The organism is Ruegeria sp. BH8 (assembly GCF_056538065.1).
In genome coordinates, this window is record NZ_JBQFSP010000002.1 from 111,928 (window position 1) to 311,944 (window position 200,017).

At 57.9% G+C, this 200,017-nt stretch carries 207 protein-coding genes and 2 tRNA genes (1 of these 209 cut by a window edge); 91 read left to right on the forward strand and 118 right to left on the reverse strand.

All coding sequences use genetic code 11. The features are described from left to right. The 3 genes from ACR0AD_RS07605 to ACR0AD_RS07615 form a co-directional block, all read right to left on the reverse strand. Window positions 1-10, reverse strand: the beginning of a protein-coding gene (locus ACR0AD_RS07605) for a hypothetical protein (RefSeq protein ID WP_480486619.1). The gene continues 986 nt to the left of window position 1, outside the view; only the first 10 of its 996 coding nucleotides appear in the window; its start codon is at window positions 8-10; its stop codon lies beyond the left edge, outside the window. 14 nt (window positions 11-24) lie between these two features. Beyond that, the gene (gene greA, locus ACR0AD_RS07610; protein ID WP_209506599.1) at window positions 25-495 is read right to left on the reverse strand and encodes a transcription elongation factor GreA; all 471 of its coding nucleotides are present in this window, start codon (window positions 493-495) and stop codon (window positions 25-27) included. A 234-nt stretch (window positions 496-729) separates the two neighbouring features. After that, entirely contained in the window at window positions 730-1,110 is a 381-nt protein-coding gene (locus tag ACR0AD_RS07615) for a VOC family protein (protein ID WP_480486621.1), read from the reverse strand. Between the two features lie 81 nt (window positions 1,111-1,191). Between ACR0AD_RS07615 and soxR the strand changes: the two genes are divergently transcribed. The 4 genes from soxR to ACR0AD_RS07635 all read left to right on the forward strand — a co-directional run bounded on the left by soxR (window position 1,192) and on the right by ACR0AD_RS07635 (window position 6,057). After that, window positions 1,192-1,647, forward strand: coding sequence for a redox-sensitive transcriptional activator SoxR (gene soxR, locus ACR0AD_RS07620; protein ID WP_209598669.1), 456 nt, complete (start codon window positions 1,192-1,194; stop codon window positions 1,645-1,647). A 136-nt stretch (window positions 1,648-1,783) separates the two neighbouring features. Next, window positions 1,784-3,430: an electron transfer flavoprotein-ubiquinone oxidoreductase gene (locus ACR0AD_RS07625; RefSeq protein ID WP_480483095.1), complete on the forward strand. Its 1,647-nt coding sequence runs from the start codon at window positions 1,784-1,786 to the stop codon at window positions 3,428-3,430. A 145-nt stretch (window positions 3,431-3,575) separates the two neighbouring features. Beyond that, window positions 3,576-5,246, forward strand: coding sequence for a tetratricopeptide repeat protein (locus ACR0AD_RS07630; protein ID WP_480486834.1), 1,671 nt, complete (start codon window positions 3,576-3,578; stop codon window positions 5,244-5,246). Then, on the forward strand, window positions 5,236-6,057 hold the full coding sequence (locus ACR0AD_RS07635) for a 4-(cytidine 5'-diphospho)-2-C-methyl-D-erythritol kinase (protein WP_480486623.1): 822 nt from the start codon (window positions 5,236-5,238) through the stop codon (window positions 6,055-6,057). The genes ACR0AD_RS07630 and ACR0AD_RS07635 overlap by 11 nt, the downstream gene beginning before the upstream one ends. Here ACR0AD_RS07635 and ACR0AD_RS07640 read toward each other — a convergent pair. Continuing rightward, a complete protein-coding gene (locus ACR0AD_RS07640; protein ID WP_480486836.1) occupies window positions 6,050-7,048 on the reverse strand; it encodes a polyprenyl synthetase family protein in 999 nt (332 codons plus the stop codon). The genes ACR0AD_RS07635 and ACR0AD_RS07640 overlap by 8 nt on opposite strands. 56 nt (window positions 7,049-7,104) lie before the next feature. Here ACR0AD_RS07640 and ACR0AD_RS07645 point away from each other — a divergent pair, with 56 nt between their 5' ends. From ACR0AD_RS07645 to ACR0AD_RS07655, 3 genes are all read left to right on the forward strand, one after another. Further along, window positions 7,105-7,320 (forward strand): putative signal transducing protein, encoded by a 216-nt coding sequence (locus tag ACR0AD_RS07645; RefSeq protein WP_050604033.1) that lies wholly within the window; start codon window positions 7,105-7,107, stop codon window positions 7,318-7,320. Beyond that, window positions 7,317-8,081 (forward strand): tRNA1(Val) (adenine(37)-N6)-methyltransferase, encoded by a 765-nt coding sequence (locus ACR0AD_RS07650; protein ID WP_480486625.1) that lies wholly within the window; start codon window positions 7,317-7,319, stop codon window positions 8,079-8,081. The genes ACR0AD_RS07645 and ACR0AD_RS07650 overlap by 4 nt, the downstream gene beginning before the upstream one ends. Before the next feature lie 131 nt (window positions 8,082-8,212). Beyond that, the gene (locus tag ACR0AD_RS07655) at window positions 8,213-8,377 is read left to right on the forward strand and encodes a YdcH family protein (protein ID WP_083445267.1); all 165 of its coding nucleotides are present in this window, start codon (window positions 8,213-8,215) and stop codon (window positions 8,375-8,377) included. Here the strand turns inward: ACR0AD_RS07655 and yddG are convergent. From yddG to ACR0AD_RS07705, 10 genes are all read right to left on the reverse strand, one after another. Beyond that, window positions 8,374-9,240 (reverse strand): aromatic amino acid exporter YddG, encoded by an 867-nt coding sequence (yddG, locus tag ACR0AD_RS07660; protein ID WP_480483101.1) that lies wholly within the window; start codon window positions 9,238-9,240, stop codon window positions 8,374-8,376. The two genes, ACR0AD_RS07655 and yddG, sit on opposite strands and share 4 nt — an antisense overlap. Beyond that, entirely contained in the window at window positions 9,237-10,184 is a 948-nt protein-coding gene (locus tag ACR0AD_RS07665) for a transcriptional regulator GcvA (RefSeq protein ID WP_480483103.1), read from the reverse strand. The genes yddG and ACR0AD_RS07665 overlap by 4 nt, the downstream gene beginning before the upstream one ends. A 298-nt stretch (window positions 10,185-10,482) precedes the next feature. Continuing rightward, the gene (gene phbB / locus ACR0AD_RS07670; protein WP_209506587.1) at window positions 10,483-11,205 is read right to left on the reverse strand and encodes an acetoacetyl-CoA reductase; all 723 of its coding nucleotides are present in this window, start codon (window positions 11,203-11,205) and stop codon (window positions 10,483-10,485) included. A 187-nt stretch (window positions 11,206-11,392) separates the two neighbouring features. Then, complete coding sequence (locus tag ACR0AD_RS07675) at window positions 11,393-12,568, reverse strand: acetyl-CoA C-acetyltransferase (protein ID WP_209598663.1); 1,176 nt, start codon at window positions 12,566-12,568, stop codon at window positions 11,393-11,395. A 190-nt stretch (window positions 12,569-12,758) separates the two neighbouring features. Further along, a complete protein-coding gene (locus ACR0AD_RS07680) occupies window positions 12,759-13,592 on the reverse strand; it encodes an EAL domain-containing protein (protein ID WP_480486626.1) in 834 nt (277 codons plus the stop codon). Between the two features lie 104 nt (window positions 13,593-13,696). Next, a complete protein-coding gene (locus tag ACR0AD_RS07685) occupies window positions 13,697-13,885 on the reverse strand; it encodes a hypothetical protein (RefSeq protein ID WP_480483107.1) in 189 nt (62 codons plus the stop codon). A 91-nt stretch (window positions 13,886-13,976) separates the two neighbouring features. Further along, window positions 13,977-14,948 carry a sterol desaturase family protein gene (locus tag ACR0AD_RS07690; RefSeq protein WP_480486628.1) on the reverse strand — a complete coding sequence of 324 codons (972 nt, stop codon included), beginning with the start codon at window positions 14,946-14,948 and terminating at the stop codon, window positions 13,977-13,979. Then, the gene (locus tag ACR0AD_RS07695) at window positions 14,945-15,331 is read right to left on the reverse strand and encodes a hypothetical protein (RefSeq protein WP_480483112.1); all 387 of its coding nucleotides are present in this window, start codon (window positions 15,329-15,331) and stop codon (window positions 14,945-14,947) included. The genes ACR0AD_RS07690 and ACR0AD_RS07695 overlap by 4 nt, the downstream gene beginning before the upstream one ends. A 134-nt stretch (window positions 15,332-15,465) precedes the next feature. After that, complete coding sequence (locus ACR0AD_RS07700) at window positions 15,466-15,828, reverse strand: hypothetical protein (RefSeq protein ID WP_480486630.1); 363 nt, start codon at window positions 15,826-15,828, stop codon at window positions 15,466-15,468. A gap of 65 nt (window positions 15,829-15,893) precedes the next feature. Further along, entirely contained in the window at window positions 15,894-16,460 is a 567-nt protein-coding gene (locus tag ACR0AD_RS07705) for a TlpA disulfide reductase family protein (RefSeq protein ID WP_267363231.1), read from the reverse strand. Between the two features lie 21 nt (window positions 16,461-16,481). Here ACR0AD_RS07705 and argH point away from each other — a divergent pair, with 21 nt between their 5' ends. The 4 genes from argH to ACR0AD_RS07725 all read left to right on the forward strand — a co-directional run bounded on the left by argH (window position 16,482) and on the right by ACR0AD_RS07725 (window position 22,217). Next, window positions 16,482-17,870 carry an argininosuccinate lyase gene (gene argH, locus ACR0AD_RS07710; protein WP_480486632.1) on the forward strand — a complete coding sequence of 463 codons (1,389 nt, stop codon included), beginning with the start codon at window positions 16,482-16,484 and terminating at the stop codon, window positions 17,868-17,870. Continuing rightward, on the forward strand, window positions 17,867-18,067 hold the full coding sequence (locus ACR0AD_RS07715; RefSeq protein WP_480486634.1) for an argininosuccinate lyase: 201 nt from the start codon (window positions 17,867-17,869) through the stop codon (window positions 18,065-18,067). Before argH ends, ACR0AD_RS07715 begins: the two co-directional genes overlap by 4 nt. Window positions 18,068-18,371: 304 nt before the next feature. Beyond that, window positions 18,372-19,637: a diaminopimelate decarboxylase gene (lysA, locus tag ACR0AD_RS07720; RefSeq protein WP_480486635.1), complete on the forward strand. Its 1,266-nt coding sequence runs from the start codon at window positions 18,372-18,374 to the stop codon at window positions 19,635-19,637. A 96-nt stretch (window positions 19,638-19,733) separates the two neighbouring features. Continuing rightward, window positions 19,734-22,217 (forward strand): TIGR02302 family protein, encoded by a 2,484-nt coding sequence (locus ACR0AD_RS07725; RefSeq protein ID WP_480486838.1) that lies wholly within the window; start codon window positions 19,734-19,736, stop codon window positions 22,215-22,217. 3 nt (window positions 22,218-22,220) lie between these two features. Here ACR0AD_RS07725 and ACR0AD_RS07730 read toward each other — a convergent pair whose 3' ends face one another. Then, window positions 22,221-22,943 (reverse strand): zinc-ribbon domain-containing protein, encoded by a 723-nt coding sequence (locus ACR0AD_RS07730; RefSeq protein WP_480486637.1) that lies wholly within the window; start codon window positions 22,941-22,943, stop codon window positions 22,221-22,223. Window positions 22,944-23,125: 182 nt separating this feature from the next. On the opposite strand from ACR0AD_RS07730, the gene ACR0AD_RS07735 reads away from it, so the two are divergent. Genes ACR0AD_RS07735 through ACR0AD_RS07750 form a run of 4 tightly spaced genes read left to right on the forward strand, consistent with a single transcriptional unit; the run spans window position 23,126 to window position 26,031 of the window. After that, window positions 23,126-23,803 carry a cell division ATP-binding protein FtsE gene (locus ACR0AD_RS07735; RefSeq protein ID WP_209506709.1) on the forward strand — a complete coding sequence of 226 codons (678 nt, stop codon included), beginning with the start codon at window positions 23,126-23,128 and terminating at the stop codon, window positions 23,801-23,803. Then, window positions 23,800-24,699, forward strand: a complete 900-nt coding sequence (locus ACR0AD_RS07740; RefSeq protein ID WP_480486639.1) for a cell division protein FtsX — start codon at window positions 23,800-23,802, stop codon at window positions 24,697-24,699. Before ACR0AD_RS07735 ends, ACR0AD_RS07740 begins: the two co-directional genes overlap by 4 nt. Continuing rightward, window positions 24,699-25,439, forward strand: coding sequence for a lysophospholipid acyltransferase family protein (locus ACR0AD_RS07745; protein WP_480486641.1), 741 nt, complete (start codon window positions 24,699-24,701; stop codon window positions 25,437-25,439). The genes ACR0AD_RS07740 and ACR0AD_RS07745 overlap by 1 nt, the downstream gene beginning before the upstream one ends. Next, complete coding sequence (locus ACR0AD_RS07750; protein ID WP_480483127.1) at window positions 25,426-26,031, forward strand: pyridoxamine 5'-phosphate oxidase family protein; 606 nt, start codon at window positions 25,426-25,428, stop codon at window positions 26,029-26,031. Before ACR0AD_RS07745 ends, ACR0AD_RS07750 begins: the two co-directional genes overlap by 14 nt. A gap of 19 nt (window positions 26,032-26,050) precedes the next feature. Here ACR0AD_RS07750 and ACR0AD_RS07755 read toward each other — a convergent pair whose 3' ends face one another. Continuing rightward, window positions 26,051-26,644, reverse strand: a complete 594-nt coding sequence (locus ACR0AD_RS07755) for an NAD(P)H-dependent oxidoreductase (protein ID WP_480483129.1) — start codon at window positions 26,642-26,644, stop codon at window positions 26,051-26,053. Window positions 26,645-26,746: 102 nt separating this feature from the next. Between ACR0AD_RS07755 and ACR0AD_RS07760 the strand changes: the two genes are divergently transcribed. Continuing rightward, window positions 26,747-27,325, forward strand: coding sequence for a TetR/AcrR family transcriptional regulator (locus ACR0AD_RS07760; RefSeq protein WP_480486643.1), 579 nt, complete (start codon window positions 26,747-26,749; stop codon window positions 27,323-27,325). 21 nt (window positions 27,326-27,346) lie between these two features. Here ACR0AD_RS07760 and lpdA read toward each other — a convergent pair whose 3' ends face one another. From lpdA to mdh, 11 genes are all read right to left on the reverse strand, one after another. Then, window positions 27,347-28,735: a dihydrolipoyl dehydrogenase gene (gene lpdA, locus ACR0AD_RS07765; protein WP_480483132.1), complete on the reverse strand. Its 1,389-nt coding sequence runs from the start codon at window positions 28,733-28,735 to the stop codon at window positions 27,347-27,349. 72 nt (window positions 28,736-28,807) lie between these two features. After that, complete coding sequence (locus tag ACR0AD_RS07770; RefSeq protein WP_480483134.1) at window positions 28,808-29,077, reverse strand: hypothetical protein; 270 nt, start codon at window positions 29,075-29,077, stop codon at window positions 28,808-28,810. Between the two features lie 2 nt (window positions 29,078-29,079). Then, entirely contained in the window at window positions 29,080-30,585 is a 1,506-nt protein-coding gene (gene odhB / locus ACR0AD_RS07775) for a 2-oxoglutarate dehydrogenase complex dihydrolipoyllysine-residue succinyltransferase (RefSeq protein ID WP_480486645.1), read from the reverse strand. Window positions 30,586-30,588: 3 nt separating this feature from the next. Beyond that, window positions 30,589-33,546: a 2-oxoglutarate dehydrogenase E1 component gene (locus ACR0AD_RS07780; RefSeq protein ID WP_480483137.1), complete on the reverse strand. Its 2,958-nt coding sequence runs from the start codon at window positions 33,544-33,546 to the stop codon at window positions 30,589-30,591. Beyond that, complete coding sequence (locus ACR0AD_RS07785) at window positions 33,543-34,085, reverse strand: DUF805 domain-containing protein (RefSeq protein WP_480483139.1); 543 nt, start codon at window positions 34,083-34,085, stop codon at window positions 33,543-33,545. The genes ACR0AD_RS07780 and ACR0AD_RS07785 overlap by 4 nt, the downstream gene beginning before the upstream one ends. 2 nt (window positions 34,086-34,087) lie before the next feature. Next, complete coding sequence (locus ACR0AD_RS07790; protein WP_480483141.1) at window positions 34,088-34,768, reverse strand: hypothetical protein; 681 nt, start codon at window positions 34,766-34,768, stop codon at window positions 34,088-34,090. Window positions 34,769-34,771: 3 nt separating this feature from the next. Next, a complete protein-coding gene (gene sucD / locus ACR0AD_RS07795) occupies window positions 34,772-35,653 on the reverse strand; it encodes a succinate--CoA ligase subunit alpha (protein WP_209506539.1) in 882 nt (293 codons plus the stop codon). A gap of 13 nt (window positions 35,654-35,666) precedes the next feature. Then, on the reverse strand, window positions 35,667-36,494 hold the full coding sequence (locus ACR0AD_RS07800; RefSeq protein ID WP_480486647.1) for a glycosyltransferase family 25 protein: 828 nt from the start codon (window positions 36,492-36,494) through the stop codon (window positions 35,667-35,669). A gap of 131 nt (window positions 36,495-36,625) precedes the next feature. Continuing rightward, window positions 36,626-37,159 carry a hypothetical protein gene (locus ACR0AD_RS07805; protein WP_480483144.1) on the reverse strand — a complete coding sequence of 178 codons (534 nt, stop codon included), beginning with the start codon at window positions 37,157-37,159 and terminating at the stop codon, window positions 36,626-36,628. A 79-nt stretch (window positions 37,160-37,238) separates the two neighbouring features. Beyond that, window positions 37,239-38,432, reverse strand: coding sequence for an ADP-forming succinate--CoA ligase subunit beta (gene sucC, locus ACR0AD_RS07810; protein ID WP_267363198.1), 1,194 nt, complete (start codon window positions 38,430-38,432; stop codon window positions 37,239-37,241). 308 nt (window positions 38,433-38,740) lie between these two features. Beyond that, window positions 38,741-39,703: a malate dehydrogenase gene (mdh, locus tag ACR0AD_RS07815; protein ID WP_267363196.1), complete on the reverse strand. Its 963-nt coding sequence runs from the start codon at window positions 39,701-39,703 to the stop codon at window positions 38,741-38,743. A gap of 161 nt (window positions 39,704-39,864) precedes the next feature. Between mdh and ACR0AD_RS07820 the strand changes: the two genes are divergently transcribed. Beyond that, complete coding sequence (locus ACR0AD_RS07820; protein ID WP_267363195.1) at window positions 39,865-40,620, forward strand: sulfite exporter TauE/SafE family protein; 756 nt, start codon at window positions 39,865-39,867, stop codon at window positions 40,618-40,620. Here the strand turns inward: ACR0AD_RS07820 and ACR0AD_RS07825 are convergent, their stop codons facing one another. Then, entirely contained in the window at window positions 40,621-40,914 is a 294-nt protein-coding gene (locus ACR0AD_RS07825) for a hypothetical protein (protein ID WP_480528625.1), read from the reverse strand. It abuts the gene before it with no gap. Window positions 40,915-41,095: 181 nt separating this feature from the next. Between ACR0AD_RS07825 and ACR0AD_RS07830 the strand changes: the two genes are divergently transcribed. From ACR0AD_RS07830 to ACR0AD_RS07885, 12 genes are all read left to right on the forward strand, one after another. Continuing rightward, a complete protein-coding gene (locus ACR0AD_RS07830) occupies window positions 41,096-41,953 on the forward strand; it encodes an HpcH/HpaI aldolase/citrate lyase family protein (protein ID WP_480486651.1) in 858 nt (285 codons plus the stop codon). A gap of 6 nt (window positions 41,954-41,959) precedes the next feature. Beyond that, entirely contained in the window at window positions 41,960-42,514 is a 555-nt protein-coding gene (locus tag ACR0AD_RS07835; RefSeq protein ID WP_209506524.1) for an NnrU family protein, read from the forward strand. A gap of 12 nt (window positions 42,515-42,526) precedes the next feature. Then, window positions 42,527-42,733: a DUF1737 domain-containing protein gene (locus tag ACR0AD_RS07840; RefSeq protein WP_480486653.1), complete on the forward strand. Its 207-nt coding sequence runs from the start codon at window positions 42,527-42,529 to the stop codon at window positions 42,731-42,733. Further along, window positions 42,733-43,761 carry a MaoC family dehydratase gene (locus tag ACR0AD_RS07845; RefSeq protein ID WP_480486654.1) on the forward strand — a complete coding sequence of 343 codons (1,029 nt, stop codon included), beginning with the start codon at window positions 42,733-42,735 and terminating at the stop codon, window positions 43,759-43,761. The genes ACR0AD_RS07840 and ACR0AD_RS07845 overlap by 1 nt, the downstream gene beginning before the upstream one ends. 54 nt (window positions 43,762-43,815) lie before the next feature. Further along, window positions 43,816-44,478, forward strand: coding sequence for a DUF1194 domain-containing protein (locus tag ACR0AD_RS07850; RefSeq protein WP_480483156.1), 663 nt, complete (start codon window positions 43,816-43,818; stop codon window positions 44,476-44,478). A gap of 215 nt (window positions 44,479-44,693) precedes the next feature. Beyond that, a complete protein-coding gene (sdhC, locus tag ACR0AD_RS07855) occupies window positions 44,694-45,080 on the forward strand; it encodes a succinate dehydrogenase, cytochrome b556 subunit (protein WP_267363810.1) in 387 nt (128 codons plus the stop codon). Between the two features lie 13 nt (window positions 45,081-45,093). Next, entirely contained in the window at window positions 45,094-45,465 is a 372-nt protein-coding gene (gene sdhD, locus ACR0AD_RS07860; RefSeq protein ID WP_267363812.1) for a succinate dehydrogenase, hydrophobic membrane anchor protein, read from the forward strand. Window positions 45,466-45,483: 18 nt separating this feature from the next. Continuing rightward, window positions 45,484-47,289: a succinate dehydrogenase flavoprotein subunit gene (gene sdhA, locus ACR0AD_RS07865; RefSeq protein ID WP_267363813.1), complete on the forward strand. Its 1,806-nt coding sequence runs from the start codon at window positions 45,484-45,486 to the stop codon at window positions 47,287-47,289. A gap of 96 nt (window positions 47,290-47,385) precedes the next feature. Further along, complete coding sequence (locus tag ACR0AD_RS07870; protein ID WP_480483160.1) at window positions 47,386-48,012, forward strand: sulfotransferase; 627 nt, start codon at window positions 47,386-47,388, stop codon at window positions 48,010-48,012. A gap of 31 nt (window positions 48,013-48,043) precedes the next feature. Continuing rightward, window positions 48,044-48,823 (forward strand): succinate dehydrogenase iron-sulfur subunit, encoded by a 780-nt coding sequence (locus ACR0AD_RS07875; RefSeq protein ID WP_152456842.1) that lies wholly within the window; start codon window positions 48,044-48,046, stop codon window positions 48,821-48,823. Between the two features lie 122 nt (window positions 48,824-48,945). Then, entirely contained in the window at window positions 48,946-49,086 is a 141-nt protein-coding gene (locus ACR0AD_RS07880; RefSeq protein WP_480483162.1) for a hypothetical protein, read from the forward strand. 290 nt (window positions 49,087-49,376) lie between these two features. Next, complete coding sequence (locus ACR0AD_RS07885) at window positions 49,377-50,240, forward strand: urea carboxylase-associated family protein (RefSeq protein WP_480483164.1); 864 nt, start codon at window positions 49,377-49,379, stop codon at window positions 50,238-50,240. A 24-nt stretch (window positions 50,241-50,264) separates the two neighbouring features. On the opposite strand, the gene deoD is transcribed toward ACR0AD_RS07885, so the two are convergent. The 3 genes from deoD to ACR0AD_RS07900 form a co-directional block, all read right to left on the reverse strand. Next, window positions 50,265-50,975, reverse strand: a complete 711-nt coding sequence (gene deoD / locus ACR0AD_RS07890; RefSeq protein ID WP_480486656.1) for a purine-nucleoside phosphorylase — start codon at window positions 50,973-50,975, stop codon at window positions 50,265-50,267. A gap of 18 nt (window positions 50,976-50,993) precedes the next feature. Then, a complete protein-coding gene (locus ACR0AD_RS07895) occupies window positions 50,994-51,311 on the reverse strand; it encodes an H-NS histone family protein (protein ID WP_480483168.1) in 318 nt (105 codons plus the stop codon). Between the two features lie 124 nt (window positions 51,312-51,435). Then, a complete protein-coding gene (locus ACR0AD_RS07900; protein ID WP_480486658.1) occupies window positions 51,436-53,496 on the reverse strand; it encodes a methylmalonyl-CoA mutase family protein in 2,061 nt (686 codons plus the stop codon). 51 nt (window positions 53,497-53,547) lie between these two features. Between ACR0AD_RS07900 and ACR0AD_RS07905 the strand changes: the two genes are divergently transcribed. From ACR0AD_RS07905 to ACR0AD_RS07930, 6 genes are all read left to right on the forward strand, one after another. Continuing rightward, window positions 53,548-54,891, forward strand: a complete 1,344-nt coding sequence (locus tag ACR0AD_RS07905; RefSeq protein WP_480486660.1) for a 1-acyl-sn-glycerol-3-phosphate acyltransferase — start codon at window positions 53,548-53,550, stop codon at window positions 54,889-54,891. 155 nt (window positions 54,892-55,046) lie between these two features. Next, on the forward strand, window positions 55,047-56,330 hold the full coding sequence (gene ccrA / locus ACR0AD_RS07910; protein WP_209506493.1) for a crotonyl-CoA carboxylase/reductase: 1,284 nt from the start codon (window positions 55,047-55,049) through the stop codon (window positions 56,328-56,330). A gap of 367 nt (window positions 56,331-56,697) precedes the next feature. Beyond that, the gene (locus tag ACR0AD_RS07915) at window positions 56,698-57,417 is read left to right on the forward strand and encodes a helix-turn-helix transcriptional regulator (protein WP_209506490.1); all 720 of its coding nucleotides are present in this window, start codon (window positions 56,698-56,700) and stop codon (window positions 57,415-57,417) included. A gap of 82 nt (window positions 57,418-57,499) precedes the next feature. Next, window positions 57,500-58,138, forward strand: a complete 639-nt coding sequence (locus ACR0AD_RS07920) for an acyl-homoserine-lactone synthase (protein WP_480486662.1) — start codon at window positions 57,500-57,502, stop codon at window positions 58,136-58,138. 60 nt (window positions 58,139-58,198) lie between these two features. Beyond that, complete coding sequence (locus ACR0AD_RS07925; protein WP_480486664.1) at window positions 58,199-59,746, forward strand: ATP-dependent DNA helicase; 1,548 nt, start codon at window positions 58,199-58,201, stop codon at window positions 59,744-59,746. Beyond that, the gene (locus tag ACR0AD_RS07930; protein WP_480486666.1) at window positions 59,728-60,456 is read left to right on the forward strand and encodes an SDR family oxidoreductase; all 729 of its coding nucleotides are present in this window, start codon (window positions 59,728-59,730) and stop codon (window positions 60,454-60,456) included. The genes ACR0AD_RS07925 and ACR0AD_RS07930 overlap by 19 nt, the downstream gene beginning before the upstream one ends. Window positions 60,457-60,459: 3 nt before the next feature. Here the strand turns inward: ACR0AD_RS07930 and ACR0AD_RS07935 are convergent, their stop codons facing one another. The 14 genes from ACR0AD_RS07935 to trpS all read right to left on the reverse strand — a co-directional run bounded on the left by ACR0AD_RS07935 (window position 60,460) and on the right by trpS (window position 72,812). Next, window positions 60,460-61,227: a TIGR02186 family protein gene (locus ACR0AD_RS07935; protein ID WP_480483180.1), complete on the reverse strand. Its 768-nt coding sequence runs from the start codon at window positions 61,225-61,227 to the stop codon at window positions 60,460-60,462. A 2-nt stretch (window positions 61,228-61,229) separates the two neighbouring features. After that, the gene (locus ACR0AD_RS07940) at window positions 61,230-62,150 is read right to left on the reverse strand and encodes a sulfite exporter TauE/SafE family protein (RefSeq protein WP_480475128.1); all 921 of its coding nucleotides are present in this window, start codon (window positions 62,148-62,150) and stop codon (window positions 61,230-61,232) included. Window positions 62,151-62,241: 91 nt separating this feature from the next. Beyond that, window positions 62,242-63,165, reverse strand: coding sequence for a sulfite exporter TauE/SafE family protein (locus ACR0AD_RS07945; RefSeq protein WP_480483182.1), 924 nt, complete (start codon window positions 63,163-63,165; stop codon window positions 62,242-62,244). A gap of 90 nt (window positions 63,166-63,255) precedes the next feature. After that, entirely contained in the window at window positions 63,256-64,224 is a 969-nt protein-coding gene (locus ACR0AD_RS07950) for an ABC transporter permease (protein WP_480475132.1), read from the reverse strand. After that, window positions 64,224-65,318: an ABC transporter permease gene (locus ACR0AD_RS07955; RefSeq protein ID WP_480475134.1), complete on the reverse strand. Its 1,095-nt coding sequence runs from the start codon at window positions 65,316-65,318 to the stop codon at window positions 64,224-64,226. Before ACR0AD_RS07955 ends, ACR0AD_RS07950 begins: the two co-directional genes overlap by 1 nt. A 1-nt stretch (window position 65,319) precedes the next feature. Further along, entirely contained in the window at window positions 65,320-66,849 is a 1,530-nt protein-coding gene (locus ACR0AD_RS07960; protein WP_480475136.1) for an ABC transporter ATP-binding protein, read from the reverse strand. Window positions 66,850-66,944: 95 nt separating this feature from the next. Next, complete coding sequence (locus ACR0AD_RS07965; RefSeq protein ID WP_480486668.1) at window positions 66,945-67,943, reverse strand: BMP family lipoprotein; 999 nt, start codon at window positions 67,941-67,943, stop codon at window positions 66,945-66,947. Window positions 67,944-68,101: 158 nt separating this feature from the next. Further along, the gene (locus ACR0AD_RS07970; protein ID WP_480486670.1) at window positions 68,102-68,515 is read right to left on the reverse strand and encodes a GNAT family N-acetyltransferase; all 414 of its coding nucleotides are present in this window, start codon (window positions 68,513-68,515) and stop codon (window positions 68,102-68,104) included. Then, entirely contained in the window at window positions 68,512-69,102 is a 591-nt protein-coding gene (tsaB, locus tag ACR0AD_RS07975; RefSeq protein WP_480483190.1) for a tRNA (adenosine(37)-N6)-threonylcarbamoyltransferase complex dimerization subunit type 1 TsaB, read from the reverse strand. The genes ACR0AD_RS07970 and tsaB overlap by 4 nt, the downstream gene beginning before the upstream one ends. Continuing rightward, window positions 69,092-69,655, reverse strand: coding sequence for a NifU family protein (locus ACR0AD_RS07980; RefSeq protein ID WP_480486672.1), 564 nt, complete (start codon window positions 69,653-69,655; stop codon window positions 69,092-69,094). The genes tsaB and ACR0AD_RS07980 overlap by 11 nt, the downstream gene beginning before the upstream one ends. A gap of 69 nt (window positions 69,656-69,724) precedes the next feature. Next, window positions 69,725-70,318: a DsbA family protein gene (locus ACR0AD_RS07985; RefSeq protein WP_480486674.1), complete on the reverse strand. Its 594-nt coding sequence runs from the start codon at window positions 70,316-70,318 to the stop codon at window positions 69,725-69,727. 9 nt (window positions 70,319-70,327) lie between these two features. Then, on the reverse strand, window positions 70,328-70,783 hold the full coding sequence (locus ACR0AD_RS07990) for a universal stress protein (protein WP_267366250.1): 456 nt from the start codon (window positions 70,781-70,783) through the stop codon (window positions 70,328-70,330). A 77-nt stretch (window positions 70,784-70,860) separates the two neighbouring features. Next, window positions 70,861-71,724 carry a branched-chain amino acid aminotransferase gene (locus tag ACR0AD_RS07995; RefSeq protein WP_480486675.1) on the reverse strand — a complete coding sequence of 288 codons (864 nt, stop codon included), beginning with the start codon at window positions 71,722-71,724 and terminating at the stop codon, window positions 70,861-70,863. 59 nt (window positions 71,725-71,783) lie between these two features. Beyond that, window positions 71,784-72,812: a tryptophan--tRNA ligase gene (trpS, locus tag ACR0AD_RS08000; RefSeq protein WP_480486677.1), complete on the reverse strand. Its 1,029-nt coding sequence runs from the start codon at window positions 72,810-72,812 to the stop codon at window positions 71,784-71,786. Between the two features lie 86 nt (window positions 72,813-72,898). Here trpS and ACR0AD_RS08005 point away from each other — a divergent pair, with 86 nt between their 5' ends. Then, window positions 72,899-73,585 carry a rhomboid family intramembrane serine protease gene (locus tag ACR0AD_RS08005; RefSeq protein WP_480483200.1) on the forward strand — a complete coding sequence of 229 codons (687 nt, stop codon included), beginning with the start codon at window positions 72,899-72,901 and terminating at the stop codon, window positions 73,583-73,585. Here the strand turns inward: ACR0AD_RS08005 and murJ are convergent, their stop codons facing one another. The 3 genes from murJ to ACR0AD_RS08020 are packed head-to-tail and all read right to left on the reverse strand — an operon-like array spanning window position 73,586 to window position 79,075. Continuing rightward, the gene (murJ, locus tag ACR0AD_RS08010) at window positions 73,586-75,127 is read right to left on the reverse strand and encodes a murein biosynthesis integral membrane protein MurJ (RefSeq protein ID WP_480486679.1); all 1,542 of its coding nucleotides are present in this window, start codon (window positions 75,125-75,127) and stop codon (window positions 73,586-73,588) included. Continuing rightward, entirely contained in the window at window positions 75,124-77,943 is a 2,820-nt protein-coding gene (locus ACR0AD_RS08015) for a [protein-PII] uridylyltransferase (protein WP_480486681.1), read from the reverse strand. Before ACR0AD_RS08015 ends, murJ begins: the two co-directional genes overlap by 4 nt. Next, the gene (locus ACR0AD_RS08020) at window positions 77,903-79,075 is read right to left on the reverse strand and encodes a penicillin-binding protein activator (RefSeq protein ID WP_480483206.1); all 1,173 of its coding nucleotides are present in this window, start codon (window positions 79,073-79,075) and stop codon (window positions 77,903-77,905) included. Before ACR0AD_RS08020 ends, ACR0AD_RS08015 begins: the two co-directional genes overlap by 41 nt. Window positions 79,076-79,163: 88 nt before the next feature. Here ACR0AD_RS08020 and rsmI point away from each other — a divergent pair, with 88 nt between their 5' ends. The 3 genes from rsmI (at window position 79,164) to gshB (ending at window position 81,388) form a co-directional block, all read left to right on the forward strand. Then, entirely contained in the window at window positions 79,164-80,021 is an 858-nt protein-coding gene (gene rsmI, locus ACR0AD_RS08025) for a 16S rRNA (cytidine(1402)-2'-O)-methyltransferase (RefSeq protein ID WP_480486683.1), read from the forward strand. A gap of 1 nt (window position 80,022) precedes the next feature. Next, the gene (locus ACR0AD_RS08030; RefSeq protein ID WP_480486685.1) at window positions 80,023-80,394 is read left to right on the forward strand and encodes a YraN family protein; all 372 of its coding nucleotides are present in this window, start codon (window positions 80,023-80,025) and stop codon (window positions 80,392-80,394) included. 61 nt (window positions 80,395-80,455) lie between these two features. Beyond that, the gene (gene gshB / locus ACR0AD_RS08035) at window positions 80,456-81,388 is read left to right on the forward strand and encodes a glutathione synthase (RefSeq protein WP_480486686.1); all 933 of its coding nucleotides are present in this window, start codon (window positions 80,456-80,458) and stop codon (window positions 81,386-81,388) included. On the opposite strand, the gene ACR0AD_RS08040 is transcribed toward gshB, so the two are convergent. From ACR0AD_RS08040 to cobU, 4 genes are read right to left on the reverse strand one after another with little or no spacing between them, the layout of a single operon-like run. Then, the gene (locus ACR0AD_RS08040) at window positions 81,385-82,899 is read right to left on the reverse strand and encodes a YifB family Mg chelatase-like AAA ATPase (protein ID WP_480486688.1); all 1,515 of its coding nucleotides are present in this window, start codon (window positions 82,897-82,899) and stop codon (window positions 81,385-81,387) included. The two genes, gshB and ACR0AD_RS08040, sit on opposite strands and share 4 nt — an antisense overlap. 46 nt (window positions 82,900-82,945) lie before the next feature. Continuing rightward, window positions 82,946-83,830: a glutathione S-transferase gene (locus ACR0AD_RS08045; protein WP_480486690.1), complete on the reverse strand. Its 885-nt coding sequence runs from the start codon at window positions 83,828-83,830 to the stop codon at window positions 82,946-82,948. 58 nt (window positions 83,831-83,888) lie between these two features. Then, entirely contained in the window at window positions 83,889-84,467 is a 579-nt protein-coding gene (locus ACR0AD_RS08050; protein ID WP_480486691.1) for a histidine phosphatase family protein, read from the reverse strand. Next, window positions 84,464-84,985 (reverse strand): bifunctional adenosylcobinamide kinase/adenosylcobinamide-phosphate guanylyltransferase, encoded by a 522-nt coding sequence (gene cobU / locus ACR0AD_RS08055; RefSeq protein ID WP_480486693.1) that lies wholly within the window; start codon window positions 84,983-84,985, stop codon window positions 84,464-84,466. The genes ACR0AD_RS08050 and cobU overlap by 4 nt, the downstream gene beginning before the upstream one ends. A 101-nt stretch (window positions 84,986-85,086) precedes the next feature. Between cobU and ACR0AD_RS08060 the strand changes: the two genes are divergently transcribed. The 6 genes from ACR0AD_RS08060 to ACR0AD_RS08085 all read left to right on the forward strand — a co-directional run bounded on the left by ACR0AD_RS08060 (window position 85,087) and on the right by ACR0AD_RS08085 (window position 91,657). Next, a complete protein-coding gene (locus tag ACR0AD_RS08060; protein ID WP_480486695.1) occupies window positions 85,087-85,965 on the forward strand; it encodes an RNA polymerase factor sigma-32 in 879 nt (292 codons plus the stop codon). Beyond that, window positions 85,962-86,786: a ChaN family lipoprotein gene (locus tag ACR0AD_RS08065; RefSeq protein ID WP_480486696.1), complete on the forward strand. Its 825-nt coding sequence runs from the start codon at window positions 85,962-85,964 to the stop codon at window positions 86,784-86,786. Before ACR0AD_RS08060 ends, ACR0AD_RS08065 begins: the two co-directional genes overlap by 4 nt. Before the next feature lie 63 nt (window positions 86,787-86,849). Then, window positions 86,850-88,046, forward strand: coding sequence for a bifunctional phosphopantothenoylcysteine decarboxylase/phosphopantothenate--cysteine ligase CoaBC (gene coaBC, locus ACR0AD_RS08070; protein WP_480486698.1), 1,197 nt, complete (start codon window positions 86,850-86,852; stop codon window positions 88,044-88,046). Between the two features lie 15 nt (window positions 88,047-88,061). Next, window positions 88,062-88,517, forward strand: coding sequence for a dUTP diphosphatase (gene dut, locus ACR0AD_RS08075; RefSeq protein ID WP_480486699.1), 456 nt, complete (start codon window positions 88,062-88,064; stop codon window positions 88,515-88,517). Then, window positions 88,517-89,566, forward strand: coding sequence for a HesA/MoeB/ThiF family protein (locus ACR0AD_RS08080; protein ID WP_480486701.1), 1,050 nt, complete (start codon window positions 88,517-88,519; stop codon window positions 89,564-89,566). Before dut ends, ACR0AD_RS08080 begins: the two co-directional genes overlap by 1 nt. Window positions 89,567-89,641: 75 nt before the next feature. Beyond that, the gene (locus tag ACR0AD_RS08085) at window positions 89,642-91,657 is read left to right on the forward strand and encodes a M3 family metallopeptidase (protein WP_480486702.1); all 2,016 of its coding nucleotides are present in this window, start codon (window positions 89,642-89,644) and stop codon (window positions 91,655-91,657) included. A gap of 2 nt (window positions 91,658-91,659) precedes the next feature. Here the strand turns inward: ACR0AD_RS08085 and ACR0AD_RS08090 are convergent, their stop codons facing one another. The 6 genes from ACR0AD_RS08090 to ACR0AD_RS08115 are packed head-to-tail and all read right to left on the reverse strand — an operon-like array spanning window position 91,660 to window position 98,226. Next, a complete protein-coding gene (locus ACR0AD_RS08090) occupies window positions 91,660-92,592 on the reverse strand; it encodes a 2-hydroxyacid dehydrogenase (RefSeq protein ID WP_480486704.1) in 933 nt (310 codons plus the stop codon). Between the two features lie 15 nt (window positions 92,593-92,607). Further along, the gene (rodA, locus tag ACR0AD_RS08095) at window positions 92,608-93,747 is read right to left on the reverse strand and encodes a rod shape-determining protein RodA (RefSeq protein ID WP_209506418.1); all 1,140 of its coding nucleotides are present in this window, start codon (window positions 93,745-93,747) and stop codon (window positions 92,608-92,610) included. Further along, window positions 93,744-95,693: a penicillin-binding protein 2 gene (gene mrdA, locus ACR0AD_RS08100; RefSeq protein ID WP_480486706.1), complete on the reverse strand. Its 1,950-nt coding sequence runs from the start codon at window positions 95,691-95,693 to the stop codon at window positions 93,744-93,746. The genes rodA and mrdA overlap by 4 nt, the downstream gene beginning before the upstream one ends. Further along, a complete protein-coding gene (locus ACR0AD_RS08105; RefSeq protein WP_480483238.1) occupies window positions 95,690-96,226 on the reverse strand; it encodes a rod shape-determining protein MreD in 537 nt (178 codons plus the stop codon). Before ACR0AD_RS08105 ends, mrdA begins: the two co-directional genes overlap by 4 nt. Continuing rightward, complete coding sequence (mreC, locus tag ACR0AD_RS08110; protein WP_209506411.1) at window positions 96,219-97,121, reverse strand: rod shape-determining protein MreC; 903 nt, start codon at window positions 97,119-97,121, stop codon at window positions 96,219-96,221. The genes ACR0AD_RS08105 and mreC overlap by 8 nt, the downstream gene beginning before the upstream one ends. A gap of 58 nt (window positions 97,122-97,179) precedes the next feature. Next, window positions 97,180-98,226: a rod shape-determining protein gene (locus ACR0AD_RS08115; RefSeq protein WP_039523195.1), complete on the reverse strand. Its 1,047-nt coding sequence runs from the start codon at window positions 98,224-98,226 to the stop codon at window positions 97,180-97,182. 155 nt (window positions 98,227-98,381) lie between these two features. On the opposite strand from ACR0AD_RS08115, the gene ACR0AD_RS08120 reads away from it, so the two are divergent. Continuing rightward, window positions 98,382-99,167, forward strand: a complete 786-nt coding sequence (locus ACR0AD_RS08120; RefSeq protein ID WP_480486707.1) for a 23S rRNA (adenine(2030)-N(6))-methyltransferase RlmJ — start codon at window positions 98,382-98,384, stop codon at window positions 99,165-99,167. A 105-nt stretch (window positions 99,168-99,272) separates the two neighbouring features. On the opposite strand, the gene ACR0AD_RS08125 is transcribed toward ACR0AD_RS08120, so the two are convergent. Further along, window positions 99,273-100,841: a 2-isopropylmalate synthase gene (locus ACR0AD_RS08125; RefSeq protein WP_480486709.1), complete on the reverse strand. Its 1,569-nt coding sequence runs from the start codon at window positions 100,839-100,841 to the stop codon at window positions 99,273-99,275. A gap of 290 nt (window positions 100,842-101,131) precedes the next feature. Between ACR0AD_RS08125 and ACR0AD_RS08130 the strand changes: the two genes are divergently transcribed. After that, the gene (locus ACR0AD_RS08130; RefSeq protein ID WP_480486711.1) at window positions 101,132-101,797 is read left to right on the forward strand and encodes an SDR family NAD(P)-dependent oxidoreductase; all 666 of its coding nucleotides are present in this window, start codon (window positions 101,132-101,134) and stop codon (window positions 101,795-101,797) included. Window positions 101,798-101,801: 4 nt separating this feature from the next. Here the strand turns inward: ACR0AD_RS08130 and ACR0AD_RS08135 are convergent, their stop codons facing one another. Continuing rightward, entirely contained in the window at window positions 101,802-103,283 is a 1,482-nt protein-coding gene (locus ACR0AD_RS08135) for an MORN repeat-containing protein (protein ID WP_480486712.1), read from the reverse strand. 153 nt (window positions 103,284-103,436) lie between these two features. Between ACR0AD_RS08135 and ACR0AD_RS08140 the strand changes: the two genes are divergently transcribed. The 3 genes from ACR0AD_RS08140 (at window position 103,437) to ACR0AD_RS08150 (ending at window position 107,096) form a co-directional block, all read left to right on the forward strand. Next, window positions 103,437-105,095 carry an NAD+ synthase gene (locus ACR0AD_RS08140; RefSeq protein WP_480483248.1) on the forward strand — a complete coding sequence of 553 codons (1,659 nt, stop codon included), beginning with the start codon at window positions 103,437-103,439 and terminating at the stop codon, window positions 105,093-105,095. 308 nt (window positions 105,096-105,403) lie between these two features. Further along, the gene (locus ACR0AD_RS08145) at window positions 105,404-105,628 is read left to right on the forward strand and encodes a hypothetical protein (protein WP_245220582.1); all 225 of its coding nucleotides are present in this window, start codon (window positions 105,404-105,406) and stop codon (window positions 105,626-105,628) included. Between the two features lie 136 nt (window positions 105,629-105,764). Further along, a complete protein-coding gene (locus ACR0AD_RS08150; RefSeq protein ID WP_480483250.1) occupies window positions 105,765-107,096 on the forward strand; it encodes an NAD(P)/FAD-dependent oxidoreductase in 1,332 nt (443 codons plus the stop codon). A gap of 4 nt (window positions 107,097-107,100) precedes the next feature. Here ACR0AD_RS08150 and ACR0AD_RS08155 read toward each other — a convergent pair whose 3' ends face one another. Then, the gene (locus ACR0AD_RS08155; protein ID WP_480483251.1) at window positions 107,101-108,033 is read right to left on the reverse strand and encodes an MBL fold metallo-hydrolase; all 933 of its coding nucleotides are present in this window, start codon (window positions 108,031-108,033) and stop codon (window positions 107,101-107,103) included. 116 nt (window positions 108,034-108,149) lie between these two features. Here ACR0AD_RS08155 and ACR0AD_RS08160 point away from each other — a divergent pair, with 116 nt between their 5' ends. Both ACR0AD_RS08160 and gltX read left to right on the forward strand, forming a co-directional pair. Then, window positions 108,150-108,584: a DUF1801 domain-containing protein gene (locus tag ACR0AD_RS08160; RefSeq protein ID WP_480483253.1), complete on the forward strand. Its 435-nt coding sequence runs from the start codon at window positions 108,150-108,152 to the stop codon at window positions 108,582-108,584. A 75-nt stretch (window positions 108,585-108,659) separates the two neighbouring features. After that, window positions 108,660-109,985, forward strand: a complete 1,326-nt coding sequence (gltX, locus tag ACR0AD_RS08165; RefSeq protein WP_480486713.1) for a glutamate--tRNA ligase — start codon at window positions 108,660-108,662, stop codon at window positions 109,983-109,985. 48 nt (window positions 109,986-110,033) lie between these two features. Here gltX and ACR0AD_RS08170 read toward each other — a convergent pair whose 3' ends face one another. Beyond that, window positions 110,034-110,603 carry a gamma-glutamylcyclotransferase family protein gene (locus tag ACR0AD_RS08170; RefSeq protein WP_480486714.1) on the reverse strand — a complete coding sequence of 190 codons (570 nt, stop codon included), beginning with the start codon at window positions 110,601-110,603 and terminating at the stop codon, window positions 110,034-110,036. A 93-nt stretch (window positions 110,604-110,696) separates the two neighbouring features. On the opposite strand from ACR0AD_RS08170, the gene ACR0AD_RS08175 reads away from it, so the two are divergent. After that, entirely contained in the window at window positions 110,697-111,143 is a 447-nt protein-coding gene (locus tag ACR0AD_RS08175; protein WP_209598591.1) for an RrF2 family transcriptional regulator, read from the forward strand. Between the two features lie 2 nt (window positions 111,144-111,145). Here ACR0AD_RS08175 and ACR0AD_RS08180 read toward each other — a convergent pair whose 3' ends face one another. Together ACR0AD_RS08180 and ACR0AD_RS08185 are read right to left on the reverse strand one after the other, a co-directional pair. Next, a complete protein-coding gene (locus tag ACR0AD_RS08180) occupies window positions 111,146-113,674 on the reverse strand; it encodes an ABC transporter permease (protein ID WP_480486716.1) in 2,529 nt (842 codons plus the stop codon). After that, window positions 113,671-114,366 carry an ABC transporter ATP-binding protein gene (locus ACR0AD_RS08185; RefSeq protein WP_480486718.1) on the reverse strand — a complete coding sequence of 232 codons (696 nt, stop codon included), beginning with the start codon at window positions 114,364-114,366 and terminating at the stop codon, window positions 113,671-113,673. The genes ACR0AD_RS08180 and ACR0AD_RS08185 overlap by 4 nt, the downstream gene beginning before the upstream one ends. Before the next feature lie 65 nt (window positions 114,367-114,431). On the opposite strand from ACR0AD_RS08185, the gene ACR0AD_RS08190 reads away from it, so the two are divergent. Next, entirely contained in the window at window positions 114,432-115,058 is a 627-nt protein-coding gene (locus ACR0AD_RS08190; protein WP_480486839.1) for an arylesterase, read from the forward strand. An 18-nt stretch (window positions 115,059-115,076) separates the two neighbouring features. Here the strand turns inward: ACR0AD_RS08190 and ACR0AD_RS08195 are convergent, their stop codons facing one another. Both ACR0AD_RS08195 and ACR0AD_RS08200 read right to left on the reverse strand, forming a co-directional pair. Then, window positions 115,077-115,631: a L,D-transpeptidase gene (locus tag ACR0AD_RS08195; RefSeq protein WP_209506382.1), complete on the reverse strand. Its 555-nt coding sequence runs from the start codon at window positions 115,629-115,631 to the stop codon at window positions 115,077-115,079. A 168-nt stretch (window positions 115,632-115,799) separates the two neighbouring features. Next, on the reverse strand, window positions 115,800-116,006 hold the full coding sequence (locus ACR0AD_RS08200) for a cold-shock protein (protein WP_209506380.1): 207 nt from the start codon (window positions 116,004-116,006) through the stop codon (window positions 115,800-115,802). Window positions 116,007-116,527: 521 nt separating this feature from the next. Here ACR0AD_RS08200 and ACR0AD_RS08205 point away from each other — a divergent pair. Beyond that, the gene (locus ACR0AD_RS08205) at window positions 116,528-116,965 is read left to right on the forward strand and encodes a hypothetical protein (protein WP_480486720.1); all 438 of its coding nucleotides are present in this window, start codon (window positions 116,528-116,530) and stop codon (window positions 116,963-116,965) included. A gap of 134 nt (window positions 116,966-117,099) precedes the next feature. Then, window positions 117,100-117,699, forward strand: a complete 600-nt coding sequence (locus tag ACR0AD_RS08210; protein ID WP_480486721.1) for an REP-associated tyrosine transposase — start codon at window positions 117,100-117,102, stop codon at window positions 117,697-117,699. A gap of 194 nt (window positions 117,700-117,893) precedes the next feature. Here the strand turns inward: ACR0AD_RS08210 and ACR0AD_RS08215 are convergent, their stop codons facing one another. From ACR0AD_RS08215 to ACR0AD_RS08225, 3 genes are all read right to left on the reverse strand, one after another. Then, window positions 117,894-118,235 carry a hypothetical protein gene (locus ACR0AD_RS08215; RefSeq protein WP_480486723.1) on the reverse strand — a complete coding sequence of 114 codons (342 nt, stop codon included), beginning with the start codon at window positions 118,233-118,235 and terminating at the stop codon, window positions 117,894-117,896. 80 nt (window positions 118,236-118,315) lie between these two features. Beyond that, window positions 118,316-119,983 carry an energy-dependent translational throttle protein EttA gene (ettA, locus tag ACR0AD_RS08220; RefSeq protein ID WP_480486725.1) on the reverse strand — a complete coding sequence of 556 codons (1,668 nt, stop codon included), beginning with the start codon at window positions 119,981-119,983 and terminating at the stop codon, window positions 118,316-118,318. A gap of 75 nt (window positions 119,984-120,058) precedes the next feature. Continuing rightward, the gene (locus ACR0AD_RS08225; protein ID WP_480486727.1) at window positions 120,059-121,453 is read right to left on the reverse strand and encodes a KAP family P-loop NTPase fold protein; all 1,395 of its coding nucleotides are present in this window, start codon (window positions 121,451-121,453) and stop codon (window positions 120,059-120,061) included. 102 nt (window positions 121,454-121,555) lie between these two features. On the opposite strand from ACR0AD_RS08225, the gene ACR0AD_RS08230 reads away from it, so the two are divergent. The 3 genes from ACR0AD_RS08230 to dacB all read left to right on the forward strand — a co-directional run bounded on the left by ACR0AD_RS08230 (window position 121,556) and on the right by dacB (window position 124,221). Continuing rightward, entirely contained in the window at window positions 121,556-122,023 is a 468-nt protein-coding gene (locus tag ACR0AD_RS08230) for an MOSC domain-containing protein (RefSeq protein WP_480486729.1), read from the forward strand. A gap of 32 nt (window positions 122,024-122,055) precedes the next feature. Further along, window positions 122,056-122,676, forward strand: a complete 621-nt coding sequence (locus ACR0AD_RS08235; RefSeq protein ID WP_480486731.1) for a nicotinate-nucleotide adenylyltransferase — start codon at window positions 122,056-122,058, stop codon at window positions 122,674-122,676. A 66-nt stretch (window positions 122,677-122,742) separates the two neighbouring features. Further along, complete coding sequence (gene dacB, locus ACR0AD_RS08240) at window positions 122,743-124,221, forward strand: D-alanyl-D-alanine carboxypeptidase/D-alanyl-D-alanine endopeptidase (RefSeq protein WP_480486732.1); 1,479 nt, start codon at window positions 122,743-122,745, stop codon at window positions 124,219-124,221. Between the two features lie 26 nt (window positions 124,222-124,247). Here the strand turns inward: dacB and ACR0AD_RS08245 are convergent, their stop codons facing one another. Together ACR0AD_RS08245 and ACR0AD_RS08250 are read right to left on the reverse strand one after the other, a co-directional pair. Next, entirely contained in the window at window positions 124,248-124,670 is a 423-nt protein-coding gene (locus tag ACR0AD_RS08245; RefSeq protein WP_209598583.1) for a tellurite resistance TerB family protein, read from the reverse strand. A gap of 118 nt (window positions 124,671-124,788) precedes the next feature. Beyond that, window positions 124,789-125,274 (reverse strand): hypothetical protein, encoded by a 486-nt coding sequence (locus ACR0AD_RS08250; protein WP_480483275.1) that lies wholly within the window; start codon window positions 125,272-125,274, stop codon window positions 124,789-124,791. 210 nt (window positions 125,275-125,484) lie between these two features. Here ACR0AD_RS08250 and ACR0AD_RS08255 point away from each other — a divergent pair, with 210 nt between their 5' ends. From ACR0AD_RS08255 to ACR0AD_RS08280, 6 genes are all read left to right on the forward strand, one after another. Continuing rightward, the gene (locus ACR0AD_RS08255) at window positions 125,485-127,059 is read left to right on the forward strand and encodes a lysine--tRNA ligase (protein WP_480486734.1); all 1,575 of its coding nucleotides are present in this window, start codon (window positions 125,485-125,487) and stop codon (window positions 127,057-127,059) included. 48 nt (window positions 127,060-127,107) lie between these two features. Continuing rightward, a complete protein-coding gene (locus tag ACR0AD_RS08260; protein WP_480475250.1) occupies window positions 127,108-127,509 on the forward strand; it encodes a DUF4864 domain-containing protein in 402 nt (133 codons plus the stop codon). 138 nt (window positions 127,510-127,647) lie between these two features. Next, on the forward strand, window positions 127,648-129,936 hold the full coding sequence (locus tag ACR0AD_RS08265; RefSeq protein WP_480486736.1) for a glycosyl hydrolase family 28-related protein: 2,289 nt from the start codon (window positions 127,648-127,650) through the stop codon (window positions 129,934-129,936). Window positions 129,937-130,077: 141 nt separating this feature from the next. Continuing rightward, entirely contained in the window at window positions 130,078-130,404 is a 327-nt protein-coding gene (locus ACR0AD_RS08270) for an antibiotic biosynthesis monooxygenase family protein (RefSeq protein WP_209507893.1), read from the forward strand. A gap of 64 nt (window positions 130,405-130,468) precedes the next feature. Beyond that, complete coding sequence (locus tag ACR0AD_RS08275; RefSeq protein ID WP_209507891.1) at window positions 130,469-130,876, forward strand: universal stress protein; 408 nt, start codon at window positions 130,469-130,471, stop codon at window positions 130,874-130,876. 132 nt (window positions 130,877-131,008) lie between these two features. Then, entirely contained in the window at window positions 131,009-131,437 is a 429-nt protein-coding gene (locus ACR0AD_RS08280) for an excalibur calcium-binding domain-containing protein (RefSeq protein ID WP_209507889.1), read from the forward strand. Between the two features lie 15 nt (window positions 131,438-131,452). Here the strand turns inward: ACR0AD_RS08280 and ACR0AD_RS08285 are convergent, their stop codons facing one another. Then, window positions 131,453-132,160, reverse strand: a complete 708-nt coding sequence (locus tag ACR0AD_RS08285; protein WP_480486738.1) for an ORF6N domain-containing protein — start codon at window positions 132,158-132,160, stop codon at window positions 131,453-131,455. Between the two features lie 110 nt (window positions 132,161-132,270). After that, window positions 132,271-133,062 (reverse strand): formate/nitrite transporter family protein, encoded by a 792-nt coding sequence (locus tag ACR0AD_RS08290; RefSeq protein WP_480486740.1) that lies wholly within the window; start codon window positions 133,060-133,062, stop codon window positions 132,271-132,273. Between the two features lie 256 nt (window positions 133,063-133,318). On the opposite strand from ACR0AD_RS08290, the gene ACR0AD_RS08295 reads away from it, so the two are divergent. After that, window positions 133,319-133,609, forward strand: coding sequence for an antibiotic biosynthesis monooxygenase family protein (locus tag ACR0AD_RS08295; protein WP_209507883.1), 291 nt, complete (start codon window positions 133,319-133,321; stop codon window positions 133,607-133,609). A 178-nt stretch (window positions 133,610-133,787) separates the two neighbouring features. Here the strand turns inward: ACR0AD_RS08295 and ACR0AD_RS08300 are convergent, their stop codons facing one another. Continuing rightward, complete coding sequence (locus tag ACR0AD_RS08300; protein ID WP_480486742.1) at window positions 133,788-134,438, reverse strand: hypothetical protein; 651 nt, start codon at window positions 134,436-134,438, stop codon at window positions 133,788-133,790. Between the two features lie 79 nt (window positions 134,439-134,517). After that, complete coding sequence (uvrB, locus tag ACR0AD_RS08305) at window positions 134,518-136,704, reverse strand: excinuclease ABC subunit UvrB (protein WP_480486744.1); 2,187 nt, start codon at window positions 136,702-136,704, stop codon at window positions 134,518-134,520. A gap of 270 nt (window positions 136,705-136,974) precedes the next feature. On the opposite strand from uvrB, the gene ACR0AD_RS08310 reads away from it, so the two are divergent. The 12 genes from ACR0AD_RS08310 to ACR0AD_RS08365 all read left to right on the forward strand — a co-directional run bounded on the left by ACR0AD_RS08310 (window position 136,975) and on the right by ACR0AD_RS08365 (window position 148,025). After that, entirely contained in the window at window positions 136,975-137,286 is a 312-nt protein-coding gene (locus ACR0AD_RS08310) for an ETC complex I subunit (protein ID WP_209507877.1), read from the forward strand. Next, a complete protein-coding gene (locus ACR0AD_RS08315; protein WP_480486746.1) occupies window positions 137,287-137,763 on the forward strand; it encodes a GNAT family N-acetyltransferase in 477 nt (158 codons plus the stop codon). Between the two features lie 21 nt (window positions 137,764-137,784). After that, a tRNA-Arg gene (locus tag ACR0AD_RS08320) sits at window positions 137,785-137,861 on the forward strand. A 388-nt stretch (window positions 137,862-138,249) separates the two neighbouring features. Further along, window positions 138,250-139,263 (forward strand): inositol 2-dehydrogenase, encoded by a 1,014-nt coding sequence (gene iolG, locus ACR0AD_RS08325; protein WP_480486748.1) that lies wholly within the window; start codon window positions 138,250-138,252, stop codon window positions 139,261-139,263. A gap of 124 nt (window positions 139,264-139,387) precedes the next feature. Next, window positions 139,388-140,308: a sugar ABC transporter substrate-binding protein gene (locus ACR0AD_RS08330; protein WP_480486750.1), complete on the forward strand. Its 921-nt coding sequence runs from the start codon at window positions 139,388-139,390 to the stop codon at window positions 140,306-140,308. Window positions 140,309-140,376: 68 nt separating this feature from the next. After that, window positions 140,377-141,483 (forward strand): ABC transporter permease, encoded by a 1,107-nt coding sequence (locus ACR0AD_RS08335; protein ID WP_267364099.1) that lies wholly within the window; start codon window positions 140,377-140,379, stop codon window positions 141,481-141,483. Between the two features lies 1 nt (window position 141,484). Continuing rightward, window positions 141,485-142,306 (forward strand): ATP-binding cassette domain-containing protein, encoded by an 822-nt coding sequence (locus ACR0AD_RS08340; protein WP_267364097.1) that lies wholly within the window; start codon window positions 141,485-141,487, stop codon window positions 142,304-142,306. Between the two features lie 151 nt (window positions 142,307-142,457). Beyond that, entirely contained in the window at window positions 142,458-144,290 is a 1,833-nt protein-coding gene (gene iolD, locus ACR0AD_RS08345) for a 3D-(3,5/4)-trihydroxycyclohexane-1,2-dione acylhydrolase (decyclizing) (protein ID WP_480486751.1), read from the forward strand. Next, window positions 144,287-145,186, forward strand: a complete 900-nt coding sequence (gene iolE, locus ACR0AD_RS08350; protein ID WP_480483297.1) for a myo-inosose-2 dehydratase — start codon at window positions 144,287-144,289, stop codon at window positions 145,184-145,186. The genes iolD and iolE overlap by 4 nt, the downstream gene beginning before the upstream one ends. A gap of 47 nt (window positions 145,187-145,233) precedes the next feature. Beyond that, on the forward strand, window positions 145,234-146,415 hold the full coding sequence (locus tag ACR0AD_RS08355; protein ID WP_480486753.1) for a phytanoyl-CoA dioxygenase family protein: 1,182 nt from the start codon (window positions 145,234-145,236) through the stop codon (window positions 146,413-146,415). A 48-nt stretch (window positions 146,416-146,463) separates the two neighbouring features. Next, window positions 146,464-147,270 (forward strand): 5-deoxy-glucuronate isomerase, encoded by an 807-nt coding sequence (gene iolB / locus ACR0AD_RS08360; RefSeq protein WP_480486755.1) that lies wholly within the window; start codon window positions 146,464-146,466, stop codon window positions 147,268-147,270. Further along, window positions 147,267-148,025 (forward strand): SDR family NAD(P)-dependent oxidoreductase, encoded by a 759-nt coding sequence (locus ACR0AD_RS08365; protein ID WP_480486757.1) that lies wholly within the window; start codon window positions 147,267-147,269, stop codon window positions 148,023-148,025. Before iolB ends, ACR0AD_RS08365 begins: the two co-directional genes overlap by 4 nt. A gap of 15 nt (window positions 148,026-148,040) precedes the next feature. Here ACR0AD_RS08365 and ACR0AD_RS08370 read toward each other — a convergent pair whose 3' ends face one another. Genes ACR0AD_RS08370 through iolC form a run of 3 tightly spaced genes read right to left on the reverse strand, consistent with a single transcriptional unit; the run spans window position 148,041 to window position 150,691 of the window. After that, complete coding sequence (locus tag ACR0AD_RS08370; protein ID WP_480486759.1) at window positions 148,041-148,880, reverse strand: class II fructose-bisphosphate aldolase; 840 nt, start codon at window positions 148,878-148,880, stop codon at window positions 148,041-148,043. After that, window positions 148,877-149,713 (reverse strand): 5-deoxy-glucuronate isomerase, encoded by an 837-nt coding sequence (locus ACR0AD_RS08375; RefSeq protein ID WP_480486760.1) that lies wholly within the window; start codon window positions 149,711-149,713, stop codon window positions 148,877-148,879. Before ACR0AD_RS08375 ends, ACR0AD_RS08370 begins: the two co-directional genes overlap by 4 nt. 9 nt (window positions 149,714-149,722) lie before the next feature. After that, window positions 149,723-150,691 carry a 5-dehydro-2-deoxygluconokinase gene (gene iolC, locus ACR0AD_RS08380; RefSeq protein ID WP_480483371.1) on the reverse strand — a complete coding sequence of 323 codons (969 nt, stop codon included), beginning with the start codon at window positions 150,689-150,691 and terminating at the stop codon, window positions 149,723-149,725. A 124-nt stretch (window positions 150,692-150,815) separates the two neighbouring features. Here iolC and ACR0AD_RS08385 point away from each other — a divergent pair, with 124 nt between their 5' ends. Next, complete coding sequence (locus ACR0AD_RS08385) at window positions 150,816-151,919, forward strand: Gfo/Idh/MocA family protein (protein ID WP_480483309.1); 1,104 nt, start codon at window positions 150,816-150,818, stop codon at window positions 151,917-151,919. A 37-nt stretch (window positions 151,920-151,956) separates the two neighbouring features. Continuing rightward, complete coding sequence (locus ACR0AD_RS08390) at window positions 151,957-153,090, forward strand: Gfo/Idh/MocA family protein (RefSeq protein ID WP_480486762.1); 1,134 nt, start codon at window positions 151,957-151,959, stop codon at window positions 153,088-153,090. Here the strand turns inward: ACR0AD_RS08390 and ACR0AD_RS08395 are convergent, their stop codons facing one another. The 5 genes from ACR0AD_RS08395 to ACR0AD_RS08415 all read right to left on the reverse strand — a co-directional run bounded on the left by ACR0AD_RS08395 (window position 153,091) and on the right by ACR0AD_RS08415 (window position 158,539). Next, on the reverse strand, window positions 153,091-154,089 hold the full coding sequence (locus ACR0AD_RS08395) for a LacI family DNA-binding transcriptional regulator (protein ID WP_480486764.1): 999 nt from the start codon (window positions 154,087-154,089) through the stop codon (window positions 153,091-153,093). Between the two features lie 225 nt (window positions 154,090-154,314). Further along, window positions 154,315-155,097, reverse strand: a complete 783-nt coding sequence (locus ACR0AD_RS08400; protein ID WP_480486765.1) for a dimethylarginine dimethylaminohydrolase family protein — start codon at window positions 155,095-155,097, stop codon at window positions 154,315-154,317. Between the two features lie 3 nt (window positions 155,098-155,100). Continuing rightward, window positions 155,101-156,705 (reverse strand): 5-guanidino-2-oxopentanoate decarboxylase, encoded by a 1,605-nt coding sequence (locus ACR0AD_RS08405; protein WP_480486766.1) that lies wholly within the window; start codon window positions 156,703-156,705, stop codon window positions 155,101-155,103. Beyond that, on the reverse strand, window positions 156,702-157,886 hold the full coding sequence (locus ACR0AD_RS08410) for a pyridoxal phosphate-dependent aminotransferase (protein WP_480486768.1): 1,185 nt from the start codon (window positions 157,884-157,886) through the stop codon (window positions 156,702-156,704). Before ACR0AD_RS08410 ends, ACR0AD_RS08405 begins: the two co-directional genes overlap by 4 nt. Further along, window positions 157,883-158,539, reverse strand: coding sequence for a TetR/AcrR family transcriptional regulator (locus ACR0AD_RS08415; RefSeq protein ID WP_480486770.1), 657 nt, complete (start codon window positions 158,537-158,539; stop codon window positions 157,883-157,885). Before ACR0AD_RS08415 ends, ACR0AD_RS08410 begins: the two co-directional genes overlap by 4 nt. A 77-nt stretch (window positions 158,540-158,616) precedes the next feature. On the opposite strand from ACR0AD_RS08415, the gene ACR0AD_RS08420 reads away from it, so the two are divergent. The 4 genes from ACR0AD_RS08420 to ACR0AD_RS08435 are packed head-to-tail and all read left to right on the forward strand — an operon-like array spanning window position 158,617 to window position 161,779. Continuing rightward, a complete protein-coding gene (locus tag ACR0AD_RS08420; RefSeq protein WP_480486771.1) occupies window positions 158,617-159,414 on the forward strand; it encodes an ABC transporter ATP-binding protein in 798 nt (265 codons plus the stop codon). A gap of 44 nt (window positions 159,415-159,458) precedes the next feature. After that, on the forward strand, window positions 159,459-160,223 hold the full coding sequence (locus ACR0AD_RS08425) for a transporter substrate-binding domain-containing protein (RefSeq protein WP_480475308.1): 765 nt from the start codon (window positions 159,459-159,461) through the stop codon (window positions 160,221-160,223). A gap of 9 nt (window positions 160,224-160,232) precedes the next feature. Next, the gene (locus ACR0AD_RS08430) at window positions 160,233-160,985 is read left to right on the forward strand and encodes an ABC transporter permease (RefSeq protein WP_480475310.1); all 753 of its coding nucleotides are present in this window, start codon (window positions 160,233-160,235) and stop codon (window positions 160,983-160,985) included. Then, a complete protein-coding gene (locus ACR0AD_RS08435) occupies window positions 160,982-161,779 on the forward strand; it encodes an ABC transporter permease (protein ID WP_480483323.1) in 798 nt (265 codons plus the stop codon). Before ACR0AD_RS08430 ends, ACR0AD_RS08435 begins: the two co-directional genes overlap by 4 nt. A gap of 326 nt (window positions 161,780-162,105) precedes the next feature. Here the strand turns inward: ACR0AD_RS08435 and ACR0AD_RS08440 are convergent, their stop codons facing one another. The 22 genes from ACR0AD_RS08440 to ACR0AD_RS08545 all read right to left on the reverse strand — a co-directional run bounded on the left by ACR0AD_RS08440 (window position 162,106) and on the right by ACR0AD_RS08545 (window position 182,907). Then, window positions 162,106-163,521, reverse strand: a complete 1,416-nt coding sequence (locus ACR0AD_RS08440) for an FAD-binding oxidoreductase (protein ID WP_480486773.1) — start codon at window positions 163,519-163,521, stop codon at window positions 162,106-162,108. A gap of 103 nt (window positions 163,522-163,624) precedes the next feature. Further along, window positions 163,625-163,882, reverse strand: coding sequence for a DUF4242 domain-containing protein (locus tag ACR0AD_RS08445; RefSeq protein WP_267366859.1), 258 nt, complete (start codon window positions 163,880-163,882; stop codon window positions 163,625-163,627). A gap of 26 nt (window positions 163,883-163,908) precedes the next feature. Continuing rightward, a complete protein-coding gene (locus ACR0AD_RS08450) occupies window positions 163,909-167,505 on the reverse strand; it encodes an adenylate/guanylate cyclase domain-containing protein (RefSeq protein ID WP_480486774.1) in 3,597 nt (1,198 codons plus the stop codon). A 263-nt stretch (window positions 167,506-167,768) separates the two neighbouring features. Then, window positions 167,769-168,629: a DNA adenine methylase gene (locus ACR0AD_RS08455; protein WP_480486776.1), complete on the reverse strand. Its 861-nt coding sequence runs from the start codon at window positions 168,627-168,629 to the stop codon at window positions 167,769-167,771. Continuing rightward, complete coding sequence (locus tag ACR0AD_RS08460; RefSeq protein WP_480486777.1) at window positions 168,622-169,995, reverse strand: hypothetical protein; 1,374 nt, start codon at window positions 169,993-169,995, stop codon at window positions 168,622-168,624. The genes ACR0AD_RS08455 and ACR0AD_RS08460 overlap by 8 nt, the downstream gene beginning before the upstream one ends. A gap of 142 nt (window positions 169,996-170,137) precedes the next feature. Then, window positions 170,138-170,356: a hypothetical protein gene (locus ACR0AD_RS08465; protein WP_480486779.1), complete on the reverse strand. Its 219-nt coding sequence runs from the start codon at window positions 170,354-170,356 to the stop codon at window positions 170,138-170,140. Between the two features lie 242 nt (window positions 170,357-170,598). Beyond that, the gene (locus tag ACR0AD_RS08470; protein WP_480486781.1) at window positions 170,599-171,090 is read right to left on the reverse strand and encodes a hypothetical protein; all 492 of its coding nucleotides are present in this window, start codon (window positions 171,088-171,090) and stop codon (window positions 170,599-170,601) included. Between the two features lie 61 nt (window positions 171,091-171,151). Then, window positions 171,152-171,577, reverse strand: a complete 426-nt coding sequence (locus ACR0AD_RS08475; RefSeq protein ID WP_480486783.1) for a hypothetical protein — start codon at window positions 171,575-171,577, stop codon at window positions 171,152-171,154. A gap of 303 nt (window positions 171,578-171,880) precedes the next feature. Further along, window positions 171,881-174,226, reverse strand: coding sequence for a phage tail tape measure protein (locus tag ACR0AD_RS08480; protein WP_480486785.1), 2,346 nt, complete (start codon window positions 174,224-174,226; stop codon window positions 171,881-171,883). A gap of 9 nt (window positions 174,227-174,235) precedes the next feature. Continuing rightward, on the reverse strand, window positions 174,236-175,885 hold the full coding sequence (locus ACR0AD_RS08485) for a terminase large subunit (protein ID WP_480486787.1): 1,650 nt from the start codon (window positions 175,883-175,885) through the stop codon (window positions 174,236-174,238). Window positions 175,886-175,887: 2 nt separating this feature from the next. Next, on the reverse strand, window positions 175,888-176,277 hold the full coding sequence (locus ACR0AD_RS08490) for a P27 family phage terminase small subunit (protein WP_480486789.1): 390 nt from the start codon (window positions 176,275-176,277) through the stop codon (window positions 175,888-175,890). Continuing rightward, on the reverse strand, window positions 176,274-176,594 hold the full coding sequence (locus ACR0AD_RS08495) for a phage head closure protein (protein WP_480486841.1): 321 nt from the start codon (window positions 176,592-176,594) through the stop codon (window positions 176,274-176,276). Before ACR0AD_RS08495 ends, ACR0AD_RS08490 begins: the two co-directional genes overlap by 4 nt. 2 nt (window positions 176,595-176,596) lie before the next feature. After that, a complete protein-coding gene (locus ACR0AD_RS08500) occupies window positions 176,597-177,013 on the reverse strand; it encodes a DUF3168 domain-containing protein (RefSeq protein ID WP_480486790.1) in 417 nt (138 codons plus the stop codon). Next, window positions 177,010-177,441 (reverse strand): HK97-gp10 family putative phage morphogenesis protein, encoded by a 432-nt coding sequence (locus tag ACR0AD_RS08505; RefSeq protein WP_480486792.1) that lies wholly within the window; start codon window positions 177,439-177,441, stop codon window positions 177,010-177,012. Before ACR0AD_RS08505 ends, ACR0AD_RS08500 begins: the two co-directional genes overlap by 4 nt. After that, a complete protein-coding gene (locus ACR0AD_RS08510) occupies window positions 177,431-177,727 on the reverse strand; it encodes a head-tail connector protein (RefSeq protein ID WP_480486794.1) in 297 nt (98 codons plus the stop codon). Before ACR0AD_RS08510 ends, ACR0AD_RS08505 begins: the two co-directional genes overlap by 11 nt. Continuing rightward, entirely contained in the window at window positions 177,727-178,314 is a 588-nt protein-coding gene (locus tag ACR0AD_RS08515) for a hypothetical protein (protein ID WP_480486796.1), read from the reverse strand. The genes ACR0AD_RS08510 and ACR0AD_RS08515 overlap by 1 nt, the downstream gene beginning before the upstream one ends. Further along, window positions 178,311-178,655 (reverse strand): HNH endonuclease signature motif containing protein, encoded by a 345-nt coding sequence (locus tag ACR0AD_RS08520; RefSeq protein ID WP_480486798.1) that lies wholly within the window; start codon window positions 178,653-178,655, stop codon window positions 178,311-178,313. The genes ACR0AD_RS08515 and ACR0AD_RS08520 overlap by 4 nt, the downstream gene beginning before the upstream one ends. A gap of 3 nt (window positions 178,656-178,658) precedes the next feature. Further along, complete coding sequence (locus tag ACR0AD_RS08525; RefSeq protein WP_480486799.1) at window positions 178,659-178,979, reverse strand: hypothetical protein; 321 nt, start codon at window positions 178,977-178,979, stop codon at window positions 178,659-178,661. Window positions 178,980-179,003: 24 nt separating this feature from the next. Next, a complete protein-coding gene (locus tag ACR0AD_RS08530; protein WP_480486801.1) occupies window positions 179,004-179,627 on the reverse strand; it encodes a hypothetical protein in 624 nt (207 codons plus the stop codon). A gap of 7 nt (window positions 179,628-179,634) precedes the next feature. Continuing rightward, entirely contained in the window at window positions 179,635-181,182 is a 1,548-nt protein-coding gene (locus ACR0AD_RS08535) for a phage major capsid protein (RefSeq protein WP_480486803.1), read from the reverse strand. Next, complete coding sequence (locus tag ACR0AD_RS08540) at window positions 181,179-181,556, reverse strand: gene transfer agent family protein (RefSeq protein ID WP_480486805.1); 378 nt, start codon at window positions 181,554-181,556, stop codon at window positions 181,179-181,181. Before ACR0AD_RS08540 ends, ACR0AD_RS08535 begins: the two co-directional genes overlap by 4 nt. 136 nt (window positions 181,557-181,692) lie before the next feature. Beyond that, the gene (locus tag ACR0AD_RS08545) at window positions 181,693-182,907 is read right to left on the reverse strand and encodes a phage portal protein (protein WP_480486806.1); all 1,215 of its coding nucleotides are present in this window, start codon (window positions 182,905-182,907) and stop codon (window positions 181,693-181,695) included. Window positions 182,908-183,090: 183 nt separating this feature from the next. Between ACR0AD_RS08545 and ACR0AD_RS08550 the strand changes: the two genes are divergently transcribed. Then, window positions 183,091-183,378 carry a DUF4156 domain-containing protein gene (locus ACR0AD_RS08550; protein ID WP_480486843.1) on the forward strand — a complete coding sequence of 96 codons (288 nt, stop codon included), beginning with the start codon at window positions 183,091-183,093 and terminating at the stop codon, window positions 183,376-183,378. 4 nt (window positions 183,379-183,382) lie between these two features. On the opposite strand, the gene ACR0AD_RS08555 is transcribed toward ACR0AD_RS08550, so the two are convergent. Together ACR0AD_RS08555 and ACR0AD_RS08560 are read right to left on the reverse strand one after the other, a co-directional pair. Beyond that, a complete protein-coding gene (locus tag ACR0AD_RS08555) occupies window positions 183,383-184,948 on the reverse strand; it encodes a DUF6538 domain-containing protein (RefSeq protein WP_480486807.1) in 1,566 nt (521 codons plus the stop codon). A gap of 89 nt (window positions 184,949-185,037) precedes the next feature. After that, a tRNA-Val gene (locus ACR0AD_RS08560) sits at window positions 185,038-185,113 on the reverse strand. Between the two features lie 243 nt (window positions 185,114-185,356). Between ACR0AD_RS08560 and modA the strand changes: the two genes are divergently transcribed. Genes modA through modC form a run of 3 tightly spaced genes read left to right on the forward strand, consistent with a single transcriptional unit; the run spans window position 185,357 to window position 187,931 of the window. Continuing rightward, window positions 185,357-186,136, forward strand: a complete 780-nt coding sequence (gene modA, locus ACR0AD_RS08565) for a molybdate ABC transporter substrate-binding protein (protein WP_480486809.1) — start codon at window positions 185,357-185,359, stop codon at window positions 186,134-186,136. Between the two features lie 5 nt (window positions 186,137-186,141). Beyond that, the gene (gene modB, locus ACR0AD_RS08570; protein ID WP_209598758.1) at window positions 186,142-186,834 is read left to right on the forward strand and encodes a molybdate ABC transporter permease subunit; all 693 of its coding nucleotides are present in this window, start codon (window positions 186,142-186,144) and stop codon (window positions 186,832-186,834) included. After that, complete coding sequence (gene modC, locus ACR0AD_RS08575) at window positions 186,831-187,931, forward strand: molybdenum ABC transporter ATP-binding protein (protein WP_480486811.1); 1,101 nt, start codon at window positions 186,831-186,833, stop codon at window positions 187,929-187,931. The genes modB and modC overlap by 4 nt, the downstream gene beginning before the upstream one ends. 2 nt (window positions 187,932-187,933) lie before the next feature. Here modC and ACR0AD_RS08580 read toward each other — a convergent pair whose 3' ends face one another. Next, window positions 187,934-188,860 carry a Hint domain-containing protein gene (locus ACR0AD_RS08580; RefSeq protein ID WP_480486813.1) on the reverse strand — a complete coding sequence of 309 codons (927 nt, stop codon included), beginning with the start codon at window positions 188,858-188,860 and terminating at the stop codon, window positions 187,934-187,936. Then, window positions 188,861-189,373 (reverse strand): toxin-activating lysine-acyltransferase, encoded by a 513-nt coding sequence (locus ACR0AD_RS08585; protein WP_209507836.1) that lies wholly within the window; start codon window positions 189,371-189,373, stop codon window positions 188,861-188,863. A gap of 140 nt (window positions 189,374-189,513) precedes the next feature. On the opposite strand from ACR0AD_RS08585, the gene ACR0AD_RS08590 reads away from it, so the two are divergent. Continuing rightward, on the forward strand, window positions 189,514-189,963 hold the full coding sequence (locus tag ACR0AD_RS08590; RefSeq protein ID WP_480483337.1) for a hypothetical protein: 450 nt from the start codon (window positions 189,514-189,516) through the stop codon (window positions 189,961-189,963). Between the two features lie 3 nt (window positions 189,964-189,966). Here ACR0AD_RS08590 and hemF read toward each other — a convergent pair whose 3' ends face one another. Genes hemF through clpS form a run of 4 tightly spaced genes read right to left on the reverse strand, consistent with a single transcriptional unit; the run spans window position 189,967 to window position 193,046 of the window. After that, the gene (gene hemF / locus ACR0AD_RS08595) at window positions 189,967-190,851 is read right to left on the reverse strand and encodes an oxygen-dependent coproporphyrinogen oxidase (RefSeq protein ID WP_480483339.1); all 885 of its coding nucleotides are present in this window, start codon (window positions 190,849-190,851) and stop codon (window positions 189,967-189,969) included. 5 nt (window positions 190,852-190,856) lie between these two features. Next, complete coding sequence (locus ACR0AD_RS08600; protein WP_480483341.1) at window positions 190,857-191,657, reverse strand: SDR family NAD(P)-dependent oxidoreductase; 801 nt, start codon at window positions 191,655-191,657, stop codon at window positions 190,857-190,859. A 37-nt stretch (window positions 191,658-191,694) separates the two neighbouring features. Then, window positions 191,695-192,660 carry a class I SAM-dependent methyltransferase gene (locus ACR0AD_RS08605; RefSeq protein WP_480486815.1) on the reverse strand — a complete coding sequence of 322 codons (966 nt, stop codon included), beginning with the start codon at window positions 192,658-192,660 and terminating at the stop codon, window positions 191,695-191,697. 44 nt (window positions 192,661-192,704) lie between these two features. Then, on the reverse strand, window positions 192,705-193,046 hold the full coding sequence (gene clpS / locus ACR0AD_RS08610) for an ATP-dependent Clp protease adapter ClpS (RefSeq protein WP_209598551.1): 342 nt from the start codon (window positions 193,044-193,046) through the stop codon (window positions 192,705-192,707). A gap of 93 nt (window positions 193,047-193,139) precedes the next feature. Here clpS and ACR0AD_RS08615 point away from each other — a divergent pair, with 93 nt between their 5' ends. Both ACR0AD_RS08615 and ACR0AD_RS08620 read left to right on the forward strand, forming a co-directional pair. Further along, window positions 193,140-193,841: an HAD family hydrolase gene (locus ACR0AD_RS08615; protein WP_480483347.1), complete on the forward strand. Its 702-nt coding sequence runs from the start codon at window positions 193,140-193,142 to the stop codon at window positions 193,839-193,841. Window positions 193,842-194,120: 279 nt separating this feature from the next. Beyond that, window positions 194,121-195,515, forward strand: a complete 1,395-nt coding sequence (locus ACR0AD_RS08620; protein ID WP_480483349.1) for a D-alanyl-D-alanine carboxypeptidase family protein — start codon at window positions 194,121-194,123, stop codon at window positions 195,513-195,515. A 55-nt stretch (window positions 195,516-195,570) separates the two neighbouring features. On the opposite strand, the gene ACR0AD_RS08625 is transcribed toward ACR0AD_RS08620, so the two are convergent. The 5 genes from ACR0AD_RS08625 to ACR0AD_RS08645 all read right to left on the reverse strand — a co-directional run. Then, window positions 195,571-196,818, reverse strand: coding sequence for a hypothetical protein (locus tag ACR0AD_RS08625; RefSeq protein WP_480486817.1), 1,248 nt, complete (start codon window positions 196,816-196,818; stop codon window positions 195,571-195,573). Between the two features lie 150 nt (window positions 196,819-196,968). Next, window positions 196,969-197,730, reverse strand: coding sequence for a LamB/YcsF family protein (locus ACR0AD_RS08630; RefSeq protein ID WP_480486819.1), 762 nt, complete (start codon window positions 197,728-197,730; stop codon window positions 196,969-196,971). Window positions 197,731-197,742: 12 nt separating this feature from the next. Beyond that, entirely contained in the window at window positions 197,743-198,741 is a 999-nt protein-coding gene (locus ACR0AD_RS08635; RefSeq protein WP_480486821.1) for a 5-oxoprolinase subunit C family protein, read from the reverse strand. Continuing rightward, window positions 198,738-199,487, reverse strand: coding sequence for a 5-oxoprolinase subunit B family protein (locus ACR0AD_RS08640; RefSeq protein ID WP_480486822.1), 750 nt, complete (start codon window positions 199,485-199,487; stop codon window positions 198,738-198,740). The genes ACR0AD_RS08635 and ACR0AD_RS08640 overlap by 4 nt, the downstream gene beginning before the upstream one ends. Before the next feature lie 347 nt (window positions 199,488-199,834). After that, window positions 199,835-200,017: hypothetical protein (locus ACR0AD_RS08645; RefSeq protein WP_480486824.1), on the reverse strand; the 183-nt coding region annotated here is incomplete at its 5' end.

A 200,017-nucleotide genomic window follows, 5' to 3' on the forward strand; every position in this document is an offset into this window, starting at 1 on the left:
GCCCCGACATTACATGCGCTCCGGTCAGGCGTACTTGATACTCAGAATTTCATAAGAGCGCACGCCGCCAGGGGTGCGCACCTCGACACTGTCACCTTCGTCCTTGCCGATCAGGGCGCGGGCGATGGGGGATTTGATATTCAAAAGGCCAGCTTCGATATTGGCTTCATATTCACCGACGATCTGCCACGTCTTTTCTTCGTCGGTATCCTCGTCAACCAATGTAACCTTTGCGCCAAACTTGATCGCGCCAGACAGTTTTGCCGGGTCAATTACATCCGCCAGTGACAGGATACCTTCCAGTTCCTTGATGCGACCTTCGATAAACCCCTGCTTTTCGCGGGCTGAATGATATTCGGCGTTTTCTTTCAGGTCGCCAAGTTCTCGCGCCGATGCGATGGCTTCGATGATCGCAGGGCGTTCGACGGATTTGAGGTTCTTCAGCTCAGCTGCGAGTGCGGCATTGCCCGCAGGCGTCATCGGGATCTTTTCCATACTCTCTACGTCCACGCATAAACTGACTCGCCCCGCCGCACAGAAGCGTCGGGGCGAGTCCTAGGTTGACGATTACCTGACCCAAATACCACGTGAATTGCAAGGGGTGTCAGCAGGTGCAGCGATCAATTTGCAACATTGCGCCGGCGGGATTGTTTCGGGTGTGGCCTATGGCGATGGTCCGGTTGCCCACCCTTGCACCATCGCTTTGAAGGCGTGCAGAGCCACAGCATCTCAATCATATTGAACCACTTCAAACTCGATGCCGTTGTCATCCCTGAAATAGAACCGACGCCCCGGTTCGTAATCGGCATGATTATGGGGTTCGAACCCGACCTTGCGCACCTTGGCCTCGGTTGCATCGATATCTTCGACCAGAACACCAACATGATTCAGTCCGCCGACGATATCGTAGCTGCTTTCGACCAATGGTTTCGGCGCATCTGGTTTGTAAAGCGCAAGATAGGTGTGGGCCGATCCGACATGCACCGTGTATCCGCCTGATATTGCGGGTCCTTCCCACCGTGTTTTCCAGCCAAAGACTTGCTGCATCCAGGCGGCCGAGGCCTGTGGGTCGCTGACAGTGAAATTGGTATGTTCAAGCGTTGCCATCATGGGATCTCCTTTTTTGGCTTGTTTCGACTCACCGTAATTTCTAAACCTAACTTTAGGTCAAGGTATTTCTTCGAGGGCGACATGGCTGTTTCAGAAGGGTTGGCAATCGGGGCATTGGCCCGACGTACGGGGTTGGCCGTTTCGGCGATCCGGTATTACGAAGCACAGGGTTTGATCGCGCCCTGGCGCAATGCGGGCGGGCAGCGACGTTACCAGCGGGCGGATATCCGGCGGCTGAGTTTTGTCATGATCGCACAGCAGTTCGGCCTGACCTTGCCTGAAATTCGCGAGGTCTTGTCGGGCTTGCCGGGAAAGCGAACACCGACACCACAGGATTGGAAAGCCATAAGCGTGCGGTTGCGCACTCATCTGGACCAGCGAATCGATACCCTGATGCGATTGCGCGACAATCTGGACGGCTGCATCGGGTGTGGGTGCCTCAGCTTGCCGAAATGCAAGCTTTATAACCCCGATGACAGGGCAAAATCCCATGGTAGCGGTCCCAGATACCTGATGGGTGATGCACCAGAGGACTGATGTGTCGAATAGCGCCATTGTTACGCCGTGTTTCGATTGACCAAAGTCTTACTGACCATGTAATCAGCCGTGAAACAAAATTGCGCAGATCCTGCAGTGACAGCGCCAATTCGGAAAGTAAGCTAGGGAGCCCGCGATGGCCGAGATTGAACGCGAAGCAATGGAATATGACGTGGTGATCGTAGGCGCAGGTCCTGCGGGCCTGTCGGCGGCCATTCGTCTGAAACAGCTGGATGCGGATCTGAACGTTGTCGTTCTGGAAAAGGGCTCGGAAGTGGGCGCTCATATCCTGTCTGGCGCAGTTCTCGATCCCTGCGGGCTGGATGCTTTGATCCCGGATTGGAAGGCTAAGGGTGCTCCGCTGAACGTGCCGGTGCATGAAGACAATTTCTACATGCTGGGCGAGGCAGGCAAGATCCGCATCCCCAACTTCCCGATGCCGCCGCTGATGAACAACCATGGCAACTACATCGTTTCGATGGGCAATGTTTGCCGCTGGATGGCCGAGCAGGCCGAGGAACTGGGCGTGGAAATCTTCCCCGGCATGGCCTGTTCCGAACTGGTTTACGGCGATAACGGTGAAGTCAAAGGCGTAGTGGCCGGTGTCTTTGGTCTGGAAGCGGACGGCTCTTATGGCCCCAACACCGAGCCGGGTATGGAATTGCACGGCAAATACGTCTTCCTGTCGGAAGGTGTGCGCGGCTCACTGTCCAAGGAAGTCATCGCCAAATACGACTTGTCTGCCGGCAAAGAGCCGCAGAAATACGGCGTCGGCATGAAAGAGATCTGGGAGATCGATCCGGCAAAGCACAAGGAAGGTACGGTCACGCACACAATGGGCTGGCCTCTGGGCGGCAACGCAGGCGGCGGGTCGTTCATCTATCATCTTGAAAACAATCAGGTCTATGTCGGCTTTGTGGTTCACCTGAACTACAAAAACCCGCACCTGTACCCCTACATGGAATTCCAGCGCTTCAAGCATCACCCGATGGTGGCCGAGCTGCTGAAAGGCGGCAAGCGCGTGGCTTACGGTGCCCGTGCGATCACCGAAGGCGGCCTTCAATCGATGCCCAAGCTGGTGGCGCCGGGCGTGGCGCTGCTGGGCTGTTCCGCGGGCATGGTCAACGTGCCGCGCATCAAGGGCAACCACAATGCGATGCTGTCTGGTAAGGCCGCGGCTGAGGCTGCTTATGACGCGATCAAGGCTGACCGTTCAGGCGATGAGCTGACCGCTTACGAGGCCGATGTCCGCAATGGCGCAATTGGCAAGGACCTGAAGAAGGTGCGCAACGTCAAGCCGATGTGGTCCAAGTGGGGCATGATCCCTTCGCTGGTGCTGGGTGGTCTGGACATGTGGACCAACACATTGGGCTTTTCGCTCTTTGGTACGCTGGGACATGGCAAGAACGATGCACAGTCGACCGAGGAAGCCAGCAAGCACAAGCCGATCAATTATCCCAAGCCCGATGGCACGCTGTCCTTTGACCGTCTGACCAACGTGTCCTTTGCGGCAACCAATCACGAGGAAAGCCAGCCCTGCCACCTGCGCCTGACGGACCCGGATATCCCGGTCAAGGTCAACCTGCCCAAGTTCGACGAACCGGCGCAGCGCTATTGCCCGGCAGGTGTGTACGAAATGGTCGAGGATGACAACGGTCCGCGATTCGTCATCAACTTCCAGAACTGCGTTCACTGCAAAACCTGTGACATCAAGGATCCAAGCCAGAATATCACCTGGACCACGCCGCAGGGGGGCGACGGACCAAACTATCCGAACATGTAAGCAAAAAACCGGCAATGGCAGGGTCGTGAAGGCTCTGCCATTGCCTCTTGCCGACCGAAGCCCTAGCTTAACCGTCAGTCAACGATAGTAAGGCAGGATTTCGGTGGTTTCCCTGGTTCGTCGCGCGGCATTGTCCGTGCTGCTCATGTCGTCGGTCGCAGTTCCGGCCTATTCGGATTCGGGTGCCGGTTCATATCTGGCCGGGCGTCAGGCGATCTACGAAAGCGACTATTCTGCGGCGGAAAGATACTACGCCCAGGCTCTCAGGTTTGATCCGGAAAACGCGCTGCTCTTGGAAAGCGTTGTTGTCGCCCGCCTTGCGCTGGGGGAAATTGCCCGTGCTTTGCCCGTTGCAAAGCAGATCGAGGAAGCCAACCTTCCCAGTCAGGCCGCGCGCATGGCGATTTCGGCCAATTTGATTGCTGACGGCAAGTTTGACGAACTTCTGGCGCGTGACCCTGAAACGCAGGGGATCGGTCCTTTGGTTGATGGGCTGATGATCGCATGGGCCCATCTGGGGCAAGGTGAAATGACAAAGGCCATGGAGCAGTTCGATGCCGTGGCCACGCAGGAAGGCCTCAGGGAATTTGCGCTGTATCACAAAGCCATGGCATTGGCCTCTATCGGCGATTTCGAAGGTGCCGAGGTGATATTTGCGGATAATAACGGCGCGGTTGCGCGGTTCTCGCGTCGGGCCGCGCTGGCCCGTACAGAGGTGCTGTCACAGCTGGATCGCAACGAAGACGCCATACAGTTTCTGGACGATGTGTTTGTTTCCGGTAGCGATCCGACCATTGAAGCCTATACCGGCCAATTGACCGCGGGCGAGACGCTTCCGTTCACCCATGCGGGCTCTGCGCTGGATGGCATGGCGGAAATATTCTTTACCGTTGGTGCCGCATTGAACAGCGAGGCTTCGGCAGACTACGTCCTGCTTTACGCGCGACTGGCGAGCTTTCTGCGCCCTGACCACGTGGACGCCATTCTGCTGAGCGCGGAATTGCTGGACAAGCTGCAACAGTATGATCTGGCTGTTGCGGCCTATCGTATGGTCCCGGCAGGCAGCAATGACCACCATGCCGCAGAACTTGGACGGGCCGAAATCCTGGATAAATCCGGAAAAACCGATGCGGCCATTGAAGTTCTGCAAAACCTGGCGCTGCAAAACCCTGATTTGCCTAGCGTGCATGTTTCTCTGGCAGATCTTCAGCGTCGTCAGGAAAACTATGCGGCTGCGGTTGCCTCTTACGACACTGCGATTGCTTTGACGGACAGTCAGGCAGGTGGGAATTGGTTCCTGCACTACGCGCGCGGCATAAGCCACGAGCGGCTGAAGCAGTGGGATCAGGCTGAAACCGATTTCCGCCGGGCGCTGGAGTTGAATCCGGATCAGCCGCAGGTGCTGAACTACTTGGGCTATTCTTTGGTAGAACGGAAAGAAAAGCTGGATGAAGCGCTGGACATGATCCAACGCGCGGTCGAAGCCCGCCCGGATAGCGGCTACATCGTGGATAGTCTGGGTTGGGTTCTGTTCCGTCTGGGTCGTTACGAAGAAGCGGTCGAGCATATGGAGCGCGCGGTCGAGTTGATGCCTGTTGATCCGGTCGTCAATGATCATCTGGGGGATGTCTATTGGGCTGTTGGACGTGCGCGCGAGGCCGAGTTCCAATGGAAGCGGGCGCTGTCCTTTGTTGACCCCGAAGACACAGATGGCGAGGCTGACCCAGATCGCATTCGACGCAAGATCGAGGTCGGACTAAGTGCCGTTCTGGCCGAAGAAGGTGCGGAACCTTTGAAAGTCGCAAATGGAAATTAAGGCGTTTGCGCCCGCCAAGATCAACCTGACCCTGCATGTGACCGGACGTCGTAAGGACGGTTATCACCTGTTGGATTCGTTAGTGGTTTTTGCTGATCTCGGCGATCAGTTGACATTCACACCCGGCCCCGAGCTGACTATGGACGTGAGTGGGGAGTTTGCTGAAGGCGTGCCCACGGACAGCCGTAACCTGGTCTGGAAAGCGGCCGAAGGTGTCGGTTGGACCGGGCATATCGACCTGACCAAATCTCTGCCCCACGGCGCAGGTATTGGGGGTGGGTCATCGGATGCGGCCGCCACGCTGAATATGCTGGGCGGTCTGGGCCGTGACATCCCGCCTGACCTGCCGTTGTCACTGGGGGCAGATGTGCCCGTTTGTCTGGAAAGCCGGGCGATCAGAATGCAAGGCATTGGCGATCGTTTGGCGGCGGTGAACTTTCCGAACCTACCCGCCCTGTTGGTCAACCCGAATGTGCCGGTGCCGACAGGAGCCGTTTTCAACGCGCTGGCGTCCCGAGACAATCCGCCGATGCCTGAGCTGGTTCCAGATTTTGAAGACGCTGAAGCCTGTGCCCTGTGGTTGCGTGATCAACGCAATGATTTGCAGGTACCTGCCATGGGCGTTGCACGTGAGATCGAACAGGTTTTGGACGAGTTGAACATGACCAGTCGTGCCCTTGTGACGCGCATGTCGGGGTCAGGATCAACCTGTTTTGCCCTATATCCCACAATGAAAGACGCGCATTTCGCGGCCTATGAGATCGGTGCGGCGCATCCTGACTGGTGGTGCCGCGCGACGCAGCTTAACTAAGGCGCGAGACCACGTAATCGGCCAGTTCGCGCAGCAGGCTGCGAATTTCATGATCGGGCAGAACATCCAAAGATGCCTTTGCCTTGTTCGCCCAGCCCAAAGCGTCCTGCCGGGTTTTTTCCAGCGTTGCGTATTTGTCCATCAAACCCAGCGCATGATCCAGATCACCGTCCTGTTGGCGGCCTTTTTCGATTGTACGCTCCCAGAATGCGCGTTCTTCGGGCGTGGCCTGTGCAACAGCCTTGATGACAGGCAGGGTCAGCTTTCGTTCGCGGAAATCATCGCCCACATTCTTGCCGGTTGTCTTGCTGTCCCCTTGATAGTCCAGCAGATCGTCTGCAATCTGGAATGCGATCCCCAATGCGTCACCATAATCGAACAGGGCCTTGATCTGTTCTTCCGATGCACCGGCGATCACGCCGCCCACCTCGGTCGCAGCTGAAAACAAAGCTGCTGTCTTGCCGCGCACGACCTGTAGGTAAACGCTTTCATCTGTCCGCAGGTCGGTTGCTGCGGTCATTTGCAGCACCTCGCCCTCGGCGATGGTTGCTGAGGCATTGGCCAAGATATCCAGAACCCGCAGCGAACCCGTTTCGACCATCAATTGGAAGCTGCGAGAAAACAGGTAATCGCCGACCAGCACACTGGATTTATTGCCCCAAAGTAGATTTGCGGTCGGGCGTCCGCGCCGCTGCGCGCTCTCATCCACAACGTCGTCGTGCAGAAGGGTAGCGGTATGGATGAACTCGACCGTGGCAGCAAGGCGTACATGGTGCTCGCCCGAATAGCCAAACAGCCGCGCCGCTGCCAATGTCAGCATCGGGCGCAGGCGCTTTCCGCCCGCCTCGACCAGATGCTGGGTCACTTCGGGGATACGTGGGGCATGGTCCGACGCCATCCGGGTGCGGATCAACGTGTTCACAGCCTCCATTTCACCCGCCAATATTTCAGCGAGGCGCTCATGCGGTTTTGAGATCATGCCGACGGTCATCATTCTCCTGATACAAGGCTCGACTTCCGCCCCGCCTTGCCCTTACATCCATCCCCATGAAAGAACTATTGCGCAGTACCGATCCGACGATCCTGGCCTTTGCATCCGCTCTCCTTGAAGGCGAGGATATAGACTGCTTTCAGATGGACGTAAATATGAGCATCCTCGAAGGTGGGATCGGAATCTTTCCCCGCCGACTGATGGTTCGCGCCGAAGACCTGACCCGTGCTGAACGTGTGATGCGCGACAATGAAATTCCGCTGGGCCGATGACCCGGTTTTCCGATAGCGAACTCAGCTGCAATGATTTCTTGGGGGGCAGGGTTCGATTGCTGCAACCTCGGTCGGGTTATCGTGCCGGGGTCGACCCGGTATTGCTTGCCGCATCCGTTCCGGCCAGCGCAGGTCAGTCCGTGTTGGAACTGGGGTGCGGCGCAGGGGCTGCCATTCTTTGCTTGTCCTCCCGAGTGCCCGGTCTGCACCTGACAGGTATCGAGCTACAGCCTTCCTATGCGGAATTGGCCCTCAGAAATGCGGAAATCAACCGGATAGAGCTGGAAGTTGTCCAAGCTGATCTGACTGCTTTGCCTGAGGCGTTTCGGCAGCGCCAGTTCGATCACGTAATTGCGAATCCGCCCTATTATCGGGCGGGGGCGCATAGCCCTGCAAAGGATGCTGGACGAAGTGTGGCCCTGAGCGAAGACACCCAGTTGGCCGACTGGATTGCAGTGGCTGCCAAACGCCTTGCGCCAAAAGGGTACCTGCACATGATCCAGAAAGCCGATCGACTGCCCGACATGCTGGCAGCGTGCCAGGGGTTGCTGGGATCGGTAGAGTTGTTGCCGCTAAGCCCACGGACAGGGCGAGAGGCTGAGCTGATCATTCTGCGCGCCCGCAAAGGAGGGCGTGCGGCATTTCGCCTCCACCCACCTTTGATTGTGCACGCGGGTGAACGTCACGAAAAAGACGGCGAAAGCTATACGGATGCAGTTTCGGCCGTGCTCCGGAAGGCCGCTGCCCTGCCCGGGTTTTGACGACGACCGGCAATGTCCAGCCGATTTTGTCGGATTTGTTTCAGATTCTGTGCGTCTGCAGCGTGACAGGGTGGAAACGATGTGATCAACTTCTTACGTGACATTCAGACACGTATAAAAGGAGGATCGCAATGAGCGTGAGCGCACATCTGACAGAACTGAAGAAAAAGCACGAATCTCTCGGTCTAGAAGTAGAACAAGCCCAACGCTCGCCAGGCATCGATGATCTCCACATAGCCCAGCTGAAGAAACAGAAGCTCAAGCTGAAGGAAGAGATCGAGCGACTGTCTGCTTAAGATTTCAAACTGGAACGGGCCGCGATCAAGGCCCCGCCGGTAATCAGAAAGGCCGCGATCGCCAGCCCCCAGGATGGGGCAGCGATCCCGGCCATCACCAAAGCAAGTGTCGACAAAAGCGGGGCCGCATAAGATGAGGTCCCGAGCATTTGAATATCACCCTGCTTTACCCCGATATCCCATACATAAAAGGCCAGTCCAACGGGCCCGAGGCCAAGTGCCAATACCGATAACCACCCCAGTGTCGTGTCGGGCAGCACGGTGTCTTCTATGGCCAGATGCAGCAGACCCGAAGCCATCGCAGCCATCAGACAAAAGACCGCAACCGAACTGGTCGGTGTACCCCCCAATTTGCGCGACAAAACCGAATAGCCTGACCATGTCAGGGCGCAAAGCAGGGCCAATGCATATCCCGGCAGGTGTTGTGCCTGAAAACCGGCGCTCCCGCCTCCGGTGATGATCAAAGCAGCCCCAACAAAGCCAAGGCATGCCCCGATCAAGTGACCAGTGCGAAGCTGCTCGCCCGGCAGCAGGCCGGAAAACAGAACGATAAGAAGGGGCCAGAGATAGGCAATCAACCCGGCCTCGGCCGCGGGGGCCATACGCAGGGCTGAAAAATACAATGCGTGATACCCGAACAGACCCAATGAACCGAACAGGTAGGTCGTCCAGGGGACCTGTTTCAACCCGCTAAACCCACCGGTTGCGGCTGTCCAAATCAACCCAAGTGCCCCACCAATCGAAAAGCAGATCGTGTTCAACAGCAATGGCGGTGTGGGTGCAGAGCCGACGGTCAAAAGCGCCAGCAAAGCCCATAATAGTACGGCCCCAAAGCCTATGGCTGTTGCGCGCGTTTTGGTCATGATCCGGAAACCTCTTCGATCGGAATAATGTCGAATTCATCCGAAATATGCGCGGTCTTTTCAATCTCGGTCAGGAACCAATCCCGAAATGCTGAGATCTGAGGACGTTTTTCGGCCCCCGGAAGGCACAGGAACCGGAACCGGCCCTGCGTTTCCAGCGCGACCTTGAAGGGGGCAACCAGCCGACCCTCGGTCAAGTCCTTGAGGATCATGGCGCGCCGTCCAAGGGCGACACCAACGCCGGCGACAGCGGCGTCAATCGCGTGATCTGCGTTGGAAAAATGCGCCCCATGAGTGGGGATAAAATCGATACCCACAGCGCGGAACCAGGCAGGCCAGTCGCAGGGCGGGGTCAGAAAATTGATCGAATCGTCGTGGATCAACGGTGCGTCGCGCAGGCTGTCTGGCGTGGTGAATTGCTCCGCTAGCTCCGGGGTCATGACCGGGGTCAGCCACTCTTTTCTTACAGGTACGGAATACAGCCCCTCATCGGCGGAATTGCCAAACCGGATGGCAACATCCACATCATCTCGCTCCAGATCCATGTTGCGCAATGTGGCCGAGAATTTCAGGTCGATTTCCGGATGTGCACGGGCGAATTCGTAAAGGCGAGGTGCGAGCCACTTTGCAGTCAGTGCCGGACCTGCGGTGACGGTCAATCCGGTGTCATCCTCCTGCCTGCGTACAGCACGCCACGCGCTTTGCAATGTGGCAAAGCCCTCTGCCGCGCCGGGGGCCAGGGCGCGGCCCGCATCAGTCAGTTCCACAGCACGGTTCAGACGGCGGAACAGAGGGCGACCCAGATGCTCCTCAAGCGATTTGATCTGAAAGGACAGGGCCGCTGGCGTCACGTGCAGCTCTTCCGCCGCTTTCGCGAACGACATGTGCCGGGCCGCGGCATCAAAAGCCCGAAGCGCGGTAAGTGGGGGCAGATAATCACTCATGGTCAAGAAATTCTTAACTGAAGGTTCAGGAAACTTCGTTTGTCATGATCCTAGGTGACCTTCATATTCACATCAGGTCAAGCAAAACTGAATTGAAAGGCGGCTGCCATGATCGAGATGACAATAAATCCCGCCGCCCAAGTGGCGATCCTGCGCGCGCATGAAGAGCGTGGCAAGGTGGTCCGGCAGTTGTGGAATTGGGTACTGGGTTCCCGCTGATCGCAGCGCGCGCGATCTTACGGGATAAGGATGGGCCGGCCCTGATGGACCGGCCCGTTTTCACAATTCTGATTGCAGATCAGACGAAGAACTGGGCACCATTGGCCGAGATGGTCGAGCCGTTGATGAACTGAGATTCGTCCGAGGCCAGGAAGGTCACACAGCGTGCAATCTCTTCGGGCTCGCCCAGACGACCGGCGGGGATCTGGCCAATAATCGATTCGCGTACCTTTTCGGGCACCGCCATCACCATCTCGGTTGCAATATAACCGGGGCAGATCGCGTTGGCCGTGATGCCTGCCCGCGCGCCTTCCTGCGCCAGAGATTTCACGATGCCCAGATCGCCCGCCTTGGTCGCAGCATAGTTCACCTGAGCGAACTGACCTTTCTGGCCGTTGATCGAGCTGATGACGATGACACGGCCAAATTTGCGCTCGCGCATGCCGGGCCAGACAGGGTGCACAGTGTTGAACACGCCGGTCAGGTTGGTGTCGATCACGTCTTTCCACTGATCGGGTGTCATTTTGTGGAAAGGTGCATCACGGGTGATGCCTGCGTTGGCGACAACGATGTCGATGGGGCCAACCTCGGCCTCGACCTTTTCGATGCCCGCTTTGGATTCGTCATAATCGGCGACGTTCCACTTGTAGGTCTTGATGCCGGTTTCTTCGGTGAATTTCGCGGCGGCTTCGTCATTCCCTGCATAGGTGGCCGCAACGTTGTATCCTTCGGCTTTGAGCGCCTTGGAAATTGCTGCGCCAATGCCGCGGGAACCGCCGGTAACGAGTGCTGTACGTGCCATTTAGGACTCCTCCAATTTTAGTCGCCTTGGTAATGCTGTTACTTTGAGAGATGTTTGTGCGCAATATTGTTTCGTCGTTAGGGTGTTTATTTCGGATGGCAATATCGTCGCATCTAAGGGGTACGACCCCAGTGTAACAAAAAAGGGCGTCCCATGGACGCCCTTTTCTATTTGGTTATTGGCGCACTTAGTCGCGCTCCACACACAGGGCGACACCCATGCCGCCGCCGATGCACAAGGTGGCCAGACCTTTCTTTGCGTCGCGGCGCTTCATTTCGAACAGCAGCGTGTTCAGAACGCGGCAACCTGATGCGCCGATTGGGTGGCCGATGGCAATTGCGCCGCCGTTCACGTTCACAATCGACGGATCCCAGCCCATATCTTTGTTCACTGCGCAGGCCTGCGCGGCAAAGGCTTCGTTGGCTTCAACAAGGTCCAGATCGTCGACGGACCAACCCGCCTTTTCCAATGCCTTGCGCGAAGCGTAGATCGGGCCAACGCCCATGATCGACGGGTCCAGCCCGGCAGTTGCGTAGGACGCGATGCGCGCCAAAGGTTCGATTCCGCGCTTCTCTGCGTTTTGAGCTGACATCAGCAGGGTTGCGGCCGCGCCGTCGTTCAGGCCCGAAGCGTTTGCAGCTGTGACCGATCCGTCCTTGGTGAAGGCGGGGCGCAGCTTTGCCATGGCTTCCATTGTAGCGCCGTGGCGGATGTATTCGTCCTTGTCCATCACGATGTCACCCTTGCGGGTCTTGATGGTGAAGGGCACGATTTCGTCGACAAACTTGCCAGCTTTTTGCGCCGCCTCAGCCTTGTTCTGCGAGGCGACAGCGAATTCATCCTGCATGTCGCGGCTGATCTGCCATTTTTCGGCAACATTTTCCGCCGTTTGGCCCATGTGATAGCCGTTGAAGGCATCCCACAGACCATCGCGGATCATGGTGTCGATATATTTCATATCACCCATCTTGTGACCGGCGCGCAGGGCAGCTGCGTGGGGCGACAGGGTCATGTTCTCTTGGCCACCAGCGGCGACGATGTCGGCATCGCCGAGTTGGATGTGCTGAGCGCCCAATGCGACCGCACGCAGGCCCGAGCCGCAAACCTGGTTGATTCCCCAGGCGGCACTTTCCTGCGGCAAACCGGCGTTGATATGCGCCTGCCGAGCCGGGTTCTGGCCCTGAGCCGCAGTCAGCACCTGACCCAAGATGGTTTCGCTGACTTCGCCTTTTTCAATCCCGGCGCGCTCAACAACTGCTTCCAGGACGGCCGCGCCCAGATCATGTGCGGGGGTGTTCGCAAACGAACCACTAAAGCTGCCGACACCTGTTCGTGCGGCGGATGCGATTACTACGTTGGTCATATGATCAGTCCTTTACCGTCATTGTCTGGCGGAATGTCTGACGGCGCAGGCCGAGAGTTTCCCTCTCGAAACAAGAGCGCCCCGTTATCCCCCGCTCAAGTACTTCTGCAATAGCGTAATGCTGCACTTGCAGCAACGGGCAGCTTGTCTCAGCTTGGGAAATGGCGGAAAAATGTCGATCACCCACGGGTCAACTTGCTGTTTTTGAAATTTTTTCCTGTTTCCACGGGGGCGAAACACTGGGCGCGCCAAACAAAAAGCCCTGCATGCAATCCACGCCACTTTCAAGCAAAAATGCCGCATCCTTCTGAGTTTCGACCGATTCGGCAGTGACCAGAATTTCAAACTCACGCGCTACGGCAATCAGGGCCCGCACCAAAGCCTGGTTGTCGGGGCTGTTGCTGATGCCCCTGATAAACTGACCATCGATCTTGGCGGCGTCGAACAGAAACTCGCGAAAGTGGCGGAAACTGAAGTTGCTGGCACCAAAGTCGTCCAGCGCAAACGCGATGCCGCGATCCTGTAGGCGGTCCATGAAGTCGACCACCAATTCCGGCACCTGCATGGCAGAACTTTCGGAGATTTCTAGGATCAGACGTTCGCCCAGCTGCGGATCCCGTTTCAGAAACCGGTCCAGTACACCGGACCAGTTGGAGTAACCGATTGAGCGGGCGGACATGTTGATCGACAGGCGGATCTGGGGGTTCTTCACCAACGTGCGCAGACCAAGTTCCAACGCGACGCAGTCGAGATCACGTCCGATCGGAGTGTTTTCAACCTGTGGCATGAACTCGCGCGCGGGGATAACGCGCCCTGTTTCATCCAATACACGAATGAAGCCTTCGTAAAACGCGATGTCATGCGGCGGGTGCGCCTGAACAACCGGCTGAAAGGCCAACCGACATTGCTTGTGCTTCACAGCATCGGTTGCCATCTGAACCACCGAACGATCCCGTGTTGACACTGCTGCATTCAAAGGGGTGTCCAACCCTTCGGGAAGATTGGTGAGCTTTTTGTTTCCCATAGGCGCAGATTCCCGTGTGTCCGGAACAGGTGTTTTGACACAGTTTCGGGGCAAACAGATGAATCTGCGGTTAAAGCGTCAGATGAAGTTGCTTATTGCGGTTTTCAGCGCGCGGAATCCCCGGCACGGGCCAGTGATGCCGCGGCTCCAAGAAGGGCTCCTGTCGCACCCAGAAACATCAGGACAAAACCCAGTGCGATCAGAGTGCCAACAAAGCTGCCGAGCGCGGCAAGCATGGCCAGCAACAGGCCAAACAACCCCACGAAGGTTGAAATGGTTGCCAAACGTTTCATGCCGCCCCTCGCTCAACTATGCGCCACATTCAATGACCGATATGGCGCGCAAAGACCGGAGTTCAAGTCGTATCGGGGCCTGACGGCTGTGTCAGGCCTGTTCTGCCTGTCCTTTGGGCAGGATCTTGTCGACCTGCTCAAAACCGGGCGTTCCCCGGTCCTCGGGATGGCGAGCCAGGTGCTTGGCTTTTATCTGTTCCGAGTTGTCGCGGCTGCCGTCGTGGCTGTACCCCGGAGGCGCGAAACAATAGGCCAGACGTTGCCGTAGTGTCAGGCCGGGCTGCGTGGCGTCGTGCCAGATGCCGACCCATTCGTGAAACGCAACGCGCAACGGGTTGAAGGTGCCGATATTGTGAACCAGCCCGTAGTCGACACGGTCGTTTTCCAGTTCAGGCACAAAGGTCCCAAACAGCTTGTCCCAGATGATGAAAACTCCGGCGTAATTACAATCCAGGTACCGCGCGTTCCTGCCGTGATGCGCGCGATGATGGCTGGGGGTATTCATGACCGCTTCGAACCATCGGGGCATTTTGCCGATGGCCTCGGTGTGAATCCAGAACTGATAGATCAGGTTCAATCCACCGACGAACAGAACCATGGCGGGATGGAAACCCAGCAGGATCAGCGGCGCGCGAACGACCATCATGAACGTAAAGGTATAGGTCCAAGTCTGCCGCAGAGCTGTGGTCAGATTGTAGTGCTGTGAACTGTGGTGGTTGACATGGCTGGCCCAGACCCAGCGAATACGATGCCCAAAACGGTGTACCCAGTAATAGCGAAGGTCATCCAGAACAAAGCACAGAATGATAACGGGAATTGACGTGCCAAGGTCCAAAGGAGTGATCTGCCACAGCCACATGAAAAACGCATAGGCAATAAAGCCCAGCAAAAAGCCCGACGCGATGTTCCCGGCCCCCATGATCAGCGAGGTCAAAGCGTCGCGCGTTTCATACCGCCCGCCTTTGCCCTTGACTGCGATCCACAGGAATTCTGCCAGAATAGCAGCGATGAAAAACGGGACGGCCCATTGCACCGCATCGGGAAAGCTTACCTGGTCTGTCATGCGGGCCTCATCAAGTGTTGCCAGTGCTGGCGTTCGGTCTGGTCAAGGTGAACGGTCGCGCGCGGGGTGCTGAAGTCGTGAAACCGAACTTCGATGCCATTGGCGGTCTCAAACCAGTCGAAATCCTGAAGACGCCGCGCTACTGTGTCGGCGCCGAAGGACCAGATCAACCCAGCCCCGTTCTGGGTTCTTACCAGCGCCGCGTGACCGTCATGGGCGATTGTCACGTCGATCACCGTGTCATCAGGGAAATGCCGCAGCCACTGACGTGGCGCCGTGTCTGGCGTCAGCACGTGCAACCGCGACTTGCCCGTCAGATGCAACAATACCGTAATCCCGGCTATGCCCCCAACGACCAACACCAATAGAATTTCCAGCGGCATTCCATCCTCCTGAGCGCAGAGTGCAAAGGGGGATGGAAACTGTCAAAGGTGGCGTGACGTCAGCTTTTGCAGAACAGAACGTGCCGCTCATTTCCCGGATCGGTACCCAAAGCAGTCGCGCCCGATGGGCGAGCCTAATTAGCGATCGTGTAAACGATTGCGTCACCTTTGCCTTTGCTACGCACGAACTCGACCTGATTGCCTTCCATTTTGACCTTCTGGCAATCCTCGGGGAATTTCTTTCCTCCGGCGACAACATTTCTGCACCAGAACTGTTTGTTCCAAACCCATGCACCGGTGATCTTGGCGTTGTTGCGACCCACGCCCTCGATTTTTCCATCCGGAGTGATGATCAACCGGGTGTCACCGGAGACAAGTTTCTTGCCGGCGACACCTGCGACGAACTGGGCTTCTTTCTTAATGTCTTTGGCCTCGGAAACAACGGCAGAACCCAGAACCAGGCAGGCCGCGGCGGTGAATGTAACAAAACTCTTCATAAATACTCTCCTTATCAAAGCATCAAAAGAGTATCATGATTCTGGGGCTTAATGGGCCAGTTCCCTCAGCTTTCTGCGCCAACAAGCGTTGAGATAATCGCCTTCGCGCTGTCCGAGTTCCATTCGGCGTCGCCGATCAACCGCGCGATTTCCTGACCTTCGGGATTCAGAATGACCGTGATGGGCAATGCGATGATACCGAATTCGCGCGCAGCAGCCGAGCTGAGGTCCTGGTGACGCGGCAGGTTGGATATGCCATTTTCTTCGAAGAACTTCTTGATTCCTGCTGGTGAGTTGCGGCCTGTGGCAAGGGTCAGAACCTGAAACTTGTCCCCCCCGAACTCGTCCTGCAACTCGGCGATCTGAGGCATTTCTTTGCGGCAGGGGGCGCACCAGGTGGCCCAGAAGTTCAGCAGAACATACTTGCCCTCATAATCGGCCAGCGTGCCGACACCCCCGTCATCTTCCAGCTGAAACTCGATCACTTTTGCCGGTTTGGGTTCTTCATGCAGGATTAGGCGCTTCAGACTGCCTTCCCGTAAGGGGCCCAGTGTCGCGGCATCGGTTGCCAAAGCGGCATTTGCACCTAGCGCAAGGGCCATATAAAGGGGGATCAAACGAAATAGGCGCATATCAACTCCGGGTTTTCTTACATGACCGATCAATCCTCGAACCAGATGTGGGGCGGCCGCTTTGCCGCCGGTCCAGACGCGATCATGGAGGCGATCAACGCCTCGATCGGGTTCGATCAGCGGATGGCAGCCCAAGACATCGAAGGCTCGCGCGCCCATGCGGCCATGTTGGCTGCTACAGGCGTCATAAGTGATAGTGATGCGCAGGCCATTCGGGAAGGGCTGCTCACCGTTTTGTCAGAAATCCAGAGCGGCACGTTTCAGTTTTCAACTGCGTTGGAAGACATACACATGAATGTCGAGGCGCGGCTGAAAGAGATCATCGGCGAGCCTGCTGGCCGTTTGCACACAGGGCGTTCGCGCAATGATCAGGTGGCGACGGATTTCAAACTGTGGGTCCGGGATCAGCTAGACGCGGCTGAAACTGGTCTGCTGGCTCTGATTCGCGCGCTTTTGGCACAGGCCGAAGCAGGCGCCGATTGGGTCATGCCCGGCTTCACCCACCTGCAAACTGCGCAACCCGTAACATGGGGCCACCACATGATGGCCTATGTCGAGATGTTCGGCCGCGACCTGAGCCGAGTCCGCGACGCCCGTGCCCGAATGAACGAATCCCCGTTGGGGGCCGCCGCACTGGCGGGTACATCTTTCCCCATTGATCGCCATATGACGGCGCAGGCGTTGGGCTTTGATCGCCCCGCCGCCAACTCGCTGGATGCCGTCAGCGACCGCGATTTCGCGCTGGAGTTCCTGTCGACCGCCTCGATCTGCGCTGTGCACCTGTCGCGCTTTGCCGAGGAGCTGGTGATTTGGTCGTCGGCCCAGTTCCGTTTCGTGTCCCTGTCCGACCGGTTTTCGACCGGCTCGTCGATCATGCCGCAGAAAAAGAACCCGGATGCAGCCGAACTGATCCGCGCCAAGGTTGGGCGTATCTATGGGGCCAATACCGCGCTGATGATGGTGATGAAGGGCCTGCCGCTGACCTATTCAAAGGACATGCAGGAGGACAAGGAACAGGTCTTTGATGCCGCCGACAACTGGATGCTGGCACTGGCTGCGATGGAAGGGATGGTCAAGGACATGACCGCCAACCGCGACAGCCTTGCCGCCGCCGCCGGCTCGGGTTTCTCGACCGCTACGGATCTGGCCGACTGGCTGGTGCGGGTGCTGGGCCTGCCGTTCCGGGATGCGCATCACGTCACCGGATCACTGGTGGCCATGGCCGAAGGCAAGGATTGTGATCTGCCCGACCTGACGCTGGATGATATGCAATCGGTCCATGGTGATATCTCGGATGATGTCTACTCTGTCCTTGGCGTCGACAATTCGGTAAACTCGCGGCAGTCCTACGGTGGTACCGCCCCCGATCAGGTGCGGGCCCAGATCGAACGATGGAAGGCAATGGTATGACAACCGCGCTACGTGCGATCCTGATTGCGGTTTCCGGTCTGGTGCTGGCCGGGTGCGGGGCTGATGGCGAGCCTGATCAACCAACTGCCCCTCAACCCACGGTCAGTGCCACCATTGGGGTTGGATCAAGCGGCGCGTATGTTGGCGGGGGTGTCGGCCTAAGCCGCGGACCGCTGGGCATTTATCTTGGATTCTGATCCTTTTGAATGTTGCGCCCATGGTCCCGGCACCTCATGTTGGGTCCACGTATCGATTACCTGTCACACAAAGAAATGGTATTGAAATGAAAATTCTGGGATTGGTTTGTGCTCTTGCTGTTTTGGCGGCTTGCGAGCCTTCGTCAGCGCGACGTCCGGAACCTGCGGCCGAACCAAAACAATCGGGCACCGGCATTTCAATCTCGGGCTATGGCCGAGTTGGTGTTTCAACGCAAAACTAAACCGGGACTAAGGATACAGAATCCATTGATCCGAAGTCCTTTTATGGTCTAAGCGCGCAAGCATGGATCACTTTTTGTACCGCGACGGCGCGCTTTACGCCGAGGATGTCCCCGTCTCCGAAATCGCAGCCGCGGTTGGAACACCGTTCTACGTCTATTCCACGGCTACATTGCTGCGGCATTTCAAGCTGTTCGATGACGCGTTGGACGGCACCGATCATCTGGTCTGCTACGCGATGAAGGCGGCCAGCAATCAGGCGATCCTTAAGACATTGGCCCAAGCAGGTGCGGGGATGGACGTGGTCTCGGGCGGAGAATATCTGCGTGCGAAGGCGGCTGGTGTTCCCGGTGACAAGATCGTGTTCTCAGGTGTGGGGAAAACAGCGGACGAGATACGCATGGCGCTGAGCGGCGGCATTCGCCAGTTCAATGTCGAATCCGAGCCCGAAATGGAAGTGATCAACGCCATTGCGCTTGAGCTTGGCGTGATCGCGCCGATTACCGTCAGGGTGAACCCGGATGTTGATGCCAGGACGCATGCCAAGATTGCCACGGGCAAGTCCGAGAACAAGTTTGGCATTCCGATAGCCCGCGCCTCGGAAGTTTATGCTCACGCCGCCGACCTGCCGGGGCTGGAGGTGATCGGCATCGACGTTCACATCGGCTCGCAACTGACCGAACTTGAACCGTATGAGTTGGCCTACACAAAGTTGGCCGAGTTGACCGAGCGCCTCCGCTCTGAAGGTCACAACATTAGGCGCCTTGACCTGGGCGGTGGTTTGGGCATTCCATACACCCGGTCGAACGACGCACCGCCCTTGCCGATTGAATATGGTGCGCTGGTCAAGAAAACACTGGGCCATCTAGGCTGTGAGATCGAGATTGAGCCGGGCCGCCTGATCGCGGGCAATGCCGGGATCATGGTCAGCAAGGTCATCTATGTGAAATCAGGCGAAGGTCGCGACTTTTTGATCCTTGATGGGGCGATGAATGACCTGATCCGGCCTGCAATGTACGAAGCGTACCACGATATCATAGCGGTGCAAGAACCGGCGGCTGGCGTGGAACAGCAAGCCTATGACATCGTAGGCCCGGTCTGCGAATCCGGGGATACCTTTGCCAAGCAGCGCAATATGCCACCGTTGAAATCGGGTGATCTGGTCGCATTTCGCAGCGCGGGTGCATACGGTGCGGTGATGTCCAGCGAATACAATACCCGTCCGTTGATCCCTGAAGTTCTGGTGAATGGTGATCAATTTGCAGTCATTCGTAAACGGCCAAGCTTTGACGAAATCATAAACCGCGATACCATACCATCGTGGCTTTGACGCGATAACCGCGCGGGCCTGTCCCGGAGGCCCGTCTTGACCAACAGTACGAACCTGCCCATTCCGCGCCTGTCCCTGTGGCTAACCCATCTTGGCATGGTGGCTGAACAGGTGCTGCGCGCGTTCTGGCCTGCGTTCTCGATTGTTCTGGCTTTGCTCGCCGCTCTGATGCTGGGGCTGCAGGATCATCTGCCCGTTGAAATCGTCTGGGGTGCTGGTGCGCTCTCGTTGATCTCTTTTGGTGTAGCATCCGTCCGCGGTGTCACGAAATTCAAACTGCCGTCCCGCGCTGATGCGCTGGCGCGGCTGGATGAGGCTCTGCCCGGTCGACCTATTCAGGCTTTGCTGGATGATCAGGCAATCGGTACCAACGATGGGGACTCGGTTGCCTTGTGGCAGGCGCACAAAGCCCGCATGGCACAGCGTGCGGCCACTGCTGAGGCTGTGAAACCAGATCTTCGGCTTGCGTCGCGTGATCCGTATGCGCTGCGCTATGCCGCTCTGCTGGCATTTGTCGTGGCGCTGATCTTTGGTTCGTTGTGGCGCGTGGGTTCAGTGGCGGACATGGCGCCGGGTACAGCCGTCGCTGGACAGGGCCCAACTTGGGAAGGATGGGTGGAACCCCCCAGATACACAGGTTTGCCGACCTTATATCTTGCTGATCAGACGGGGGCGGCGCTTTCTGTTCCCAAGGGCAGTCGCATCACCTTGCGACTTTACGGTGAGGTCGGTGCACATAGTCTGACCGAAAGCAGTTCTGCCAGCGGAACCGAGGCGGCAACAGACCCGGAACAGGAGTTTGTCGCCGAACGCTCGGGTCAGTTGCGCATTGATGGTCCGGTGGGGCGGGACTGGTCGGTGCAGGTCATTGACGACGCGGCTCCGCAGATTGCAGTTTCCGGTACCGCCGAGTCTGAAGCGGGCGGGCAGATGAAGCTGCCATTTTCCGCCAGCGACGATTACGGAGTGGTTTCGGGCTTGGCCCGGATCGAGCTGGATTTGGCGGCGATTGACCGTCGGTACGGACTGGCGGCCGAGCCAGAGCCGCGCGAGGTGATCGAAATTGAATTACCCATGCCGATCACCGGTGATCGGGCAGATTTCACCGAAGACCTGATCGAGGACTTCTCGCAGCATCCGTGGGCGCATTTGCCGGTCAGGATTACCTTGATGGCAACGGATGCAGCGGAGCAGCAAACGTCTTCGGATTCCTATGAGACGGCTTTGCCAGCACGGCGCTTCTTTGATCCGCTGGCGGCAGCCGTGATTGAGCAAAGGCGCGATCTGCTTTGGTCGCGATCCAATGCGCCTCGTGTCTCGCAATTGCTGAGGGCTGTGTCGCACCGCCCTGAGGATCTGTTTCGTTCTGACACAGCCTATCTGCGTCTGCGGGTTGTTCTGAGGCGATTGGAAACTTTTCATCGATACGGGTTGAAACCCAAACAACAGGAAGAGATTGCACAAGCCCTGTGGGACCTTGCCGTGGTGATCGAGGACGGGACGCTGGCGGATGCATTGGAACGGATGCGCCGCGCGCAGGAACGTCTGACCGAGGCGATGAAGAACGGGGCCAGCGATGAAGAAATAGCGGAGTTGATGCAGGAATTGCGCGAGGCGACGCAGGATTACCTTCAGCAACTACAACGTCTGGCACAGCAAGATGGAGAAGACGGCGAACGTCAGTCCGGCCAGAATAGTGAATCTTTGCAAATGACGCAGGATGACCTGCAGCGCATGATGGACCGTATTCAGGAACTGATGGAACAAGGTCGCATGGCCGAAGCCCAGCAGGCGCTGGAAGAATTCCAGCAGATGATGGAGAACATGCGTGTAACTCAGGGTCAGGGCCAAGGGCAGCAATCCGAAGGCCAGCAGGCCATGGAAGGTCTTGCCGAAACCCTGCGCGAACAGCAGGGTCTTAGCGATCAGGCCTTTCGTGATTTGCAGGAACAATTCAACCCCGGCGCGCAATCAGGTGAAAGCCAAGGGAACGAAGGTCGCAACGGCGGGCAAGGTCGGGGGCAAAGCCACGAAGGTCAGGGCGGACAAGGTGAAGGTTCGGATCAGGCTGGAGACGGTGAGCAGGGGCAAGGCTCGCTCGCCGACCGACAGCAAGCGTTGAGAGACGAGTTGGGTCGTCAGCAACAAGGTCTCCCCGGTGTCGGCACACCCGAAGGTGACGCCGCGCGCGAGGCGCTGGATCGGGCCGGGCGCGCCATGGACGAGGCCGAGCAGGCCCTGCGTGGCGATGATCTCGCCGAAGCTATCGACCGTCAATCCGAAGCGATGGAAGCGTTGCGCGAAGGGATGCGGTCGCTGGGTGAAGCCATGGCGCAGGAACAGCAGAACCAACCAGGGCAGGGAACGCAGGACGGCGACATGCAGGCCAACAACCGCGATCCTCTGGGCCGAAACCCAGGCGCTGCGGGTTCGATTTCAACCGACGAGAACCTGTTGCAGGGCGAAGACGTTTATCGCCGGGCGCGCGAGTTGCTGGATGAAATCCGCCGTCGGACCGGTGAAACAGATCGTCCCCAGATCGAGCTGGAATACCTCAAGCGGTTGCTGGAGCGGTTCTAGCCCTTAGTTCTGCGCACCGGATCCTGCCTGAGTTTCGAGCCAGATGCGCGCCTGATCCACCAGCGACACATATGAGCTGAGCAACGGATCGGCCTGCGGTACAGCCTCGCTGATCTGGCGGGCATTCCCGTAGATCAGGTACAGAACCACGCCGATGATCAGCATCAGCGCAAAACCGCGCAAGAACCCACCGGACTTGCGAGGCGCCTGCGCCTCATCTTCTGCCGGGTCCGACCGCATGCTCGAGTTGATGGCATCGACATCCGGCAGTGCATCCTTTTGCCCGGCATCTACGGCGGTTTCCGAAGTTGCAGGGCGTTTGGGCCTGACCTTAGGTTCTGGCGGTGCTTCCAGGCCCAGATCGGGCTGGCTTTCCAGACCACCGCCTTCCTGCGCACGTAACTCCGCTTCTCGTGCGGCTTCTTCTTTCAGGATACTGGCGACTGATGGGGCAACATTTCCTGTAGATGCAGCAGGTTTTTCAACCTCTGGCGCTGATTTATCTGCGGGCTCGGCGTCCTTCTGGGCCTCGACCTCGGTGTCCGATGTATCTGCCTCAACAGGCTTGTCCTCGGGCGCGTTCGGTTCATCCGTCGGCTCGGATGGATGCTTGGCCTGAAACCAGGTCTGATCGCAGTTCGAACACTGCACATCGCGGCCTTCCTCGGGGATGACCTCGTCAGGAACTTCGTACTGCGCAGTGCAATTCGGACATGTAAGACGCATACTGCCTCCTCGGCCGGATGAAGGGCCGATAATAGTTTTTTCAGGGATGATATTCCGTTAAGACCCAACAGCAAAGGGCGTTTTCGGTTTCATGGGCCAAGTGTCACCAATTGGACTCGGTAGAGCCATTGAAACCGTCGCCATGCTCGGGCAAGAAGAGCGGCAAAATATTGGGGGCACGTGTGATCGAGCTGGAAAATGTCAGCTATACCTACGGTGGTGGCGAGTTGCTGAGCGATGTCTCGGTTCAATTGCAGCCGGGGTCGTTCCATTTTCTGACCGGGCCATCGGGGGCGGGAAAGACGACATTGCTCAAGCTGTGTTACGGGGCACTGTTACCAACCTCGGGACGTCTCAGCGTGTTTGATCAGGATATCTCGGCCCTTGATCGGGATCAGCTGGCCGTGCTGCGTCGCCGTGTTGGCGTTGTTCATCAGGATTGCCAGTTCCTTGACCATATGACGCTTGCCGAGAATGTCGCCTTGCCACTGATGGTCTCTGGGCGCGGGGAATCGTCCGGGCAAGACAATCTGACCGAACTGCTCAGCTGGGTGGGGCTTGGTGCACGTCTCGAAGCGCGGCCACCGGAATTGTCCGGCGGTGAACGTCAACGGGCGGCTCTGGCGCGCGCCGTCATCCTGTCGCCCGATGTCATATTGGCTGATGAGCCCACGGGCAATGTCGATTGGGAGATGTCGCAACGTTTGTTGCACCTGCTGGTCGAGCTGAACCGTATGGGAAAGACCGTTCTGATTGCCACCCATGACCTGAGCCTGATCCGCGCGGCAAAAAGTCATGTTCAGGCCCGTGTTTTGCGGATTTCGCAGCGAAAGCTGCATCTGGCGGGGGCAGACCTGTGACTGGGGCTGATATCCGAAACCTGCTGCGCGGCGATACCCGTGCTGACCGCGTTGTTCCGCCAACCGGCTACACCGCGCATCTGACGCTGTTTGTCGCTGGTGCCATGGCATTTCTTGCTGTTTTTGCTTTGGCTTTGTCCCTCGCCTCTGGCCGCATCGCGGATCGGTGGGCCTCGGAACTGGCGGGCGCTGCGACCTTGCGCATCAACGCACCGGCCGAGCAGCTTGCTGCCCAGACAGAAGCGGCATTGACCGTCCTCAGCCAGACGCCAGGTGTCGCCTCCGCCCGTGCGCTTAGCACAGAAGAACAGGCCGCATTGCTGGCGCCTTGGTTCGGGCCGGACCTGCCGCTGGATACTTTGCCAATCCCGCAGCTGATCGAGATTATCGAGGGCGAACCGGGGCTGGATGCGATCGGGCTGCGATTGCGATTGGGGGCCGAGGTGCCCGGCGCGGTTCTGGATGATCACACGCGATGGCGCGAACCGCTGGTCGATGCAGCGATGTCCCTGCGTCGTCTGGGATGGATATCAATCCTGCTGATCGGTGGCGCGACCGCTGCGATGATTACCCTTGCAGCCAACGCCTCACTTGCGGCCAATGCGCAGATTATCGAGGTTCTGCGATTGGTTGGCGCGCAGGATGGTTTCATCGCAGGGGCTTTTGTACGGCGGTTTACCTATCGCGCGTTTTTCGGCGCTTCGGTTGGGACTCTGCTGGGAATGACAGGTGTCTTGCTTTTGCCCGAAGCTTCGGACGCGGGCGGGTTTCTGACCGGAGTTGGATTTCAGGGCAAAGACTGGGTATTGCCGGTTCTTATCCCCGTCCTTGGGGCAGCCGTTGCCTTTGTTGCCACATGGGCCGCGGCCCGACGCAAGTTGAAGGAGCTTTCCTGATGTTGATGGCAATTCAGTGGGTTCGTTCCCTCATCTTCATGATTGTGATCTATGCTTGGATGCTGATCCTTGGCATCGCGTTTCTACCTTATGCGCTGTTTTCCAAAAACGGTGCCCTGAAAGCGTGCAAAACCTACGCCAAAAGCACCATGTGGCTGGCCCGGTGGATGGTTGGTATCCGCTGTGAGGTGCGGGGCAATGCCCCAACGAATGAAGTGGTCATCGGAGCCAAACATCAGTCGTTCCTTGATATCATCATGATTTTCGACGCCATTCCGCACGGCAAGTTTATCATGAAGCGCGAGCTGTTGTTCACACCGGTCATTGGCATGTATGCACGACGCCTTGGCTGTATCCCGGTCAATCGCGGCAAGCGCGGTGCGGCTGTGGCAAAAATGGTCAAGGACGTCTCAAAAGAGTTTTCCGAACCCGGTCAGCTGGTGATCTATCCGCAGGGCACGCGTGTGGCACCGGGAGTAAAGAAACCCTACAAGGTTGGTACAGCGGTCCTGTATGAAGGCCTTGGTTTTCCATGCGTTCCGGTTGCGACGAATGCTGGCGTGTTCTGGCCCCGTACAGGCGTGATGCGTAAACCCGGCCTTGCCATTGTAGATTTTCTGGAGCCGATCAAACCAGGTGTTGCCCGCGATGAGTTCCTCGCGCGGTTGGCGGAAGTCATCGAAACACGCTCGAACGAATTGATGCGCGAAGTGGGGTTTGATCCTGATGGAATTCATTGAAAAAGTAGAAGATCTCGAGGCGTTGTACGGAACGCCGGGTGCTGCTTCGTTGCGAAAGGTCGTTCGACACTTAACTCCGCTCTATCGCAAGTGGATTGAAGCCGCGCGCCTTTGTGTTCTCAGTACAGTTGGTCCCGAGGGTGTGGACGGAAGCCCACGTGGGGACGACGGTGCTGTTGTGCGTGAGTTAAACCCAAAAACGCTGGCGTTGCCTGACTGGCGGGGAAACAACCGCCTGGACAGCTTGCGCAACATTGTTCGGGACCCGCGCGTTTCGCTGATGTTCTTTGTGCCGGGTTCTGACAATGTCGTTCGGGTAAATGGAACAGCCCGATTGACCGCAGACGCGGCATTGCGCAACCAGTTCGAAAAGGCTGGCAAGGTTCCGGCGACGGTTATCGTCGTGCAGATTGACGAGATTTACAGTCAGTGCGCGCGTGCACTGATGCGCGCCCGCACTTGGACTTGTGGCGACGAAAGCAAGGACCTTCCGACGATTGGGCAGCTTCTGTCCGAGGCGTCAGAAGGTGAAGAGGGCGGCGCGCAATATGACAAAGACTGGGCTGCACGCGCCGCCAAAACAATGTGGTAGGTAGCGGACGGTTGTTCAGTCAAGCTGCGGCGGCTCCGATTCTGGACACCTTTTTGATCCAGCGATCAACGCTGCCCGGTTTGGGATAGCTTGCGCCTGCAAAGTAAGTGAATCGCGTTGGTTTGAAGCCAACAAAACCGAGGATCTGGCCCCGAACCTGTCGAATAAGCGCTTGCCTGTACATCAGGCGCATGAACCAGCCCGGCGTATCTGAGGTCAGGATAACGCGTGCCGTGCGTCCGGTCAGCATCGGGGCTGGCAGGCCAGCCATCGTGGTGTTGCGGGTGTCGAATGTCCGCCCCGGTATGAACATCCGGTCAATCAATCCCTTGAGTTTTGCAGGCAGCCCGCCCCACCACATAGGTGTGGTCAGGACCAGATGGTCGCTCCATTCGAAGTCCTGCAACACGTGTTCCAGAACTGGTTCAAGCGGCTTGAAGTCGTGATAGTTGCCCTGACCGAAATCAAAATCGAATTGCAGGTCGCTCAGGTGGACTATTCGGACATCATGTCCGTTTTTGCGGGCTGCCTCGCCATAGGTTTCTGCGAATGTGCGTGACAAGCTGCTTTCTGCCGGATGTCCATCGAGGATGAGGATTTTCTTGGGGTGCATCGGGGTTCTCCTAAAAATGACCACGGTCAGTTTATAGAATCAAAAAATGACCACGGTCAATATTAAATTTGACCACGGTCAAAAAATGTGCGATTGGGCGTTATGCAAAAAACGATCCAGAAACGTACCATCAAGACCCGCGCCAAGCTTCTGTCAGCTGCGGAACAGGTTATCCGACATGGCGGATATGAAGCCTTGCGGGTGGATGAAGTTGTAAAGGCCGCGGGTGTTGCCAAGGGGACCTTCTTTGCACACTTCCGCGACAAGGATGCGCTGATGGAAATCTTGATAGCGGACAAGCTGAATGCTTGCCTGGATCAGGCCCAATCCGGTACCCCACCCAAAACGGTACCAGAGATTATCGCTTCGCTGGAACCGGTCCACGAATTCATGACGTCCGAACGGTACGTGTTCGATCTGTTGATCAGATACTCGGGGGCAACGGCAATCGCAGATATTGGGCCGATTGCCTATTGTTTTGAACGGTATTTCCGGGTCGTGATGATGTGGCTTGAAACCGCAGAGGTACGCAAGGATGTACCATCCGAGCTGTTGGCAGAAGGCGTGCAGGCCTTTGCCATTCAGGCCATGTCCTTACAGTATTGCGCGCTGCATTCAGCGACAACGTTCACAGACAGACTGGAAACATATCTGGATGCATGGCTGACCCCGGCAAGCTGATCGCCGCAGGGGTCAGGGGTGTTAGCTGTGGATCGGGCCGTCTCCGCAGGCCAGGGCAGCCTCGCGAACCGCTTCGGAATACGTCGGATGCGCGTGGCAGGTGAGCGCCAGATCCTCGGCAGAAGCACCGAATTCCATCGCCACACAAACCTCGTGGATCAGATCACCTGCGCCCGGGCCGATGATATGGGCACCCAGGATGCGATCGGTTTCCTTGTCGGCCAGAATCTTGACGAACCCGTCAGCCGCAAAATTCGCCTTGGCGCGCCCATTGCCCATGAACATGAACTTGCCGACCTTATAGGCACGACCCTGTTCCTTGAGCGTCGCTTCGGTTTCACCAACATTCGCGACTTCTGGCCAAGTGTAGATCACGCCCGGAATCACGCCATAGTTCACATGACCGTGCTTGCCTGCAACCTGTTCGGCAGCGGCTATTCCTTCGTCTTCGGCCTTGTGTGCCAGCATCGGGCCTTCGGTCACGTCGCCAATTGCATAGATGCCCGGCACGTTGGTCTGCCAGTCGGCACCAACCTTGATCTGACCACGTTGGGTCATCTCGACGCCCAAAGCGTCCAGCCCCAGACCATCCGAATAGGGTTTGCGGCCTGTGGCAACCAGCACAGTGTCGGCGTCGATCACATGTTCACTGTCGTCTTTGAGCAGCTTGTAGGTAACTTTGGCCTTGGTCTTGGTCGCTTCGGTTTTCTGCACCGCTGCACCCATGATAAAGGTCAGGCCCTGTTTCTTGAGAATGCGCTGGAAGGTTTTTTGCACCTCAGGGTCCATGCCCGGCGTGATCTCCTTGAGGAACTCGATCACCGTCACCTCGGCGCCCAGGCGGCTGTAAACCGATCCCAGTTCCAGCCCGATCACACCCGCGCCGATCACAACCATTTTCTTCGGGACCTTGTTCAGCGACAAAGCACCGGTCGAAGTCACGACGACCTTCTCATCAACTTCAACACCGGGCAGGGAAGATGGTTCCGATCCAGAGGCGATGATAATGTTCTTGGTCTCGTGGACCTCATCACCCACCTTGACCTGACCTGCGGCTGGGATTGATCCCCAGCCTTTCAGCCAGTCAATCTTGTTCTTCTTGAACAGAAATTCGATGCCCTTGGTGTTGCCGTCGATGACCTCGTCCTTGTAGGCCTGCATCTGCTTCCAATCGACTGAAGGCGCTTTGCCCTTCAGGCCCATCTTGGCAAAGTTATGCTCGGCCTCGTGCAGCTGATGGCTGGCATGCAGCAGCGCCTTGGAGGGAATGCAGCCCACGTTCAGGCAAGTACCGCCCAGTGTTTCGCGCCCTTCGACCACGGCTGTTTTCAAACCCAGTTGAGCGCAGCGGATCGCGCAGACATAGCCGCCGGGTCCGGCGCCGATTACGATGACGTCATAATTTGCCATTACATTCTCCTAAATCGACCGGACGTACCGGCGCTTCCCCGACCCGATTTGGCGGGTCGGAAATAGTCATTGTCAAACAGGTTCCAGCAGCTTGATCGAGATATGGGCAATTCCGCCCCGCTCGTGATGCATCGCCAATTCTTCAGAACCAAAGAAGGCTTTGGCCTTGTCCAGGTTTGTAACCTCGAACATCGCGATGGCGTGGTCTTTTTGGTCGGGGTCGCGCCAGACGTGCAGGTCGCGGATACCCGCGGCCTTGCGCATCGGTTTGTCCTCGCGGAACACTTTCAGCCAGGCGTTGAAATCGGCCACGTCGGCTTGCCAAAGTACATGCGTTGCCATGCTTACAGGTCCATCAGCAGGCGGCGCGGGTCTTCCAGCGCCTCTTTCACACGAACGAGGAAGGTAACGGCACCTTTGCCATCGACGATCCGGTGGTCATACGACAGGGCCAGATACATCATCGGGCGGATCTTGATCTCACCATTGATGACCATCGGGCGGTCCTGGATCTTGTGCATGCCCAGAATACCCGACTGAGGGGGGTTCAGGATCGGCGAGGACATCAGCGAACCATAGACACCACCATTCGAGATGGTGAAGGTGCCACCCTGCATCTCAGCCATGCTCAGCTTGCCGTCACGGGCGCGCTTGCCCTTTTCGGCGATGGCTTTTTCGATCGCGGCAAAGGACATGCTGTCGGCATCACGGATCACGGGAACGACCAGACCCTGCGGCGTACCGGCGGCGACGCCCATATGCACGAAGTTCTTGTAGACGATGTCGGTTCCATCAATCTCGGCATTGACCTCGGGCACTTCTTTCAGCGCGTGGCAGCATGCCTTGGTGAAGAAGGACATAAAGCCCAAACGCACGCCATGCTTCTTCTCGAACTGGTCTTTGTACTGATTGCGCAGGGCCATGACCTCGGTCATGTCCACCTCGTTGTAGGTGGTCAGGATCGCAGCGGTGTTTTGTGCGTCCTTGAGACGTTTGGCAATGGTTTGGCGCAGGCGGGTCATCCGCACGCGTTCTTCGCGGGCCTCGTCCTCGGCAGCCACAGGGGCGCGAGGGGCTTGGGCCACAGGGGCGGGCGCAGTCGCCGCAGGTGCCGGGGCTGAAACTGCTGCAACGGCTTTGGCTACGTCTTCCTTCATGATGCGACCGTCGCGGCCTGTTCCGGTGACCTGATCAGCCGACAGTCCGGCTTCGGCCATTGCTTTCTGGGCGGACGGTGCGTTTGCGACGTCTTTTCCGGTGCTTGTTGCTGCGGGCGCCGCCGCCGCTGCCTGGGCCGGCGCGGCTGCTGCACCAGCGGCAGCTCCGGAGATGACGGCCAGCTTGGCAGCCGCATCCACGGTCGATCCTTCTGGAGCAACGATTTCCGCAAGAACACCCGAAGTCGGTGCGGGAACTTCAACCGAGACTTTATCGGTTTCCAATTCGCACAGCATCTCGTCCTGCGCGACGTTGTCGCCGACCTTCTTGAACCAGGTCGAAACGGTTGCCTCCGTCACAGACTCACCAAGTGTCGGCACCATCACGTCAACCGACCTACCTGATGCGGCAGGTGCCGCTGCCGGGGCTGCGGCTGGCGCCGGGGCTGCGCCTTCGCCCGCCGCAATCGTTGCCAGCAAGGCGTCAACACCGACGGTTTCGCCTTCGGCTGCCACGATTTCACCCATTACACCCGCTGCGGGAGAAGGAACCTCGACGGTGACCTTGTCTGTCTCCAGCTCACACAGCATCTCATCCATGGCGACCGCATCACCGGGCTTTTTGAACCAGGTTGCAACTGTGGCTTCGGTGACCGATTCGCCAAGCGTGGGAACACGAACTTCAATCGTCATCGCTTACTTTCCTTCAATGCTCAGCGCTTCGTTAACCAGCGCTTCTTGTTGGGCTTTGTGTTGGCTGGCCAGCCCCGTTGCGGGCGAGGCCGATGTGGCGCGACCGGCATAGGTCGGGCGAGTGTGTTTTGCATCGATACGGGACAGGACCCATTCGATGTTGGGTTCGATAAAGGTCCACGCACCCTGGTTCTTGGGCTCTTCCTGACACCAGACCATCTCGGCATTCTTGAACCGTTCGAGTTCGTTGATCAGTGAATGTGCCGGGAACGGATAGAATTGTTCGATCCGCATCAGGTAGATGTCATCGATGCCACGCGCGTCGCGTTCCTCCAGCAGGTCGAAATAGACCTTGCCGGAACACATGACGACGCGCTTGATCTTGTCATCGGCCACCAGCTTGGTGTCAGAGTTGCCCTTCTGCGCGTCATCCCACAGCACCCGGTGGAAGCTGGAGCCTGTGGTGAAGTCGTCCGCCGTGCTGACGGCCAGCTTGTGACGCAGCAGCGACTTCGGTGTCACCAGGATCAGCGGTTTCCGGAAAGTACGGTGCAACTGACGGCGCAGGATGTGGAAATAGTTCGCGGGTGTCGTACAGTTCGCCACGATCCAGTTGTCCTGACCGCACATTTGCAGGAACCGTTCCAGACGCGCTGACGAGTGTTCCGGGCCTTGCCCTTCAAAGCCATGCGGCAGCAATGTGACAAGACCGGACATCCGCAGCCACTTGCTTTCGCCCGAGCTGATAAACTGGTCGAACATGATCTGCGCACCGTTGGCAAAGTCGCCGAACTGCGCCTCCCACAGAACCAGAGCGTTCGGTTCTGCTAGCGAATAGCCGTATTCGAAACCCAGCACCGCGTATTCCGACAGCATCGAGTCGATGACATCGTATTGGGATTGCCCGGCACGGATGTTGTTAAGCGGGTAATACCGTTCTTCGGTTTCCTGATGAACAAACCCAGAGTGACGCTGGCTGAAGGTGCCCCGTGTTGCGTCCTGTCCGGCCAGACGCACGGGATATCCTTCGGTCAGCAACGAGCCAAACGCCAGTGCCTCGCCCGTGGCCCAGTCGAAGCCTGCACCAGTCTCGAACATCTGTTTCTTATGTTCCAGCAACCGCTCAACGGTTTTGTGCATTGCGAAATCGCCAGGAGCCTTGGTCAGCGCGGCTCCGATTTCTGCCAGTGTCTCTGCCGAGATCGCTGTTTCACCCCGGACATAGTCATCCTTGTTCTTGTCAAGATGCGACCAGCGCCCATCCAGCCAGTCGGCCTTGTTGGGTTTATAGTCTTTCCCGGCCTCGAATTCGTCGTTCAGGTGGGCCTGAAAAGCGGCCTTCATATCTTCGATCTCACCCTCGGGGATCAGCCCGTCCTTGACCAGCCGCTCGGTATACAAGGAAAGCGTTGTCTTATGGGTTTTGATCTTCTTGTACATGATCGGGTTGGTGAACATGGGCTCATCGCCCTCGTTATGGCCAAACCGGCGATAGCAGAAGATGTCCAGAACCACGTCTTTATGGAACTTCTGGCGGAACTCGGTCGCCACCTTCGCGGCGTGAACTACCGCCTCGGGGTCGTCGCCGTTCACATGGAAGATCGGGGCCTCGACCATCAGCGCGATATCGGTGGGATAGGGGCTCGAGCGGCTGAAATGCGGCGCGGTAGTGAACCCGATCTGGTTGTTGACCACGATGTGCATGGTGCCGCCGGTTCTGTGCCCTTTCAGGCCTGACAGGCCAAAGCCTTCGGCCACAACACCTTGACCGGCAAAGGCCGCGTCACCGTGCAGCAATATCGCCATGACCCTGGTACGGTCCGTGTCGCCCAGTTGGTCTTGCTTGGCGCGAACCTTACCCAGAACTACCGGGTTTACCGCCTCAAGGTGAGAGGGGTTGGCGGTCAATGACAGGTGCACACTGTTGCCATCGAATTCGCGATCGCTTGAGGCGCCGAGGTGATATTTCACATCGCCAGAGCCGTCCACGTCCTCTGGCTTGAAGCTACCGCCCTGGAATTCGTTGAAAATCGCGCGATAAGGCTTGCCCATCACGTTGGCCAGAATGTTCAGGCGACCCCGGTGCGGCATCCCGATGACGATGTCACTGAGGCCAAGCGCGCCACCACGCTTGATGATCTGTTCCATCGCCGGGATTAGCGCCTCGCCACCGTCCAGACCGAACCGCTTGGTGCCCATGTACTTGACGTGCAGGAACTTCTCAAAGCCCTCGGCCTCGACCATCTTGTTCAGGATCGCCTTGCGGCCTTCCTTGGTGAACGCGATTTCCTTGCCATAGCCCTCGATCCGCTCCTTCAGCCACGCGGCCTCTTCCGGGTTCGAGATATGCATGTACTGCAGCGCAAAGGTGCCGCAATATGTGCGTTTCACGATCTCAACGATCTGCCGCATGGAAGCGACCTGTAATCCCAGCACGTTGTCGATAAAGATCGGGCGATCCATGTCGGCATCGGTGAAACCGTAAGTCTTCGGGTCCAGCTCAGGATGGGTGCTGGCAGCGCGCATACCCAGCGGGTCCAGATCCGCGGCCAGATGGCCCCGGATGCGGTAGGCCCGGATCAGCATCAGTGCTCGCAAACTGTCCAGCACGGCGCGTTTGATCTGATCGTCGCTGACCTCAGCCCCTTTTTCAGCCGCCTTGTCCTTGATCTTCTTGCCCGCCGCTTTGGCGTCAATCTCGGCCCATTCACCAGTCAGCGCACCAGTCAGGTCGTCTGCTGGCATCGGCGGCCAGTCGGTGCGCGCCCAGGACGGACCTTCGGCTTCGCGTTGAACATCGGGGGCATCATCGCCCATGGCATCAAAGAACGCGCCCCATGCGGCATCCACCGCACCGGGGTTCTTTGTGTATTGCGCATAAAGCTGCTCCAGATATTCGGCATTATGCCCCTGCATGAAGCTTGAGGCATGAAAGGCGGAATTGGGCGAATGTTCGGTCATAGGGCTACCTCTGTTGGGTTGGGACCGTATTGATTGGTGCCTGGCTGGCTGGGGCGTGTCAGCCACCATAGAACCAGGAGGGGCGACACGACCAGTACCAGTAGTGTCGGAAGAACGATGAGCAACGTGGCGCGGGTAAACAGGATATCCAGCCTGCCACCATGCTGGAAATGAGAGGCCAGGCCGATACCGAAAACGAGCACGGCTCCGGCGCCAAGGATCAACAGGATCGGCAGCAGAGCATACAGCCCGCTGCGACCGGTATCATGCATCCGCCGGAAAGCAACTGCCAGATGGGGAAAGAAGACGATCAGGCTGACGATGCCCTGCACCGGTTGCGAGGACGTGGTCGACACGGATTTCGAGGTTTCGGTTTCCGTCACCGCGACCTGCGTGAAGAACTGCCAGTCGATGATCCCGGCAATGATGTTCCAGATCACGATGAACAGGAAAAAGAACCAGTATTCGGGCCGCGAAGCACGGCCCGAGAAAGTGAAGAACTTGGAGAAGCAGGTGCGTATGGCGTCGGAGAAGGTCATTCTTAGTTCTCTGACTGTTTCGTGACATAAGTTGAGAAAACAGAGGACACATCAATGTCAATGCCCGACACGGCGGAAATGCGCTCGGTGTTCAGGACCGCACCGTTCAGAACCCGTTTTAGGCCGTTTCTTTCATATGATTGCGATCGAAGACGATGCACTGGAGGCAAGGTCGCAGGATCACGTCCTGTGTCCCCAAGCAAACGCTCAAATGTCACTGGCGATTCTTCATTTTTGAGCGCAATCACGCAACTTAGATGGCCGTAGGTGTCATGCACATAACTGTCGATGCGCAAAACGCTTCCGGTTTGAAGTTTAACAAACCAACGATCTTTTTGTTGTGTGCTTTCGACAATCTTTAGATTACGAGTCCCGGCGGCATTCTTGAGTGCAAGTTCCCATGTTCTTGTTATGCGCGGATTGGCAACGTCACCATAGCCAAACTGTTCTGCAAGTAACGTTGCGGCAAAAGACTTTATTGCGCGTTCGTCAAGTTCCGCTGGGACCACCGGAGACCAGCCAATCTCGATTAGGGTATCGGTCACTGTCGCTAGATCAATTGCGGACTGGCAAGCCGCAACGGTATCAGAAGCGAAGCTCGAGCTGTCGGCAACAGCAGGGGCAGTAGTGGCTGCCGAGATGGCAGCCACAAGGCCAAAAAGGATTTTTGTGCCCCAGTTCACAATTTACCCAATCGCTTCCAGCACGGCCTCACCCAGCTGCGCTGGGCTTTCGGCCACGACGATACCGGCCGAGCGCATGGCTTCGATCTTGTCCTCGGCACCGCCTTTGCCACCGGCGACGATGGCACCTGCGTGGCCCATGCGGCGGCCCGGAGGGGCTGTGCGGCCTGCGATGAATCCTGCAACCGGCTTTTTGCGGCCTTTCTTGGCCTCATCGGCCAGGAACTGTGCGGCCTCTTCCTCGGCCGAGCCGCCGATCTCGCCAATCATGATGATCGACGTGGTCTCGTCATCTGCCAGGAACCATTCCAGCACGTCGATATGCTCAGTCCCTTTGATCGGGTCGCCGCCAATGCCCACACAGGTGGACTGGCCCAGTCCTACGTCCGTTGTCTGTTTCACGGCTTCATAAGTAAGCGTACCCGAGCGGGAAACGACACCCACGCTGCCGCGTTTGTGAATATGGCCGGGCATGATGCCGATCTTGCAGGCGTCAGGCGTGATGACACCGGGGCAGTTCGGGCCAATCAGGCGCGACTTGCTGCCTTCCAGCGCGCGTTTCACCTTCATCATGTCCAGAACCGGGATACCTTCGGTGATGCAGACAATCACTTCCATCTCGGCATCAATCGCTTCGAGGATCGAATCCGCCGCGAATGGGGGCGGTACGTAGATCACCGATGCGTTGGCTTCGGTCACGTGCTTGGCCTCGTGGACCGAGTTGAACACGGGAAGGCCCAGATGCTCCATCCCGCCTTTGCCGGGGGTCACGCCGCCGACCATCTTGGTGCCATAGGCAATAGCCTGTTCGCTGTGGAATGTACCTTGCGAGCCGGTAAAGCCCTGACAGATCACTTTGGTGTTTTCATCGATGAGGACTGCCATTTTGTCCCTTTCTCTAGGCGGTGTGGGATTGATAGGGTTCAGCCGCTGGAAGAACCTGCGGCGCATAGGTGATTTTCTGAAGCGTGGCGCGACCAAGGGCCAGATCGGCCATCGTGCGCAGGCCGCTGCTGATTTCGGCGATACCGCGCCTGATTTTTTGTCGGACCAGCGGCCAGCCCGTAGGGCGTGCGCGGGGGAAACCCATCTGGATTTCGCCCGGCGCTTCGTTGCCTTGCTCGACCATCGCAGGAACCACCTGATAGACATTGACCCGACGCGCCGCAGCCGAGGCTGACGGGTTGAACAACAGGCCATCCAGCGTGATGTCATAGGGCTTTTGCGCCAGAAAGTGTTCTGCCGCTTGCCGGGTCAACGCATATGCGGCACCGCCGGGGTGGCGTGAGTGCATCAGGCGCAGTTCCCGACCCAGATGGGATGAGCTTTTGCGCTCAAGTGCGAGGAAAAGCTTTGTGCTGCGCCAGCGTTCGAACCGCACGATATCGGCATCCTCTGGCCACCAGGATGCATCGTTCAACCAATCCGCCAGTTCTGGCGACAGGAAAACATCATCCTCAAGTATCAAAGCCTGCTCCGCGCCGGAGGCGACAACGGCCTCCCACGCTTTGGCGTGACTGAGGGTGCAGGCCATGTCCTTGGTATGGAAATAACCCCAGGGTCCCTCAGACCGGCATTCACGCAGGAATTCCTCACGGGTGGCGGCGTCGCAATCAACAGCGTTGATGCGCGTTGCCGACAGGCCTGCCTTTTGCAGCTCCTGCGCCATCAAACGCGCCCGCCCGGTGGCGCGTTCTAGGCCTATGAGGAAGATGGGGATGGTCATGGGGTTACATTTCCAGTCAGATCAGGCAGTCTGTACCAACAGCGATTTGGTCCGCGAGCCGGTAGAGCCCTGACAGATCACTTTGGTATTTTCGTCGATGAGGACTGCCATTTTAGTGGCTCCTTCGCTTGCTATCTTATCTGTTGAAGTTCGATGGACGAGTATTGCTGTCCAGCGGGTTGTTTCGGAGGTTGCCCGGAGACGATGTAGACATTTCGCCCTGCAATGGGTTTGTCGGCTCTCAGCGTAGTTCTCGAAGAGCTTCTGGTCGTCTGATAAGTAGATGAACCATCGATGTGCTTTGCAGCCATCCGCTTTTGTATTTCTTCTACGTCAGTGGAAGTTAGGTTTTTCGACGCTATATAGCAGTAGTCATACTCGACCCTGCCCCTGGTTCCAAAATCAGAAGTTCTGGTTCCGGTGACTGCATAGATCCAATTCGGCTCACTGAAGAACCGAGTTCCTCCCTCGGACGTGTTAGAAATACGTTCAAGGTCTGAGTTCTCCAGCGTTTGAGTTGCTTGAGAAGGATTACCCAAGCTGGCCATGCAGACCGTTTCAAACAGCACACTCGCTTCTTCAATTGCACTGCTTCGTGTTACCGGCGCGTTCGTGCAACCAGCTAAAAGAATTGCGGTTGCCAAGGAGATCTTCTGGAAATTCATTCAATCGGCCTTTGAAAGTGATACTCATCCCGAGGACAGAGGAAGGTTTGCATTTCTGCAAATCTTCCTCCCACTCTGCTCAACCCTTAACCGCCTTCACGATCTTCTCGGCACCGTCTTTCAGGTTGTCCGCCGCGATCACGTCCAGACCCGAATTGTTGATGATCTCTTTGCCTTTCTCGACATTGGTGCCTTCCAGACGCACGACCAGCGGAACTTGCAGCCCGACCTCTTTCACCGCAGCCACCACGCCCTCTGCGATAACATCACAGCGCATGATGCCGCCGAAGATATTGACCAGAATGCCTTTGACCTGCGGGTCCGAGGTGATGATCTTGAACGCCTCGGTCACCTTCTCTTTGGTCGCACCGCCGCCCACGTCGAGGAAGTTGGCAGGCTCGGCCCCATAAAGCTTGATGATGTCCATCGTGGCCATCGCCAGACCGGCACCGTTCACCATGCAACCAATCTCACCGTCCAGTGCGATGTAGTTCAGGTCGTATTTGCTGGCTTCCAGTTCCTTGGGGTCTTCCTCGGTCGTGTCGCGCAGTTCAGCGATATCCGGGTGGCGGTAGACCGCGTTGCCATCAAAGCCAACTTTGGCATCCAGCACTTTCAGGTCGCCGCTGTCGGATACGATCAGCGGGTTGATCTCCAGCATCTCCATGTCCTTCTCGACGAAGGCTTTGTAGAGGATGCCCATAAGCCTGACACATTGCTTGACCTGCGCGCCCTCCAGACCCAGCGAAAACGCGATGCGGCGACCATGGTAGGGTTGGTAGCCGGTGGCCGGGTCAACCGAGAAGGACAGGATTTTCTCGGGCGTCGCGGCGGCGACTTCTTCGATGTCCATACCGCCTTCGGTCGAGCAGACAAACGAGATACGGCTGGTCTGACGATCTACCAGCAGGGCCAGGTACAACTCACGCTCGATGCCGGAACCGGCTTCGATATAGATGCGGTTGACCTGCTTGCCTGCCGGACCCGTCTGATGGGTGACCAGAGTGCGACCCAGCATCTTCTTGGCTTCTTCGGCCGCTTCCTCGACCGATTTCGTCAGACGGACACCGCCTTTTTCACCAGCGTCGGCTTCTTTGAAGGATCCTTTGCCACGGCCACCCGCGTGTATCTGCGCCTTGACGACCCAAAGCGGTCCATCCAGTTCGCCGGCTGCGGTTTTGGCTTCCTCGGCGCGCAGCACGGCGCGACCATCGGAGACCGGAGCGCCGTAGCTGCGAAGAAGAGCCTTGGCCTGATATTCGTGAATGTTCATCGAAATTGTCCCGTCTGACTGCGTTTAACCGTTATAGGCGTGTCTAGCGGGTAAATTTAAAGGGTTTTTTGATCTGTGACGGGAAATTGCCGAAGATTTTCAACATTTGTGATCACGGGTTTTTAGGGTGTGATCACAAAAGCTCGAGTGTCATCAATTGATTCGATAATCCTGCACAGTTTTTTGAAATCACATTCGAAAAAAGGGATTTGCGACGTTTGCGCCAACATATGCGGCCGGGTTCCGCGGTGGCAAATGAAAACCGGCCCACAATTGGGCCGGCCTCAAATTCAAATTGTCTGGCAGTTTTACGCCAGTGAACTGTCGATGCCTTTGCATGCCTCGATCAGGCCTTTCACGGCGTTGACCGAATTGTCGAAACCGGCTTGCTCGTCTTCGTTCAGCTTGATGTTTACGATGCGCTCGACGCCACCAGCGCCGATGACAGTCGGCACCCCGACATAAAGGCCGTTAACACCCAACTCACCGCTGCAGTACGCCGCACAAGGCAGAACACGCTTCTGGTCTTTCAGATAGGCTTCGGCCATTTCGATCGCCGAAGTGGCGGGCGCGTAATAAGCCGACCCGGTTTTCAGCAGGCCTACGATTTCCGCGCCACCATCACGGGTGCGCTGTACGATGGCATCCAGCTTTTCTTGCGAGGTCCAGCCCATTTCAACCAGATCAGGCAGCGGGATACCGGCAACGGTCGAATAACGAACCGACGGCACCATGGTGTCGCCATGTCCGCCTAATACGAACGCGGTTACATCGCGCATCGAGACGTTGAACTCTTCCGACAGGAAATGCGCGAAACGTGCTGAGTCCAGCACGCCAGCCATGCCGCAGACTTTGTTGTGCGGCAGGCCCGAGAATTCGCGCAGCGCCCAGACCATGGCGTCCAGAGGGTTGGTGATGCAGATCACGAACGCATCGGGCGCATGCGCTGCGATACCTTCGCCGACCGACTTCATGACTTTCAGGTTGATGCCCAGCAGGTCATCGCGGCTCATGCCCGGTTTGCGGGCTACGCCTGCGGTCACGATGCAGACATCCGCGCCAGCGATATCGGCATAGTCGCTGGTGCCTTTCATCGAAGCGTCAAAGCCTTCGGACGGGCCGGATTCGGCGATGTCGAGCGCCTTGCCCTGTGGCAATCCGTCAGCAATGTCAAACAGGACAACGTCACCCAGTTCTTTGACAGCTGCAAGATGCGCAAGCGTGCCGCCGATGTTCCCCGCGCCGATCAGCGCAATCTTGGGTCTGGCCATTTGGAATATCTCCGGTCGGTTTTGAAATCGCGGCTGTGCTAGTCGCTAAAACGGCATTAGGCAAGAGTTCTGCGACGTGGCATACAACCGCATACCGTTTGCGAGACCCCATGTGGTTGCGCTAAAGGGCCTTTGAGACAAGCCAAAACCGGGACCGGTGCATGTTTGAATTAAACCTGATGTTTTTTGCAGTGGCGATCCCAGCGGTGATATTTGCGGGTATCTCAAAGGGCGGTTTCGGCTCGGGCGTGGCTTTTGCGTCATCATCGATTCTGGCCTTGATCCTAACGCCCGGGCAGGCCCTGGCCCTGATGCTGCCGATTCTGATGGTGATCGATGTGGCCACTTTGGGCCCTTATTGGAAGCGGTGGAGCTGGAGGGATGCGCGCCTGCTGATCCTGGGTGCTGTACCCGGTGTGGCAATGGGGGCATGGCTTTACCGCTCAACGGATGATGACCTGCTGCGCCTGCTGATCGGCGGCATCTCGGTCGGGTTCGTGATCTGGCACATCGCACAGTCAAAAGGCTGGGTGCGCGGGTTTGCCAGACGGTTGCCACCCTCCGCTGGCCTGTTTGCAGGGCTGGTCGCGGGCTTCACCAGCTTCGTCAGCCATGCCGGAGGCCCTCCAGCTGCCGTTTACCTGTTGTCCCAACGGCTGACAAAGACCGAGTTTCAAGCCAGTACGGTATTGGTTTTCTGGGTGATTAATATCGCGAAGTTTGTACCCTACGCTTATCTGGGCATGTTCACGTGGCAGACGGCATGGGCCGATATGCTGTTAACACCGTTTGCTGTTCTCGGTGCGTGGCTGGGCGTCCGCGCACATTTCATGTTGTCCGAACGCCTGTTCTTTGGAATTGCTTATGTGCTGCTGACCCTCACAGGCAGTAAACTGATCTGGGACGCACTTACCTGATCAGGCGTTCGGGGGCAGCGCTTCGGCTACAGCCTCAAAAGCTTGCCCCGAAGCGACGAGACAGGTGACCCCGTTGGGCAAGGTCACCGTGATGGTCCAGCTGCCGCTTTGAGCTGAGGCGAAAAGTTCCATGACTGCGCCTTGCTGGGCCAGACCAAAGCCCCTGCGCGTTTCGCCATAAGTGTCGGTCAACCTTCTTAGCACATCCTCTCGCGGTGCGCAGTTTTGCCCCTGGGCCTGTGCCTGTTGTGCCGCCAGAACCATGATCCCAAGTCCCATCGTCATCTTGAACATTGTCTTTCGCATCCCGAATCCTTTCGGTTCCCTCTGCTGGTCAGGGTGCGGCGTAGGGGCCGAAATTCAGTTAAGGCAAAGCACGTTGCGCCCTGTTTGCTGCGGTGCGGCAATTTTGGGGTTGAACTTTCCGGTAAAAAATGCCCCATTCCGCGCAACTTTATTTCAATGGGAGTGGTCCATGGATCCTCGTCAGCGCCCCTATCGTTCGGTTCTCTATATTCCTGGGTCCCGGGATAGGGCTTTGGAAAAGGCCCGCACTCTGCCGGTAGATGCAATCATCTTCGATCTGGAAGATGCGGTCGCGGCCAACGAAAAGGACAATGCGCGCGAAACGCTCAAGGCGGCTTTGGCTGCCGGAGGGTACGGGTCACGCGTCAAGATTGTCCGGATCAACGGGTTGGACACCGAATGGGGCCGTGCGGATGCCGAGGCTGTGCGCGAAATGGATGCCGACGTAGTCCTGTTGCCTAAGGTGAATTCGGCGGCTGACGTGGATGCGCTGGCTGCGATCACCGGAGATCTGCCGATCTGGGCCATGATGGAAACCCCGCGTGGAATGCTGAACGCGGCAGAAATCGCCGCGCATCCGCTGATGGCCGGATTCGTGATGGGAACAAATGATCTGGCGAAAGAGTTGCAAACCCGCTTCCGCCCAGATCGCCTGCCTATGATGGCCTCGTTAGGGCTGTGCTTGCTGGCCGCCAAGGCCGAAGGGCTGATTATTATCGACGGCGTTTACAACGCCTTCAAGGATGTCGAAGGTCTGGCTTTCGAATGTGCGCAGGGCCGCGATATGGGCTTTGATGGCAAAACGCTGATCCACCCGGCCCAGGTCGAAGTGGCAAATACTGCCTTCGCGCCATCGGATGACGAGATCGACCTGGCTCGCCGCCAGATCTCGGCCTTTGAAGAGACCGAGGCGCTTGGCCAAGGGGTCGCTGTTGTCGATGGCAAGATTGTCGAAAATCTGCACGTTGTAACTGCCCGCGAAGTTCTGGCAAAAGCAGAGGCGATATTAGCTTTGCAAGCGGGGTAGGCCAGCATGGGCTTTGTTCTTCTGATCTTGGGTGTGGCGCTGTGGTGGGGGGCGCATCTGTTCAAACGTGTGGCACCTGAACGCCGCGCCGCAATGGGTGACGCGGGTAAAGGCGCTGTTGCCCTGGCTTTGGTCGCGTCGATCCTACTGATGATCTTCGGGTATCGCATGACCGACTTCATCCATGTTTGGGCGCCGCCAACCTTTCTGGTTCACGTCAACAACCTGTTGGTTTTGATCGCGATTTATATGATGAGCCCTGCGGGCACAAAAGGCCGGCTGCTGAACAAGTTGCGCCACCCGATGCTGGGCGGGTTCAAGCTGTGGGCTTTTGCGCACCTGTTGGTGAACGGCGATCTGGCCTCGATCATTCTGTTTGGTGGCCTTCTGGCCTGGGCGGTGGTCGAAGTCATTGTAATCAACAAGTCTGAACCCGAGTGGACCCCGGCAGAGCCTGGCACTTACGGCAAGGATGCGATGTTCTTTGTGGCTTCGATCGTTCTGATGGGAATTATCGGATACATCCACGGGCTGGTTGGCCCATCTCCGTTCGGCTCATAAGGATTTGATTTGATGTCGAAACTTTTTCGCTTGCTGACCGAAGAAGACACTTCGGCTTTCTGTCACAAGGTGTCCGACGCCCTGTCAAAGGGATGGGAGCTGTATGGCGACCCGGCTTACGTCTTTGATGCCAACGGCAACGTAATGCGTTGTGCGCAGGCCGTGACCAAAGAGGTCGAGGCCGACTATTCCCCCGACATGAAACTGGGACAGCAGTAATGGCGAAAACAAATCCGGGCCGATTTTTCGAGGACTATTCTGTAGGGCAGGTGTTGCAGCATGCAGTACCTCGCACCGTGACCGAGGGAGAGCGCGGCTTGTATCACGCGCTTTATCCCGCACGTCATGCGCTTTACTCTTCGGATGAGTTTGCTCGGGACTGTGGGTTGCCGGAAAGCCCGATTGATGATCTGGCCGCGTTCCACATCGTGTTCGGCAAAACCGTGCCTGACATTTCCTTGAACGCGGTTGCCAATCTTGGCTATGCCGAAGGCCGTTGGCTGAAGCCCGTTTATGCTGGCGATACGCTGCGATCCGTATCAGAGGTTATCGGCCTGAAGCAGAATTCCAAGGGAAAAACCGGTGTTGTCTGGGTTCGCACCCGCGGGTTGAACCAATTGGACGAGGTGGTTCTTGAATATGTGCGTTGGGTCATGGTGCGTAAGGCAAACATGGATGCACCCGCGCCCGAGACGGTTGTTCCTGATTTGAAGGCTGTACTTGATCCGCAGGACCTGACCGTGCCGGAAGGGCTCGATTTTGCAAACTACGATTTTGCCCTCGCGGGCGAGGTGCATCGCTGGGGCGATTATGAGATCGGTGAAACCATCGATCATGTGGATGGTGTCACCGTCGAAGAGGCCGAACATATGCTGGCCACACGTCTGTGGCAGAACACCGCCAAGGTGCATTACGACCTGACGTTCCGTCCCGAAGGGCGGCTCATTTATGGTGGGCATGTAATCTCGATGGCGCGGACTTTGTCCTTCAATGGCCTTGCAAATGCGCAGATGATTGTCGGCTTGAATGGTGGTGCCCATGCTAACCCGTGTTTTGCGGGTGATACGATCAAGGCATGGTCCGAAGTTCTGGACAAAGCGGAAACCGGGGTTGCCGGCATAGGCGCTGTGCGATTGCGTCTGGTCGCGACCAAAGGCGGTGATCCGTTCAAGCTGAAGAACGAAGAAGGGCGTTACCTGCCAGACGTTCTGCTGGATCTCGATTATTGGGCTTTGATGCCCAAATAGGTGATCTGACGGATATGTGACGCCACGGCTTGCAAGGCGTGATAGGTTTGCACAATGAACCTGCTACGCGCAATATTGGCCAGCGTCACTCTGGCACCGGCGGCTCAGGCCTGCGATCTGGCCTTGGCTTTAGCCGTGGATGTTTCTGGTTCAGTCGATAGCAGCGAATATCGCATTCAGATGGATGGGTTGGCCGCAGGTTTGCGCGACCCGATCGTGTCCGAGGCGCTGGTGCGGGGGCAGGCGCGGCTGATGCTGGTGCAGTGGACCGGCTCATCGCGCCAGCGGATCACTATTCCTTGGACCCGTATCGATAGCTTTGCCACGCTGGATCAGTTTTCAGACCAGGTCGCCGCCGATCCGCGCATCTGGCGGAATTTTTCGACGGCAATCGGCGAGGCGCTTCAAATGACCCTGAGTTCATTCGATTCGGTTTCAGACTGCCGACGGCACCTGATAGACCTGTCAGGGGACGGTGTGTCCAATGAAGGGATTGAGCCGACGCGGGTACATGCGGCCCTGCGCGCCGAGGGGATCGTTGTCAACGCGCTGGCTATTGAGGAAAGCGAACCGGATCTGACGGCGTATTTCTTTGAGAATGTCATCGTGGGCGAAGGTGCTTTTGTCGTTTCCGCCACCGGGTTCGCGGATTACCCGGAACGAATTCGCCGAAAACTGCTGCGCGAAGTGACGCAGCAAACAGCAGACCTGAAATGACGGCTTGAGAGATTCGTGATCACATCTCTTTGGCCTTGAAAACGCTAACATTGACAGCGCGGAATGTGATATGTGATCACGAGATTATTTTGTGTGATCACATATTCGAATTATCCGTGTAATTGAGCGCAATTTGATGGTTTTTGCACTCGCAGCACGTGACAGTGTCGCAAAAACCAGTAAAACGTTCGGTAGCCAACCGAAAAGGAGCCGCCATGGCCGATGTAAATCGGGGCAATCGCCCACTTTCGCCGCATCTGTCGATTTATCGCCCGCAGTTGACGTCGATCACGTCCATCCTGACGCGCATCACCGGCAACGCCCTTCTGCTCGCAGCTCTGTTGATCGTCTGGTGGTTTCTGGCCGCAGCAACTTCGCCCGAGGCGTTTGCGGTAGCGAATGGGGTAATAACCTCGATGCTTGGAGACCTTGTGATGGCGCTATCCGTTTGGGGGCTTTGGTATCACACGTTGGCCGGTGTGCGGCACCTGATCTGGGACAACGCGGTTGGTCTGGACCTTCCGACGGCGACCAAGCTGGGTTGGGCCGTTGTCATCGGATCGGTCGTCTTGACCCTTCTGACTCTTGTCCTCGTCGCGTGATTGGAGGCCTGACATGCGTTATCTGACCGACCGCAAACGTGCCGCTGGACTTGGCTCGGCGAAATCCGGCACTGCCCATTTCTGGGCGATGAAAGTCAGCTCGGTTGCTTTGCTGATCCTTGTGCCGTTGTTTGTATTTACATTTGGTCCGATCCTGGGCCAGCCATTCGAGGTCGTTCTCGACTACTACTCGCGACCTTTCCCTGCCATCGTAGCAGCACTGACGCTGGCGGTTGGCTTCAAACACTTCGCGGACGGTGCGCAGGTGATGCTTGAAGACTATGTTCACGGCACGCTTGAAAAGGTCCTGATCATTCTGTTGACCTGCCTGTCCTACGGCGCAGCAGCGGCTGGTATCTTCGCCATCGCGCGCATTGCCCTCTAATTCCCGGAGCTGAAAGAAATGGCTGCATACGAATACGAAACGCATGAATATGACGTGGTCGTTGTCGGCGCCGGTGGGGCCGGTTTGCGGGCGACGCTGGGTATGGCGGAACAGGGTCTGCGCACGGCCTGTGTGACCAAGGTTTTCCCAACCCGTTCGCACACCGTGGCGGCTCAGGGAGGAATCGCCGCGTCGTTGTCAAACATGGGCCCCGACCATTGGCAGTGGCATATGTACGACACTGTGAAAGGCTCGGATTGGCTGGGCGACACTGATGCGATGGAATACCTCGCGCGGGAAGCGCCCAAGGCTGTTTACGAACTGGAGCACTATGGCGTTCCGTTCAGCCGAACCGAAGAGGGTAAGATCTATCAACGCCCGTTTGGTGGTCACACCACTGAATTCGGCGAAGGCCCGGCAGTACAGCGCACCTGTGCCGCTGCGGACAGGACCGGCCACGCGATCCTTCATACGCTCTATGGCCAGTCGCTGAAGAACAATGCTGAGTTTTATATCGAGTACTTCGCTATCGACCTGATCATGTCCGATGACGGTCAGTGTCAGGGTGTTGTCTGCTGGAAGCTGGACGATGGCACGATGCATGTCTTCAATGCCAAGATGGTTGTGCTGGCGACCGGCGGGTATGGCCGCGCCTATTTCAGCGCGACCTCGGCCCATACCTGCACCGGTGACGGTGGCGGTATGGTGGCCCGCGCGGGCTTGGCGCTGCAGGATATGGAATTCGTCCAGTTCCACCCGACCGGCATCTACGGTTCGGGCTGCCTGATCACCGAAGGTGCGCGTGGTGAGGGTGGTTACCTGACCAACTCGGAAGGTGAACGGTTCATGGAGCGGTATGCGCCCCAGTACAAGGACCTGGCACCGCGCGATTACGTCTCGCGTTCGATGACCTTGGAAATCCGCGAAGGTCGTGGTGTCGGTGCGGAGGGGGATCATATTCACCTGAACCTCAGTCACCTGCCAGCCGAGGCTTTGGCAGAACGTCTGCCCGGCATCTCGGAAAGCGCCAAGATCTTTGCCGGCGTGGATGTCACCAAGGAACCGATCCCGGTTCTGCCAACCGTGCATTACAACATGGGCGGTATCCCCACAAACTATTGGGGTGAAGTTCTGAACCCAACGGCCGAGAACCCGACAGCTGTGGTGCCGGGCCTGATGGCAGTGGGCGAGGCCGGTTGCGCCTCGGTCCACGGCGCGAACCGCTTGGGCTCGAACTCGCTGATTGACCTTGTGGTCTTTGGCCGCGCGGCGGCGATCCGGGCAGGCAAAGTCGTGGATGCGGAAGCTGCGAACCCAGTTCTGAACCAGGCATCGGTCGACAAGGCCTTTGATCGGTTCGACGCGGTGCGCAATGCCAGCGGTTCCATCCCGACCGCCGAGTTGCGGCTTGAGATGCAGAAAACCATGCAAGCGGATGCTGCCGTATTCCGTACCGCCAAGACCATGGCCGAAGGCGTCGAGAAGATGACGGCAATCGCTGCCAAGATGGACGATCTGAAAGTCACCGACCGGTCGCTGGTCTGGAACAGTGACCTGATGGAAACGCTGGAATTGACCAACCTGATGCCCAACGCGCTGGCCACGATCGTCGGCGCAGAGGCGCGCAAGGAATCCCGTGGTGCCCACGCGCACGAGGATTTCTCTGCACGTGATGACGAAAATTGGCGCGTCCATACGGTTAGCCGGGTCGAAGGCAACCAGGTCGAGCTTAGCTATCGTCCCGTGATCGTCGATCCGCTGACGACCGAAGACGAAGGTGGCATCAGCCTGAAGAAAATCGCGCCCAAGGCACGTACGTTCTAAAAGGCTCGGACAGCAGGCAATGGTGAGCAAGCGCCAAATACCCACGAAGACCGCAACGGCCATTGGCCAAGGGTCGGTCCGTGTCCGGTGTTTGTCATGACGGTCGAGGTCCTGCAATCCGGTTCAGGCGATCCCAAGATCATCCTGATCGGGCTGAACCGCTGTGCGACGACCTCGTTTCACAGGCTGTTTCAGAAAAGCGGGATACCGTCGGTTCATTGGGAAGATGACCAGGGTCGAAATCTTGCGCACCGCATGCTGACCAACATTGCAATGGGGCGACGACCACTGGACGGGTTCGGAGCGGTGCGGGCCTTCACTGACATCGCTTTTGTCAGTTCGCGCTTCATGTTGGACGGGGCGCGTTTCTTCCGTGAATTGCATGCAGCTTACCCGAATGCCTATTTCTTGCTGAACACGAGGGACAGGGATGACTGGATAGCTTCGCGCGCCAACCATTCCGGTGGCGGGTATCTGGATCGGTGCTGCAAAGCCAATGGGCAGAGTGCGGATGAAGTGAAACACGGCTGGGCGCATATGTATGATGTGCACCATGCCGAGGTAGAGACCTATTTCGACGGCAACTCGCGATTCCTGCGCTTTGATATCGACTGTGATGATCCGCAGTGCGTTGCGGACTGGCTCGCGCCGGATTTTGACGTGAACATCGCCCATTGGGGGCATTATAACCGAGGGGCGTCCCAGCGCGCCCGGACAGGCTGAAAGGCGGCCTTGTGCTGAATGGAGAATTGACATGGTTCAACTGACCCTGCCCAAAAATTCCCGGATTACGACCGGCAAGACCTGGCCCAAGCCGGATGGCGCGACCAATGTGCGCAAGTTCCAGATCTATCGCTGGAACCCGGATGATGGTCAGAACCCCCGTGTCGATACCTACTTTGTCGATATGGACACGTGCGGGCCGATGGTTTTGGACGCGCTGATCAAGATCAAGAACGAAATCGACCCGACCCTGACATTTCGCCGATCATGCCGTGAAGGCATCTGCGGCTCGTGCGCGATGAATATCGACGGGATCAACACACTGGCCTGTATCTATGGCATGGATGAGATCAAGGGCGACGTGAAAATCTATCCGCTGCCGCATATGCCTGTGGTCAAAGATCTGATCCCTGATCTGACCCATTTTTATGCCCAGCATGCGTCGATCATGCCGTGGCTGGAAACCAAGACCAACCGCCCTGCAAAGGAGTGGAAGCAGTCGATCGAAGACCGGAAAAAGCTGGATGGTCTCTATGAGTGTGTGATGTGCGCCAGCTGCTCGACCTCGTGCCCGAGCTATTGGTGGAATGGCGATCGGTATCTTGGCCCCGCTGCTCTGTTGCACGCATACCGCTGGATCATCGACAGCCGGGATGAGGCCACGGGTGAGCGCCTGGACGAGTTGGAAGATCCGTTCAAGCTTTATCGCTGCCACACCATCATGAATTGCGCCAAGACCTGTCCCAAAGGTCTGAACCCGGCCAAGGCGATTGCCGAGATTAAAAAGATGATGGTCGAACGCGCGGTATAATCACCTGCACCGAATTGCGGCAAACGCATGTCGATCTTGCAAAATAAGGCGATGTAGCCCCGGCTGCATTGCCTTATTTTTCGCTCAGGGAGGAGTGATGAGTTTAAGTCAGGATCACTCCAATGAATGCAAACACATCCAAACAAAAAATCGACACTAAAGAAGCGCTGAAACTGCTGGAGCAGGCATGGGCCTACTACACGCCGGAACCGGTTAAAGCCGACAAAGAGCCCGAGCTGTTCGAATACGCAAACGCGGCCTGATCCAATACGACAGCCCTTGAAAAACTTCGGTCAATCGGCAAAGCAGAGGAATGCCTGTTCTTCTGCTTTTGTTGGCCGCCGGAGTGTTCGCCTATTTTTTCTGGCGGTCGCGCCATTCCACGCTGACACGGGATTGTCGTTGGCGACAGGACAGACGCCATGGCATCTGGCGGTGTAGCTTTTGTGGAGCGGCAGTCGCTGCGCCGGACCAACCTATGCGCTGTCTTAAGGCAAGTGATGGTTGAGAATAGGGCTTTTCGCGAGCCATAGAATCCGCCACTCTGCACGCCATGACCGGTTCTGAGAATACTGCCCGCCCCCCAGAAGATGCCGAAGCCCGTCGTTCGGTCGCCCCTGTCATTTGTTATCCGAACGATGCCTTGCCGCGACCAGATTTGCCCTGGATCAGATCTGTACGCCAACGGGCAGTCCAAACCGGCGAAGTCCTGGTTCCTCCGCGTGAGGCGCGCTGTTTTGATGTACCTGCCGGGCATTTCTTTCGTATCACATCGGTTGAAGGACCGCAGGTTGGCGATTTGAACCTGTGGAACCGCAATGATTTGTCCGAGCGCTTTTATTCCGGAAAAACGCGGGCTCTGCATGGCACGCACCTGACCACCGGAGAGCGGATGTGGTCCAGTTTCCCACATCTGCGGCCGATGGCCACGATCATAGCGGATACACTGGAATGGTACGGGATCGATACCCATGGGGGGTCGGTTCATGACGTGATTGGCACGCGTTGTGATCCATATACGGGCAATTTGCTGTCCGGCACGCAGTATCATCATTGCTGCCATTCCAACCTGACCCGCGCGTTGGCGGATCATCTGAATATCCCGATGGATGAGGCCGAACCCGCGGTGCACGACGTTCTGAACGTCTTCATGTGTACTGGTTTCACTCGGGATACTGGTCAGTATTTCATGAAAGCATCGCCCGTTCGCCCCGGCGACTATCTGGAATTCTTTGCCGAAATCGATCTGCTTGGCAATCTCAGCGCCTGTCCGGGTGGGGATTGCTCGTCCGAGCATTCCTCGGACACCGCCGCGTGTTATCCCTTGTTGGTCGAAACATTTGCCGCGACGGTCACAGACCTGGATGGCTGGGAAAGCCCGGCGCGCAATGGCTATGATCGCACGCACGGGCGTTAGGATCGGCGGGCACCCACCTTACTGCTAGTTGCCCGGGAATGCGGCCTGTAGCGCGATTTCCACCATGTCTCCAAAGCTGCTTTCACGTTCCGAGGATGGCAGAGCCTCTCCCGTCAGAAGGTGATCGGAAACGGTGAGAACTGCCAGAGCACGACATTTGTGGCGCGCTGCCAGGATATAGAGCTCGGCCGCCTCCATTTCGACGCCGAGAATCCCGTGACGCACCATCTGTTCGTTCAGGTCCGGGCGCTCATCATAGAAAACGTCCGAAGAATAAATCCCACCGACATGGGTAGGGGTTCCTTTGGCAGCCGCCACCTTCGCGGCCGCCTGCAACAAGCTCCAATCGGCGCAGGGCGCAAAATTCAGTTCTTTCATGATACCGCGTGACGGCGTACTCAGCGTCGTCGAAGTCATTGCCAGAATGACGTCTCGAATTTTGACACTGTCCTGCATTCCGCCACACGACCCAATTCGGATCAGGGTTTTTGCACCGTAATCGCGAATTAACTCGTTTACGTAAATGGAGAGCGAGGGCATTCCCATGCCGCTACCCTGTATCGTTACAGGATTTCCCTTCCAATTTCCGGTAAACCCAAGCATTCCCCGGACGTTATTGACCTGTTTCACATCGTCCAAAAACGTCTCGGCTGCCCATTTCGCCCGATAAGGATCTCCGGGTAATAGGACAGTGTCTGCAATTTCGCCTTTTTCAGCGCCGATATGAATTGTCATTGTTTTGATCCGCCCTGATCAGATTTCAAGATCGGAGATATCGGTACCCGCCTGCAACGCATCGTGCACCCATTTCGGCTTGCGGCCGCGACCTGTCCAGGTTTGTTCCGGATTGCCAGGATTGCGGTATTTTTCTTTTGTTTTCTTTTGCTTGGATGCGCGGGGTGCATCGCCTGAAAGTTCGGACAGCGAATACCCGAATTCTGCGGCAGCTTTTTCTGCGGCTTTCAAAGCCTCACGGCGCTCGCGTTTTTCCGCTCCTACCAAGGCTTTTTCGACATCGTCGCGCAATGCCAAAAGGTCTTTGCGCGACATCTGTTCAAGATTGAACCCCATCATTCATCTCCAAAGGATATATTTTACGGTACACTTGAGCGCGCACCGTAATTCTAGCGAATGGTTTATTCCATCCCAAATATCCAAAGCGAAGAAACGGGGAATTAAGGTTCTAAAACCTCAGTTACTCGGCTGCGAGGTTTTTGGGGTCAACCAGCGTTACAATATCGCTCATGATCGCATTAAGTTCAAAGTTTTTGGGGGTGTAAACCTTGGCTACACCCATGGCTTTCAATTTTGCGGCATCTTCATCCGGAATAATTCCGCCGACAACCACGGGAATGTGAGACAGGCCAGCCTTTTGCAGCCGATCCATTACATCTTCGACCAAAGGCAGATGGCTACCGGACAGGATCGACAACCCGATGACATGTGCGTCATCATCGCGGGCTGAGGTGACAATTTCTTCCGGGGTCAGCCGGATACCCTCATAGCTGATATCCATGCCGCAGTCGCGGGCACGGAACGCGATTTGTTCGGCGCCGTTGGAATGGCCGTCCAACCCCGGTTTTCCAACCAGGAATTTCAGGCGCCGTCCCAGTTTGTCGCTGACGGCATCAACCGCCGCGCGCAGGTCCTCCAACCCTTCGGTCTTGTTCGAGACCGAACCGGAAACGCCGGTCGGGCCACGATAAGTGCCGAAAACCTTGCGCATCTCTTCGGCCCACTCCCCGGTTGTCACACCCGCCTTGGCAGCGGCAATGGACGGCTCCATGACGTTCGCTCCTGTCTGAGCCGCCTGGCGCAACGCGGACAAGGTCGCTGTAACAGCCGCTTCGTCGCGCTCAGCCCGCCACGCGTTCAGGCGGTCGATCTGTTCCTGTTCTACCGCAGGATCAACGACCATGATGCCGCCATCTTCGGTCTGAAGGGGCGAAGCCTCGCCTTCCATCCATTTGTTCACGCCGACGACCACAGTTTCGTTGCGTTCGATCCGGTTCAGACGTTCAGCGTTGGAATCCACAAGGCGGGATTTCATATACTCGATTGATGCAACCGCACCGCCCATCGCATCCAGATTCGCAAGCTCTGCCCGCGCGCCTGCTTTCAATTCTTCGACCTTGGCATCAACAGCCGGGTTGCCATCGAACAGATCATCGAATTCCAGCAGATCAGTTTCATAGGCCAGAATCTGCTGCATCCGCATGGACCATTGCTGATCCCAAGGGCGTGGCAGGCCAAGCGCCTCGTTCCAGGCGGGCAACTGCACCGCACGGGCGCGTGCATTTTTCGACAGGGTTACGGCCAGCATCTCGATCAGGATGCGATAGACGTTGTTTTCGGGCTGCTGCTCGGTCAGGCCCAGAGAGTTCACCTGCACGCCATAGCGGAATCGACGGAATTTCGGATTTTCAACGCCATAGCGTTGTTGCAGAATCTCATCCCAAAGATCCACGAAGGCACGCATTTTGCACATTTCGGTGACAAAGCGGATGCCAGCATTCACAAAAAAGGAAATCCGGCCGCAGAGCGCCGGGAAATCCTCGGCAGGTACTCGTGGGCGCAATTCGTCTAGCACGGCGATGGCAGTGGCCAGGGCGTACGCGAGCTCCTGCTCTGGCGTCGCGCCCGCCTCTTGCAGGTGATACGAGCACACGTTCATCGGGTTCCATTTCGGAACATTGGTATAGCAATACTCGGCCACGTCCGCGATCATCTTGAGCGACGGTTTTGGCGGGCAAACATAAGTGCCCCGGCTCAGATATTCCTTGATCAGGTCGTTCTGAACCGTGCCCTGCAACTTGGAAACGTCAGCGCCCTGTTCCTCGGCCGCTGCGATGTAAAGGGCAAGCAACCAAGGGGCGGTGGCGTTGATCGTCATAGACGTGTTCATCTGTTCTAATGGAATCTGATCAAACAAAACTCGCATATCGCCCAGATGGCAAACGGGCACCCCGACCTTGCCAACTTCGCCACGTGCCAACGTGTGGTCACTGTCATATCCGGTCTGGGTGGGCAGATCGAAGGCAACCGAAAGACCGGTTTGCCCTTTGGCAAGGTTGCCACGATAAAGCGCGTTCGAGGCCTTGGCGGTAGAATGACCGGCATAGGTCCGGATGAGCCAGGGGCGATCTTTCTGCATCTGCGTCATGAAGGGGCCTCGCGTTTCGGTGGGCAATAAAATTACGTCTACGGGTTCTAAAGCGCAATTTTCGGGACATGTCAATTCGCTGCGTTGCGGCATCCTGCAATTGTTCAGATTGTGAGTAGCTGCGTTTGGTGGCAAGGTGCGGCCATGACGCAAACCGTGGAACTTCCGCTTTGGCTTTTTGTGCTGATCGTGGTCTTTGCCATGGTTACTTTCGCTTCACATTTCCTGTTCCCGTCAGTCCGGTGGTTCTTCCGCCGCCGGTTGGAACGTGCCGTGGCGCGTTTGAACCAGCGCCTGCAACGTCCGATCCAACCGTTCAAGCTGGCCCGCCGGCACGACATGATTCAACGGCTGATTTATGATCCACAGGTCGGAAAAGCGGTCCAGCATCACGCCCTTGAAACCGGAATACCCGAAGCCGTTGCGTCCGAGCAGGCACGCCGCTATGCCCGCGAGATCGTACCGTCCTTTTCTGCCTTCGCCTATTTCAGTTTTGCGATCCGGCTGGCCCGGCTGCTAAGCAACACATTCTACGAAGTGCGGCTTAGCTACGAAGACGAAGACGCGGTCAGGACTATCGACCCTGATGCAACCGTTGTTTTTGTGATGAACCACAGAAGCAATATGGACTACGTGTTGGTTACATATCTGGCGGCCCCGCATTCTGCTTTATCCTATGCAGTAGGGGAATGGGCGCGGGTTTGGCCGCTGAGCCGGTTGATCCGGGCAATGGGGGCTTACTTTATCCGGCGCAAGTCGGGTAGCGAGCTCTACCGGCAGGTTCTGTCCACCTATGTGCGCCATGCGACCGAAGCCGGTGTGACGCAAGCCATGTTTCCAGAAGGTGGCTTAAGCCTGACAGGAGCGCTCGCCCGCCCAAAGCTTGGGTTGCTCAAATACATAATGGATGGGACGACGTCGCAGGGGCGTGATGTCGTATTTGTTCCCGTCGCTTTGAATTATGACCGTGTGCTTGAAGACACCATTCTGACCCGTGCGGCACTGGGAAAAGAGCGTCGTTTTCGGGCGCGGATCGGGGTCATCGCGCGATGGATTTTCAAGCAGTTCTGGCGGCGAGTAATCGGACGCTACAAGCGGTTTGGGCTGGCATCGGTCCGGTACGGAATGCCGATTTCCCTGAAAGAGTTCCGGGCCGAAGGCAGTGACGACATGATGACCGATCTGGCGCGCACATTGATGCAACGTATCCAGAACGCGATCCCGTTGGTTCCGGCCCCTGCGGCCTGTTTGCTGATACGTGACAATGGGCCGATGGCGGAACTGGATCTGCGGTCCTGTATTCAGACGATGATGGAACGCGACGGTAGGCAGACCCAAGACAATGCGCCGGCCATATCAAGCGCTTTGGACCAGTTGATTGAACGACGGATACTCAAGCGGCAGGGAGATATTCTTTCTGCATCTGGGCAACGCGGTGATCTGCTGGAGTATTATGCGGCATCTGTACCGGTTTCCGCGCGCCCCTAAAATTCTGCGTCTGCAAAATAATTTCTGCAACTGCTGGGTCATAAAATTACAATTTTTCACCGAAACAGGTTGCAATATTTCGCAGCGGCCAATATTTCATCTGATAAAGCACGCGATTCTGCGTCGCGGCAAAAGCATTGAAAAAGGAGGCCAGCATGGCTTTGGACACCGAAACCGGTATCGCGTCGTATGAGGCACCCGAAAAAGACCTCTATGAAATGGGTGAGATCCCTCCGATGGGATATGTCCCGAAACAAATGTACGCTTGGGCCATCCGAAAGGAACGCCACGGCGAGCCAAATACTGCAATGCAGCAGGAAGTGGTCGATGTACCCACGCTGGACAGCAATGAGGTGCTTGTTCTGGTGATGGCGGCAGGTGTTAACTATAATGGTGTCTGGGCTGCTCTGGGCCAGCCGATCAGCCCCTTTGATGGCCACAAGGCACCGTACCATATCGCTGGCTCTGATGCATCGGGCATCGTTTGGGCCGTTGGCGACAAGGTCAAGCGGTGGAAGGTTGGCGATGAAGTCGTCATCCACTGCAATCAGGACGATGGCGACGACGAGGAATGCAACGGCGGTGACCCGATGTATTCGACCAGTCAGCGGATCTGGGGTTATGAAACGCCTGATGGTTCGTTCAGCCAGTTCACACGTGTGCAGGCTCAACAGTTGATGCCGCGCCCCAAGCACCTGACCTGGGAAGAAGCGGCGTGCTACACGCTGACACTCGCGACAGCTTATCGTATGCTGTTTGGTCACGAACCGCACGACCTGAAACCGGGTCAGAACGTTCTGGTCTGGGGTGCCTCGGGCGGTCTGGGCTCTTATGCTATCCAGTTGATCAACACAGCCGGGGCAAACGCGATCGGGGTGATTTCGGACGAAAGCAAGCGCGATTTCGTCATGGGTCTGGGCGCAAAAGGGGTTTTGAACCGCCGCGACTTCAATTGCTGGGGCCAACTGCCCACGGTCAATACGCCCGAATACGCCGAGTGGTTCAAAGAGGCCCGCAAGTTCGGCAAGGCGATCTGGGATATCACCGGCAAGGGCAACAATGTCGACATGGTGTTCGAGCATCCGGGCGAAAGCACCTTCCCGGTCTCGACCTTCGTGGTGAAAAAAGGCGGCATGGTTGTGATTTGTGCGGGGACGTCCGGGTTTAACTGCACATTCGACGTACGTTACATGTGGATGCACCAGAAACGCCTGCAGGGTTCGCATTTTGCCCATCTGAAACAAGCGGCAGCGGCGAACAAGCTGATGGTCGAGCGCCGCCTGGACCCCTGTATGTCCGAGGTGTTTGCCTGGAACGACCTTCCGGAAGCACATATGAAAATGCTGCGGAATGAACACAAGCCGGGCAACATGTCTGTGCTTGTTCAGGCGCCGCGTACCGGGCTGCGCACACTCGAAGAAGTTTTGGACGCAGGCTGAAACAGTTCAGGACCTTAGACAAAAACCACCCGCGAATCGCACTGCCGGTTCGCGGGTGGTTTGCTGTTTGCAGACCTTTTTCATGGTTTCAAATGCTTGCGATTATTACTCCCGCTATTTTTGGGGAGTAGAAACCGGTGAATAGGTCGAAAAAGATCATACATGTTATGGTTGTGTTAACGCTTCGTTAACTGTTTCAGAGAGACCCTGATGGCGCAAAATGAGTGGATATTGGACGTACTATCGGACCTCAACGCTTTTGCCGTTGCGAATGGGTTGAGCGCGCTTGCAGAACAGCTTGATGATACAAGGCTGATTGCGGCGGCCGAGATCGCGTCCCTAAAGAACGAGGCACGGGCGCCCGCGGATGGGAACGAAAACCGATTTGGGTCAAATCCTTCAGGATTTGGAAAACACCAGCACGCTTGAAGAGCTCAGCATCGTTGCCGAGTGTCTGCGAGACACTTTGAAGGTCGCACATCTGACATATCATTGGGTTGACGGCGCGGGGGACCAATACGGCTATACGACCTACTCAGACGCCTGGGACGAACGATACAGGGAAAAAAACTATCATCGTATCGACCCTGTAATTCTGGGGTGTTTCCAGCGATTTCACCCAGTTGACTGGAAGTCTCTGGACTGGTCCAGCAAGGTGGCCAAATCATTCCTTCAGGATGCCCACGACCATGGGGTCGGCAATCAGGGATACTCGATCCCGATCCGAGGGCCAAACGGTCAGTTCGCTCTTTTTACCGTTAACCACAGCTGCGACGATCAAACCTGGCAGACCTTCATCTCGACCTACGGGCGTGAGTTGATTCTTGTTGCGCACTACATCAACCGCAAAGCGCTGGAGTTTGAAAAGGACAGGCAACCGGATGCCACGCGCGGCCTGTCGCCCCGTGAAATCGACGCCATTACCCTTTTGGCACTGGGTTACAGCCGTGCTCAGGTGGCGCATTCCCTGTCGATTTCGGAACACACGCTACGCGTTTACATTGAAAGCGCCCGGTCGAAACTCGGAGCCCTTAACACGACCCACGCAATCGCAACGGCACTCAGCCGGGGATTAATAGTCGTTTAAGGCCAGAGCGTCCTCAAAACGCAATATTAACCACGACTCTGTACCCCCTTCGTTCCTGCACAGGACGACAAGGGGAAAAGTCATGTTGCGTTATCTATATGCCGATGAGTTACACAGATTTCCGACTCTGGCTGAGGGGATGTTCAAGGATCGCGCAGATCAGTTCAAAACCCGGTTGGGGTGGGATGTCCATGTCAACAAAAAAGGAGAAGAGCGGGATGAGTACGACGACTTCAACCCGCTTTATGTCATCTGGGAAGAACCGGATGGCAGCCATGGCGGGTCGATGCGGGTATTGCCGACAACAGGTCGGGTAATGATCAATGAGGTGTTTGGGCATCTCAACGGCGGCAAGCCGATTTGCAGCCCGCTGATCTGGGAGGTGACCCGGTTCTGCCTGTCCCGCACAGCCAGCCCGCACACTGCCGGGGCCATCATGCTAAGCGGGGGCGAGATTATGGAAGGCTTTGGCCTGACGCATATTGCCGGTGTTTTTGATGCCCGTATGATCCGGATCTATCGTCTGATCGGGTCGTCCCCCAAGGTTCTTGGAACCCAAGGCAAAGGGCGTGACCAGATCTCGGTTGGGTTGTGGCCCTATTCAGCGGATGATTGCAACCGCGTGGCTGAACGGGCAGGGATCCCGCGTGAGCTTTCGCGCATGTGGTTCAAGGCGGCTTTCGGGCGATCCAAACTGCACCGATTTGCCTTGTCTGCCTAAGGACCGGAAAACGCAATTCCGCATCTGGTGATGGTTGGCGCGGCCCTGTAGGGTCGCGCCATGTCTTTGCCCAACGTGACCTTCTCAGATGATCAGGCCGCCGCGTATGACAGCATCGCCGAGATGCTGCGCTCAGCCGGTGTCGACCTGGAGGACGATGCCCTTCTCAAACTGCCGGGGGCAGGGAAGTCTGGCGTGATGGCTGTCATCGGCAAGGCCGGGTCCGGCAAAACGTTGCTACTGGCCGAACTTTACAAAGCGCTGGCGGAGACCGGCGTTCAGGTCGTGTCCGGCGATTACGAAAGCCGGAAATCCAGAGACAAGCGCAGCCTTGCCATTCTGGCCCCCACGAACAAAGCCGCAAGTGTTTTGCGCCTTCGCGGTGTTCCGGCAACTACTATTCACCGCATCCTTTATACGCCGGTCTATGACCCGGAATACGAGCGTATCGCCGAGTGGCTGGCCGGAAATGATGAACGCCCCGAGATCGAAGGTCTGACAGACGAAGCTTTGGACCGTGCTGCTACGTTTTATCGTAACAACAAATCGATCCCCGGAGCGCTGGCCGCAGCCGGATTGCGCGGATCGGATTTCATCACTGGTTGGAAACGACGTGAGGAACCGCTGGATATCGGGTTTGTCGATGAGGCGTCGATGCTGGATGATCGTCAGTTCGAGGACCTGAAAGAGATATTCCCGACCCTTCTACTGTTCGGTGATCCCGCACAGCTGGCTCCGGTCAATCAGTCCGGCAGCATGGTGTTTGAAGCCTTGCCCGAACCGCGAAAGCTGACGCTTCAGCGTGTGCATCGGCAGGATGCAGATAACCCGATCCTGGATCTGGCGCACGCTCTTGCCGATCCGTCGATGGGATTTGAAGAATTTGAACGTCTGGTCGAAGACACTGCCCGGCGGGATGACAGGGTCGTTTGGGGGCAGCGGGTCGAAGTTGATCTGATGGCGCGCAGCCCGGTTCTGGTCTGGCGTAACGCCACGCGCATTCGTTTGATACAGGCGTTCAGGCAAGTTCACGGCGCACTGGATACGGAGCTTTTGGAAGGCGAGCCGCTGATCTGCGACGGGATCGAGTTGCCGTTGAAGCACCGCAAGAAGCGGTTGGATCTTGAGGCGCGCGGCCTGATCAAAGGGGCCCAGGTTGTTTATCTTGGTCCCGGTCGTAAGCCTGGGTTTTCGCGCTTGCATGTGATGGGGGCCGAAGACCCTCAGGTCAGTGCTGCATCGATTGTCCAGATCGAAAAACCGGATGAGGAAGAGCCCTTCATTCCTTTTGCTGCCCGCATGGGGGCGACGTTTTTGCACGGGGCTGCGGTGACTATACATAAGGCACAAGGATCACAGTGGGACACGGTTCAGGTGTTTGCCCCTGACATTTACGCCGCGGCCCGTATGGGCCGTTCCGAGGCCGGGCAACCTTTGTGGAAGCGTTTGGCTTATGTTGCGATTACCCGCGCACAAGAGCGTTTGATCTGGGTGGTCCGTAACCGGCTGTCGAAACCCACCCACCCGTTGCAGATTGATGATTTGCGCGCGGTCCCCGCAGTTTCACTCACACTGGAGACAGAAGAGACATGGGTTCCATCATCGTAACTGGTGCAAGCTCTGGCATAGGTCGGGCCACCGCCGAGCTTTTTCTGGTGCAGGGCTGGACGGTCGGGCTGCTGGCGCGCAGCGCGGACAAGCTGAATGCCCTCGCGCAGGAATACCCGGCGGCCATAGCATTACCCGCAGATGTGACCGACCCGGACGCCGTCAAACAGGCGTTCCACGCCTTCATGGATCGGACAGGGCGACTTGATGTTCTGTTTAACAACGCTGGTATTTTTGCCCGCGGCGGCACAGTCGACGAAATCGCGCTGGACGATTGGTATCAAACCGTCAACGTCAACCTGAACGGTATGTTTCTATGCGCGCGCGAGGCCTTTGGGATCATGCGTCATCAAAGCCCGCAGGGCGGGCGGATCATCAATAACGGCTCGATTGCTGCGCATGTTCCGCGCCCGAATTCTGTACATTATTCGGCGACCAAACATGCCATTACCGGGCTGACGCGCAGCCTTTCACTGGATGGGCGATCCTTTGGAATTGCATGTGGTCAGATCGATATCGGCAATGCACGCACGCAGATGGTTCAGGATCTGGTGGATGCGGCGCAGGCGGCAGGCCAGACGCCGGACCCAACCATGGCGGTTGAAGATGCCGCGCGTTCCGTTCTGCATATGGCCACCCTGCCGCCCGAGGCGAATGTGCAGTTCATGACGGTCATGGCCACGACCATGCCCTATATCGGCAGGGGGTGAGTGTCAGTTTTCCCGCAACAGTCGGAACGCTGTCGACGCGCCCCAACCCGCGGCAATTGCGATAACCAATGACATCAGCCCGTACCAAACGGGTTGCTGACGGGACATATTGTACAGAAACCGCTCCAACCCGACTTTGCGGACGTCGATTTTGGTTTCGTATTGCGATACAACCTCTCCTCCGCGGGTCAGGAAGATCCGAGCTGAGTAATCCCCTTCGGTCAGGTCCGCAGGCATGTCAATTGACGTCCGGAACAAGGTTTGTTCGTCCACGGCCACAGTGTTCTCGCGGATGGAATACAGCTGTTCAGATTCACGGATACGGATCACGGCATCTGCAAAATCCTGAGCACCACGGATGTGCATCGCCGCTCCGACCGACCGGATCGCGCGTTCGATCGAAATGCGGTGACGCAGGTCTTCGGTATCGGTCAGAATTTGATCCAACGGTTCGCTGGTGGCAACTGCGTAGAAACTTGGTGCCAGGTCGACCAGAACGCTATCGGTGTTTACCCAAATCCCAAGCTTTCGCTCTTTGCGGCGAACCGTTACGGGCTCGGACGGGCCTGCAACCGCTACAATAACCGCGACTGGTGGGCCTGGCGGAATGGGTGATTCCCGTTTGATGGCCCCGAAAATGAGGATCTCAGACCCGTCAAAGTCGGCAGTGATCGCAACACGATCCTGGCTGAGGCCCAGGACGACCTGCTCTTCATCGGCTGCGGCGGGCAGGCAGAACAGGCACAAAGCGGCAAAGACATAGCGCAGCATTCTTAATGCCCCCCGCTGTTGCCAAGCGAATAAAGCTCGGATGGTTCAAGAAGCAAATCAAGGGCCAGCTTGCCGCAGACGACCAGAACCAGCGCCGCCAACAGAACGCGTAGTTGTTCTGCCGGCATGCGCGAACCGATTACGGTTCCGATCTGGGCGCCAATGACGCCCCCGACCAGCAGCAAAACCGCCAGGACAATGTCCACTGTATAGTTGGTGGTCGCGTGCAGCATCGTGGTAAATGCGGTTACGAAGATGATCTGAAACAACGATGTGCCGACAACGACTTTCGTGGGCATTCCCAGCAGGTAAATCATCGCCGGGACCATGATGAAGCCGCCACCGACCCCCATAATCGCGGACAAGACCCCGACGCTTAGACCAACTACAACCGGTGGAATGACCGAGATATAAAGACCTGATGTGCGAAAGCGCATCTTGAAGGGCATCGAATGAACCCAGCCACGTTGGCGGCGCTTGGCTGGAGCTGCCCCGCCTTTCTTGGCTTTGCGCAGCGCCCTCAGGCTTTCGATGAACATCAGGCTGCCAATGATACCAAGGAAGACCACGTAACAAAGGGTTACCAGAAGGTCGACCTGGCCCAGGCTTTTTAGATAGTTAAAGACAACAACGCCCAATGCAGCCCCGACTAGACCGCCTGTCAACAAAACCGTACCCATCTTGAGGTCAACGGTCTTTCGTCGAAAATGGGCCAGCACCCCGGAAAAGGACGATGCAACAATCTGATTGGCCTCTGTCGCAACCGCAACAGCCGGTGGTATGCCAATGAAAAACAGCAGCGGCGTCATGAGAAACCCGCCGCCGACCCCGAACATCCCCGACAGAATTCCAACCATTCCACCCAGACCAAGGAGTAGAAATGCATTTACCGAGACTTCGGCTATGGGCAGGTAAATATGCATGATACCGTCACTTTGCTCTGGGTCTTGGCTTGCCTTCTATCAAACTCGAATTCAAGAGCGGTTATTGTCGCGTGGTACGGGGAAAACAACATCATACCCCTCCAGGCTCTGCCAGAGAAAAGATCTCCAACGGCGGCAATAGAAGGTCAAATCCGATCTTTCCGGCAACGCCCATGACCAGCAACGCCAACAAAATGCGCAGCTGTTCGGCTTTCAGACGTGCACCGATCTGCGTCCCCAATTGCGCGCCCAGAACGCCGCCAAGCAACAAGAACAGGGCAAGCACTATGTCGACGCTGAAATTTGTCGACGCATGTATCATGGTTGTGAAACCGGCGACGAAAATGATCTGGAACAGGGATGTCCCGATAACCACTTTGGTCGGAATGCCAAGAACATAGATCATCGCGGGTACCATGATGAACCCGCCGCCGACACCCATGATCGCCGACAGGATGCCAACACCAAACCCGACCAGTGCAGGTGGTATGACCGAGATGTACAGGCTTGATGCCCGAAACCGCATCTTGAAGGGCAGTGCGTGAACCCATGTACGCTGGCGTCGCTTGGGGGCAGGTTGATACCCGGACTTTCTGGCTTTTCGGATGGCGGCAAGGCTTTCAATGAACATCAGGGTTCCGATGGCCCCCAGAAACACGACATAACAAATCTGTACAGCCAGATCGACCTGTCCGAGATGCTTGAGAAAATTGAAAACCACCATACCCAGGGCCGCGCCAAACAACCCTCCGGTCAGCAGAACGCTTCCCATTTTCAGGTCCACGGTCTTGCGCCTGAGATGGGCCAACAATCCCGAAATGGAGGAAGCGACAACCTGATTGGCTGATGTCGCAACGGCAACCGCCGGGGGAATGCCGATAAAAAACAGCAGCGGAGTGATCAAAAATCCTCCGCCGACACCGAACATGCCAGATAAAACACCGACGACCCCACCGATCCCCAACAGCAGGAATGGGCTGACAGAAACTTCGGCTATGGGAAGGTATACGTGCATACCCTCTTAGAACGGTTGCGGCATGCAAAATCAACTCTGCATGCCGCCTTGCAGCGAACAGGACTGAAACTCCATTCGGAACTGGCCTTATCAGCGCTCTTTGATGTAGGGCTCTCCGCCTGCCCGTGGTGGCACGGCCTTGCCGACAAAACCGGCCAGAATAACAACTGTCAGGATATAGGGCAGGGCGTCCATCACCTGGACCGGAATCACTACGCCACCAAGATCGATGTTTTGGAACCGAAGTGCTACCGCCTGAAGCAGGCCAAACAGCAAACAGGCCCACATGGCGTGCCACGGACGCCATTTGGCAAAGATCAAGGCGGCCAGCGCAATAAAGCCACGACCAGCGGTCATTTCCTTGACGAACCCCGCCTGCAAAGCCGTCGCCAGATAAGCGCCCGCGATACCACAAAGTACGCCACAGATCGCGACGGCTGCGAAGCGCAGGCCAACCACGGATACACCTGCCGTGTCGACGGCTGCCGGGTTTTCACCCACAGCCCGCAGGCGCAGGCCGAACCGTGTGCGGAAAAGCACCCACCACGTTGCTGGAACCATCAGGAATGCCACATAAACAAGGATCGAATGGCCCGAGAGCAGTTCGGAATAGATCGGGCCGACAATCGGAACCCCTCCAAGCGCATCGGCAAATGGAAAGTTGATAGGCTCGAACCGGCCGCCACCAAAGAGCGAGGGCGTTCGACCGCCCTGTTGGAACCAGCTTTGGGCGACAAGCACTGTCAGGCCCGAGGCGAGAAAGTTTATTGCGACACCCGAAATCAGCTGGTTGCCCCGGAAGGTTATCGATGCCAACCCGTGCAGCCCTGACAACGCCAATGAGGATCCGATGCCTGCCAGCAAGCCCAGCCAGACTGAACCCGTAACCGCCGCGACAGCCGCAGAAAAGAACGCGGCCACCAGCATTTTGCCTTCCAGCCCGATGTCGAAAATGCCAGCCCGTTCCGAATACAGACCGGCCAAACAGGCCAGCAAAAGAGGCGTAGATAGGCGGATGGTCGAATCCAGAACCTGGATGAGGGTTACAAAGAAGTCCATTACTCTGCCCTCTTCCGCATACCAAGGAACAGTTTCTCAAGCGGCATCCGTACCATGTTGTCCAGCGCACCGGTGAACAGGATCACCAGCGCCTGAATGACCACGATCAGCTCGCGCGGGATCGATGCCCACAGTGCCAGCTCGGCCCCGCCCTGATACAGGAACCCGAACAAAAGCGCGGCCAGCAATACGCCGAAAGGATGTGAGCGCCCCATAAGGGCCACGGCAATCCCGATGAACCCAGCGCCTTCGGTCGAGTTCAGGACAAGGCGCTCCGCCTCGCCCATGACGTTATTGATGGCCATCAAACCTGCCAGCGCACCCGAGATCAGCATCGCAACAATAGTAATGCGAACCGGTGAGATACCGGCATAGACCGCGCCGGTTTCAGAGTGGCCATAAGCTCGGATTTCATAGCCCAGCCGGGTCCGCCAGATCAGCGCCCAGACGACGACACAGGCCAGCAACGCAATGAAGAATGTAATGTTTACCGGAGCCCCCCGGAACACCACGTTTTCTGCGGTCGAGAACATTGACTGGAAAGTTGGCAGATGGACGGTTTCGGGGAATCGCGCGGTTGCCGGGTCCTGCGACCCTTGCGGGCGCATGATGTTGACCAACATGTAGTTCAGAAAGGCAGCGGCAATGAAATTGAACATGATCGTGGTAATCACGATATGGCTGCCGCGCTTGGCCTGAAGGTAGGCTGGGATAGCGGCCCAAAACGCACCGAACAGCATTGATGCCGCGCAGGCCGCAAGCAATGCAATGCTCCAATGCGGCCAGTCGACGTACAGGCAAACCATGGCCACCCCAAGACCGCCCAACATCGCCTGACCTTCGCCACCAATGTTGAACAAGCGGGCGTGGAATGCGACGGCGACCGCAAGGCCGGTAAACATGAAGTTTGTCGCGTAATAGAGCGTATAGCCCCAGCCATAGGTTGACCCCAACGCGCCTGTAACCATCAGCTTAACAGCTTCGACGGGGTTTTCTCCGATGGCGAGGATGACTAGCGCAGACAGGAAAGCGGCCAGCAACAAACTGATCAGCGGGATCAGAACGACATCGGCCCATTTAGGCATTTTTTCCATCCTACGCGGCCTCTCCTGCAACACCGGCCATCAGCAGGCCAAGTTCTTTTTCATCTGTTTCGCTGGGCAGGCGTTCGCCCATGATATGCCCGTCGAACATCACTGCGATCCGGTCGGACAGCGAGAAGATCTCTTCCAACTCAACCGAAACCAGCAGGATCGCCTTGCCTTGGTCGCGCAGGGCAACGATCTGCTTGTGAATGAACTCGATCGCACCAATATCAACGCCACGTGTCGGCTGGCCGACCAGCAGCAGGTCAGGGTTTCGCTCGATTTCGCGGGCAACGACGATTTTCTGCTGGTTCCCGCCCGAAAAGCTCTTGGCGGCAAGCCAAGGATCCGGTGGCCGAACATCGAATTTCTCGATCTTGGCTTCGGTATCAGCGCGCAGCGCGGAATTGTCCATGAACAGGCCACGCTGATAAGCGGGGTCCCGGTGATAGCCAAAGGCCACGTTCTCCCACGCGTGGAAATCCATAATCAGGCCTTCGCGCTGACGGTCTTCGGGCACATGCGCGATGCGCTGTGCACGACGCGCCTGACCGTCTGATCCGGCACCGCTTAGTGCCAGCGGTTCGCCATTCAGCTTGATCGAGCCTTGTCCCGGACGCATCCCGCCCAGAACCTCTAGCAACTCCGACTGTCCATTGCCCGCCACACCGGCAATGCCAACGATCTCACCGGCACGAACGGTCAGGTCGATACCTTTAACCCGTTCAACACCAGCGGAATCAAAAACGCTCAGCTTTTCGATCTCAAGGATGGGTTTGCCCGGCGTCGCAGGCACCTTGTCGACTTGCAGCAAAACCTTACGGCCTACCATCAGTTCGGCCAGTTCTTCAGGGCTGGTGTCTGAAGTTTTCACCGTAGCCGTCATCTGCCCACGGCGCATGACCGAAACGGTATCGGTGTTTTCCATGATTTCGCGCAGCTTGTGGGTGATCACGATGATCGTTTTCCCTTCGGCTCGCAGACGATCCAGGATACGGAACAGCTGGTCAGCCTCTGCCGGGGTCAGAACGCCAGTCGGTTCATCCAGAATCAGAATCTCGGCCTTGCGATACAATGCCTTCAAAATTTCGACACGCTGCTGCATCCCCACACCGATCTCATCAATGCGTTTGTCGGGGTCAACGAACAGTTCGTATTCTTCTTCCAGTTCTTTCAGTTCTTTGCGGGCCTTGGCCAGAGACGGAGCCAGAAGGCCGCCATCTTCGGCACCCAGAACGATGTTTTCCAGAACAGTGAAATTCTCCACCAGCTTGAAGTGCTGAAACACCATCCCGATGCCCGAGGCGATAGCCGCCTGGCTGTCAGGGATTTCGGTCTTTGTCCCGTTGATCCAAATTTCACCTTTGTCGGCTTTGTAAAAGCCGTAGAGGATGCTCATCAGCGTGGATTTGCCCGCACCGTTTTCACCGATGATCCCATGGATCGTACCGGGGGCGACGCTGATTGAGATGTCTTTGTTGGCCTGAACCGGCCCAAAGGATTTGGAGATCCCTTTGAGCTCAATGGCGGGGACGGTCATGTCTTACCCTCAACTGCCGAAAAGCCCATCCGGCAGGTGGCACGGATGGCAGAGTGGATGGCGGGGCGGAAGGGTTCCTTCCGCCCCGCGCGATATCAGAACTGCAGTGCGGGGCAGCTGTCGTTCTCGTAATAGCTGACAACGGTGATATCGCCGTTGATGATGGCTTTGCGGGCTTCTTCCACCGCATCGTTCATTTGGACCGAAACAAGCTCTTTGTTGTTATCGTCCATGGCGACGCCTACACCTTCTTCGGCCAGTCCCATGGTGAACACGCCGGTTTCTACGGCGTCACCTGCTTTCATCGCGTCATACACCGCGACGTCCACACGTTTCAGCATCGACGTCAGGACCTTGCCCGGATGCAGGTGGTTCTGGTTGCTGTCCACGCCGATCGACAGGATGCCTTCGTCGGCTGCCGTTTGCAGAACGCCAACACCTGTACCGCCAGCCGCGGCATAGATCACGTCAGCACCCTGGCTGATCTGTGCTTTTGTAAGTTCCGAACCTTTTACCGGGTCGTTCCATGCCGCAGGGGTGGTGCCGGTCATGTTGGCGACAACATTGATGTCCGGGTTCACGGCTTTGGCGCCTTGTGCGTATCCGCAACCAAAGTGGCGGATCAGCGGAATGTCCATACCGCCGATAAAGCCAACGGTTCCCGATTTCGATGCCATCGCTGCCATCATGCCAACCAGGTACGATCCTTCATGCTCGGCAAAGCCGATCTGGCGGATGTTGGGGATGTCCAGCCAGTTCACGTCGACAGCCACGAATTTGGTTTCAGGATAATCGCCTGCAACGGCCGACAACGGATCGGCCATACCAAAGCCCATGGTGATGATCGGATTAGCACCTGATTCTGCGAAACGGCGCAGAGCCTGTTCGCGCTGTGCTTCCGACTGGATCTCGATCTCGCGGTACTCGCCGCCGGTCTCATCGGCCCAACGCTGCGCGCCATTATACGCGGCTTCGTTGAAAGATTTGTCGAACTTGCCGCCCAGGTCAAAGATCAGCGCCGGTTCGGCGAAAGTTGCACCTGCGGTCAGAGCGACAGCAGCGGCAGCACCCATCAAGGATTTCATCAGGGTCATTTAAGTCTCCCATTTTTTTTGTTGGCACGAGGTAAGATTAGCCCCGTTTACCCACTTTTAGCGAGCATAAGTGTTGTGATGGCGGGAATTAAGGACGTTTGCAACCGTGATGGTCAATTGATTTCTGACCAAATGGTCTAAAAAATCTTTGGTTGCCGTTAGGGCAGTCGGCGTTCCATCACAAGAGCATCGATATTTGGGCCTGTTTTTCTGGAATAATACCCCTTGCGCCGACCGCACTGGCGATACCCGCATTGCCCATACAGCGCGATTGCTGCAACATTGTCGGCAGCCACGTCCAGAAAAGCGCGGTTTGCCTGCAAAGTGACTGCCCGGTCGTGCCAGTTGCGCATGGTCTGAAACCCGAGACCTTGTCTTTGAAACGCGGGGTGAGTCGCAATCGTCAGCAACTCTGCCTCACCCGCGATCACCTGAAACAGGGCAAAGCAACGGGCATCCCCAACGCAGTCAGTGAACCGGTTCTCCAAAAGGCTGGCGAATTCATCGGCAGTCCAGGGGCGTGACTGGGTGAATGCCGCTGCATGTGTCGCTGCCATCTCGTAAGGCGTCATTGGTCCAGTAACACAGGCGGCACATCTCGGGACGGGGCTGCGTCCGCAGGTCTGACATATAGCGGGGCCGGAGGTGCACTGACCTTGCGCCATCGTCTTGCGGCATGTCTGGCAACGGCTTGTACCTGCAATGCGGGATCGGAGCAGACATACAAAGGCCCATGCTGTTCGGCCTCGTCCCTGGGCAAAAGGCAAGGGCCGGTTCCGGGAAGTTGTACATACACCTGTTCGCGCGGCGCAGGGATGGCTGGTAGCTGTCCCTCTTCTGCCAGTTCAATCAGAGCATCGAATCCAGAAACGCCCACCGCCGGGACGCCAAGGCCCAAGGCAAGGCCCCGGGCGGCAGAGACCGAGATGCGTATACCCGTGAAATTGCCGGGCCCAATCCCAACACCGATAGCGTCCAGATCGGCCCATACGCAACCGGCCTCGGTCAGCACTTCTTGCAGCAAGGGCATCAATCGTTCGGCTTGACCCCGCGACATGCCTTCGACACGGGATACTGCGATCACACCGCCACGCAACAAAGCGGCCGCGCAATGCGCGGCCGATGTATCAAATGCCAGGATCGTCGGGTCAGACGGCAACTGGGCGAACCTCAGTCACTTCGGGGATGTAATGGCGCAGCAGGTTTTCGATACCCATCTTCAGTGTCAGGGTTGATGACGGGCACCCCGCGCAGGCACCTTGCATGTGCAGGTAGACGATGCCGCGATCAAAACCATGAAAGGTGATGTCGCCACCATCCTGTGCCACGGCCGGGCGCACGCGGCTGTCCAGCAGGTCTTTGATCTGGTTGACGATTTCTGCATCTTCTCCGGTATGTTCGGCATGACCCGAGGCCGCTGCCGCGTCGGCACCTATGACGGGCTGGCCGGATTGATAATGCTCCATCACTGCGCCAAGAATTGCAGGTTTGATGTGATCCCATTGAACATCGTCGGATTTGGTCACCGTGACAAAGTCGTTTCCAAAGAACACACCGGTCACGCCGTTTACGGCAAAGATTCGTTTGGCCAATGGGGACTTGTCACCAGCCTCGGCTGTCGGGAAATCCGCGGTTCCAGCCTCAAGAACCGTTTGGCCGGGCAGAAATTTCAACGTGGCCGGGTTTGGGGTGGATTCGGTCTGGATGAACATGAGGCAGCTCCGTCTGAGGTGTTTCTGATATGCGCTCAGGGGTCGGAGAAGTCAATATTTGGAACGATTCTAAATTGTGACCGCGTAACGAATCGCGTCATCCAGCCGGTCATCCCCCCAAAACAGCTCTGTTCCTGCCACGAAAGTCGGTGCGCCGAACAGGTCAAGTGCTTTTGCGCGCGCGGATTGCTCGAACAGCGCAGCCTTGATGCTCGGATCTTTTGCGCGATTTATCACTGCCGCAGGCAGACCCGCCATCTTCAGGCAATCCTCAAGCACGTCTTCGTCAGAGATGTCCCTCCCGCCCCCGAATTCAGCGCTGAAGACAGCCTTTGCGAAGGAAGCCCGTTCTTCGCGATGCGCAAGGGCCAGAGCCAGGCGCGCTGCGGTGAGGGAGTTTTGCGGGAACGGGTCAGGCCGAACCAACGGCAGCCCTCGTGCGCCGCAAAGACGTTCCATGTCGCGCCACATATAGCGCCCTTTGGCCGGATACAGGTTGAACGGTGACGTGCGCCATCCCTGATCCGCGAAAATCGGACCCAACAGAAAAGGCTGCCAGTCGACCGGGACGCCTTTGTCCTGCGCAGCCTGTTCGATCCGCATCGCGCTGAGATAGGAATAGGTCGAGGCGAAGTCGAACCAGAACTGCAACGTCTTCGCCATGTTCGATCCTCAGGTGATTTCTTCCAACTTTTCCTTGCTCAGGTCACCTGGAACAATCGTGATCGGGATCGGTAGGCTGCCAGAGTTTTTTGTGAGCTGGGTTACCAGCGGACCGGGGCCTTTCTTGTCAGTCCCCGCCCCAAGAACAAGAACGCCGATCTCAGGGTCAGACTGAACGTGTTCGATGATCTGCGGCACCGGATCACCTTCGCGAATGGCCAGTTCAGGTTCTACGTTCTGTTTGTCGCGCATCCATTTGGCGAAGACTTCGAAATGGGCATGGATACGTTCCCGGGCTTCTTCGCGCATGGTTTCGGCAACACCGATCCAGTGATTGAACTCGTCCGGCGGAATAACCGACAAGATCGTCACTCCGCCACCTGTATGCGCGGCACGCATCGCGGCGAACCGCATTGCGTTCAGGCATTCACGGCTGTCATCCAGAACAACTAAGAACTTACGCATGGGTGTCCTCTTCAATTTTAAGGGATCATGCCCGAGCGTTTGCGTGCTGGCAACTCGGACACGTTCATGTCGATGTACTAGCGTTCGCTTGCAGCCCAGTCCCAGTAAAGTGTGCGGGCACGGCGGGCAATGGGACCAACCTGAAACTGTGTGTCTTCCAGCGCAGTTACCGATGTGATCTTGCTCATATTGCCGGACATGAAAACCTCATCCGCCTGGTGAAAATCCTCGAAACCCAAGACCGTTTCATGAACTGTAACACCATCCTCGCGCAGATTCTTGATATGTCGCGCCCGCGTGATCCCTGCCAAAAATGTGCCGTTGGGGATCGGGGTAAAGACCTCGCCATCCTTGACCATGAAGATGTTGGCCGTTGCCGTTTCGGCCACATTGCCCATCGCGTCAGCGACCAGAGCGTTCGAGAATCCTTTGGAGCGTGCCTCTTGCAACATGCGCGCATTGTTGGGGTAAAGGCACCCGGCCTTGGCATTGACCACAGCCGATTCCAGTACCGGGCGACGGAATCGCGTGGTCGACAGCGTGGCCGAAGCCGTTTCTGGTGCCATTGGGATTTCTTCCAGACAGATGGCAAACCCTGTGCTGTTTTCCTGCGGAACGATTGCCGTGCTATCGCCGTCAATGCCCCAATACATCGGGCGGATATAGACAGCCGTGTCAGGGCTGTAGGCTTGCAACCCTTCATGTACCAATTCGACCATCTGCTCGGTTGTCATGGTCGGTGTCAGCATCAGGGCTTCGGCGGACCGGTTCACCCGGGCGCAATGCGCGTGCAGATCAGGGGCCAACCCGTCGAAATAACGGGCGCCGTCAAAGACCGAAGACCCTAGCCACGACCCGTGATCCGCTGCGCGCATGATGGGAGTATCCCCGTCATGCCATTGGCCCTGGAAATAGGTCCGGATGTTTTTGCCGGTTGCCATGACGCCCTCCTGTGGTTCAGGCAGACCCTAGGAGGGCGTCAGGCGAAGGTCCAGTGCATTCAGCGTGATGCCGATCCGACCATACCGACGATTTCATAGGTCTTTTGCAGGATCGGAGCGGCGATCTGGCGGGCGCGCTCGGCCCCATGAGCCAGAATCCGGTCAATCTCGGCCTGTTCTCCCATAAGACGCGACATCTCAGTCGAGATTGGGGCCAGCTTGGCGACTGCCAGATCAGCCAACATCGGTTTGAAATCACCGAACTGCTTGCCCCCAACTTCGGCCAGAACCTGCGCTATGCTCTGTTCGCTGAGTGCTGCGTAGATATTGACCAGATTGCGCGCTTCGGGGCGGCCCTCCAGACCTTCGACATCCGACGGCAAAGCGTTAGGGTCGGTCTTGGCCTTGCGGATTTTCTTGGCGATCGCATCGGCATCATCGGTCAGGTTGATCCGGCTCATGTCCGAGGGGTCGGAGGACGACATTTTGCGCGAACCGTCCCGCAGGTTCATCACGCGCGGGGCAGGGCCTCCAATCACGGGCTCAGTCACGGGAAAGAAGTCGACGCCGTAGTCGTGGTTGAACTTGATCGCGATATCGCGGGTCAATTCCAGGTGCTGCTTCTGGTCTTCACCCACAGGAACATGTGTCGCGTGGTAGACAAGAATATCGGCTGCCATCAGGGCAGGGTACGCAAACAGGCCAAGCGAGGCATTTTGCGCATTTTTGCCCGCCTTGTCCTTGAACTGCGTCATCCGTTGCATCCAGCCCATTCGGGCGACGCAGTTGAAAATCCAGGCCAGCTGAGTGTGTTCGGGCACCTGGCTTTGGTTGAACAGGATTGATTTTTCTGGATCAAGACCCGCCGCGATAAAGCCCGCGCAAACCTCGCGTGTTTTTTCGCGCAGACGATCTGGGTCCTGCCATACGGTGATGGCGTGCAAATCGACCATGCAATAGACGGTTTCGAATTCGGGACCCTGCATATCGACAAAACGCTTGAGTGCACCAAGGTAGTTCCCAAGGTGCAGGTTTCCCGAAGGCTGGATGCCGGAAAACACGCGTGGCGTGAATTGGGACTCAGTCATCAAAGGGAACTCCTGTCTGGAAAAATCAGCCCCCGTCGCTTACCCATGAGGCAAAGGGACGTCAACAGCCGCGAAAGGCCAGCCCAATGAGCAGTGGACATTACACACCGCCTGTGAACCCTCTGCCACCTGCTGTGGTGGCGTTGGTTCTGTTCATAATCGGGATAGAAATTGCCTTCACGCTGGGATCACGCGGGCTGGTCGGAGGGCCAACAGCGGTGGGCTGGCGGCTGGATGCGATACAGCATTACGCGTTCTCGGCGGATATTTTCGACTGGATGGTTCTGAACGGGCGCTGGCCATTCGAACATGTCATCCGCTTCGTGACCTACCCCTTTGTATCCGCCAATTTCACCCAGGCGATTTTCGTCTGTGTTTTCGTGCTGGCGATGGGCAAAATGGTTGGCGAAGTGTTCGGCAGTTTCCCAATGCTGCTGATTTTTGTCGTGTCGGGCATTGGCGGCGCATTGGCCTACGCCGTGTTACTGGACCCGCGCTATCCGCTGATCGGAGGGTTCCCGCCGGTGTACGGTCTGATAGGCGCATTTACGTGGTTGTTGTGGCGCAAACTGTCACTTGTAGGTGCAAACCAAGCACGGGCATTTCAATTGATTGCCGTCCTTATGGGCATACAATTTCTTTTCGGCCTGATCTTTGGTGGCAACTGGGAATGGGTTGCTGATCTGGGTGGGTTTGCCACCGGTTTTGGCATGTCTTTTCTTGTTGCACCGGGCGCGTGGTCCCGGATCGTCGGCCGCATTCGCCGGGATTGATCAGGACCGGCGCAGGGCGTGCTTGAACTCCGACAGTTTGAAAGCGCCGAAGATATGGCCCAGAAGGAAATATGAGACGGCCGCGACCATGATCAGGACCAGCAGTGCCAGATAGCGCCAGCCGGGAACATCCAATGCCCACCCGAACAGGTAGAGCGCTGCGTATAATATCGCGCCCATCCCAAGCGAAGCGGCCACAATCCGGCCCGCGCGCTTTTTGAACCGGACATCAAAGCGCGCCTCTTCACCCATACGTCGTGCGCCGAAAGCCAGTAGCACCACCATCGCCCACCCCGCAGTCGATGCGGCAATTGCTGGCGCGATCCAGCCCACCAGTGGAAACAGACCAAACGCAAGAGCAGCGTTCACGATCATCGCAACAACTGCGTAGTGAAACGGGGAACGCGTATCCTCGCGCGCAAAGAACAGCGGTTGCAGCAATTTTTGCAACATGAAGGCCGGAAGCCCGACCCCATAGATGGCAACCGCAAGGGCCGTGGCGGCCGTATCCTCGGGGCCGAACTGACCACGTTCGAACAGCACCGATACGAGGGGGGTTGGCATAACCACGAAGGCCACAGTCGAAGGCAGCGTCAGCAGCAGTGTGAACTCACCGGCCCGGGAAAAGGCATTGCGTGCGCCCTCTTTGTCCTCCGCACGCAAACGGCGGGACAGGTCCGGCAACAAGACTATGCCGACAGCAATGCCTACAACACCCAAAGGCAACTGGTAGAGCCTGTCTGCGGCAAAAAGCCAGCTGACGGCATTTTCGGTTTTCGATGCAACCAATTGCCCGACAACGAGATTAACCTGTGTGACCCCCATCGCCAGCGCGGCCGGGACCGCGATACGTACCATCCGTCGCATTTCAGGCGTCAGGCGCGGCATGCTGGGGCGGATGCGGATGTCGGCGCGTTCGGTTGCGATCCAGACCAGCGCCAGCTGCGCGACACCGGCCACTGGAATGACAGGGATCAACCACCGGATCACCTCGCCGCCGGACATGGCACCGGCAATCAGGGCGGTGCAAGCGAAGATGTTCAGCAGAACAGGTGCGGCTGCCGCCGCCGCGAACCGCCCGGTTGCATTCAGAACGCCTGAAAACAAGGCAGCCAGAGACATGAACAGGATGTATGGAAACACAACATATCCATAGTCCACCGCCAGATCGAACCGTTCATCGCCGTAAAACCCTTCGGCGGTCAGCCACACCAGACCGGGCATGAAAACCATGGCCAGCCCGACCAGCGCAAGAACAGCCACTGCCAGAAGATTGAATGCGTCCTGCGCAAAACCCTGAGGGTTTTCGTCTGCTTCCAGTCGTTTGGAAAACATCGGCACAAAGGCCGCGTTAAATGCCCCCTCGGCGAAAAAGCGGCGGAACATGTTGGGCAGGCGAAAGGCAGCAACAAAGGCATCCATCACTGGGCCCGGTCCGATATAGGCCGTCAGCAGTATTTCCCGCAGAAACCCCAGAATTCGGCTGGCGAGCGTCCAGAAGCCGACCGTGAACAAGCCCGAGAACAAGCGTATTTGCTTCATGAGGCCGCACGCTCGGCGCCTTCGGTGATTGCCGTGCGCAGCTTCGCCTCAAGTCCGCGCTGCTTGCTTTCCGAGTAATACTTCAAGCCGAACATGTCCTTGACGTAGAACGTATCGACCACCTGCTCGCCATAGGTCGCAATCACGGCATTGGCGATATACACGTTCGCCGCGGCCAGGGTCCGGGTCAGGTCAAACAGCAGGCCGGGGCGGTCGCGTGTGTCTACTTCGATGATCGTGTAGATTTCAGAGCCCTCATTGTCGAACGTGATATGTGTTGGCACGTTGAAAGCGCGTTCGCGTTTCTTGATCTTGTCACGTGACTTCAGTGCTTCCTTGGCGACGACTTCACCGCGCAGGGTCTTGTGAATCATCTGCGTCAGGCGTGGAAGGCGCGATGCCTCGAACGGGTGCCCTTCGGCGTCCTGAATCCAGAACGCGTCCGTCACGTAGCCGTCTTTGGTGGTATAGCTGCGTGCATCCACGACATTCGCGCCGACCAGAGCCAGTGCCCCGGCGATGCGGGCAAAAATACCGGGGTGATCTCCCATGGCGAAACAGGCCCGCGTCGCATCACGGTCTTCATCAGGTTGCAGGCGAATTTCCATCGCGCCGGGATCGCCGCTTTGTTCCAGCGCGTACAGCATCTCGGCAAACTCGATATGCGTCGCAAGGTTCAGGCCCTGCCAATACGGGGCGTAGTGGCGCCCGGTCTCGACCTTGAGGTCAGCCTTGGACCAGTTGTCCAAGGCGCGGCGTAGCGCTGTTTTGGCCTCGGCCCCCCGGTTCGCCCGGTTCAGATCTTCCATACCGGTTTCCAGTGCACGCTTTGTTTCAGCATGCAGGGCGCGCAGCAAGGTGGCCTTCCAGTTGTTCCAGGTGGTCGGGCCAACACCGCGAATGTCACAAACCGTCAGAACCGTCAGCAAATCCAGCCGTTTGGTTGTCTGAACGGCTTTGGCAAAATCGCGCACCGTCCGAGGGTCGGAGATATCGCGTTTTTGCGCCATGTCGGACATCAGCAAGTGATAACGCACCAGCCATTCAACGGTTTCGGAATCCGATTTGTTCAGGCCGAGCCGAGGCGCCACCTTGCGCGCGATCTGTGCCCCAAGGATCGAGTGATCTTCGGGGCGACCTTTCGCAATGTCATGCAGAAGAAGCGCGACGTACAGCACCTTTCGGTTCACCCCGCCTTTCAGAATCGATGACGCCAGAGGCAGAGATTCGACCAGCTCTCCGCGTTCGATCTGGGCAAGATTGACGATGCATTGGATCGTATGCTCGTCCACCGTATAGCTGTGATACATATTGAACTGCATCATCGCCACGATGTGCTCGAACTCGGGCAGGAAAGCGGACAGCACGCCCAGCTCGTTCATCCGTCGCAATGCGCGTTCCGGGTTGCCGTGTTTCAACATCAGATCCAGGAAAATGCGCTGGGCTTCCTTGTCGCCGCGCATCTCGTCATCGATCAGATGCAGGTTCGCGCTCACCAGCCGCATGGCATCGGGATGGATCAGCATACCTGTCCGCAAACCTTCTTCGAACAGGCGCAGCAGGTTCACTTTGTCGGAGAGAAATTTCTCAGGTTCCACCAGATCCAGACGGCCGTGAACCACCTTGTATCCCGCCTTGACCCGTCGACGCCTGCGGAAAATGCGTTCCAGCAACGGCGCACCTTTCATGTGCAACGATTCGAGTTTGGTCAGGAAGATGCGCGTCAACTCACCCACGCGGGTGGCTTCGCGGAAATACCGCTGCATAAACACTTCGACTGCGCGACGCCCGGCGCGGTCCTCGTACCCCATGCGTGCGGCGACCTCGACCTGCATGTCAAAGGTAAGCTGCTCGGTCGCACGACCGGTGACAAGATGCAGGTGCGAACGCACAGCCCAAAGGAATTCTTCGGCCTGAACGAAGGTCTTGAACTCTTCGGGTGTGAACAAGCCCAAAGGCACCAGTTCGGCCACGTCCTGAACGCCATAGACATATTTCGCGATCCAGTAGAGGGATTGCAAATCGCGTAGGCCGCCTTTGCCTTCCTTCACGTTGGGTTCGACCATGTAACGCTCGCCTTGTTTGTGGTGGCGTTCATCACGTTCGTGCAACTTTGCTTCGATGAACTCGCGTTCAGTTCCCTTGAACAGTTCGTCTTTCAGCCTTCGGTCCAACCCGTCCGCCAGCGCCTTGTCACCGGCCAGATAGCGTTGCTCCAACATCGCTGTGCGGATCGTGAAATCCTCGGCGCCCAGCCGCAGACAATCCTTGATCGTGCGTGAGGAATGCCCGACCTTCAGCCGCAAATCCCAAAGGATATAAAGCATCGACTCGATAACGCTCTCGGCCCATGCGGTGATCTTGTAGGGGGTGAGAAACAGCAGATCGACGTCGGAAAACGGCGCCATTTCCCCGCGCCCATAACCGCCAACAGCCAGAACGGCGATCTTTTCACCTTGGGTGGGCGTTGCAAGCGGATGCAGGCGTGTGCTTGAGACCAGCATCGCCGTCCCAACCAGTTGATCCGTCAGGTATGTATATGAGCGCGTGAGTGCGCGCGCGTCGAAAGGACGTTCGCCAAATGCCTCTGCAATGGCCGCGCGGCCAGACTTTTGAGCCTCGCGCAGAATGCGCACCGTCTCGGACCGCATTTTGGTGTTGTCCGGGCAGACCTCAAAGGCCTGAGCCAGTGCATCATTGACGGCAGTGCTGTCGAAGATGTCTCCGGCGGGGCAGATCAACGCGCTTTCGGGCACGTTGATCGCGCCCGTCAGATCAGAAACCGGCACCAGAGAAGCTTTGTGGGGCAGGGTCAATCACAACCACCTGTTTGTTCTGGATCGTGGCAACGGCCAGACCGCGTTCGTTGGTGCCGTCCGGGCGTAGGCGGAAGATGCCGCCAACACCCTGGAAACCGGCGTTCTGCGTCAGGGCCGAAGCGGTCAGGGCGTCTGATTTGCCCTGGCTGACCAAGGCACCAATTGCGGCGATGCCGTCATAGGCCAAGCCGCTGATCGGGTGCGGTGCTTCGCCGTAGGTTGCGTTGTAACGCTGACGGTAGGCTTGTGCCTTGGACGGGTCAGGCAACGCAAACCACCCCCCCTGAACCCCCGGAAGCTCCAGAGTTTGCGGAGGGATATCCCAACGTGTCAGGCCAATGAATTGCGTGGTTGCCGGAGAAACACCGGCCTCTGGCAGCAATTGCGAGAACAGCGGCAATGCCCCCGCCGTGGTCGCCGTCAGAAAGATCGAATCCGCGCCCGTCGAATCGACAGTGGCCTTGATCGTGGGAACCGCATTAATGACACCCTGTTGCGACCGGTCGTATGCGACGGTCCCTGCATTGTTGACCCGACTGTTCGCTATGGCATTGGCGATTGCGGACCGGCCCAACTGTCCTGCGGCGTCGTTGCTGTGCACGACCACGGTGTTGACCTTGCCCTGACTGCCCGCATAATTCACCAGCCGGTTGGCCGTGTTGTCAAAGGTCGGGCCCAATACAAAGACGTTGCCGCCTGCAATGCTGGCGTTGTTTGAAAACGAAAGAACGTTGACGTTCTTGCTCAGCACCGCCAATCCCGCAGCATTCGCTGCTTGGGCATATACTGGACCAATGATGATTTTTGCCCCGTCCGCAACAGCCTGTTGTGCAACGGCTGTCGCCGTGTTCGGGTTTCCGGCCGTGTCATAAACGCGTAAGTCGATCTGGACATTTGGCAAATCCGACATTGCAAGCCGCGCAGCATTCTCAAGGCTTTGCGCCAGCGCTGCATCACCAGATTGCGCAGATCCTCTGGGAACCAGCAAGGCGACAGGAACCGGCTTTGCGGTATTGATCGAGGGACCTCCGCCAAGACCACCTGGTTCACAGGCAGCAAGAAACGCTGCGGTCGTCAGGGCAGCGGCGACTTTCGCCAGCTTGCTTACGGGCTTGCAAACGGTAAACATCTAAATGAAAACTCCCTGATCCGGCGGCTGCGAATGCTTCTGTTCTGTTGAGCCGCGATAATAAACGTCACGCTGTGAGGGTCCAGCTTTGAATTTCCAAAAGATCAAGTTGGCTGCGGGCCTGTATTTTGTTGCCACTCCGATTGGAACAGCACGCGACATTACGCTCAGGGCCTTGGATGTTTTGGCCTCAGCCGATGTGATTGCGGCAGAAGACACCCGCAGTTTACGTCGCTTGATGGAAATACATGGCATCCCGCTGGAAGGCCGACGAATCCAAGCCTATCACGACCACAGTGGCGCAGGCGCACGCGGCAAGATCATGGAGGCGCTGGCGCAAGGGCAATCGGTGGCCTACGCGTCCGAAGCAGGAATGCCGCTAATTGCCGATCCGGGCTATGATTTGGGCAAGCAGGCCGCCGAAGCCGGGTATACCGTGACCTGCGCCCCGGGCGCGTCTGCCGTTGTAACGGCCCTGACGTTGGCGGGGCTTCCCACGGACGCCTTCTTTTTTGCAGGCTTCCTTCCCAACGCATCCAAAGCACGCCGCACCCGTATCGAGGCGTTGAAGGACATCCCCGGCACATTGGTGTTCTACGAATCTCCGAAACGCGTTGCCGCCTGTCTGTCGGACCTGGCTGAATGCCTGGGGCCTGAACGGCAGGCTGCGCTTTGTCGAGAGCTGACGAAAAAGTTTGAGGAGGTCCGTCGCGGCAGCCTGTCCGAACTGGCAGAGGAGTATCGGGGCAAGACGGTCAAAGGCGAGATCGTCCTGCTGGTGGACCGCGGTCATTCGCAAAGTGTTAACGAATCCGATCTAGAAGAAGCTTTGAAACGGGCTTTGGAAAATCACTCGGTTCGGGATGCAGCGGATCTTGTATCGGAAATGTACGACCTGCCGCGCCGACCGATTTATCAGAAAGCATTGAAATTGGGCAAGGGATGACATGGGGCGGCGTGAACGACAGGGTTCGATCTCTTACCACGCCGGACAGGCCGCAGAGTCACAGGTCGCCGCAGATTACGAGCGTCGGGGCTTTGCCATAGCGCATCGTCGCTGGCGGGGCGCTGGCGGAGAGATCGATCTGATTGTGCGCGACGACGACGGGCTTGTGTTCATCGAAGTTAAAAAAAGCACCAGCTTTGAAAAGGCCGCTGCCCGGATCAGCCGCAGGCAGATCGAACGGATTTACGCCTCTGCCGCGCAGTTCTTGGAAAACGAGCCGGACGGGCAGCTGACAAACGTGCGCTTTGACGCGGCGCTTGTGGATGGTTCTGGCGCGGTTCAAATCATCGAAAACGCCTTTGGTTTTGGCTAAGCCCCATTGAACCCACAGGCGTGCTGGTCCATGTATCTGGCGGGAAACTGAGGGACATGCCATGAAAATCGCCTTTCAAATGGACCCGATCGGGGCCGTGGATATCAACGCCGACAGTTCATTCCGTCTGGCGGAAGAGGCACAGGCGCGCGGGCATTCTTTGTTTTTCTACGGTCCGGATCACTTGGCCTATCAGCAGGGTCGCATCACCGCGCGAGGTCACGACATGACCGTGCAAAGGGTTGCCGGAGATCCTGCGGTTCTGGGCCCCGAACGTGAGGTGGATCTGGCCGATTTCGATGTCGTCTGGCTGCGTCAGGACCCGCCTTTTGACATGCATTACATCACGTCCACGCATTTGCTGGATCGTCTCAAGGGGCAGACGCTTGTCGTCAACGATCCGTTCTGGGTGCGCAATTACCCGGAAAAGCTGCTGGTGCTGGATTTCCCCGAACTGACCCCGCCAACAACGATTGCGCGCGACTTGCAGACGATCAAGGCGTTCAAGGAAAAGCACGGCGATATCATCCTCAAACCGCTTTACGGGAACGGCGGCGCGGGTGTGTTCCGGCTTGATGCCAATGACCGCAACTTGACTTCCTTGCATGAGCTGTTCACCGGATTCTCGCGCGAACCTTTGATCGTGCAGAAATTCCTGCCGGATGTCAGCAATGGCGACAAACGGGTGATCCTGGTGGATGGCGAAGCGGTCGGCGCGATTAACCGTGTACCAGCCGAAGGCGAAACGCGGTCGAACATGCATGTTGGCGGACGTCCGGAAAAGATCGGCTTGTCCGAACGCGATCTTGAGATCTGCGCGGCGATTGGACCTTTGCTGAAGGAAAAGGGTCAGGTCTTTGTCGGAATTGACGTTATTGGCGACTATTTGACCGAGATTAACGTGACTTCACCGACTGGCATTCAAGAGCTGGAACGGTTTGACGGCATAAATATTGCTGAAAAGATCTGGCAGGCCATCGAGGCCAAGCTTTAGGCCATAACCCGGGCAGAGATCCGAAAACTAAGTGCCTCGGCCACGTGTTGGCGGCGGATATCGGTCGCGCCGTCCAGATCGGCGATGGTGCGCGCCACCCTCAGGATTCTATGGAAGGCCCGGGCTGACAGGCCGAAACGATCTGCGGCTTTCAACAGCAGCTCTTTTCCTTCGGCATCGGGCGTGGCGATCTCTTCCAGTATTTTGCCTTCTGCATCAGCGTTTTGTCGTAACTCCGGCGTGTCACAAAACCGGTCTGCCTGAATGGCTCGCGCCCTTTCGACACGTGCTGCAACCGTCGCCGAACTGTCGCCCGAAGGGGGCAGATCGAGGTCGGTGAAGCCCACAGGCGGAACTTCGATCCGCAGATCGAACCTGTCCATTAACGGGCCCGAGATTCGATGCAGGTAATCTTCACCACATCCCGGTGCTCGCGAACAGGCGCGCGATGGATCTGTCAGATAACCGCATTTGCAAGGGTTGGCGGCGGCGACCAGCATGAAACGACAGGGGTATTTCACATGGGCGTTCGCGCGCGCTACCATGACTTCGCCGGTTTCAATGGGTTGTCGCAGGGTTTCCAGAACCGTTCGTGGAAACTCAGGGAATTCATCCATGAACAGCACACCATTATGGGCCAATGAGATTTCACCCGGTTTGGCCCCTTTTCCACCACCAACTATGGCCGCCATCGAAGCCGTGTGGTGCGGTTCGCGAAATGGACGGGTGCGGTTTATTCCACCTTCATCCAATAACCCGCATAGCGATTGGATCATCGACGTTTCCAGGGCTTCCACGGCTGTAAGCGGCGGTAGAATTCCGGGAAGCCGTGCCGCCAGCATGGATTTGCCCGATCCCGGCGTGCCGATCATGATCAAGTGGTGACGTCCGGCCGCGGCGATTTCCAAGGCACGTTTGGCACGCTCCTGCCCTTTCACATCGCGCAGGTCGCGGTTGGACGGTGTCAGGTTCACTTCGCCGGGTTGTGCTGCTGGCAACGGGGATTGGCCCGAGAAATGGCGCACGACCTCTCCAAGTGATCCGGCGCCGATCACTTGAGTGGCATCTACCCAGGCCGCCTCGGCGCTGGAGGCGCGCGGACAAAGCAAGGCGCGGTCTTCTGAAGCTGCCGTCATGGCGGCAGGCAAGGCACCGACAACCGGAACCAGAGAACCGTCGAGCGACAACTCCCCCAATGCAACGGTGCTTTCTGCGGCATCGGCAGGGATGATGTCGAGCGCGGACAAAAGCGCCACCGCAATGGGCAGGTCGAAATGGCTGCCTTCTTTAGGAAGGTCGGCGGGGGACAGGTTGATGGTGATCCGCTTGGACGGCAGCGCAATGGCCATCGCGTTCAGCGCGCTGCGGACGCGGTCACGCGCCTCGGACACGGCTTTGTCGGGCAGGCCCACGATGGAAAAGGCTGGCAGTCCGGGTGAGACTGCGCATTGCACCTCGACCGGGCGGGCATCAACGCCTTGAAAAGCAACGGTGTGGGCGCGGGCGACCATGGCAGTCCTGTTTTGGTTAACAGGACGTTGCTGCCACGGTTCTGGTTTAAGAGTCGTTAACGGCTGCGCGCATGGCCGCGAATTTGGGCCATGCTCCGGGGTCGGCCACAGTTTTGTTCCGGCAGAATGGGTTGCAGAACCCCCAGCATTGCCCGTCAAGCTCCAGGAAATCGGTGACAGGCTTGCCGGAATACGGGCAGGCGGCGTTGATTGACGGACCACCTGAAACCGGCTTCGCAGCAGAAACACCCCCGACTGGCCAAGGGCCGGACGGCAAGTCCTGCGCGTATGGGAAGGTGTCATACTCTACGGTCAATCCCATGGCGCGCCACTGTCTGACGATGGGATCAGAGAGCAGTTCCATGCAATAAGCCCGGTTCGCCTCTGACACCGGCAGCCCATATCCTATAATCCGCGCAGCAACGGGTGTGTAGAAGACGTCTGCCAGTGAATAGGCACCAAATAACGGGCCTTGGTCTGCCCCTGACACGCTCCTCGCATGTGCCCAGAGTGTTTCAATCCTCTCCAGGTCTGACAAAGTCGCCCCAGACGGCGTAAAGCCTTGCCACACGTTGCGCAGCTGCATGGCGCATTCTCCACGCAGGGCGCTGAAACCGGCTACCATTTCGGCGCATAGCCAGCGGGCTGTTGCCCGGGCTGCGGCATCCGAAGGCCACAACCCGGCATCGGGGTGGCGTTCGGCCAGGGTTTCGGCCATCGCCAGGCTTTCCCCCACAACCGTTCCATCCGGCATGCGCAGGGCAGGGACAAGGCGGGCAGGGGCCAGCGGTTCCATGTCTTGCGCCATGGTGCCGGAATAGAGGCCGATCATGTGGCTGCGATAGGGCAGGTTGAATTTCTCAAGCATCAACCAGCCGCGCATTGACCAGCTGGAGAAGAGGCGATCGCCGATATAAAGGTCATAAGTCATGCGCGGACGATGCCTCAGCTTTGCGGACCGGTAAATCAGTGATTTGTGTTGGACCTGTTCACGGAAGGTGATTGATCGATCCGACAGTCCACACGCCGCCGTTGACAGCAATATCCGTAACGGAAAGGTTGTCGATCCGATGCGCAAAGGTCTGCTGCCCGTCCAGACCAAGGGCGCGTTGTACTTGCGTTAGGATTACGCCGAAATGCGCGACGATCACCAGATCGCGGCCCGTATGCGCGGACATAAGCGCGTCGATCGCGGAATCGACCCGGTCGCGGACCTCATTCCAGCTTTCACCTTGCGGTGGGCGGACATCACCGGGGTTGTCCCAATAGGCAAAAGCCAGCTCGGGGTCTTCGGCTTCAATATCGGCAAACCCGCGAAGCTCCCACTGACCGAAATGGATTTCCCGCAGGTTCGGGTGATGTGGCAGACGGTGACGCTGGCCCTGAATGGCCGAAGCAGTGTCAATTGCACGCGACAGGTCGGACGAAATCACAAATGCATCGGGTGGCAAATGATCGTGCAGGCGCTTCAGCGCTGCTGTATCGCTTAGATCAGCAGGCAGATCGGACCAGCCAACCATCGTCTTTGCATGCGTAGGCCCATGGCGAACAAGATGCAGTCGCGTCACGGCAGCTGCCCTTTCAGGACCAACGGCAACCCGGCGGTCACTTGCACCACCAGATCAGCCTGTGCCGCAAGCGCGATGTTCAGCCGACCCTGCGCTTCGCGAAAGCGACGGGCAAGCGGGTTATCGGGAACAATACCGTGCCCGACCTCGTTCGACACGATCACTACCTGCGCTGTACATGCGCGCAGGGCCTTTAGCAGGTCAGTTTGGACTGCCCCCAGATCGGTTTCGGCCAGCAAATGATTGCTGACCCATAAAGTGGCGCAATCTACCAGACACACCTGATCCGAGGATAGGCTGGACAGCACCGGTCCCAGGTCAAGAGGCTCTTCAATCGTGGTCCAACCGCCGCCCCGCTGTACCAGATGGCGATCAACCTTCTGCCGCATCTCGTCATCAAACACTTGTGATGTCGCTAGGTAAACTCGATTTTTCCCAGTGGAAACAACGAGGTTCTCGGCAAATGCCGACTTGCCTGAAGCAGCTCCGCCCAGAATTAAGGTTAAATCTGACGCCACAGTACTTACCTAAAGATGATCCAATTAGTGCTGTTTTGCGTATCGGTCATAGGTCGGCATGGCAAGCCCGGCCAACGCCTGCAAATCAGGGGGAGAGGTTTATGGCACTGGACAACGCGACAGATTTTTCGATGTCCCGGCAAGCGATGAAGGCCGAGTTGCTGGATGCGGAAACGGAACTGAAGCTGGCCTATGCCTGGCGTGACCAGCGTGACGAACAGGCACTGCACCGCCTGATCACAGCGTATATGCGGCTGGCAATTTCGATGGCGGCCAAGTTCAAACGCTATGGCGCGCCGATGAATGACCTTATCCAGGAGGCCGGTCTGGGATTGATGAAGGCCGCAGACAAGTTCGACCCTGATCGTGGGGTGCGGTTTTCGACTTATGCGGTGTGGTGGATCAAGGCGAGTATTCAGGATTATGTGATGCGGAACTGGTCCATGGTGCGAACGGGGTCCACCTCGGCGCAGAAATCGCTGTTTTTCAACATGCGTCGGGTTCAGGCCCGCCTTGAACGCGAGGCCGCAACCGAAGGTCTTGAACTGGATCGCCACCAGCTGCATCAGATGATCGCCACGGAAATCGGGGTTCCTCTGCGCGACGTTGAACTGATGGAAGGTCGGCTGTCAGGGTCGGATTTTTCCCTGAACGCGGTGCAATCCGCCGACGAAGACGGGCGTGAATGGATCGATGCGCTGGAAGATGAACGCGAACAGGCCGCCGAAGCAGTTGAACACACCCACGACACCGAACAGTTGCGCCAGTGGTTGCTGATCGCGATGAACGCACTGAATGACCGCGAGCGGTTCATTGTGCGCGAACGCAAACTGCGCGAGCCTGCGCGGACACTGGAGAGTCTCGGCGTCGAGTTGGGACTGTCCAAGGAGCGGGTGCGACAGCTTGAGGCCGCAGCGTTCGCAAAAATGCGCAAGAACCTTGAAGCCCAGTCGAACGAGGTGCAACACTTCATCGCATGAAACAGCTTGCGATTCTTGCGTGTGTTCTGGGCCTTACGGTTACAGCGGCGCGACCCGGACTGGCGGAAGATCTTATTTCCGATGATGCGGCTCTCGCGATGCGGGATGCAGATGTAGTAATTCTGGGAGAGGTTCACGACAATCCCCGCCACCACCTCATTCAAGCCGAAGCGATAGTGGAAATCTCACCCTCGGCCGTTGTCTGGGAGATGGTCACCGAAGAAGGCGCGCAACGGCTGGCGCAAAAAGCCGTCTCCAACCCGGAAGAATTGAGCCGTATTCTGCAATGGGCAGAAAGTGGTTGGCCACCGCTCAGGCTGTATTATCCGGTGTTCAAGGCCTCCGGTGCGCCGGTTTACGGGGCCATGGTGCCGCGTGCTGCCGCGCGGGCTGCGATGGAACGCGGGGCCGCCACGGCGCTGGGTGCAGACGCGGCGCGCTATGGTTTGACTGTACCGCTGACGCCCGAGGAGCAGGAGGCGCGTGAGGCAGATCAAATGGCCGCGCATTGCGATGCTCTCCCACCCGAAATGTTACCCCAGATGGTCGCGATCCAGCGTTTGCGCGATGCGGTTCTTGCGCGCGCGGTGATGCGCGCGATGGAAGAAACCGGCGGCCCGGTTGCCGTGATCACTGGGAACGGGCATGCGCGCAAAGACCGAGGTATCCCGACATTTCTTGAACGCCTTCAACCCGGATGGAAGGTGGTCTCGGTCGGACAGTCCGAGGACGACATCATCGACGGTGACTTTGATATCGTAATCGACAGCCCCACAGTCGAGCGTGAAGATCCCTGTGCGGCGTTTCAGGTTCAGAATTAATCGCTGGAACAACCTGCTGGGCTTGCCTAATGTCGGGGCCGACCGGGACAGGAAGGGCTGAACATGCTGTCATCCAAACGCATTCTGCTGATCATCGGCGGCGGCATCGCGGCCTACAAATCGCTGGACCTGATCCGCAGGCTGCGTGAACGTGGCGCGGCCGTAACGCCTGTGCTGACGCGTGCGGCAGAGGAATTTGTAACACCTCTGTCCGTGTCTGCCCTTGCCTCAGAAAAGGTCTATGGCGATCTGTTCGATCTGACCGCCGAGGCCGAGATGGGTCATATCCAGCTGTCACGCTCTGCCGATCTGATCGTCGTGGCCCCCGCAACGGCGGACCTGATGGGCAAGATGGCCGGGGGGTTGGCAAATGACCTGGCATCGACCCTTCTGATGGCGACAGACACGCCTGTTCTGTGTGCGCCCGCGATGAATGTACGCATGTGGGAACACCCGGCGACTCGACGCAACCTGAAGCAGCTTCAAGCGGATGGCGTGCGCTTTGTTGGCCCAAACGAAGGTGATATGGCCTGCGGTGAATATGGGCCGGGACGCATGTCGGAACCGCTGGAAATCGTCGCGGCGGTTGAGGCGCAGCTTGCGGCAGGACCCTTGGTGGGAAAGCGCGTGCTGGTAACTTCGGGCCCGACGCATGAGCCGATTGATCCGGTCCGGTATATCGCGAACCGCTCTTCCGGGGCGCAGGGCTCGGCCGTGGCACAGGCGCTTGCGGATTTGGGGGCCGAGGTGATCTTTGTCACAGGCCCCGCAGACGTACCGCCTCCGGCGGGTGTGCAGGTCGTGCCGGTCGAGACCGCGCAACAGATGTCGGACGCGGTTGATGCGGCGCTTCCCGTCGACGCGGGCGTGTTTGCGGCTGCGGTGGCAGATTGGCGCGTGGCCAGTGCGTCGGACAAGAAGCTGAAGAAAAGCCGAGACGGGCTTCCGGTTCTGGAGTTTGCCGAGAACCCCGACATTCTCAAACGTGTCTCGCGGATGGAAAATGGGCGCCCACCTTTGGTTGTCGGCTTTGCGGCCGAGACCGATGACGTGATCGAACATGCTACCGCCAAGCGGCTGCGCAAAGGCTGTGACTGGATTGTTGCCAACGATGTCAGCTCTGCCACCGGGATCATGGGCGGGTCCGAGAATGCGGTTATCCTGATTTCGGACAGCGGAGCCGAGGAATGGCCGCGTATGGGCAAGGCCGAGGTTGCGCGGCGGTTGGCAAGCAGGATCGCGGACGCGTTGGCGGGCTGAAGGAAAGGCAAAACCATGGTTGCAATTCGAGTGATCCGCGAAGACGGGGCAGACCCCGCCGTGGCGCTTCCGTCTTACGAAACTGCGGGTGCTGCTGGCGCGGACGTGCGGGCCAACTTGCCCCAGGGGGCTTCGATCATGCTGGAGCCCGGACAGCGGGCGCTTGTTCCGACCGGTCTGCGCATTGAAATCCCGCAGGGATACGAGGTTCAGGTTCGTCCCCGCTCGGGCCTTGCACTGAAATACGGGATCACGCTGCCCAATACACCGGGCACTATCGACAGTGACTATCGCGGACCTCTGGGGGTAATCGTGATGAATGCCGGTCAGGAACCGTTCGAGATTGTCCATGGCGATCGTATCGCGCAGCTGGTAGTTGCCCCTGTCGTGCAGGCGGCATTCGAACTGGCTGAGGCATTGGGTGAAACAGATCGCGGGGCTGGCGGTTTCGGCTCGACCGGGCGCGGCTGATGTTGCTGGTTCTTGTTCTGGCAGCGGGGCTATGGGGCGTTGGCTATATCGCCGGCACGTCAAAAACCGCGCGCGTGGTGTCGGTGAGTGTGTTGTTGGTCGGGGTGATCCTGTCTCATCTGATCTTGCCGGATGGGCATCCTCTGCGCGAAGCAACCGGTGGGTCTGCGGCGCTGTGGCTGATCCTTGCAGGTTTCGCGGCCATCGTTTTGTTATATGGCCGTGTGCTGAAGGCCCTGCGTAACCGCGCAGTACAAGCATCCAAGCCGGAAACCACCATGCCCTCTGACCGTTTCACCGAAACCGAACTGAACCGGTATGCCCGTCACATTGTGCTGCGCGAATTGGGCGGGCCGGGTCAGAAAAAGTTGAAACAGGCCCGTGTTCTGGTGATCGGCGCGGGAGGTTTAGGCGCCCCGGCGCTGCAATATCTGGCGGCCGCAGGTGTGGGTACAATCGGGGTCATTGACGACGACATAGTCGAGAATGCGAACCTGCAGCGGCAGGTGATCCACCGCGATGCAGATATCGATATGCCCAAGGTCTTTTCCGCCCAGCAAGCTATGGAGGCGCAGAACCCGAATGTGGAGGTTCTGCCCTTTCATCGCAGATTAAGCGATGAAATCGCAGCAGATCTTTTTGCCGACTTCGATCTGATCCTTGACGGTACGGATAATTTTGAGACCCGGTACCTGGCAAACCGAACCGCCGCCGCGTTGGGCAAGCCACTGATTTCGGGGGCCTTGTCGCAGTGGGAAGGGCAGCTCAGCGTGTTTGACCCAGCCAATGGCAGCCCGTGCTATCAGTGTATCTTTCCCGAAGCCCCGGCCCCCGGTCTGGCCCCGTCCTGTTCCGAGGCTGGTGTGATTGGCCCATTGCCGGGCGTCGTCGGATCGATGATGGCGGTCGAGGCGATCAAGGTGATAACGGGCGCTGGCATGGCGCTGCGGGGCGAGATGCTGATCTACGACGCCCTATACGGTGAAAGCCGCAAGATCACGCTGACCCGCCGTGCCGATTGCCCCATTTGCGGTGCCGCAAGCAATTAACCTTTCTTAACGTGGGCTGGGGGTTCTGGAACACCCGGCCATGGCGAACTAGCTATTGGGTCAAAGGAGATCCGCATGACCAACCCGATCCTGTCCAACTGGACCACCCCATTCGAAATAGCCCCTTTCGCCGATATTTCGGACGAAGATTTTGCACCGGCTTTGGATCAGGCGATGACTGCGCATAACGCGCAGATCGACGCGATTGCAGCAAATGCAGAGGCCCCTACTTTCGCTAACACGGTCGAAGCCCTTGAGGCTGCGGGCGAGCAGCTGGACAAGGTTCTGTCGGTCTTCTTCACTGTTGCAGGCGCAGACAGCAACCCCAAGCGGGAAGAGTTGCAGCGCACGTTTTCCCCCAAGCTGTCGGCGCATTTCTCGGGAATTTCTTCGAACAAGGCGCTGTTTGAACGCGTTGCAAACCTTTGGGCGCGGCGCGAAAACCTGAACCTGACCGAGGAGCAGGCACGCGTTCTGATGCTGACCCATCGGGGTTTTGTTCGTGCAGGCGCGGCGTTGGACGGGGACGAAGACGCTCGTATGCAAGAAATCAAGTCGCGCCTCGCCTCGTTGGGGACGTCCTTTACCCAGAACCTGCTGGCGGATGAGCGGGATTGGTTCATGGATCTGACCGAACAAGATCTGCAGGGCCTGCCGGATTTCGTTGTGAATGCGGCACGGGCTGCTGGTGCGGAAAAGGGCGCCTTGGGGCCGGTTGTTACCCTCTCCCGGTCGCTGATCGTGCCGTTTCTTCAGTTTTCACCCCGTAGGGATCTGCGCGAAAAAGCCTATCGCGCCTGGGCTGCCCGCGGGGCGAATGGTGGCGAGACCGACAATCGCGACATCGCGGCTGAGATTCTGGGTTTGCGTGAGGAACGCGCCAAGCTGTTGGGCTATGACAACTTCGCCGATTACAAGCTGGAAACTGAAATGGCTCGTACTCCGGACCGGGTACGTGAGTTGTTGATGCAGGTGTGGGAACCTGCCAAGGCCCGTGCCGATGCGGACGCGGAATTCCTGACCCGGATGATGCAGGACGACGGTGTCAACGGCCCGCTGGAAGCATGGGACTGGCGCTATTACGCTGAAAAGCGGCGCAAGGCGGAACATGATCTGGATGAGGCGGAACTGAAACCCTACCTGCAACTGGACCGGATGATCGAGGCATCGTTTGCTTGTGCAAACCGCCTGTTCGGGCTGGAATTCAAGCCTTTGAACGTGCCGCTTTATCACCCTGATTGCCGCGCGTGGGAGGTTACGCGCAACGGTCGGCATGTCGCCGTGTTCATCGGTGACTACTTTGCACGGGGGTCAAAGCGATCAGGTGCCTGGTGCAGCGCGATGCGGGCACAGGCCAGATTCCCGAAAGAACAGGCACCGATTGTCATCAATGTCTGCAACTTCGCCAAGGGTGATCCGGCGCTGCTGTCTTATGACGATGCACGCACCCTGTTCCACGAGTTTGGCCACGCCTTGCACCAGATGCTGTCCAACGTGACCTATGAAAGCATCTCGGGGACTTCGGTTGCGCGCGATTTTGTCGAACTGCCCAGCCAGCTTTATGAACACTGGTTGGAAGTGCCCGAAGTTCTGGCCGAGTTTGCCACCCATGCCGAAACGGGCGAACCGATGCCGCAGGAGATGCTTGAAAAAGTGCTGAATGCCGCCAATTTCGACCAGGGGTTCCAGACGGTTGAATATGTCGCCTCGGCCCTTGTTGATCTGGCCTTCCACGATGGCGACGCCCCGGCAGACCCGATGGCAAAACAGGCCGAGGTTCTTGCCGGGTTGGGGATGCCGCAAGCCATTGGAATGCGCCATGCCACGCCCCACTTTGCGCATGTATTTGCAGGCGATGGCTATAGCTCGGGCTACTACAGCTATATGTGGTCCGAGGTGATGGATGCTGACGCCTTTGCCGCCTTCGAAGAAGCAGGTGGTGCCTTTGATCCTGAACGGGCCAAAGCGCTGGAAGACAATATCTTGTCCACCGGCGGTTCGCGCGAGGCAGAGGATCTGTATCTGGCGTTCCGGGGGCGATTGCCGGGAGTGGATGCCCTGTTGAAAGGCCGCGGTCTGATTGCGGCGTGACGTCAGTAGCCCAGCGTGCGGTCGACCAGGTGCACAAAGGGCTCGCCGGATTCCCCGCGCCGGATGTTTTCGCAAATGACCTGTGCGGCAGTGACCGGGCGGGTCTCGGACGCGATATGCGGGGTCACGGTGACATTCGGATGCGCCCAATAGGGGTGATTGGTGGGCAAGGGCTCGACACGGAACACATCCAGCGTTGCGTGGCCCACCTGGCCCGAGGTCAGGGCATCCAATAGCGCATCATCATCAATCAGCGGCCCGCGTCCCGGGTTGATGATACGCGCACCTTTGGGCAGCAGGGCCAGCGTTTCCGCATTCAGCGCGTTTTCAGTGGCAGGTGTATCGGGCAGCAACAAGACTACGATTTCGGCATGAGAAAGCGCCTGGCGCAGCCCTTCGGCACCATTCAGGCAGGTTACACCGGGGATGTCCTTGGCTGTACGGCTCCAGCCTAAGACCCGAAACTCAAGCGCGGTCAGCGCGCGGGCCACGGCTTCGCCCAATGCTCCAAGCCCCAGAATACAAACGTTGCGCTCTTGCGCCAGCGGTGGGACGTCTGGGGTCCAGACACCGTCCTGTACCGTGATGTGCCGGTCCATCCCCAGATGGTAGCGCAACACGTGGCCAACCACCCACTCGATCATGCCTTGCGTCAGACCGTGATCCACCATCCGCGCCAATGGAACGATCAGTGTTTCGTTACCCACGATTTTTTCGACACCGGCCCAAAGGCTCAGCACCGCTTTCAGGCGCGTGAAAGGTCTGAAATCCTGTACCCCTCCGTTTGGGGCGTAAACAACGTAATCGACCTGATCCGGTTCGAACTCGGTTCCTAGCTGGACGTCCAGACCCGCCTCATCAAGATATTGTGTCAGCAGCGGCTGATACACCGGCCAAAGGGCAGGCCGCGCGGAAAACAGGACGTTCACAGACATCAGAGCCCTTTCAGATCAACGGGGGCGGTGAATATGGGCGCTTTGGACGATGCCAAAGGCTGCCATCAGAACCAGCATGGCCGAGCCACCATAGCTGACCATTGGCAGTGGTACACCCACGACAGGGGCCATACCCATTACCATCGACATGTTGACGGCGAAAAACAGGAAGAAGTTCAACGCGATACCCAGCGTGACCAGAGATGAAAACCGGTCCTTGGTTGCCAGGGCCGTGACCATGCAGAAAACCAGAATCAAGGCATAAAGGGTCAACAGGGTCGTTCCCCCGACAAACCCGAACTCTTCGGCCAACGTCGTGAAAATGAAATCGGTATGCTTCTCGGGCAGGAAGTTCAGGCGGGACTGCGTGCCTTGCATGAAACCACGCCCGTTCCATCCCCCGGACCCCAAGGCAATCTTGGACTGGGTAATGTGGTATCCGGCCCCCAATGGGTCGGTGGACGGGTCCAGAAAGGTGTCGATGCGCCGAAACTGATAGTCCTTCAATAATTGCCAGTCGGTCCCACGGCTGTTGAACACAGCGGCGATCAGGCCCACGACAGCAGCAATAACGGCGGCAAAATAGGCCCAGTGAACCCCTGCCAGAAACATCAACCCACCTCCTGCGGCCAGAAGCAGGATGGATGTGCCAAGATCGGGCTGTTTCAGAACCAGCAAAGTAGGCAGGATGATCAGGACAACCGGGATAAGAACCCAAAGCGGACGAGACGTTTTGTGCGAGGGAAGCCAGTCGTAATAAGCTGCAAGCAACATGACCAGCGTGACTTTCATGACCTCTGAGGGTTGCAGGCGCATAAACCCAAGGTCGATCCAGCGCTGCGCACCCATGCCGATGGTGCCGAACAGTTCAACAAATACCAGCAAAGCCACCGAGCCGAGATAGGCCAGCACCGACATGTTGCGCCAGAACCAGATCGGAACCAGTGCGATGATGAACATCACTGTCAGGCCAAGCCCGAAACGTTCCATTTGCGGCTCGGCCCAGGGCGTCCACGAACCGCCCGCAACAGAATACAGCATCAGAAAGCCCGCGCTGGCGGTGCTGATCAGCAGCAACGTCAGCGGCCAGTTCATATACAGGAACTTGCGAAACCCCGACGGCGTGGATTTGACGGCATATTCAAGATAGCTCATGCACGGTCCTTTCCATCCGGTCGCGCCTTGGGGCGCTTGTCACCCTCCAGCCGTTTTTGCTGTTCCTTGATGCGTTCGCGGTCGGCGACGGGGTAGGCTTCAAGCGGCGGTGTGCCGTCATAAAGAGCTTGCAGCATGATGTCGCGTGCAACCGGGGCTGCGGCTGTGGACCCGCCGCCGCCATGCTCAACAACCACGGCCACGGCGTATTTTGGGTTGTCATACGGTGCAAAGCAAACGAACAGCGCGTGGTCGCGACGCTCCCACGGCAAGTCCTCGTTTCGGATCACGCCTGCGGCCCGTTCTGCTTTGGTGATGTTTCGAACCTGGCTGGTTCCGGTTTTCCCCGCCATCCGGAACTCATCCGCGATGATGCGGCTTCGATATGCCGTTCCCCGCCTGTCATTCGAGACCGAGAACATGGCCTTGCGGACCTGTTCCAGATTGTAAGAATTAAGGCCCAGTGGTTCTCCGGCGCCCGAGGGTTGTTCAACACCGTCGATCGAGCGTACCAGGCGCGGCGTGACTGCGCGACCGGTGGCGATGCGGGCTGCCATTACAGCCAGTTGCAACGGGGAAGCCAGCATGAAGCCCTGACCGATGGACGCGTTGGCCGTATCGCCCACAAGCCACTCCTGACCGTGCGTGCGCCGCTTCCATTCCTGATTGGGAGCCAGCCCATCTGCCACCGCCGACATCGGGATGTCATGCTTGACCCCCAGTCCCAATGTGCGGGCCATGTCAGAGATCTTGTCGATGCCAACCCGCAGAGCCACGTCATAGTAATAGACATCGCAGCTGCGTTTCAGCGAAAGGTTTAGGTCGACCGTCCCGTGCCCGCCACGCTTCCAGCAATGGAAACGACGGCTGCCGACCTTCAGGTGTCCGGGGCAGTACACGGTATTGCCGGGGGAAACTACGCCAGCTTCCAACGCGGCCAGCGCGGTGACCATCTTAAAGGTCGATCCCGGAGGATATGTGCCTTGCACGGATTTATTCGCCAGCGGTCGGTACTTGTCCTCTGTCAGTGCCCGGTAATCTGCGACCGAAATGCCACGAACAAAAAGGTTCGGATCGAAACTGGGTGCAGAGGCGACCGCACGCAAGTCACCGGTTTCGCAGTCTATGACAACTGCGGCCGCACTTTCACCCGCCAGTCGCGCCTGTGCATATTGTTGCAGATCAGCGTCGATGGACAGTTGCAGGTCTGCGCCGGGTTGTCCTTCCTGCCGGTCAAGCTCGCGCATGACGCGGCCCGTCGCGTTGACCTCGACCCGCTTTGCACCGGCCTTGCCGCGCAGTTCGATTTCCTGCTTGGCCTCAAGGCCAACCTTTCCAATCTGGAACCTTGGAATGCGCAATACCGGCTCAGGGTCTTCTATCTTGCTGAGGTCATAGTCGCTGACCGGGCCGACATAGCCCACGATATGTGCGAAATCCTCGTATCGTGGGTATTGCCGTGTCAGGCCGACCTCGGGCGTTACGCCCGGCAGCGCCGGAGCATTGACCGCAACCTTCGAGATATCCTCCCACGTAACCTGATCCGCCAGCGTCACCGGCAGAAACGGGGCCGAGCGGCGCATTTCAGTCCTGGCGCGCTCGATCTCATCTTCGTTCAGAGGGATCAGTTCCGACAGTTTGGCGATGACTTTTTCCACGTCATCGGCGTCTTCACGCACGATGACGATGCGATAGGAAGGTGAGTTCTGGCCGATGATCTGGCCGTTCCGGTCATAGATACGCCCACGGGTCGGCGGGATAAGCCGGATGTTGATACGGTTTTCTTCGGCCAACAGGCGGTATTCGTCGGCCTGTTCGACCTGCATGAACCGCATTCGTGCCGCCAGACCGCCTATGAACACCGCCTGTAGACCACCCAGCAACAGCGCTCTGCGTGGCAGGCGCTTATAGGCAAGGCCCTGGGATTTGGGTTTACGCTGTTTCATGCCCGGCTTCCCACAGCGCTGACATCAGCAGCGGATATGCGGCGAACCCCCAACGCGCTTTGGCTAAGCAGCACGACCAACGGGTAGACAGCGACCGTCAGCACAAGCTGAATCACGACCGGCCCCAATGCGGCCTGTTGCACGGACATCACCGATAGTACGACCCTGTTCATCAAAATGACCGCCGTGATCACAATGCCGACAGACATCCATTCTCCGGCAAATCCCGCATCCCTCATACCCAACGCCGCTGACCGCAAATAGGCCGACCCGACTACGGTCAGCGCGGCCAAAAGGCCCGGTGGACGTTGCAGTAGAAAGTCGGCCATCAGCATGACAAGCGCAACCAATACAGTCGGGACGTAATCGGGCCGCCGCAGCACCCAGGCAAAAGTCAGGGCAATCAGGACGTCGGGAAAAGGCCAGCGATCGGGTTGAGCGTCCAACGGCAACAGATGCAGAAACAGTACAGCAAATGCCAGCAAGGCATAAAGGCTGCGCATGGCCCAGATTTGCGAGGCCGGTCTATCCATCGCTGACCTCATCCGGGGTCAGCGCTGCCTCTGGGCGGGTAGGCCCGACGATACTGCCCGGATCCTGAATGGGCGGAGCCGAGTGAAACCGCAGAACCCTAAGAAATTCGAGCCTTTCGAAATCTGCCGACAAGCGGACCCTCAGGCGCCCCCCGGGATCTGCCGCGATTTGACCGATCAGCAGGCCCGCAGGAAAAACGCCGCCATCACCCGAAGTGATCACCCGGTCGCCGGGGCGAACCAACTCGCGGTTTTCAAGAAACTCCACCGCGGGTGCGGGGTTGTTGTCGCCTTTGATCAAAGCGGTTTGGCCAGAAGGCTGAATGGTTGCGGGAATGGCGCTGGTGGCGTCCGTCACAAGGATCACGCGTGCCGTGTCAGGGCCAACACCTGATATCCTGCCGACCAGGCCAATGCCGTCCATCGTGGCCCATCCATCCACGATCCCGTCACGCTCTCCGACATTCAGCAGAACGGATTGCCGGAATGGCGACCCGCTGTCGGCCATGACAACGCCGGTGATGTAGGTCAGACGAGGGTCAAGGCGGACATTGTTCAGATCCAGCAGTCGTGCGTTTTCCTGTTCAAGCTGCAAAGCAGCCTCTTTCCAGGCGCGCATCAGGCGCAGTTCGCTACGCAGTTCCCTGTTCTGTTCGCTCAGGCGCTGATAGCTTTGGAAGTCACGCACCAGATTGACGGCGGCAGTCACCGGGACCATGGCCCATTCCATAGATGGTACAACCGTATCCACGATTCGCGCGCGGAACCGTTCTACGCGCGGGCTGTCGATGCGCCACAGAAGGAAGATACCAAGCAGGCACAGCACAACAATCCCCAGCAACAAACGTCGCAGGGGGGTCGTGTACTCATCGCGCTGTGATCGGTCTTTTGCCACAGGTTACCTTCCCGTGCTGCTCGCGCCGATATAACCCTATCTTCCGAGGGTGCGCGCCTTAGCTTTCGTAGTCAATCGCGTGGCGCAGCTGTTTTTCATATTCCAGTGCTTTGCCGGTGCCCAAAGCCACACAATTCAGGCTTTCGTCCGCAATGGATACCGCCAGGCCGGTCTGTTCGCGTAGGGCCAGGTCCAAATCGCCCAGCAGCGCGCCGCCGCCGGTCAGCATCACACCACGGTCGACAATGTCCGCAGCCAAATCGGGGGGCGTTGTCTCAAGCGCGGTCATAACCGCCTCGCAGATCTGTTGCACGGGCTCTGACAGCGCTTCGGCCACCTGGGCCTGGCTGATCTCGATTTCCTTGGGCACGCCGTTCAACAGATCACGCCCCCGGATATGCATCGACTGACCGCGCCCGTCGTCGGGCATGCGGGCGGTACCAATGGTTGTCTTGATGCGTTCAGCCGTGGATTCACCTACCAGCAGGTTCTGCTGGCGACGCAGGTAGGAAATGATGGCCTCGTCCATCCGGTCACCACCAACGCGGACCGAACGGGCATAGACAATGTCTCCCAACGACAGAACAGCAACCTCGGTAGTGCCCCCGCCAATATCAACAACCATGTTGCCGGTCGGGTCGGTGATCGGCATGCCGGCCCCGATTGCGGCCGCAATCGGTTCGGCAATCAGGCCCGCGCGACGGGCACCTGCTGACAGGACCGACTGCCGAATTGCACGTTTTTCGACCGGGGTTGCGCCATGAGGAACGCAGACAATGATCTTGGGTTTCGAGAAGGTCGAGCGTTTGTGCACCTTGCGGATGAAGTGCTTGATCATTTCTTCGGCAGTATCAAAATCCGCGATCACACCTTCGCGCATGGGGCGGATGGCTTCGATCGAACCGGGCGTCCGACCCAGCATCAGCTTGGCATCTTCGCCAACTGCCAGAACTTTCTTCACACCGTCCTTGACGTGGTAGGCCACAACCGAAGGTTCAGACAGGATGACACCGCGCCCCTTGACGTAAACCAGCGTGTTTGCTGTTCCAAGGTCGATAGCCATGTCCGCTGTGAACAGGCCGCCCAGATTGCCAAAGATCCCCATGTTTTCCCTGATCCTGTAATGTCGGTTTTCTACTGCCCGCGACTCGACGGTTCCGGGACGGATGACTTATAGGGTGCCATCACGCCCGGTAAAAGGGCTGATTCCGCGACAATCAGCACCTTTCCGCCTTATTGAATGGGACTTTAGAAGGCAAAATGCTCTCTTATCAACACATTTACCACGCCGGGAATCTGGCGGATGTCCAAAAGCACGCTTTACTGGCGTGGGTGCTGGATTATCTGACACGCAAGGACAAGCCGCTCAGCTATATCGAAACGCATTCCGGGCGTGGGTTGTATCGGTTGGATGCAGACGAATCCATTCGGACAGGAGAGGCAGAGGCAGGGATCGGTCGCGCACAGCGGGAAGGGTGGTTCGGGCCCGACCACCCGATGGCGCAGGTCCTGAAGCAGGTAGAGGCCCGGTACGGCGACATGGCCTATCCAGGATCGCCGATGATTGCTGCGACTATGTTGCGGGAACAGGACAGTTTGCACCTCGCGGAACTGCACCCACAGGAATTTGCGGCCCTGTCGTTGGCGATGTCGCCGTTTGGGGCGAAAGTCTATCAGCAGGATGGGTTCGATCTGGCGCAGTCCTTGCTGCCTCCAGCTCCGCGCCGGGGCATGATGCTGATTGACCCCAGTTACGAGGTGAAAGCCGATTATGACCGCTTGCCCGGCATTATCGCCAAGCTGCACCGCAAGTGGAATGTGGGCGTGATTGCCCTTTGGTACCCGATCCTGACGGACAATCGACATGCTGGGATGACTGCGGCTCTCAAATCGCGAAACTACCCCAAAGCAATTTGCCACGAAGTGACATTCCCGCCTGCGCGTGAGGGGCACCGGATGATTGGGTCAGGTATGTTTGTTGTGAACGCGCCGTTCTGTATCGGCGACGAAATGAACCGCCTTTCCAAGCTTTTCGCGCAGCTTTAGCAGCAGACGAGACGCTGGTCGGGATAAAGCACCCAATCCATCACCGTGGGTCGTGTTGGATTTTCCGGGCAACCAAACTTGCGGTTGCCCGGATGATTTATGCAATCACGTCAGGTCTTTATAGCTGATCTCGCGCGCATCCGCGCCTGGTCCAGCTTTTTCACGGCGCACAATCAGGCGGTTGAGAGCGTGGATATAAGCCTTAGCTGACGCCACGACGGTGTCGGTGTTTGCCGACTGGCCGGTTGCGATCATTCCATCCTCTTCCAGGCGCACGGAAACCGTCGCCTGTGCGTCCGTGCCCTCGGTTACGGCATGAACCTGATAAAGCTGAAGGCGTGCCGTGTTGGGATAAATCGCACGGATCGCCTTAAAGGTCGCATCCACCGGGCCGTCGCCATGTTCAGTGGCGGTTTTGTCCACGCCTTCAACCTCCAGCTCGACCGTCGATTCCGCCTGACCACCCGTGCCGCAAGTCACCTTCATCGAAACCAGTTGCAGGTGGTCGTCAGCCTCGTCCAGCGTCATCAGTGCAATGAGATCGTCGTCGAACACCTCTTTCTTGCGATCTGCCAGATCCTTGAACCGGACAAAGATATCCTTGAGCTGGTTGTCGCCCACCTCAAACCCCAGCGTTTCGAGCTTGTCGCGCAAGGCTGCGCGGCCCGAATGTTTGCCAAGCGGCAAGGATGTTCCCGAAAGACCAATGTCCTCAGGACGCATGATTTCAAAGTTTTCGCGGTTTTTCAGCATCCCGTCCTGATGGATGCCACTTTCATGGGCAAAAGCGTTCTTGCCGACAATTGCCTTATTGAACTGCACCGGAAAGCCCGAGACCGTCGCAACCCGACGCGAGATGTGCATGATCTTAGTGGTGTCGATGCCAGTGTGCCACGGCATGATATCGTTGCGCGTGCGCAGTGCCATGACCACTTCTTCCAGCGCCGTATTGCCAGCGCGTTCGCCCAGGCCGTTGATGGTGCATTCAATCTGACGGGCACCACCTGCCACAGCGGCCAGCGAGTTCGCGGTCGCCATGCCAAGGTCATTGTGGCAATGGGTGGCAAAGACCACGTCATCCGCCCCCGGCACCGTTTCGATCAGACGCTTGATCAGGTCCGCGCTTTCCACCGGAGCGGTATAGCCCACCGTATCCGGGATGTTGATCGTGGTTGCCCCGGCCTTAATTGCGATCTCGATCACCTGGCACAGGTAATCCCATTCGGTTCGGGTCGCGTCCATCGGAGACCACTGCACGTTTTCGCACAGGTTGCGCGCGTGGCTGACCGTTTCGTGGATCTTGTCGGCCATCTCGTCCATCGTCAGGTTCGGAATGGCGCGATGCAGGGGTGAAGTGCCGATGAACGTGTGAATGCGGTTATTCTCGGCGTGTTTTACCGCCTCCCAGCAGCGGTCGATATCGGCAAAATTTGCGCGGGCCAGACCGCAGATACGGCTGTTCTTTGACCGCTGCGCGATCTCGGATACCGCTTTGAAGTCACCTTCGGATGCGATCGGAAAACCGGCTTCGATGATGTCGACGCCCATGTCGTCCAACAGCTCGGCAATTTCCAGCTTTTCATCATGGGTCATGGTGGCGCCAGGGCTCTGCTCGCCGTCGCGCAAAGTGGTATCGAAGATCAAGACGCGGTCTTGGTCGGTCACGTTGGTCATGGGGTTCTCTTTCTTCTTCTGTCCTAAAGCCTATGGCGCGCGGGCGTCCTCCTCTGAGCGGGCGCGCCGGATGGCACGCTCAGAGGCGGATTAGGATCAGTAGGCCACGCAGCGACGCACCGCGAAGGGCGGTGTCGACACAAGGGATATCTGCGCGGTTGATCATGGGATTGAGGTTATACAGAGCCCGCCGGGAATGAAAAGAACCAATTTGCAATACGCGAACTTCTGGCAACTGCCCGTGTTTAGACCACCTTGATTGTTCGCACTGCGCCGCTAGCTGATCACGGATGGAAACTGCATTGATAATTGGCGCTTCTGGCGGGATTGGCGCAGCCGTTACCAGACGGCTGGTTGAGCAGGGCGTTTCGGTCACGCGTTTGTCCCGGTCGGAAGAAGGCTTTGACATGACCGATCCGGACGGGGTGATGCTGAAGCTTGATAACCTACCAGGTCAGTTTGATCTGATTCTGGTGGCTTCGGGCGCCTTGGAGATAAACGGCGCTGTGCCGGAAAAAACCCTTCGGGCGATTTCAGCCAGTGCCATGATGGATCAGTTTGCGTTGAATGCCGTTGGTCCGGCATTGGTGCTAAGCCGCGCGTATCATCTGTTGCCGCGACATAGACGATCTGTATTCGCGGTGCTGTCGGCGCGGTTGGGATCAATCGGGGATAATCGAACAGGCGGCTGGATCAGCTACCGTGCGGCCAAGGCAGCGGTCAATCAGGTCGTCCGTACTGCCGCGATTGAATTGGCCCGAACACATAAACAGGCGATTTGCGTCGCCCTTCACCCCGGCACAGTAAAAACAGAGTTCACGAACAAATACCTGGGTCGTCATCCTGCCGTCGAACCTGAAGCAGCCGCCGATAACCTGTTGAACGTGATACGCGGGTTAACGCTCGCTGGTACCGGCGGGTTCTATGATTGGGCCGGTAAGCCGGTCCCGTGGTGAGCCTTCACCCGTCCGAGGTTCCGGTTGCCTCTGTATTTGCATCAGGGTTGGGTTGCGGGGCAGGGGTGTCAGCGTCGCTCTGCTGGTCCGAGGTCTGATCTGGCAACACGCCGTTTTCCCAGACACCGCTTTCCTCCTGGCCGTTGGCATAGCGCATCGTCCCACTGCCCTGCCGTTTGTTGTCGACAAAGCTGCCCTCATACACATCCCCGTTCGAGTAGGTGGCGGTACCCACGCCGTTGATTTTTCCGTCCGACCAGTCGCCCGTATACTTGAACCCGGCAGGGGTTATGATTTCCCCTTTGCCGTGCCGTTTTCCGTTCAGGAAATCACCGGTGTAGACCGTGCCATCGGAATAGGTCGCCTTGCCTTTGCCCTGACGCACGCCTTCAACCCAGTCGCCGTCATATACCGAGCCATCTGCGCGCGTAACCACACCCTTGCCGTGGCTTTGCGCGTTCTTGAACTGGCCTTTGTAGATCATACCATTGGTATAGGTGGCCGTGCCCTGACCCTCGATAACACCCGCGATCCATTCGCCTTCATAGGTCGATCCGTCCGGATAGGTGATGCTGCCGTTTCCTTCGGCCAGATCGGCAACGAAATCGCCGACATAGACAGAGCCATCCGGATAGGTCACTTCGCCAAGGCCTTCAATCTGCCCGGCGTTCCAGTCGCCGGTATACACAAAGCCGTCTGTTCCGGTGAACGTTCCTTTGCCGTGGCGGCGGTCGTCGACAAAATCGCCTTCGTACACATCCCCTTGGGCGTGGGTCACTTTGCCCTTGCCGTGACGGCGCCCTTCTAGAAGCTCGCCTTCGTATACGTCACCGTTGGAGTAGGTCAGGTTACCCATCCCGGTGATCTGGTCCCCGGACCAATCCCCTGAATACACCATCCCGTCTGGCATTGTCTGTGTGCCGGTGCCATCGCGCAAACCTGCGTTAACGTCGCCGTCGTAAACGCTGCCGTCGGCATATGTGATCTTTGCTTTGCCCTGCCGTTCACCGTCGACCCAGTCGCCATCATAGATGTATCCGTCGGGAAAACTCAGCACGCCTTTGCCATGTCGCTGGGCGTTCCTGAATTCACCCTCATAGCGCGTGCCGTTCGCGAATTCAGCAATGCCGGTGCCGTTGATTGATCCGTTCGACCAATCGCCATCGTAGCTGCTGCCATTGGCATAGATGATCTTGCCGCGCCCTTCGGGTTGACCCTTGGCGAACATGCCTTCGTAGACTGACCCGTCGGGGTAGTGTGTGGTACCCTGACCCTGAATTTCGCCTTCTACCCATTGCCCGGTGTATTCAAATCCGTTCGGCAGCCGATACGTTCCTGTCCCGTGCCGCAACCCGTTCTCATAAGTGCCTTCATAGACACCGCCAACTTCATCATCCTTGACGATGACGGTCCCGTCCTGCGCGAAAGCAGTGGCCGCTGTCAGGCTCATCCCCGCCGCCAAAATTGAGTTTCGGATCACGTTCATTTCTGGTCCTGTCTGCCCGGTCGTCGCTGGTGATATCTCTTTCGCAAAACTAAGGTACCGTTGCGGGCAGAGCAACGGCTTTTGCCGCATTGGTCTTTTACTCGCGCGGTGATCTGCTAAATGGCAATAGGACTTACGAGGCAAGAGGGCAGCATGGCCGACCGTTTCCGCATCACTCTGGCGCAACTGAACCCGACCGTTGGCGATATCGAAGGCAACGCGGCCAAGGCCGTTGCGGCATGGGAGCAAGGCAAGGCAGCGGGCGCGGATCTGGTGGCCTTCCCCGAGATGTTCATCACCGGCTACAACACGCAGGATCTGGTTCTCAAACCGGTATTCCACCGCGCAGCCATGGCTGCGGTCGAAGCGCTGGCCGCAAAATGCGCTGAAGGTCCTGCAATCGCCATTGGTGGTCCCTGGGTCGACGATGGAAAGCTGTACAACGCCTACCTGATCCTGAAGGGTGGCCGGATCACCAGCAAGGTTCTGAAGCACCACTTGCCGAATGAGACGGTGTTCGACGAAGTGCGCTTGTATGATGCGGGTCCATTGGGTGGGCCGTATTCGGTAGGGAATTTCCGGATTGGCAGCCCGATCTGCGAAGACAGCTGGCACCCGGACGTGGCAGAAACGCTGGAGGAAACCGGGGCCGAGTTTTTGTTGATCCCCAACGGGTCGCCTTATTTCCGGGATAAATACGATGTGCGACTGAACCATATGGTCGCGCGCGTGGTCGAAACCGGCTTGCCGCTGATCTACTTGAATATGGTTGGCGGGCAGGATGATCAGGTCTTTGACGGTGCCAGCTTTGGCCTGAACCCGGGCGGGGAACTGGCGTTCCGGATGCCTGTTTTTGACGAACTGCTCTCGCAAGTCGATCTTGAGCGCGGCGAAGACGGCTGGCGGATCGCATCAGGTGAAATCGTGCCTCAACCGGATGAGTGGGAGCAGGATTATCGCGCAATGGTGCAGTCCCTTCGCGACTATATGGGAAAAACCGGTTTCAAGAAGGCGCTGCTGGGCTTGTCCGGCGGGGTCGATTCCGCGCTGGTTGCGACCATTGCGGTCGATGCCATCGGGGCCGAAAATGTCCGCTGCGTGATGCTGCCGTCGGAATACACCAGCCAGGCCTCGCTTGACGATGCCGAGGCGGTCGCCAAAGCGCTGGGCGTGCATTATGACTACGTGCCGATCTCGGACAGCCGCGCAGCCGTCACCAGCACTTTGGCACCGCTGTTTGCAGGGCTGGATGAAGGGTTGACCGAAGAAAACATTCAATCCCGCCTGCGCGGGTTGCTGTTGATGGCGATCTCGAACAAGTTCGGCGAAATGCTGTTGACCACCGGCAACAAATCCGAGGTCGCCGTGGGCTATGCCACGATCTATGGCGACATGAACGGCGGCTATAATCCAATCAAGGATCTGTACAAGACCCGTGTGTTCGAAACCTGCCGCTGGCGCAATGCCAATCACCGAGACTGGATGATGGGCCCTGCAGGCGAAGTGATCCGTCCCTCTGTCATCGACAAACCGCCCAGTGCGGAACTGCGCGAAGATCAGAAAGACAGCGACAGCCTGCCGGATTACCCGGTGCTGGACGGAATACTTGAGATCCTGGTCGATCAGGACGGATCGATCGCGGATTGCGTCGCCGCCGGGTACAACGAAGCAGATGCGCAGCGGGTCGAACATCTGGTCTATATCAGCGAGTATAAACGGTTTCAGTCCGCCCCCGGTACGCGCCTGAGCAACCGCGCGTTCTGGCTGGACCGGCGGTATCCGATTGTGAATCGCTGGCGTGATCGCCCCTGATTGCCGCAATTCGTGCGCTGACTTGGAAACAGTAAAGTTTCCCTCCCTTTGATTGTTTTCCGATTTCTCGTTATGGGCCTGCCACGGGCGCGAAAACCGGCCTCTGACTTGTCGCAGTGACAACTTTCTGCCACATTTTAGCTTGAAAATTGCCCTATGTGGGGCGGGTGCGACGCAATTCTCAAAGTCGCGAGTTGATTTTGATGAAGTGTGACGCATCCGGGGTTGGATGTCTGAGTAAATGGTTTGGTTTTGACATGTATGAGGAATATCAAGGATCGCATCATGCTCTTTTGAAACGGCGGACGATGGAATCTCCGCCGCAGGAGCTGGATGAGGAAAAGCTGGAAGCGGCGATTGCCGGTGTCCTGAATGAACAGCGGCTGTCCGACGAACAGGCAGCGGCGTCGCTTCGGGCTGAGTTTCCAAGCTTGTTGCCGCAGAAGGACGTAACCGCGCAGACCGTGCAAAAAGACACCGGATTGACCGCGAAGCTGCGTCAGAAATGGGCGGAACTGTCCGGCGCAGCGTGATGTGCTGAGGATTTTCGTTGCCATTGGCGTCTGGGCCACAGGCGTAAAAATAGTGCCGACGTTGTGACAATTCGTGTTGCCAAACTTCTGGGTCTTGGTCCCCATACGGGTTCAGGCGACAGAGTATTGCGTATTTATGACGGCACCAAAACCGAACCCCGTAGAATCCGATCTTGCCCTTCCCAAATCTGTTGATGTTGTCGTTGTTGGCGGCGGCATAATCGGCGTTTCAACCGCGCTGGAACTGGCTGAACGCGGCGCTTCCGTCCTTTTGTGCGAAAAGGGGCAGATTGCAGCTGAACAAAGCTCGCGCAATTGGGGGTGGGTGCGTTTGGGCATGCGTGACCCCCGCGAAATTCCCCTGATGCAAGAGGCGTTGCGGATCTGGCAGACCCTTGATGCCCGCCTGGATGGCAATACCGGCTATGCGCAATCCGGCATTCTTTTCGGCGCGTCCGGCAAGCGGGGAGAAGTCAACCTGAAGCGTTGGATGTGCCATGTGGAAGGATTGCAGACCGGGGCAAAAATGGTGTCGGGACGCGAGTTGGCAGAGTTGTTGCACGGGCACGAAACCGGCCTGACATCTGCTCTGTACATGCCGCAGGACGGGCGGGCTGAACCGCAATGGGCCGCTCCGGCCATTGCCGAAGCCGCACGTCGTCTAGGTGCTGTGATCATGACAGGCTGCGCTGTGCGAAGTGTGGACATTCAGGATGGGCGTATTGCTGGTGTATTCACCGAACGCGGCAAGGTCGCCTGCGGGCGCGTGGTTTTGGCGGGGGGTGCGTGGTCGCGTCTGTTTGCGGGTAATGCAGGTATCAACCTGCCGCAGCTTAAGGTTCTGAACACAGTTCTGCGGACCTCTCCGGTGAAAGATGGGCCCGAAACTGCGCTATGGTCGGATGATTTTGCGATCCGAAAGCGCGCAGATGGCGGGCACACCATCGCGTCGGGACATCAGAACACGGTCGATATCGTGCCAGACAGTTTCCGGCTGGGGTTGCAGTTTCGTTTTGCCTTTGCGCAGGAATGGAAATCCCTGCGTTTTCGCTGGTCAAAACAGTGGGCTATCGAGGCCCGTCAGAACAGAAAATGGTTGCCGACCGACGTGACCCCGTTCGAGCTGTGCCGGGTTTTGGATCCTGAACCTTCGCAGAAGTTTTTGCGACAAGCCTGGGCCAGTGCACGAAAAGGGTTCCCTGCCTTGCAGGACAGTGAAATCGTCCAAAGTTGGGCGGGTATGATTGATGTTACCCCCGACGCCATTCCCGTAATCTCGGGCGTGGATGACATGCCGGGTATGTATATCGCCACGGGCTTTTCCGGCCACGGCTTTGGCATCGGGCCCGGCGCCGGCCGCCTGACGGCTGACCTTGTCACTGATTCAACCCCTTGTGTGGATCCGACCGCGTTCCGCCTGTCTCGGTTCACCGACGGCTCAAAGGTGCGACCGGATCCGGGTTACTAGGGGCTTAGCCCATCATCTGATAGCTGACCGGAACAAAGCGGAAGCCCTCGCCTCGTGTCTCGACAAAGCCCGCGGCAGGGAAGGGCATGTGATAGCCGACCATCGGCACCTTGTCGGCTGCCAGCATGCCAAGAACATTACGGCGCGCGGCTGTCGCGGCGGCCTTGTCCATGTCAAACCGAACCTCCCATTCCGGATGGGCAAAGGACCACACGTAATGGTTGGCCAAATCCGCTGTCAGCAGAAGGCGCTGTCCGTTGCTCTCCAGATGATAGACCGTATGGCCCGGAGTATGGCCGTGGGCCGCAACCGCAGTTATGCCCGACGCCACTTGCTCTCCATCACCGATAAAGCTCATCTTCTCGGCCAGCGGCGTGACTTTTGCGGCCACAAGATCACCGACATTGTTTCCGGCCTCTTGCGCGGACCAGAAATCGTATTCCGTTGCCGAGGTCACATAGCGTGCGTTGGAAAAGGTCGGTGCGCCATCCGTTGTCATGCCGCCAATATGGTCTGGATGCATATGGGTCAGCACGACAACGTCGATCTGATCCGGGCTGACACCTGCATCGGCCAAAGCGGCCTGAATGCCACCCTGCCCCAGACCGGTGTCGAACAACACCAGTTCCGATCCGGTGTTGACCAGTGAGGGGGTGAAGAAGAACTGGGCGGTGTCGGCGGGAATAAAGTTCTCTGCCGAAACCTTTGCGAAGTCTTCATCAGACGCGCCACCGCCAAAGATATCCTTGGCGCCGTCGCGCGGCAGGCTGCCATCCAGCAGGGTCGTGACGGTAAAGTCGCCGACCTTGAAGGATTTGGCGATGGTCGAGTTGGCCTTGGCGTCAGAGCCTGCGGCCAAAACCGGCGCTGCTGCCGTGGCAAACGGCAAGGCGGCAGCAGTTCCCAAGGCGGCACGGCGCGTAAGTTTGATTGTCATTATCGTTCTCCCTGTCAGAACACCTTTAGAAAAACTAGAACGTTGTGAGATTCTGACCAGATGTTACGACATCCACGTAGGGTGCATGGATGAACAATACGTGTTAATTTTTGTTCATGTCGCGATCGCAGAACAAAACCGTTCCAACGGATCAAAGCGTAGAAGATTTCCTTAATTCGGTCCAATCAGAACGTCGGGCCGAGGAGGCGCGCGCTCTGGATGAACTGTTTCGGGCCACCACCGGGTTTGATCCGGTCATGTGGGGTCCGTCGATGATAGGGTATGGCCGTTATCACTATCGCTACGCCTCGGGCCGAGAGGGCGAATTTCTGGCAACCGGATTTTCCCCGCGCAAGTCGGCGCTGGTGATTTATATCATGCCGGGTTACGCGGATTTTGGCGGCATTCTTGCCCGGTTGGGCAAGCACAAGCTGGGAAAGTCCTGCCTGTATGTGAACACGCTGGCGGATATCGACATGCAGGTTCTGTCGGAACTCATCCGCGCCGGGTTGGACGACCTTGGCAGGATATGGCCCGTGGAACCGCGTTGAATCACCTGAGGGATCAAGCGGCGGCTGGACAAAAACGCGCCCATGTGACAAGAGCCGCGCCAACAGGAGACACCCATGACAACCACCCGTTTCGCCCCGTCGCCCACCGGTTACATCCATGTGGGCAACCTGCGCACCGCCCTGATGAACTATCTGATCGCCCGCAAGGCGGGCGGTACGTTCATCCTGCGCATCGATGACACCGACCCCGAACGCTCGAAAGAGGAATATGTCGATGCCATCAAACAGGATCTTGAATGGCTGGGTTTGCACTGGGATCGTGTCGAGCGTCAATCCGAGCGTTTGGACCGCTACGCCGAAGCGGCTGACAAGTTGCGCGCGATGGGGCGGTTCTATGAAGCGTTTGAGACGCCGACCGAGCTGGACCTGAAGCGCAAGAAACAGCTGAACATGGGCAAGCCGCCGGTTTATGACCGCGCCGCGCTGAACCTGTCGGATGCCGAGAAGGATGCCTTGCGCGCGGAACGTGGCAACGGTGTCTGGCGTTTCAAGCTGGATCACGAACGGATCGAGTGGACCGACGGAATTCTGGGCGACATTTCGATCGATGCGGCCTCGGTCTCTGATCCGGTGCTGATCCGTGGTGATGGACAGGTACTTTATACGATTGCGTCGGTGGTGGATGACACCGAAATGGGCGTGACTGATGTCGTGCGCGGCTCGGACCACGTGACAAACACTGCGACCCAGATTCAGATCATCAAGGCACTGGGTGGGGATTGCCCGCGCTTTGCGCATCACTCGCTGCTGACCGGCCCGCAGGGCGAAGCACTGTCGAAACGCCTTGGTACGCTGGCCCTGCGCGATCTGCGTGAACAGGGTGTGCAGCCGATGGCACTGCTGAGCCTGATGGCGCGTCTGGGTTCGTCCGATCCGGTCGAGCTGCGCTCGGATATGGCCGAGTTGATCGACGGCTTTGACGTGAGCCGGTTTGGTGCCGCGCCGACCAAGTTCGACGTGCAGGACCTGTTCCCGCTGACCGCCAAATACCTGCAATCTCTGCCGCTGGCGAATGTGGCCGGTGCTGTCGCGGATGCCGGAGTGCCAGCCGAACTGGCTGAACCGTTCTGGGCCATGGCGCGGGAAAACATCACTACTTTGGCCGACCTCAAAAGGTGGTGGGATCTGTGCCGCGATGGTGCCGAGCCGTTGGTTGCGGATGAAGATCGCGAATTCATCGCTAAAGCCATGTCGCTGCTGCCCGAAGGCCCGTTTGATGGCGACACCTGGGGAGCCTGGACCAATGCCGTGAAAGAGGCAACAGGGCGCAAGGGGAAAGGTCTGTTCATGCCGCTGCGCAAGGCGTTGACCGGTGCCGAGCGTGGCCCTGAAATGGCTGCGTTGCTGCCACTGTTGCAGGTGATCCGCGCGCGCGGGTAAATCGATACTGTTCCAGCAAAAAGGGTCGTGCACAGGCGCGGCCCATATTTATTCCGGCTGTTCAATCCGGGCCGACAATCTGATCAGTCGATCATCAACGAAGTCATGTTCGGCTGGTTTCAGTTGTTGATGTCGTGGGTAACGGGGCTCGGCCCGGTCGTTCAGGATCGGGGCATCCCAGCCGCTGGTTGTTGCAAAGAACCGGTCTGCCCCTTCCTCTCCAAATGCCCGTAGATAGCCTTGCACGACAACGTCGATATAACTGAGCAACAAGGGATGGCGGTTGCTGGGCTTGTTGTGCCGACCTTGCGGGACGGCGTAGACCGCAATTTCAACTTCATGTGTCAGCGGATGTGAAACCGACCGGGTTGCCGGAATTCGGTCATAGGCCCATTCCCGTTCATCCAGCGCAGCCCAGTCGTTCTTGGGGACATGCGCGATCATGCCTTCGATCTCAGACTCCGGGTCCGGGACAGCCGTCAGGAACGCGACCGGGCGCAGATCAGTGTGTCGCCATGCACGTTTCCAACCCTTAAGCTTTGCCGGGCGGGGGTCGGGAAAATCATGGGTGGCGAGGTTCACAAGGCTTCCATAACCAAAGAAATAGGGGTCGGCCATGCGAGAGGTGTCCTTTGGGTCGATTGATGTATGTCAAACCGCTTTTTTCCGCGACATGCAATAAGGCTTCATCTTTTATTCAGGGAGGCCCTCATGCGGATTACCAAACGGACGAATATCGCTGTGCGCCTGTTGATGTATTGCGCCGCACACCCGGACCGGCTGGTCACCAAAGCCGAGATCGCCGAAGTCTGCAACATCTCGGAAAACCATCTGGCTCAGGTGATCAACCAGTTAAGCCAGTTGAATTACCTGAGCACTCAGCGCGGCCGCAACGGCGGTATGTCGTTGGCACGTCCAGCAAGCCAAATCCGGATCGGCGCGGTGTTCAGGCACGTAGAAGGGGCCTTGCCCATCGCCGAGTGTTTTGCGGATGCGGATAACACCTGTCCTTTGACCGATGCCTGTAGGCTGCGGCTGGCGTTGCAGGATGCGGCGGAAGTTTTTTATGCATCTCTGGACGAAGTGTCGTTGGATGCGCTGGTTTGTGACAACGACCCGTTGCTGAAGCTGTTGCAGCCCGTGGCCTGCATACGCTGATCTTAGTCGCTGGCCCGCAAAATTCGGGCTGGCCGGGCAGAGAGAGGGCGCAGTGCGAAGGCAAATCCTGCGCAGAGCGTGACGCCGACACCGGCCAGAACAATGCCAATGGCCGAAGACCAGATCACGGTAAAACCTGTGTCGAAGATATAGGTGGCCACAGCCCAGCCGCCCAGGATGCCAACCAGCAAGGCGACGCAACCCGCCGCGGCACCCAGCAGGACCGAGCGCAGTCCAAAACTGCGCAGGATGCGGCCACGGTCAGCCCCCAGCGTCTTGAGGATTGCCGCCTCGTATCTGCGAGCGGGTTCACCGGCGGCTGCCGCACCGATCAGAACCAGAAATCCGGTCAACAAAGACACGCCCGCGCCATACGAGGTAGCAGCGGCGATCCCTGCCAATAGGCCCGAAACACGGTCAATGGCGTCGCGCACACGGATGGCCGTGATGTTGGGGAACTGGCCCGCAAGATCTCGCAGAATAGCGGCCTCGGCCTGTTCTTCTGCATATACCGTCGCAATAAAGCTATGTGGTGCGCCCGCCAGCGCCGACGGGTTCATCGACATGACAAAACCCATACCCGCTGTGGAAAAATCCACCTCTCGGGTTGAGGTCAGCTCTGCGGTGATATCCCGCCCCAGGATGTTGACAGTTATCTGATCGCCGAGTTTCAGACCCATCTCTTCGGCTTCTTCGGCTGCAAAGCTGATCTGTGGTGCGCCAGAATAATCCTCGGCCCACCATTCCCCCGCTGTCACCCGTGCATTTGCCGGGGGTCGGGCTGAATAGGTGACGCCGCGATCTCCCTCCAGTACCCAATGATCTCCGGCTGCCTCGCGCGCGGGGCGGCCGTTTATCTGAGTGATGATCCCTCGCAGCATTGGTGCGCTTTCAATGCGGCTGACAGCAGGATCGGTTTGCAGCCGTTCGGTAAAACCGGGCATCTGGTCTTTTTGAATATCGACAAAGAAGTATGAAGGCGCCACTTCCGGCAGATTGCCGGAGATCGCATTGCGCAGCGTTCCGTCAATCTGCCCAACCGCCGCCAGCACTGACAAACCCAGGCCAAGCGACAAAACCACCGACCCCGCGCCTTCACGCGGATCAGAGATGGCGGACAAGGCCCATCGCAGGGCAGGGCGGCCCCGCGCCAAAGGTGTTCCGGCCCGTGCCAGTTTGCGAATGGCATAGGCTGCGAGCGCCAGCAGGATCAGTGCGCCCGCTAGTCCGCCACTGGTCCACAGGGTTAGGCGAGTTGATCCGCTGAACCAGGACGCAATCGCGATCAGGGACGCCAATCCAATCCCGGTTGCCACGACGTAAACCGCGCGTGGGATGGGACGAGCTGCGCTCAGCGCATCGCGAAACAGGGTTGCGGCGCGCACATCTTCGGTTCTGGCCAGCGGCCAGAGCGTGAACAGAAACGCTGTCAAAAGGCCATAGAGTGCGGCCTCGATCAGCGGTTGCGGATAGAGCGAGAACACCGCCGGAACCGGCAACCGGTATTCCAGCAGCGGCGCCAGCGAAAGCGGAGCCACCCCGCCCAGCACCAGCCCAATTAAAATGCCGGTCAGGGACAGCATTCCGATCTGAATCAGGTAAGTTTGAAAAATGGTAGCGCGATCCGCCCCTAATGTCCGCAATGTCGCAATGGTTTCCGTTTTCTGGCCCAGATAGGCCCGCACGGCGGCGGACACACCGATGCCACCGACGGCAAGCCCCGACAACCCGACAAGGACCAGAAAGGCACTCAGGCGGTTGACGAATTCCGATATGCCCGGCGCGCCGTTGCGTGCATCGCTCCAGCGCATCCCCGAGCCCTCAAGCGCGGCGCTGGCACGTGCGGACACCTCCGACAGGTTCGCGTTTTGGGGCAAGGTCAGCCGGTACCTGGTCGAAAAAAGCGTTCCGGGTTCCAGCAGGCCAGATGCCTGCAACGCTTGGGTACGCACCATTGTACGTGGCCCCAAGGCAAAACCAGCCGCGGCGCTGTCGGGTTCATTCCGAAGTGCGGCCATCAGAATGAACTCTTGCGTGCCTAGCGCGAAGTGATCACCGACCGACAAACCAAGCCGGTCGATCAGAACGGGTTCCATAACGGCACCGGGTAATCCGGCCCTGCCTTTCAGGGCGTCGCTCAGCGTGATATCCGGCTCCAGCTTAACCGATCCGACCAGCGGGTAAGCCTTATCCACAGATTTGACCTGGGTCAGCGCACGTTCCGGCCCGGTGTCGCGGGGTACAACCGCCATCGAGCGGAAATCGACAATCTCGGACACCTGCTCGGATGCCTGTTGCATCCAGAGGCGCTCGGCCTCAGTGGCAAAACGATAAGTGAACTCAAGCTCGGCATCGCCGCCCAGCAGGGATGCCCCTTCGCGGGTCAGCCCGGTCTGAATCGCTTGACGCACCGATCCGACAGCTGCGATGGCTGCGACGCCCAAGGCCAGACAGGCCAGAAAGATGCGAAATCCGCGCAGGCCCCCGCGCAGCTCTCGACGGGCCAGCCGCGCGGCGAGCCGAAGGCTCATTCTGCGGCCTCCTGCCGGGTCTCGTCGGCAATCCTGCCGTCGCGCAGCCGGATCACACGGTCACATCGTTCAGCCAGCGAACGGCTGTGCGTTACAAGAACCAGCGTCGCATCATATTTACGCCGAAGCCCGAACAGCAGATCGACAATCGCGGCACCGTTTGTTTCGTCCAGATTCCCGGTCGGTTCGTCCGCCAGCAAGATCTTGGGGCGTGATGCCGATGCGCGCGCCAGGGCAACTCGTTGCTGCTCGCCACCCGACAACTGTGCTGGGTAATGATCGCGGCGATGCGATAACCCCACGGCATTCAGTTCAGTTTCGGCCCGGTGAAACGCATCTTTGTGCCCTGCCAGTTCCAGCGGTGTCGCCACGTTTTCCAACGCGGTCATCGTTGGGATCAGGTGGAAATTCTGAAACACCACGCCCATGTTGTCGCGCCGAAACCGCGCCAGGGCGTCCTCGTCCATGCTTGTCAAATTCTGATCCAAGGCCAAGATTTGACCGCTTGTTGCCTGTTCTAACCCACCCATCAGCATCAACAGCGACGATTTTCCCGACCCCGATGGCCCGATCAGCCCCAGCGTTTCCCCCCTGTTCACGGTCAACGTAATGTCATGCAAAATATCGACCCGCCCGGCATTGCCATCCAGTGATAAAGCGGCATTCTGAAGAGCGAGAACAGCAGGCGTCATGGGTCTTCCCGATAAAGGAGCGGTTTTTGGGATATGGAGTGATCACCGTATTGCGCAAGGTTTTGATGGCAAGCCTATTTGTGTTCTGCGGTTTTGCGGCCACAGCCGAACAGGTGGCGATTGCAGCCCTTGGGGATTCGCTGACGCAAGGCTACGGGCTGGTGGAAGAGAATGGGTTTGTTCCCCAGCTTGACCGTTGGTTGCAGGCGCAGGGCGCAGATGTCCGGGTTATCAACGCCGGTGTCTCGGGCGATACAACGGCGGGTGGTGCCGCACGGGTGCAATGGACCCTGACACCGGATGTGGACGGAATGATCGTTGCCTTAGGCGGGAATGACGTGTTGCGCGGGATCGATCCTGCTGTTTCGCAAGCCAATCTGCGCAAGATCCTTGAGGTTGCACGCGATGCGAAGGTTCCTGTCTTGTTGATCGGAATGCAGGCGCCGGGCAACTACGGTGCTGAATACAAGCGGGCATTCGATGGCATGTACCCTGCGCTGGCGCAGGAGTTTGAAGTCCTGTTTTTCAGCAGTTTCTTCGAGGGGCTTGCAGCGGAGGGCGACCCCGCGGCCGTATCGCACTTCATGCAATCGGACGGCATTCATCCAAATGCGGCAGGGGTGGCGAAGATCGTCGACGCAATGGGTCCGTCCGTGCTGCAACTCGTGACGCAGGCGGGCGGGGAAGGTTAGCCATCCCCGTGATAGCGATCAGACGACCGTAACAACCGTTCCGATGGGGACCCGGTTATACAGATCGATGACATGTTCATTCAGCATCCGAATACACCCGTTTGACACCGCCCTGCCTATGGTTTGTGGCTGTGTCGTGCCGTGGATTCGGAAATAGGTATCGACACCGTTCTGGAACAAATACATCGCGCGCGCGCCGAGAGGGTTATCCCCACCTCCCGGCTGGACATAGTCATTGTCCTTGAATTTTGCGTAGGCCACCGGATCGCGTTGGATCATCTCTTGGGTCGGGCGCCAGGTCGGCCATTCCTTCTTCACATCGATGGTAGCGGTGCCGGTGAATTCCAGACCTGCCTTGCCGACGCCGCAGCCATAGCGGATCGCTTTGCGTGGTTCGGTGACATAGTAAAGATAGAATGAACGGGGGGCGACCAGCAGCTGCCCGGGCAGAAACTGCTTTTTGATGCGCACGAATTGCGGTGTCGGATCATACTCGACCGCTTTCTTGGCGCTGGCAATGCCCGGCAGCAGCGTGGCCGCTGTTCCGGCCAGAAAAACTCGGCGTGTAAACATCGAAACCCTCATCAATTGACCAATGAAACCTAAGAGCCAGTTTCATCATGATATGTTATTTGGTCAATTCTGGGGCAAGCATCACGTATCCGTGATGTGATCAAACAGCCACCAAAACGGTAGCGGTTGAACAAAAGGGTGAGGGATTTCCCTCACCCTTTCAAGAGCTTATGCAAGCTGGATGTTGTCTGCGCTTTCGCGGCCGTCACGACCCGAACGCAGTTCGTACGTGACTTTCTGGTTGTCGGCCAGACCGGTGAGGCCCGAGCGTTCGACGGACGAGATGTGGACGAAGATGTCCTTGCCGCCATCTTCGGGCGCGATAAAGCCGTAGCCTTTGGTGGTGTTGAACCATTTTACGGTGCCTGCTGGCATATCCGTGTCTCCTGTTTGGTGCTGCCCACGGAGTTGCGGCAGCCTGGCGTCGTAGGTCTGGATCGATAGACTGAGCGCCGTAGAAGGAGACAGTAGGTCGAAATAGAAAAACGTTAGCACCTTGCATATGGCATTGAGGTAAGCCTGTGGCAAGAGTGGTTTGTACGGATTGTACAGGGGTCAGAGGGCAGAAAGCCCAATTTGTACAAGAATCCGCTGACGGGTTTGACGCCGTTTGATGGCATCCCGGGTGCTCTGATCACCCTGTCTGTTGATACGCGACGGTAGTGAAAAACCCGGACCCACACTTTTCCGGTCGGCCATGCGGAGCGGTCACCGCGTGCCATACCTGCGCGGGAGAGTGACACTTTTCTTGGTTGCAGGCACGTGGTCAGGACCAGTGTCATTCTGGCCGGTTGCGCGGGGCGTCTTCTCACAACCGACGGTTTTTATTCATTAATCACTATGTTTGGAAATTTCGCTATCCGGTGCTATACTATTTGGCAGCTGTGGGGGCGGATATGAAAGTTGTCTGTACGATAACCTTGTTGTGCTGGGCCGGAGCCGCGCAGGCCCTGACTGTTCCAAATGGGACAGAGGGTTCGATGCCGGGCGCGCGTGAAGGCGGGCTCAAATTCTACAACATGTTCGAATTTGAACACGAGCTGAAGGCTCCGGTCTTCGCGAAAGAGAACCCGCGCCGTAATGAAAGACGTCGTCGTCTTGTCGAGCTTGGAGGACCCAAGCATTTGCCCGAGATACTGACTGAACGGACAGAGGTCGTGGAGGAATCCGGGCCTGAGTTCTGCGAGCTGTGGTGCAATGAGCCCGGGTCCGAAGAAACGCCGGTGGACGTGAACGTCTCGGCCGTGCCGCTTCCGGCCAGTTGGCTGCTGCTGCTTGGTGCGCTGACGGGGCTGTTCGGTGTCGGACGGCTGCGTGGCAACCGGTTCGGGTAAGCGCCGCGTCTGCAACCATCCTTGAATGCTGTGATATGGGACACCGGGGGTCGGTGGAGCATGCGACCTGCGGCAGTTGCCTGCAAAGGCGCGTGTTAACCACTTGGTAGTCATACCTGCGCCACCTTGCGCGCATGAGTGATTATCGCCGCGTCCGCATTCCCGGAGCCAGATATTTCTTTACGGTTTCGCTGGCCGACCGGTCGTCAGACCTGTTGATCCGCGAGGTTGCACATCTGCGCGCGGCTTTTGCCGAAGCGCAGCGGGAGCGTCCGTTTTGGTGCGATGCGCTTGTGGTGTTGCCCGATCATCTGCACGCGGTGTGGACCTTGCCGCCGGGCGATGCGGATTATTCCACGCGGTGGGGTGCGATCAAAGCGCGGTTCACCATGCGCGTGAACAAGACAAACCGTAGGCCGGGCTTCAGCCCGGCACCGGTACCGACAGTTTTGCCCGTTGTGACATCCGGCAGATATGCCGGGCTGAAGCCCGGCCTACGGGCCAACAAACGCGAAGGGGCGGTTTGGCAGCGTCGGTTTTGGGAGCATACCATTCGGGACGAACGGGATTATCGTAATCATATGGCGTATTGTTGGGGGAACCCGGTCAAGCACGGGTTGGTGGAGCATCCAACCGATTGGCCGTATTCGTCGATTCATCGTGATATCCGCGCAGGCCGGGTTGATCCGGAATGGAGCGGCGGTGTGACAGACGGCGCATTCGGAGAGCCGTGATACAAAGAACACCCCCGTAGGCCGGGCTTCAGCCCGGCATCCACCATTCCCCTCAGATCGATTGAAGGGTTTTGAGGACATTCATCGGTGGATGTTGGTAAAGGTGTGGGTGTTTCGAGGGGTGCCGGGCTGAAGCCCGGCCTACCAGTTGGCGTCAGGGGTGCGAGTGCTCATCTTACGTTTGCTATTGGTATTTAGCATAAGTCGGATTGCATAGCGCGCTTGACTTTTTGAGTTGCTAGTACCCGTTGCTCGGAGCCCGGCTCTGAAGTCTGCCATTCGGTGAGCGCTTTGCGTATTTGACTCGAGCCAACAAGCTCGCAGCGCAATACCCAGTGCCCAATATTGAACGCGTTTTCAGTAAGGTTACCGCTGTTATCATCGTCTCTCCAAGCTTCAAGAAGGCCGATGTATGCCTCTTTCCTTTCCTGAAAACGACGCTCCTCATTCCGGGTTCTATTTGCAAGCCAACTTTGAACTAGAGTCGTTAACACAGAGCCAAGGCCAAATGCGCCAAGCAATGCAAGCCAATCCATTTGCGCCCTTTCTCATATTTGCGCGAACGCGCCCGTTATGCGGACGCTGCCTCGCGCCCGTTCGAAAATCGCTTTGCGATTTATCGAACGAACTTCTTATGCTTCAACCGCTTGGGCTCCAGCGCGTCCGGCCCGAGCCTCCGCTTTTTGTCCTCTTCGTAATCCTCGAAGTTGCCCTCGAACCATTCCACATGCGCGTCGCCTTCGAACGCCAGAATATGCGTACAAATCCGGTCGAGGAAGAAGCGGTCGTGTGAGATGACGACGGCGCAACCGGCGAAATCGACCAGCGCGTCTTCCAGTGCGCGCAGGGTTTCGACGTCGAGGTCGTTGGTGGGTTCGTCCAGCAGCAGGACGTTGCCGCCCTCTTTCAGCAGGCGGGCCATGTGGACGCGGTTACGCTCACCGCCAGAGAGCAGCGAGACCTTTTTCTGCTGGTCGCCGCCCTTGAAGTTGAAGGACGAGCAATAGGCGCGGGAGTTGACCTGCGCGTCGCCCAGTTGGATGATCTCGGCGCCGCCGGTGATCGCCTCCCACACGGTGTCGTTGTCTTTCAGGTCGTCGCGGGACTGGTCGACATAAGACAGCTCGACCGTGTCGCCCAGCGTGATGGTGCCGCTGTCGGGCTGTTCCTGACCGGTGAGCATCTTGAACAGCGTCGATTTACCGGCCCCGTTGGGGCCGATGACGCCGACGATGCCGCCGGGGGGCAGGGCAAAGTCCAGCCCTTCGATCAGTTGCTTGTCGCCCATGTGTTTCGACAGGCCCTCAACCTCGATCACCTTGCCGCCAAGGCGCTGGCCGTTGGGGATGACGATCTGGGCGCGGGTGAGTTTTTCGCGCTCGGACTGTTCGGCCAGCTCGTTATAGGCGTTGATCCGGGCCTTGGATTTGGCCTGACGGGCCTTCTGACCCTGACGCATCCATTCCAATTCGCGCTGCAGGGTTTTCTGCTTGGACTTGTCCTCGCGGGCTTCCTGCTCCAGCCGTTTGGCCTTTTGTTCCAGCCATGCGGAATAGTTGCCTTCGTACGGAATGCCGCGGCCGCGGTCGAGTTCGAGGATCCAGCCGGTGATGTCATCCAGGAAGTAACGGTCGTGGGTGACGATCAGGATGGTGCCCTTGTAGTCGATCAGGTGCTGTTGCAGCCATGCAATGGTCTCGGCGTCCAGGTGGTTGGTCGGTTCATCCAGGAGCAGCATGTCGGGCGCTTCCAACAACAGCTTGCACAGCGCCACGCGGCGTTTCTCACCCCCCGAGAGGTTGGCGATGTTGGCATCGTCCGGCGGGCAGCGCAGCGCTTCCATGCTGACGTCGATCTGGCTGTCGAGGTCCCAGAGGTTTTCCGCGTCGATCGCGTCCTGCAGGGTGGTCATTTCCTCCATCAGCTCGTCCGAGTAATTCTCGGCGATCTCCATGGCGATCTCGTTGAAGCGGTCGACCTTGGCCTTTTTCGCAGCCACGCCCAGCATCACGTTTTCGCGGACGGTGAGCGATTCATCCAATTGCGGTTCCTGCGGTAGGTAACCGACCTTGGCACCCTCGGCCGCCCAAGCCTCGCCAGTGAAGTCGGTGTCGAGGCCGGCCATGATCTTCATCAGCGTCGATTTACCCGCGCCGTTGACGCCGACAACACCGATTTTCACGCCGGGCAGAAAGCTGAGGTGGATGTTTTCAAAGCACTTCTTGCCACCGGGATAGGTCTTGGAGACACCCTGCATGTGGTAGACATATTGATAGGCGGCCATGTCGCGTCCTCTGGGTCGGGAAATTGGGTTGGGCGGTGTGATAGCGGATGCGGTGGGTGGGGGCAATGATGTGGTTCAACGATTGTAGCTTGGTTGGAAATGCTCCAAGTACTGGTTGATTAAAGTGGGAAGAAGCTCAGTGCGCGGCACGCCGTGTAAGTCATCTGGAACAAGATCTTGCTCAAAATTAAATGCAGTTTCACCAAAGTCAGATTGGATTCCAAATTCAGCGTCCAAGTAGTACTGCCAAACCACTGTTAAAAGGTCCTGTTGGGTTTTGATGTTAATGGCTTGCCCATCGAACGCGTCGTCTGTCAGCCCGAACCACTCCAAAACCTCATCTTTTGAGAATTTCCCAACCCTAAGCTCGGAATACACCTTTGGATTTTTAACTTTCAGTATGAGGAGACCGGGAATAAGCCACTTCGCATATTTACCACCCCATTCAGTATCCAGCCGAGGAGTAACTATGGCCAAGGTTGAAAGCCGTTCCAAGTCACGAAGGCTCAGGCTGCGCACAACTCTCTCTTTCTTAGTGTAGATATTAAGCAATTCAATGCCTTGAGTGTTTTTACAGTCTATACTGTCCGATATGTTTTGTAGATATTTTTGTAGTGTGGAATTTGACGACATTCGCGTTTCAATTGGTAGTTCAAACTGAAGATTAAAAAACTTTTGCAGGTACCCGTTAGAGTTTGTCTGTTCGCCATAACGGGCCCGAACACAGTTCTGCAGTTCGGTCAAATTCACACCAAGTATGAAATGCACGCCGGTGACATCGAAGAAGTGTTTTATTGTCTCTAGAAGAGATAACGCATAGTCGGGACGACAGCGGTCCAACTCGTCCACAACAATCACTAGTTTTTTAGTGGGTACTGCTTCAGCTCCGTTTGATGATTTGGGTTCAGTCAGATCAATGAGCGCGCGTCGAAATGCGTTCATCGCAGCGCGTTTTCCGTTTTCTCGTTTCCAGAAATCGGCCACAGCTCCGTCCAACTCGCCGGAAACGGTGTTGATAGCGGCCTCTGCCAAATCATCCGCTTTGGCGACTAGGCCTGCTGTGGCCACCGAAACCCCAGTGCGCACAAGCGCGCGGCCAAGTGCCGGAGCGACCTGCTTGGCCTGTTTCCAAGCTTTCTGAGCCGTTTTGTCATCTGCTTCTTGGAATCGATCGGCAATGGCCCCGGTCAAGGCAATCAAAGGATCATCCAAGAAATCATGTTTGAAGGCATCGAAATAAACGGTTTGAGTCGTATTCCCCTTTCGTTTCAGATGCTGGCCGACCCAACATTTCAGGAAGAAAGACTTACCAGAGCCCCACGCTCCGTCCAAAGCGATCACGAGTGGGTCGTCGATCCGTTCGACTAGTTCTGACAGTTTGTCTCCGGTTGGTTTGCGTGAGAGTTTGTCGTGTTCGTCAAACCCGTCTTCGTAGAGTTTGATTTTGGGTTCAGGGATGGTCAGGCGCATGTTTGGCTCCAATTCACAAATCAATCAGCATTACTTTTAGCGGCTGCCTCGGGAACGGCCAGACTGCTAGATGAGGGAAGTGCTAAATTCTCGGAGCCTTCGATGTCTTTGAAAGATCTCATTGCTGGTTGGGCGAAGCCAGGACGTGTCGAATGGATAGGCGTCAGGCCCGAGCGGCGGGTTGGGGTGGAGGTGGTGAGGGAGGCGGTGGTCTCGGCTGATGGCCTCGACGGCGACCGGGGCCGTGCGGGCAAGCGGGCGGTTTCTTTGATCCAACAGGAGCATCTAGCGGCGATTGGGTCTTATCTGGGGCAGGGACCCGTGGCCCCGGAAACCCTGCGGCGCAATCTGGTGGTTTCGGGGATCAATCTTGCCGCGCTCAAGGGGCGCGAGGTGCAGGTGGGCGAGGCTGTTTTGCGCTTTACCGTGATCTGTGCGCCGTGCAGCCGGATGGAAGAGGCGCTGGGCAAGGGCGGCTATTCTGCCGTGCGGGGGCATGGGGGATGGTGTGCCGAAGTTGTCAGGCCGGGGCGGGTTGCGCTGGGCGACGCCGTGCAACCGATTGATTGACAACGCGGCCCGGTTCTGAACATCAGCAGGGTATGGAGCGATACGACATCCCATACGCGCGGCCCGGGCAGGTCGTTGGGCTGTTCGGCGGGTCATTCGATCCGCCGCATCGGGGCCATGTGCATGTAACGCGTGAGGCGATGAAGGCCTTTGGTCTGGATCGGGTGTGGTGGCTGGTGTCACCCGGCAATCCGTTGAAAGAGCGGGGGCCTGCGCCGATTGCGCGGCGAATGGCGGCGGCGCGGCAGGTGATGCGGCATCCGAAAGTGGATGTGACAGATATCGAGGCGCTGGTCGGAACGCGGGCGACGGCGGACACTCTGACAGCGCTCAGGCGGCTTTACCCGCAGGTGCGGTTTGTCTGGCTGATGGGCGCGGATAATCTGGCGCAGTTTCATCGCTGGAAAGACTGGCGGCTGATCATGGACACAGTGCCGGTGGGCGTGGTGGCGCGGCCGGGCGAGCGGATCTCGGCCCGGATGTCGCCTGCGGCGCGGGTTTATGCGAAGTACCGGATCGACGGGCAGGCACGGCATCTTTTGGGGCAGGCACAGGCCCCGGCGTGGTGTTTCGTGAACGTGCCGATGATCGATGTCAGTTCGACCGAACTCCGGACGCGCGGCGAATGGGGCGCAGAAGTGTTGCCGGAATAGCCCCAACGGGCGCATAATCAAACACAGTGGTTGTGTGCTTTTGATCTGTAGGATTTTAATTCGGCTATGGCTGGTCGTTTTTCACGTCGTTTGTTTCTGGGGGGATTAGGGGCGTCCCTGATCCCGGCAGCGGGCCTTGCGCAGGCGCCGCTTGTATCGCTGAGGCCGCAGGCGCGTGGGGTCATATTAAGCGGTGCCGAGCGATTGGTGGCCGCAGCAGGCCTGAAAGGCGAAGTTGTGTTTGCGGTTGCGGATGTGGCGACCGGGGCGCAACTGGAAGTGTTTGGTGACGGCGCAAGTCTGCCCCCGGCCAGCGTTGGAAAGGCAATGACCGCGCTTTATGCGCTGGATGTTCTGGGGCCGGAACACCGGTTCGAAACTCGCCTGGTGGCGGATGGCCGGATCGAGAAGGGCGTTCTGCACGGCGATTTGATTCTGGTTGGGGGCGGCGACCCGCTGCTGGATACGGATGCGCTAGCCTCGATGGCGGCCAATCTGCGCGAGGCCGGGATTATCGAAGTGCGCGGCGCGTTCAAGGTTTATGACGGGGCGTTGCCTTATGTGTTCAGCATCGATCCCGGGCAGCCGGATCATGTGGGCTATAGCCCGGCCGTCAGCGGCATTTCCCTGAACTTCAATCGTGTCCATTTCGAATGGAAACGCGCAGGGAGTGGCTATGACATAACCATGGATGCCCGCAGCGCGCGTTATGTGCCTGCGGTGGATGTCTCGGCCATGCGGGTCGAGGATCGCAGCCTGCCGATCTATACCTATCAGGCAAGCGCGCGGCAGGATCGCTGGACCGTGGCCAAGGGCGCGCTGGGCAATGGCGGGGCCCGCTGGTTGCCGGTGCGCAAGCCCGCTTTGTACGCGGGTGATGTGTTTCGCACCTTGGCGCGGTCGAACGGGATCGTTTTGAAGCGTGTTCAGGTGACACGCCAGAGCGTGCGGGGTGTTGATCTTGTGGTGCATCGCAGCGACAGTTTGGACCATGTCCTGCGCGGGATGCTGAAATACTCGACCAACCTGACGGCCGAGATGGTCGGGCTGGCCGCGACCAGGGCGCGCGGTGTTGACCCGCACACCCTGGCGGAATCGGCAGCCGAGATGAACCGGTGGGCCGCCAGTCGTTTCGGCGTGACCGGGATCGCCATGGTCGATCATTCGGGACTGAGCGATGCCTCGCGCATGGTACCGGCGGATTTGGTTGCGGCCCTTGTTGCAACACAGAAGTCGGGGATGTTGCGACCCCTGATGAAACCTTTTGCACTGACCGACCGGGACGGGCGGCCCGTCAAGAACCACCCAATCAAGGTTGATGCCAAGACAGGGACATTGAACTTTGTATCCGGGTTGGGTGGTTTCCTGACAACTGCGGACGGGGTTGATCTGGCATTCGCGATATTCACCGCCGACGTGGACCATCGCGCAACGATCCCACGCGCGCAGCGTGAGCGCCCGGATGGCGCACGCAGCTGGAACAGCAGATCACGGAAATTGCAGCGCGCCTTGCTGGAGCGCTGGGGATCACTTTACGGAAGCTGAAACCTGAAACCGGCCTGAAGCGGGTGTCAGACGGTGTGGCGCGCCCGGGCCCCGCGCTCGATCGCGGCCGCGTGCAGGCGGTCGATGTCCAGCTCGTACCGGATTTCTTCCAGCAGGCGCAGTTCGGATTCGGCCAGCGTTCCGTCAGCGGCAGCGACGTCACAGGCCAGGGCATAGGCGGTTTCGTTCAGGCGTTCGGGCAGGTTGTCCCGGATCAGGCCGAACAGCGCATCCAGCCCGTCTTCCTGTTCGAACAGGTCAAACACGACCTGCGACACGTGGCGCATCCGGTCGATGTCGTACCCGGCGAAAACCGGCAACATGTTCACGGCGACCTCGATCTTGACCAGCTCGGCGGTTCGGATGGTTTCGTCGGAGGCCGAGATCGCAACCATGATCGCCACAAGGCAATCCTGTGGGGACATCGGGTGGGGAACTTGCTCGGTCATTCGGGGCATCCTGCTTGGGTGTTTCTGATCGCGCACGATATGAGGGGGGGCGGTGAGGTTCAACACCTAGCTCGTGATTTGAGGCGGAAAAGCAGGTTCTGGGGGTTAGGAATTCTGTTTAACCCCGGTCGGGCATAACCCGGAGGTGCCGGAGCATGGTTTTCTCTGAAGCATTTTTGTGGTCAATCCGTGCGAGATAGTTCTGTGCCCGCTCAACCGGGTCATATCTGTACTGGTCGGGGCCAAGAAACTTGCGTGCATTCAGATCTGCGGTACTCAGAAGGTCGAAATTCACCAGTTCCAGCCAGCAATTCCACCCTTCATCATATTCGCCGGCCCAATTGTTCGTGTAATACCTGACAAGCCGGTTCCGGATCGTATACCCGTGGCAATCGAACGCGAGCAAGCCATTGGTGACGTAGATGTGGCTTCCGGCAAACCCTTCGGCAGGGACAATTCTTTCTGCATAAAAACCGGGCAGGGGCGACATCTTCAGATAGACGCCAGCGAGTATGTGGCAGGCGCCATTGCCGAAGAATATACGGTCCGGAAGCGCCCACCTGCGCTCGGGGTCTTTCTTAACACCGGGTTTCATTCTGTACATGAGTTGCTTTCGCGCCTGGACGTGGAGGAAGAAGGGTCGTGTGCCTATTGGGAAAACTGACAGTCCTTGCGGGGTGGCGCCAGTGATCTGGTGCCGCAGGATCGCGAAAAGTGTTGCCTGTCATTGACTCATGCTGCACTGGCACAATAGGAGGGGCCGGTCGGGTTGCGTGGTGCAGCCGCGACCGTTTCCCCAATGGAGCACATTGAAATGTCTGAACTGCGCGAAACCGCGATGTCGTCCAAGGCCTGGCCCTTTGAAGAGGCGCGCCGGTTGCTTAAACGCTATCAGAAAGGTGCTCCGGAAAAGGGGTATGTGCTGTTTGAAACCGGATATGGCCCGTCGGGCCTGCCGCATATCGGCACGTTCGGCGAGGTGGCGCGGACCACGATGGTCAAGCGTGCCTTTGAGGCGCTGTCGGACATCCCGACCAAGCTGATCTGTTTCTCGGACGATCTGGACGGGATGCGGAAGGTGCCCAGCAACGTGCCGAACCCCGAGGCGTTGGAAGAGCATTTGCAGCGCCCGCTGACCTCGGTTCCTGATCCGTTTGGCGAGTATGACAGCTTTGGCGAGCACAACAACGCGATGCTGCGCCGGTTCCTTGATACCTTCGGGTTCGAATACGAGTTCTATTCGGCGCGCGACTTTTATCGCTCGGGCCAGTTCGACGAGATCCTGAAGCGTGCGGTTGAACGCTATGACGACGTGATGGCCATCATGTTGAAAAGCCTGCGGGAAGAACGCCAGCAGACCTATTCGATCTTCCTGCCGATCCACCCGGAAACCGGGCGGGTTCTGTATGTGCCGATGAAAAAGGTCTGCGCCGAGACCTACACCGTCACCTTCGATGATGAAGACGGCAAGGAATGGACGGTTCCCGTCACCGGCGGCAACGTGAAGCTGCAATGGAAGCCGGATTTCGGGGCGCGCTGGGCGGCACTGGGCGTTGATTTCGAGATGTACGGCAAGGAACACGCGACCAACGAAAAGATCTATGACGGGATCTGCCGGGCCTTGGGTGGCCGCGCGCCCGAGCATTTCAGCTATGAGCTGTTTCTGGACGAGAACGGACAGAAGATTTCGAAATCGTCGGGCAATGGTGTCTCGATTGACGAATGGCTGACCTATGCGCCGACCGAGTCGCTGGCTTATTTCATGTACCAAAAGCCCAAGACGGCCAAGCGGATGCATTTCGACGTGATCCCGAAAGCCTATGATGAGTATCATCAGCAGCTGCGCGCCTATCCGGGGCAGGACCTGAAGGCGCAGTTGAACAACCCGGTCTGGCATATCCACGGCGGCGACGTGCCGGAATCGACCCTGATCGTTCCCTTTGCGATGCTGCTGAATCTGGCATCGGTTTCCGGTGCCGAAGACAAGGAGGCGCTGTGGGGCTTTATTCGCCGCTATGCGCCCGAGGCAACGGCAGAGAGCCATCCCGATCTGGACAAGGCAGCCGGTTTCGCCGTGCGGTACTTCAACGATTTCGTCAAACCGACGCGTAAGCATCGCGCGCCGACGGATCAGGAGCGCGAGGCGCTGGAAGCGCTGAAGGCGGCGCTTGAGGCATATGATGGCCCGACCGAGGATGAAGCGTTGCAATCGGTGGTCTATGCCATCGGCCGCGAGCGGTTTGATCCAATGAAAGGGTGGTTCTCGGCGCTTTATGAGGTGCTGCTGGGGGCCTCGCAAGGGCCGCGTTTCGGGGGCTTTATCGCGCTTTACGGCGTGCCCGAGACCATCGCGCTGATCGACAAGGCACTGGCCGGAGAGCTGGTCTGATTTGACCTGAACCGGCATGGGGCTATCCTTGGAACAGGAGGTGGCCCCATGCGTCGACTACTGCTTGCATTATCCCTGAGCGCCGGGCTGGCGTCGGGCGCATTTGCGCAGAGTGCCGAGATCGAGGCCAATATCGCGGCACAGATACAGGCCTTCCGGGCGGATGACTTTGCGACCGCCTTCACCTTTGCCAGCCCCAGCATCCAGCGTCTGTTCCGAAACCCCGACAATTTCGGCGCGATGGTGCGCAATGGCTATCCCATGGTCTGGCGCCCCGCCGATGTGCGTTTTCTGGAACTGCGCGAGGTTGACGGCGCGCTGTGGCAGAAGGTGATGATTACGGACGGTAACGGGCGGGTGCATCTTCTGGACTATCAGATGATCCCGCTGACGGAAGGCTGGAAGATCAACGGGGTGCAACTGTTGGGTGCCGCTGACCCTGCGGCCTGAGGCAACACCACCGTCACGGTGAGATGAGCCGTGGTTAATTCCTTTTCGATATCCAGACTGTCGCGTTCGGGGCGGACCTGAACACGGGGTTTGAACGCGTCGCCGGATTTGCGCGGCGCGATTGGGAAAGGGTTTTCAATGAACAAGGCAATCACCGACGGCATCGTGTTCATGCCGCCTCAATTCGCGAATGGTCTGACGGTCTGGTCTGCGGGGGACGGAACGCCCGGGTCGCCCACATATGGCGGGTCCGGCACCGGGGTGTTTGTTCCGGCGGATGCGGATTTTGCCGGTTGCCTTGAAATCCTGAAGGTCAACACAACGCAGCAACTGCGTTACATGGGGCAGACGCCGATCCTGCCCGGTTGCTATTTGCAGATCAAAGCCCGGGTCAAGGCGATCAGTGGCCCGTTGCCGTCGGTGCGCATTGCAGCCTGGGCCGGTGGCGCGGGTGATGTGCATGTGGCCGGTGTTGTGGAACAGGGGCCTGCCACCCAGCTGTCGGGCTATGGCACGGTTCACGAGATCACCGCGATTGTCGGCACCGGCCAGCGCCCGGGCGTGGACATGCCCTGGGGGCTTGCCGCCCTTTACGGGCATTTCGGCCTGGATATCGAAGGGGCCAACGGCGCGCTGGTGCGTGTCGATGATCTTGAGATCACCGATGTCACCGGGTTCTTTCTGCGCGAGATGATCAGCCTGGTCGATGTGCGCGACTTTGGTGCCGTTGGTGATGGTGTGACGGATGACTCGGTTGCGTTTGAGGCGGCGGATCAGGCGGCCGGTGGCCGCCGGGTCTTTGTTCCGCAAGGCATCTATCACCTTGCGGAAAACACCAGCATCGATGCGGAGATTGAATTCGAAGGCACCGTTACCATGCCGGATGACAAGATGCTGTTGCTGACCAAGGATTTCCATCTGCCCGCATATATTGAGGCGTTCGGAGATGAGGAGCTGGCCTTCAAGAAGGCGTTTCAGGCGCTGCTGAACAACTCGGACCACGACTCGCTGGATCTGGGCGGGCGCAAGATTTCCGTTTCCGCGCCAATCGACATGGCCGCTGCGGTTCCCAACAAGCAAAGCGGCTTTTCCACGCGCCGCGTGATCCGCAACGGGCAGTTCGATGTCAAAAGCGGTACCGCCTGGGACACCGAAACCTTCACCTCTGTCGCTACTTATGACCCCTTGGACAAGACACGCCTGACCAATGTCGCCAATGTGGCCAATATTCCGGTAGGATCGCTGGTTGAAGGCAGTGGTGTCGGGCGTGAGGTTTACGTGCGCTCGAAAAACATAGGTGCCGGTGAGATAACCCTGAGTGCACCCATCTATGACGCCGCCGGTACCCAGACCTTTACCTTTCAGTCGTTCAAATACCTGCTGGATTTCAGCGGTTTCGATACGTTGCGGAAATTCGGCATGGAACAGATCGAGTTTCAGTGCAACAGCCGGTGCAGCGGTATTCGTCTGGCGGCCTCGGGCAGTACGTTTTCGTTGAAAGACTGTTTTATCAGTCGCCCGAAGGATCGGGGCCTGACCTCGACCGCGACGGGGTGCAAGGGGCTGCTGATCGACAATTGCCAGTTCCTGTCCTCAGAAGAAGCGCTTGACGTGACGGACCGGAATTCCATCGGGCTGAACACCAACTCGAACGATGTGAAGCTGCGTCACAATCAGGCGGTGCGGTTCAAGCATTTTGCCGTTCTGGGCGGCGGTACTAATTTGGTTCTGGGCAACCATTTCTTTCAGGGCGACGGCATCCCGCAGGGGGTCCGTACCGCGGGGCTGATCATGATCGGCACCTACAACACTTCGACCATTGCCGAGAACTATGTCGACAACTGCTTTATCGAATGGACCAACGAACGCGATGCGGCGCCGAATTATACCAGTGGTTTCTCGTTCAGTTCGATGAGCATCACGGACAATATCTTTTTCTCAAGCGATGCACCGGCCTGGTTCAGTTATATCATCATCCGCCCCTATGGCGCTGGCCATTACCTGAATGGCGTGACGGTGACCGGCAACAAGTTCCGCGCCACCAGCGGTTCGATTGAGCGGGCGGAACGGGTCGATACGTCTTTTGCCGATCTGGACAATAACAGGCATTCGAACGTGACCTACGAGAACAATACCTATCACGGGATTGGCAAGAGATCCTCGAACCCGCTGCGCATCCGCAGCCAACAGAACTCGGTCGCGAATGTCTGGACTGTTTCGGCAAACGGCGAATTGCCATTTGGCGGCAAGGCGCGCGGCTGCGACGGGGTCACTGCCATCGGGTCGCTGACCGGGGTGTTCAACAACCTTGTCTATTCGGCCCCTCATGTTCTGACCGAACAGGGGGTCAGTGGCGACAGTCTTATTCTGCGCTGGCCGGATCACCTGAAAGGCGAAGTCTCGGTCACGATGCGAATGGAGCGTTGAAACAGCGGCTGGCCGCCCATTCCGGGGTGGGCAGCCGCCTGACAAACGGGCGCAGAAAAGCGCTGATTGGCGCATCGGCAAGGAAATAGGCGACGTTTCAATCTGATGTGCTAGGCTTGGGGAAAGAAATGGAGAATCCCGATGCCGAAAATCGCCAAAAACGCCAGTGTTCAGACAGTTATCACCACGTTTGAAATGACGCCCGGCACCTGTCAGGACCTTTTGGAAGCGCTGACCGACGCCTATTCCGAGTTCATCTCGAAGCAGCCCGGCTTTGTTTCCGCGGGGCTTCATGTGAATGATGCGCAAACCCGGATCGCCAACTATTCGCAATGGCAACGCCGCGAGGATTTCCTGGCCATGCTGCGGACGCCCGAGATGCGAGACCGCAACCGCAAGATCAACGAGCTATGCAAGAGCTTTGAGCCGGTCATGTATGACGTTGCAGAGACATTTGGCTCTACCTGACCTGAATCAAAGCCTGCGGTGCATGTCTGTTTCAAAGTAAGTCTGCAAAACGGAGGCGCATGCTATGTATCACAACATTCTCGTTCCGATCTCTTTCGATGCTGAAAGAGATACGTCCGGGCCGTTGAAACTGGCCCGGGTTCTGGCCACGCCGGACGCGCAGGTCACATTGCTGCATGTGGTTGAGCATATTCCGAATTATGCAATCTCGTACATGCCGGCGGAATATCTGTCCGAGGCCCGAAAGGCGATTCAGTCAGAGCTTGATACGCTGGCGTCGCAATTGCCGAATGCCACGGGCGTGGTGGTCGAAGGGCACTCCGGCCGGACCATTCTGGATTGGGCCGAGGCGCATCACCCGGACCTGATCATCGTGGCCTCGCACCGGCCGGGGATGCAGGATCTGCTGCTGGGGTCAACCGCGTCCCATATCGTACGCCACGCCCCTTGCGCGGTACATGTGGTCCGGTAACGGTCGGACATCACCGGCAGTAAGCAAAATTGTGCCTGTGCGGGCGGTGGTTTTGGGCCGGGCCAGATTTTTTGAACCCGGTGGAACTGTGTTGCCTCGGCTTTGCCACATATTGCCCTTATGGGTCGGGGCATGTTGTTCAAGAAACCCTCGCAGGAAGCACCTGACCTGAACCCGCGCTCGGCCAGACGACACCAGCGCGCCGAGGCGGCGCGGCGGCAGGCGCTGTCCCCGCTGCGAATCCTGATCATGGTTCTGCTGCTGCCGCTGACGACCGTGCTGATTGCCACGGGCGTCTTTCTGCGCACCTCGGGCTATGAGCGGGACGAGGCGGTGATCCACCTGATCGCGCTGGCGGGGTGTGATGCGACACAGGCCATGGGGATCGGTCCGTTCCGCGCTGGGCAGCCGGGATATCATGAGCGCAACGACCCGGATGGTGACGGGGTGGCCTGCGGGTATGCCGAGCTGGAGCTGCCACGCGCGACCACCGTGCAGGCACAGGACCAGCCGAAGCCGCGCGAACGGTCGGTGGGAAGCGCCAAATTCGTGCGCCCCTGAATTCGGGGGAAGGGTCTAGCCTTTCATCGCCTGTAGCAGTTCCAACAACCCTTTGCGGTCGTCGTCACTGGCATAATCGCCGGTGGCCAGCCGTTCGGCGATACGCAGGCGCAGGCGTTCCTGTTGAGTGCGGACCTCTTCCCCGGCGGTTTCGGCCAGTGTCTTCATGATCACCGCCACGGCCTGTTGGCGCTTGGTGGTGGGGTTGGCGATGTAATCGACAAGGCTCTGCTGGCCGGAATCGAGGATGTTTTCGGCCAGTTCACGCAGTTGGTCGCCATTGGGCAGCAGCGGGGCGGGGGCCTGTTCGGGGGGCAGGATTTCCGGCAGGTTGCGTGGAACCTCGGCCAGGGCGTTCGCGCCATCGACAAAGGCTTCGGTGATCATCCGCGTGATCTTGATCGCGCGCGGGTCCTTGAACAGGGCCGAGGCGATGGCCACGCCGTAATCGGTATAGACCCACGGATTGACCCGCCGCCCGCCGCGGCCTTTGGGTTTTGATATCACATTCTGTGATTGCAAATCGGCAACCTCGGCATCGGTCAGCTGAAAGCGGTAGCCTTCGAACAGGTCGGTGTTTCGCGAGACGGCCTGATTGAAGGCGCTGACGGATTTTCCGTAGAACTGCGCCAGATCCTCGGCCAGCACCACACGGGTGCCGCGCACCCTGTGAATCGCACTTTGCACCTCATGCGTGCTGGGCAGGTTTTTCGGGTTCGTCATGGCAGCCGTTTGGAATCACAATTTGTGATTTCAAACGTGGAGGAGGGTGGGGCGGGGTGCAAGGGTGGAGTGTGGGGATCTCCTTGCCCTAAACCTGATAAACCGCGTGCTCAGCCGGGCGTATTGCGCAGATAGGCAAAGCGATAGGCAAGCGCGACGCCGCCTGCGCCGCCGACAATATTGCCGATCGTGACCCAGAACAGGTTGCCCATGGCCGCGCCCAAACCGAAATCGGCACCGGCAAGCGCGCCCTGCGGCAGCAGGTACATATTGGCGACCGAATGTTCGAGCCCCAAGAGGACAAACGCCGCTATGGGCCAGAGTACCGCCATGATCTTGCCCGCCGCTGTTCTGGCCGCGAAGCTCAGCCAGACGGCAAGGCAGACCAACGCGTTGCACAGAACGCCGCGCGCAAACGCCTGGGTGGCAGAGAGGTCGGCCTTGCCATTTGCGATTGCTGATGCGGTGGCCCCCATGGGCCCGTCAAACAAGCCGGTTGCAGCGAAGGCCAGAGCCAGCGCGATAGACCCGACCAAGTTCCCAAGGTACACGAGGCCCCAGTTGCGCAGCAGGGCGCGCGGCGAGATTTTCCGGTCCACCGCCGCGATAGTCATCAGGGCATTTCCAGTGAACAGCTCGGCCCCGCCGACGATCACAAGGATCAGGCCCAGCGAGAACACGACACCACCCAGAAACCGGGCCGGTCCGAATCCGGGGTCAACGCCGGTCATGACCATGGTGAAGGCGGCCGCGCCGAAACCGATGAACACGCCCGCGAGTATCGCCAGAGTCAGCGTCTGACCGACCGTGAGATGTGCCTTGGCAACGCCAGCGGTTTCAACCAGCTCGGCGATCTGGGCGGGTTTGTAGGCGTCTATGCCGGTTGGGTTCTGTGTTTGCATGGGACCCACTTTGCCGACGCATTCGCGTTTCGACATTGATTGGGATCAAGCATCCATCGGTGCAAAAACAACCGCACTGGGGGCGAGGCTGCAACCCTGAAGGGACAGCCGCCCGGATGCAGTGCGGTGTATGGTTGAAAATCGGCGCAAATCGCCGGTATCAATGCGAGATTTCGGGCCGTCGTGCTAGGGTACGCGCGGCGGGGCCGTTCCGGCCGTGTTACATGGCAATTTCGCCAGACGAGGGAGGAAAGTGATGTTTGCACGAATTACCCAATACAAAATGAAGCCCGGTACGCGCGAGGCGGCAACGGCGAAGATGAATGAATTGAAATCCGACATCATGGGTATGCCCGGCATGCACAGCTTTACCAACGTGATGAACGAGGATGGTTCAGGCTATGTGATCTCGGTGGTCGAAAGCGAGGCGACCTCGAACGCAAACGCGCCTAAAGTGGCCGAGCTGTGGGGCCATTTCGCCGAATTCATGGAAGGCCCACCGACGCCGGTTGGGTACGACGTGATTGCCCATTGGGATAAGGGGTAGCGGTTAGGGCGGGGATAGACCCGCCCTTTCTTTTATTTGGAGAGAACAGCGATTTGGACCTCATGTGGTCTGGCCAGGGTGTTCGGGTTCGTCATGGCAACCGCTTGGAAACACAATTTGTGAATTCAAACGTGGAGGAGTGCGCGCTGGGCTGCAAGGGTGGAGTGTGGGATGTGACTTACCTACTCAGGCAAACGCTCATAACTCTTTCCTTAGTATCACCGCCGTAACGGGTGTTGGACGGCAGTGCGATCCAGTCTCTGTGCCGATAACTCCAAAGAAACGGCCAATTCTCGCTGTTACACGCGACGCCATGTGGGGACTGGTAACCGTCGGAGCGTTCTCGAATGGACTTGAACAAAGACGAACGTTCTATGATGCGTAACTCGGATGCTTTCGCGTATCTTTTCATTTGCCATTGCACTTGCAGGTTTTGCAACGCGACCGGACCTATCACTGTAAGCATTGCGCCAACAATAATAGTCGGTATTTTTGCCTTGCCCGGCATGATCGCAGCGGCTGCGGCCACCAAAAACAGTAAAATCAACGCCGCAAAGAAAAAAACAAAAAGTCTCGCGGTTAAAGCATCTCCCAGTAAAAATAGGATTGAGGCGGGCCATACAGCGAGCGCCAGCATTCGTAAGCCGCTAAAGCTCGAATCTACTCCAAGTCCCCAGATGATCATCAAAAGGAGCACGAACCATAGCATTGATATACTTCTGCCGGGCGACGCTTCGCGCCATCCTGCGAGCACACTTACCCATACCCAAACCATTGCTAGGAGTGAAATTGTTCCGAGCAGTCCAACTACAATAAGAAGCGTGATCAAAAAACTTTCCTAAACCGATTGTCTAAGAAGATAGATTTCCTGCTTTGAGGCAAATTGCAACCGTCAGTTGCGTTTTAACCTACCTCTTCCGCCGCTTAACATTCCCACCCCTTTGCCCCGGCCGTCCAGCCGTAGACCGCCCACGCGATTTCACGGCATCTTCCGAGGCTTTCTCGACCGCCCATTGGCGGGCCATGGGGTCGTCGGCGATGGCCAGATCGACCGCTTCCAGGCGTTTGATTTCATCGCGGATGTTAGCGGCCTCTTCGAATTCCAGGTTCTCGGCGGCTTTGCGCATCTGGTCGCGCAGCCCGTTCAGGTGCGCCTCGAGATTGGCACCGTGCATCGGTTTGTCGATGGCGGCGGTGACGCGGTTCATGTCCACGTCGCCCTCATAAAGCCCGGCCAGAACATCCTCGACATTCTTTTTCACGGTCGCGGGCGTGATGCCGTGTTCCTCGTTATAGGCCATCTGCTTGGCGCGGCGGCGGTCGGTTTCGGCCAGCGCGCGTTCCATCGAACCGGTGATCTTGTCGGCATACATGATCACCCGGCCATCGGCGTTGCGCGCGGCGCGGCCGATGGTCTGGACCAGCGAGGTCTCGGACCGCAGAAAGCCTTCCTTGTCGGCGTCCAGAATGGCGACCAGCCCGCATTCGGGAATGTCGAGCCCTTCACGCAGCAGGTTGATGCCGACCAGCACGTCGAACGCGCCCAGACGCAGGTCGCGCAAAATCTCGATCCGTTCCAGCGTGTCGATATCGGAATGCATGTAGCGCACCTTGATACCCTGTTCGTGCAGGTATTCGGTCAGATCCTCGGCCATGCGTTTGGTCAGCGTCGTGACCAATGTGCGATAGCCATCGGCGGCGACCTTGCGCACCTCGTCCAGCAGGTCGTCGACCTGCATCGACACGGGGCGGATTTCGACCTGCGGGTCCAGCAGGCCGGTGGGGCGGATCACCTGTTCGGTGAAGACGCCGCCGGTCTGGTCCAGCTCCCACGCGGCGGGGGTGGCCGAGACGAAGACGGATTGCGGGCGCATGGCATCCCATTCCTCGAACTTCAGGGGCCGGTTGTCCATGCAGGACGGCAGGCGGAACCCGTGTTCGGCCAGCGTGAACTTGCGCCGGTAGTCGCCCCGGTACATGCCGCCGATCTGCGGCACGCTGACATGGGATTCGTCGGCAAAGACAATGGCGTTGTCGGGGATGAATTCGAACAGGGTCGGGGGCGGCTCGCCCGGCGCGCGGCCGGTCAGATAGCGCGAATAGTTCTCGATCCCGTTGCAGACGCCGGTGGCCTCGAGCATTTCCAGATCGAAATTGGTGCGCTGTTCCAGCCGCTGCGCCTCGAGCAGTTTGCCTTCGCCGACCAGCTGGTCGAGGCGCGTCCGCAGTTCTTTTTTGATCCCGATGATGGCCTGCTGCATCGTCGGTTTCGGCGTCACGTAGTGGGAGTTCGCATAGACCCGGATATGGTCCATCGTGTCGGTTTTTTCGCCGGTCAACGGGTCGAATTCGGTGACCTGTTCCAGTTCCTCGCCGAAGAAGGACAGTTTCCAGGCGCGGTCTTCGAGGTGGGCGGGCCAGATTTCCAAACTGTCGCCCCGCACCCGGAACGAGCCGCGCTGAAACCCCTGATCGTTACGGCGGTATTGCTGGGCCACCAGATCGGCCATCACCTGCCGCTGGTCGTATTCGTGACCGACCTTCAGATCCTGCGTCATCGCCCCGTAGGTTTCGACCGAGCCGATACCGTAGATGCAGCTGACCGAGGCGACGATGATCACGTCATCGCGTTCCAGCAACGCCCGCGTGGCCGAGTGGCGCATCCGGTCGATCTGTTCGTTGATCTGGGATTCTTTTTCTATGTAGGTGTCAGAGCGCGGCACATAGGCCTCGGGCTGGTAATAGTCGTAATAGGACACGAAATATTCCACCGAGTTTTCGGGGAAGAAGCCCTTGAATTCACCGTATAACTGCGCCGCCAGCGTCTTGTTGGGGGCCAGGATGATGGCGGGGCGCTGGGTTTCCTCGATCACCTTGGCCATGGTGAAGGTCTTGCCCGTTCCGGTCGCGCCCAGCAGCACCTGATCGCGTTCCCCGTCCAGCACGCCGCCTGCCAGTTCCTTGATCGCCGTGGGCTGATCGCCCGCCGGGTTGAATTCGGTATGCATCACGAATTGTCGGCCGCCTTCCAGTTTCAGGCGCGCGCGCACGTCTTCGGCGGTCAGTTGGGTCTTGTCGGAATGGGCGTAAGGCATTGGCAGGCTCCGGGCGTCAGGCCCTTACATTTGTTCTTATTTTGTCCAACTGCAAGGGCCGATCCGGATTCATTGCCCGCTATGCGGTCTGAGGCCGTGCGACGGGTGAGATGGCGTGATGTTCTTGCGTACGTTTGGCGCGACCCTATCCCAGCCTGATGACAGATTCTGGCATGAGTTCGCAGGCGAGGGCCGCGACAATTGCAATCTTGCCCCCGGGCGCGCTCTGACGCATAAACGGGCTCAGCCAAGTGAGTACGGAGAGGCGACATGCGCGCACGGATCTACCAGCCCGCAAGAAATGCGATGACCTCGGGGATGGCCAAGACCCGCAAATGGGTTCTGGAATACGCCCCGGCCTCGGCGCGCGAGGTTGATCCGCTGATGGGCTGGACGTCGTCCAGTGACACGCAGGCTCAGGTACGCCTGAAGTTCGACACGCGGGAAGAGGCGCTGGATTATGCCAAGGCCCACGGTATCGATGCGCAGGTCAGCGAGCCGCACAAGCGCAAGCCCAATCTGCGCGCGCGGGGCTATGGCGAGAATTTCGCAACCGACCGGCGTGGCCCCTGGACGCACTGAATGATCGAAATCCGCGAGGCTGACCCGACATCGGACGTATTGCGCCCGATTGTCGAGGCGCATTTTGCCCATGGCGAAACGGCGGGACCTGCGGAAAGCAACCACACGATGGACGCCAAAGCACTGGCTGCCCCGGGGGTGCGGTTCTGGGCCATTTTTGACGGACAGCAGCCATTGGGATGCGGTGCGCTGAAAGCGCTGCCCGATGGAACCGCCGAAGTGAAATCGGTGCATATTCTGGCGCAGGCAAGAGGGCGCGGGCTGGCGCGCGTGCTGATGGTGCATCTGGCTGAACAGGCTGGCGCAGAGGGGTGCGAGGCTTTGGTTCTTGAGACCGGGGCGAGCCATCTTCGCGAATATGATGCCGCCCGCAAGCTGTATGAGTCGCTGGGATATTCCTATTGCGGGCCTATCTTTGGATATGTTGATGATCCCAACAGCGCATTCATGCGCTTGCCTCTTGAACCCCGCGGGTAAAAACCGCAAGAAGGGCGCAGCGGTCCCTTAGCTCAACTGGATAGAGCAGCTGACTTCTAATCAGCAGGTTGAGGGTTCGAGTCCTTCAGGGATCGCCATTTGCAAACCAGATCTATACCGGACATGCGCCTGCTTTGGTCGGCGCGTCGTGATCTTGTGGCTGTTTGGTGTGGTATGAGGGGCTGGACGAGGGGGTCATGCCAGCCCCTCTAAGGGGGTCACAGAGTGGTAGTATGTGTTCCTTACGTACAATCTAACGTGATTCACCGTGCGGCGATATTGGGGGATTCCCGTAGGTTGGCATTTGCGCGGAAATATGCGTGTCAGGCAGTGCAATCCTGTTGAGATCAGACCGGGTTTTTGCGCGGTATTCGTGTTGAGGCTGTAGAAGCCGCTGGCAAATCCGGGGGTGATGCAAAAAATATATTGCAACCGGTTGCAAAGAAAATCATTGTTACGCACAACAACAAGATTCGGGAGAGCTGCATGTTGAGGGTCGGATTGCTGGGTGCCGGGCGTATTGGGCGCGTTCATGCGCAGGCCATATCTTCCCATCCGGGAAGCAGGCTGTGTGCGGTATCCGATGCGCTGCCCGAGGCGGCGAACAGCCTCGCGGATGAATATGGGGCCGAGGCACGCAGTTCAGAAGAAATTATCGCTGATCCCGAAATTGACGCGGTTCTGATTGCAACGCCGACGGATACGCATTCCGACCTGATCGAGGCGGCCACGGGCGCTGGCAAAGCCGTTCTGTGCGAAAAGCCCGTCGATCTGAGCCTTCAGAGGGCACAGGACTGTCTGACAGCCGTCGCGGGGCGCGGCAAACCTGTCATGATCGGGTTTAACCGGCGGTTCGATCCTAATTTTGCGGCTTTAAAGGCCGGTTTGGACGCAGGTGAAATCGGCAAGGCCGAACTGTTGTCGATCACGTCATTTGACCCGGCCCCGCCACCGGTCAGCTACGTAAAAGTGTCCGGAGGACTGTTTCGGGACATGATGATCCACGATTTCGACATGGCGAACTTTCTGATGGGGGATGTGCCCCAGACCGTCACAGCGGTGGGATCGTCGCTTGTGGATGCAGAGATCGGCGCAGCAGGCGATGTGGACACGGCCGTGGTCACAATGACTTACGCAGACGGCCGGATTGCGGTCATCAAGAACTCGCGCCGGGCGGCCTATGGGTATGACCAGCGGGTCGAGTTGCTGGGCTCGGAAGGGTTGTTGCAGGCGCATAACATGCTGGAAAACACCGTCGTGAAATCGACGGCGGATGGCGTTGTGGGCGCGAAGCCGACTTATTTCTTTCTGGAACGCTACATGCCGGCCTACCGCGTGGAATGGGCCGCATTTGTTGATGCTGTCGGCGGCGGTTCCGACGTTCCCGTCACGTTGCAGGATGGTGTGGCAGCGCTGGCGATGGCCGAGGCCGCGACCCTGTCAGCGCAGACGGGAATGCCCGTCCGGATGGAGGAAATTTTGAAACCGGTTGCAAAATGACCAAAATTCTTCAAACTAACGACAGCTCGGCCCTGAGCCGCAGCCACTGAGATTCGGCACAGCCGGATGATTGGGGCCGGTACCCCAACAGAAGATCAGACTGAACCAATGGGAGGAAACTGAAATGAAGAAATTCGTTAAAGGTGCACTTGCCGCAGGGGCACTGGCCCTGGCGACGCCCGCTCTTGCGCAGGACATCGTGGTCGTATCGCATGGCCAGGCCAATGACGCATTCTGGAACGTCGTGAAGAACGGTGTTGAGCAGGCTGGCAAGGATGTCGGTGTGAATGTGGAATACCGCGCGCCGGAAACCTTCGACATGGTGGCCATGTCGCAGCTGATCGACGCTGCCGTGAACCAGGAGCCCGATGGCCTGATCGTTTCGATCCCGGATGCGGATGCGCTTGGCCCGTCAATCGAACGCGCCGTTGCCGCAGGCATCCCGGTGATCTCGATCAACTCGGGGTCGGATGTGTCGAAACAGCTGGGTGCGTTGCTGCACGTGGGTCAGGACGAGTTTGACGCCGGGAAAGCTGCGGGCGAACAACTGGCTTCGATGGGGGGCAAAACCGCGATCTGTGTGAACCACGAAGTGGGCAACGTTGCGCTGGACCTGCGTTGTGCAGGTTTCGCGGAAGGCTTTGGCGGTAATGTCGAAGTTCTGCCGACCTCGAACGATCCGTCGGAAATCGAGTCGAAAGTCTCGGCTGCTCTGGCCGCTAACGAAGCCGTCGATACGGTTATGGCGCTGGGTGCAAGCTCGGCCGGAGAGCCGACTGTTGCCGCTGTCAAAGCATCGGGCCGTGACGTGAATGTTGCGTCCTTCGACCTGTCGGCCAACTTCCTGCAATCGATTGCGGATGGCGACGCGGCCTTTGCCATCGACCAGCAGCAGTATCTGCAAGGGTACCTGTCGGTGAACTTCATGGGCCTGCACGCCAAATACGGCCTGATGCCCGGTGGTAACGTTCCTTCGGGTCCGAACCTGATCACTCAGGATAAGGCCACGCAGGTGATCGAGCTGTCCGCGCAGGGCATCCGCTGATCCATACCGCAACCTGAACAAAACGGGGCGGCGCGGTGGCGCCGTTCCCACCCAAGTGGGAGGAAACGATGAGTGACTCAGCGCAAATCGCCGGGGACGAAAGGGTCAAGAAAGAACCTTTCATGACCAAGCTCATGAAACGGCCCGAACTCGGTGCAATGGCGGGCGTCGTTCTGGTGGTCATCTTCTTTGCCATCACAGCAGACGATTCGATGTTTACCCTGGCCGGGGTCATGAACTTCATGACACCTGCGGCACAGCTGGGCATTCTGGCAATCGGTGCGGCCCTTCTGATGATCGGCGGCGAGTTTGATTTGTCCATCGGTTCTATGGTGGCGTTTGCGGGCCTGTTTTTCGGCGTCTGTGTGGTGACATGGCAGTTGCCACTGATCATTGCGATCCCCATGACATTTGTATTCGCGGCATTTGTCGGGGCAGTGAACGGCAATATCGTCATAAGATCCGGCCTGCCGTCCTTTATCGTGACGCTGGCTTTCCTGTTTATTCTGCGCGGTCTGTCGTTGGTTGGCCTCAAGGCGGCGACCGGAGGGTCGACCCAGTTGCGCGGTGTGCGTGACGTGGTTGAAAACGACTGGCTGGCGCCGTTCTTTTCGGGCGAAGCCTTTGGCAGTCTGTTTGCCTGGCTGGCGGCCAACGGCATGATTGACACCTTCAAAAGCGGAGCACCCAAGGTACCCGGCGTTCCGGTCGAAATCCTGTGGTTCATCGTGCTGGCATTGGCAGCCACCTACGTGTTGCTGCGGACCCCGGCCGGAAACTGGATTTTCGCGGCGGGCGGTGACAGCACTGCGGCATCGAATTCAGGTGTTCCCGTGAGCAAGATCAAAGTGTCCCTGTTCATGCTGACCGCCTGCTGCGCTGCACTGGTGGCTATCATTACGGTGATCGACGCGGGCTCGACCGACGCGCGGCGCGGTTTCCAGAAAGAATTCGAGGCGATCATCGCCGCCGTGATCGGGGGCTGTCTGCTGACGGGCGGATATGGCTCGGCCATCGGGGCGTTCTTTGGGTCGATCATCTTTGGCATGGTTGTCATCGGACTGACCTATACGGATTTCGATCAGGACTGGTTCCAGGTGTTCCTGGGCGCGATGCTGCTGATTGCCGTTCTGTTCAACAACGCGATCCGCAAACGCGTAACCGGGGAGCGCTGATATGACCGAAGATACCAAGTTCCACCACGGCGATGCGGCGGGCGATCAGGCCCCCATCGTGGAAATGAAGGATATCGAAAAGCACTTTGGCAACATCATCGCATTGGCGGGCGTCAGTTTTGACGTCAAGCCGGGTGAATGCCACTGCCTGCTGGGCGATAACGGCGCGGGTAAATCAACCTTCATCAAGACCATGTCCGGGGTACATAAACCCACCAAGGGCGAGATCTTTTTCGAGGGCAGGCCGCTGCATTTCGACACCCCTCGGGATGCGATGGAGGCAGGCATCGCGACCGTGTTCCAGGATCTGGCGATGATCCCGCTGATGAGCGTCACACGCAACTTTTTCATGGGGCGCGAGCCGACCAAGGGTAAGGGTCTGCTGAAACGGTTCGATGTTGAACACGCGAATGAGGTCTGCATGGAAGAGATGCGCAAGATGGGCATCAACCTGCGTGGGCCGGATCAGGCCGTTGGCACCCTGTCTGGGGGGGAACGGCAGACCGTCGCCATTGCCCGCGCCGTGTATTTCGGGGCCAAGATCCTGATCTTGGACGAACCGACCTCGGCCCTTGGTGTGCGCCAGACCTCGAACGTTCTGGCCACCATCGACAAGGTGCGAAGTCAGGGCGTCGGCGTGGTTTTCATCAGCCACAACGTGCGTCACGCGTTGGCGGTGGGTGACAGGTTCACCGTTTTGAACCGGGGCAAGACGCTGGGCACAGCAACGCGTGGCGAGATCACGCCAGAGCAGTTGCAGGACCTGATGGCAGGCGGTCAGGAAATGGCCGAGCTTGAAGGATCGCTGGGCGGTACGGTTTAAAGTTCAGAACTTGGATGCCCCAATGGGGCATCCATCGGGCGGTGGCACGTGACGCCACTCTGTATTCAGGCTTTGATACAAAAGCTGGCATCTTCGCAAATGAGAAAACCCGCAGGCCGCCAAAGGCGGAGCTGAGTTGAAAGGGATCATGATGAGCAAGAAAGTCCGACTGACCGCGGCGCAGGCTCTGGTGCGCTATCTGGGCGCGCAGATGAACGAGACCGGAGAGCCCTTTATCGCAGGTGTCTGGGCCATTTTCGGCCATGGCAATGTGGCCGGTCTGGGCGAGGCGTTGCACAGTGTGAAAGACAGCCTGCCCACCTATCGCGGTCATAATGAGCAGACCATGGCGCATTGCGCGATTGCCTATGCCAAGCAGTTGGGGCGCAAGCGGGCGATGGCGGTCACTTCGTCCATCGGGCCGGGGGCCACCAACATGGTTACCGCTGCTGCGCTGGCCCATGTGAACCGCCTGCCGGTTTTGTTGCTGCCCGGTGACGTGTTCGCCACGCGTGGTCCCGACCCGGTTTTGCAGCAACCCGAAGTGTTCTCGGACGGAACTATTAGTGCGAATGACTGTTTCAGACCGGTCAGCCGCTATTTCGACCGCATCACCCGGCCGGAGCATCTGTTGACGGCGCTGCCGCGTGCCTTCCGCACCATGACGGACCCGGCGGATTGCGGTCCCGTGACGCTGGCCTTTTGTCAGGATGTGCAGGCCGAGGCTTATGATTATCCCGAAAGCTTTTTTGAGCCGCGCGTCTGGTATCAGCGCCGCATTCGTCCGGATGAAGGTGAATTGGCACGGGCCGTGGCCGCAATCAAGGCAGCCAGGCGCCCTGTGATCGTGGCCGGGGGCGGTGTGCATTATTCGGATGCGACCGCCGCGTTGCAGCGCTTTGCTGAAGCGCACAATGTGCCGGTGGCCGAGACGCAGGCCGGTAAATCCGCGCTGGCCTGGGATCACCCGCTGAACCTTGGTCCGATTGGCGTCACCGGCGGTGAGCCTGCCAACGATATCTGCGCCGAGGCGGATCTGGTGCTGGGCGTCGGCACCCGGTTTCAGGATTTCACCACCGGGTCTTGGGGATTGTTCGCAAACCCCGAGCGGGAGTTGATCAGCCTGAACACCGCCGCCTATGACGCGGCAAAGCACGGCGCGATGCCGCTGCAGGCTGACGCCCACGTTGGACTGGGTGAACTGAGCCACGCGTTGGGCGGTTACCGCGCGCCTGATATGCCTGCAACGCTGAAACCCGAGTGGTTTGCCAAGGTCGACGCATTGACCGACGCGCCGGTGGACAGCAATGCGCTGCCCACGGACATGCAGGTGATTGGTGCCGTGCAGCGGGCGGCCAATGAAAACACCGTTGCCATGTGTGCCGCAGGCACGATGCCGGGTGAGCTGCACAAGCTGTGGAAGGCACCGCGCCCCGGTGCCTATCACATGGAATATGGCTTCAGCTGCATGGGGTATGAGATCGCCGGTGCCATGGGCATCAAGTTGGCCCAGCCCGACCGCGACGTGATCTGCTTTACCGGCGACGGTACTTACATGATGGCGAACTCGGAAATGGCGACGGCGGCGATGATGGGGATTTCGTTCACCGTTGTGGTCACCGACAATCGCGGCTTTGGCTGCATCAACCGTTTGCAGATGGGAACCGGCGGGGCCGAGTTTAACAACCTGCTGGATCACGCGGTCGGCGGCGAAAATTCGGTGATCGACTTTGCCAAACATGCCGAAGCCATGGGGGCGACCGCGCTCAAGGTCAGCTCGATCACCGAGCTTGAGGAGGCACTGGCCAAGCGAAGTGACATCAAAGGCCCCTATGTGGTGGTGATCGACACCGATCCCTACCCATCGACCGAATATGGCGGAACGTGGTGGGAAGTGGCGGTGCCCGAGGTCAGCATCCGTCCGGAAGTAAACGAAAAACGTGCGGCCTATGAGGTCGCCATCAAGGAAAGAAACACGAAATGAGCGTGAAGATCGGTATCTCTCCGATTGCCTGGCAGAATGACGATCTGCCGGACCTGACCGCAGCTTACACGATGGAGCAGGCGCTGAAAGAAGCGCGCGAGATCGGCTATACCGGTGTTGAACGGGGCCAGCGGATGCCCGGCGACACCGAAGGGTTGCGCGCCTATCTGGAGGCCAATGACATCGCGTTGTGTGGCGGCTGGTGCTCGGGCAGTACTCTGGTCAATGACCTGGACGCCGAAATCGCTGTCGTGCGTGAACAGGTCGAACAGTTTGTTGCGCTGAACAGCCCCTGCATCGTTTACGCCGAGTGTTCCAATACCGTCCAGGGGCAGATCGGAACGCCGGTCAATGACCGCCCGAAGCTGTCCAAAGACGAGGTTCTGGCCTATGCGGCCAAGCTGACCGAGCTTGCCAAATGGATGGCAGATCAGGGTATGCCGATGGCCTATCACCATCACATGGGCACGATCATCGAAAGCGAAGATGAGGTGAACTGGCTGATGCAGGGTTCAGGCCCCGAACTTAAGCTGTGTTTCGATACGGGCCATCTGCTATTTGGCGGTGGCGATGTGATGGCCACGCTGAACCGTTGGGGCGACCGGGTGCACCATGTCCACTTCAAGGACATCCGCCCGGACATCGTGCAGGACACGCGCGAGAACAATCGCAGCTTTCTGGATGCGGTGATCGCCGGCGCGTTCACCGTGCCGGGTGATGGGTGCATCGACTTTCAGGCCGTAGCCAACGCGTTGAAAGCAATGGATTACACCGGCTGGATCGTGGTCGAGGCCGAGCAGGACCCCGCCAAGGCGCCGCCCTATGAGTACTCCAAGCTGGGCTATGACCATATCGTCGAGGTTTGCGGCAAGGCAGGGTTGGAGATCACCGTTTAATCACCGCCCCTCGGGGCAACACCGAAGCCATGAAAGAGGAGTTTGTCATGGTACATCAAGACCTTGGATATGTCGGCTATTTTGACCGGGAATCCTGCGATCTGGATGAGTTCAAGGTGTTGACCTCGCAAAACCTGACAGCCGGTGCGGTGCCTCATGCCGCATCGGTGCAAAAGAACGTTCCGATCTATGATATGCATGCGCTGCGCCCGGTGTTGGAGAAGGCTGATCAAAGAAAAGCGCTGCTGGCGGAATGGGCGTATGTGCTGGACAAGTCGGCGGGTGTGATCGTTCTAAAAGGCGCATTTGCGGATACGTCCGTGATCGACCGTGCGACCGCTGTGTTCCATCAGATCATCGAGGAAGAACGTCAGGGCGGGGCCGGGGAAGGCGACCACTTTGCAGCCTCGGGCGCGAATGACCGGATATGGAACGCGTTACAGAAACAGTGCTTGCGCGATCCCGAGGGCTTTGCGCTCTATTTCGGGAATGTGGCCATTGCAGCGGCTTGCGAGGCGTGGCTGGGGCCGAACTATCAAGTGACCACGCAGATCAATCAGGTGCGCCCCGGCGGCAAGGCACAGCAGGCGCATCGGGATTACCATCTGGGCTTCCAGACCGCCGACAGCGCCGCCCGGTATCCGGCCCATGCCCATCTGGTGACGGCTTCGCTGACCTTGCAGGGGGCGGTTGCGCATTGCGATATGCCCGTGGAAAGCGGTCCAACCAAATTGTTGCCCTTTTCGCAGCTTTATGCGCCGGGATATCTGGCCTTTCACGATGCGGCACACCGGGCGTTTTTCGAAGAGAACTACATTCAGTTGCCTCTTGAAAAGGGGGATGCCGTTTTCTTCAATCCGGCGCTGTTTCACGCTGCCGGGGAAAACAGCAGTGCGGATATTCAGCGGATGGCGAACCTGTTGCAGGTCTCGTCTGCCTTCGGTCGTGCGATGGAGATGGTTGACCGGCAGTCCATGTCGCAGGCGGTGTTTCCGTCGCTGGCCGCCCTGAAACAACGGGGGGCGCTGAGTGCGCCAGAGCTGATTGCGGCGATTGCCGCAACGGCTGAGGGCTATCCGTTCCCGACCAATCTGGACACCGACCCGCCGATTGGTGGCAATGCGCCCGAAAGCCAGGCTGACATATTGCACCGGGCCGTATCGGAAGGGTGGGCCGAGGCCCGACTGTCCGAGGCGCTTTCGGCCCTGCAAACACGGCAAGCGGCCTGAGGGCGATACAGGCGGGCCGTTTAGGCCCGCCCAATAAGGAGAACAAGAATGGCAGACCTGCTGAAGAAGCCTATTGGAACCCGTGGCAAGGTACATGACATCACTCCGGACAGTGCCGGATGGCGATATGTGGGTTTTGGGCTGTATCATCTGCAAGCAGGCGACAGGGCGGCCGAGGCGACAGGAGACCGCGAAGTCATTCTGGTGATGGTCGAAGGCATGGCGCGGATCACCGGGGCCGGGCAGGACTGGGGCGTATTGGGCGGTCGGATGAACGTGTTCGAAAAGACACCGCCGCATAGCCTGTATCTGCCCAACGGAACCGAGTGGGAGGCTGTGGCGGAAACCGATTGTGTTGTGGCGGTCTGCTCGGCCCCGGGCAAGGGCGGCCACAAAGCGCGCCGGATCGGGCCAGATGGCATCACGCTGACCGAACGCGGCAAGGGTGTGAATACGCGATATATCAACAATATCGCGATGGAGAACGAGGATTATGCCGACAGCCTGCTGGTGACCGAAGTCTTTACGCCCAATGGGCATTGGTCCTCTTACCCCAGTCATCGACATGATGAGGATGATTTCCCCCGCATCACCTATTTGGAAGAGACCTATTACCACCGCCTAAACCCGGCCAACGGGTTCGGAATTCAGCGAGTCTATACCGATGATAGCCAGTTGGATGAGACGATGGCCGTCTCCGATGGCGATGTTGTGATCGTTCCGCGTGGCCATCACCCTTGCGGCGCGCCCTATGGGTTTGAGATGTATTACCTGAACGTCATGGCGGGCCCCCTGCGCAAATGGCGGTTTGCCCTGGCCCCCGAGGTCGAATGGATCATGGAGCGTGACGGATGAGCCAAGACTTTGCCAATTACCCTAGCCTTGCGGGCAAAACGGTTATCATCACGGGCGGGGCCGGGGGAATTGGTGCGGAAACCGTTCGCGCCTTTGCGGCACAAGGGGCGAAGGTCGGGTTTCTGGATATCAATGCGGATGCCGGCCTTACTCTGCTGGCGGAACTGGAAGGTGAACACGCCTTTGCGCAATGCGACCTGCGCGATATCGAAGCGATGCGGGCTGCGCTGGAGCAATTGGTCGAAGAGATGGGCGCGGCGGATGTGCTGGTCAACAACGCTGCCCAGGATGACCGTCATGATTGGCGCGAGGTGACGCCGGACTATTGGGATGAGCGGATGGCGACCAATATCCGCCATATGTTCTTTGCCATTCAGGCAGTGGCCCCGGGTATGATCGCCAAGGGCGCAGGTTCGATCGTCAATATCGGATCGAATTCGTGGTGGGAGGCCGGGGCAGGTTTTCCGGCCTATGCTACAGCCAAATCCGCTGTGCATGGCCTGACCCGCACCATGGCGCGCGAATTGGGCGATCACCGCATTCGCGTGAACACGGTTGTGCCGGGCTGGATCATGACCGACCGCCAAAAAGACCTTTGGGTGACGCCCGAGGCGCTGGCCAAACAGGTCGACCGCCAATGCCTGCCCGATCCGATTGAACCTGTATATGTCGCGCGCATGGTGCTGTTTCTGGCCTCGGACGACTCCGCCATGTGCAGCGCGGGCAACTTCATGGTCGAGGGCGGCTCGATCTGAAGGAGAAAGCGCGCGTTAGCGTTGCGGGGGTGCACCAAAGGCACGGATGACCATGCGCGCGGCGGCTTCGACCGGATCATGGGTTTCTTTCAGGATGGTCACGCGGTCAAACCGTTCGGGATCGCGATTGACAGCGTCTCGCAGGGCACTGCCGAAGGCCATGCGCAGCTCGGTCCCGATGTTGAATTTGCAGATTGAGGTTTCGCGGGACAGCTTCATGCGCTGATCTACCGGCACGCCCGACCCGCCATGAATGACCAGAGGCACTGTGGTCAAGGCGTCGATCTCGGCGATGCGGGCTTCGTCCAGACCGCCTTCCTTGTTTTGTTGCAGGTGGACGTTGCCGACCGATATCGCCATCGCATCCACACCGCTTTCACGTGCGAACTGGGCCGCTTCTGTCGGGTCGGTGCCGTTCGATCCTTCACCGCCCGAGTACCCGACAAAACCAATCTCGCCTTCGCAGGAAATCCCTGCCGCATGGGCCATCTCGGCAATTGCGGCAGTTTCATCGATGTTTTGCTGCAAGGGCTTGCGCGATCCGTCGAACATCAGGGACGTAAAACCGCTGTCGAGCGCGATCTTGCAGTCTTCGAACGTATAGCCGTGGTCCAGATGCGCCACGACGGGTACCGAGGCGTTTTCGGCCAGATACCGGAACATCTTGCCCAGGACCGGCAGCGGAGTGTGGTCGCGGCAGCTGGGTCCGGCTTGCAGGATCACGGGCGCATTCTCGGCCTCGGCCGCGGCCACATAGGCGCGCATATCTTCCCAGCCGAGTGTGACCAGCCCGCCCACGGCATAGCCCTTTTCATAAGCGGGTTGCAGGACGTCTTTCAGCGTGACGAGGGTCATTTGAATTTCGCAATCATGTCTTTGATGCCGGGAATGGTCTCGATCTGATAGGCATGTGTGGGCTGGAAATACTGCACCAGAGAACGCTGGGTCAGGCCGCCGAGGATGGTGAAATAATACATCTCGTACCCCGGCAAAACGCAGCAGGGGTGATAGCCCTTGTCGATGCAAACGGTCGATCCATCCACGATGTGATAGGCGTCGCCCGGCTGGTTATCTTCGCGCTGCAACATCTGAAGGCCCGAGCCCCAGTTGGGCTTGAACCGGAAATTATAGGTCTCATCGTGGCGGGTCTCGTCCGGCAGGCGGTTGGTGTCATGCTTGTGGCTGGGAAAGCCCGACCAGCCGCCCTGACCGACGGTGAACAGCTCGCTCACCAATAGGCGGCCGACCTTGTCGTGCTGCTTTTGGCCAAGGATGTGTTTGATTTTGCGGTGGGTTTTGGTGTCGTCGCTGCCATATTGCACAAGGTCGTGTTCGCGCACATCGAACGGGTCCAGCACCTTGTCGTATTTCGCACCGGCAATGAACACCTCGGTCGCGTCAGAAACGCAGACCATCTGCACTTTTGCGCCGACGGGCACGTAGGCACCCTCGGGCTCGCCATCCCAGACATCTTCGCCCCGGTTGCCCAGACTGGGGAAGGAAACGCCTTCGACATCCACATCAACGCTGCCGGTTGCAGGGACGATGCAGGTCTCGTAGCCCGGCACCTGGTATTCGAACGCCTCGCCTTTTTTCAGTTTGACGATGTTGAAATAGTTCAGCGGAACGGACGGATCACCGGCGTCAACGATGGGCTTGTTCTGATTGTCATAGGGCGCGATATGCATGGGATACTCCTATGTGGTCGGGCCGGGGTGAGAGGCGAGGAACGCGTTCAGTTCGGGGGTCGTCGGCATGGCGGGGGCGCAGCCGGGTTTGGAAACGACAATGGATGCGCAGGCGGAACCGCGCATCACCGAGTCTTTCAGCGAGTGCCCCGCCGCGATCGAAGCCAGAAGCCCTGCCATGAAACTGTCACCAGCCCCGACTGGCTTGATGGCGTCCACTGGGTAGATCCCGGTTCTGATTTCCTGCCCATCCGCCAGCGTCACGGCGCCTTTTTCGCCCATCTTGTAAATGACAACCCGGCCCGGTTTCCTGGCGAGGTCCTGTGCCTTGGCAAAGCCCTTTTCCATGCCGCCGGCCATGAAGCCGAACTCTTCATCATTGCCGACAATCAGGTCACAGGCTTCGCCCGCACGGGACAGAACGTCAGCGGCAATTTCTGGCGATGGCCAGCTGTAGGGGCGGTAATCAACATCGAAAATGATCGGAAGGCCAGCTTTGCGCGCGTTTTCAAACCCTTGGAACGTGGCGCTGCGCGAGGGTTCCGACGCAAAGACGGTACCAGCCGAGATCAGGGCCGAGAAGGATGAATAATCAACCTTGTCGACATCCGCGTCAGTAACCTGAAAATCGACCGCACCGTTGCGGTAGATGACATTCTGAAAGTTATCGGTCCGGCTTTCATACAGGGCCAGAGAGGTGCGATACTCACCCCCCAACACGCGGATATAAGAGGTATCCACCCCGTAATGTTGCAACCGGTTGAGGCAGAACCGACCAATTGCATCGTCCGAGACGGAGGTGATCAAGGATGCCTGACTGCCCAGCTTGACCAGACCGGCGCAGATATTCGCGGACGAGCCGCCAAGATCGGCATGGAACGTATCGGCCTCTTCGCTTTTGACACCGATCGGGTCTGCGTAAAGGTCCATACCCGCACGCCCCAGAACGGCAAAGCTGTTTCCTTTGATACCCTCCATCAAAGCGCTCACGTCATGTCCTCCGGCAAAGTGGGGTGGGCAAAGTTTGGACCTTGCGTTGAATCGATTCACACGATACTGATTTTGCAACCGGTTGCAAACACAATGTGCGAGGCCATGGCAGATGCCTGAAATCGGAGTGGGAATCGTGGGGGGCGGTTATATGGGCAAGGCCCATTCCGTTGCCATGTCGGCCGTCGGTGCGGTGTTCAACACGGCGTTGCGCCCCCGGCTTGAGGTCATCTGCGCGTCGAGCCCGGACAGTGCCGAACGCTACCGGGCGGCCTATGGATTTCAGCGGGCAACCGATGACTGGCGCATGTTGGTTGAAGACCCCAGGGTCGAGGCAATCGTGATCGCCTCGCCTCAGTCAACACATCGTCAGATTGCCGAAGCGGCTTTTGCCTTGGGTAAACCGGTCTTGTGCGAGAAACCATTGGGTGCATCGCTTGAAGACAGTCGGGCGATGGTTGCCGCGGCAGAGGCTTCGGGGGCGGTGAACATGGTGGGGTTCAACTATATCCGCACACCCGCCAGCCAATATGCCCGCCAGTTGATTGCCGATGGCGCGATTGGTGACATCACGTGGTTCCGGGGCGAGCATACCGAGGATTTCTATGCAGATCCGCAGGCCCCGGCCACCTGGCGCACAACCGGTAGGGCCAATGGCACAATCGGCGATCTTGCCCCGCATATGGTCAACGGCGCATTGGCCCTAATCGGGCCCATTGCGCAGGTGATGGCCGATGTTGAGACCGTTCACAAAACCCGCCCCGGTGGTGAGGTAACAAATGACGACCATGCCCAGATGATGTGTCGGTTTGAAAACGGGGTTATGGGAAACCTGTATTTCAGCCGCGTCGCGACGGGTCGGAAAATGGGATATGCCTATGAAATATCAGGCACAAAAGGTGCCATCCGGTTCGATCAGGAGGACCAGAACGCGCTGTGGCTGTACAAGCGCGAAGGGCCCGAAGCCGCGCGCGGGTTCACCAAGATCCTGACCGGCCCAGCACACCCGGATTATGAGCCCTTCTGTCAGGGTCCGGGTCATGGAACCGGCTATCAGGATCAGATCATCATCGAGGCTAAGGATTTTCTACAGGCCATCCACACCGGCGAGGCGATCTGGCCCACGTTCCGCGACGGGCATGAGGTCAACCGAGTGCTGGCCGCTGCGCTGGCCTCGTCCGATCAGCGGCAGTGGCAGGACATCAGCGATTTCTGATCGCTCTACGAGACAATTCCAATGAGAGACAATGACCATGGCTAAGTTGAGATGGGGCATGATCGGGGGTGGTGAAGGCAGCCAGATTGGCCCCGCGCACCGCTTGGGGGCACAGGCTGACGGGCTGTTTGAGTTTGCCGCTGGCGCGCTGGATCACCGGCCCGACGTGGGCCGCGAATACGCGCAGCGATTGGGTGTTGCTGCCGATCGCGCCTATGGCGACTGGCAAGAGATGCTGGCGGGCGAAAAAGACCGCGACGATCGGATTGATCTGGTAACCATCGCGACGCCCAATTCGACCCATTTTGAGATTACCAAGGCGTATCTTGAGGCAGGCTTTAACGTTTTGTGCGAAAAGCCGATGACCATGACGGTTGAAGAGGGCGAAGAGATTGTGCGCGTGGCCGAAGCCTCGGGCAGGATCTGCGCGGTGAACTACTGTTACTCTGCCTATCCGATGGTGCGTCAGGCTCGCGCGATGGTGCGCGTAGGCGAAATCGGCAAGGTGCGTCTGGTGGTGACCAATTTCAGCCACGGCCATCATGGCGACGCCACAGATGCGGATAACCCGCGCGTACGCTGGCGCTATGACCCTGCGATGGCCGGGGTGTCGGGGCAGTTTGCCGATTGCGGTATCCACGCGTTGCATATGGCCAGTTTCATCTGTAACGATCAGGTGAAATCCCTGTCTGCCGACATGGCCTCGACCATCGCCAGCCGTGAGTTGGAAGATGATGCAATGATCAATTTCCGGATGGAGGGCGGCACGGTTGGACGCCTGTGGACATCTTCGGTGGCGATCGGGCGGCAGCATGGCTTTGACATTCAGGTCTTTGGCGAAACCGGTGGGCTGCGCTGGGCATCCGAACAGCCCAACCAGTTGATCTATACTCCGGTCGGCGGGCGTACGCAGATCATCGAAAAGGGCGAGGGCGGTTTGCACGACGAGGTGCAACGCCTGTCGCGTGTCGCCATAGCGCACCCCGAGGGGTTCCCGCTGGCGGTCGCCAACATCTATTGTGATCTGGCGGACGCGATCCGCGGTGAAAGACGCGGCGGTCTGCCCGGTGCGGCAGATGGGCTGCGGTCCATTGCGGCCGTCCACGCGGCTGTTGCATCGGGCAAGGCCGATGGCGTGTGGAAGGACGCGCGCCCGCCGATGTTTCGCTGATCAGGGGCGGGGCCGCAATGTGCCCCGTTCGATCACGCGGCAGGGGAAAATGCGGGCCTCGGGATAGCGCTGAGGCTCTTTCAGCATCTCGACAACCAGATCGACGGATGAGGTGATGATCTGCTTGATCGGCTGGTGGATCGTTGTCAGGTTAACGCTTTCCCAGCGCGACATTTCCATGTCGTTCAGTCCGATAATTCCAATGTCCTGACCGGGTTTCAGCCCATGATCAGCCAGTGCGGACAATGCGCCTACAGACAGGATGTCATCGCCGCAGAAATACGCCTCGGACGGGGAGTTGGCCAACAGGCGCAACATTTCGGCGCGGCCGGCTTCGAAGGAATAAGCCCCTGCGAAACAATGGCTTACTTCGATATCGGGATGATCTGCCAACTCCTCCATGAACCCGCGATACCGGTCGAGCGCCGAGGTTGCATCTTCAGGCCCGCCCAAATAGCCGACACGCTTATATCCGCGCGCCAAAAGCTCGCGCGCGGCCATGCGCCCGCATTCGACATTGTCGATTCCCACGACATGCACTTCGGGTGAGGTGGCCGAGCGGCCAAATGTATGCACCACCGGTACGCCCGCATCGTGAAACGCCTTGGCAAAGCTGGGTGGCAGCGTCGATGAGGCAACGATGGCCGCGTCAACCGAATACTGGCGCAGCATGCGGACCGAGTTTGCGGGCTCGGTCTCGTCCGTCAGGTTCACGATCAAAGGGCGTAGCCCGCGTTCCTGCAAGGCGCGGGTGAACTGATCGAACACCTCAAGAAAAATCGGGTTGTGAAAGTTGTTCGAAATCAACCCGATCAACTTGGTGCGCCCGGTGGTCAGGGACGAGGCGAGGGCGTTGGGACTGTAGCCAAGCTCTCGCGCGGCCTTTTCAACTTTGCTGCGTGTTTTCGCAGAGACCGAGGCGCCTTCGGTAAAGGTGCGCGACACCGCGGATCGCGATACACCAGCCAAGGCTGCGACGTCTTTCAGGGTCACGCTCACGCAGTGCGGCTCCGGTCGTTGATGGTCAGAGATATCAAGGTGTTTTGCATCAGAGATTCATTATGCACCATCGCAAAAGTCTTGCAACCGGTTGCAGGTCGCACTAGGCGGACGAGATCATCGCCGGCCACCTATGTTTATGAGCGAATGGCGGGAAAGGAAAGACCGGTACAGGCGACGGGTTTCGCAAGAAACACCAAGGATCGAACGCTACCGGTTACGCCCTTAGAACCTTAACGAAAGGCAGGACATTCCTCCGTCCAGCTTTGCGCAGTCGGTGTTGTCGATTTCTACGACCTCATACCCTTCGCGATCCAACATCTCAGCGGTGCGTGGGAAGCCAGCGGCCATCAGCACCAGATTGTTGAAGCGGATCGCATTGGCGGCAGCTTCCTCTCCGTCCGCAACATGCAGCACCCGGTAGCCCTCAAAACAGCCCGATGCATCCAGCCGTCGGGTCGACAGTATTGTCTCGGCGTCCATCAGCGAACAATCTGTCTTGAAGTGTAGGACGCCCTCGGGCGTGAAAACTTCGCGCAGTTTGTGCCCCCACTCCGAGGTGATTTTCGCCAGCTCGGCGACACCTTCAGCGTCAGTCCGGTCTGACCGGCCCACCAGAATTTCTCGACCGGTAACAAGGATATCTCCACCCTCGACATGGCCGGGTCCCTGAGTTTCCAGAACCGTGTCGTAGCAGTCGCGAAGGGTCGGCGCCATTTCAGCCACTTCACCCATCCGCGAAGGTGCGCCGGGCCGCATCAATATCGCACCTTGCGGCAGGCAAAGGGCTGTATCCTCGACAAATTGCGCGTCGGGAAACGCGTTCAGGGGATCCAGTTCGATCACCTCTGCTCCGGTGCTTTTCAGTGCTGCCACATATGCCTTATGCGCCGCTGTCATCCCGTCGAAATCCGGGTTTCCGATATCTTCTGCACGCAACCCGCCTGCAATAGTCGGAGCCGGACGGCGGGTAATGGCGCGGGAAAACTCAAAGGTTGGGTCTGACATGTTTCAATCTTTCTGAGCTGCGAATTTCGGAGCGGTGACTTCGATCATTACCGGCCCGTTCTGGGCGGCAGTTTGGCGCAATGCCTGCGCGACAGCCTGCGGTTCAGCTGGAACCGAAGCGAATGGAATACCGTATGACTTGGCCGTCGCTGAAAAATCGGGGGGCGAGGGATCACATCCTATGACTGTCACGCCCGCATCCTGCATTGACGTGGCAATTTCCTGGTATCCGTGATTGTTCCAGATCACGAAGGTGACCGGCAGGTCTTCGTCGACCGCGGCCATAATTTCAGGCAGAGAAAACTGCGCGCCCCCATCGCCCGCGATGCATATTACACGTGCCGTGGGATCGGCGACCGAAGCGCCGATGGCTGCGGGGATTCCATAGCCCAGCGCGCCGTACCCGGTTGCCGCGTTAAACCAGCCTCCGGCCCGGTCGTGATCGTAGAAAAGATTGCCGGCATAGATTGGTTGCGTGGAGTCTCCGACCATCAGGGTGTTCGGGACCGCAGAACGCATTGCGTTGAGGATTTCCACCTGTTTGCGATAGTCTGGACCAATTTCCGCCCAGGCGGCGTCACGTGTTTTGCCTGCACGTTCCGCGCCATCGCTTTGCTTTGGCTTGTGCGGCAAGGCGTCAACCAGCGCTGATACAGCCAAGTTGACGTCACCTTGAATGATGAGCGCTGCCTCATGTCGCGCCAGTTGCCCGCCACATTGATCAACCCGTATCAACCCTGACATTTTGGCAATTTGGCCGGTGGCATACATATCATAGTCGGTTGGGCCCAGCTCGGTTCCCAGTGCAAGGACGCAATCGGCGCTTTCTATCAAGCCGCGTACGGCGTTCAGGCTGGGGCTTGCCGGAACAGTCAGCGGATGCCTGTGCATCAGGCCGCGCGCGTTGACCGTTTGCACCACGGGCGCATCGAGAGCTTCGGCCAGGGCCTGCAATCCAGCCTCGGAACGTTTTGCGCCGCCGCCCGCCAGAATGACAACGTTCTTCGCTTTGGCCAGTTGCTGTGCGGCTTGTGTAATCAAAGCCGGGTCAATCGGAGAGGCTGAGACAAGCGGTTCGACCTGTGTTTCCTGATAATCAGCCGCTGCGATATCCAACGGAACTTCGATATGCACCGGTCCGGGTCGACCGTTGGTGAGGGTGTGGAACACGCGGTCCAAGGCCGGGTCCAGAGCGTTGGTGGCGGAAACTTGTTCGGACAGCAACGCAACGGTCCTGGCCAGTCCCAACTGGTCTGGCAATTCATGCAGATGCCCTAAACCCCTGCCAAGAGATGCGGTTTTGTTGACACCGGACACCACCAGCATCGGTATTGAATCCGCGCGGGCCTGCGCCATCGGCGTCAATGTATTGGTCAATCCAGGCCCGGTGATCACAAAGGCCACACCCGGTTTGCCTGACACGCGCGCATAGCCGTCGGCCATAAACCCTGCACCCTGTTCGTGTCTGGGTGTAACGTGACGAATGCCCGAGCCTGCAAGCCCGCGGTAAAGCTCGACCGTATGAACGCCCGGAATTCCGAACACGCAGGTCACACCCTTTTGGCGAAGCCTTGCAACCAATGCTTCGCCCACGGTCATTTCACTCATGCAACCTCGCGTGATTTTCTGTTGGCGTGATCGATGAGGCGAGAGACCGCAGTGGCAAAGTTGGTGTCACTGATCGTCAGGGCGACCCGCACCCAGTCTTTCAAGCTGTCCCCAAAGGCGGAACCCGGCATGACAGCCACCCCGGTCTGCAACAGGTCCCAGGCATAGGCTTCGCCGTCCAACCCGGTGGCGGAGACGTTGATCATGGCGAACATTCCCGCCTGAGGCCGGTGAACGGTCAGATCCGTTTCTGCTTCGAGGCGATCAGCCAAAAGCGTAGCGCGCGCTGAAAAACGGGCGGCCATGCCGGAGGCAACCTCGGACCCGTCTCGGATCGCTTTTTCGGTCATATCGGCGATGAAGGGCTGATTGCCGAAAAGCATGGTCTCGGAATAGGGCAGCAGCGCTTCGCAAAACGCGGCTGGCCCGACACACCAGCCACTGCGGAACCCCGGCGCGGCATGTGATTTCGAGATGGATGATACGCCTATGACACGATCGGCCAGTTCCGGGTCTGCCAGTGGCGACACAAATCTGGCCCCGTCAAAGATCAGTTCTTCATAGACCTCGTCCGAGATAATCCACAAATCATGCGCAATCGCGAGCTGTCCGATCTCGGTTAACTCCTCGGCGGTCAGGATCGCGCCCGTTGGGTTGTGTGGCGTTGTCAGAAGAACGGCGCGGCTGCGCGGTGTTACGCGTGCGGCGATATCTTTGGCCTGCATGCGAAACCCGTGTTCCGGGCGCAGAGGTACGGGCACCATTTCCGCCCCGGAAGCACGCACGACCCCTTCGTAGGTTGCATACATCGGATCACCGACCAGAACTTCGTCACCGGCCTCGGCAACGCCGGCCATGGCAGCGAACAGTGCGGTCTGCGTTCCGGGAAAGCACAGAAAATTCTCGGGCCCGAAAACACGTCCGCGGGAAGCCGAGTAACGGGCGGAAAGCGCGTCAAGCAAGCCAGCTTCGCCACGGCCATTGGAGTAGCCCGTTCGCTGGGCCCGCAGTGAGGTTACGGTGGCTTCGACCAGCGCGTCCGACACCGGCACGTCCGGTTCACCTATCGTCATTTCGACGATGTCCGCTCCGGCCTTGATAAGGTCGCGCGCTTTCAGATGTACGCCCCATTTGGCGCCACCCAAGCCCGCTAACCGTTCTGTCACAGATGTGGTCTTCATGGTTGTTCCACCTCTTTGATCAATGGGATACCGACGATAGCGCTGACTGAATCCAATCCGATCTGCGCCAATTGACCTTCGGAAAACGCATCTGGAAGCGCACCGCCTTCCAGCCAAAGACCGTCGATAACCGCGTTACAGGCAATGGCCAGTTGCGCCGCTTTCGACGTGGTGACTGGACGTCCGGTTTCTTGCAATGCGGCGACGATCAGCTTTTCAAGCTGATCCCGGAAATAGTTATAGGTTTGCTGGTGGATGCGTTGCATTTTCGGATCACGCTGCACCTTGTTCAGGAAGCCGGCCCACAAGGCCACAGCGCTTGGATCAACGATTGGCGGTCGCAGCGACGCATCAACGAAGTTGGTCAACTGAGATACTGCGCTGCCTTTCCCTGACGACGCAGCTGTCTGATCGGTCAGCGTATTCATGTGATGTTCGTACGCAGCCTGAACCAGTTCCTCCTTGGATGAGAAATAGTGCCGGATCAGCCCTTGGGTCACGTTCGCGCGGGCCGAGATCTGACGCACAGTGGCCCCCCGAACACCCATCTCGGCGATCAGGTCCAAAGTCGCCAGGATCAGCGCCTCGCGCCGAAACTCGGCAGATTCACGTGTAAATTTACGGCTGTCGTCCTGCACGTCCGGGTCATCCATGGTACGGAATTATTATACACTTGCATAATTGCGAGATTCGAGGCTTACTGCAAGCTGAAATCAGAAGATTCTTGGATATGGATACAGCCAAAGCAGCATCACCCGCACGCGAAACAACCACGTCTGACGAGGCGATAAGGGTTGAGGACCTGCACAAGTCTTTCGGCACGCTGGAGGTTTTGAAAGGTGTCTCGTTGACAGCGAACAAGGGCGATGTCGTTGCCATCATTGGGGGTTCGGGCTCGGGCAAATCCACCATGCTGCGCTGTATCAACTTTCTGGAAACACCAAGCTCGGGAAAGATCACCATCGGCGGTGAGCTGGTTGAAATGCATGCCGACGGCAGCCCCTCGAACCGCCGCCAGATTGAACGTATCCGTACGCGGCTTGCGATGGTTTTCCAGCAGTTCAACCTGTGGACACATCGCACACTTTTGGAAAACGTGATCGAGGTACCGGTACATGTCCTTAAGGTACCAAGGGCCGAAGCTGTCGCGCGGGCGCATGACCTGCTGAAAAGGGTGGGGCTTGGTGACAAGGCCGACACCTATCCGGCCTATCTTTCAGGCGGTCAGCAACAGCGCGCCGCCATCGCACGCGCGCTTGCGGTGGATCCTTCGGTGATGCTTTTCGATGAGCCAACTTCAGCGCTTGACCCAGAGCTTGTCGGCGAGGTTCTGACCGTGATCCGGGATCTTGCAGCGGAAGGGCGCACCATGCTGCTTGTGACCCATGAAATGAAATTTGCGCGCGAAGTCGCGAACCATGTCGTCTATCTTTTCGAGGGCCGCATTGAAGAGCAGGGTCCACCTGCCGAGGTCTTCGGAAATCCAAAATCAGAACGATTGAAGCAGTTCCTCAGCTCGGTCGCCTGATCCACTACAAAAAACAACAAAATAAACCTAAAGGGAGTAACAAAATGAACGTCAAGAAACTGCTCGCGTCCGGTCTTGCCGCCGCTGTCCTTTCGGCTGGTGTTGCCAGTGCAGAAGAGGTCAAGATCGGCATCGCGGCCGAGCCTTATCCGCCCTTCGCGTCGCTGGACAGTTCAGGCAACTGGGTTGGTTGGGAGATCGACGTCATCAATGCAGTTTGCGCCGCTGCGGAACTTGACTGTGTTATCACGCCGGTGGCCTGGGACGGTATCATCCCTTCGCTGACGGGGCAGCAGATCGACGCCATCATGGCCTCGATGTCGATCACCGAGGAACGGTTGAAAACCATTGATTTCAGCGATCCTTATTACAACACACCTGCGGTTATCGTTGCCGATAAATCGATGGATATCGAAGCAACCCCGGAATCGCTGGCGGGTAAAGTCATTGGCATTCAGGCTTCGACGATCCACCAAGCCTATGCGCAGGAATACTTCAAGGATTCCGAACTGCGCGTCTATCAAACTCAGGATGAGGCCAATCAGGACCTGTTTGCCGGTCGGATCGACGCCACACAAGCTGACAGCATTGCGATGGCCGATTTTGTGAATTCGGATGCCGGTGCTTGCTGCGAAATCAAAGGTGCCGTGAAGGACGATCCCGCCATTTTGGGGCGTGGTGTCGGTGCGGGCGTTCGTAAAGGGCAGGATGACCTGCTTGCGGCGTTGAACAAGGGCATCGCGGCAATTCTTGCCGATGGCACGCATGAGAAGATCACGTCGAACTATTTCTCGACCAGCATCTACTAAGCCGTTGCCGTGACCGGATTTCTGGAATCACTTGGTTTGGCGCAGAGCGCAGAGCTTCTGTCGCTCTCGCCGCCGGGGTGGGGGGCCAATCTGCTACGCGGATTGTCTCACTCCTTGCAGATCGCTTTTGGCGCATATGCGCTGGGCCTCGTGATCGGATTGTTCGGAGCGTATGGCAAACTTTACGGCGGGAAGGTCACGCGCGACCTTCTTGCCATTTATACGACCGTGATCCGCGCCGTGCCGGAACTGGTCCTGATCCTGATCCTGTATTACGTGGGATCCGACATTATCAACAAGATATCTGCTGCCATGGGTGGTGGCCGCGTCGAGATCAACGGCGTTGCCGCAGGCATTTGGGTGCTGGGCGTCGTTCAGGGCGCGTATGCGACCGAGATTCTGCGCGGTGCCATTCAGGCGGTTCCGCCCGGTCAGATCGAAGCGGCGAAATCCTACGGGATGCCGGCCTTCATGACCATGCGGCGCGTCACAATCCCCGCCATGATGAGCTTTGCGGTACCGGGTCTGGCCAACTTGTGGCTGATTGCAACCAAAGACACTGCATTGCTGGCCGTTGTCGGCTTTAACGAGCTGACGCTGGAAACGCGCCAGGCGGCCAGCAGCACGCGGGCCTACTTCACCTTTTTCCTGGCGGCGGGCTTCCTTTATCTGATGGTTACGCTGTTTTCGGGTGGAATCTTTGCGCGGATTGAGAAATGGGCCCGTCGCGGCCAACCCGCTCTGAACGGAGGCAGCAGATGATCGACCTCAGATCTCTGATGCAACCTCATCGTATCGTGATGATGCTGATCTTTGCCGGGATCGCGGTTTGGTGCGCGATGACATTGCGGTGGGATTGGATACCCAATTATGCGCCTCTTGCATTGAAGGGTATCTGGACCACGCTTTGGTTGCTGGTTGTCACGATCGTTCTTGGATTTTTACTGGCTGTACCCCTTGGATTAGCGCAGGCCGTTGGGCCATGGTATCTTGCGGCACCCTCAAAGGCGTTCTGTACCATCATTCGCGGCACACCGCTGCTTTTGCAGCTTTGGTTGCTGTATTATGGCCTCGGCTCTCTGTTTCCGCAGTTTCCATGGATACGATCGTCTGAACTTTGGCCGTACCTGCGTCAGGCTTGGCCCTATGCGGTGCTGGCGTTGACACTTTCTTATGCGGGTTATGAAGGCGAGGTCATGCGCGGAGCCTTCAAGGGCGTTGCCAAAGGACAGCTGGAGGCGGCCAAGGCTTTTGGTATGCCAAGGCTGACGATGTTTCGCCGCATCTGGTTACCGCAGGCAATCCGCAATGTTCTGCCGACTTTGGGCGGTGAAACTATCCTGCAATTAAAGGCAACACCGCTGGTCGCCACAATAACCGTGGTTGATATCTATGCCGTGTCGTCCCGTGTGCGTGCCGATACGTTTATCGTCTACGAACCGCTTATCCTGTTGGCTGTATTCTACATTCTCGTAGCGGGCGTAATTGCTTTGGTGTTCCACTGGCTCGAGGTGAAGGTTCTGGGAACCGGACGCCGCAATGGGCTTGTCGGATAGTTTCGGCCAGTAGTCGAAAGAAACTTGCCCCGCGAATTCCGAGGCGGTTATTCGATGAATTGTTCTTAGAGACCCAGATTGCAGGCTTAAGCGTAAAACAGGTGTTTGAAGCGGGATCAGGGACGTCGGTTCGGTCGCGCCCCGCAAGTTCAACGCTCTAAGGATACAGCATCTAGGGTAGCTGCACGACAAGAGGGCATGAGTGCCAGCGCGGCCATAGGTGAGAGGAACCGCTTGGCGCGATAGCCGAACAGCGAGAAAATTGAGTGGTGCTAAGACAGCGGTCCCAACATCAATGCAGTTCGGGAATTGCCACTCTGGTTGTCTTACGTTGGTAGAATATTGTGGTTCATCCTGAACAAGTTGGTGGGATCGTACTTTCCTTTGATCTTGGACAGCTTTTCGCCGTTCACTCCATAAGCGCCTTTCATGTGATCGGATTGGTCTTCAGGCATGAAGTTCACATAGGCACTGCCTGTTGAGTACGGTTTCATCTGTTCGTACAGCTGGCGTGCCCAACCGATGCAGGTGTCATCCTTGTCAGGGTCTTCCCATCGCGTGTGGACATTCATGATGAAATGCGCAGATCTTTGTGGGTAGGCGGTAGAAGCGGGCTCAATGCGGGCCATCGCGCCACCGACATGAGCAATGAATACCTCGCAGGCGGGATCAGGAAGAGTGGAAATCGCGTCCAGCAGGTCCGTGATGGCGGCCGGGGGCAGCGTGTTGAAGTCATGACTTTTCCAATAGTTGCGGACGCCCGGCGACAACAGAGGATCAAAAGCCGCCTGCCAGTCCACGAATCTGTGCGGTGAAATGACATCCACAATCGGCTCACCCAGCGCGCGCAAGGCCGACATCGCTTTTTCACTTTCATCCATCGGGCCGCTATAGCACGCTGCGAAAATCAGCACTTCGCGCCCGTGCCACTCTTCCGGCAGGAACGGGAGCGGCGGCGCCTTTCGCATCACGCTCCAGACGGTGAGCTCATCGGGGGACGTGTCCGCAATGGCCACAAATTCGGAAAGCAGTTCTGGTGCCTTTTCGATCGGGTGCACGATCAGGCCGGACAGGATATCGGGCCCAAGATCATGCAACTGGAATTCGAATGAGGTGACGACACCAAAGTTTCCGCCACCACCACGAATGGCCCAGAAAAGTTCCGGGTGGCTCGTGGATGATGCGGTGACAATCGCGCCATCCGCTGTGACAACTTCTGCCGACAGAAGGTTGTCGATTGTCATGCCGAATTTCCGGGTCGTCCAGCCGAAACCGCCGCCCAGGGTCAGCCCGGCGATGCCGGTGGTCGAATTTATGCCTGTGGGGACGACAAGACCATGGGCCTGTGTTTCGCGATCAACGTCTCCAAGCAACGCACCGGGTGCAACGCGGACAGTTTTGCGGGCAGGGTCCACGTGAACCGAACGCATCTGGGACAGGTCCAGCATGACGGCCTTGTCCGCGACGGCGTGCCCTGCAATCTGGTGCCCACCTGATCGAACGGTCATCATGAGGCCTGCTTGTCGGACGAAGTTAATTGCCTTCTGGACGTCGCTCGCCCCCATCGCACGGATCACGAAGGCGGGGAAACGCTCGAACATGCTGTTCCAGGTAATCCTGGCTTCTTCGTATTCCGGGGTTCCCGGCAGGTAGACCCCGCCGCGCAGTGAGGCATCAAGCGCGTCCAAATCGCCTTGATCCACAGTTGCGATATGTCCGTCGAGTGCTTTCAGGTCAAACATGCTTAGGCCTCCCTTGTTTCAGGAAAGGTTTCGCGCACGGCTGCCTCGTGAGTTTGTTATTGCCCTGAGAAGGGGATACTTGGTTGTGGGAGAAAGCTGGTCGTCAGGCAAATAGTCCCGGATCGATCCGATCTACCGGCGTGATGACATCGGCAGGAATGTTCAGACGCTCGGCTGCTTTTCGCAGGCTTTCTTCATCCGGGGCTTCGTAAAGGCAGTATGTTTTGCGCTTATCTGCGCTGAGGAAGGAAAAGATCCATTCAATGCCGACTTCGTCGTTGATTTCTTTGATGTGAATTTTGTCGTTGTCGCTGATATTCAGCTGCTCGGCAAAATTCCGTTCAATGATGTATCGTGGCATTATGCCCCCCAAGCATTTTCCGGGCCTTAACTGGCTACCCCTTCGAGCTTTGACTTAAGGGAAACCATACTCAATTTCTGTGATATTGCCAACGCTTCCCCTTCCAGTTGAAACGCCAGTTCCAAATCGCTGGGGCGGCCCTGTTGTCTGAGTGCGGATGCATACGCTGCCTTGCAATGCGCAATCCATGGCGGGCAATTCATCCTCGTGTCAATCTCGATGGCTTTCCGGAACATCTTCCCGGCAATTTCCCAGTCTTTCAGCACCGTTGCCAGGTTCCCCAAGCGTCGGGCTGCGGCACCTGTGCAGACTGTGGTTGCCCCTGCGGTGATCGTCAGGTCCTCGTAGGGTTGCAGCATACCGTAAAGCGTCTGGGCATGATCCGGATGCCCGACTGCCACACAGATGTCGGCAAGATAGGACAGTGTTGTTGAATACATGGCATCTGGCGGCAGGTCGAAGCCGTTTTCCGCCATTTCATTCAGTATTTTTTCGGCGGGTTCCGTGTACCCCAGTTCGGCTGCGATAAGGCCAAAACCCGGCTTCCACGATATGTCTTCGGGGCTGTCGGTCATCAGTTTCTTGATCACAGGCGCGACCTCGTGCAGGCGGTTCTGCTCGCGGCGGATGGTGAACATCTGAACGCCGAAAACGCCCTCGACATGTTCGCCGTGCGTTTTTCGGCCGATCTTGACCGCTTCGGTGGCGTGCTTTTCAGCCTGAACAAAGTCGCCGTCCATGATTGCAACCATGGCGCGTGCGTGTTTCTGAACCCAATAGAGTTGCAGATGATTGTCCTTTTCGGAAATCGCAGTCAGCAATTCGAGTGAGTTGTCCATCAGGTCGCGGTCGGCCATTTCAGCACCGACAAACAGGCTGAGCGTCCGGTCGCGGCCCTGATCAATGGTGCCAAGCTTTTCTGCGACCCGATGCATGGCATCCAGGTTTTCACGCCAATGGCGCGCCTCTCGCCCGTTGCGCGCGATGAATGGCGCCCCAAAATGCATCATCATTACCGAAAACTGGGATTTATGATCCCCAAGTTTCGCCGCCAGTTCCATGGATTGCTGACCAAAGCGCGTACCCTCGGAAAACTGGCCGACAAACATATACGCCCTTGCAAGTTGGCTCATCAACCGGCACCGCCTGACTTCGTCACCGTCAGACAGGTCTTTCAGCGCCTTGTCACAAAGGTCAATGGCCTCGTGATGTCGCGTGCTTGTCATCATGCACGAGTCAGCAAAATGATTGGCTGCATCGGCTGCCAGCTCCACGTCATGGAGTTTCCGGGCAGCTTTAGATGCACTTTTCAGAACTTCCATCGCCTCAGGCAACCGGCCCTGGCTGTCATGGCTGCGTCCGACAAGAATTTTGCCCCTGACCATCTCCGCACTGATTTCAGAGCCAAGTTTTTCCGCAGCCCTGAGTGTTTCCAGTGCATTGGCCATCGCTTCCTGGCTGGCTGACCGGGCCAACGCCATTTCCGCCGCAGCTTCCCATTTGTCGAATGCGGCGCGCCATTCTTCTGCTTCTGACAGATGGCGGGCCACCAGCTCGGGTCGGCGTTCGATTTCAGCTGATCGCATCGCGATCAGTGCTCGGGCAACATCTGAATGTTGCTGCCTGCGGGTAGAACTTAACATGGATTGATACGCCGTATCGCGGATAAGGGCATGGCGAAACACGAAATGCCCGCGGTTGTTTCCGCTTTCAAAGATCAATCCCGTTCGCGACAATTCTTCGAGGCGAAGATTGATATCCGCGCGTTCCAGCCCCATCGCGGCCTTTGCCAAGTCTGGTTCAAATTCCCGCCCAATGACGGACCCCGTCAACGCAACCTGTTTGGCCTCGGGCGAAACTGCATCAAGCCGCGCCATCAAGGCGCCCTTCAGCGACGATGGTATGTGGACTTGTCCCTGCTCATCAGCATTTACGATTGCTTGGGTCAATTCTTCGACAAACAGGGGCACGCCGTCCGTTTTTTCGATGATCGTCGCGATCAAGGCATCGTCAGGGTCCTTGCCGGTGATATTGCGGACCAGATCCGAGACATCAGCAGAACCGAACCGGCGCAACAGGAGTGTTTGAACATGCGTGTCCCCGTCATCGCGGGCCAGGTCCCACCCAGGTCTGTGGGTCATCAAGATCATCAGGGGAAGATCGGTGCAAATCGCCTTGAACCGCTCCAGCAGGGCTTGCGTCGAGGGATCGATCCAATGTGCATCCTCAACACACAGAATAACCGGGCGCACGCCGGCCCGGACCTGCACCGTATGGATAAGGGTTTGGATCGTTATGTCGCGTTGCTCCTGCGGCGACATCTCGAGAACTTCACGAGCCAGCGCGCTGCGCGGCGCAACCAGCGCTGCAAAGACAGGCAGAACCTGTTCCCAGTCCAGACCTTCCCGGCCTTCCAGCAGCTTCCTGACATGTTCCAGAATTTGATTGTCGTCAAAATCCGGTTCAACGCCCGCATCCTGTGAAATTCGCTGGGTGACCGGATGAAAGGGGCTGCTGGTCAGATAGGGCGAGCAGTTCAGCCTTATCACATCGGCTTGTCCGGTTGCTGTAACGTCCGCAAGAAACCCCTCAGTCAGGCGCGACTTTCCAATCCCCGCCTCCCCCGACAGCAGAACGACCTCACCATGACCGTTTTGGGCACGTTGCCACGATTGCAACAGGATACCCTTTTCGTAGTCCCGGCCAATCATGGTGCTGCCAGCGTCATCCTTGTATGACGCGCGAAACCGGCTTTCCGCGCTGCGTTCCGATACGACCTTCAACAAGGTCCGAGGGTCTTTGAAACCCTTCAACTGAGTTGATCCAAGGGTCTCGAACTCGAATATCCGGTGCAAGGCGGCTTCGGTCTCTTCTGCAGACAAAACCACCGAGTTTGGCAGGGCGCGTTCCTGTATCCGCGCCGCCAGATTGACCGCCGGCCCGGTCATGGCACCTTCTTCGTACGAGTTTTCGCCGATCGTGTCACCGACCACGACATCGCCGCTGGCAATACCCAGTCTGGCTGACAAACGCTCACCGTCAGGGGCGTTGAGCTCTTCAACCCGACGGACGCACTCAAGCCCCGCCTTTATCGCGCGAATGGCGTGATCTTCGTAGGCTGTTGGCCAGCCGAAAAACACAAGAAGACCGTCGCCAAGATATTTCGCGACATAGCCACCATACCTGCTCACTGCCCCCGCGACGGTATCCTGATAGTTCTGTAGCAGATCCCGCATGTCTTCGGGATCAAATCGGTTGGTCAACTCCGTCGAGCCGACCAGATCAGCGAACAAGACTGTCAGATGACGCCGCTCAGCCGCAGGTGCGATGGGCTTTTTTGCTGGTGCAGCTTCGCCATGCACATCATCAAGGGCGGATGGCTGAGTTTTCTTGCTGGTTGGCTCCCCTGCGGCTGGCGCTGATGAAGACAGGCGCCCAGAGCCAACCAAATCCTGAACCGCCGCAAGGATGATCTTTCGGTGACCAAGGCTTACCCCAAGCTCTTTCAGGTCGTCGCCTGTCAGCAATGGCAAAACCCGCGCATCAATGTCGTTTTCCGCAAAGGCACTTGCGTACTGACCCAATCCGAGGTCGTTTAGCCACGTGTCCATTTCAACCGACATATCCGGATCATGCTGAGATACGTGTCACTAATCAAGAAAACGCTATTTACTCAGCGGGGCGATCAATGCGCAGCGGACGCAGTTTCACGCGCAGCACAGCAAAATGTGCCAGTCACGTAAGACCTTGATACATTGTGGGGAAAGGATGGTGGGTGATGAGAGACTCGAACTCCCGACGAATCGTTAAAAATCAATTGGTTACGTGGTAGTTTGTAACCGTGTAACCGGCCCCAAAATGGGTCGAATAACGTGGCCTCAACATGTTATGAAACGCGCCGCGCTTCCATTTCTGACGATAGTTCTATTTGCGGTGAAGCAATTAGTAGCTCGGTGGCAGTGCGCTTTGTTTGAACGGAGTAATTCACGTCGAAGCTAAAGCAGTCTTCGCTTTCGTATAGAGAGCGGATTTCAGGCGTGTTGTCGTAAGTTACGATCCATGGTCTTCGCAGTTTGGTAATTTTGCTAGCAAGTTCTGCATGATCATTTGGTCGATAGAAGCTCGTGTATAGGCTGGAACCCTTATTGAAATATGGTGGGTCGATACAGAGCATTGATCTTTGCGGAAGTGTCCTATCCGAGTGGTCGAGAAAGTCGAGTGCATCCATCTGGGTTAGGTGAATTCGCCGTTTGTATTTTGCGATCCGTTTTATTCGTCTTGCCAAGTCTGGACGATTGAAGCGGCAGTCAAGTTTGTAGTTTCCGGTTTGTTTTAGACCACCAATTACACCAGCACCTTTGATAATGCCGGACCTGTTCGTGCGATTTAGGTAGAAGGCCGAAAAGCCTAAGCGCAGCTTGTCCCCGCCATCACCTTCTGCGAAAATGTCGCGTTGGCGTTTCCACTCCTCAATCGTGAGGTCGCACCGCATAACGAGATCAGTCAGCTCATCGGTTCTATTCAGGACTGAGTCCCAAAAGGCCCATACTGCAGGATCAATATCGTTAATATGAATATCCGAGACGATACCCTGAAACAGTAGACCGAGTGCCAAACCACATCCGCCAGCATAGGGTTCCGCATAGGCTGCTCGACTAAGATCATTCTCACGGATGATTTGCGACATCAGTGGAAGCATACTGGTCTTGCCGCCCGGATATCGCAGCGGTGAGAACATTCTACCCATTTTGTTTTATCTCTTTGATGCAGGCAACGATTAGTGGTGTCAGGGTTTTCATGTCGTTTATCAGTTGCCGATAGTCAAACGTTGCACCAACGCTGTGATGTTTGGTGAGATTCCCATTGTTGGCAATGTGCCCTATCGCGGTTGATGGCGCATTAAGTTCTTTACCTTTACCAAGGCCAATTTGGCTCAGTTTCCCTTTACTCAGATAGTCTTTGAACGAAGTTCCTTCATTCTTACCCATCGCAGCGGCAAGACTTTCGAGAAATGACCACGCACCGACAGCGATCAAAGGTGTATGGGTTTCAGCACTTATCTTCGTGATCGAATAATATAGGCTTTGAAGCTTTTCCTCACCAATTTCCTGAAGTCCATCAGCGATCTCTTGTTCGTGCCGAATATACTTAGAGCTGATTGGCTTTGAGCCCGGCCTGCCAGTTGCGTCCTCGCCTGGCCCTTCACGCTCACTACTATCTTGTTTCTCGCCCTGTTCCGCATCGTCCGTTGATGGGGTGTCTTCACTCTCTGTAGCTTCACTCAGAGGGTATGACTCTATGCGATCCTGAGTTACTCCGGGTAGGGCGTTGAGGTCTCTGGAAAACGCGTCAATCTTTGCTTTCAAAGCTTGAGAGCCCAAATTTTTCTCAAACGCTTCTTTCAAAGTTGCGCTCAAAATTATGTCGAACTCTTCCACCGGTCTGGTGATATGTAGTTCTTCGACACCTTTGCTGAGGTCCAAACCGAGCGCTTCGGCAACCAAAACATTTCCGACGAGCCGTGCCATGTGCGAAAAGCTACCTCGGCGTTGTGCAGCCTTCATCAGTTCTTTCTTCTCGGCATAGTCGAACAGTTGTTGCGCTATGATGTTTCTTCTTGAACCGCTAAAACGTGTGCGTTGCTCTGCGTTCCATGGTTTGCGTCCTCTACCTCCCTGAACTCCATCATGAATACGCTGTAGCCAATGTCGCCGCCGTTCCTGATCAAGAATAACAACAACGTCCACGTCGTCGATCGGTGTCCAATCGTCACTAATTTTCTTAATTGCCTCGCGAATTGAGGCTGGTGCCAGATCGGGATCGTGCAGTAATTTGAGCGCGCATACTCTTCTGTTACCTTCAGCGACAACGAAGTTCGTATTTCGCGAGATATCGCCAATCTCAGTCCCTTCGTCCACCGGGTATACAATCAGTCTTTCTGCTGGACTGATACCATACCGGGCGATATCTCGTGCCAGCGCTGCGACGTCTTCGGTGCGGCACAGGTTCTCGATAGCCTCCATCTGGTCATCGACTTCTTCATGTCTAGGGTTGTCAGTAGCTAGGAATAAGCGGTCAACAAAGGCGTTTGTCTTAAATTCTAATTCGCTCATCAATCTTCTCGTTCGAAACTTAGATCTTTCACATTTGGCGAAAAAAAAAGCAATCATTCGCCTATTCGGAGAATGATTGCACAAGCAAATTCATGATCCAAGTGGATTGAGTAGTCAGTAGTGCGTCGGACTGCCGCGTATTCTAACCGGCTTTGTCTATTCCGGCATTGCGCAGCACAGAAACCGGCCAAATATTCCCGATGTCGCTGAGCACCTCAACTATTGCTGATTTAGGGTCGATGCCGCGACGGCCTGTGCATTCTTCGAATTTCTGCTCAGCTAGTTGAGCCAGCTTTTCTTGCAGCGCTTTGTATACGTGATCCGGCAGGTAGACTTCTTGTGTATTGGTATTGGTCTGCACGAAACTATTCCTCTTATGCGTGATTTCGTGCGCTCAGACTCGCATACTTGGAATCTGGGGTTCAAGAGGAAAAACGACCTAAGCTATTGTTTTTATTATAAGTAAGCTCTTACTTACCGCGGAAAATATGAACCCCGCGCCGGTTGACTTAATCGCATTGACGATCCTGCGCGGGGTTCGGAGAAGCGGAACATGTCGAAACCGCATCGTTATAGTATAACAAGATGACGGAGCGCTCAATATCAGAACGCGCCATAATCCGGATTGTCTTCATATTTGCCCGGATCGGGTTGGCGGCTCAGGCGTTCTACAGAGCGTTCAACAAGAGCCGTGGCGATCTGTTCTTCTGTCCAGCCAGCTTTGCGCTTCCGACCAGCCCATACCTTATCGTTCTTTCTGTCCTTTTCGTCTTGGCTGGCATTGCTCCACCTGTCGCGTTGCTTTTCCGCATGCCGCTGTTTGGCATTGGCTTCGCGCTCAGCACGGGTCGCTCCGGGAACCTTCATATACGCCCGGACCTCCCTTCCCTCTTCGTTCAAAATCTTGGCCGCGTATTCATCGCGCTGACCTGCTTTCTGCTTTTCGTATTCAGCGGGGTCACGCTCTGATTTCCAGCGCCGCGCATTGCGTTCCGATTTCAGACGTGCATTTTCGGCGGCAATGTCTTCGCGCTTTTTCTTGATGGTTTCCGTAAGTTTGGTTTGTGCACGTGTGCCGGATTCTGCTATACTCATGTGGTTCCTACTAAGTTTGAGAGGGGTCAGCGTTGCAGCGCTGGCCCTTTCCTATTTTTGATCAGCTAACCAGTAGATCAGCCACATCACGCGCTAGATCACGTGACCATGATTTTGTGACGGAACCGGAAAGAGGAATGGTGAGCTTTACCCCATTTCCTTTGCGTTCGATCATATAGTTGTGCCGCATGTTGGCGACCTTCTGGGCGGGCTTTTGGGGGTCAGCGAATTCGCGAAGCGCGGCAGCCAGATCGGCAGCGCCTTCTTCTGTGAACCGGACCGGCGGATGATCATCGAAACCGATCAAAAGATCTTTGTCGCCACGATGAATGTTCAGACCGTCGATCCCAGCCGGGATAGTGCCAGCCTCAATTTCATCGTTGATGAAACGCGCGATTACTTCGGAGATGGACAACCCGAGTGCGACAGAAATCGCTTTGATTTGTGCGTGGCGCTCAGGAGCTAGTTGGATGGCAGGTTTAGACATAGGGGGCCTTTCGTTTGTGTCGAACCATTCTAACACTTAAGTATTAGAATTGAAAGCGCCAAATTACGCCGCCCCGGAACTTTATTTTAAGGGGTGCGAGAGTGATAGCATGTGGTGGCATGGGGAACTTCCATCCCGGAGGAGGTGAGGTGTGTTCCTGCGAATTTCTTGAACTGTATTATTATCTCTTATTTTTAAAGAAATACTATACAAGCAAGAAATTCGCAGGAACACACCCTTCCGGGGTGGTAAAGAAATTCGCAGGAACCCCGCCCAAGCAGACAAGATTCCGCCATCTCCGGGTCAGCGCACACCTTGCCGCCGGTTGTTGAGAATATTACCGGGCCTTCCCTGTCGCGACAGCTCTTCAACCACAACCCCTCTCATAGTCAGCTCCATCTCCTTCGCCATCCGGGCGGCCAAATCGTCATTTTGCTGCGGCGTCCCAGCTGACCCATTTACCGTGATCGGCGAATTGATAGTGACGTTCGGTGCGGCAGCTGCGCTCACAGACTCAGAGCGCGCCGCTGAGACCGCCTGAACGGGTGCCCGGCCACCCACATACCCGCCAGACGCATACCCCCTCTTAGCGGAGCTGTGCAGCGCTTCTAGGTTGCTGACGCCAATGCGCCGGGTAGCCTCTTTGCTCATGACGTATTCGCCGCGGTGCACAACACCCGCCGGTTCATACTTACCACCATCCCCGGTGTAGCCGCCTTCTGCGAACAAGCCGCCAAGCAAAGTGCCTGCCGGGCCACCAATGATGCCGCCAATGATTGACATGAACAGCTTCTTTGCCGCCATTGCCGCCAAGTCTCTGGCTAGGCCAGCCAGTGCCTCGCGCGCCGTCATGGTGCCCATGACAATCCCGGTGAATGCGTCTGCGGCCTGATTTGTGAAATTAGCACGTGCTGCATCAACTTCGTCAAACTTCTGCGCGGTTTGCTGTGCAGATTGAGCGGCGTCGGCGTATCCACGTGCCAAAGCGCGAACTTCTTCGCGCAGCGCAGGTGTGATTTCCCTGCCGGACTGTTGCGCCGCATGTAGCAATTCCGCTTCGCGCCGTGCCGTGGCAATTGCGACAGCATATTCACCGCCAGCGCTGGCACTTGCGATAAGTGCTGCGGACTCAAGTTCCAGAAGTGTGATTTCAGAACGAAGCGCAGATGTGATGCGTTCGAAGTCGTCACGGCTACCAGCGCCACCGCTCCGGGTTGATGAATTCTCATCCACCAAAGACGGCGCAGGACGGGGTCGCACAGAAGACGTAGGTGCCAGATCAGATACAGGCTGATTGCCTTCTAACCGGCGGCGCTCAACTTCAGCATCACCATTGCCACGCCCAGAGGATGTATAGCCACCGTTGCCGGGCAGCTGTGTTTTCAACAGGGTGGCTTTGCCGATGGCCTTGTCCAGCGCATCACCAATACCGCCGATTGCAGAGATTACACTGGCGAACCGGGCACCGTCGATCTCTGCCAGTTCCTTAGCTACCTCGCGCGCCTCGCCGACAAGTTCCCCGATTTCCGCTTCGAACTCGCTGGCTTCGATCTGTCCATTTTCCAGCGCATCCACCAGCCGCTTCAGGTCGCCCATGATATCAGCCAGGGCGAACCGGGCGTCGGTGTTGTCGATCTCGAAAACACGCACACCGTCCGGGCCGGTCATGCGGTTGATCAGATTGAACAGCTCATCATAGGTGCCGTGCAGGTCGCGCAGATCATCGGCATGGGCGGCGATCTCGGCTTTGTTCGCTTCCAGCCCCTTTGCCAGCTCTTTGCCAAGCACCGCTTCGGCGCGTTCGATATCGCCGAATATGCCTTCAAGGTTCTTCTTGGCGCTCAGGATGCCTGATACACCCTCGGCCATCGACACAGCCAGTTTCTTACCGAACGCGGCAAGCCGGGTGTTCAACTCATCGAATTTGCGGCTAACCTCATCTGCCGACGCAACAACATCGTCATCCAGCACCGCACCAAGCTCATGTGCCCGGTTGATTGTGTTGCGCAGCTCAGCATCGCTTTGCGCCATCAGCTCAACAAAACGTTCGCCGCCTGTGCCGCCGAAAATCTCATCAGCGACACGAATACGGGCGGAACTGTTGAGCCGCCGGGACCGCTCAAGGATTTCAAGCATCAGCTCAGACGGCTTTTCCAGCTTTTGCTGTAGCTGTTCTGCGCTGTAACCAAGGCGCTCGAACATTTCCGCTCCACCGCCTTTGCCTGTTTCGATGAACTCATCGGCGCGCAGATTCAGCTCTTTGAAAGAGTCGATCATCGCATCGATTTCGATCCGGTTCTGCTGCGCCACAAAGCGCCATTCCTGATGCTCTTTGAGAGACAACCCGGCGCGCTTAGCCTCATCGCCAAGTTTCGCTACGCCCTTGGCGGTGTCATTGATTGCCCTGAGCGTTGACGTGGATGCGATACCGGCAGCAAGCGGAACAGCCATCCGGGCAAAGCTGGCGGCGACATTCCTGCCCATCTTGGAATAGGTGGCGTCGATCTTGTTAGCGGATTGCTGTGCCCGGCGTTCCATTTGCTGTGCGGCGCGGCGCTGGGTGCGGTTCGCACGCTGCAAGCCCTTTTCAAGTTTGTCGATCCGGGCTTCGATAGGGACAATCAGGCCCGGCAGTGTTGCGTCATTCATGGCTCTACCTCAGAAAGTGAATATCTCGGCGTCTTCGCCGGTGTATCGGGATTTGTTGGATTCACCCGCCAGCGCCCGGTGCACAGCCATTGCAGCGGCAACGGCACCGTCTATGCGGTCGGTTTTCTTGCCCTTATGCATGCGCACAAGGCCGGTGGTTTCGTTGCGGCTGGCAACCACGCTGTCGAAGTGGTGCCGCAACACGGGGTGGCCGCTGTGCCGGATCAGGCGGCCATTGACGGCCCGTTCCAAGTCACCAATCGCTACACCCATAGAAAGGGGCGCCTGACGCAGCTCTATCACCGGCAGCCCATCATCATAGAGACGCTGCATGATCTGCCGGGCAAGGTGGGGGTCAAAGGCGATCTGTTGCACGTCATGGCATGCCGCCAGTTCGCGCAGATGATCCTCTACGGCTCCGGGGTCAATGATCGGGCCGGGTGTGACCGTGATCAGACCTTCGTCGCGCCAGCGCTCATAGGGCACCCCATCACGCTCAGAACGCTCTTTCAGGTCTTCGCCGGGAACAAAGAACCACGGCTTGATGGTAATCTGTCCATCACCATGCAGCCAAGCGGCCACAACCGCGGCTGTATCGCCGTTCTTCGCCATGTCCACGCCAACCCAGCAGGGCAGCGTTGCAAGGTCGGTCTCATCATCATCGAACTGCCGGGCATCATAGGTCGACATACTGAACAGAGGGTCGCGACTATTCCCGTGCCAGATATTCAGGTTGTATTGCTGAAAACTGTAGCGCTCTGCCGGGTGATCTTTTGCTTCTTTCGCCAGTGAGCGCAAACCGGACAGGCTGGGAAAGCCGTGTTTCAGGCCGGGGTTTACCCGGTGCCATACGTCTTCGTCCTGCCAATCATCATCGGGCTCAGCGGCAAAGATGATCGGTAAGAACTCTGGGTTGTTGATCTCACCCAGCGCGACACGCCGGGCATAGTCATACTGTTCGGCAGCAAGTGTTTCGTGGCCGCGCCCTGCCGTGGTAGCTATGACCAGCAAGCTATCGTCGGTCTTCGCCAGACCTGATTTCAGGGCTTCCCACAGATCCCGCCCTTTCCATGCGTGTATCTCATCGGCCAGCACAAAAGCCGGGGTGGTGCCGTGCTGTGCGCGGCCATCGCTGGATACTGCGCGCAACCGGGCGCGGCTTTTCAAGTCTGTGACCTGTTTCGCGCCAAACGTCGCATCATGGATTTTTGTTGCGGCGATAAGGCGATTATCTTCCCGGATAATGTCAGCAGCTTCCCGAAAGCCGATACTGGCCTGATCCCGATCGCAGGCGGCAAAGATCACCTGTCCGGAAGGCACCTTTTCCGGGCCGATCACATGCAGCAAGGATAGGGCGGCGGCCAAGCTCGTTTTCCGGTTGCCACGGGGCAGCATCAGAAACACCGTTTTGACGATCCGGCGGCCATCAGCGTGGCGCGGCCCATAGATGCGCCGAACGATACGTTCCTGAAACGGTGCAAGCTGAAATGCTCGGGGGTGTCGGTTGACGTTTGCGGCCTTGGGTGCCCGGTTCTCATTCACGGCTGCCGGGTGGCGCAACCGTCTCAAGAACGTGACCGCCCGTTCACCATGTCCAAGAGGATCGGCGATCAAGCTGCCGTCATCAATCCACGCCGGGTATGTGCTGGCCGTGCTCATGGTCACACTGCCAGTGGGTTGTCGGCGTCATCGTCATCCGACTGCACAGCGCCAATCCGTGCGCGACTGGTCGGAGTCAGGCCGTATTCGGCGGCAAGCTGGCGTGCTGCCTGCATGTAGCGGATTTGCAGCCCGCCCAATTTCAGATCGGGCAGGGCACCGGCGCTCATCGTGTCAGCGATCAATCTGGATGCACCAACGGCAACACAGTAAGCCTCAACGCCAGCCAGATCGGCCTTAGTGATGACACGCCGGGCGATGAGCTGCGGCATGACACGCCGCCATTCAGCCTTGGCATGTGCAGCCAGGTATTTCGGCACAGGTGGGGCTTTGGTCAGTGCATCGGCATCAGGGGAAAGGGGCGGTTTCACACCGCGTGAATGCACACTCATGCGGCCACCTCGGAACAGCGCAGCTCAAGGCCGCGTTTGCGGCCCAGCTCGGCAATCTCGTCAATGTCATAGGCAGCGCCGTCGAAGGTCACGCGGTCAGCCGGGGTGATCCCGCTCAGATATCGGATACGGAATACCGCGCCGCCAGCATCACCTTCACCAAACCCGGTCAGATATTCTTCGGCGCTGAGCTGCATCAGCTCTGCCCGGACAGTCGCAATTGGTGTCCATGTCTTCGACACGGCACCAGACGCCGCCACCGTCTCGGTTTCGCGCTCAACGGTAATCTGCTTATCAAGTTTGCCTGCCCGGATCATGGTCACGGTCTCCACCGGACAACGCCCGACACCGTAGCAACGCCGTGGCAGTATGCTTTCTCGGGGTCAGGGTCGCGCATGTAATTGAAGCTGGGGCGGCCATAGGAGTTGATATCGTTCTCACCCAAAACAGGTGCATCCCACAGCGCATGTGATGCGGCCGCACCAATCTGCCGGGCCATATCCGCGCCGTCTTCAATCGCCCAAACATGCAGGTCCAGCCAAACGCGCGTGAGGCACCAATCACCAGCCCGACCAAGATTGGCGGTGTCAGGGTTCGCCAGAATGATGCAAGGCAGCTTGTCCGGACGCGTCGATCCAGCCCGGATATGGTCGGCGGGCACAAGATTGGTCACTGCCGAACTGGCGATTAGCGCCGCTCTGATTTGCGTCTGAAACTCGATATCGGGCGCGATCATGATTTGCCCTCCGCTGCTTTCTTGATTGCCTGCCCGATGGCGCGGTTGATGCGCCGCTGCGCACGGGGTTTCGCCAGCCGGGCACCCGGGCGCATGAACGGCTGTGCTTCTTGTTTGACCGTGCCGAATTCCTGCAAGTGGCCATGCCGCACGTTTTCATTGCCGACAGTGACAAGCGCCTGATTAGGACCAGCGGTGCGTCTGCCGCCACCTTCTGCATAGGCCGGGGTGGTTTCGCCCGGTGCGGTGACAGTGATGGACGCTTTCAGGTCACCTTCATCGACAGGCACAAGGGCGCGCATGTTCGCGGCCATTTCTTCTGCACCTTTGATAAGTGCAGGGCGCAACGCCTCAACCACCTCTTTCGGGATGGCCTTCAGACGGGCTTCCAGTCGCTTCGATTGATCTGTCAGGCTGTTACGGGGCATAGCCTGTCACCGGGTTCTTGTAAGGGGAAAGCAATTCCCGGACACCAAAGGGCACCGGGGCGGTGGTCATACCGAATGACGCGGCCTCGCGCTGCTCATACCAATAGGCGGCCAGCTGCAAAGCCGCCTCAGTCAGGGGCGCTTCACCGGCCACAAACGGCGTCCCGGTGTAATGGCCGATCCACGTTTCAGCGGCGTCCAGCTTGTGCGCCAGCAGGGCGTCATCAAGGTCATGATCAAGGTTGAGCTGCGATTTCAGCAACGCAACAGGTGTCAGTGCGGCCATCAGCTCGCCTCTCTTTCTGAAAAAGTTATTTTCGGTGTGTCTTGTGCGGAGGTCCCCACGCCGGTCCCCTCAGACCCTCTAAAGTTCGAGACCACCCCCGGTCTGTTGAACGAGCGGTTGCGTCTGCCAATGGGTTGCGTCAGGGCACGCTCAATAGACCATCCTTGGTTGAGCCTTGCTCCAATGTTCGTTACTGGAACGCCGGTTCGCTTCGACCATTGGGCAATGGTGTGTGTCTGCCCATCATGTGTGATGCGCCGGTCAACGATCTTGGTTACCTTGCGCGTCTTCCGTGCCGGGACAGTTGATAGCTTCGCAATGTGCGGTTTGGTTGCGCCTACCAGTTCCTCAGGTGAGGGTGCTGCCGCGATCTTGGCGCGCATACGTTCCATCACGGCAAAGGTATCCATGTCAGCACATGCACAGACGGTGCTCAGGTCTGTGCTGGGTGTGGTCAGGTAGTGGCGTGCTCTGTTGATGGCGGCGATTGCTTCTTTCGGGGTCTTACCTTTGACACCGTTCAGTGCGTCATCAACGGCGCGCAGTAAGACTTCCTGCCATAGTGTTTTTTCAGGGTTGTAGCTCATGAGCTGCGCTCCTGCCGTTGCTTGTGGCGACTGTGACAAGACGTGCAGAGCGGCTGCCAGTTTGAGTGATCCCAGAACAGGCGCATGTCGCCACGATGAGCGATGATGTGATCTACAAGCGTGGCCTTGGCTCCACAGCCGGGCCATGCACAGCGATCATTGATCTTCAGGAACGCATCGCGCGCCGCGCGCCATTTGCTGCCATATCCGCGCGAAGATGCAGACGGGCGGCGCGCATCATGGCGTTTGTTCCGGGCACGGGTGCGCGCAACCTGACAGGTGCAGCGCTCACCATGCGGAACGATATTGCCACATGTGCAGATATGAGGCGGGCGCGGCATCGATCACCAGAAGATTTGGATATCAGGCGACGTGCCAATCGCAGGCGTGTCCAAGTAAAGCGCTTCGACGCTCTTAACCCGGAACCGCCACATACTAGCCAATAACCCGGTTGCGATGGTCAGCCTGAAGTCGAATTCTTCATCATTCAGGAAGGTGAGCCGATATGTTCCGTAGTGCGGAAACACGATCCCCAGCGGGATAGTCGGCAGATCGACCTTTGCCGTTGCGCCTTTGTTGTCCAGTGTGGGGCCAAGGGACACTTTCCGGGTGTTCGACAAGGTGTCCTGAACGGGACTGGAGTAGCCCTTGTAAGGGTTAATCATTGGTATCTCCAAAGTGGTTGTGCATCAGATCGTTTGCCCTATGCGTAAGCCGCTGAGCGCGCGCAGCCGTTCCAACCCGGCACGGTCAAAGTCAGGATCAAAGCCGTTCTCGACGTTCTCTTGACGCTGTTCGTCGGTGGGTTCGTTTTGGTCTTCTTCAGGTGCGCCATGGATAGCCATGAGCTTGCTCATGTGGGCTTCAAAGGCGTCGGTGATGTCCTGCGGGGTGGCATTCCATGCTGCTTCAGGCTGCCAGCCCATCCAGCCGGTTGCGTAACCATAGAGCTGCTTGAACAGATCAGACCAAGGCAGCGGCGTGGTGCTTTGGGTCTGTTTGTCGGTCTCTGACGATTGCAGGGTCAGTGCTTTATAGAATTCAAACAGGGGCACGTAGGCAGCGTTATAGAACCCGGACAGGGGTTGAGCCGCCGCATAACCAAACAGGGCGTCAGTGTCCGTCTTACCGGCTCCTGCGGTGATGACGTGCCAGACAGTGAGCGTGTCGAATTCTTCCAGCTTGCGCAGCAACTCGGGAAAGCCACCGTGCAGCCGTTCAAGGTAAATGGCAGCCCGCAAAGACGGGCGCAGGAACACGGTGTAACCACCGTATTCCAGAGCGATTGCGTCATATGCGAGCTGCGGTTTCATGATTGGCTTACGGTGCCATCTTCAGCTTGCGGAACGCGGCAGGCATGACCACACCGGCACCAGTCCGGCGGCGCGCGTGGTAGCGAACCAGACCGTTGATGCGCTGCGTGTAAGGGTCACTCAGAACAGCAAGCGACAGGCGGTCATAGATGCGATAGCCGCGCTTGAAGTCGCCGAAGATGATCGGTTCTGCGTCTGCACCGATATCCGGCATATCAACAGCTTCAACCACCGGCTGGCCCAAGATACGTTCCGGTTCGCCCTTTTCGTATGACTTTTGCCAGAGGTAGTTGCCCTGCCCATCTTTCAGGGTGCGGATAGCTGCCAGCGTCTGCGCGTTCATCACCCAGACGCCTTTGTTCCGGTAGGTGGCCGGCAGGGCATACATCAGGGCGATCAGCTCATCAGGCGAGACTGCCGAAGTGCTGGTCGATACTGTGTCGGCAATGTTGGCGTCAGCCATGAACCCGGCAGGCTCAAGGGCGGTGTTGCCATTGACGTAGGCCAAGTTCTCTTTCTGCGCAAAGTCCTCAGCCAGAGCCAAGTTTACTTCGCTCAGAACGTTGTCGCTGTCTTCGGCAAGCTGCAACGAGATATCAACGTAGGTCGCGATCTCGTTGATTGCGATTTTGGACTGGCCAAAGGCAGGCTGGCTGCCTGTCCGGGCGGTGGTTTCGTCAACCCAGACGGCATTCGTGACGCCGGTTCGCTTAGGCAGAATGACGCTGCCGCGCTGGGTGGTGCGGACATCTGCGATAGACCGCACGGGGCTGAACTCGACCAGATTGCGGATGAATTCAGACTGCACGTCTTCCGGTGCCAGAACGTGGTCGGACGTGTCGCTTGCGGTGGTCAGCGCTTTCTTTTCACCGGTTGCCAGATAGGCCGCGAAGGCTTTGACTTCTTCGCCGCCCATAACGGGGTTGGCCGGGCTGGTGATCTGAGGCCGGTTGCCTTTGGCTTCCAGTTTGTCCAGGCGGGCAATGACCTTGTCGAGTGCCTTGGTGTCGATCTGGGGCACCTGCGGCGTATCGTTGGCCGGGGCTGCGGCCTTCTGCTCTGTCTCGATTTCTTCTTTTTCCAACTTGGGGGTCTCCATAGAGGGGGTCAGGGGGTCATCCGATTTGATGGACGTGATCTGTGCGCCCGGATGACACGGGACGGCGACAACAGAGATTTCATGCAGGGCGGCTGCGGTGATGGTGCGGCCCTTAGCGTGGCGTTTGTGCTGTTTGGTGACAAAGCCGATGGACAGACCGGATACGGCCTTGGTGCGGATCATGGCGCGCACTTCACGGGCACGCTCAACGTCATCCACCAGCAGGCGGCCTTTGACGGTCAAGCCTTCGTCTGTTTCGGTGATCTGGTCCCATACGCCGATGACTTGCGCCTGATCGTGCGCAAACAGCATCGGCAGGCTTTCAGGGGATGTGAGCGCGCCCTTTTCGATCACATCTCCAACCCGGTCAGCAGAGCCAAACGGCCATGCAATCCCGGTGATCTCGCCTGCGTCGGTTACTGACAGGGCGGCTTTGACTTCGATGCGATCAGTCATGCGGCAGCCTCATTCAGGGCTGCCGACAGGTCGCCGGTTTGTGCTGCATCGGGGGTGTCAGGTTTTTCAGTGACAGTGCCGGACCAACGCGCATCCAGAATATCCAGTGCGACGGGAAGCACTTCTACAAAGGGTCGGTTCCGGGCGTAGGTGTCTGTGAGCTGTGCGGCACGTTCGGGATTGGTGCCACCACCGATCAGACCAAGCCGGATGATCTCAACCAGATCAGCGACATTAAACTGACGACTGATCACACGAGAATAGAGCGCACCGATTCCCAGACCAGCAAGGCGCTCAAGCTCAGTGATCATCTCATCGGTCAGGGCGAACGTGTATTCGCCATCGCCGAAAAAAGCGGTGTGGGTCAGGTTCATTTGATCTTGTTCCGCTTCGGGCGCTTGCCAGAATTATTAAGCTGGACCCAGAACGGGGCGTTTGCCTGCAAAGATTTGCGTTTCTTCTTTTTCTTAACCTTGGCGGGTTGCGGAGTGGGCTTAGGCCCTTCACTGCTCATGCTAACTCATCCTTTTTCGGTGCCGACGCCGGGCCGGTCGTGGTTGTGGTCGTCGTGGTGTAGGGATTGCTCAGATCATCACCGCCTTCACGGGGCGGCAGATTGAGGCCAGCGCGAACGTCATTCGCAGATAGAACGCCCATGCTGCGATACTGGCCGTATGCGGTGGCGCGGGCGGCTGTGTCGGTGGTCAGCAGATCATCTGTGACAGCCTCAAAGTAGGCGTCATCCTGTTCTTCAGGCGTCAGCAGACATTGTGCATATGCGTCGGTCCAGTCCTTCAGCCACGGCTTAAGCGTGACGGTGTGAAACTGGCGGAACATTTCTTCGGTGTTCGACCATGTGCCGCGCGACAGCTCGAACAACATGGTGGGCGGCACCCTGAAAACACGAGCGATTTCGTTGATCTGTTCAAGGCGGTTTTCAGCGAATTGAGCGTCTGCCGGGGATACCGTGAGCGGAATGTATTCCATCCCTTCGTCAAAGATTGCTACGCCACCAGCACCGCCGCCGCTATGAGTTCTGAAAAAACTCTCAGCGAGTGCCTTTTTGGCTTCAGGGTTCATAGATTTCTGAATCTTGATTATCCCGGAAGGGCGGCCACCATTCTTGAAGAAGGTGGCGATATGGTCTTCAAAACTCGCAGCCAATGCGATGGCATTTCTGCCTAGTGTGATCGGTGAAATGCCGCCTTCAAGCGCTTCGATCCTGAGCACGTCGCGATAGGAAAGCCGCACCTGACCATGATCGGTAGTGACGCGGTAAAAGGGTTCGCCATCCGGTTCCTGATCCCGCTGGACTTTACACGGTTCCAGCCGGTGCAGCTCATATGGCGTGTCGTCAGAAAGGCGGACTACCTGAGCATGGCCAGCGCCATGCAGCAGGGCGTCAATGGTCAGCTGCTCGCGCAGCTTTGCAGCGCTTGTCCAAGGGTTCGCGCGCCCATGCACAAGCCGATAGGCAGGATGATCGGTCAGGGTGTCTTTGGATGCGCGGTCATAGAGTTTGACCGGCAGCGCACCGATGGTCTCTGAGATGAGCGACACGGCGCAGTTGACCGCGGGAACACGCATTGCATTGCCCGGACCGACAGACAGGCCGGTTGCGGTCGGCAACACTCCGAACAGTGTCAGGGCGTCCGGGTCGGTAAGGGTCAGCGCCTTTTCTTCGACGCCAAATCCGAGTGCTTTTTTGATCTTGGTAAGGGCCATGCGATCCACGTGAGAATAGTAGTGTGGCAAAAATACCACACAGTGAATCGCGGTTAAAGCTAAAAGTTACATATGCAACTAATAAGGTGTGAGAGCGCCCACCGCTGGTGGTTGACTAACATTCAAAATGACTGGAAATTCCGCTCAAACGAATAGGGACACTGAATAATGATCCGCACAACTATGCTCTTAGTTTCAGCCACCGCACTAATAGGCTGCTCAACTGAATTAGTTCCCGGAGCTGAGCGAGTTAGACAAATCTCACCCGGCATGACTAGTTCTTGCGCCTTCATCGGGCCGGTAACCGGGTCAGAGAGCATGGGTTTGGGCATCGCAGAGGATGTCGAAAGCGCCTATAACAAAGTCAGAAATGCGACCTATCAAAGAGGCGGCAACGCGTTCGTAGTTTCGTCAACATCGACATCATCTGAAATAACGGTCGTTCAAGCCGACATCTATGCTTGCCCTTGAAGCACTAGTATAGATCGTATGGTGGAAGCTGATTGATAGCGTCGATCTTGGTTTTCAACGTTACGTCGCCGTAGTCATCACCTGCCGTTTTCCCGGCGTGGCCTTGAATGGCATCAACTACACGATCTGAGATGCCAAGTTCGCGGCACTGGGTCTTGAGCCGGTGCCGCCACGCATGGTTAGGCAGTAGCCCTTCTGGTGTCAGGCCCGATTTGCTGAGCCATTCTGCGACCTGATTAGCGATACGCTTTGCCTTGCGCGAATAGTCTTCCTGTTTCGTCGCACCGTGGAACATCGGGCCGGGTTTGGCGGCTTCTACAAAGTCGATAAACCCTTCGTCGATGATTTGAGGGTGCAGCGGGGCGTCACGATATCCACCTGTCTTAACCGAACCGGCATCGGGTGTGATCCTAATCACCCATTGCCCGTCGATCTGGCGCACATCTTCTTTACGAAGCTGGGTAATCTCTGAGACGCGCGCGCCAGTAAAGGCACAGATGATAGGTGCCCACCTCTTTGCAGCCACCAAGTGCGACTTTTCTCTGACATAGCCACGCTCATCTTCGTTGGGCTTGTAAGAGCGGCTGGCCCTCAACACCTTGTTCGCTTCGGCATCCACGTAGCCTCGTTCCCGGGTATGCTGTTTCTTAGGCTTTGCTTGCCGCACGTTGGCAGCCGGATTCTCAGGTAAAACGTCGTTCTCTACCGCCCATGAGAATACGGAGCGGACGGTTGAGAGATACACATCGCTGACGGTCTTGGCTGACAGGTCGCGCATCAGGTGATCACGCCACGCGATCAGGTCTTTCTTGGTGACCCGTGTGGCGTCGTTGTGTTTTAGGTGTTTGACGAGCTTTTCAATCACCGGCTGTTGTCGGCCTGTGCCAGACCGCATGAACCCGGCTTGCTGCCGGTGCACAACATAGTCTTTCCAGAGCTGTTTGATACTGACTGGCGTAGGGGCGTTTTCCGGGGGCTGTGCGTTCACAATGATAGGCGCGGTGGGTGTGCCTGTAAAATCGCCTTCATCGCGCTCAGCGACGTGCGCAAGGGCTTCTAGCTCCGCATGGCAAAGGGCACGAGCTATCTCACGCCATTCGGTGCTGCCCGGTGCCGCGTCCACATTGCCAACAGCCCGGAAGCGTTCAATCTGTGCGCCGACCAGTTCGCCTAGCTCAGCGTCATTGGCATTTCCAGCTATGGCAGTGCGCAGGCGATCAACCAACAAGTCATCAATGCCAACAGCAGAGTAACGTGGATCATTTCTGAGTTGGTCATCAAAGGCCATCCGCTGGTGATAGTGGCTGTGAGCGATCTGACCCGGTGCTAAGGGGTAGCGCGCAGGAGTGTTCGGTAGTTGATTTGGGTTGGCTTGTTGTTCAGCCAGCGCAATCTTGTGCTGTAGCTGTGCAACGGCGCCCGGTAGCAGCTTGAGCGCCTGACGGTAGTCACCACCTAGCGGGGTGCGTAGTTCCGTCTTGCCGATGATTCCCCGTAGGTCTTTGGGCACCACAAGTCGGGCATGATACCGACCGGAACGGTTGACGAGGTTGCGAACCTTACCTGCCATGGGAACACCTTTTGTAACCAAAGTTGTAACCTTCAAACGGACATACGTCCTTGATTGCAAGGGTTTTCTTTAATTTCAAAAGGTTGGAATGGTGGGTGATGAGAGACTCGAACTCCCGACATCTTCGGTGTAAACGAAGCGCTCTACCAACTGAGCTAATCACCCGTGACGCTGCATGTAGCCAAGCCAGCGGGCGGGCGCAAGAGGGTCTGTGAGATTTTTATTCCGCGATGGGTTGCGGATAGGAAATGCCGCCCTCAAAGACGCCAGCCTCGGTGAGCATGGGCTTATGAGGCAGGTCTGCGTGGGTTTCAGGCATGTGGTCTGGAAAAGATCAAAGGCGCTTGCAAGCGCCCTATGGCCTCCGATATGCCCGAAGAGACTGCAACTTTCCGGTCGGGAGCACACATGATCCTACCCTTCGCCTGCCGTATCTGGATGGTGGCACTGGTCCTTGGCGCATTTGTGCTGGCTCCGGTCCGGGCCGGGGCAGAAGGGGTTTTGGTTTTCGCCGCGGCCAGTCTCAAGACCGCTTTGGACGAAATTGCAACGGAATACACAGAGCGGACGGGGCAGGATGTCACCGTGTCTTACGCGGCGTCTTCGGTACTGGCGCGGCAGATTCAGCAGGGTGCGCCTGCGGACGTGTTCATCTCGGCCAATGTCGAATGGATGGATTTTCTGGAACAGCAGGGCTTGCTGCGGCCAGGGACACGGTCGGATTTGCTGGGCAACAGTCTGGTTCTGATCGGCGCTGCGGGGCGTCCTGTTCTGGGCGACATTCGGGTGGTTCATGACCTCAGGGCCGAACTGGGCGAAGGCTTTCTGGCCATGGCGCTGGTCGATGCGGTGCCCGCCGGTATCTACGGCAAGGCGGCTTTGCAGGGGCTGAACCTGTGGGGGGCGGTGCAGGACCGAGTGGCACAAACCGACAATGTGCGCGCTGCGCTGGCCCTTGTGGCAACGGGTGCTGCGCCTCTGGGGATCGTCTATCGATCGGATGCGCAGGCGGAACAGCGGGTCAGTGTTGTGGCCAGTATTCCCAACGACCTGCACCCTCCGATCATCTATCCGGCGGCGATGACAGGTAATGCCACGGGTGCGGCGCGGGCTTTTCTGGATCATCTGCACAGCGATGCGGCTTTGGCTATTTTTCAGGAGCAGGGATTTTCCTTGCCGGGCGGGTGATCGCGTTGGAGTGGTTGGGCCCCGCTGAAGTCGAAGCGCTGAAGCTGTCGCTGCGCGTGTCATTCTGGGCGACGCTGGCGACTTTGCCGGTCGGGATTTTCGTGGCCTACATTCTGGCCCGCTGGCGGTTCCCCGGGCGGCAGGTTCTGAATGGTCTGGTGCATTTACCTTTGATCCTGCCGCCGGTTGTGACGGGGTATCTGCTGTTGCTGACCTTCGGCATTCAGGGGCCGTTGGGGCGGTTCTTGGCCGAGTTCGGCATTGTGGTTGCCTTTCGCTGGACTGGGGCCGCGCTGGCCGCTGGTATCATGGCGTTTCCGCTGATGGTCCGGGCGATACGTCTGTCGATCGAGGCGGTGGACCCGAAGCTGGAACAGGCGGGGGCGACGCTGGGGGCGTCGCGGCCTATGGTGTTTCTGACCGTGACCTTGCCGATGATCCTGCCCGGTGTCATCGCCGGGGCCATTCTGGCCTTTGCCAAGGCCATGGGTGAGTTTGGGGCCACGATTACATTCGTTTCGAATATTCCGGGCCAGACGCAGACATTACCATCGGCTGTTTACGCCTTTTTGCAGGTGCCGGGGGGCGAAGCTGCTGCAACACGGCTGGTCCTGATCTCGATCGTCATTGCCATGGGCGCGTTACTGCTGTCGGAATATGTGGGACGGCGCGCCGCCGCGCGGGTGGCCGGATCATGAGCCTGTCCGTTCGCTTGCATCATCAGCTGCCGGGGATCGATCTGGAGGTCAGTTTTGACGCGCCACCCGGTGTGACCGTGCTGTTTGGGCGTTCCGGGTCGGGCAAGACCACGATTGTCAACGCGGTGGCCGGATTGCTGCGGCCGCGCGCGGGCAGGGTGGCCGTGGATGACTGGGTGTTGTTTGACACCGATAGGGGGCATTGGCTGCCACCGCACCGGCGGCGGTTGGGCTATATTTTTCAGGAGGGGCGGTTGTTCCCGCATCTGACCGTGCGCCAGAACCTTGCCTATGGCCGCTGGTTCGCCCCCAAAAGCGCGCGGCGTGAAGACCCGGAAAAGGTCATCGAGATGCTGGGGATCGGCCACCTTCTGAATCGCCGTCCAGCCGGGTTGTCAGGAGGCGAAAAACAGCGCGTGTCGATAGGCAGGGCGTTGCTGGCCAGCCCGCGACTGATCCTTGCAGATGAACCGCTTGCGGCGCTGGACGAGGCCCGCAAGGCGGAGATCCTGCCCTATTTCGAGCGTCTCAGGGATGAGGTGTCTGTCCCGATCCTGTATGTGACCCACTCAGCCGACGAGGTGGCCCGTCTGGCCACATCGGTTGTCGCTTTGCAGGATGGCAGGGTCGTCCGCCATGGCCCCGCGTCCGAGGTTCTGTCGGATCCGTCCGTGGCGCCCGCAGGTGTGCGCGCGGTCGGGGCCGTGTTGGAAGTGCAGGTGCACCAGCACCACGCTGACGGGTTGACCGAGCTGAACGCAAATGGCGCGCGTCTGTTTCTGCCACGTATCGGGCAGGAGGTCGGCGCGCATCTGCGAATTCGCATTCCGGCGCAAGAGGTGATCCTGTCCGTCCAAAAGCCCGAGGGTCTGTCGGCATTGAACGTGCTCAGCGGGACGGTCGACTCGATCCGGTCGGGTGAAGGTCCCGGAGCGATCGTGTCGGTCAGGACACTGGCTGGGACTGTTCTTGCACGGGTCACGCGCCGGTCAGTTGCGGCGTTGAACTTGCAGCCGGGCAGCACGTGCCATGCCGTGATCAAGACGGTTGCACTGGCCCCGCAGAATGTCGGTGGCCGTATCGGGACTGGCACCTGACCTCAGGCAAGTGCGCGGGCTTCGTGTTCCAGCAGGATAAGGCGCGCGGCGCGCCCAAACCCCTGATGGCCAGAGGAGGGACGGTCGGGAAATATGGCGGCCAGTTCCTGGAGCGCGTCGGATGAAAGGGTATGTAGCGCCTCTTCCCCCAGAAACAGGCTTTCTGCCTGTGCCCCATCCGCCGAGAGGATTTCGTGCCGATCCAGCAGGATGTGAAGATACTCGACCGTTTCAACCGAGGTATCGAGCCCTATTCCGGGCCATCTGCACAGGTGCTTGGCGGCAACCAGCGCTTCGGTGGTTCCGAAAAGCAGTTCGACCCGGGGGCCTTTCACCAGAATACGGTGCTGCTGAGACACCAGAAGATCCCGCGAGGGTGTGTTGGATCCCAGACTGCTTGCCGAGATGCGAACGGGCCACATTGCGGGTTCATTGCGTAATCGGTCGGGTGGGATCGTGCTGCTTTCGATCCAGCGAACAGGTTGCAACCCGTGATCGGCTGTCGCCACCTTGTCCCCGACCTTCAGGGTCTCTATGGCGCGGGGGCCGTTTTCGGCCTCGATCAGGGTTCCGGCTACGAAACACACGCCTTCGATCCGGATGACCACCTCTACCGGGTCCGGAGAGCCGGTAAAAGGAAGTGTAATCGGACCGGCTTGCGTTGTTCCCGAGACACTGATGAAGAAGGAATCAAAGACAACTTCACCATTGTCGAGGCTGTCGAAATACGTCGGATCGACCGTATAGGTCCACTCACCGGTATTTGGGTCGATCGTGGCTGTACCGTTGGCAGGGGGTGTCGCAATTGTCCAGGTTTGGGTGAGCGGTGTAAAGTTTCCGTTGTTCAGCGTGGGTTGCCCCATCGCCACATTGGGTGGGGACCCGGTCACGTTGCCGGTCAATTCACCTGTGATCGGAACTGAAACCAACTAGACCTCGCCTTGTTGCAGCATCCGCTCAAATTCCTTCTTTCGGTACAGGCGCATATGAACCTCGCCTGCATCGTCCCGCGTCCATTCGACAATCCGGTTGCGTGTCATGTCGCTGTCCATTCGGTTGGTGCGCACGCGCGGATGCGGGATCTCTTGCTTGAGGATATCAACAATCTGGCTGGTCTGTCCAAACGGCGCGACAAGGTCGATGATCCAGAAGGAAGACCCGCTGGTAAAATCCTTGTCTGTCAGTGAGGTTTCTTTCACCGCATAGCGATATTCGGCGTCAGGGCTGAGACCGGCAAAAGTGACAAATCCGCGGGGAAAGCCATTTTGCCTGAAGATCTGGTATTGGCCCAGGCGGAACGGGGTTTCGAACGCATAAAGAACTTGCGCAAGGTTACGTTTCTGGTGCGTTTTTGTCAGACCCGCGAGATAGAACATCGCCCCCAGATCCGCATATTTCTCGGGTGGGAAATCGAACCAGTCTTTTGGAAAACTCTTGTTCAACGGAACTGCCGACAGTTTGATGCGTTATTAATTCTTTGGGGTAGTGTACTTGTTTCCGGCGATATGAATAGTGGAATTTCCCCGGATAACTGTGCCGGCGCAGCTGGTTTGCCCCACTTTACTCGCAGGGTGTCGTGGTTATGCTATCGGTATTGGTGCCATTGTTTCGGGATATCTGGATCATGCGTTTTCTCAAGCCATTCATCGCTGCCACACTTGTTATGACGCCTGCGGTGGCCGGGGCCGTTGGGTTCGGCCTGTCAGTCCGGCCGCAGTTCCGAACCGAGATCACGCCCTTGCCGGACGGGGTTTACGAAGTAAAGGCTGTCGGTTCATCCGCGCCGGTCAATTATTGGTGCGGGATCGGAGATTATGCCATTCGCACACTGGGCGTTCCGAACTCGCAGAGGATCTATATCTGGCGGGCGTATGAACCCGGCGTGCGAACGGTGCAGTTTTCCATGACTCCGCCGCCGGGGGCCGATACGAAACCCGGCTATTCGATCACGGTCAAGAAAGTCGGAGCAAACATGTCGGCGGTGTCGGCGCAGAACTATTGCTACGACAATTTCATCATGGACACGTTCTGATCGTCAGACCCATTTTGCCATCGGCGGCAGGCTCATCAGAACGGCATCCGGGTCATGCCCGGTTTCCAGACCGAATTTTGTGCCCCGGTCATAGACTAGGTTGTATTCCGCATAAAGGCCGCGATGCACCAGTTGGGTGGTCTTGTCCGCTTCTGAGAAGTTCTGAACGCGGCGCTTTTCAACCAAGGGAAGGAAGGCGGGCAGAAAGGCCCTGCCAATATCCTGTGTCAGGGCAAAATCCGCCTGCCAGTCACCGGTGCAATAGTCGTCCATGAAGATCCCGCCGACGCCACGCGCGCGTTTGCGGTGAGGGATATAGAAATACTCGTCAGCCCATTCCTTGAGGCGCGGGTAATGGGCGGGTCCGTGCGGGTCCAGATGCGCCTTTTGCGTGGCATGGAAATGCGCGGTGTCCTCGTCATACTCGATGCAGGGGTTGAGGTCCGAGCCGCCACCGAACCACCAGGCATGGGGTGTCCAGAACATGCGTGTATTCATGTGGACCGCCGGGGCATGGGGGTTCTGCATATGGGCCACAAGGCTGATACCCGACGCCCAGAAGCGCGGGTCTTCGGTCATTCCGGGGATGCCTTTGCGCGCCGCCATCGCTTGTTGCGCACGTTCGCCCAGCGTGCCGTAGACAGTCGAGACATTGACACCGACCTTTTCAAACACACGCCCGCCGCGCATGACCGACATCAGCCCGCCGCCCGCGTCTGACCCATCGTTCGACTGGCGTTTGGTTTCCTTGACCTCGAACCGACCGGGTGCGGCATCGGCAAACGGCCCGTCGGTGTGGCTGTCTTCAAGGGCTTCGAACGCTGCAACGATGTCATCGCGCAATTGGCGAAACCAGGCGGAGGCGGTAGATTTTTCTGTTTCGAACATGGGTCTTAATGTGCAGGGGCTGCGACCGGGTCAAGCAGGGTACGGCCACCATCGATTGTCAGGATCTGCCCGGTGACGAAACCAGCTGCATCAGACGCAAGATATTGCGCGGTTTCCGTCAGTTCCGTGGCCGAGGCGATACGGGCCAGGGGCGTGTGCTTTTCGATATCGACGCGGTAGTCGCGATTGTCCTTGAGGGTCGATTGTAGCGATGCGCTCATGACCGAACCCAGCGCGATCGAGTTGACGCGGATCCGTTTCGGAGCCAGCGCAACCGCAAGGGACCGGGTCAGCTGATCCAGTGCAGCGGTCGAAACGGAATAGGCCATCAGATCGGGGTGGGTCCGCCGGGCCGCGATCGAGGACAGGTTGATGATCGTCCCCGCCGGGTTTTCGACATCGCCGTCGGCCTGTTTGATCATGCGATTTGCGACCAACTGGCTGAGCCGCAAGGCGGGCATCAGGTTCTGGTTCAGCAGGGTGCGCATCGAATCGTCATCCGGATCCAGCGGATCAGACGGGATCACTTGCCGTGCGCCGTTGACCAGAATATCCACCTGGTCGAACGCATCCAGCGTCGCAGATAACAGGTTGGCTATGGTCAGCTTTTCGCGCAGATCGCCCGCAAAGTACCGGATATTGCTGCCTTCGGCCTGTTCTCCAAGCTCGTCGATCAGGCGTTTTTCATCTATGTCGGCAAACATGACATTTGCGCCCGCATCCGCGAAATGCCGCCCGATGGCCAGGCCGATGCCACTGGCCCCGCCCGTTACGATTGCTGTCTTGCCAGCGATGGAAAAGGACATCCGAATCCTCCTGAATTGGGGCGCAGGTTAACGGGCCTTAACGCCGAGGGCGAGAGGCCTGGAATACCTTGAACCGGTTGTCGCCGGCAATTTCACCGACCTGAGCGAAATGTTCGTTCAGTGTAGCTTCGTAAGGAAGGTGCCGGTTGGCGACCATCCAAAGGGTTCCGTTGCGTGTCAGATTGCGGGCGGCGGAGGTTATAAACCCTTGCCCCAAGGCGGGATCCGCGCTGCGAGACGTGTGGAATGGCGGGTTCATCACAACGGTGTCGATAGGTTCCGGGGCGGTCCAGGATACGGCATCGCTCCAGTGGAAATGCGCCTGGGATTGAGTGACATTAAGCCGCGAGCAGGTCAGGGCCGCATGGTCAGCTTCGACCAGATGCAGCGAGGTTATCCCGCAGCGCTTCAGGATTTCCGCAGACAGATACCCCCATCCCGCACCCAGATCGGCCACGCAGGGACCAAGCCGGTCAGGCAGAGTCTTCAGCAACAGGGCTGAGGCAGGATCAATCCCGTCCGCTGAAAACACACCCGGCGCTGTGTGGTATCCGTCAACCATCTGATGTTTCGGCGCGGCCCAGTCCGCAAAGGCCTGATCATCGGCCTGAAACCAGAAAATCTTGCCATGTGCTTTGGAAAGCGGTCCCTCGACCGGAACCCGCTTGCGCACATCCTTCAATATGCTGTCCACACCGTCCGTCTTGGCACCGTCGACGACAACCAGGCCGCTCGCCCGCGCACAGGCCTGATGAATGAGCGACCGGGCCAGTGCCTTGGCGCGGGGCAGAAAGACAATGGCGTCCTGACAGGGGCCATCTGCGTCGGACACCGTTTCAAAACCCTGCGCGGCGAAATGGTCGTGAAATGGTTTGAAAGGCTGCACAACTTGTGCGCCGCCCGCCAGCGCAGACAGATCATGGTCGGGTGTGGGGCAAATCACGCTAAGAGGGGGGGACAGCGTCAGGCCGTTTTGCAAGGCAAGTTCCAGACGAGGGGACATGGGCAATTCCGGCTGAGAGAGGCGCGCGCGTCAGGCCAAAGGCCTTACTCTTCGCGTTCCATTGTGCATTGCAAAGGGTGCTGGTGCCTGCGGGCAAAATCCATCACCTGACCAACTTTGGTCTCGGCAATTTCGTGGCTGAAAACACCGACTACGGCCACGCCTTTCTTGTGAACGGTCAGCATGATCTCGAACGCCTGCGCATGGGTCATGCCGAAGAAGCGTTCAAGCACATGCACCACAAATTCCATCGGTGTATAATCGTCGTTCAGCAACAGGACCTTGTATAAAGGCGGACGCTTGGTTTTTGGGCGTGTCTGTACCAGGACGGACGCGTCACTGTCGTCGTCCGGCTTGTCAGACATCATCCAGATCATTTCAAGCATCGTGTGCAACTGTCCGATTCAGGCTTGGGGTTTATCTTGGCGCTTATATAACGTGTGCATGGCCAGTGAAAAGAGCAAGCGGACGTAAACGGGATGACGACCAAGCTGACGACAATCGGGTTTGATGCAGACGACACCCTTTGGCATAACGAACGGTTTTTTCAGATGACGCAGGCTCGTTTTGCTGAACTCTTGGCCGATCATGCCGATCGTGATCACCTGTTGGACCGTCTTCTTGCGGCAGAAAAACGAAACATTCAGCGCTATGGGTACGGCATCAAAGGATTTGTTCTGTCGATGATCGAGACGGCGATCGAAGTTACCGAAAGCCGCGTTCCGGCCTGGGTCATCCGGCAGCTGATCGAAGCGGGGCAAGAGATGCTGGCCCATCCGATCGAGCTGTTGCCCCATGCCCGCGAGGCCGTCGAAGGTGTTGCCGATGCGTATCGGGTTATCCTGATCACCAAGGGCGACTTGATCGATCAGGAACGCAAACTGGCCCAGTCCGGGCTGGGTGATCTGTTCGATGGGGTGGAAATCGTTTCCGAAAAGACCCCCGAAACCTATCGGTTCGTGTTCGACCGTCATGGTGATGGCCCGACTGCCGCAATGATGATCGGCAATTCGATGCGGTCAGATGTCGTAGCCCCGATTCAGGCCGGGTGCTGGGGTGTCTACGTGCCCCACGGTCTGGTCTGGGAGGTGGAACATGCAGAAGCCCCGGTCGAAAGCACCCGATTCCGCGAGTTGAGAGATTTGGGTGATCTGGCCGATCTGTTGCGCGACCTGAAGTGATGTTGCCTTTTCGCCTCAGTTTCACATAAACCCTGCCGCAACCGGGCGCAGTTTTGCCTTTATCGCACATCTGGTGGTTCTGAGGGGGAAATTCGCAAAATATAGCCTCAGCCCAGAGGCAAAACGAAACTGCGAAAACCTCAGCTTTCGGTTTATTTCATTGGGTCGCTGTGATAGCCTTGGGGACAATAAAATAATTTTTGCTGACCGGGAAAACCCGGCAGCGCGAGGCAGACAGAGGCAAAGATCGTGCAGATTCGGCGGACAGTTCCGGCCCGAATGGGCTTTTTCCTTATAGCGTTGCTATGTGTGCTGGCGTTTGCGCCGCTCAGGTCCATAGCGGCGCCTTATGCAGCTATGGTGATTGACGCCCGAACTGGCGAGGTGCTGCATTCACGAAATGCGGATGCGCGGCTGCACCCGGCCTCGCTGACCAAGATGATGACGCTCTATATCGCGTTTGAGGCGGTGCGAAACGGCGAGATCACACTGGATACACCCGTTCGGATTACCCAGAAGGCAGCCGCAGAGCCCCCGTCGAAGCTGGGCCTGCGCGCGGGCCAGACGATTGCGTTCCGCTATCTGATCCGCGCCGCTGCGGTAAAATCGGCCAACGACGCGGCCACGGCGATCGGCATTGCCATCAGTGGCTCGGAAGCGGCCTTTGCCCGCCGTATGACCCGAACCGCCAAAGCGATGGGGATGAGCCGCACGACCTTCAAGAATGCGCATGGTCTGACCGAGGCAGGGCACCTGTCCAGCGCGCGCGACATGACCACGCTGGGACGGCATCTGCTGTATGATTACCCGCAGTATTATAACCTGTTCTCGCGCCAATCGACGGATGCCGGTATCAAGACTGTTCCCAACACCAACCGCCGCCTGCTGGCGGCCTATAAGGGTGCGGACGGAATAAAGACCGGATACACACGTGCGGCGGGGTTCAACCTGGTGGCGTCGGCTAAACGCAAGGATGAGCGTATCATCGCAACTGTCTTTGGCGGTAAATCCGGGGCGTCGCGGAACGCCAAGGTTGCGGAATTGCTGGATCTGGGGTTTCGCCGTGCCCCGTCTCGTGCACCTATCCGCAAACCTGAGCGCCCGGTCTATGCGGGCAATGTCGGGTTGGGGGGCGATACCCAGGTCGCAGCGCTGAGCGGAGCACCGAAATCCAGCCTGCGCCCGCTTGGGCGCCCGAGTGCCGGGACACAGGTTGCAAGTGCGGTTGCTGCATCGGCAGACCAGAACAGCGACCGTATCAGCAGCGGCATTGCCGCAGCGATTGCCGAAGCGGATGTTGCCCCAACCGCCCCGCCGGTTGAAACGTCGGACACCCGCCCGGCATTGCGCCCGGACAATCTGGTGCTGGCCTCGACCGAGCCCGCCAGCCCACCAGAGCCCGAGCAGGAAGTGATTACCCGCCTGTCCTCGTCCGGTGGGCATCTGTGGGGGGTCAATGTGGGCCGCTACACCACACGATACGAGGCCGAGAAGATTCTGCTGAAAACGGCGCTGTCGGAGATGACCACGCTGGATGGCAGTCTGCGCAAGGTCAGTCAGAGCTCGCGCGGCTTTGATGCGACATTCCAGGGCATGACGCGGGAACAGGCCGATCTTGCGTGTCGCCGTCTGCAAGCCCGCAATGTCACCTGTTTCATGATCGGGCCATCATAAGGTCCGGCATATTCTCTCCTGTTGGGTCTGGGCTGCGGTCATCCGCGGCCCTTTTTTAATCGAAGACGTGACCGTGCTGATATTGTTCGTCCTGTCCCGCGGCGGCGGTCAGGGCGGCGACATTGTCCTTGGTGAAGAACCCGTCATACTTGTGACACCGTTCGATATATTCAGTGATCAGCAGCGTGTTCTTCGAGTGTTTCGAGAAGATCTGTTTCAGGTTCGGGTCGTCTTTGCATTCGCCCACCACATGGGCCAGGAACGGCACGCCCTTGTCCTTAAGCGTGTTCACGACAAAGTCGACATTCTTTTCCCCGGCACCATGGTCGCCATCCTTGATCTCGACGGCCATGTGATGCAGGCGACGGCCAAAATTGCGCACAAAATCCTCGGTCGGCATCGGCAGCTTGGCGAATGAGTTGACGAAGGACGGCGTGTTGTTGGCGGTGAAAACCTTGGCCGGAGATTTCTTGTCATCGTCCACATTGGCGTTGCGGTTCACATTGGTGGACGAGTTCATGTCGAAGATGTTGTAAGCCCCCCAGAAATAATAGGGCACCATGGTCAGGAATTCGAGGATCGCATCCTCGCGCTCACCCGCCAGCACGCGCGTCGCCAGATGATCGATGCCCAGCATCAAAGGAGCGATTTTGCTGTCAGATCCGAACGCGGCTGCCTGATCCAGCCGGGCTTGTTCCGCGTCGCTCAATAACACGCGATCACCAAGGCCCAGGCTGTCTGTGTCGTTGAAATCATGTGTCGAATACCCGACCCGGTTGCAGGTGAAATCCGACGGGGTCGTAAAGCGGAAGCCGTCCAATGTGTAGAACGGGTTTTCTGTGTCTCCCGCATATTCGAAGCGGATATTCTGATCCTCAAGCGTCCCGGTCAGCGCCTTCAGATCACAGGCGCCGAAAATCTCGCCAACATACCGCGTTTGCGGCGTGTTGCGGGCCAGCGGGTACATGCGATTGATGCGGGGAATGAAGTCTTCGAAACCTGGGCTGAGCGGGGCCATCACGATCAGCGCGGGATAGTCGGGATGCGAATGCAGGACCGAAAATTTGTGGGTCTGCCCCAGATAGCTGGCGGTGTGGCGATAGGGTGTCATCACGTAAAGCTCGACCAGCGTATCGAACAGCGCGCCGGTTTCGACCTGCATACAGATCGCGCGCATTGGCCCGACCTGATCGGCGATGCCCGAGCTTGTCCGGCGCTCGTAGATTTTCGGAAGGTATTCCGCGAAGAAGTCCGAGTTCTTCTTGTCGCCCCGGGGTTGATAGGACATCAGATCAAAGGACATTCGACTACCTCCTTGCGCGACACCCCAACCGGGGCGAGCTATCGTTTGAAATTGTAGGTTTCAGAACATGTGCTTGCCCGTCATGCTAGGCGCTGAGACCTGTACGGGCAACAGTCGTGAAATTGGGTTGCCGACGTTAACGCATGATGGTCAGCGGGTGAATTTTGTGACCTCGACACCGCCTCCGATCAGGTTGTCGCGAACCGAGCGGGCGATTTGAACCGCGGTCGGGCCGTCGCCGTGCAGGCAGATTGTGTCGATGGACGTTTCCAGCCGCTTGCCGCTTTCGGTGATGATCGCACCTTCGCGGACCATGTTCAGGATGCGAGGTCCGGCGACGTCGGCGTCGTGGATGACGGCGCCGGGCAGGCTGCGATCAACCAGTGTTCCGTCGTCGTTATATGCACGGTCGGCGAAAATCTCGCCCACCCAATTGCACCCGAGTTCACGCACGGCCTCTTCCTGTTTTGTCGCGGCCAGCACCATGACGATGATATCGGGATCAACATCCAGTGCACCCTGATAACAGGCGCGCGCCATATTGATATCGGCTGAACACATATTGGCCAGCGCCCCGTGCAGTTTCAGGTGCCGTACCTTGGTACCAACTGCGGTGGCCATGCCGATTGCGGCCCCCAGCTGATACCGGACCAGATTGCGCAGGTTGTCATGGGGCAACTTCATGTTCCGCCGACCAAACCCCTGTAAATCGGGAAAGCCGGGATGCGCGCCGATGCCTACGTCATTTTCGGCCGCCAATTTCATCGTCGATGCCATTACATCCGGATCACCGGCATGAAACCCACAAGCGATGTTGGCCGAGGTGATGATTTTCAGCAGGCTTTCGTCATCGCCCATTTTCCAGGGGCCAAAACTTTCCCCCAAATCGGCATTCAGATCGACGCTTGGCATTGGCACATCTCCTTAGTCGGTGGCAGAGATCACTCCGCCGATCAATTGGTAGGACAACAGGTCCGGTATGTCATGGGGATCACGCACCAGTGCCTCGACTTTTGAGGGCAGGCGCGCAAGGTCTGACAGGAACGCTTTGTGCATTTCTTCAGCCTGTTCCATGCTGACAAATTCGAACCGGATGTCGCCGCCTGCGGGTGTCTGTGCCGCGCGGGGCATATCGCATGGCAGAACGGTCGCGATACGAGGGTACCCGCCCGTGGTCTGACATTCCGGCAACAGGATGAACGGCTCGCCAGTGCCGGTCATCTGGATATCGCCGGGGGTGATCACCTCGGACAAGATGTTCAGCTGGCCCGAGGCCGCAAAGCCGTCGCCGTCGCTGTCCACCTGCATGCCCATTCGGTTGGCGCGTGCGCCGCGCCGGAAATTGGTTTGGGCAAACCGTTCAAGTGTTGCGCCATCAAACAAAGGGGTCTGAAAGCTGGCAACCACATGCAGCACCCCACCCGAAAACCGCTCGGCAGCAGCCAGTTTCATCCCAATGTTGCCTGCATCCGGTCCACAGGTCAGCCTGTCACCCTGCTGTAACGCCCGGCCAATCCGCGCTGTCAGATGGGTGGAGCGGGACCCCAGAAAAACCTCGGCATCAATACCGCCGCCCAGATGCAGATAGCCGTAGTTTCCAGCCAGCGTCGCCCCGATGACCAGCCTTTGCCCGGCGCTCAGTTGGTGCGAGGCGTTCCAGGCGACAGGGCTGCCATCAATGCTGGCCTGCATTCGTGCGCCAGTCAGGGCGATGCGCGTGTTATGCGTCGCCTCGAACTCGCCTCCCATCCCGGCCATCTCCAGCGCCGCAAGGTTTGGGCTTTGATCCAGCAGCGCCGCCCCTTCGTGCAAGGCCAGAATATCCGCGGCCCCTGATCGGGACAGCCCCTGATCCAGAAAACCTGTGCGCCCCTGATCCTGAATGGTGCAGGCCGGGCCAATCCGGTGGACGATCAGGCTCATGGCGCGATCTCCTCACAGGTTGCGCCGCCTGTGCCGTCCTCGTTGTTGACTCTGATGTGTTCCAGAACGTCGCGGGAAACGGGCTCGAACAACAGTTCATCGCCAGGTCTAAGGGTAAAGGCCTCGACCCTTTCGGGACGGAAACACCGAAAGGCGGTCTGCCCGATATGCCGCCACCCGGTTGGCGTCGGCCCGGAAAACAGAACAAATTGCGAGATCGCCAGAACCAGGGCCCCTTCCGGCACCATGGGGGTCAGGCTTTGCAGCCGGGGAATGTTGAATTCGGGTCCCAGAGGCCCAAGATAAGGCTGCCCCGGAGCGAAGCCGATGGTCAGAACCCGCACGCGGGATTGTCCAAGCCGACGTATTGCTTCTTCCGGTGACAGGCAGGCAGCAGCGGCGGCATCGTCAAGCTGGGGCGCAAGGTCGGTCCCGTAAACCGTCGGAACGCGCCACAACCTGCGACCCGCGGGCAGGGGTGTAGTGTACCAGTCCTTCTGGTCAACCAGATCCCGAAGCTTTTGCAGCATCTTCTGATGAGAGATGCGCTGCGTGTCGAACCGAACAAAGGCCGAGCCCAGGGAGGCTGACGACTCGGTCACCTCATCCCAGTGCAGACGATCGACTTCAGACCGAAACGCCAGCGCTGCCCGGTTCGCGGTGTTGGTCATCCTATCCGAAAAGGTCACCAGCGCGCCGTCAAATCCGACGGTTCTGACCAAAGGAAACTGAATGTTGCGCGCCATTGCTGATCTGCTTTCGGATCGAAGAGTGAATTGGTGGAACCTGACCGCATCTTTAGGGGATGCGCAAGACAGGGCGTTCAATAGCCGACATTGTGCCTGATGCGTCCACATCCCGGCAGGGAGCGACCTGCAGTACAAGGCGTCCGACGGGGGTGAGAGGATTTTGACCGGATTCTGGCCGCAAATCCGACTCGTTTTCCCGTTTCGAGTCGCCCTGACTTGTATCTTGAAATTGCGGAGTCTCTATATCTTGTGTCGGCCCCTTTTGTCTTATGGGGCTTGCCAGTCAGATCGTGCCCAAAAGTACACGGACAGGAGGGTGGAGGTCAATTTTGAATGACTGTAAGCTATTGAAGTAAAACAATAAACAAAGAAAATTCAAAAAAAAGACCAATAACGTCATTTTCCGCTTGCGGGTTTTGAGAGTAATACTTAGAACCCCCTTCACCGGCGCAACTGAGGTTGGCCTGACGGACTGGAAAGACGGTTGAGACGCACCGGAGAGACGGTGGGCATCTGAGGTTGAGGTT

What these genes read in the sequence shown, in the direction of transcription:
- greA (WP_209506599.1), bottom strand. Translation starts at nt 495, where the DNA reads ATGGAAAAGATCCCGATGACGCCTGCGGGCAATGCCGCACTCGCAGCT.
- ACR0AD_RS07615 (WP_480486621.1), bottom strand. Translation starts at nt 1,110, where the DNA reads ATGATGGCAACGCTTGAACATACCAATTTCACTGTCAGCGACCCACAG.
- soxR (WP_209598669.1), top strand. Translation starts at nt 1,192, where the DNA reads ATGGCTGTTTCAGAAGGGTTGGCAATCGGGGCATTGGCCCGACGTACG.
- ACR0AD_RS07625 (WP_480483095.1), top strand. Translation starts at nt 1,784, where the DNA reads ATGGCCGAGATTGAACGCGAAGCAATGGAATATGACGTGGTGATCGTA.
- ACR0AD_RS07630 (WP_480486834.1), top strand. Translation starts at nt 3,576, where the DNA reads ATGTCGTCGGTCGCAGTTCCGGCCTATTCGGATTCGGGTGCCGGTTCA.
- ACR0AD_RS07635 (WP_480486623.1), top strand. Translation starts at nt 5,236, where the DNA reads ATGGAAATTAAGGCGTTTGCGCCCGCCAAGATCAACCTGACCCTGCAT.
- ACR0AD_RS07640 (WP_480486836.1), bottom strand. Translation starts at nt 7,048, where the DNA reads ATGACCGTCGGCATGATCTCAAAACCGCATGAGCGCCTCGCTGAAATA.
- ACR0AD_RS07645 (WP_050604033.1), top strand. Translation starts at nt 7,105, where the DNA reads ATGAAAGAACTATTGCGCAGTACCGATCCGACGATCCTGGCCTTTGCA.
- ACR0AD_RS07650 (WP_480486625.1), top strand. Translation starts at nt 7,317, where the DNA reads ATGACCCGGTTTTCCGATAGCGAACTCAGCTGCAATGATTTCTTGGGG.
- ACR0AD_RS07655 (WP_083445267.1), top strand. Translation starts at nt 8,213, where the DNA reads ATGAGCGTGAGCGCACATCTGACAGAACTGAAGAAAAAGCACGAATCT.
- yddG (WP_480483101.1), bottom strand. Translation starts at nt 9,240, where the DNA reads ATGACCAAAACGCGCGCAACAGCCATAGGCTTTGGGGCCGTACTATTA.
- ACR0AD_RS07665 (WP_480483103.1), bottom strand. Translation starts at nt 10,184, where the DNA reads ATGAGTGATTATCTGCCCCCACTTACCGCGCTTCGGGCTTTTGATGCC.
- phbB (WP_209506587.1), bottom strand. Translation starts at nt 11,205, where the DNA reads ATGGCACGTACAGCACTCGTTACCGGCGGTTCCCGCGGCATTGGCGCA.
- ACR0AD_RS07675 (WP_209598663.1), bottom strand. Translation starts at nt 12,568, where the DNA reads ATGACCAACGTAGTAATCGCATCCGCCGCACGAACAGGTGTCGGCAGC.
- ACR0AD_RS07680 (WP_480486626.1), bottom strand. Translation starts at nt 13,592, where the DNA reads ATGGGAAACAAAAAGCTCACCAATCTTCCCGAAGGGTTGGACACCCCT.
- ACR0AD_RS07685 (WP_480483107.1), bottom strand. Translation starts at nt 13,885, where the DNA reads ATGAAACGTTTGGCAACCATTTCAACCTTCGTGGGGTTGTTTGGCCTG.
- ACR0AD_RS07690 (WP_480486628.1), bottom strand. Translation starts at nt 14,948, where the DNA reads ATGACAGACCAGGTAAGCTTTCCCGATGCGGTGCAATGGGCCGTCCCG.
- ACR0AD_RS07695 (WP_480483112.1), bottom strand. Translation starts at nt 15,331, where the DNA reads ATGCCGCTGGAAATTCTATTGGTGTTGGTCGTTGGGGGCATAGCCGGG.
- ACR0AD_RS07700 (WP_480486630.1), bottom strand. Translation starts at nt 15,828, where the DNA reads ATGAAGAGTTTTGTTACATTCACCGCCGCGGCCTGCCTGGTTCTGGGT.
- ACR0AD_RS07705 (WP_267363231.1), bottom strand. Translation starts at nt 16,460, where the DNA reads ATGCGCCTATTTCGTTTGATCCCCCTTTATATGGCCCTTGCGCTAGGT.
- argH (WP_480486632.1), top strand. Translation starts at nt 16,482, where the DNA reads ATGACCGATCAATCCTCGAACCAGATGTGGGGCGGCCGCTTTGCCGCC.
- ACR0AD_RS07715 (WP_480486634.1), top strand. Translation starts at nt 17,867, where the DNA reads ATGACAACCGCGCTACGTGCGATCCTGATTGCGGTTTCCGGTCTGGTG.
- lysA (WP_480486635.1), top strand. Translation starts at nt 18,372, where the DNA reads ATGGATCACTTTTTGTACCGCGACGGCGCGCTTTACGCCGAGGATGTC.
- ACR0AD_RS07725 (WP_480486838.1), top strand. Translation starts at nt 19,734, where the DNA reads ATGGTGGCTGAACAGGTGCTGCGCGCGTTCTGGCCTGCGTTCTCGATT.
- ACR0AD_RS07730 (WP_480486637.1), bottom strand. Translation starts at nt 22,943, where the DNA reads ATGCGTCTTACATGTCCGAATTGCACTGCGCAGTACGAAGTTCCTGAC.
- ACR0AD_RS07745 (WP_480486641.1), top strand. Translation starts at nt 24,699, where the DNA reads ATGTTGATGGCAATTCAGTGGGTTCGTTCCCTCATCTTCATGATTGTG.
- ACR0AD_RS07750 (WP_480483127.1), top strand. Translation starts at nt 25,426, where the DNA reads ATGGAATTCATTGAAAAAGTAGAAGATCTCGAGGCGTTGTACGGAACG.
- ACR0AD_RS07755 (WP_480483129.1), bottom strand. Translation starts at nt 26,644, where the DNA reads ATGCACCCCAAGAAAATCCTCATCCTCGATGGACATCCGGCAGAAAGC.
- ACR0AD_RS07760 (WP_480486643.1), top strand. Translation starts at nt 26,747, where the DNA reads ATGCAAAAAACGATCCAGAAACGTACCATCAAGACCCGCGCCAAGCTT.
- lpdA (WP_480483132.1), bottom strand. Translation starts at nt 28,735, where the DNA reads ATGGCAAATTATGACGTCATCGTAATCGGCGCCGGACCCGGCGGCTAT.
- ACR0AD_RS07770 (WP_480483134.1), bottom strand. Translation starts at nt 29,077, where the DNA reads ATGGCAACGCATGTACTTTGGCAAGCCGACGTGGCCGATTTCAACGCC.
- odhB (WP_480486645.1), bottom strand. Translation starts at nt 30,585, where the DNA reads ATGACGATTGAAGTTCGTGTTCCCACGCTTGGCGAATCGGTCACCGAA.
- ACR0AD_RS07780 (WP_480483137.1), bottom strand. Translation starts at nt 33,546, where the DNA reads ATGACCGAACATTCGCCCAATTCCGCCTTTCATGCCTCAAGCTTCATG.
- ACR0AD_RS07785 (WP_480483139.1), bottom strand. Translation starts at nt 34,085, where the DNA reads ATGACCTTCTCCGACGCCATACGCACCTGCTTCTCCAAGTTCTTCACT.
- sucD (WP_209506539.1), bottom strand. Translation starts at nt 35,653, where the DNA reads ATGGCAGTCCTCATCGATGAAAACACCAAAGTGATCTGTCAGGGCTTT.
- ACR0AD_RS07800 (WP_480486647.1), bottom strand. Translation starts at nt 36,494, where the DNA reads ATGACCATCCCCATCTTCCTCATAGGCCTAGAACGCGCCACCGGGCGG.
- ACR0AD_RS07805 (WP_480483144.1), bottom strand. Translation starts at nt 37,159, where the DNA reads ATGAATTTCCAGAAGATCTCCTTGGCAACCGCAATTCTTTTAGCTGGT.
- sucC (WP_267363198.1), bottom strand. Translation starts at nt 38,432, where the DNA reads ATGAACATTCACGAATATCAGGCCAAGGCTCTTCTTCGCAGCTACGGC.
- mdh (WP_267363196.1), bottom strand. Translation starts at nt 39,703, where the DNA reads ATGGCCAGACCCAAGATTGCGCTGATCGGCGCGGGGAACATCGGCGGC.
- ACR0AD_RS07820 (WP_267363195.1), top strand. Translation starts at nt 39,865, where the DNA reads ATGTTTGAATTAAACCTGATGTTTTTTGCAGTGGCGATCCCAGCGGTG.
- ACR0AD_RS07825 (WP_480528625.1), bottom strand. Translation starts at nt 40,914, where the DNA reads ATGTTCAAGATGACGATGGGACTTGGGATCATGGTTCTGGCGGCACAA.
- ACR0AD_RS07830 (WP_480486651.1), top strand. Translation starts at nt 41,096, where the DNA reads ATGGATCCTCGTCAGCGCCCCTATCGTTCGGTTCTCTATATTCCTGGG.
- ACR0AD_RS07835 (WP_209506524.1), top strand. Translation starts at nt 41,960, where the DNA reads ATGGGCTTTGTTCTTCTGATCTTGGGTGTGGCGCTGTGGTGGGGGGCG.
- ACR0AD_RS07840 (WP_480486653.1), top strand. Translation starts at nt 42,527, where the DNA reads ATGTCGAAACTTTTTCGCTTGCTGACCGAAGAAGACACTTCGGCTTTC.
- ACR0AD_RS07845 (WP_480486654.1), top strand. Translation starts at nt 42,733, where the DNA reads ATGGCGAAAACAAATCCGGGCCGATTTTTCGAGGACTATTCTGTAGGG.
- ACR0AD_RS07850 (WP_480483156.1), top strand. Translation starts at nt 43,816, where the DNA reads ATGAACCTGCTACGCGCAATATTGGCCAGCGTCACTCTGGCACCGGCG.
- sdhC (WP_267363810.1), top strand. Translation starts at nt 44,694, where the DNA reads ATGGCCGATGTAAATCGGGGCAATCGCCCACTTTCGCCGCATCTGTCG.
- sdhD (WP_267363812.1), top strand. Translation starts at nt 45,094, where the DNA reads ATGCGTTATCTGACCGACCGCAAACGTGCCGCTGGACTTGGCTCGGCG.
- sdhA (WP_267363813.1), top strand. Translation starts at nt 45,484, where the DNA reads ATGGCTGCATACGAATACGAAACGCATGAATATGACGTGGTCGTTGTC.
- ACR0AD_RS07870 (WP_480483160.1), top strand. Translation starts at nt 47,386, where the DNA reads ATGACGGTCGAGGTCCTGCAATCCGGTTCAGGCGATCCCAAGATCATC.
- ACR0AD_RS07875 (WP_152456842.1), top strand. Translation starts at nt 48,044, where the DNA reads ATGGTTCAACTGACCCTGCCCAAAAATTCCCGGATTACGACCGGCAAG.
- ACR0AD_RS07880 (WP_480483162.1), top strand. Translation starts at nt 48,946, where the DNA reads ATGAATGCAAACACATCCAAACAAAAAATCGACACTAAAGAAGCGCTG.
- ACR0AD_RS07885 (WP_480483164.1), top strand. Translation starts at nt 49,377, where the DNA reads ATGACCGGTTCTGAGAATACTGCCCGCCCCCCAGAAGATGCCGAAGCC.
- deoD (WP_480486656.1), bottom strand. Translation starts at nt 50,975, where the DNA reads ATGACAATTCATATCGGCGCTGAAAAAGGCGAAATTGCAGACACTGTC.
- ACR0AD_RS07895 (WP_480483168.1), bottom strand. Translation starts at nt 51,311, where the DNA reads ATGGGGTTCAATCTTGAACAGATGTCGCGCAAAGACCTTTTGGCATTG.
- ACR0AD_RS07900 (WP_480486658.1), bottom strand. Translation starts at nt 53,496, where the DNA reads ATGCCGCAACGCAGCGAATTGACATGTCCCGAAAATTGCGCTTTAGAA.
- ACR0AD_RS07905 (WP_480486660.1), top strand. Translation starts at nt 53,548, where the DNA reads ATGACGCAAACCGTGGAACTTCCGCTTTGGCTTTTTGTGCTGATCGTG.
- ccrA (WP_209506493.1), top strand. Translation starts at nt 55,047, where the DNA reads ATGGCTTTGGACACCGAAACCGGTATCGCGTCGTATGAGGCACCCGAA.
- ACR0AD_RS07915 (WP_209506490.1), top strand. Translation starts at nt 56,698, where the DNA reads ATGGGAACGAAAACCGATTTGGGTCAAATCCTTCAGGATTTGGAAAAC.
- ACR0AD_RS07920 (WP_480486662.1), top strand. Translation starts at nt 57,500, where the DNA reads ATGTTGCGTTATCTATATGCCGATGAGTTACACAGATTTCCGACTCTG.
- ACR0AD_RS07925 (WP_480486664.1), top strand. Translation starts at nt 58,199, where the DNA reads ATGTCTTTGCCCAACGTGACCTTCTCAGATGATCAGGCCGCCGCGTAT.
- ACR0AD_RS07930 (WP_480486666.1), top strand. Translation starts at nt 59,728, where the DNA reads ATGGGTTCCATCATCGTAACTGGTGCAAGCTCTGGCATAGGTCGGGCC.
- ACR0AD_RS07935 (WP_480483180.1), bottom strand. Translation starts at nt 61,227, where the DNA reads ATGCTGCGCTATGTCTTTGCCGCTTTGTGCCTGTTCTGCCTGCCCGCC.
- ACR0AD_RS07940 (WP_480475128.1), bottom strand. Translation starts at nt 62,150, where the DNA reads ATGCATATTTACCTGCCCATAGCCGAAGTCTCGGTAAATGCATTTCTA.
- ACR0AD_RS07945 (WP_480483182.1), bottom strand. Translation starts at nt 63,165, where the DNA reads ATGCACGTATACCTTCCCATAGCCGAAGTTTCTGTCAGCCCATTCCTG.
- ACR0AD_RS07950 (WP_480475132.1), bottom strand. Translation starts at nt 64,224, where the DNA reads ATGGACTTCTTTGTAACCCTCATCCAGGTTCTGGATTCGACCATCCGC.
- ACR0AD_RS07955 (WP_480475134.1), bottom strand. Translation starts at nt 65,318, where the DNA reads ATGGAAAAAATGCCTAAATGGGCCGATGTCGTTCTGATCCCGCTGATC.
- ACR0AD_RS07960 (WP_480475136.1), bottom strand. Translation starts at nt 66,849, where the DNA reads ATGACCGTCCCCGCCATTGAGCTCAAAGGGATCTCCAAATCCTTTGGG.
- ACR0AD_RS07965 (WP_480486668.1), bottom strand. Translation starts at nt 67,943, where the DNA reads ATGACCCTGATGAAATCCTTGATGGGTGCTGCCGCTGCTGTCGCTCTG.
- ACR0AD_RS07970 (WP_480486670.1), bottom strand. Translation starts at nt 68,515, where the DNA reads ATGACGCCTTACGAGATGGCAGCGACACATGCAGCGGCATTCACCCAG.
- ACR0AD_RS07980 (WP_480486672.1), bottom strand. Translation starts at nt 69,655, where the DNA reads ATGTTCATCCAGACCGAATCCACCCCAAACCCGGCCACGTTGAAATTT.
- ACR0AD_RS07985 (WP_480486674.1), bottom strand. Translation starts at nt 70,318, where the DNA reads ATGGCGAAGACGTTGCAGTTCTGGTTCGACTTCGCCTCGACCTATTCC.
- ACR0AD_RS07990 (WP_267366250.1), bottom strand. Translation starts at nt 70,783, where the DNA reads ATGCGTAAGTTCTTAGTTGTTCTGGATGACAGCCGTGAATGCCTGAAC.
- ACR0AD_RS07995 (WP_480486675.1), bottom strand. Translation starts at nt 71,724, where the DNA reads ATGGCAACCGGCAAAAACATCCGGACCTATTTCCAGGGCCAATGGCAT.
- trpS (WP_480486677.1), bottom strand. Translation starts at nt 72,812, where the DNA reads ATGACTGAGTCCCAATTCACGCCACGCGTGTTTTCCGGCATCCAGCCT.
- ACR0AD_RS08005 (WP_480483200.1), top strand. Translation starts at nt 72,899, where the DNA reads ATGAGCAGTGGACATTACACACCGCCTGTGAACCCTCTGCCACCTGCT.
- murJ (WP_480486679.1), bottom strand. Translation starts at nt 75,127, where the DNA reads ATGAAGCAAATACGCTTGTTCTCGGGCTTGTTCACGGTCGGCTTCTGG.
- ACR0AD_RS08020 (WP_480483206.1), bottom strand. Translation starts at nt 79,075, where the DNA reads ATGTTTACCGTTTGCAAGCCCGTAAGCAAGCTGGCGAAAGTCGCCGCT.
- ACR0AD_RS08030 (WP_480486685.1), top strand. Translation starts at nt 80,023, where the DNA reads ATGGGGCGGCGTGAACGACAGGGTTCGATCTCTTACCACGCCGGACAG.
- gshB (WP_480486686.1), top strand. Translation starts at nt 80,456, where the DNA reads ATGAAAATCGCCTTTCAAATGGACCCGATCGGGGCCGTGGATATCAAC.
- ACR0AD_RS08040 (WP_480486688.1), bottom strand. Translation starts at nt 82,899, where the DNA reads ATGGTCGCCCGCGCCCACACCGTTGCTTTTCAAGGCGTTGATGCCCGC.
- ACR0AD_RS08045 (WP_480486690.1), bottom strand. Translation starts at nt 83,830, where the DNA reads ATGACTTATGACCTTTATATCGGCGATCGCCTCTTCTCCAGCTGGTCA.
- ACR0AD_RS08060 (WP_480486695.1), top strand. Translation starts at nt 85,087, where the DNA reads ATGGCACTGGACAACGCGACAGATTTTTCGATGTCCCGGCAAGCGATG.
- ACR0AD_RS08065 (WP_480486696.1), top strand. Translation starts at nt 85,962, where the DNA reads ATGAAACAGCTTGCGATTCTTGCGTGTGTTCTGGGCCTTACGGTTACA.
- coaBC (WP_480486698.1), top strand. Translation starts at nt 86,850, where the DNA reads ATGCTGTCATCCAAACGCATTCTGCTGATCATCGGCGGCGGCATCGCG.
- dut (WP_480486699.1), top strand. Translation starts at nt 88,062, where the DNA reads ATGGTTGCAATTCGAGTGATCCGCGAAGACGGGGCAGACCCCGCCGTG.
- ACR0AD_RS08080 (WP_480486701.1), top strand. Translation starts at nt 88,517, where the DNA reads ATGTTGCTGGTTCTTGTTCTGGCAGCGGGGCTATGGGGCGTTGGCTAT.
- ACR0AD_RS08085 (WP_480486702.1), top strand. Translation starts at nt 89,642, where the DNA reads ATGACCAACCCGATCCTGTCCAACTGGACCACCCCATTCGAAATAGCC.
- ACR0AD_RS08090 (WP_480486704.1), bottom strand. Translation starts at nt 92,592, where the DNA reads ATGTCTGTGAACGTCCTGTTTTCCGCGCGGCCTGCCCTTTGGCCGGTG.
- rodA (WP_209506418.1), bottom strand. Translation starts at nt 93,747, where the DNA reads ATGAGCTATCTTGAATATGCCGTCAAATCCACGCCGTCGGGGTTTCGC.
- mrdA (WP_480486706.1), bottom strand. Translation starts at nt 95,693, where the DNA reads ATGAAACAGCGTAAACCCAAATCCCAGGGCCTTGCCTATAAGCGCCTG.
- ACR0AD_RS08105 (WP_480483238.1), bottom strand. Translation starts at nt 96,226, where the DNA reads ATGGATAGACCGGCCTCGCAAATCTGGGCCATGCGCAGCCTTTATGCC.
- ACR0AD_RS08115 (WP_039523195.1), bottom strand. Translation starts at nt 98,226, where the DNA reads ATGGGGATCTTTGGCAATCTGGGCGGCCTGTTCACAGCGGACATGGCT.
- ACR0AD_RS08120 (WP_480486707.1), top strand. Translation starts at nt 98,382, where the DNA reads ATGCTCTCTTATCAACACATTTACCACGCCGGGAATCTGGCGGATGTC.
- ACR0AD_RS08125 (WP_480486709.1), bottom strand. Translation starts at nt 100,841, where the DNA reads ATGACCAACGTGACCGACCAAGACCGCGTCTTGATCTTCGATACCACT.
- ACR0AD_RS08130 (WP_480486711.1), top strand. Translation starts at nt 101,132, where the DNA reads ATGGAAACTGCATTGATAATTGGCGCTTCTGGCGGGATTGGCGCAGCC.
- ACR0AD_RS08135 (WP_480486712.1), bottom strand. Translation starts at nt 103,283, where the DNA reads ATGAACGTGATCCGAAACTCAATTTTGGCGGCGGGGATGAGCCTGACA.
- ACR0AD_RS08140 (WP_480483248.1), top strand. Translation starts at nt 103,437, where the DNA reads ATGGCCGACCGTTTCCGCATCACTCTGGCGCAACTGAACCCGACCGTT.
- ACR0AD_RS08145 (WP_245220582.1), top strand. Translation starts at nt 105,404, where the DNA reads ATGGAATCTCCGCCGCAGGAGCTGGATGAGGAAAAGCTGGAAGCGGCG.
- ACR0AD_RS08150 (WP_480483250.1), top strand. Translation starts at nt 105,765, where the DNA reads ATGACGGCACCAAAACCGAACCCCGTAGAATCCGATCTTGCCCTTCCC.
- ACR0AD_RS08155 (WP_480483251.1), bottom strand. Translation starts at nt 108,033, where the DNA reads ATGACAATCAAACTTACGCGCCGTGCCGCCTTGGGAACTGCTGCCGCC.
- ACR0AD_RS08160 (WP_480483253.1), top strand. Translation starts at nt 108,150, where the DNA reads ATGTCGCGATCGCAGAACAAAACCGTTCCAACGGATCAAAGCGTAGAA.
- gltX (WP_480486713.1), top strand. Translation starts at nt 108,660, where the DNA reads ATGACAACCACCCGTTTCGCCCCGTCGCCCACCGGTTACATCCATGTG.
- ACR0AD_RS08170 (WP_480486714.1), bottom strand. Translation starts at nt 110,603, where the DNA reads ATGGCCGACCCCTATTTCTTTGGTTATGGAAGCCTTGTGAACCTCGCC.
- ACR0AD_RS08175 (WP_209598591.1), top strand. Translation starts at nt 110,697, where the DNA reads ATGCGGATTACCAAACGGACGAATATCGCTGTGCGCCTGTTGATGTAT.
- ACR0AD_RS08180 (WP_480486716.1), bottom strand. Translation starts at nt 113,674, where the DNA reads ATGAGCCTTCGGCTCGCCGCGCGGCTGGCCCGTCGAGAGCTGCGCGGG.
- ACR0AD_RS08185 (WP_480486718.1), bottom strand. Translation starts at nt 114,366, where the DNA reads ATGACGCCTGCTGTTCTCGCTCTTCAGAATGCCGCTTTATCACTGGAT.
- ACR0AD_RS08190 (WP_480486839.1), top strand. Translation starts at nt 114,432, where the DNA reads ATGGCAAGCCTATTTGTGTTCTGCGGTTTTGCGGCCACAGCCGAACAG.
- ACR0AD_RS08195 (WP_209506382.1), bottom strand. Translation starts at nt 115,631, where the DNA reads ATGTTTACACGCCGAGTTTTTCTGGCCGGAACAGCGGCCACGCTGCTG.
- ACR0AD_RS08200 (WP_209506380.1), bottom strand. Translation starts at nt 116,006, where the DNA reads ATGCCAGCAGGCACCGTAAAATGGTTCAACACCACCAAAGGCTACGGC.
- ACR0AD_RS08205 (WP_480486720.1), top strand. Translation starts at nt 116,528, where the DNA reads ATGAAAGTTGTCTGTACGATAACCTTGTTGTGCTGGGCCGGAGCCGCG.
- ACR0AD_RS08210 (WP_480486721.1), top strand. Translation starts at nt 117,100, where the DNA reads ATGAGTGATTATCGCCGCGTCCGCATTCCCGGAGCCAGATATTTCTTT.
- ACR0AD_RS08215 (WP_480486723.1), bottom strand. Translation starts at nt 118,235, where the DNA reads ATGGATTGGCTTGCATTGCTTGGCGCATTTGGCCTTGGCTCTGTGTTA.
- ettA (WP_480486725.1), bottom strand. Translation starts at nt 119,983, where the DNA reads ATGGCCGCCTATCAATATGTCTACCACATGCAGGGTGTCTCCAAGACC.
- ACR0AD_RS08225 (WP_480486727.1), bottom strand. Translation starts at nt 121,453, where the DNA reads ATGCGCCTGACCATCCCTGAACCCAAAATCAAACTCTACGAAGACGGG.
- ACR0AD_RS08230 (WP_480486729.1), top strand. Translation starts at nt 121,556, where the DNA reads ATGTCTTTGAAAGATCTCATTGCTGGTTGGGCGAAGCCAGGACGTGTC.
- ACR0AD_RS08235 (WP_480486731.1), top strand. Translation starts at nt 122,056, where the DNA reads ATGGAGCGATACGACATCCCATACGCGCGGCCCGGGCAGGTCGTTGGG.
- dacB (WP_480486732.1), top strand. Translation starts at nt 122,743, where the DNA reads ATGGCTGGTCGTTTTTCACGTCGTTTGTTTCTGGGGGGATTAGGGGCG.
- ACR0AD_RS08245 (WP_209598583.1), bottom strand. Translation starts at nt 124,670, where the DNA reads ATGACCGAGCAAGTTCCCCACCCGATGTCCCCACAGGATTGCCTTGTG.
- ACR0AD_RS08250 (WP_480483275.1), bottom strand. Translation starts at nt 125,274, where the DNA reads ATGTACAGAATGAAACCCGGTGTTAAGAAAGACCCCGAGCGCAGGTGG.
- ACR0AD_RS08255 (WP_480486734.1), top strand. Translation starts at nt 125,485, where the DNA reads ATGTCTGAACTGCGCGAAACCGCGATGTCGTCCAAGGCCTGGCCCTTT.
- ACR0AD_RS08260 (WP_480475250.1), top strand. Translation starts at nt 127,108, where the DNA reads ATGCGTCGACTACTGCTTGCATTATCCCTGAGCGCCGGGCTGGCGTCG.
- ACR0AD_RS08265 (WP_480486736.1), top strand. Translation starts at nt 127,648, where the DNA reads ATGAACAAGGCAATCACCGACGGCATCGTGTTCATGCCGCCTCAATTC.
- ACR0AD_RS08270 (WP_209507893.1), top strand. Translation starts at nt 130,078, where the DNA reads ATGCCGAAAATCGCCAAAAACGCCAGTGTTCAGACAGTTATCACCACG.
- ACR0AD_RS08275 (WP_209507891.1), top strand. Translation starts at nt 130,469, where the DNA reads ATGTATCACAACATTCTCGTTCCGATCTCTTTCGATGCTGAAAGAGAT.
- ACR0AD_RS08280 (WP_209507889.1), top strand. Translation starts at nt 131,009, where the DNA reads ATGTTGTTCAAGAAACCCTCGCAGGAAGCACCTGACCTGAACCCGCGC.
- ACR0AD_RS08285 (WP_480486738.1), bottom strand. Translation starts at nt 132,160, where the DNA reads ATGACGAACCCGAAAAACCTGCCCAGCACGCATGAGGTGCAAAGTGCG.
- ACR0AD_RS08290 (WP_480486740.1), bottom strand. Translation starts at nt 133,062, where the DNA reads ATGCAAACACAGAACCCAACCGGCATAGACGCCTACAAACCCGCCCAG.
- ACR0AD_RS08295 (WP_209507883.1), top strand. Translation starts at nt 133,319, where the DNA reads ATGTTTGCACGAATTACCCAATACAAAATGAAGCCCGGTACGCGCGAG.
- uvrB (WP_480486744.1), bottom strand. Translation starts at nt 136,704, where the DNA reads ATGCCTTACGCCCATTCCGACAAGACCCAACTGACCGCCGAAGACGTG.
- ACR0AD_RS08310 (WP_209507877.1), top strand. Translation starts at nt 136,975, where the DNA reads ATGCGCGCACGGATCTACCAGCCCGCAAGAAATGCGATGACCTCGGGG.
- ACR0AD_RS08315 (WP_480486746.1), top strand. Translation starts at nt 137,287, where the DNA reads ATGATCGAAATCCGCGAGGCTGACCCGACATCGGACGTATTGCGCCCG.
- iolG (WP_480486748.1), top strand. Translation starts at nt 138,250, where the DNA reads ATGTTGAGGGTCGGATTGCTGGGTGCCGGGCGTATTGGGCGCGTTCAT.
- ACR0AD_RS08330 (WP_480486750.1), top strand. Translation starts at nt 139,388, where the DNA reads ATGAAGAAATTCGTTAAAGGTGCACTTGCCGCAGGGGCACTGGCCCTG.
- ACR0AD_RS08335 (WP_267364099.1), top strand. Translation starts at nt 140,377, where the DNA reads ATGAGTGACTCAGCGCAAATCGCCGGGGACGAAAGGGTCAAGAAAGAA.
- ACR0AD_RS08340 (WP_267364097.1), top strand. Translation starts at nt 141,485, where the DNA reads ATGACCGAAGATACCAAGTTCCACCACGGCGATGCGGCGGGCGATCAG.
- iolD (WP_480486751.1), top strand. Translation starts at nt 142,458, where the DNA reads ATGAGCAAGAAAGTCCGACTGACCGCGGCGCAGGCTCTGGTGCGCTAT.
- iolE (WP_480483297.1), top strand. Translation starts at nt 144,287, where the DNA reads ATGAGCGTGAAGATCGGTATCTCTCCGATTGCCTGGCAGAATGACGAT.
- ACR0AD_RS08355 (WP_480486753.1), top strand. Translation starts at nt 145,234, where the DNA reads ATGGTACATCAAGACCTTGGATATGTCGGCTATTTTGACCGGGAATCC.
- iolB (WP_480486755.1), top strand. Translation starts at nt 146,464, where the DNA reads ATGGCAGACCTGCTGAAGAAGCCTATTGGAACCCGTGGCAAGGTACAT.
- ACR0AD_RS08365 (WP_480486757.1), top strand. Translation starts at nt 147,267, where the DNA reads ATGAGCCAAGACTTTGCCAATTACCCTAGCCTTGCGGGCAAAACGGTT.
- ACR0AD_RS08370 (WP_480486759.1), bottom strand. Translation starts at nt 148,880, where the DNA reads ATGACCCTCGTCACGCTGAAAGACGTCCTGCAACCCGCTTATGAAAAG.
- ACR0AD_RS08375 (WP_480486760.1), bottom strand. Translation starts at nt 149,713, where the DNA reads ATGCATATCGCGCCCTATGACAATCAGAACAAGCCCATCGTTGACGCC.
- iolC (WP_480483371.1), bottom strand. Translation starts at nt 150,691, where the DNA reads ATGGAGGGTATCAAAGGAAACAGCTTTGCCGTTCTGGGGCGTGCGGGT.
- ACR0AD_RS08385 (WP_480483309.1), top strand. Translation starts at nt 150,816, where the DNA reads ATGCCTGAAATCGGAGTGGGAATCGTGGGGGGCGGTTATATGGGCAAG.
- ACR0AD_RS08390 (WP_480486762.1), top strand. Translation starts at nt 151,957, where the DNA reads ATGGCTAAGTTGAGATGGGGCATGATCGGGGGTGGTGAAGGCAGCCAG.
- ACR0AD_RS08400 (WP_480486765.1), bottom strand. Translation starts at nt 155,097, where the DNA reads ATGTCAGACCCAACCTTTGAGTTTTCCCGCGCCATTACCCGCCGTCCG.
- ACR0AD_RS08405 (WP_480486766.1), bottom strand. Translation starts at nt 156,705, where the DNA reads ATGAGTGAAATGACCGTGGGCGAAGCATTGGTTGCAAGGCTTCGCCAA.
- ACR0AD_RS08410 (WP_480486768.1), bottom strand. Translation starts at nt 157,886, where the DNA reads ATGAAGACCACATCTGTGACAGAACGGTTAGCGGGCTTGGGTGGCGCC.
- ACR0AD_RS08415 (WP_480486770.1), bottom strand. Translation starts at nt 158,539, where the DNA reads ATGGATGACCCGGACGTGCAGGACGACAGCCGTAAATTTACACGTGAA.
- ACR0AD_RS08420 (WP_480486771.1), top strand. Translation starts at nt 158,617, where the DNA reads ATGGATACAGCCAAAGCAGCATCACCCGCACGCGAAACAACCACGTCT.
- ACR0AD_RS08425 (WP_480475308.1), top strand. Translation starts at nt 159,459, where the DNA reads ATGAACGTCAAGAAACTGCTCGCGTCCGGTCTTGCCGCCGCTGTCCTT.
- ACR0AD_RS08435 (WP_480483323.1), top strand. Translation starts at nt 160,982, where the DNA reads ATGATCGACCTCAGATCTCTGATGCAACCTCATCGTATCGTGATGATG.
- ACR0AD_RS08440 (WP_480486773.1), bottom strand. Translation starts at nt 163,521, where the DNA reads ATGTTTGACCTGAAAGCACTCGACGGACATATCGCAACTGTGGATCAA.
- ACR0AD_RS08445 (WP_267366859.1), bottom strand. Translation starts at nt 163,882, where the DNA reads ATGCCACGATACATCATTGAACGGAATTTTGCCGAGCAGCTGAATATC.
- ACR0AD_RS08450 (WP_480486774.1), bottom strand. Translation starts at nt 167,505, where the DNA reads ATGTCGGTTGAAATGGACACGTGGCTAAACGACCTCGGATTGGGTCAG.
- ACR0AD_RS08455 (WP_480486776.1), bottom strand. Translation starts at nt 168,629, where the DNA reads ATGGGTAGAATGTTCTCACCGCTGCGATATCCGGGCGGCAAGACCAGT.
- ACR0AD_RS08460 (WP_480486777.1), bottom strand. Translation starts at nt 169,995, where the DNA reads ATGAGCGAATTAGAATTTAAGACAAACGCCTTTGTTGACCGCTTATTC.
- ACR0AD_RS08470 (WP_480486781.1), bottom strand. Translation starts at nt 171,090, where the DNA reads ATGAGTATAGCAGAATCCGGCACACGTGCACAAACCAAACTTACGGAA.
- ACR0AD_RS08475 (WP_480486783.1), bottom strand. Translation starts at nt 171,577, where the DNA reads ATGTCTAAACCTGCCATCCAACTAGCTCCTGAGCGCCACGCACAAATC.
- ACR0AD_RS08480 (WP_480486785.1), bottom strand. Translation starts at nt 174,226, where the DNA reads ATGAATGACGCAACACTGCCGGGCCTGATTGTCCCTATCGAAGCCCGG.
- ACR0AD_RS08485 (WP_480486787.1), bottom strand. Translation starts at nt 175,885, where the DNA reads ATGAGCACGGCCAGCACATACCCGGCGTGGATTGATGACGGCAGCTTG.
- ACR0AD_RS08490 (WP_480486789.1), bottom strand. Translation starts at nt 176,277, where the DNA reads ATGAGTGTGCATTCACGCGGTGTGAAACCGCCCCTTTCCCCTGATGCC.
- ACR0AD_RS08495 (WP_480486841.1), bottom strand. Translation starts at nt 176,594, where the DNA reads ATGATCCGGGCAGGCAAACTTGATAAGCAGATTACCGTTGAGCGCGAA.
- ACR0AD_RS08500 (WP_480486790.1), bottom strand. Translation starts at nt 177,013, where the DNA reads ATGATCGCGCCCGATATCGAGTTTCAGACGCAAATCAGAGCGGCGCTA.
- ACR0AD_RS08505 (WP_480486792.1), bottom strand. Translation starts at nt 177,441, where the DNA reads ATGCCCCGTAACAGCCTGACAGATCAATCGAAGCGACTGGAAGCCCGT.
- ACR0AD_RS08510 (WP_480486794.1), bottom strand. Translation starts at nt 177,727, where the DNA reads ATGGCCGCACTGACACCTGTTGCGTTGCTGAAATCGCAGCTCAACCTT.
- ACR0AD_RS08515 (WP_480486796.1), bottom strand. Translation starts at nt 178,314, where the DNA reads ATGAGCTACAACCCTGAAAAAACACTATGGCAGGAAGTCTTACTGCGC.
- ACR0AD_RS08520 (WP_480486798.1), bottom strand. Translation starts at nt 178,655, where the DNA reads ATGCCGCGCCCGCCTCATATCTGCACATGTGGCAATATCGTTCCGCAT.
- ACR0AD_RS08525 (WP_480486799.1), bottom strand. Translation starts at nt 178,979, where the DNA reads ATGATTAACCCTTACAAGGGCTACTCCAGTCCCGTTCAGGACACCTTG.
- ACR0AD_RS08530 (WP_480486801.1), bottom strand. Translation starts at nt 179,627, where the DNA reads ATGAAACCGCAGCTCGCATATGACGCAATCGCTCTGGAATACGGTGGT.
- ACR0AD_RS08535 (WP_480486803.1), bottom strand. Translation starts at nt 181,182, where the DNA reads ATGACTGATCGCATCGAAGTCAAAGCCGCCCTGTCAGTAACCGACGCA.
- ACR0AD_RS08540 (WP_480486805.1), bottom strand. Translation starts at nt 181,556, where the DNA reads ATGAACCTGACCCACACCGCTTTTTTCGGCGATGGCGAATACACGTTC.
- ACR0AD_RS08545 (WP_480486806.1), bottom strand. Translation starts at nt 182,907, where the DNA reads ATGGCCCTTACCAAGATCAAAAAAGCACTCGGATTTGGCGTCGAAGAA.
- ACR0AD_RS08550 (WP_480486843.1), top strand. Translation starts at nt 183,091, where the DNA reads ATGCTCTTAGTTTCAGCCACCGCACTAATAGGCTGCTCAACTGAATTA.
- ACR0AD_RS08555 (WP_480486807.1), bottom strand. Translation starts at nt 184,948, where the DNA reads ATGGCAGGTAAGGTTCGCAACCTCGTCAACCGTTCCGGTCGGTATCAT.
- modA (WP_480486809.1), top strand. Translation starts at nt 185,357, where the DNA reads ATGATCCTACCCTTCGCCTGCCGTATCTGGATGGTGGCACTGGTCCTT.
- modC (WP_480486811.1), top strand. Translation starts at nt 186,831, where the DNA reads ATGAGCCTGTCCGTTCGCTTGCATCATCAGCTGCCGGGGATCGATCTG.
- ACR0AD_RS08590 (WP_480483337.1), top strand. Translation starts at nt 189,514, where the DNA reads ATGCTATCGGTATTGGTGCCATTGTTTCGGGATATCTGGATCATGCGT.
- hemF (WP_480483339.1), bottom strand. Translation starts at nt 190,851, where the DNA reads ATGTTCGAAACAGAAAAATCTACCGCCTCCGCCTGGTTTCGCCAATTG.
- ACR0AD_RS08600 (WP_480483341.1), bottom strand. Translation starts at nt 191,657, where the DNA reads ATGTCCTTTTCCATCGCTGGCAAGACAGCAATCGTAACGGGCGGGGCC.
- ACR0AD_RS08605 (WP_480486815.1), bottom strand. Translation starts at nt 192,660, where the DNA reads ATGTCCCCTCGTCTGGAACTTGCCTTGCAAAACGGCCTGACGCTGTCC.
- clpS (WP_209598551.1), bottom strand. Translation starts at nt 193,046, where the DNA reads ATGCTTGAAATGATCTGGATGATGTCTGACAAGCCGGACGACGACAGT.
- ACR0AD_RS08615 (WP_480483347.1), top strand. Translation starts at nt 193,140, where the DNA reads ATGACGACCAAGCTGACGACAATCGGGTTTGATGCAGACGACACCCTT.
- ACR0AD_RS08620 (WP_480483349.1), top strand. Translation starts at nt 194,121, where the DNA reads ATGGGCTTTTTCCTTATAGCGTTGCTATGTGTGCTGGCGTTTGCGCCG.
- ACR0AD_RS08625 (WP_480486817.1), bottom strand. Translation starts at nt 196,818, where the DNA reads ATGTCCTTTGATCTGATGTCCTATCAACCCCGGGGCGACAAGAAGAAC.
- ACR0AD_RS08630 (WP_480486819.1), bottom strand. Translation starts at nt 197,730, where the DNA reads ATGCCAAGCGTCGATCTGAATGCCGATTTGGGGGAAAGTTTTGGCCCC.
- ACR0AD_RS08635 (WP_480486821.1), bottom strand. Translation starts at nt 198,741, where the DNA reads ATGAGCCTGATCGTCCACCGGATTGGCCCGGCCTGCACCATTCAGGAT.
- ACR0AD_RS08640 (WP_480486822.1), bottom strand. Translation starts at nt 199,487, where the DNA reads ATGGCGCGCAACATTCAGTTTCCTTTGGTCAGAACCGTCGGATTTGAC.